At 71.3% G+C, this 228,548-nt stretch carries 201 protein-coding genes, 7 tRNA genes and 6 pseudogenes; 62 read left to right on the top strand and 152 right to left on the bottom strand.

Going from position 1 to position 228,548, the window contains the following annotated elements; genetic code table 11:
• Window positions 1–60 precede the first annotated feature (60 nt).
• The 3 genes from rpe to fmt all read right to left on the bottom strand — a co-directional run bounded on the left by rpe (window position 61) and on the right by fmt (window position 3,380).
• Window positions 61–744 carry a ribulose-phosphate 3-epimerase gene (gene rpe / locus ABZ622_RS12515; RefSeq protein WP_266917271.1) on the bottom strand — a complete coding sequence of 228 codons (684 nt, stop codon included), beginning with the start codon at window positions 742–744 and terminating at the stop codon, window positions 61–63.
• Between the two features lie 197 nt (window positions 745–941).
• Window positions 942–2,375, bottom strand: coding sequence for a transcription antitermination factor NusB (locus tag ABZ622_RS12510; protein WP_360542299.1), 1,434 nt, complete (start codon window positions 2,373–2,375; stop codon window positions 942–944).
• A gap of 72 nt (window positions 2,376–2,447) precedes the next feature.
• The gene (gene fmt, locus ABZ622_RS12505; protein WP_360542298.1) at window positions 2,448–3,380 is read right to left on the bottom strand and encodes a methionyl-tRNA formyltransferase; all 933 of its coding nucleotides are present in this window, start codon (window positions 3,378–3,380) and stop codon (window positions 2,448–2,450) included.
• 229 nt (window positions 3,381–3,609) lie between these two features.
• On the opposite strand from fmt, the gene ABZ622_RS12500 reads away from it, so the two are divergent.
• The gene (locus ABZ622_RS12500; RefSeq protein ID WP_360542297.1) at window positions 3,610–4,152 is read left to right on the top strand and encodes a hypothetical protein; all 543 of its coding nucleotides are present in this window, start codon (window positions 3,610–3,612) and stop codon (window positions 4,150–4,152) included.
• A gap of 269 nt (window positions 4,153–4,421) precedes the next feature.
• Here the strand turns inward: ABZ622_RS12500 and ABZ622_RS12495 are convergent, their stop codons facing one another.
• The 14 genes from ABZ622_RS12495 to pyrR all read right to left on the bottom strand — a co-directional run bounded on the left by ABZ622_RS12495 (window position 4,422) and on the right by pyrR (window position 21,069).
• Window positions 4,422–6,566 carry a primosomal protein N' gene (locus tag ABZ622_RS12495; protein ID WP_360542296.1) on the bottom strand — a complete coding sequence of 715 codons (2,145 nt, stop codon included), beginning with the start codon at window positions 6,564–6,566 and terminating at the stop codon, window positions 4,422–4,424.
• 126 nt (window positions 6,567–6,692) lie between these two features.
• Window positions 6,693–7,901 (bottom strand): methionine adenosyltransferase, encoded by a 1,209-nt coding sequence (gene metK / locus ABZ622_RS12490; RefSeq protein ID WP_189543751.1) that lies wholly within the window; start codon window positions 7,899–7,901, stop codon window positions 6,693–6,695.
• Window positions 7,902–8,143: 242 nt separating this feature from the next.
• Entirely contained in the window at window positions 8,144–9,346 is a 1,203-nt protein-coding gene (gene coaBC, locus ABZ622_RS12485; RefSeq protein ID WP_360542295.1) for a bifunctional phosphopantothenoylcysteine decarboxylase/phosphopantothenate--cysteine ligase CoaBC, read from the bottom strand.
• 133 nt (window positions 9,347–9,479) lie between these two features.
• Window positions 9,480–9,752 (bottom strand): DNA-directed RNA polymerase subunit omega, encoded by a 273-nt coding sequence (rpoZ, locus tag ABZ622_RS12480; RefSeq protein ID WP_003970369.1) that lies wholly within the window; start codon window positions 9,750–9,752, stop codon window positions 9,480–9,482.
• 89 nt (window positions 9,753–9,841) lie between these two features.
• Window positions 9,842–10,459, bottom strand: coding sequence for a guanylate kinase (gene gmk, locus ABZ622_RS12475; RefSeq protein WP_360542294.1), 618 nt, complete (start codon window positions 10,457–10,459; stop codon window positions 9,842–9,844).
• A gap of 38 nt (window positions 10,460–10,497) precedes the next feature.
• Window positions 10,498–10,821, bottom strand: a complete 324-nt coding sequence (locus ABZ622_RS12470; protein WP_014157387.1) for an integration host factor — start codon at window positions 10,819–10,821, stop codon at window positions 10,498–10,500.
• A 244-nt stretch (window positions 10,822–11,065) separates the two neighbouring features.
• The gene (pyrF, locus tag ABZ622_RS12465; protein ID WP_360542293.1) at window positions 11,066–11,905 is read right to left on the bottom strand and encodes an orotidine-5'-phosphate decarboxylase; all 840 of its coding nucleotides are present in this window, start codon (window positions 11,903–11,905) and stop codon (window positions 11,066–11,068) included.
• Window positions 11,902–13,011 (bottom strand): quinone-dependent dihydroorotate dehydrogenase, encoded by a 1,110-nt coding sequence (locus ABZ622_RS12460; protein WP_360542292.1) that lies wholly within the window; start codon window positions 13,009–13,011, stop codon window positions 11,902–11,904. The genes pyrF and ABZ622_RS12460 overlap by 4 nt, the downstream gene beginning before the upstream one ends.
• 63 nt (window positions 13,012–13,074) lie before the next feature.
• Window positions 13,075–16,383, bottom strand: a complete 3,309-nt coding sequence (gene carB / locus ABZ622_RS12455) for a carbamoyl-phosphate synthase large subunit (RefSeq protein ID WP_360542291.1) — start codon at window positions 16,381–16,383, stop codon at window positions 13,075–13,077.
• Window positions 16,376–17,518 (bottom strand): glutamine-hydrolyzing carbamoyl-phosphate synthase small subunit, encoded by a 1,143-nt coding sequence (carA, locus tag ABZ622_RS12450; RefSeq protein WP_360542290.1) that lies wholly within the window; start codon window positions 17,516–17,518, stop codon window positions 16,376–16,378. Before carA ends, carB begins: the two co-directional genes overlap by 8 nt.
• Window positions 17,515–18,093, bottom strand: coding sequence for a hypothetical protein (locus ABZ622_RS12445; RefSeq protein WP_360542289.1), 579 nt, complete (start codon window positions 18,091–18,093; stop codon window positions 17,515–17,517). The genes carA and ABZ622_RS12445 overlap by 4 nt, the downstream gene beginning before the upstream one ends.
• Window positions 18,090–19,403 (bottom strand): dihydroorotase, encoded by a 1,314-nt coding sequence (locus ABZ622_RS12440; RefSeq protein ID WP_360542288.1) that lies wholly within the window; start codon window positions 19,401–19,403, stop codon window positions 18,090–18,092. The genes ABZ622_RS12445 and ABZ622_RS12440 overlap by 4 nt, the downstream gene beginning before the upstream one ends.
• A 2-nt stretch (window positions 19,404–19,405) precedes the next feature.
• Entirely contained in the window at window positions 19,406–20,392 is a 987-nt protein-coding gene (locus ABZ622_RS12435) for an aspartate carbamoyltransferase catalytic subunit (protein ID WP_360542287.1), read from the bottom strand.
• A gap of 92 nt (window positions 20,393–20,484) precedes the next feature.
• On the bottom strand, window positions 20,485–21,069 hold the full coding sequence (gene pyrR, locus ABZ622_RS12430; protein ID WP_360542286.1) for a bifunctional pyr operon transcriptional regulator/uracil phosphoribosyltransferase PyrR: 585 nt from the start codon (window positions 21,067–21,069) through the stop codon (window positions 20,485–20,487).
• 221 nt (window positions 21,070–21,290) lie between these two features.
• On the opposite strand from pyrR, the gene bldD reads away from it, so the two are divergent.
• Window positions 21,291–21,791, top strand: coding sequence for a transcriptional regulator BldD (gene bldD, locus ABZ622_RS12425; protein ID WP_014044812.1), 501 nt, complete (start codon window positions 21,291–21,293; stop codon window positions 21,789–21,791).
• Between the two features lie 169 nt (window positions 21,792–21,960).
• Here bldD and nusB read toward each other — a convergent pair whose 3' ends face one another.
• The 13 genes from nusB to ABZ622_RS12360 all read right to left on the bottom strand — a co-directional run bounded on the left by nusB (window position 21,961) and on the right by ABZ622_RS12360 (window position 35,197).
• Window positions 21,961–22,392 (bottom strand): transcription antitermination factor NusB, encoded by a 432-nt coding sequence (gene nusB / locus ABZ622_RS12420; protein ID WP_259932672.1) that lies wholly within the window; start codon window positions 22,390–22,392, stop codon window positions 21,961–21,963.
• A gap of 2 nt (window positions 22,393–22,394) precedes the next feature.
• Window positions 22,395–22,961: an elongation factor P gene (gene efp, locus ABZ622_RS12415; protein WP_266917247.1), complete on the bottom strand. Its 567-nt coding sequence runs from the start codon at window positions 22,959–22,961 to the stop codon at window positions 22,395–22,397.
• Between the two features lie 50 nt (window positions 22,962–23,011).
• Window positions 23,012–24,118, bottom strand: coding sequence for an aminopeptidase P family protein (locus ABZ622_RS12410; RefSeq protein ID WP_360542285.1), 1,107 nt, complete (start codon window positions 24,116–24,118; stop codon window positions 23,012–23,014).
• Between the two features lie 92 nt (window positions 24,119–24,210).
• Window positions 24,211–25,032, bottom strand: a complete 822-nt coding sequence (locus ABZ622_RS12405) for a Pro-rich N-terminal domain-containing protein (RefSeq protein WP_266917244.1) — start codon at window positions 25,030–25,032, stop codon at window positions 24,211–24,213.
• A 126-nt stretch (window positions 25,033–25,158) separates the two neighbouring features.
• Window positions 25,159–25,599, bottom strand: a complete 441-nt coding sequence (gene aroQ / locus ABZ622_RS12400) for a type II 3-dehydroquinate dehydratase (RefSeq protein WP_360542284.1) — start codon at window positions 25,597–25,599, stop codon at window positions 25,159–25,161.
• Window positions 25,596–27,242 carry a 3-dehydroquinate synthase gene (gene aroB, locus ABZ622_RS12395; protein ID WP_360542283.1) on the bottom strand — a complete coding sequence of 549 codons (1,647 nt, stop codon included), beginning with the start codon at window positions 27,240–27,242 and terminating at the stop codon, window positions 25,596–25,598. Before aroB ends, aroQ begins: the two co-directional genes overlap by 4 nt.
• Window positions 27,239–28,423 (bottom strand): chorismate synthase, encoded by a 1,185-nt coding sequence (gene aroC / locus ABZ622_RS12390; protein ID WP_360542282.1) that lies wholly within the window; start codon window positions 28,421–28,423, stop codon window positions 27,239–27,241. The genes aroB and aroC overlap by 4 nt, the downstream gene beginning before the upstream one ends.
• 145 nt (window positions 28,424–28,568) lie before the next feature.
• Complete coding sequence (locus ABZ622_RS12385; protein ID WP_360542281.1) at window positions 28,569–29,405, bottom strand: shikimate dehydrogenase; 837 nt, start codon at window positions 29,403–29,405, stop codon at window positions 28,569–28,571.
• Entirely contained in the window at window positions 29,392–31,143 is a 1,752-nt protein-coding gene (mltG, locus tag ABZ622_RS12380) for an endolytic transglycosylase MltG (protein ID WP_360542280.1), read from the bottom strand. The genes ABZ622_RS12385 and mltG overlap by 14 nt, the downstream gene beginning before the upstream one ends.
• A gap of 95 nt (window positions 31,144–31,238) precedes the next feature.
• The gene (ruvX, locus tag ABZ622_RS12375; RefSeq protein WP_360542323.1) at window positions 31,239–31,712 is read right to left on the bottom strand and encodes a Holliday junction resolvase RuvX; all 474 of its coding nucleotides are present in this window, start codon (window positions 31,710–31,712) and stop codon (window positions 31,239–31,241) included.
• Window positions 31,713–31,720: 8 nt separating this feature from the next.
• Window positions 31,721–34,390, bottom strand: coding sequence for an alanine--tRNA ligase (gene alaS, locus ABZ622_RS12370; protein WP_360542279.1), 2,670 nt, complete (start codon window positions 34,388–34,390; stop codon window positions 31,721–31,723).
• The gene (locus ABZ622_RS12365; protein ID WP_360542278.1) at window positions 34,390–34,752 is read right to left on the bottom strand and encodes a DUF6167 family protein; all 363 of its coding nucleotides are present in this window, start codon (window positions 34,750–34,752) and stop codon (window positions 34,390–34,392) included. The genes alaS and ABZ622_RS12365 overlap by 1 nt, the downstream gene beginning before the upstream one ends.
• A gap of 7 nt (window positions 34,753–34,759) precedes the next feature.
• Window positions 34,760–35,197, bottom strand: a complete 438-nt coding sequence (locus ABZ622_RS12360) for a DUF948 domain-containing protein (RefSeq protein WP_124719378.1) — start codon at window positions 35,195–35,197, stop codon at window positions 34,760–34,762.
• Window positions 35,198–35,403: 206 nt separating this feature from the next.
• On the opposite strand from ABZ622_RS12360, the gene ABZ622_RS12355 reads away from it, so the two are divergent.
• The gene (locus tag ABZ622_RS12355; protein ID WP_360542277.1) at window positions 35,404–37,605 is read left to right on the top strand and encodes an AAA family ATPase; all 2,202 of its coding nucleotides are present in this window, start codon (window positions 35,404–35,406) and stop codon (window positions 37,603–37,605) included.
• Window positions 37,606–37,622: 17 nt separating this feature from the next.
• On the opposite strand, the gene rpsD is transcribed toward ABZ622_RS12355, so the two are convergent.
• Window positions 37,623–38,237: a 30S ribosomal protein S4 gene (gene rpsD / locus ABZ622_RS12350; RefSeq protein ID WP_093541052.1), complete on the bottom strand. Its 615-nt coding sequence runs from the start codon at window positions 38,235–38,237 to the stop codon at window positions 37,623–37,625.
• 188 nt (window positions 38,238–38,425) lie between these two features.
• Between rpsD and ABZ622_RS12345 the strand changes: the two genes are divergently transcribed.
• Window positions 38,426–39,127 (top strand): DUF2470 domain-containing protein, encoded by a 702-nt coding sequence (locus tag ABZ622_RS12345; protein WP_360542276.1) that lies wholly within the window; start codon window positions 38,426–38,428, stop codon window positions 39,125–39,127.
• Between the two features lie 24 nt (window positions 39,128–39,151).
• Here the strand turns inward: ABZ622_RS12345 and ABZ622_RS12340 are convergent, their stop codons facing one another.
• Window positions 39,152–40,531 (bottom strand): replication-associated recombination protein A, encoded by a 1,380-nt coding sequence (locus ABZ622_RS12340; protein ID WP_360542275.1) that lies wholly within the window; start codon window positions 40,529–40,531, stop codon window positions 39,152–39,154.
• A 68-nt stretch (window positions 40,532–40,599) separates the two neighbouring features.
• Entirely contained in the window at window positions 40,600–41,235 is a 636-nt protein-coding gene (locus tag ABZ622_RS12335) for a vitamin K epoxide reductase family protein (RefSeq protein WP_266917227.1), read from the bottom strand.
• Between the two features lie 148 nt (window positions 41,236–41,383).
• On the opposite strand from ABZ622_RS12335, the pseudogene ABZ622_RS12330 reads away from it, so the two are divergent.
• Window positions 41,384–41,704: pseudogene (locus ABZ622_RS12330) on the top strand (ABC transporter ATP-binding protein); the annotation flags it as partial.
• A 196-nt stretch (window positions 41,705–41,900) separates the two neighbouring features.
• On the opposite strand, the gene hisS reads toward ABZ622_RS12330, so the two are convergent.
• Together hisS and ABZ622_RS12320 are read right to left on the bottom strand one after the other, a co-directional pair.
• Window positions 41,901–43,163: a histidine--tRNA ligase gene (gene hisS / locus ABZ622_RS12325; RefSeq protein WP_360542274.1), complete on the bottom strand. Its 1,263-nt coding sequence runs from the start codon at window positions 43,161–43,163 to the stop codon at window positions 41,901–41,903.
• A gap of 13 nt (window positions 43,164–43,176) precedes the next feature.
• Window positions 43,177–43,863 (bottom strand): MBL fold metallo-hydrolase, encoded by a 687-nt coding sequence (locus ABZ622_RS12320; protein WP_360542273.1) that lies wholly within the window; start codon window positions 43,861–43,863, stop codon window positions 43,177–43,179.
• A 149-nt stretch (window positions 43,864–44,012) separates the two neighbouring features.
• On the opposite strand from ABZ622_RS12320, the gene ABZ622_RS12315 reads away from it, so the two are divergent.
• Together ABZ622_RS12315 and ABZ622_RS12310 are read left to right on the top strand one after the other, a co-directional pair.
• The gene (locus tag ABZ622_RS12315) at window positions 44,013–44,807 is read left to right on the top strand and encodes a peptidylprolyl isomerase (RefSeq protein ID WP_360542272.1); all 795 of its coding nucleotides are present in this window, start codon (window positions 44,013–44,015) and stop codon (window positions 44,805–44,807) included.
• A 199-nt stretch (window positions 44,808–45,006) separates the two neighbouring features.
• A complete protein-coding gene (locus ABZ622_RS12310) occupies window positions 45,007–46,236 on the top strand; it encodes a DUF349 domain-containing protein (RefSeq protein ID WP_360542271.1) in 1,230 nt (409 codons plus the stop codon).
• Window positions 46,237–46,304: 68 nt separating this feature from the next.
• On the opposite strand, the gene ABZ622_RS12305 is transcribed toward ABZ622_RS12310, so the two are convergent.
• The 15 genes from ABZ622_RS12305 to pgsA form a co-directional block, all read right to left on the bottom strand.
• Window positions 46,305–48,884: a bifunctional (p)ppGpp synthetase/guanosine-3',5'-bis(diphosphate) 3'-pyrophosphohydrolase gene (locus ABZ622_RS12305; protein ID WP_360542270.1), complete on the bottom strand. Its 2,580-nt coding sequence runs from the start codon at window positions 48,882–48,884 to the stop codon at window positions 46,305–46,307.
• A 168-nt stretch (window positions 48,885–49,052) separates the two neighbouring features.
• Window positions 49,053–49,604 (bottom strand): adenine phosphoribosyltransferase, encoded by a 552-nt coding sequence (locus ABZ622_RS12300; protein WP_360542269.1) that lies wholly within the window; start codon window positions 49,602–49,604, stop codon window positions 49,053–49,055.
• Window positions 49,601–50,704 carry a protein translocase subunit SecF gene (secF, locus tag ABZ622_RS12295; protein ID WP_360542268.1) on the bottom strand — a complete coding sequence of 368 codons (1,104 nt, stop codon included), beginning with the start codon at window positions 50,702–50,704 and terminating at the stop codon, window positions 49,601–49,603. The genes ABZ622_RS12300 and secF overlap by 4 nt, the downstream gene beginning before the upstream one ends.
• 1 nt (window position 50,705) lies before the next feature.
• Entirely contained in the window at window positions 50,706–52,463 is a 1,758-nt protein-coding gene (secD, locus tag ABZ622_RS12290) for a protein translocase subunit SecD (protein WP_360542267.1), read from the bottom strand.
• 145 nt (window positions 52,464–52,608) lie between these two features.
• On the bottom strand, window positions 52,609–53,088 hold the full coding sequence (yajC, locus tag ABZ622_RS12285; RefSeq protein WP_360542266.1) for a preprotein translocase subunit YajC: 480 nt from the start codon (window positions 53,086–53,088) through the stop codon (window positions 52,609–52,611).
• 165 nt (window positions 53,089–53,253) lie between these two features.
• Window positions 53,254–54,327 (bottom strand): Holliday junction branch migration DNA helicase RuvB, encoded by a 1,074-nt coding sequence (gene ruvB, locus ABZ622_RS12280; protein WP_124718828.1) that lies wholly within the window; start codon window positions 54,325–54,327, stop codon window positions 53,254–53,256.
• Between the two features lie 83 nt (window positions 54,328–54,410).
• Complete coding sequence (ruvA, locus tag ABZ622_RS12275; RefSeq protein ID WP_360542265.1) at window positions 54,411–55,037, bottom strand: Holliday junction branch migration protein RuvA; 627 nt, start codon at window positions 55,035–55,037, stop codon at window positions 54,411–54,413.
• A complete protein-coding gene (ruvC, locus tag ABZ622_RS12270) occupies window positions 55,034–55,606 on the bottom strand; it encodes a crossover junction endodeoxyribonuclease RuvC (protein ID WP_360542264.1) in 573 nt (190 codons plus the stop codon). The genes ruvA and ruvC overlap by 4 nt, the downstream gene beginning before the upstream one ends.
• Before the next feature lie 124 nt (window positions 55,607–55,730).
• Window positions 55,731–56,483 carry a YebC/PmpR family DNA-binding transcriptional regulator gene (locus ABZ622_RS12265; protein ID WP_360542263.1) on the bottom strand — a complete coding sequence of 251 codons (753 nt, stop codon included), beginning with the start codon at window positions 56,481–56,483 and terminating at the stop codon, window positions 55,731–55,733.
• 61 nt (window positions 56,484–56,544) lie between these two features.
• Complete coding sequence (gene pdxT, locus ABZ622_RS12260; protein WP_326764560.1) at window positions 56,545–57,138, bottom strand: pyridoxal 5'-phosphate synthase glutaminase subunit PdxT; 594 nt, start codon at window positions 57,136–57,138, stop codon at window positions 56,545–56,547.
• 6 nt (window positions 57,139–57,144) lie between these two features.
• Window positions 57,145–58,062, bottom strand: coding sequence for a pyridoxal 5'-phosphate synthase lyase subunit PdxS (gene pdxS, locus ABZ622_RS12255; RefSeq protein ID WP_266917207.1), 918 nt, complete (start codon window positions 58,060–58,062; stop codon window positions 57,145–57,147).
• A gap of 168 nt (window positions 58,063–58,230) precedes the next feature.
• Window positions 58,231–58,728, bottom strand: coding sequence for a hypothetical protein (locus ABZ622_RS12250; RefSeq protein WP_124719377.1), 498 nt, complete (start codon window positions 58,726–58,728; stop codon window positions 58,231–58,233).
• Between the two features lie 124 nt (window positions 58,729–58,852).
• Window positions 58,853–60,013, bottom strand: coding sequence for a glycosyltransferase family 4 protein (locus ABZ622_RS12245; RefSeq protein WP_360542262.1), 1,161 nt, complete (start codon window positions 60,011–60,013; stop codon window positions 58,853–58,855).
• Window positions 60,010–60,945 carry a phosphatidylinositol mannoside acyltransferase gene (locus tag ABZ622_RS12240; RefSeq protein WP_360542261.1) on the bottom strand — a complete coding sequence of 312 codons (936 nt, stop codon included), beginning with the start codon at window positions 60,943–60,945 and terminating at the stop codon, window positions 60,010–60,012. The genes ABZ622_RS12245 and ABZ622_RS12240 overlap by 4 nt, the downstream gene beginning before the upstream one ends.
• Complete coding sequence (pgsA, locus tag ABZ622_RS12235) at window positions 60,942–61,616, bottom strand: phosphatidylinositol phosphate synthase (protein ID WP_360542260.1); 675 nt, start codon at window positions 61,614–61,616, stop codon at window positions 60,942–60,944. The genes ABZ622_RS12240 and pgsA overlap by 4 nt, the downstream gene beginning before the upstream one ends.
• A 266-nt stretch (window positions 61,617–61,882) precedes the next feature.
• On the opposite strand from pgsA, the gene ABZ622_RS12230 reads away from it, so the two are divergent.
• Together ABZ622_RS12230 and ABZ622_RS12225 are read left to right on the top strand one after the other, a co-directional pair.
• Complete coding sequence (locus ABZ622_RS12230; protein ID WP_360542259.1) at window positions 61,883–64,108, top strand: elongation factor G-like protein EF-G2; 2,226 nt, start codon at window positions 61,883–61,885, stop codon at window positions 64,106–64,108.
• A gap of 147 nt (window positions 64,109–64,255) precedes the next feature.
• Entirely contained in the window at window positions 64,256–65,926 is a 1,671-nt protein-coding gene (locus ABZ622_RS12225) for a hypothetical protein (RefSeq protein WP_360542258.1), read from the top strand.
• Between the two features lie 94 nt (window positions 65,927–66,020).
• On the opposite strand, the gene ABZ622_RS12220 is transcribed toward ABZ622_RS12225, so the two are convergent.
• Entirely contained in the window at window positions 66,021–66,581 is a 561-nt protein-coding gene (locus tag ABZ622_RS12220) for an HIT domain-containing protein (protein ID WP_266917199.1), read from the bottom strand.
• Window positions 66,582–66,647: 66 nt separating this feature from the next.
• Here ABZ622_RS12220 and ABZ622_RS12215 point away from each other — a divergent pair, with 66 nt between their 5' ends.
• Window positions 66,648–67,325: a potassium channel family protein gene (locus ABZ622_RS12215; RefSeq protein ID WP_360542257.1), complete on the top strand. Its 678-nt coding sequence runs from the start codon at window positions 66,648–66,650 to the stop codon at window positions 67,323–67,325.
• 57 nt (window positions 67,326–67,382) lie between these two features.
• Here the strand turns inward: ABZ622_RS12215 and thrS are convergent, their stop codons facing one another.
• From thrS to ABZ622_RS12200, 3 genes are all read right to left on the bottom strand, one after another.
• Entirely contained in the window at window positions 67,383–69,359 is a 1,977-nt protein-coding gene (gene thrS / locus ABZ622_RS12210) for a threonine--tRNA ligase (protein ID WP_360542256.1), read from the bottom strand.
• Between the two features lie 139 nt (window positions 69,360–69,498).
• A complete protein-coding gene (locus ABZ622_RS12205; protein WP_360542255.1) occupies window positions 69,499–70,773 on the bottom strand; it encodes a hypothetical protein in 1,275 nt (424 codons plus the stop codon).
• On the bottom strand, window positions 70,773–71,339 hold the full coding sequence (locus tag ABZ622_RS12200) for a DUF4365 domain-containing protein (protein WP_360542254.1): 567 nt from the start codon (window positions 71,337–71,339) through the stop codon (window positions 70,773–70,775). Before ABZ622_RS12200 ends, ABZ622_RS12205 begins: the two co-directional genes overlap by 1 nt.
• 190 nt (window positions 71,340–71,529) lie before the next feature.
• Here ABZ622_RS12200 and ABZ622_RS12195 point away from each other — a divergent pair, with 190 nt between their 5' ends.
• Window positions 71,530–72,255, top strand: a complete 726-nt coding sequence (locus ABZ622_RS12195; RefSeq protein WP_360542253.1) for a 3'-5' exonuclease — start codon at window positions 71,530–71,532, stop codon at window positions 72,253–72,255.
• Between the two features lie 76 nt (window positions 72,256–72,331).
• Here the strand turns inward: ABZ622_RS12195 and ABZ622_RS12190 are convergent.
• Window positions 72,332–72,403: transfer RNA gene (locus ABZ622_RS12190), tRNA-Val, on the bottom strand.
• A 39-nt stretch (window positions 72,404–72,442) separates the two neighbouring features.
• Complete coding sequence (locus tag ABZ622_RS12185) at window positions 72,443–72,889, bottom strand: SRPBCC family protein (protein WP_360542252.1); 447 nt, start codon at window positions 72,887–72,889, stop codon at window positions 72,443–72,445.
• Window positions 72,890–72,972: 83 nt separating this feature from the next.
• Here ABZ622_RS12185 and ABZ622_RS12180 point away from each other — a divergent pair, with 83 nt between their 5' ends.
• Window positions 72,973–75,540 (top strand): hypothetical protein, encoded by a 2,568-nt coding sequence (locus tag ABZ622_RS12180; protein ID WP_360542251.1) that lies wholly within the window; start codon window positions 72,973–72,975, stop codon window positions 75,538–75,540.
• Window positions 75,541–75,935: 395 nt separating this feature from the next.
• Here ABZ622_RS12180 and ABZ622_RS12175 read toward each other — a convergent pair.
• Window positions 75,936–76,007 (bottom strand) — tRNA-Val (locus ABZ622_RS12175).
• A 54-nt stretch (window positions 76,008–76,061) separates the two neighbouring features.
• Entirely contained in the window at window positions 76,062–76,550 is a 489-nt protein-coding gene (locus ABZ622_RS12170) for a TIGR02611 family protein (RefSeq protein WP_360542250.1), read from the bottom strand.
• Between the two features lie 190 nt (window positions 76,551–76,740).
• On the opposite strand from ABZ622_RS12170, the gene ABZ622_RS12165 reads away from it, so the two are divergent.
• Window positions 76,741–77,154, top strand: coding sequence for an SsgA family sporulation/cell division regulator (locus ABZ622_RS12165; protein WP_003959770.1), 414 nt, complete (start codon window positions 76,741–76,743; stop codon window positions 77,152–77,154).
• Window positions 77,155–77,462: 308 nt separating this feature from the next.
• The gene (locus ABZ622_RS12160; RefSeq protein ID WP_360542249.1) at window positions 77,463–78,050 is read left to right on the top strand and encodes a CGNR zinc finger domain-containing protein; all 588 of its coding nucleotides are present in this window, start codon (window positions 77,463–77,465) and stop codon (window positions 78,048–78,050) included.
• Between the two features lie 4 nt (window positions 78,051–78,054).
• Here the strand turns inward: ABZ622_RS12160 and ABZ622_RS12155 are convergent, their stop codons facing one another.
• The 3 genes from ABZ622_RS12155 to ABZ622_RS12145 form a co-directional block, all read right to left on the bottom strand.
• The gene (locus tag ABZ622_RS12155) at window positions 78,055–78,210 is read right to left on the bottom strand and encodes a hypothetical protein (protein ID WP_360542248.1); all 156 of its coding nucleotides are present in this window, start codon (window positions 78,208–78,210) and stop codon (window positions 78,055–78,057) included.
• A gap of 263 nt (window positions 78,211–78,473) precedes the next feature.
• Entirely contained in the window at window positions 78,474–79,493 is a 1,020-nt protein-coding gene (locus tag ABZ622_RS12150) for a LacI family DNA-binding transcriptional regulator (protein WP_360542247.1), read from the bottom strand.
• Window positions 79,494–79,781: 288 nt separating this feature from the next.
• Entirely contained in the window at window positions 79,782–80,237 is a 456-nt protein-coding gene (locus ABZ622_RS12145) for a hypothetical protein (RefSeq protein WP_360542246.1), read from the bottom strand.
• A gap of 202 nt (window positions 80,238–80,439) precedes the next feature.
• Between ABZ622_RS12145 and ABZ622_RS12140 the strand changes: the two genes are divergently transcribed.
• On the top strand, window positions 80,440–80,955 hold the full coding sequence (locus ABZ622_RS12140) for a DsbA family protein (protein ID WP_360542245.1): 516 nt from the start codon (window positions 80,440–80,442) through the stop codon (window positions 80,953–80,955).
• 36 nt (window positions 80,956–80,991) lie between these two features.
• On the opposite strand, the gene ABZ622_RS12135 is transcribed toward ABZ622_RS12140, so the two are convergent.
• The 3 genes from ABZ622_RS12135 to ABZ622_RS12125 form a co-directional block, all read right to left on the bottom strand.
• Complete coding sequence (locus ABZ622_RS12135; protein WP_360542244.1) at window positions 80,992–81,828, bottom strand: GNAT family N-acetyltransferase; 837 nt, start codon at window positions 81,826–81,828, stop codon at window positions 80,992–80,994.
• 64 nt (window positions 81,829–81,892) lie between these two features.
• On the bottom strand, window positions 81,893–82,714 hold the full coding sequence (locus ABZ622_RS12130) for an aminodeoxychorismate lyase (protein ID WP_360542243.1): 822 nt from the start codon (window positions 82,712–82,714) through the stop codon (window positions 81,893–81,895).
• Complete coding sequence (locus ABZ622_RS12125; RefSeq protein WP_360542242.1) at window positions 82,711–83,766, bottom strand: chorismate-binding protein; 1,056 nt, start codon at window positions 83,764–83,766, stop codon at window positions 82,711–82,713. The genes ABZ622_RS12130 and ABZ622_RS12125 overlap by 4 nt, the downstream gene beginning before the upstream one ends.
• Window positions 83,767–83,911: 145 nt before the next feature.
• On the opposite strand from ABZ622_RS12125, the gene ABZ622_RS12120 reads away from it, so the two are divergent.
• The 5 genes from ABZ622_RS12120 (at window position 83,912) to ABZ622_RS12100 (ending at window position 84,358) form a co-directional block, all read left to right on the top strand.
• Window positions 83,912–83,984, top strand: a tRNA-Gly gene (locus ABZ622_RS12120).
• Window positions 83,985–84,021: 37 nt separating this feature from the next.
• Window positions 84,022–84,095: transfer RNA gene (locus ABZ622_RS12115), tRNA-Cys, on the top strand.
• Window position 84,096: 1 nt separating this feature from the next.
• Window positions 84,097–84,168, top strand: a tRNA-Val gene (locus tag ABZ622_RS12110).
• 20 nt (window positions 84,169–84,188) lie between these two features.
• Window positions 84,189–84,260, top strand: a tRNA-Val gene (locus tag ABZ622_RS12105).
• Between the two features lie 23 nt (window positions 84,261–84,283).
• A tRNA-Val gene (locus tag ABZ622_RS12100) sits at window positions 84,284–84,358 on the top strand.
• 163 nt (window positions 84,359–84,521) lie between these two features.
• On the opposite strand, the gene ABZ622_RS12095 is transcribed toward ABZ622_RS12100, so the two are convergent.
• The 3 genes from ABZ622_RS12095 to ABZ622_RS12085 all read right to left on the bottom strand — a co-directional run bounded on the left by ABZ622_RS12095 (window position 84,522) and on the right by ABZ622_RS12085 (window position 86,338).
• Entirely contained in the window at window positions 84,522–84,803 is a 282-nt protein-coding gene (locus tag ABZ622_RS12095; protein ID WP_360542241.1) for a zf-TFIIB domain-containing protein, read from the bottom strand.
• Between the two features lie 68 nt (window positions 84,804–84,871).
• Entirely contained in the window at window positions 84,872–85,843 is a 972-nt protein-coding gene (locus ABZ622_RS12090; protein ID WP_360542240.1) for an aminoglycoside phosphotransferase family protein, read from the bottom strand.
• A 288-nt stretch (window positions 85,844–86,131) separates the two neighbouring features.
• Window positions 86,132–86,338 carry a hypothetical protein gene (locus tag ABZ622_RS12085; RefSeq protein ID WP_124718801.1) on the bottom strand — a complete coding sequence of 69 codons (207 nt, stop codon included), beginning with the start codon at window positions 86,336–86,338 and terminating at the stop codon, window positions 86,132–86,134.
• A 617-nt stretch (window positions 86,339–86,955) separates the two neighbouring features.
• Between ABZ622_RS12085 and ABZ622_RS12080 the strand changes: the two genes are divergently transcribed.
• On the top strand, window positions 86,956–88,302 hold the full coding sequence (locus ABZ622_RS12080) for a serine/threonine-protein kinase (RefSeq protein WP_360542239.1): 1,347 nt from the start codon (window positions 86,956–86,958) through the stop codon (window positions 88,300–88,302).
• Between the two features lie 40 nt (window positions 88,303–88,342).
• Here ABZ622_RS12080 and ABZ622_RS12075 read toward each other — a convergent pair whose 3' ends face one another.
• The 8 genes from ABZ622_RS12075 to ABZ622_RS12040 all read right to left on the bottom strand — a co-directional run bounded on the left by ABZ622_RS12075 (window position 88,343) and on the right by ABZ622_RS12040 (window position 99,329).
• A complete protein-coding gene (locus ABZ622_RS12075) occupies window positions 88,343–89,161 on the bottom strand; it encodes an RNA methyltransferase (protein WP_342279809.1) in 819 nt (272 codons plus the stop codon).
• Window positions 89,162–89,261: 100 nt separating this feature from the next.
• On the bottom strand, window positions 89,262–90,518 hold the full coding sequence (gene cobA / locus ABZ622_RS12070) for a uroporphyrinogen-III C-methyltransferase (RefSeq protein WP_360542238.1): 1,257 nt from the start codon (window positions 90,516–90,518) through the stop codon (window positions 89,262–89,264).
• 207 nt (window positions 90,519–90,725) lie between these two features.
• On the bottom strand, window positions 90,726–94,190 hold the full coding sequence (gene cobT, locus ABZ622_RS12065) for a nicotinate-nucleotide--dimethylbenzimidazole phosphoribosyltransferase (protein WP_360542237.1): 3,465 nt from the start codon (window positions 94,188–94,190) through the stop codon (window positions 90,726–90,728).
• A 333-nt stretch (window positions 94,191–94,523) separates the two neighbouring features.
• Window positions 94,524–95,762, bottom strand: a complete 1,239-nt coding sequence (cbiE, locus tag ABZ622_RS12060) for a precorrin-6y C5,15-methyltransferase (decarboxylating) subunit CbiE (protein ID WP_360542236.1) — start codon at window positions 95,760–95,762, stop codon at window positions 94,524–94,526.
• Between the two features lie 107 nt (window positions 95,763–95,869).
• Window positions 95,870–96,517 (bottom strand): GNAT family N-acetyltransferase, encoded by a 648-nt coding sequence (locus tag ABZ622_RS12055; protein WP_124719375.1) that lies wholly within the window; start codon window positions 96,515–96,517, stop codon window positions 95,870–95,872.
• Window positions 96,518–96,657: 140 nt separating this feature from the next.
• Window positions 96,658–97,524 (bottom strand): MetQ/NlpA family ABC transporter substrate-binding protein, encoded by an 867-nt coding sequence (locus ABZ622_RS12050; protein WP_360542235.1) that lies wholly within the window; start codon window positions 97,522–97,524, stop codon window positions 96,658–96,660.
• Between the two features lie 75 nt (window positions 97,525–97,599).
• On the bottom strand, window positions 97,600–98,271 hold the full coding sequence (locus ABZ622_RS12045; RefSeq protein ID WP_266917165.1) for a methionine ABC transporter permease: 672 nt from the start codon (window positions 98,269–98,271) through the stop codon (window positions 97,600–97,602).
• Window positions 98,268–99,329 carry an ATP-binding cassette domain-containing protein gene (locus ABZ622_RS12040; protein ID WP_360542234.1) on the bottom strand — a complete coding sequence of 354 codons (1,062 nt, stop codon included), beginning with the start codon at window positions 99,327–99,329 and terminating at the stop codon, window positions 98,268–98,270. The genes ABZ622_RS12045 and ABZ622_RS12040 overlap by 4 nt, the downstream gene beginning before the upstream one ends.
• Before the next feature lie 621 nt (window positions 99,330–99,950).
• Here ABZ622_RS12040 and ABZ622_RS12035 point away from each other — a divergent pair.
• On the top strand, window positions 99,951–100,310 hold the full coding sequence (locus ABZ622_RS12035) for a hypothetical protein (protein WP_360542233.1): 360 nt from the start codon (window positions 99,951–99,953) through the stop codon (window positions 100,308–100,310).
• Window positions 100,311–100,312: 2 nt separating this feature from the next.
• The gene (locus ABZ622_RS12030; RefSeq protein ID WP_360542232.1) at window positions 100,313–100,750 is read left to right on the top strand and encodes a hypothetical protein; all 438 of its coding nucleotides are present in this window, start codon (window positions 100,313–100,315) and stop codon (window positions 100,748–100,750) included.
• 29 nt (window positions 100,751–100,779) lie between these two features.
• On the opposite strand, the gene ABZ622_RS12025 is transcribed toward ABZ622_RS12030, so the two are convergent.
• The 3 genes from ABZ622_RS12025 to ABZ622_RS12015 form a co-directional block, all read right to left on the bottom strand.
• Window positions 100,780–101,283 carry a GNAT family N-acetyltransferase gene (locus ABZ622_RS12025; RefSeq protein ID WP_360542231.1) on the bottom strand — a complete coding sequence of 168 codons (504 nt, stop codon included), beginning with the start codon at window positions 101,281–101,283 and terminating at the stop codon, window positions 100,780–100,782.
• A gap of 36 nt (window positions 101,284–101,319) precedes the next feature.
• Window positions 101,320–101,886 (bottom strand): sigma-70 family RNA polymerase sigma factor, encoded by a 567-nt coding sequence (locus ABZ622_RS12020; protein ID WP_360542230.1) that lies wholly within the window; start codon window positions 101,884–101,886, stop codon window positions 101,320–101,322.
• A gap of 94 nt (window positions 101,887–101,980) precedes the next feature.
• Complete coding sequence (locus tag ABZ622_RS12015; protein WP_360542229.1) at window positions 101,981–103,159, bottom strand: glycerophosphodiester phosphodiesterase; 1,179 nt, start codon at window positions 103,157–103,159, stop codon at window positions 101,981–101,983.
• Between the two features lie 234 nt (window positions 103,160–103,393).
• Here ABZ622_RS12015 and ABZ622_RS12010 point away from each other — a divergent pair, with 234 nt between their 5' ends.
• Window positions 103,394–104,065 carry a lysophospholipid acyltransferase family protein gene (locus tag ABZ622_RS12010; protein ID WP_266917157.1) on the top strand — a complete coding sequence of 224 codons (672 nt, stop codon included), beginning with the start codon at window positions 103,394–103,396 and terminating at the stop codon, window positions 104,063–104,065.
• Between the two features lie 105 nt (window positions 104,066–104,170).
• Here ABZ622_RS12010 and ABZ622_RS12005 read toward each other — a convergent pair whose 3' ends face one another.
• The 5 genes from ABZ622_RS12005 to argH all read right to left on the bottom strand — a co-directional run bounded on the left by ABZ622_RS12005 (window position 104,171) and on the right by argH (window position 109,851).
• Window positions 104,171–105,715: an MFS transporter gene (locus ABZ622_RS12005; protein WP_360542228.1), complete on the bottom strand. Its 1,545-nt coding sequence runs from the start codon at window positions 105,713–105,715 to the stop codon at window positions 104,171–104,173.
• A complete protein-coding gene (locus tag ABZ622_RS12000) occupies window positions 105,712–106,263 on the bottom strand; it encodes a TetR/AcrR family transcriptional regulator (RefSeq protein ID WP_259930964.1) in 552 nt (183 codons plus the stop codon). Before ABZ622_RS12000 ends, ABZ622_RS12005 begins: the two co-directional genes overlap by 4 nt.
• 54 nt (window positions 106,264–106,317) lie before the next feature.
• Window positions 106,318–107,217 carry a sigma-70 family RNA polymerase sigma factor gene (locus tag ABZ622_RS11995; protein ID WP_360542227.1) on the bottom strand — a complete coding sequence of 300 codons (900 nt, stop codon included), beginning with the start codon at window positions 107,215–107,217 and terminating at the stop codon, window positions 106,318–106,320.
• 84 nt (window positions 107,218–107,301) lie between these two features.
• The gene (locus tag ABZ622_RS11990; protein WP_360542226.1) at window positions 107,302–108,273 is read right to left on the bottom strand and encodes an aldo/keto reductase; all 972 of its coding nucleotides are present in this window, start codon (window positions 108,271–108,273) and stop codon (window positions 107,302–107,304) included.
• A gap of 144 nt (window positions 108,274–108,417) precedes the next feature.
• A complete protein-coding gene (gene argH, locus ABZ622_RS11985) occupies window positions 108,418–109,851 on the bottom strand; it encodes an argininosuccinate lyase (RefSeq protein ID WP_360542225.1) in 1,434 nt (477 codons plus the stop codon).
• Window positions 109,852–110,115: 264 nt separating this feature from the next.
• Here argH and ABZ622_RS11980 point away from each other — a divergent pair, with 264 nt between their 5' ends.
• Together ABZ622_RS11980 and ABZ622_RS11975 are read left to right on the top strand one after the other, a co-directional pair.
• Window positions 110,116–110,715 (top strand): pyridoxamine 5'-phosphate oxidase family protein, encoded by a 600-nt coding sequence (locus ABZ622_RS11980; RefSeq protein ID WP_360542224.1) that lies wholly within the window; start codon window positions 110,116–110,118, stop codon window positions 110,713–110,715.
• 55 nt (window positions 110,716–110,770) lie between these two features.
• Complete coding sequence (locus tag ABZ622_RS11975) at window positions 110,771–111,472, top strand: L,D-transpeptidase family protein (protein ID WP_360542223.1); 702 nt, start codon at window positions 110,771–110,773, stop codon at window positions 111,470–111,472.
• 21 nt (window positions 111,473–111,493) lie between these two features.
• On the opposite strand, the gene ABZ622_RS11970 is transcribed toward ABZ622_RS11975, so the two are convergent.
• From ABZ622_RS11970 to argC, 5 genes are read right to left on the bottom strand one after another with little or no spacing between them, the layout of a single operon-like run.
• A complete protein-coding gene (locus ABZ622_RS11970; protein ID WP_093541137.1) occupies window positions 111,494–112,030 on the bottom strand; it encodes an arginine repressor in 537 nt (178 codons plus the stop codon).
• A 10-nt stretch (window positions 112,031–112,040) separates the two neighbouring features.
• Complete coding sequence (locus tag ABZ622_RS11965) at window positions 112,041–113,237, bottom strand: acetylornithine transaminase (protein ID WP_360542222.1); 1,197 nt, start codon at window positions 113,235–113,237, stop codon at window positions 112,041–112,043.
• Window positions 113,234–114,148, bottom strand: coding sequence for an acetylglutamate kinase (gene argB / locus ABZ622_RS11960; protein WP_360542221.1), 915 nt, complete (start codon window positions 114,146–114,148; stop codon window positions 113,234–113,236). The genes ABZ622_RS11965 and argB overlap by 4 nt, the downstream gene beginning before the upstream one ends.
• Window positions 114,145–115,299, bottom strand: a complete 1,155-nt coding sequence (gene argJ / locus ABZ622_RS11955; protein ID WP_360542220.1) for a bifunctional glutamate N-acetyltransferase/amino-acid acetyltransferase ArgJ — start codon at window positions 115,297–115,299, stop codon at window positions 114,145–114,147. The genes argB and argJ overlap by 4 nt, the downstream gene beginning before the upstream one ends.
• The gene (gene argC / locus ABZ622_RS11950; protein WP_360542219.1) at window positions 115,296–116,324 is read right to left on the bottom strand and encodes an N-acetyl-gamma-glutamyl-phosphate reductase; all 1,029 of its coding nucleotides are present in this window, start codon (window positions 116,322–116,324) and stop codon (window positions 115,296–115,298) included. Before argC ends, argJ begins: the two co-directional genes overlap by 4 nt.
• Before the next feature lie 238 nt (window positions 116,325–116,562).
• Between argC and ABZ622_RS11945 the strand changes: the two genes are divergently transcribed.
• The gene (locus ABZ622_RS11945) at window positions 116,563–117,477 is read left to right on the top strand and encodes an aminoglycoside phosphotransferase family protein (RefSeq protein WP_360542322.1); all 915 of its coding nucleotides are present in this window, start codon (window positions 116,563–116,565) and stop codon (window positions 117,475–117,477) included.
• A 269-nt stretch (window positions 117,478–117,746) separates the two neighbouring features.
• Window positions 117,747–117,956, top strand: coding sequence for a hypothetical protein (locus ABZ622_RS11940; protein ID WP_360542218.1), 210 nt, complete (start codon window positions 117,747–117,749; stop codon window positions 117,954–117,956).
• A 54-nt stretch (window positions 117,957–118,010) separates the two neighbouring features.
• Here the strand turns inward: ABZ622_RS11940 and ABZ622_RS11935 are convergent, their stop codons facing one another.
• From ABZ622_RS11935 to ABZ622_RS11925, 3 genes are read right to left on the bottom strand one after another with little or no spacing between them, the layout of a single operon-like run.
• Complete coding sequence (locus tag ABZ622_RS11935; protein ID WP_360542217.1) at window positions 118,011–119,174, bottom strand: CoA transferase; 1,164 nt, start codon at window positions 119,172–119,174, stop codon at window positions 118,011–118,013.
• Between the two features lie 58 nt (window positions 119,175–119,232).
• Window positions 119,233–120,432, bottom strand: coding sequence for an acyl-CoA dehydrogenase family protein (locus ABZ622_RS11930; protein WP_360542216.1), 1,200 nt, complete (start codon window positions 120,430–120,432; stop codon window positions 119,233–119,235).
• A 53-nt stretch (window positions 120,433–120,485) separates the two neighbouring features.
• Window positions 120,486–122,066, bottom strand: coding sequence for an AMP-binding protein (locus ABZ622_RS11925; protein ID WP_360542215.1), 1,581 nt, complete (start codon window positions 122,064–122,066; stop codon window positions 120,486–120,488).
• 148 nt (window positions 122,067–122,214) lie between these two features.
• Between ABZ622_RS11925 and ABZ622_RS11920 the strand changes: the two genes are divergently transcribed.
• Window positions 122,215–122,817 carry a TetR/AcrR family transcriptional regulator gene (locus ABZ622_RS11920; RefSeq protein WP_360542214.1) on the top strand — a complete coding sequence of 201 codons (603 nt, stop codon included), beginning with the start codon at window positions 122,215–122,217 and terminating at the stop codon, window positions 122,815–122,817.
• Window positions 122,818–122,863: 46 nt separating this feature from the next.
• Here the strand turns inward: ABZ622_RS11920 and ABZ622_RS11915 are convergent, their stop codons facing one another.
• Window positions 122,864–124,183: an MFS transporter gene (locus ABZ622_RS11915; RefSeq protein WP_360542213.1), complete on the bottom strand. Its 1,320-nt coding sequence runs from the start codon at window positions 124,181–124,183 to the stop codon at window positions 122,864–122,866.
• Between the two features lie 356 nt (window positions 124,184–124,539).
• On the opposite strand from ABZ622_RS11915, the gene ABZ622_RS11910 reads away from it, so the two are divergent.
• Window positions 124,540–125,724 (top strand): serine hydrolase, encoded by a 1,185-nt coding sequence (locus ABZ622_RS11910; protein ID WP_360542212.1) that lies wholly within the window; start codon window positions 124,540–124,542, stop codon window positions 125,722–125,724.
• A gap of 68 nt (window positions 125,725–125,792) precedes the next feature.
• Here the strand turns inward: ABZ622_RS11910 and ABZ622_RS11905 are convergent, their stop codons facing one another.
• Window positions 125,793–126,575, bottom strand: a complete 783-nt coding sequence (locus tag ABZ622_RS11905; RefSeq protein ID WP_360542211.1) for a DUF6796 family protein — start codon at window positions 126,573–126,575, stop codon at window positions 125,793–125,795.
• Between the two features lie 311 nt (window positions 126,576–126,886).
• On the opposite strand from ABZ622_RS11905, the gene ABZ622_RS11900 reads away from it, so the two are divergent.
• From ABZ622_RS11900 to ABZ622_RS11890, 3 genes are all read left to right on the top strand, one after another.
• The gene (locus ABZ622_RS11900) at window positions 126,887–127,384 is read left to right on the top strand and encodes a peptidylprolyl isomerase (protein WP_360542210.1); all 498 of its coding nucleotides are present in this window, start codon (window positions 126,887–126,889) and stop codon (window positions 127,382–127,384) included.
• 110 nt (window positions 127,385–127,494) lie between these two features.
• Window positions 127,495–127,998, top strand: coding sequence for a hypothetical protein (locus ABZ622_RS11895; protein ID WP_360542209.1), 504 nt, complete (start codon window positions 127,495–127,497; stop codon window positions 127,996–127,998).
• 141 nt (window positions 127,999–128,139) lie between these two features.
• Entirely contained in the window at window positions 128,140–128,883 is a 744-nt protein-coding gene (locus ABZ622_RS11890; protein WP_360542208.1) for a Clp protease N-terminal domain-containing protein, read from the top strand.
• Window positions 128,884–129,137: 254 nt separating this feature from the next.
• Here ABZ622_RS11890 and ABZ622_RS11885 read toward each other — a convergent pair whose 3' ends face one another.
• The gene (locus ABZ622_RS11885) at window positions 129,138–129,713 is read right to left on the bottom strand and encodes a histidine phosphatase family protein (RefSeq protein WP_360542207.1); all 576 of its coding nucleotides are present in this window, start codon (window positions 129,711–129,713) and stop codon (window positions 129,138–129,140) included.
• A gap of 146 nt (window positions 129,714–129,859) precedes the next feature.
• Window positions 129,860–131,329, bottom strand: coding sequence for a PLP-dependent aminotransferase family protein (locus ABZ622_RS11880; protein ID WP_360542206.1), 1,470 nt, complete (start codon window positions 131,327–131,329; stop codon window positions 129,860–129,862).
• Here ABZ622_RS11880 and ABZ622_RS11875 point away from each other — a divergent pair.
• Both ABZ622_RS11875 and ABZ622_RS11870 read left to right on the top strand, forming a co-directional pair.
• Window positions 131,328–132,365, top strand: coding sequence for a DMT family transporter (locus ABZ622_RS11875; protein ID WP_360542205.1), 1,038 nt, complete (start codon window positions 131,328–131,330; stop codon window positions 132,363–132,365). The genes ABZ622_RS11880 and ABZ622_RS11875 overlap by 2 nt on opposite strands.
• Before the next feature lie 87 nt (window positions 132,366–132,452).
• Window positions 132,453–132,665, top strand: coding sequence for a DUF1918 domain-containing protein (locus tag ABZ622_RS11870; protein ID WP_360542204.1), 213 nt, complete (start codon window positions 132,453–132,455; stop codon window positions 132,663–132,665).
• 102 nt (window positions 132,666–132,767) lie between these two features.
• Here ABZ622_RS11870 and ABZ622_RS11865 read toward each other — a convergent pair whose 3' ends face one another.
• Entirely contained in the window at window positions 132,768–134,045 is a 1,278-nt protein-coding gene (locus tag ABZ622_RS11865) for a family 10 glycosylhydrolase (RefSeq protein ID WP_360542203.1), read from the bottom strand.
• 199 nt (window positions 134,046–134,244) lie between these two features.
• Between ABZ622_RS11865 and ABZ622_RS11860 the strand changes: the two genes are divergently transcribed.
• Window positions 134,245–135,105, top strand: coding sequence for a 3-hydroxybutyryl-CoA dehydrogenase (locus ABZ622_RS11860; protein WP_266917113.1), 861 nt, complete (start codon window positions 134,245–134,247; stop codon window positions 135,103–135,105).
• Window positions 135,106–135,180: 75 nt separating this feature from the next.
• Here the strand turns inward: ABZ622_RS11860 and ABZ622_RS11855 are convergent, their stop codons facing one another.
• From ABZ622_RS11855 to infC, 9 genes are all read right to left on the bottom strand, one after another.
• On the bottom strand, window positions 135,181–135,711 hold the full coding sequence (locus ABZ622_RS11855; RefSeq protein ID WP_360542202.1) for an NUDIX domain-containing protein: 531 nt from the start codon (window positions 135,709–135,711) through the stop codon (window positions 135,181–135,183).
• A 108-nt stretch (window positions 135,712–135,819) separates the two neighbouring features.
• Window positions 135,820–137,169 carry a transcriptional regulator gene (locus tag ABZ622_RS11850; protein WP_360542201.1) on the bottom strand — a complete coding sequence of 450 codons (1,350 nt, stop codon included), beginning with the start codon at window positions 137,167–137,169 and terminating at the stop codon, window positions 135,820–135,822.
• A 423-nt stretch (window positions 137,170–137,592) separates the two neighbouring features.
• Entirely contained in the window at window positions 137,593–140,106 is a 2,514-nt protein-coding gene (gene pheT / locus ABZ622_RS11845) for a phenylalanine--tRNA ligase subunit beta (protein WP_360542200.1), read from the bottom strand.
• Entirely contained in the window at window positions 140,106–141,233 is a 1,128-nt protein-coding gene (pheS, locus tag ABZ622_RS11840) for a phenylalanine--tRNA ligase subunit alpha (protein ID WP_360542199.1), read from the bottom strand. Before pheS ends, pheT begins: the two co-directional genes overlap by 1 nt.
• 145 nt (window positions 141,234–141,378) lie before the next feature.
• Window positions 141,379–142,539, bottom strand: a complete 1,161-nt coding sequence (locus ABZ622_RS11835) for a PAS domain-containing sensor histidine kinase (protein ID WP_360542198.1) — start codon at window positions 142,537–142,539, stop codon at window positions 141,379–141,381.
• A gap of 89 nt (window positions 142,540–142,628) precedes the next feature.
• Complete coding sequence (locus ABZ622_RS11830) at window positions 142,629–143,459, bottom strand: RNA methyltransferase (protein WP_360542197.1); 831 nt, start codon at window positions 143,457–143,459, stop codon at window positions 142,629–142,631.
• Between the two features lie 121 nt (window positions 143,460–143,580).
• On the bottom strand, window positions 143,581–143,964 hold the full coding sequence (gene rplT, locus ABZ622_RS11825) for a 50S ribosomal protein L20 (RefSeq protein WP_072484442.1): 384 nt from the start codon (window positions 143,962–143,964) through the stop codon (window positions 143,581–143,583).
• Window positions 143,965–144,077: 113 nt separating this feature from the next.
• The gene (gene rpmI, locus ABZ622_RS11820; RefSeq protein WP_072484441.1) at window positions 144,078–144,272 is read right to left on the bottom strand and encodes a 50S ribosomal protein L35; all 195 of its coding nucleotides are present in this window, start codon (window positions 144,270–144,272) and stop codon (window positions 144,078–144,080) included.
• Window positions 144,273–144,393: 121 nt separating this feature from the next.
• Window positions 144,394–145,092, bottom strand: coding sequence for a translation initiation factor IF-3 (gene infC, locus ABZ622_RS11815; RefSeq protein ID WP_360542196.1), 699 nt, complete (start codon window positions 145,090–145,092; stop codon window positions 144,394–144,396).
• Between the two features lie 342 nt (window positions 145,093–145,434).
• Here infC and ABZ622_RS11810 point away from each other — a divergent pair, with 342 nt between their 5' ends.
• On the top strand, window positions 145,435–145,797 hold the full coding sequence (locus ABZ622_RS11810) for a DUF1844 domain-containing protein (protein WP_124718752.1): 363 nt from the start codon (window positions 145,435–145,437) through the stop codon (window positions 145,795–145,797).
• 109 nt (window positions 145,798–145,906) lie between these two features.
• On the opposite strand, the gene ABZ622_RS11805 is transcribed toward ABZ622_RS11810, so the two are convergent.
• Window positions 145,907–146,635 (bottom strand): SseB family protein, encoded by a 729-nt coding sequence (locus ABZ622_RS11805; protein ID WP_360542195.1) that lies wholly within the window; start codon window positions 146,633–146,635, stop codon window positions 145,907–145,909.
• Between the two features lie 107 nt (window positions 146,636–146,742).
• On the opposite strand from ABZ622_RS11805, the gene ABZ622_RS11800 reads away from it, so the two are divergent.
• Window positions 146,743–147,456 (top strand): serine hydrolase, encoded by a 714-nt coding sequence (locus ABZ622_RS11800; protein ID WP_360542321.1) that lies wholly within the window; start codon window positions 146,743–146,745, stop codon window positions 147,454–147,456.
• Between the two features lie 10 nt (window positions 147,457–147,466).
• Here ABZ622_RS11800 and mycP read toward each other — a convergent pair whose 3' ends face one another.
• A complete protein-coding gene (gene mycP / locus ABZ622_RS11795) occupies window positions 147,467–148,663 on the bottom strand; it encodes a type VII secretion-associated serine protease mycosin (protein ID WP_360542194.1) in 1,197 nt (398 codons plus the stop codon).
• Window positions 148,660–149,607: a hypothetical protein gene (locus ABZ622_RS11790; RefSeq protein ID WP_360542320.1), complete on the bottom strand. Its 948-nt coding sequence runs from the start codon at window positions 149,605–149,607 to the stop codon at window positions 148,660–148,662. Before ABZ622_RS11790 ends, mycP begins: the two co-directional genes overlap by 4 nt.
• Window positions 149,608–150,124: 517 nt before the next feature.
• Between ABZ622_RS11790 and ABZ622_RS11785 the strand changes: the two genes are divergently transcribed.
• Complete coding sequence (locus ABZ622_RS11785) at window positions 150,125–151,327, top strand: amino acid deaminase/aldolase (protein ID WP_360542193.1); 1,203 nt, start codon at window positions 150,125–150,127, stop codon at window positions 151,325–151,327.
• A 15-nt stretch (window positions 151,328–151,342) separates the two neighbouring features.
• On the opposite strand, the gene ABZ622_RS11780 is transcribed toward ABZ622_RS11785, so the two are convergent.
• Entirely contained in the window at window positions 151,343–152,314 is a 972-nt protein-coding gene (locus tag ABZ622_RS11780) for a DUF2510 domain-containing protein (RefSeq protein WP_360542192.1), read from the bottom strand.
• Window positions 152,315–152,548: 234 nt separating this feature from the next.
• On the opposite strand from ABZ622_RS11780, the gene ABZ622_RS11775 reads away from it, so the two are divergent.
• A complete protein-coding gene (locus ABZ622_RS11775; RefSeq protein WP_360542319.1) occupies window positions 152,549–153,244 on the top strand; it encodes an FCD domain-containing protein in 696 nt (231 codons plus the stop codon).
• A gap of 249 nt (window positions 153,245–153,493) precedes the next feature.
• Here the strand turns inward: ABZ622_RS11775 and ABZ622_RS11770 are convergent, their stop codons facing one another.
• The gene (locus tag ABZ622_RS11770) at window positions 153,494–154,417 is read right to left on the bottom strand and encodes a LysR family transcriptional regulator (RefSeq protein WP_360542191.1); all 924 of its coding nucleotides are present in this window, start codon (window positions 154,415–154,417) and stop codon (window positions 153,494–153,496) included.
• Window positions 154,418–154,487: 70 nt separating this feature from the next.
• On the opposite strand from ABZ622_RS11770, the gene ABZ622_RS11765 reads away from it, so the two are divergent.
• Window positions 154,488–155,666 (top strand): TDT family transporter, encoded by a 1,179-nt coding sequence (locus ABZ622_RS11765; RefSeq protein WP_360542190.1) that lies wholly within the window; start codon window positions 154,488–154,490, stop codon window positions 155,664–155,666.
• Here ABZ622_RS11765 and ABZ622_RS11760 read toward each other — a convergent pair.
• From ABZ622_RS11760 to ABZ622_RS11745, 4 genes and pseudogenes are all read right to left on the bottom strand, one after another.
• Window positions 155,605–156,312, bottom strand: a pseudogene (locus ABZ622_RS11760) (helical backbone metal receptor). The gene ABZ622_RS11765 and the pseudogene ABZ622_RS11760 overlap by 62 nt on opposite strands.
• Window positions 156,313–156,324: 12 nt before the next feature.
• Window positions 156,325–156,870, bottom strand: coding sequence for an XRE family transcriptional regulator (locus tag ABZ622_RS11755; protein WP_360542189.1), 546 nt, complete (start codon window positions 156,868–156,870; stop codon window positions 156,325–156,327).
• A gap of 160 nt (window positions 156,871–157,030) precedes the next feature.
• The gene (locus tag ABZ622_RS11750; protein WP_360542188.1) at window positions 157,031–159,667 is read right to left on the bottom strand and encodes an ABC transporter permease/substrate binding protein; all 2,637 of its coding nucleotides are present in this window, start codon (window positions 159,665–159,667) and stop codon (window positions 157,031–157,033) included.
• Complete coding sequence (locus tag ABZ622_RS11745; RefSeq protein WP_360542187.1) at window positions 159,660–160,733, bottom strand: betaine/proline/choline family ABC transporter ATP-binding protein; 1,074 nt, start codon at window positions 160,731–160,733, stop codon at window positions 159,660–159,662. Before ABZ622_RS11745 ends, ABZ622_RS11750 begins: the two co-directional genes overlap by 8 nt.
• A gap of 349 nt (window positions 160,734–161,082) precedes the next feature.
• Between ABZ622_RS11745 and ABZ622_RS11740 the strand changes: the two genes are divergently transcribed.
• Together ABZ622_RS11740 and ABZ622_RS11735 are read left to right on the top strand one after the other, a co-directional pair.
• A complete protein-coding gene (locus ABZ622_RS11740; RefSeq protein WP_360542318.1) occupies window positions 161,083–161,991 on the top strand; it encodes a 5'-3' exonuclease in 909 nt (302 codons plus the stop codon).
• Window positions 161,992–162,037: 46 nt separating this feature from the next.
• Window positions 162,038–162,880, top strand: a complete 843-nt coding sequence (locus ABZ622_RS11735; RefSeq protein WP_360542186.1) for a siderophore-interacting protein — start codon at window positions 162,038–162,040, stop codon at window positions 162,878–162,880.
• A gap of 75 nt (window positions 162,881–162,955) precedes the next feature.
• Here ABZ622_RS11735 and ABZ622_RS11730 read toward each other — a convergent pair whose 3' ends face one another.
• A complete protein-coding gene (locus ABZ622_RS11730; protein WP_360542185.1) occupies window positions 162,956–163,732 on the bottom strand; it encodes a MerR family transcriptional regulator in 777 nt (258 codons plus the stop codon).
• Between the two features lie 155 nt (window positions 163,733–163,887).
• Between ABZ622_RS11730 and ABZ622_RS11725 the strand changes: the two genes are divergently transcribed.
• Window positions 163,888–164,817, top strand: coding sequence for a hypothetical protein (locus tag ABZ622_RS11725; RefSeq protein ID WP_360542184.1), 930 nt, complete (start codon window positions 163,888–163,890; stop codon window positions 164,815–164,817).
• The gene (locus ABZ622_RS11720; protein ID WP_360542183.1) at window positions 164,814–165,281 is read left to right on the top strand and encodes an ABA4-like family protein; all 468 of its coding nucleotides are present in this window, start codon (window positions 164,814–164,816) and stop codon (window positions 165,279–165,281) included. Before ABZ622_RS11725 ends, ABZ622_RS11720 begins: the two co-directional genes overlap by 4 nt.
• A gap of 9 nt (window positions 165,282–165,290) precedes the next feature.
• On the opposite strand, the pseudogene ABZ622_RS11715 reads toward ABZ622_RS11720, so the two are convergent.
• From ABZ622_RS11715 to ABZ622_RS11705, 3 genes and pseudogenes are all read right to left on the bottom strand, one after another.
• Window positions 165,291–166,080 (bottom strand): annotated as a pseudogene (locus tag ABZ622_RS11715) (ABC transporter permease).
• Window positions 166,077–167,120, bottom strand: a complete 1,044-nt coding sequence (locus tag ABZ622_RS11710) for an ATP-binding cassette domain-containing protein (protein ID WP_360542182.1) — start codon at window positions 167,118–167,120, stop codon at window positions 166,077–166,079. The pseudogene ABZ622_RS11715 and the gene ABZ622_RS11710 overlap by 4 nt, the downstream one beginning before the upstream one ends.
• Before the next feature lie 198 nt (window positions 167,121–167,318).
• The gene (locus tag ABZ622_RS11705; protein WP_360542317.1) at window positions 167,319–167,999 is read right to left on the bottom strand and encodes a PadR family transcriptional regulator; all 681 of its coding nucleotides are present in this window, start codon (window positions 167,997–167,999) and stop codon (window positions 167,319–167,321) included.
• A gap of 218 nt (window positions 168,000–168,217) precedes the next feature.
• Between ABZ622_RS11705 and ABZ622_RS11700 the strand changes: the two genes are divergently transcribed.
• The 3 genes and pseudogenes from ABZ622_RS11700 (at window position 168,218) to ABZ622_RS11690 (ending at window position 171,576) form a co-directional block, all read left to right on the top strand.
• Window positions 168,218–169,999, top strand: a complete 1,782-nt coding sequence (locus ABZ622_RS11700; protein WP_360542181.1) for a molybdopterin-dependent oxidoreductase — start codon at window positions 168,218–168,220, stop codon at window positions 169,997–169,999.
• Window positions 170,000–170,041: 42 nt separating this feature from the next.
• Window positions 170,042–171,032 (top strand): annotated as a pseudogene (locus ABZ622_RS11695) (ADP-ribosylglycohydrolase family protein).
• A gap of 100 nt (window positions 171,033–171,132) precedes the next feature.
• Complete coding sequence (locus ABZ622_RS11690; protein ID WP_360542180.1) at window positions 171,133–171,576, top strand: SPW repeat protein; 444 nt, start codon at window positions 171,133–171,135, stop codon at window positions 171,574–171,576.
• Between the two features lie 164 nt (window positions 171,577–171,740).
• Here the strand turns inward: ABZ622_RS11690 and ABZ622_RS11685 are convergent, their stop codons facing one another.
• From ABZ622_RS11685 to ABZ622_RS11665, 5 genes are all read right to left on the bottom strand, one after another.
• A complete protein-coding gene (locus tag ABZ622_RS11685) occupies window positions 171,741–172,814 on the bottom strand; it encodes a DUF917 domain-containing protein (RefSeq protein WP_317868056.1) in 1,074 nt (357 codons plus the stop codon).
• Window positions 172,807–174,402 carry a hydantoinase/oxoprolinase family protein gene (locus tag ABZ622_RS11680; RefSeq protein ID WP_360542179.1) on the bottom strand — a complete coding sequence of 532 codons (1,596 nt, stop codon included), beginning with the start codon at window positions 174,400–174,402 and terminating at the stop codon, window positions 172,807–172,809. The genes ABZ622_RS11685 and ABZ622_RS11680 overlap by 8 nt, the downstream gene beginning before the upstream one ends.
• Window positions 174,403–174,451: 49 nt before the next feature.
• Entirely contained in the window at window positions 174,452–175,879 is a 1,428-nt protein-coding gene (locus ABZ622_RS11675) for a cytosine permease (protein ID WP_360542178.1), read from the bottom strand.
• Between the two features lie 93 nt (window positions 175,880–175,972).
• A complete protein-coding gene (locus ABZ622_RS11670) occupies window positions 175,973–177,313 on the bottom strand; it encodes a hydantoinase/oxoprolinase N-terminal domain-containing protein (protein WP_360542177.1) in 1,341 nt (446 codons plus the stop codon).
• Complete coding sequence (locus ABZ622_RS11665; protein WP_360542176.1) at window positions 177,310–178,356, bottom strand: DUF917 domain-containing protein; 1,047 nt, start codon at window positions 178,354–178,356, stop codon at window positions 177,310–177,312. Before ABZ622_RS11665 ends, ABZ622_RS11670 begins: the two co-directional genes overlap by 4 nt.
• A 100-nt stretch (window positions 178,357–178,456) precedes the next feature.
• On the opposite strand from ABZ622_RS11665, the gene ABZ622_RS11660 reads away from it, so the two are divergent.
• From ABZ622_RS11660 to ABZ622_RS11650, 3 genes and pseudogenes are all read left to right on the top strand, one after another.
• Window positions 178,457–180,049, top strand: a complete 1,593-nt coding sequence (locus ABZ622_RS11660; protein WP_360542175.1) for a helix-turn-helix domain-containing protein — start codon at window positions 178,457–178,459, stop codon at window positions 180,047–180,049.
• A 31-nt stretch (window positions 180,050–180,080) separates the two neighbouring features.
• Window positions 180,081–181,331 (top strand): annotated as a pseudogene (locus ABZ622_RS11655) (allophanate hydrolase); the annotation flags it as partial.
• Window positions 181,332–181,566: 235 nt separating this feature from the next.
• Window positions 181,567–182,649, top strand: a complete 1,083-nt coding sequence (locus ABZ622_RS11650) for an LLM class flavin-dependent oxidoreductase (protein ID WP_360542174.1) — start codon at window positions 181,567–181,569, stop codon at window positions 182,647–182,649.
• 275 nt (window positions 182,650–182,924) lie between these two features.
• Here the strand turns inward: ABZ622_RS11650 and ABZ622_RS11645 are convergent, their stop codons facing one another.
• The 12 genes from ABZ622_RS11645 to ABZ622_RS11590 form a co-directional block, all read right to left on the bottom strand.
• A complete protein-coding gene (locus ABZ622_RS11645; protein WP_360542173.1) occupies window positions 182,925–185,759 on the bottom strand; it encodes a DEAD/DEAH box helicase in 2,835 nt (944 codons plus the stop codon).
• 45 nt (window positions 185,760–185,804) lie between these two features.
• Window positions 185,805–186,713: a diacylglycerol kinase gene (locus ABZ622_RS11640; protein ID WP_360542172.1), complete on the bottom strand. Its 909-nt coding sequence runs from the start codon at window positions 186,711–186,713 to the stop codon at window positions 185,805–185,807.
• A gap of 17 nt (window positions 186,714–186,730) precedes the next feature.
• The gene (gene tatC, locus ABZ622_RS11635) at window positions 186,731–187,621 is read right to left on the bottom strand and encodes a twin-arginine translocase subunit TatC (RefSeq protein ID WP_360542316.1); all 891 of its coding nucleotides are present in this window, start codon (window positions 187,619–187,621) and stop codon (window positions 186,731–186,733) included.
• A gap of 110 nt (window positions 187,622–187,731) precedes the next feature.
• On the bottom strand, window positions 187,732–188,025 hold the full coding sequence (gene tatA / locus ABZ622_RS11630; protein WP_259933212.1) for a Sec-independent protein translocase subunit TatA: 294 nt from the start codon (window positions 188,023–188,025) through the stop codon (window positions 187,732–187,734).
• Window positions 188,026–188,288: 263 nt separating this feature from the next.
• Entirely contained in the window at window positions 188,289–188,486 is a 198-nt protein-coding gene (locus tag ABZ622_RS11625) for a hypothetical protein (RefSeq protein WP_259933213.1), read from the bottom strand.
• Window positions 188,487–188,532: 46 nt separating this feature from the next.
• Entirely contained in the window at window positions 188,533–188,802 is a 270-nt protein-coding gene (locus ABZ622_RS11620; RefSeq protein WP_360542171.1) for a hypothetical protein, read from the bottom strand.
• A 19-nt stretch (window positions 188,803–188,821) separates the two neighbouring features.
• Window positions 188,822–189,778: a WYL domain-containing protein gene (locus ABZ622_RS11615; RefSeq protein WP_266917068.1), complete on the bottom strand. Its 957-nt coding sequence runs from the start codon at window positions 189,776–189,778 to the stop codon at window positions 188,822–188,824.
• A 17-nt stretch (window positions 189,779–189,795) separates the two neighbouring features.
• Window positions 189,796–190,749 (bottom strand): WYL domain-containing protein, encoded by a 954-nt coding sequence (locus ABZ622_RS11610; protein ID WP_360542170.1) that lies wholly within the window; start codon window positions 190,747–190,749, stop codon window positions 189,796–189,798.
• 113 nt (window positions 190,750–190,862) lie between these two features.
• A complete protein-coding gene (locus ABZ622_RS11605) occupies window positions 190,863–191,237 on the bottom strand; it encodes an FKBP-type peptidyl-prolyl cis-trans isomerase (protein ID WP_360542169.1) in 375 nt (124 codons plus the stop codon).
• A gap of 46 nt (window positions 191,238–191,283) precedes the next feature.
• Window positions 191,284–192,237: an FKBP-type peptidyl-prolyl cis-trans isomerase gene (locus ABZ622_RS11600; protein ID WP_360542168.1), complete on the bottom strand. Its 954-nt coding sequence runs from the start codon at window positions 192,235–192,237 to the stop codon at window positions 191,284–191,286.
• A 126-nt stretch (window positions 192,238–192,363) separates the two neighbouring features.
• Window positions 192,364–193,725, bottom strand: a complete 1,362-nt coding sequence (gene pafA, locus ABZ622_RS11595; protein ID WP_093541264.1) for a Pup--protein ligase — start codon at window positions 193,723–193,725, stop codon at window positions 192,364–192,366.
• 9 nt (window positions 193,726–193,734) lie between these two features.
• The gene (locus tag ABZ622_RS11590) at window positions 193,735–194,994 is read right to left on the bottom strand and encodes an MFS transporter (RefSeq protein WP_360542315.1); all 1,260 of its coding nucleotides are present in this window, start codon (window positions 194,992–194,994) and stop codon (window positions 193,735–193,737) included.
• A 137-nt stretch (window positions 194,995–195,131) separates the two neighbouring features.
• Here ABZ622_RS11590 and ABZ622_RS11585 point away from each other — a divergent pair, with 137 nt between their 5' ends.
• On the top strand, window positions 195,132–196,172 hold the full coding sequence (locus ABZ622_RS11585) for a LacI family DNA-binding transcriptional regulator (protein WP_360542167.1): 1,041 nt from the start codon (window positions 195,132–195,134) through the stop codon (window positions 196,170–196,172).
• Between the two features lie 69 nt (window positions 196,173–196,241).
• Here the strand turns inward: ABZ622_RS11585 and prcA are convergent, their stop codons facing one another.
• The 6 genes and pseudogenes from prcA to arc all read right to left on the bottom strand — a co-directional run bounded on the left by prcA (window position 196,242) and on the right by arc (window position 202,050).
• Complete coding sequence (gene prcA, locus ABZ622_RS11580; RefSeq protein ID WP_360542166.1) at window positions 196,242–197,051, bottom strand: proteasome subunit alpha; 810 nt, start codon at window positions 197,049–197,051, stop codon at window positions 196,242–196,244.
• A gap of 58 nt (window positions 197,052–197,109) precedes the next feature.
• The gene (gene prcB, locus ABZ622_RS11575) at window positions 197,110–197,955 is read right to left on the bottom strand and encodes a proteasome subunit beta (RefSeq protein ID WP_360542165.1); all 846 of its coding nucleotides are present in this window, start codon (window positions 197,953–197,955) and stop codon (window positions 197,110–197,112) included.
• Window positions 197,907–198,097 (bottom strand): annotated as a pseudogene (locus ABZ622_RS11570) (endonuclease domain-containing protein); the annotation flags it as partial. The pseudogene ABZ622_RS11570 and the gene prcB, both read right to left, overlap by 49 nt.
• 101 nt (window positions 198,098–198,198) lie before the next feature.
• Window positions 198,199–198,417 (bottom strand): ubiquitin-like protein Pup, encoded by a 219-nt coding sequence (locus tag ABZ622_RS11565; RefSeq protein WP_124718707.1) that lies wholly within the window; start codon window positions 198,415–198,417, stop codon window positions 198,199–198,201.
• Between the two features lie 121 nt (window positions 198,418–198,538).
• The gene (gene dop / locus ABZ622_RS11560; protein WP_360542164.1) at window positions 198,539–200,050 is read right to left on the bottom strand and encodes a depupylase/deamidase Dop; all 1,512 of its coding nucleotides are present in this window, start codon (window positions 200,048–200,050) and stop codon (window positions 198,539–198,541) included.
• Between the two features lie 233 nt (window positions 200,051–200,283).
• Complete coding sequence (gene arc, locus ABZ622_RS11555; RefSeq protein ID WP_360542163.1) at window positions 200,284–202,050, bottom strand: proteasome ATPase; 1,767 nt, start codon at window positions 202,048–202,050, stop codon at window positions 200,284–200,286.
• A gap of 241 nt (window positions 202,051–202,291) precedes the next feature.
• On the opposite strand from arc, the gene ABZ622_RS11550 reads away from it, so the two are divergent.
• Window positions 202,292–202,603 carry a ferredoxin gene (locus tag ABZ622_RS11550; protein ID WP_124718705.1) on the top strand — a complete coding sequence of 104 codons (312 nt, stop codon included), beginning with the start codon at window positions 202,292–202,294 and terminating at the stop codon, window positions 202,601–202,603.
• A gap of 39 nt (window positions 202,604–202,642) precedes the next feature.
• On the opposite strand, the gene ABZ622_RS11545 is transcribed toward ABZ622_RS11550, so the two are convergent.
• From ABZ622_RS11545 to ABZ622_RS11535, 3 genes are all read right to left on the bottom strand, one after another.
• A complete protein-coding gene (locus ABZ622_RS11545) occupies window positions 202,643–203,221 on the bottom strand; it encodes a hypothetical protein (RefSeq protein ID WP_360542162.1) in 579 nt (192 codons plus the stop codon).
• 245 nt (window positions 203,222–203,466) lie between these two features.
• Window positions 203,467–204,372 (bottom strand): tRNA (adenine-N1)-methyltransferase, encoded by a 906-nt coding sequence (locus ABZ622_RS11540; protein WP_360542161.1) that lies wholly within the window; start codon window positions 204,370–204,372, stop codon window positions 203,467–203,469.
• Window positions 204,373–204,433: 61 nt separating this feature from the next.
• Window positions 204,434–205,684, bottom strand: coding sequence for a site-2 protease family protein (locus tag ABZ622_RS11535; protein ID WP_360542160.1), 1,251 nt, complete (start codon window positions 205,682–205,684; stop codon window positions 204,434–204,436).
• Between the two features lie 171 nt (window positions 205,685–205,855).
• Here ABZ622_RS11535 and ABZ622_RS11530 point away from each other — a divergent pair, with 171 nt between their 5' ends.
• Entirely contained in the window at window positions 205,856–206,701 is an 846-nt protein-coding gene (locus ABZ622_RS11530) for a PD-(D/E)XK nuclease family protein (protein WP_360542314.1), read from the top strand.
• A gap of 10 nt (window positions 206,702–206,711) precedes the next feature.
• Window positions 206,712–207,383, top strand: a complete 672-nt coding sequence (locus tag ABZ622_RS11525) for a response regulator transcription factor (RefSeq protein ID WP_360542159.1) — start codon at window positions 206,712–206,714, stop codon at window positions 207,381–207,383.
• 54 nt (window positions 207,384–207,437) lie between these two features.
• On the opposite strand, the gene ABZ622_RS11520 is transcribed toward ABZ622_RS11525, so the two are convergent.
• From ABZ622_RS11520 to metH, 3 genes are all read right to left on the bottom strand, one after another.
• Window positions 207,438–209,039 (bottom strand): ABC transporter substrate-binding protein, encoded by a 1,602-nt coding sequence (locus ABZ622_RS11520; protein WP_360542158.1) that lies wholly within the window; start codon window positions 209,037–209,039, stop codon window positions 207,438–207,440.
• Between the two features lie 364 nt (window positions 209,040–209,403).
• Complete coding sequence (locus ABZ622_RS11515) at window positions 209,404–210,105, bottom strand: HAD family phosphatase (protein ID WP_360542157.1); 702 nt, start codon at window positions 210,103–210,105, stop codon at window positions 209,404–209,406.
• Window positions 210,106–210,224: 119 nt separating this feature from the next.
• Window positions 210,225–213,737 carry a methionine synthase gene (gene metH, locus ABZ622_RS11510; RefSeq protein ID WP_360542156.1) on the bottom strand — a complete coding sequence of 1,171 codons (3,513 nt, stop codon included), beginning with the start codon at window positions 213,735–213,737 and terminating at the stop codon, window positions 210,225–210,227.
• 238 nt (window positions 213,738–213,975) lie between these two features.
• On the opposite strand from metH, the gene ABZ622_RS11505 reads away from it, so the two are divergent.
• From ABZ622_RS11505 to ABZ622_RS11480, 6 genes are all read left to right on the top strand, one after another.
• On the top strand, window positions 213,976–214,740 hold the full coding sequence (locus ABZ622_RS11505) for an IclR family transcriptional regulator (protein WP_266917048.1): 765 nt from the start codon (window positions 213,976–213,978) through the stop codon (window positions 214,738–214,740).
• Window positions 214,741–214,976: 236 nt separating this feature from the next.
• Complete coding sequence (locus ABZ622_RS11500; RefSeq protein WP_360542155.1) at window positions 214,977–215,768, top strand: MIP/aquaporin family protein; 792 nt, start codon at window positions 214,977–214,979, stop codon at window positions 215,766–215,768.
• 56 nt (window positions 215,769–215,824) lie between these two features.
• Window positions 215,825–217,360 carry a glycerol kinase GlpK gene (gene glpK, locus ABZ622_RS11495; RefSeq protein WP_360542154.1) on the top strand — a complete coding sequence of 512 codons (1,536 nt, stop codon included), beginning with the start codon at window positions 215,825–215,827 and terminating at the stop codon, window positions 217,358–217,360.
• Window positions 217,361–217,366: 6 nt separating this feature from the next.
• Window positions 217,367–218,977, top strand: coding sequence for a glycerol-3-phosphate dehydrogenase/oxidase (locus ABZ622_RS11490; protein WP_360542153.1), 1,611 nt, complete (start codon window positions 217,367–217,369; stop codon window positions 218,975–218,977).
• Window positions 218,978–219,111: 134 nt separating this feature from the next.
• On the top strand, window positions 219,112–220,170 hold the full coding sequence (locus tag ABZ622_RS11485) for an LLM class flavin-dependent oxidoreductase (RefSeq protein WP_360542152.1): 1,059 nt from the start codon (window positions 219,112–219,114) through the stop codon (window positions 220,168–220,170).
• A gap of 190 nt (window positions 220,171–220,360) precedes the next feature.
• Window positions 220,361–221,032 carry a FadR/GntR family transcriptional regulator gene (locus tag ABZ622_RS11480; RefSeq protein WP_037700470.1) on the top strand — a complete coding sequence of 224 codons (672 nt, stop codon included), beginning with the start codon at window positions 220,361–220,363 and terminating at the stop codon, window positions 221,030–221,032.
• Between the two features lie 55 nt (window positions 221,033–221,087).
• Here the strand turns inward: ABZ622_RS11480 and ABZ622_RS11475 are convergent, their stop codons facing one another.
• From ABZ622_RS11475 to ABZ622_RS11455, 5 genes are all read right to left on the bottom strand, one after another.
• The gene (locus ABZ622_RS11475) at window positions 221,088–222,140 is read right to left on the bottom strand and encodes an ABC transporter permease (protein WP_266917040.1); all 1,053 of its coding nucleotides are present in this window, start codon (window positions 222,138–222,140) and stop codon (window positions 221,088–221,090) included.
• Window positions 222,137–223,657, bottom strand: coding sequence for a sugar ABC transporter ATP-binding protein (locus ABZ622_RS11470; protein ID WP_360542151.1), 1,521 nt, complete (start codon window positions 223,655–223,657; stop codon window positions 222,137–222,139). Before ABZ622_RS11470 ends, ABZ622_RS11475 begins: the two co-directional genes overlap by 4 nt.
• Before the next feature lie 133 nt (window positions 223,658–223,790).
• Window positions 223,791–224,831 carry a sugar ABC transporter substrate-binding protein gene (locus ABZ622_RS11465; protein WP_360542150.1) on the bottom strand — a complete coding sequence of 347 codons (1,041 nt, stop codon included), beginning with the start codon at window positions 224,829–224,831 and terminating at the stop codon, window positions 223,791–223,793.
• A 130-nt stretch (window positions 224,832–224,961) separates the two neighbouring features.
• A complete protein-coding gene (locus ABZ622_RS11460) occupies window positions 224,962–225,741 on the bottom strand; it encodes an SDR family oxidoreductase (RefSeq protein WP_360542149.1) in 780 nt (259 codons plus the stop codon).
• Window positions 225,738–227,093, bottom strand: a complete 1,356-nt coding sequence (locus ABZ622_RS11455; RefSeq protein WP_360542148.1) for an L-fuconate dehydratase — start codon at window positions 227,091–227,093, stop codon at window positions 225,738–225,740. The genes ABZ622_RS11460 and ABZ622_RS11455 overlap by 4 nt, the downstream gene beginning before the upstream one ends.
• A 256-nt stretch (window positions 227,094–227,349) precedes the next feature.
• Between ABZ622_RS11455 and ABZ622_RS11450 the strand changes: the two genes are divergently transcribed.
• Window positions 227,350–228,432 (top strand): PAC2 family protein, encoded by a 1,083-nt coding sequence (locus ABZ622_RS11450; protein WP_360542147.1) that lies wholly within the window; start codon window positions 227,350–227,352, stop codon window positions 228,430–228,432.
• Window positions 228,433–228,548: the final 116 nt, after the last annotated feature.

Genomic DNA, 228,548 nt, shown 5'->3' with positions numbered 1-228,548 from the left:
CGAGTTCATCTGTCCTTGGCCGGGCGGACCCGCAATCGGGAGCGGGAGCCGGCCGCGGCGTCAGTGGGCGCACGCCCAGGCCGCCGAGGCGGTGGCCCCGTCGGCCCGGGCACGCAAAGCCCGCACGGCTTCGGCCGGGTCCGTCGCCCCGTACACCGCCGAACCCGCGACGAAGACGTCCGCCCCGGCCTCGGCGCACCGCTCGATGGTGGACGCGGAGACGCCACCGTCGACCTGGAGCCACAGTTCGAGGCCGTGCTTGGAGATCAGCTCACGGGTGCGGCGGATCTTCGGCAGCATGATGTCCAGGAAGGCCTGGCCGCCGAAGCCCGGCTCCACCGTCATGATCAGCAGCATGTCGAGCTCGGGGAGCAGGTCCTCGTACGGCTCGATGGGCGTCGCGGGCTTGAGTGCCATGGAGGCACGGGCGCCCTTGGCCCGGATCTCCCGCGCCAGCCGCACGGGGGCCGCCGCGGCCTCCGCGTGGAAGGTGACCGAACCGGCACCGGCCTCGACGTACCGGGGCGCCCAGCGGTCCGGGTCCTCGATCATCAGATGGCAGTCCAGCGGGGTGTCCGTGGCCCGGCTGAGCGATTCGACGATGGGCACACCGAGGGTCAGATTGGGCACGAAGTGGTTGTCCATCACATCGACGTGGAGCCAGTCGGCGCCTTCGACTGCCTTCGCCTCCTCGGCGAGGCGGGCGAAGTCGGCGGACAGGATGCTGGGGTTGATCTGGGCCATGTCCCAAGCCTGCCATGTTCCGCGTCACTTCCCCGCCCCGGTGCGGGCCAAAGCCTCACGGGATCATTACAGTTCGCCCGATCCGGGGCTCCCGGCCGCACGATCCGGGCGTTTCGGTCCCGCGCGGGGGCTCCGGGGGCCGTCGCCGCCGGAGCGTGCGGAGCGGTCGCAGCGGCCCCCGAGGCCCGTCGAAGCGCTCAGGCGGTACGTCGCAGCAGCGCCAGATACATCGCGTCGGTGCCGTGCAGATGCGGCCACAGCTGGACGTCGGGGCCGTCGCCCAGCGCGGGCACGCCCGGCATCAGCGGGCGGGCGTCCACCCACTCGGCCTCCACGGGCTGACCGCCGCGCCCCTTGAGCACGTCCTCGACGACCACCCGGGTCTCCGCGAGGTGCGGCGAGCAGGTCGCGTAGCCGACGACGCCGCCGACCCGTACCGCCTTCAACGCCTCGCGCAGCAGGCCGCGTTGGAGCGGGGCGAAGTGCTCCAGGTCCTCCGGGCGGCGGCGCCAGCGCGCCTCCGGGCGGCGGCGCAGGGCGCCGAGGCCGGAGCACGGCACGTCCATGAGGACCCGGTCGAAGCTGCCGGGCTGCCACGGCGGGCGGGTGCCGTCGGCGGTGATCACCTGGTACGGGCCGGGGTTGCCGGCCAGCGCGCGTTCGACCAGGCGGGCCCGGTGCGGCTGCTTCTCGGCGGCGAGCAGGGCGGCGCCCCGGCCGGCGGCGAGCGCGGCGAGCAGGGCGGCCTTGCCGCCGGGGCCGGCGCAGCCGTCGAGCCAGCGGCTGTCGCCGCCCTCGACGGGTGCGTTGGCGAGGGCGGCGGCCACCAGCTGGCTGCCCTCGTCCTGAACCCCGGCCCGGCCCTCCTGGACGGCGGTCAGCGCGCCGGGCTCGCCGCCCTCCGCCATCCGTACGGCGTACGGGGACCAGCGGCCCGGCAGGCCGTTCTCGTCGCCGAGGGCGGTGAGCAGCTCATCGGTGGTGGAGCGGCCGGGGCGGGCGACCAGGGTGACCTCGGGCCGCTCGTTGTCGGCTTCGAGCAGATCCTCGATCCCGGCGCGGCCGCCGCCCAGCGCGTCCCACAGGGCGGAGACGACCCACCGCGGATGCGAGTGCACGACGGCGAGGTGGTCCTCGGCGTCCTCCTCGTACGACGGGGCCACCTTGGCCACCCAGCCGTCGAGGTCGTCCGCGGAGACCTTGCGCAGCACCGCGTTGACGAACTTGGCCCGCCCCTCGCCGAGCACCACCCGGGCCAGCTCCACGCTGGCGGAGACCGCGGCGTGGGTGGGGATGCGGGTGCCGAGCAGCTGGTGCACGCCCATGTCGATCACGTCCAGGACCGGCGGGTCGACCTCGCGCAGCGGCCGGTCGATGCAGGCCGCGACGATCGCGTCGTACGTGCCCTGGCGGCGCAGCGTGCCATAGACCAGCTCGGTCGCCAGGGCCGCGTCCCGGCTGTCGAAGTCGCCCTTGGCACGGGCCTTCTTCAGCAGCGGGGGCAGTACGAGGTTGGCGTACGCGTCCCGTTCGTCGACGGCCCTGAGGGCTTCGAAGGCGAGGAAGCGGACGGGGTCCTTCTTGGGGCGGCGATGCGGCTTGGCGGGACGGCGACGCTGCTGGTCGTTCACGTGAAAGGTGCTCCGCTGATGGTGAGGGGGCGAACCCTCCCAGCCTACGTCGCCGTCCCCGCCCCCGACGGCTCAGCTGCCGAGCAGCTCGCCGTGGACGATCCGGACCCCGCGGGCCCAGTCGGCGGCCCGCATCGGCTTCTTGCCCTGGGGCTGGACCCAGAGCAGCTCGACCGCGTGCGATCCGGTGCCCACGTACACGTTGTTCTTGGCCGCCGACAGCTCGCCGGGGGCCAGGTCGGCACGGTCCAGCACGGGCACCGCCTGGATCAGCTTCAGCCGCTCCCCCCGGAACAGCGTCCAGGCGCCGGGCGCCGGCGTGCAGCCGCGCACCACGCGGTCGACCCGCAGGGCGGGGGCGGACCAGTCGATCCGGGCGTTCTCGACCGTGATCTTCGGCGCGAGGGTGATCCCCTCGGCGGGCTGCGGCACGGCGTGCAGGGTGCCGTCCTCGATGCCGTCCATCGTGGCGACGAGCAGCCCCGCACCGGCGAACGCCAGCCGGGTCAGCAGGTCGCCGCTGGTGTCGGTGGGACGCACTTCCTCGGTCAGCACGCCGTATACCGGGCCGGAGTCGAGCCCCTCCTCGATCAGGAAGGTCGAGGCGCCGGTCACCTCGTCCCCGGCCATGATCGAGTGCTGCACGGGGGCCGCGCCGCGCCAGGCGGGCAGCAGCGAGAAGTGGAGGTTGACCCAGCCCCGGGCGGGCACGGCGAGCGTCTCCTTGGGGAGCAGCGCGCCGTAGGCGACGACCGGGCAGCAGTCCGGGGCGATCTCCCGCAGCCGGGCGAGGAAGTCCTCGTCGCGCGGCCGGGCGGGCCTGAGCACCTCGATGCCGGCCTCCTCGGCGCGCTCGGCGACGGGGCTGGCGACCAGGCGGCGGCCCCGCCCGGCGGGGGCGTCGGGCCGGGTCACCACGGCGGCCACCTCGTGCCGGTCGGAGGCGATCAGGGCGTCCAGGGCGGGTACGGCTACCTCGGGGGTGCCTGCGAAGACGAGCTTCATGGGTGGCTGACTGCCTCTCGGGCCGGAACGTTCGGTGACGAGCAACGCACAAGTCTATGGGCCCCGCGGCCGGGGGGCGTACGCATGGCTGTGCGCCCCTTTGAAGGGCGCACGCGCCCCTGAAGCGTGACCAGATCCACAGCTGAGGCGTTGGTCAAGAGAGATTGACCGAAGCGAGCCGCCCTGGTGCGGCCCGATCCCTTTCAACGCCGGTTCGAGAGGCTTCTTCATGGCCGACCACGCAACCCACGACGCCCAAGCGAGGGCCAGTCTGCATCTGTTGGTGCGGGACATCGAGCGGGTCCGGCGGCAGGTGGACGCGCTGCGCACGCTCACCGCCCAACTGGGCAACGTCTACCGCCCGCGCCGCTCCGGCCCGTCCACGGGCTTCGTCGTCTACGGCAGGGCCCCGGCCCCCACTGTCAGGCTGGCGCAGGAGCTGCGCGACAGCGTCGAGACCCTGGTCACCGCGGCAGTCGACTTCGACCGCTCGCTGGGCTTCTCCTGGGACGCGGTGGGCTCCGCGCTCGGGGTCACCAAGCAGGCGGTGCACCGCCGCTACGGCGCACGCCGCAACGCCCGCCAGCCCGGGGCGGCCGAATCCGGCGCGGAGACCACGGTGCCGCGCCCCCTGCCGGGGTCCGCCGGCCCGTCCGCGCTGCCGCCCGTCGTGCCTGCCGCGCGCTCCATGCCGCCGCAGCCGTCGGCGGACCGGCCGGCACTGCGCGACGACCTGCGCCCCGGCGTCTTCCCCGGCCCGCGCAACGGCTGACCGACCCCATCCACTGCCCCGCCGCGTCCGCCGCCCGGCGGGGCAGACCCATGCCGGCTCCCGGGCTCCGGGTTCCGGACTCCTGGCTTCCCGTGCTCCCGACCGGCCCGGGGCGCCGCGCGTTTCGCCGCGCCCCCGGCGTTGCCCAACGTCACGCGGCGTCATGCGACGTCACCCGGCGTCCGCCGGACCGCCCGCCGCGCCCCGGCCCGCACGCCGACACCCAGGCCCCGAGTTCCTGGCCCGGCCGCACCCGGCGCTCCACCCCGTCACCCGATGTCCGGCGGGTCCACCCTGATCCGGACCTGCTCGCCGCTCCCCCGGGACATCCTGGCCGCCTGCGCGGTCTTCAGCGCGGCCGCCAGCGCCGCCCCGCTGCCCGGAGGCACTCTGAGCAGCACCCGCTCCCAGGACTCCCCCTGCGGTGCGTCCCCGGGTCTGCGGGGTCTGCCCGGTACGGTGGCCGGCACCGGGACCGGGCCCAGCACCTCGGCCTCCGCCGGCAGCTCGGCCGCCGCGAGGAACACGGCCAGCGCCTCGGGCGTGCCGGTCACCGCGGCCATCCGGGACACCGGGGGAAAGCCCAGCTCGGCCCGCTCCGCCAGCTCACGGCGGGCATGGCCGACCGGATCCCAGCGCACCAGGGCCTGTACGGGCCGCAGCGTCGGCTCGGCGACGACCACCACCGTGCCGCCCTCCGGCTGCCCGCGCACCAGCGAGGCCGCGGCCGTCCAGCGGCGCAGCGCCTCCTCACCGGCCCGCAGGTCGGGGCGGCCGACCATCGCCCAGCCGTCCAGCAGCAGCGCGGCCGCGTAGCCGCCCTCGGCCACGGGCTCGGCGCCGGGGGTGCTGACGACCAGCGCGGGTGCGTCCGGCACCGAGTCGAGGATGTGGTCACGGCCGGACGTCCGCACCGGCACGGCCGGGAACGCCCGGCCGAGCTCCTCGGCCGTCCGGCGGGCGCCGACGATCCGGGCCCGCAGCCGGTTGGAGCCGCAGGCGACGCAGTGCCAGGCGGTCTCCGCCCGCCCGCACCAGGCGCAGTTCAGATCCTGCTGGTCCGGCGCCTCCAGCGGCCCCGCGCAGTGCCGGCACCGGGCGGGTTCGCGGCAGCGCTCGCAGGCCAGCCGCGGCGCGTATCCCCGGCGCGGCACCTGGACCAGGACGGGGCCGCTGCGCAGCCCGTCCCGTACCGTCTGCCAGGCCAGGCTGGGCAGCCGGGCGGCCCGCGCGGCGCCGTCCCGCGCCAGCTCCCCGTCGCCGACCGTACGGACCAGGGGCGCCGCGATCCGCAGCTGCTCCCGGTCCGCGCGCAGCGGCAGCGCCCAGCCGCTCTCCACCAGCTGGGCGGCCTCCACCGTGCAGTTGGTACCGCCGAGCAGGAACGCGCAGCGGCCGTGCGCGGCCCGCAGTTCGAGCACCTCGCGGACGTGCGGGAAGGGGGCGTTGTCGTCGCTGTGGCTGGAGTCCCCGTCGTCCCAGACGGCCACCAGGCCGAGGTCCGCGACCGGGGCGAACATCGCCGCTCTCGTCCCGACGACCGCCCGCACCGAGCCGCGCCGCACGGCGAGCCACTCCCGGTACCGCTTCTCCGGTCCGGAGTCGGCGGTCAGCAGCGCATGGCGTCCCGGTCCGAGCAGCTCGGTGAGCGCGGCGTCCACTCGCCCGGCGGTCCGGCCGTCGGGGACGACGACGAGGGCGCCGCGCCCGGAGGCGAGGGTCGCGGCCATGGCCCCGGCGATCTCCTGCGCCCAGTGGGGTCCGGGCAGCGCGGTCCACACGGCCCGGGGCGCCCCGCCCCCGGCCAGCGCCCGCAGGAAGGCAGGCCCCTGCGCGTACCGCTCCCAGGTGCCCGCCGACGGCGCGGGCGGCGGCGGCAGGGGCTCGGGCGAGGGTCTGGACTCGGCCCTGCCGTTGCGGGGCGGGACGGCGAGCTGGAGCACATCGGCGAGGCTGCCCGCGTAGCGGTCGGCGACGGCCCGCGAGAGGGCGAGCAGCTCCGGTCCCAGCACCGGTTCCGGCGATACGACATAGGCGAGCGCCGCGAGGGCGCCCGTGTAGTCCGACTCGGCGAGCCGCTCGACGAGGAAGCCGTCGATCAGGCCGCCCCCTTCGCGCCGGCCGCCGCGCACATTGCGCCTCCCGGCCCCGAACCGCACCCGCACCCGCACGCCGGGCTGTGCCTCGGCGTCGAGCTCCTCGGGCACCGCGTAGTCGAAGTACTGGTCGAGATGGAGCACGCCCTTGTTGACCAGCACCCGGGCGACGGGCAGCTCCTTGGCGAGCGCGGCGCCGCGCCAGGTCCGCGGCTTGGCCCGGGGCACCTTGGCCTTCCGCACCGTCTCCCGGATCAGCGCAAGCTGCTCCGGGGCCCCGTCGCCGGGGTCCGCGGATCGCTCGTTGTCGCTGCTCACAGCCAAATTCCTACCAGAGACGACTGACAGCGGCCCCGTCGAGGCGGGACCGGGTCCGGACGCGCCGGGGCCCGGACACCCTGTGCGGTGTCCGGGCCCCGGCGTACGGCTGGAGAGCCTGCCGGCCTACAGCCCGGCCGCCGCGCGCAGCGCGTCCACACGGTCGGTGCGCTCCCAGGTGAAGTCGGGAAGCTCACGGCCGAAGTGGCCGTAGGCCGCGGTCTGGGCGTAGATCGGGCGGAGCAGGTCGAGGTCGCGGATGATCGCGGCCGGGCGGAGGTCGAAGACCTCGCCGATGGCGTGCTCGATCTTCTCCGTGTCGACGGCGGCGGTGCCGAACGTCTCGACGAACAGACCGACCGGCTCGGCCTTGCCGATCGCGTACGCGACCTGCACCTCGCAACGGGCGGCGAGGCCCGCGGCGACGACGTTCTTGGCGACCCAGCGCATGGCGTAGGCGGCCGAGCGGTCCACCTTCGACGGGTCCTTGCCCGAGAAGGCGCCGCCGCCGTGGCGGGCCATGCCGCCGTAGGTGTCGATGATGATCTTGCGGCCGGTCAGACCGGCGTCGCCCATCGGGCCGCCGATCTCGAAGCGCCCGGTCGGGTTCACCAGCAGCCGGTAGCCGTCGGTGTCCAGCTTGATGCCGTCCTCGATCAGCTGACCGAGCACGTGCTCGACGACGAACTCGCGGATGTCGGGCGCGAGCAGCGAGTCGAGGTCGATGTCGCTGGCGTGCTGCGAGGAGACGACGACCGTGTCGAGACGGACGGCCTTGTCGCCGTCGTACTCGATGGTGACCTGGGTCTTGCCGTCGGGGCGCAGGTACGGGATGGTCCCGTTCTTGCGGACCTCGGAGAGCCGGCGGGAGAGCCGGTGCGCAAGGTAGATCGGGAGCGGCATGAGCTCGGGCGTCTCGTCGCAGGCGTAGCCGAACATCAGGCCCTGGTCGCCGGCGCCCTGCTTGTCGAGCTCGTCCTCATCGCCCTCGACCCGCTTCTCGTACGCGGTGTCGACGCCCTGCGCGATGTCGGGAGACTGCGCCCCGATGGACACCGAGACACCGCACGAGGCGCCGTCGAAGCCCTTCTTCGAGGAGTCGTAGCCGATCTCCAGGACCTTGTTGCGTACAAGGGTCGGGATGTCGGCGTAGGCCTTGGTCGTGACCTCACCCGCAACATGCACCAGACCGGTGGTGATCAAGGTCTCGACGGCGACGCGGGACCGGGGGTCCTCGCGGAGCAGCGCGTCGAGAATGGTGTCGCTGATCTGGTCAGCGATCTTGTCGGGGTGACCCTCGGTGACGGATTCCGAGGTGAAGAGACGGCGGGACACATCGCTCCCTGGGGTTGCAGCGGCTGCTGGCTGATCATTTGGCGGACGGCCGGGAGCTGCGCCCGGCACGGTCCGGGATCAGTTTATCGGTCACTTCCGTCCGGCGGACAATGTGTCTCGCCCTTTGGTAGTTCTGTGACCTGCGGCACGGCCCTGCGGAGCGGGCCGATTCCTCTCGGGCGATGCCATTTACGCCCATATCCCAAGGGTTTCGGCCCGGCCACGGGCACGTCACAAGAAATTCATCCAAGACGTGACGACACGAGATCCCAGACCGTGTCGGCGAGCGCTTCCTTGGGTCCGTACGGCACCTGGGTCTCGCCGCCGTCGGCCGCGAGCACCACGGCCTCGTTCTCCTCCGAGCCGAAGGTCCGGCGCTCCCCCACCTCGTTGACCACGAGGAGGTCGCAGCCCTTGCGGCGGAGCTTCTCCCGGCCGTTGGCGAGGACGTTGTCGGTCTCGGCGGCGAAACCCACGACGATCTGCTCCGGCCGGGCTCGTTCGCCGGCCACCTCGGCGAGGATGTCGGGGTTGCGGACGAGCGTGATGGGCGCGGGTTCCTGGCCGTCCTTCTTCTTGATCTTCCCCGTCGCGTACTCGGCGGGCCGGAAGTCGGCGACCGCCGCCGCCATCACGACCACGTCGGCGTCCGCGGCGGCCTTCAGCACGGCCTCGCGGAGCTGTACGGCGGTCCCCGCGTGCAGGACGTCGGCGCCCGCCGGGTCGGGCAGGCCGGTGTTGGCCTCGACGAGGGTGACCCGGGCGCCGCGGGCGACCGCCGTGCGGGCCAGGGCGTAGCCCTGCTTGCCGGAGGAGCGGTTGCCGAGATAGCGCACCGGGTCGAGCGGTTCGCGCGTACCGCCCGCGCTGATCACCACATGGCGGCCGGCCAGGTCGGGTTCGACGGGGCCGCGGGCCAGTACCCGGCGGCAGACCTCGAAGATCTCCCCGGGGTCGGGCAGCCGGCCCTTGCCGGTGTCGACACCGGTCAGCCGGCCGACGGCGGGCTCGATGACGACGGCACCGCGGCGGCGCAGCGTGGCGACGTTCTCCCGGGTGGCGGGGTGCTCCCACATCTCGGTGTGCATGGCGGGTGCGAAGACGACCGGACAGCGGGCGGTGAGCAGCGTGTTGGTGAGCAGGTCGTCGGCGAGGCCGTGGGCCGCCTTCGCGAGCATGTCGGCGGTGGCGGGGGCGACGACCACCAGGTGGGCGTCCTGCCCGATCCTGACGTGCGGCACCTCGTGGACGTCGTTCCAGACCTCGGTGGAGACCGGGTGGCCGGAGAGCGCGGACCAGGTGGCCGCCCCCACGAAGTGCAGCGAGGACTCGGTCGGTACGACGCGCACGTCGTGACCGGACTCGGTGAGCCGGCGCAGCAGTTCGCACGCCTTGTACGCGGCGATGCCTCCGCTGACCCCCAGAACGACCTTCGGCTTGTCCACTGCGTCTCCCCGCACTCGGATACGAACAACCCCCATGCTGCCTCACCGCGACCGGTCCGACGCTGTCGCCCCGGACACACCTCAGGCCCGGCGGTCGCGGCCGCCGGGCCTGAGACGAAGGTGCAATTCCTGCTTACTGCGCGGGGCCCTCGATGGCCTCGGAGGTGAGCAGGCCCGCGTTGATCTCGCGGAGCGCGATCGAGAGCGGCTTCTCGTGCACGTGGGTGTCGACGAGCGGACCGACGTACTCCAGGAGACCCTCACCGAGCTGCGAGTAGTACGCGTTGATCTGACGCGCGCGCTTGGCGGCGTAGATCACGAGGCTGTACTTCGAGTCGGTGGCCTCAAGGAGCTCATCAATCGGCGGGTTGATGATGCCCTCGGGCGTGGTGATGGAAGAGGACACTCTCTGCCTTCCGAAGGGGGTAAAGATCAAAGAAATCTTTGACGATGCGGAGATCTGCGGTGGCGTGCGTACCGGCTTCGGCGACTTCGTCAGTCGCTGTCGGCACGGTGGCCGGAAACCTCCAGCATCAAGGCTAGCAGCTCACGGGCCACGTCCTCGACGGAGGTGTTGACCAGCGTCGTGTCGAACTCGGCCTCGGCGGCCAGTTCGATCTTGGCGGCGGCGAGCCGGCGATCGATCACCTCGGGCGCCTCGGTCCCGCGGCCGGTGAGCCGGCGGACCAGCTCCTCCCAGCTCGGCGGGGCCAGGAAGACCAGCTGGGCGTCCGGCATCGACTGCCGGACCAGCCGGGCGCCCTGAAGGTCGATCTCCAGCAGCACCGGCTCGCCCGCCTCCAGGCGGTCGAGCACGGCGCGGCGGGGCGTGCCATAGCGGTTGCCCGCGAATTCGGCCCACTCCAGCAGCTCGCCGTTGGCGATCAGCTTGTCGAACTCCTCGTTGTCCACGAAGAAGTAGTGGACACCGTTGCGCTCGCCGGGGCGCGGCTTGCGGGTCGTCGCCGACACCGAGAGCCAGACCTCGGGGTGGACCTTGCGCATATGAGCGACGACCGTGCTCTTGCCGACCCCGGAGGGGCCGGAGAGCACGGTCAGCCGCGGACGTACGTCCGGGGGTACGGGGGACGTCCCCCGGGATGTTGCAGCCATGGAGCGATTATCCAGGTTCTCAGGAGTGCCTGAGAACGTCAGGCGGCGCTGCCGCCGAACTCGCGCTCCAGGGATGCGATCTGGTTGGAGCCGAGACCCCGGACCCGGCGGCTCTCGGAGATGCCGAGCCGCTCCATGATCTGCTTGGCGCGGACCTTGCCCACGCCCGGCAGGGACTCCAGAAGGGCGGAGACCTTCATCTTGCCGATGACGTCGTTCTCCTGGCCCTGCTTGATGACCTCGTGGAGGGAGGCGCCGGAGTGCTTGAGTCGATTCTTGACCTCGGCCCGCTCCCGGCGAGCCGCGGCGGCCTTTTCGAGCGCGGCTGCGCGCTGTTCAGGGGTAAGGGGCGGAAGAGCCACGCCTACGTCACCTCGGATGTCGATCTGTCGGATACGGACCGGTGAGGAAGCTGAGCGCTCCACACCAGGTGAGCGACGGACAACTTGTGTACGTCGGCTCTCGTCGGAGACTAGCGGCCAAGGCGGCCGGAGTCAGCGAGAACCAACGAAAAGTCCTGGTCAGCCTTGGCCGACCAGGACATTTCTGGCATAACAACCGAGTTTTTTGGTCAGGAAAGAGTCAACACCCGGTTACGTGGCATGGTCAGCTACCCGCCACGGCCGCCCGGATCTCGTCCGTGAGCCGTTCGGCGGCCTCCCGGAGCCCCGTCGCGTCCGGCCCCTGACTCAGCACCCCGCGGCTCACGCTGGGCACCACATTGCCCACCGAGGCGCCGAACACACCGGGCAGATCCGCGGGCGTCGCGCCCTGCGCCCCGATCCCGGGAGCGAGCAGCGGGCCGTTGATCGCCAGGTTCGCCCCGGCGTCCCCGAGCGTGGCTCCGACCACCGCGCCGACGGAGCCGAGCGGGGTCATCCCCTCGTTCTCGGCGGCCATGTGGTCGAGCATGAGCTGGGCCAGCGAGCGGCCGTCGGCGGCGGTAGCGCGCTGCACCTCGGCGCCCTCCGGGTTGGAGGTGAGGGCCAGCACGAAGACGCCCGCGCCGGAGAGGACCGCCGCGTCGAGCGCCGGGCGCAGCGAGCCGAAACCGAGGTACGGGGAGACGGTGACCGCGTCCGAGAACAGCGGCGAGTCCTTCTCCAGGTAGGTCGCCGCGTAGGCGCCCATGGTGGAGCCGATGTCGCCGCGCTTGGCGTCCATCAGCACCAGCGCGCCGGCCGCACGCGCCTCCTGGACCGCCTTTTCCAGGACGGCGATGCCGCGCGAACCGAAGCGCTCGAAGAACGCGGACTGCGGCTTGAGCACGGCGACCCGGTCGGCCAGTGCCTCCACGACGGTGCGCGTGAAGCGTTCGAGCCCGGCGACGTCGTCGTTCAGGCCCCAGGCGGTGAGCAGCGAGGCGTGCGGGTCGATGCCGACGCACAGCGGGCCGCGGGTGTCCATGGCGCGGCGCAGGCGCGCGCCGAACGGTTCGGGGCTCATGCGGTGGCCTTCCTGGTCTCTGCGCCGACGGCCTCGGCGAGGGTGGCGTACGGGGAGGCGGCCAGGCGCGCGGCCAGGCCCTTGTGGATCGAGCGGGCGTAGCACGGGCCCTCGTAGATGAAGGCGCTGTAGCCCTGGACGAGTGTGGCGCCGGCCAGGATGCGCTGCCAGGCGTCCTCGGCGTTCTCGATGCCCCCGACGCCGACCAGGGTGATCCGGTCGCCGACGCGCGCGTAGAGGCGGCTCAGCACCTCCAGGGAGCGCGCCTTGAGGGGGGCGCCGGAGAGCCCGCCGGTCTCCTGGACCAGGGACGGCGAGGACTTCAGGCCGAGGCCGGTGCGGGCGATGGTGGTGTTGGTGGCGATGATGCCGTCCAGGCCCAGTTCGACCGCGAGATCGGCGACCGCGTCGACGTCCTCGTCCGCGAGGTCCGGGGCGATCTTGACGAGCAGCGGGACCCGGCGCCCGGTGACGGTCCGGTCGGCCGCCTCGCGCACGGCGCTGAGCAGGGGCCGCAGCGCCTCGGTGGCCTGGAGGCTGCGCAGCCCCGGGGTGTTGGGCGAGGAGACGTTCACGACGAGGTAGTCGGCGTGGGCGGCGAGCCGCTCGGTGGACTTCACGTAGTCGCCGGCCGCTTCGGCCTCCGGCACGACCTTCGTCTTGCCGATGTTGACGCCGACCGTGGTCCGGAAGACCGGCCGGCGGGCGGCGAGGCGGGCGGCGACGGCGGCCGATCCCTCATTGTTGAAGCCCATGCGGTTGATCAGCGCGCGGTCCGCGACGAGGCGGAAGAGGCGCTTCTTGGGGTTGCCGGGCTGCGGCTCGCCGGTGACCGTGCCGATCTCGACGTGGTCGAAGCCGAGCATCGACATGCCGTCGATCGCGACGGCGTTCTTGTCGAAGCCGGCGGCGAGGCCGAACGGGCCGTGCATCCGCAGGCCGAGGGCCTCGGTGCGCAGCTCCTTGTACCGGGGCGCGAGCGCGGCGGCGACGAAGGTGCGCAGCACGGGGGTCCGGGCGGCGAGGCGGATCCACCGGAAGGCCAGGTGGTGGGCCTGCTCCGGGTCCATCCGCTTGAAGACCAGACGGAAGAAGAACTTGTACATCGGGGTGTCCTCGGTGTCCTCACGGAGAGGGGGACACCGTTTCCGGTGTCCCCCTGTCGGCTGCTAGTCGCGGGCCGCGGTCAGATGTTCGGCGTGTTCCTGGAGGGAACTGACGCCGACGCCCCCGTGGGTGAGCGCGTCGATGCCCTGGACGGCGGCGGCGAGCGCCTGGACCGTCGTCAGGCACGGTACGGACCGGGCCACGGCCGCGGTGCGGATCTCGTAGCCGTCGAGGCGGCCGCCCGTTCCGTACGGCGTGTTGACGATGAGGTCGACCTCGCCGTCGTGGATCAGCTGGACGATGGTCTTCTCGCCCTGCGGGCCCACACCCTCGGACTGCTTGCGTACGACGCGGGCGTTGATGCCGTTGCGCTTGAGGACCTCGGCGGTGCCGGAGGTGGCGAGCAGCTCGAAGCCGTGGGCGACGAGTTCGCGCGCCGGGAAGATCATCGAGCGCTTGTCGCGGTTGGCGACCGAGATGAACGCGCGGCCCTTGGTGGGCAGCGGGCCGTACGCGCCGGCCTGCGACTTGGCGTACGCCGTGCCGAAGACCGAGTCGATGCCCATGACCTCACCGGTGGAGCGCATCTCCGGGCCGAGGACGGTGTCGACGCCGCGGCCGTGGATGTCGCGGAAGCGCGACCACGGCATCACGGCCTCCTTGACGGAGATCGGCGCGTCCATCGGGAGGGTGCCGCCGTCGCCGTTGGCCGGCAGGAGTCCCTCCGCGCGCAGCTCGGCGACGGTCGCGCCCAGCGAGATGCGGGCGGCGGCCTTGGCGAGCGGGACCGCGGTCGCCTTCGAGGTGAAGGGGACGGTGCGGGAGGCGCGCGGGTTGGCCTCCAGAACGTAGAGGATGTCGCCGGAGAGCGCGAACTGGATGTTGATCAGTCCGCGTACGCCGACGCCCTTGGCGATGCCCTCGGTGGAGGCCCGCAGCCGCTTGATGTCGTAGCCGCCGAGCGTGATCGGGGGCAGCGCGCAGGCGGAGTCGCCGGAGTGGATGCCGGCCTCCTCGATGTGCTCCATGACGCCGCCGAGGTAGAGCTCGGTGCCGTCGTAGAGCGCGTCGACGTCGATCTCGATGGCGTCGTCGAGGAAGCGGTCGACCAGGACCGGCCGGGTGGGGCTGATCTCGGTGGACTCGGCGATGTACGAGGAGAGCCGCGTCTCGTCGTACACAATCTCCATGCCGCGGCCGCCGAGCACATAGCTGGGGCGGACGAGGACGGGGTAGCCGATCTCGTCGGCGATGGCCTTGGCCTCGTCGAAGGTGGTGGCCGTGCCGTGCTTCGGGGCGGGGAGCCCGGCCTCGGCCAGGACGCGGCCGAAGGCGCCGCGGTCCTCGGCGGCGTGGATGGCCTCGGGGGACGTGCCGACGACCGGCACGCCGTTGTCCTTGAGCGCCTGCGACAGGCCCAGCGGGGTCTGGCCGCCGAGCTGGACGATGACACCGGCGACCGGTCCGGCGAGGGTCTCCGCGTGCACGATCTCCAGCACGTCCTCAAGCGTCAGCGGCTCGAAGTACAGGCGGTCGGAGGTGTCGTAGTCGGTGGAGACGGTCTCCGGGTTGCAGTTGACCATCACGGTCTCGTAGCCCGCGTCGCTCAGCGCGAAGGAGGCGTGGACGCAGGAGTAGTCGAACTCGATGCCCTGGCCGATGCGGTTGGGGCCGGAGCCGAGGATGATCACCGCGGGCCTGGTGCGGGACGCGACCTCGTTCTCCTCGTCGTAGGAGGAGTAGAAGTACGGCGTCTTCGCGGCGAACTCGGCGGCGCAGGTGTCGACCGTCTTGTAGACCGGGCGGATGCCCAGCGCGTGCCGCACCTCGCGCACCACGTCCTCGCGCAGGCTGCGGATCTCGGCGATCTGCGCGTCGGAGAAGCCGTGCCGCTTGGCCTCGGCGAGCAGCTCGGGGCCCAGCTCGTCGGCGGCGGCGAGCTCGTCGGCGATCTCCTTGATCAGGAAGAGCTGGTCGACGAACCAGGGGTCGATCTTCGTGGCGTCGAAGACCTCTTCCTGGGTGGCGCCGGCCCTGATCGCCTGCATGACGGTATTGATCCGGCCGTCGGTCGGGCGGACCGACTCGGCCAGCAGCTCGGCCTTGTCACCGGGCTCGCCGACGAAGGAGAACTGCGAGCCCTTCTTCTCCAGCGAGCGGAGCGCCTTCTGGAGCGCCTCGGTGAAGTTCCGGCCGATCGCCATGGCCTCGCCCACCGACTTCATGGTGGTGGTGAGGGTGGAGTCGGCGGAGGGGAACTTCTCGAAGGCGAAGCGGGGGGCCTTGACGACGACGTAGTCGAGGGTCGGCTCGAAGGAGGCCGGGGTCTTCTCGGTGATGTCGTTGGGGATCTCGTCGAGCGTGTAACCGACGGCCAGCTTGGCGGCGATCTTGGCGATCGGGAAGCCGGTGGCCTTCGAGGCGAGCGCCGAGGAGCGGGAGACACGCGGGTTCATCTCGATCACGATGACCCGGCCGTCGGCCGGGTCGATGGCGAACTGGATGTTGCAGCCGCCGGTGTCGACGCCGACCTCGCGGATGATCGCGATGCCGATGTCGCGCAGCCGCTGGTACTCGCGGTCGGTGAGCGTCATCGCCGGGGCGACGGTGATCGAGTCGCCGGTGTGGACGCCCATCGGGTCGAAGTTCTCGATGGAGCAGACGACCACGACGTTGTCGTTCTTGTCGCGCATCAGCTCCAGCTCGTACTCCTTCCAGCCGAGGATGGACTCCTCCAGGAGCACCTCGGTGGTCGGCGAGAGCGTGAGGCCCTGTCCGGCGATGCGGCGCAGCTCCTCCTCGTCGTGGGCGAAGCCGGAGCCGGCGCCGCCCATGGTGAAGGAGGGGCGGACGACGACGGGGTAGCCGCCGAGGGTGTCGACGCCGGCGATGACGTCGTCCATGGTGTGGCAGATGACGGAACGGGCGGACTCGCCGTATCCGATCTTCTCCTTGACGGCCTCGACGACGCCCTTGAAGAGGTCGCGGTCCTCGCCCTTGTTGATGGCCTCGACGTTGGCGCCGATGAGCTCGACGCCGTACTTCTCCAGGACACCGTTCTCGTGCATGGAGATCGCGGTGTTGAGCGCGGTCTGGCCGCCCAGGGTGGGCAGCAGCGCGTCGGGGCGCTCCTTGGCGATGATCTTCTCGACGAACTCGGGGGTGATCGGCTCGACGTACGTGGCGTCGGCGATCTCCGGGTCGGTCATGATCGTCGCCGGGTTGGAGTTCACCAGGATGACGCGCAGGCCCTCGGCCTTGAGTACGCGGCAGGCCTGGGTGCCGGAGTAGTCGAACTCGGCGGCCTGGCCGATGACGATCGGGCCGGAGCCGATGACCAGGACGGACTGGATATCGGAGCGCTTAGGCACGCTGGCCCTCCATCAGGGAGACGAAACGGTCGAAGAGGTACGCGGCGTCGTGCGGGCCGGCGGCTGCTTCGGGGTGGTACTGGACGCTGAAGGCCGGCTGGTCGAGGAGCTGGAGCCCCTCGACGACCTGGTCGTTCAGGCAGACGTGGGAGACCTCGGCGCGGCCGAACTTCGTGTCGGACACCTTGTCGAGCGGGGCGTCGACGGCGAAGCCGTGGTTGTGCGCGGTGACCTCGACCTTGCCGGTCGTGCGGTCCTGCACGGGCTGGTTGATGCCGCGGTGGCCGTACTTCAGCTTGTAGGTGCCGAAGCCCAGGGCGCGGCCCAGGATCTGGTTGCCGAAGCAGATGCCGAAGAGCGGGGTCCTCCGCTCCAGGACGCCCTGCATGACGGAGACCGGGTGGTCGGCGGTGGCCGGGTCGCCGGGACCGTTTGAGAAGAACACGCCGTCGGGCTCGACCGCGTACACCTCCTCCAGGGTGGCGGTCGCGGGCAGTACGTGCACCTCGATGCCGCGCTCGGCCATCCGGTGCGGGGTCATGCCCTTGATGCCGAGGTCGATCGCGGCGACGGTGAACTTCTTGGTGCCGATCGCGGGGACGACGTACGTCTCCTTGGTGGCGACCTCGGCGGAGAGGTCGGCTCCGACCATCTCGGGCGCCTGCTGGACGCGGGCCAGCAGCGTGGCCTCGTCGGCGACGGCGTCACCGGAGAAGATGCCGACGCGCATGGCGCCGCGCTCGCGCAGGTGGCGGGTGAGCGCGCGGGTGTCGATGCCGCTGATGCCGACGACGCCCTGGCGCTCCAGCTCCTCGTCGAGCGAGCGCCGCGAGCGCCAGTTGGAGGGCACCCGGGCGGGGTCACGGACGACGTAGCCGGAGACCCAGATCCGTCCGGACTCGGGGTCCTCGTCGTTGACCCCGGTGTTCCCGACGTGCGGGGCGGTCATCACGACGACCTGGCGGTGGTACGAGGGGTCGGTCAGCGTCTCCTGGTAGCCGGTCATCCCGGTGGAGAAAACCGCCTCGCCGAAGGTCTCCCCCACGGCCCCGTAGGCGCGGCCGCGGAAGGCGCGGCCGTCCTCCAGGACGAGTACGGCGGGAGCTTTGGCGGCTCCCCGGGTGGAGATCGTCATCGTGCGGTGCCTTCCGTAGTGCTGGTGAGTTGGTCGATGGCCTCGACCCAGGCCGGGTGCTCGGCGGAGCGGTCGGAGCGGAAGCCGGAGTCGATCAGCTTGTCGCCGTGCGCCCAGGTGATGATCAGCAGGCCGCCCTCGGGGAGGACCTTGCCGGCGATGCCCTTGTCGAGCCGGGCCTCGCGCAGGGCGGCGGCCGGCACGAAGAAGTCGGCCGCGCCGGGCCGTACGACGTCGAGTCCCTGTTCGGTCAGGGTGAGCTCGACGCGGCTGCGGGTGCCGAGGCCATGGGCGACGATCCGGTCGAGCCACTGCCCGGCGGTGGTCGAGGCGTGGTAGCGGCCGCTCAGTGTGAGCAGCTTCTCGCCGTCCGCGTACCCCTCCGGGGTGGCGGCGAGCTCCGGCAGGTCGGACTGGAGGCTGCCCCGCCACTTCCATCCCTGGCGCATCAGCCAGTAGACGAAGGCGATCAGGACGACCAGTCCGACGACCCAGCTGATCCGGGCGGACCAGTCGGTCACCTCGGCCGACTTCCGGTCGGCGGCGAGCTGGTACAGGGGGGTGAGTGATGTCACGCGAGCTTCCCGTCGACGACCGTTGCACGGCCCCGCAGGAAGGTGTGGGTGACTCGGCCCGGCAGCTCGCGCCCCTCGTACGGAGTATTGCGGCTGCGGGAGGCGAAGCCCGCGGGGTCCACGACACCACGGTAAGCCGGATCGACCAGGGTGAGGTTGGCGGGTTCGCCCGCCGAGACGGGCCGGCCGTGTCCGTCGAGCCGGCCGATGGCGGCCGGGCGGAACGACATCCGGTCGGCGACACCCGCCCAGTCGATCAGGCCGGTCTCGACCATCGTCTGCTGGACGACGGAGAGCGCGGTCTCCAGGCCCACCATGCCCATGGCGGCGGCGGCCCACTCGCAGTCCTTGTCCTCGTGCGGGTGCGGGGCGTGGTCGGTGGCGACGCAGTCGATGGTGCCGTCGGCGAGCGCCTCGCGCAGGGCCATGACGTCGGCCTCGGTGCGCAGTGGCGGGTTCACCTTGTAGACCGGGTTGTAGGACCGTACGAGCTCGTCGGTGAGGAGCAGGTGGTGCGGGGTGACCTCGGCGGTGACGTTCCAGCCCTTGGACTTGGCCCAGCGGACGATCTCGACGGAGCCGGCGGTCGACAGGTGGCAGATGTGCACCCGGGAGCCGACGTGGGCGGCGAGCAGCACGTCGCGGGCGATGATCGACTCCTCGGCGACGGCGGGCCAGCCGCCGAGACCGAGTTCGGCGGAGACGACGCCCTCGTTCATCTGGGCGCCCTCGGTGAGGCGGGGCTCCTGGGCGTGCTGGGCGACGACGCCGTCGAAGGCCTTCACGTACTCCAGCGCGCGGCGCATGATCACCGCGTCGTCGACGCACTTGCCGTCGTCGGAGAAGACCTTCACCCCGGCGGCCGAGTCGTGCATGGCGCCGAGCTCGGCGAGCTTCCTGCCCTCCAGGCCGACGGTGACGGCGCCGATCGGCTGCACGTCGCAGTAGCCGGACTCCTTGCCGAGCCGCCAGACCTGCTCGACGACACCGGCGGTGTCGGCGACCGGGAAGGTGTTGGCCATGGCGTGGACGGCGGTGAAGCCGCCGACGGCCGCGGCCTTGGTGCCGGTGAGGACGGTCTCGGAGTCCTCGCGGCCGGGCTCGCGCAGGTGGGTGTGGAGGTCGACCAGGCCGGGCAGCAGGATCTGGCCACCGGCCTCGACGACGGTCGCGTCACCGGCCTCGATGCCGGTGCCACTCCAGTCGATTTCGCCCTGCCGGGCGGTGGCGGCGATGGTCTCGCCGTCGATCAGGACGTCCTGGGGTTCGCCGCCGAGGACCTTCGCGCCGCGGATAAGGATCTTGCTCATGGTTACTTGTTCTCCTCGGTACGGGACGGGGCGGCGGGGGCGGCGGATTCGTACCCGCCCAGCAGCAGGTACAGGACGGCCATGCGGATCGAGACGCCGTTGGCGACCTGCTCGACGACCGTGCACCGGTCGGAGTCGGCGACCTCGGCGGTGATCTCCATGCCGCGGACCATCGGGCCGGGGTGCATGACGATGGCGTGCCCGGGCATCCGCGCCATCCGGTCGGCGTCCAGGCCGTAGCGGCGGGAGTACTCGCGCTCGGTCGGGAAGTACGCGGCGTTCATCCGTTCGCGCTGCACACGCAGCATCATCACCGCGTCGGACTTCGGCAGCACCTCGTCGAGGCCGTAGCTGACGTCGCACGGCCACTGTTCGACGCCGACGGGGACGAGGGTCGGCGGGGCCACCAGGGTGACGTGGGCGCCGAGCGTGTTCAGCAGGTGCACGTTGGAGCGGGCCACCCGGCTGTGCAGGATGTCGCCGACGATGGTGATCCGGCGGCCGTCGAGGTCCCGGCCCAGGCCGCTGTCGGTCCCGACCAGGCGGCGGCGCATCGTGAAGGCGTCCAGCAGGGCCTGGGTGGGGTGCTCGTGGGTGCCGTCACCGGCGTTGACGACGGCGCCGTCGATCCAGCCGGAGGTGGCGAGGCGGTACGGGGCGCCGGAGGCGCCGTGCCGGATGACGACGGCGTCGGCGCCCATCGCCTCCAGGGTCAGCGCGGTGTCCTTGAGCGACTCGCCCTTGGAGACGGACGAGCCCTTCGCGGAGAAGTTGATGACGTCGGCGGAGAGGCGCTTGGCGGCGGCCTCGAAGGAGATGCGGGTACGCGTCGAGTCCTCGAAGAAGAGGTTGACGACGGTACGGCCGCGCAGGGTCGGGAGCTTCTTGATCGGCCGGTCCGCGACCCTGGCCATCTCCTCGGCGGTGTCGAGGATCAGGACGGCGTCGTCGCGGGTGAGATCGGCGGCCGAGATGAGGTGACGCTTCATCTGGGTGTTCTCCGGGGGCTGGAGGGTTCAGGCATGCGGGCGTGCGGAAGCAGCCGTAGTGGCTCGTGGCGGGCCGTACGGGGGTGGTGGGGCTACTGCTCGCCCGTCGGGGCGGTCCGCTCCACACCGAGCAGCACGGCGTCCCGGCCGTCCTCCTCGGCGAGCTGGACCTTGACCGTCTCCCGCAGCGACGTGGGGAGGTTCTTGCCGACGTAGTCGGCGCGGATCGGGAGTTCGCGGTGACCCCGGTCGACGAGGACCGCGAGCTGCACCGCGCGGGGCCGGCCGATGTCGCCCAGGGCGTCGAGGGCGGCGCGGATCGTGCGTCCCGAGAACAGGACGTCGTCGACGAGGACGACCAGCCGGTCCTCGATGCCCTCGCCGGGGATCTCGGTGCGGGCCAGGGCGCGCGCCGGGCGCAGCCGCAGGTCGTCGCGGTACATGGTGATGTCGAGGGAGCCGACCGGCATTTTTCCGCCGGTGATCTCTTCGAGCTTCTCGGCGAGCCGACGGGCGAGGAACACGCCCCGCGTCGGGATGCCGAGGAGGACCACGTCGTCGGCGCCCTTGGCGCGTTCGACGATCTCGTGGGCGATCCGGGTCAGTACCCGGGCGATGTCGGGAGCCTCCAGAACGGGGCGTGCCGCATTGCCGGTGGCTTCGTGCTGTGCGTCCATAAGAAACGGACCTCCTTCTCCGTCTCACGGGACGGACCTTAAAGGACGTCGAAATTGCGTCATCCACGTTACCAGGGCTTGCGCCGGCCTCCGCTCCCGCCCCCGGGAGGTGCCGGTCCGGACCATTCGGCTTGACGCATCCAAGTAACGCTGCGTAACCTCACAGTGAGTTACCAGCAACGCGGCGGAGCCGCGAAATGTCCCAGCGTCCGGGGAGCCTTATGTCCAGCGAATACGCAAAACAGCTCGGGGCCAAACTCCGTGCCATCCGCACCCAGCAGGGCCTCTCCCTCCATGGCGTGGAGGAGAAGTCCCAGGGCCGCTGGAAGGCCGTCGTGGTCGGTTCGTACGAGCGCGGCGACCGTGCCGTGACCGTGCAGCGCCTCGCTGAGCTCGCGGACTTCTACGGGGTCCCGGTCCAGGAGCTCCTGCCCGGTACGACGCCCGGCGGTGCCGCCGAGCCGCCGCCGAAGCTCGTCCTTGACCTGGAGCGCCTCGCCCACGTCCCGCCGGAGAAGGCCGGTCCGCTGCAGCGCTACGCGGCGACGATCCAGAGCCAGCGCGGTGACTACAACGGCAAGGTGCTCTCGATCCGCCAGGACGACCTGCGCACACTGGCCGTGATCTATGACCAGTCGCCGTCCGTGCTCACGGAGCAGCTGATCAGCTGGGGCGTGCTGGACGCGGACGCGCGTCGCGCCGTGGCCCACGAAGAGGGCTGACGCCCCCCTGAAGAAACGTGCCGCCGTGTCGGCGCGGTTCACCCCAACGGGTGCCCGCGCCGACACGGCTTTTTTCGTGCGTGCCGGTTCGCACGCGGCGGGCCGCCGCACGCCGAAGGGCCCACGGCCGAGCGGCCATGGGCCCTTCGTTGGCTGAACGCCGCCGGTGCTACTGCTCCCGGCGGAGGTTCGGCTTGAGGTCCTTGAAGCGGGCCAGCAGCCCGTTCACGAAGGACGGGGAGTCGTCGGTGGAGAACTCCTTGGCGAGCTGGACCGCCTCGTCGATCACCACCGCGTCCGGGGTGCCGTCCACCCAGATCAGCTCGTAGGCACCGAGCCGCAGGATGTTCCGGTCGACGACCGGCATGCGGTCGATCTCCCAGTCCACCGCGTAGGTCACGATGAGGTCGTCGATCCGGTCCGCGTACTGCGCGTACCCCTCGACCAGCTCCATCGTGTACTCGGTGACCGGCGGCTGACGGGTGTCGGCCCGCGAGTGCCGCACCCAGTCCGCGAGGACCGTCTGCACGGACTCGCCGCGCTGGTCGGCCTCGAAAAGGATCTGGAAGGCACGCTTGCGGGCCTTGTTCCGGGCAGCCACGGTTAGCTGTTCACCCGGCCGAGGTAGTCGCCCGTGCGGGTGTCGACCTTGATCTTCTCACCGGTGGTGATGAAGAGCGGGACGCCGATCTCGTAGTCGGTCTCCAGCGTGGCCGGCTTGGTGCCACCGGTGGAGCGGTCGCCCTGGACGCCCGGGTCGGTGTGCTTGACGGTCAGCTCGACGGCGGCGGGCAGCTCGACGTAGAGCACCTCGCCCTCGTGCTGCGCGACGGAGGCGGTGAAGCCCTCGATCAGGAAGTTGGCGGCGCTGCCGACAGCCTTGCGGTCGACCATGAGCTGGTCGTAGGTGTCCATGTCCATGAAGACGAAGTACTCGCCGTCCATGTACGAGAACTGCATGTCGCGACGGTCGATGGTGGCCGTTTCGACCTTCACGCCGGCGTTGAACGTCTTGTCGACGACCTTGCCGGAGAGCACGTTCTTGAGCTTGGTGCGCACGAAGGCCGGGCCCTTGCCGGGCTTGACGTGCTGGAACTCGACGACGGACCAGAGCTGGCCTCCGTCGAGCTTGAGCACCAGGCCGTTCTTGAGGTCGTTCGTGGAAGCCACGGTTGCGGAATCTCCTGGACTGAAGCTGGTGGAACGACCGAGGATGCGCGCTAGAGCGCGAGCAGCTCCTTGGTCGTAATGGTGAGTAGCTCGGGTCCGCCGTCCGCCTCGGGGCGCACGACGAGCGTGTCATCGATCCGGACCCCGCCCCGGCCCGGGAGGTGGACCCCCGGTTCGACGGTGACCGGCACACAAGCGTCCAGTTTACCCATGGCCGCAGGTGCCAACTGCGGGTCCTCGTCGATTTCGAGTCCCACCCCGTGCCCGGTCCAGGGTGCCAGCCCCCCGCCGTGCCCCGCGGAGTCCAGGAGATGCCGGGCCGCACGGTCCACGTCGCGGTAGGCCGCACCCGGCACGAGGGCCTCCCGCCCGGCCCTCTGAGCGGCGAAAACCAGGTCGTAGAGCTCGATCTGCCAGTCGGCCGGCGTCGTGCCGATGACGAAGGTACGGCCGATCTCGCAGCGGTATCCGCGGTAGTTCGCGCCGAGGCAGACGGAGAGGAAATCTCCTTCCTCCACCCGCCGGTCCGAAGGGCGGTGGCGGCCCTGGCCCGAGTTCGGTCCGGTGGCCACGGAGGTGGCGAAGGCGGGGCCGTCGGCGCCGTGGTCCACCAGGCGGCGCTCCAGCTCCAGGGCGAGGTGCCGTTCGGTGCGGCCCACCAGGATGGATTCGAGGAGTTCGCCCAGGGCCTGGTCGGTGATCTCGGCGGCGATCCGCAGGCAGGCGATCTCCTCCTCGTCCTTGACCACCCGCAGCTGCTCGACGGTGGCACCGAGATCCGCCAGCCGCAGCCTCGGGGCCACCGAGCCCATGGCCCGGTGACGGGCGACCGTCAGATGGTGCTCCTCGACGGCCAGCGACTCCGCGCCCGAGGAGCCGGCCAGTTCGGCGGCGGCGACCGCCGGATCGCCGTCGGAGGCCGGCAGCGGGGAGACCCTCAGCCGGTCGTCGGTGCGCCCGTCGGCGGGATCACCGCCCCGGTCCCGGGGAGAGATCAGGACGTCCCCGCCGGGTCCGAGCAGCAGCACGGCACCTGGGGGCGCTCCGCCCGCGAGATAGCGGACGTTGGCGGGGCGGGAGACCAGAGCGGCCGCGGATCCGACGGCGGCGCACCGGTCGCGAAGCAGCCCGCGGCGGACGGCGTACACCTCTGACATGCCACGAGCCTACGAGCGGTGGCGCGGGCCTGCGCGGTCAGCGCACCCGACCGGGGGGCGGCCGGGCACCGGGAGCACCGTCCGGTGACGGTTCACCAGGTCGGCGGGCTGGCTATGGAGCGGGCGAGTATGTCGTCCAGGACGCGGGCGGTGGTCTCCACGTCGTACGTCGAGTTGTCGATGATCGGTAGCCCGGAGCCGTACCAGCCGGCCATCCGGCCGTGGATCCTGGCGACCTCCTCGTCCGACAGGCGGCGGTTCCCGCTGCGGGCGGCGTTGCGCTCCAGCACGATCTCCAGACCGGGCAGCAGCACGACGGGCAGGAGTCCGGGGCCGACATGGCGCTTCCAGCCGCCGAGTCCGACCACCGGCCGGTCCGGGAAGACCGCGTCGTCGAGGATGCAGGAGATGCCGTTGGCGAGGAAATTGCGGGCGGCGAAGCCACAGGTGCGGCGGGCCAGGCGGTACTGGGCCTCGGAGTGGTCGTTCCACCCGGCCTGCGGGTCGGCGAAACCGGAGCAGACCCATTCGCGGACGTCGTCGAGGCTGACATGGGCGGTGGGCACCCGGCGGCGGCTGGCCCAGAGCTTGGCCACGGTGGTCTTGCCGGCGCCCGCGGGGCCGATCAGGAGGACCGCGAGGGTCGCGCTGCCGGTGCCGGGCTCGGCGGGCGGCGCGGGCAGCGGGACCGGGCCGCCGGGCGGCAGCTGGACGTGTCCCGCGGTCTCCCTGAGAGGAGGGCCCGGGGCATGGTGCGGGGCCGGCCCGCTCCAGCCGCCGGGCGCGGGCGGGGTGCTGGGCGGCGGCCCCGGCGGACCGGGGTGGCCGGGGTGCTGGGCCTGGTGCGACCAGCCGACAGGTCCGCTTCCGGGTCCTTGGGGCGGCGGCAGCGGGGCCCCCACTGCGTGCTGCATCCGGTGCCACTCCGTCTCGTACAGGCAACTGGCGCTGGTGGAACGGCAACCGTACCGTTCCCGGCCGCCGCTGGGACAACGGCCGGGAACGCGCGACGGTGCCCGGATGGCCGGGAAACCGGTCCGTCAGTCGGTCAGCTCGTCCGCGAGGGCGCGCAGGGCGAGGCGGTAGGAGCCGATGCCGAATCCGGCCACTGTCCCCGTGGCCACCGGTGCGACCACGGAGTTGTGGCGGAATTCCTCCCGTGCGTACGGGTTCGAGATGTGCACCTCGATCAGCGGGGCGGTGCGCTGGGCCGCCGCGTCCCGCATTCCGTACGAGTAGTGGGTGAAGGCACCCGGGTTGAGAACGACCGGAATTGATCCGTCCGCGGCCTCGTGGAGCCAGCGGATCAGCTCCCCCTCGTCGTTGGTCTCACGGACGTCGACGTCGAAGCCGAGCTCCTTGCCGAGGGCGCGGCAGGTGTCGACGAGACCGGCGTACGAGGTGGCTCCGTAGACATCGGGCTCGCGGGAGCCGAGCCGGCCGAGGTTCGGGCCGTTGAGGACCAGCACCCGGCGGGTCACGCGGACACCTCCCCGTAGGCGGCCAGCAGCACGGCCGGGTCGGGGCCCTCCAGGACGGTGGGCTTGCCGAGGCCGTCCAGGACGATGAAGCGCAGCAGGTCACCGCGGGACTTCTTGTCGACCTTCATGTTCTCCAGCAGCTTGGGCCACTGGTCGCCGCGGTAGGTGAGCGGCAGTCCGACGGACTCCAGGACGGCGCGGTGCCGGTCGGCGGTGGCGTCGTCGAGCCGGCCGGCCAGCCGGCCCAGCTCGGCGGCGAAGACCATGCCGACCGAGACCGCCGCGCCGTGCCGCCACTTGTAGCGTTCGTTCTTCTCGATCGCGTGGGCCAGGGTGTGGCCGTAGTTGAGGATCTCGCGCAGTCCGGATTCCTTCAGGTCGCTGGAGACGACCTCGGCCTTGACCCGGATGGCGCGTTCGATCAGCTCGGCGGTGTGCGGTCCGGTGGGCGTGCGGGCACCCTCCGGGTCGGCCTCGATCAGGTCGAGGATCGCCGGGTCGGCGATGAACCCGGCCTTGATGATCTCGGCCATGCCGCTGACATAGTCGTTCACGGGCAGCGAGTCCAGCGCGGCGAGATCGCAGAGCACCCCGGCCGGCGGGTGGAAGGCGCCGACGAGGTTCTTGCCCTCGGCGGTGTTGATGCCGGTCTTGCCGCCGACGGCCGCGTCGACCATGGCGAGCACGGTCGTGGGCACGGCGATCCAGCGCACCCCGCGCAGCCAGGTCGCCGCGACGAAGCCCGCCACGTCGGTGGTGGCGCCGCCGCCGACGCCGACGATCACGTCGGTGCGGGTGAAGCCGGTCTGTCCGAGCGCCTTCCAGCAGTACGCCGCGACCTCGACGGTCTTGGCCTCCTCGGCGTTCGGCAGCTGGATCGCGACGGCCTCGTAGCCCTGCTCGGCGAGATCCTGGCGGACCGCCTCACCGGTCTCGGCGAGCGCCTCGGGGTGCAGCACCGCGACGCGCTTGGCCCGGTCGCCGATGAGCATGGGCAGCTCGCCCAGCAGCTGCCGGCCCACCAGCACCTCGTACGGGTCGGTGCCCGCGCTGCCCGCGATCGGGATACGGATGAGGCCCTGCTCGGTCATGGCTGTGTTCTCCCGGCCGGGCGTGACGGGGTCGTCCGTGCACTCCGGCAGTTCCAGTGCGTCGAGGACCGCCTGGGCGACCTCTTCGGGGGTGCGCTCGTCGGTGGCGACGGTCACCCGGGCCACCTCGGTGTACAGGTGACGGCGGGCGTCCATCAGCTCGCGCCACTGCCGGCGCGGATTGACCGCGAGCAGCGGGCGGGCGGTGTTCAGGCCGACCCGCTTGACGGCCTCCTCCACCTCCATCGAGAGGTAGACGACGGGGCGGCCGGAGAGCAGCGCCCGGGTTCCCTCGTCGAGCACGGCGCCGCCGCCGAGGGAGAGGACGCCGGTGTGCTCCGCGACGGCGGCGTGCACCGCGCGCCGCTCCAGCTCGCGGAAGTGCTCCTCGCCCTCGTCGTAGAAGATCTCCGGGATCGGCTTGCCGGCCGTGGCCACGACGTCCGCGTCGGTGTCCCGGTAGCCGGTGCCCAGCCGGCCGGCGAGCAGCTCACCGACCGTGGACTTGCCGACGCCCATCGGGCCGACGAGGACGATCAGCGGGCCGCTCATCGGATCTGGAGGTGGTCGAGGTACGACTGCACATTGCGGTGGGTCTCGGCGACGCTGTCGCCGCCGAACTTCTCCGCGACGGCGTCGGCCAGGACCAGCGCGACCATCGCCTCGGCGACGATGCCCGCGGCCGGAACGGCACAGACGTCGGAGCGCTGGTGGTGGGCCTTGGCGGGTTCGCCGGTGACGACATCGACGGTGGCCAGCGCGCGCGGCACGGTCGCGATGGGCTTCATCGCGGCCCGGACCCGGAGCAGTTCGCCGGTGGTCAGACCGCCCTCGGTGCCGCCGGAACGGCCGGAGGCGCGCCTGATGCCGTCCTCGGTGACCAGGATCTCGTCGTGCGCCTTCGAGCCGGGGACCCGGGCCAGGTCGAAGCCGTCGCCGACCTCGACCCCCTTGATGGCCTGGATGCCCATCAGTGCGGCGGCGAGCCGGGCGTCGAGCCGGCGGTCCCAGTGGACGTGCGAGCCGAGCCCGACGGGCACCCCGTACGCCAGCACCTCGACGACGCCGCCGAGGGTGTCGCCGTCCTTGTGGGCCTGGTCGATCTCGGCGACCATTTCCTTGCTCGCGTCGGCGTCCAGGCAGCGCACCGGGTCGGCGTCGAGCTTCTCGACGTCGGCGGGCGTCGGGTAGACGCCGTAGGGCGCCCTGGCCGCGGCCAGCTCGACGACATGGCTGACGATCTCGATGCCGGCGGTCTCCTTGAGGTACGACCGGGCGACGGCACCGAGCGCGACGCGGGCCGCCGTCTCCCGGGCGCTGGCGCGCTCCAGGATCGGCCGGGCCTCGTCGAAGCCGTACTTCTGCATGCCCGCGAGATCGGCGTGGCCCGGCCTCGGGCGGGTCAGCGGGGCGTTACGGGCCAGCTCGGACAGGACCGCGGGGTCGACCGGGTCGGCCGACATGACCTGCTCCCACTTGGGCCACTCGGTGTTGCCCACCATCACGGCGACCGGGGAGCCCATGGTGAGGCCGTGGCGCACCCCGCCGAGGAAGGTGACCTCGTCCTTCTCGAACTTCATCCGCGCGCCGCGGCCATAACCGAGACGCCGCCGGGCGAGTGCGTCCGCCACCATCTCCGTGGTGATCGGGACGCCGGCGGGAAGACCCTCCAGCGTCGCCACGAGTGCGGGGCCGTGCGACTCCCCCGCGGTCAGCCAGCGCAACCTGCTCAACGGTGCTCCTCATGCTCGCGCCTGGAACTGCGACGGCGCGACCGGGTGCGCGGCCCTGGCCCGCCGCCCTCGATCCTCCCACGGCCGGGGGCCCCGGCCCGCCGCCGGTCCATCAGACGGACGGATCAGCGGGCCGGCAGAACGGTCAGCGGCCGGCCAGTGCCTGCTCGCCGGCCCGGCGCATCGCGGCCAGCGGCGCCGGGGAACGGCCCGTCATCTGCTCGACCTGGAGGACGGCCTGGTGCACCAGGAGGTCCAGACCTCCGATGACTGGGCCGCCATGGGCCGCCCAGGCGGACGCCAGTCCGGTGGGCCAGGGCTCGTACAGCACGTCGAAGAGCGTGCCGGGACGCTCCGGTACCGCGTCCATCAGCCCGTCGGTGGCCCCGGCCGGAGTGGTCGCCACGACCAGCGGGGCGCGCAGGGCCTGCTCGGCCTCCGCCCAGTCGGCGATCCGGACGTCCACGCCGAGGCGTTCGCCCCAGCCGCGCATCTCGTCACCGCGCCCGCGGCTGCGGACATAGGCCGTGACCGGTCCCGTGCAGATCTGCGAGAGCGCGGCGAGCGCGGACGAGGCGGTGGCGCCGGCGCCGAGGACGGCGGCGGACTCGGTCTTCTCCACCCCGCGTTCGCGCAGCGCGGCGATCATCCCGGGGATGTCGGTGTTGTCGCCGGTCCGCCGGCCGTCCTCGGTGAGGACGACCGTGTTGACGGCCTCCACCGAAGACGCGGTCTCGCTGACGGAGTCCAGCAGCGGAATGATCGCCCGCTTGAGCGGCATGGTCAGCGAGAGCCCGGCCCAGGTGGAGTCGAGCCCCTGGACGAAGCCGGGCAGCGCGTCCTCGTCGACCTCGAACCGGTCGTACGTCCAGCCATCGAGGCCGAGTTCGGCGTACGCGGCCCGGTGCAGCACCGGCGAGAGCGAGTGCGCGATGGGCGAACCGAGCACGGCCGCCCGGTGCCGCCGGTCAGCCGAGGCCATGCTGTTCCTTGAATTTTTCGTTGAGCTTGTCGTGCTCGGCGGCGGTCTTGGTGAACTGGGTCTTCTTGCCGTCGAGCGAGATGAAGAACATCCACCCGTTGCTGGTGGGGCTGAGCGTGGCGCGCAGGGCCTCGTCGCCCGGATTGCTGATCGGGCCCGGCGGAAGCCCCGCGTGGAAATAGGTGTTGTACGGGTCCGGGTTGGTCCGGATCTCCTTGGTGCTGATCTTGATCTTGCTCTGGTTGTTGAGGTAATTGAACGCGGAGTCGAATTCGAGCTTGCGGTTCGTCACCGTGTTGTCGGGCTTCAGGCGGTTGTAGACGACTTCGGCCATCTTGCGGAAGTCGTCGTGCGTGAGGCCCTCCGCCTGGACGAGGCTGGCGACCGTGAGCACCTGCCACGGGCCGTCCAGCTTGTACTTCTTGGCGGTTCCTTCGAGGTCGAGCTTCTGGTACTCCTCGTTGGACCGCGCGACCATCTTCTTGAGGATCGCCTCCGGCTTGGTTTCCTTCGTGACCGGATATGCGGCCGGGTAGAGGAACCCTTCCAGCGGGTCCTTGATGTCCTTGCCGTTGACCGCCCAGTCGGGCAGGCCGAGTTCGGACCTCTTGGCCGTGGCGATTCCCTTGGTCGTGCCCTTCTTGAGGCTCAGCTTCTTGTCGACCATCTCGTAGACGGCGATATTGCGGAAACCCTCGGGAATCACCAGGAGATTCTGGCTGTTCGGGTCGACCATCATCTTCACGGCCTCGGCCGCCGACATCTTCTCGTGGAGGAGATACACCCCGGCCTGGATCGACTTCCCCTTGGGGTTCTCGCTCTGCGCGGAGACGAACGCGTCGACGCTCTTGACCACACCCTGCTTCTTCAGGATGTTGCCGATGTCGTACCCGAACGCGCCCTTGGGGATCTCCACCTCGACCGATCCCGAACCGCTGCCCGCGTAGTCGGGCGCCGCGCCGAACTTGTCCTTCCAGTACGAGTAGCCGAAGTAGCCCGCCCCGCCGAGCCCGCCGACCAGGACCAGCGAGACGACCAGGCAGGCGACGCCGTTGCGGCTCTTCTTCTTGCCCTTGCCGCGGCGCTCGTTGCCGCCGCGGCTGCCGCGACGGGACGCACGCGGCTCGTCGTCGTACTCGTCGTCGTTGTCGTCGCCGTTGTCGTCGCGGTCGTCGGCACCCGTGAAGAACGGGTGGGTCTCCTCCGGCTGGACCTCGGGGTCCCAGTCGGGAGTCTGCGTCGGGGCCTGCTGGGCAGCGGGCTCGCGACGGCCCGGGGGCTGCGGCGGCGGGTAGGCCTCCGGCGTGCCGTAGTAGTCGTGCGTCTCGCCGTAGCCGCTCTGTCCCCCGCCGTACGGGTCGGCCGCCGACTGGGTGTCGTACGGCATCGCGGCGGGCTGCTGCCCGGTGCCCCAGCCGCCGTTGTCGTACTGCGGCTGCTGGGGCTGCTGCGCGTACGGGTCCTGCTGGACTCCGTAGTCGGGCTGCTGCTGGTAGTGCTGCTGCTGGGCGTACGGGTCCTGCGACTGCTGCTGAGGCTGCTGCTGGGCGTACGGGTCCTGCGACTGCTGGGGCTGCTGCGGCTGCTGCGCGTACGGATCGTGCGGGTAGGGCTGCTGCTGGCCGCCGTACTGGTCCTGGCCGTGGGGGGACTGCTGTCCTCCCCATCCCTGGTCCCCGTACAAGGGGTCCTCGGGATGCCACGGTTCGGAGCCGGGGCCCCGGCCATACTCAGTCATCGATCCCCTAGAGCCGCGAGACGACGTTCCGTCTCTTGCTGTGCGGTGTTTGTTCGAAGCACCGCCGCATCGCGCGGAACGTTACCGTATCGCGATCAGGCAACCACTTCGACGCCTTCGCCGGGTGCTCGGCCCGACGCCCGTTCGGACTCCAGAGCGTTCTGAAGGATCACCACAGCGGCAGCCTGGTCGATGACGGAACGGCCTTTCTTGGACTTCACGCCCGAAGCGCGCAGCCCTTGACTGGCCGTCACTGTGGTCATCCTCTCGTCCACCAGTCGCACCGGCACGGGTGCGACCGCACGGGCGAACTCCTGGGCGAAGACCCGGATCTTGGCGGCGGCTGGTCCCTCACCGCCGCCGAGGGACCGCGGCAGGCCGATGATGATCTCGATCGGCTCGTACTCCTCGACGATCTGCCCGAGCCGCCGGTGGGCCGCCGGGACATCGCGTCCCGGGACGGTCTCCACCGGCGTGGCGAGGATCCCGTCGGGGTCGCACGAGGCGACCCCGATCCGGGCGTCCCCGACATCGATCGCGAGACGACGACCGCGGCGCATCTGCGTCATTCCCGTCGTCACGCCGTTTCGGTGACGAGGCGTTCGACGGCGGACACCGCGGCGCCGATGGCCTCGGGGTCCTGGCCGCCGCCCTGGGCGACGTCCGGCTTGCCACCACCACCGCCGCCGAGGGTCTTGGCCGCGGTACGGACCAGGTCACCGGCCTTGAGACCGCGCTCACGGGCGGCCTCGTTGGTGGCGATGACGGTCAGCGGGCGGCCGTTGGCGGTGGTGAACAGGGCCACGACGACCGGCCGGCCGCCCTGGATGCGACCGCGGACGTCGAGGACGAGCCTGCGCAGGTCGTCGGCCGACGTGCCGTCGGGGACCTGGCCGGTGACCAGGGCGACGCCGCGTACGTCCCTGGCGGACTCGGCCAGTCCGGCGGCGGCCTGGAGGACCTTCTCCGCGCGGAACTTCTCGATCTCCTTCTCGGCGTCCTTCAGCTTGCCGAGCATTCCGGCGATCTTCTCCGGAAGCTCCTCGGGACGGCCCTTGACCAGCTCCTGGAGCTGGGCGACGACCGTGTGCTCCCTGGCAAGGAAGTTGTACGCGTCGACGCCGACGAGGGCCTCGATACGACGCACACCGGAACCGATGGACGACTCGCCGAGCAGCTTCACCAGACCCAGCTGGGCGGTGTTGTGGACGTGCGTACCGCCGCAGAGCTCCTTGGAGAAGTCGCCGATGGTGACGACCCGGACCCGCTCGCCGTACTTCTCGCCGAACTCGGCGATGGCGCCCTGCTTCTTGGCCTCGTCGATCGACATGACCTCGGCCTGGACGTCGAGCTCGCGCGAGAGCACGTCGTTGATCTTCTGCTCGACATCGGTCATGACCGAGCCGGGGACGGCGTTCGGCGAGCCGAAGTCGAAGCGGAAGCGGCCGGGCTGGTTCTCCGAACCGGCCTGGGCGGCCGTCGGGCCGAGCGCGTCGCGCAGGGCCTGGTGCGTGAGGTGCGTGGCCGAGTGGGCGCGGGCGATGGCGCGGCGGCGCTTGACGTCGATCGAGGCGAGGACCGGAGCGCCGACGGTGACCTCGCCGACCTGGACGACACCCTTGTGGACGTGGACGCCGGGGACCGGCTTCTGGACGTCGCGGACCTCGATGACGGCGCCGGTGTGGAGCCTGATCCGGCCCTGGTCGGCGATCTGGCCGCCGCCCTCGGCGTAGAACGGGGTGCGGTCGAGGACGACCTCGACCTCGTCGCCCTCGGACGCGGCCGGGGAGGACACCCCGTCGACGAGCAGGCCGACGATGGTCGACTCGCCCTCGGTGGCGGTGTAGCCGGTGAAGTCGGTGGCGCCGGAGTTGTCGGCGACCTCACGGTAGGCGGACAGGTCGGCGTGACCGGTCTTCTTGGCGCGGGCGTCCGCCTTGGCGCGGTCCCGCTGCTCCTTCATCAGGCGGCGGAAGCCCTCCTCGTCCACGGAGAGGCCCTGTTCGGCGGCCATCTCCAGGGTGAGGTCGATCGGGAAGCCCCAGGTGTCGTGGAGCAGGAACGCCTTGTCGCCGGCGAGGACCTTGCCGCCGGCGGACTTGGTCTCGGTGACGGCGGTGTCGAGGATGTTGGTGCCGCCCTTGAGGGCCTTGAGGAAGGCGGCCTCCTCGGCGAGGGCGACGGTCTCGATGCGCTTGCGGTCGGTGGTCAGCTCCGGGTACTGCTGCCCCATCGTCTCGATCACGATGTCGACCAGGTCCTTGACGACCGGCCCGGTGGCACCCAGCAGCCGCATGTTGCGGATGGCGCGGCGCATGATCCGGCGCAGCACGTAGCCGCGGCCCTCGTTGCCCGGCGTGACGCCGTCGCCGATGAGCATCACGGAGGTACGGATGTGGTCGGCGACCACGCGGAGCGAGACGTCCGAGCCGTGTTCGGCGCCGTAGCGGACACCGGTCAGCTCGGTGGCCCGGTCCATGACGACGCGCAGGGTGTCGGTCTCGTACATGTTCTGTACGTCCTGCAGGATCATGGCGAGGCGTTCCAGGCCCAGACCCGTGTCGATGTTCTTCGACGGCAGGTCTCCGAGGATCGGGAAGTCCTCCTTGCCGTCACCGGCGCCGCGCTCGTACTGCATGAAGACCAGGTTCCAGATCTCCACGTACCGCTCGTCGTTGACGGCCGGGCCGCCCTCGACGCCGAACTCGGGGCCGCGGTCGTAGTTGATCTCGGAGCAGGGGCCGCAGGGTCCGGGGACGCCCATGGACCAGAAGTTGTCCTTCTTGCCCAGCCGCTGGATGCGCTCGGCCGGCACACCGATCTTGTCGCGCCAGATGGCCTCGGCCTCGTCGTCGTCGAGGTAGACCGTGATCCACAGCCGCTCGGGGTCGAGACCGAAGCCGCCGTCCGCCACGGAGCTCGTCAGAGCCTCCCAGGCGTAACCGATGGCGCCTTCCTTGAAGTAGTCGCCGAAGGAGAAGTTGCCGCACATCTGGAAGAACGTGCCGTGCCGGGTGGTCTTGCCGACCTCTTCGATGTCCGGCGTGCGGACGCACTTCTGCACGCTGGTGACGCGCGGGGCGGGCGGCTTGACCTCGCCGAGGAAGTACGGCTTGAAGGGCACCATGCCCGCGGGGACCAGCAGCAGAGTCGGGTCGTCCGCGATGAGCGACGCCGAAGGGACGACGGTGTGACCGCGCTCCTCGAAGAAGCTCAGCCAGCGGCGACGAATTTCAGCCGACTCCATCAGTGGTCCTCATTCCGGTTGTACGACGTGTAGGGGAGCTTGCGGTATTCGGTTGCCCCGAGGGACCTTTCGGGTCCGACGGGCTCGGACGCCTCGACGACGTAGTGCCGCCGCACCGGGAGGTCCGGGTCGACCGGCGCCTGAAGGCCCAGCGCCTCGCCCAGCTCGGCCTCCCGCCGCACCATGGACTCACGGACGTCCAGGGCGAAGTCCTTGAGCTTGTGCCCCGTCTCGATCGCCCGGTCCGCGGCCTGCGCCGCGAGGCTCTCGGGGGTGAGCTGCTTGAGTTTCCGGTTGACCTTGGCGGTGGCCCAGACACCGGCGGCGGCGCCGGCGGTGAACCAGAACGTACGGCGGAACATGGCTGCGTCAGTCCTTCGATCCGCGGGAGTTTCTGCCGTTGCGCTTCCTGCCGCGTGCGGACGGCACGGTCCGGCCGACGACCACGGCCCGGCGCGCGGGTTCCGGTTGGGGGTCGGCCTTGCGGCCGATGGCCCGCCGCACCCCGTAGCCGAACGCGGCGACCTTGACGAGCGGGCCGCCGAAGGTCGAGGCGACGGTGGTGGAGAGCGCGGAGGCGTTGGAGGTGACTTCCTGGACGTCCGTCGCGATCGCGTCGACCTTGTCGAGCTGGGTCTGCGCGGAACGCACCGTCGCGGAGGCGTCGGCGAGCAGCGGAACCGCCTGTTCGGTCACGTCCGCCACGAGCTTGGTGGTCGCCCTGAGCGTCTGGGCCAGCCTCACCAGCACGACGGCGAGGAACGAAACCAGGATCGCCCAGAAGACGGCCACCAGGATCCCGGCCACCTCTCCACCGGACACAGTGCACCGCTCTCTAGCTTGTCGCTGTCTCTGTCTGTCTCTCCGGCGACGGCCGTCGCAGCGGCCGGTCGTCGTCCCCCGAGCCTATCGCGCCGGTGGTCGCACCCCCTACCGCATTACCCGCGGAAAGGGTGGGCGTTGCCACAAGGAGATTGTACGGAGAGCTTTCGGGCCAGTACTCTGCGTGTCTCATGCGACGCCCCCAGCGCTCCGTTCCGTCCCCCCACGATCCGAACGGCCCCACCGCGCCCGGAAACCTCCCGGCGGAACTGAACAGATTCGTCGGCCGCGAGAACGAACTCGTCCGTCTCGCCCAGCTCCTGGAAGAGTCCAGGCTCGTCACCGTGGTCGGCGTCGGCGGCGTGGGCAAGACCCGCTGCGCCGCCAGGATCGCCGCGCTGCTGGAGAAACGGTACTGCGACGGTGTCCGGATGGCCGAGCTCTCCGCCATCCATGACCCCGAGCTGCTGGAACACGCCCTGGTCGACGCCCTGGGGCTCACCGACCACACCGGCAGACCGCCCCGCACCACCCTCGTCGAGCATCTGGCCGACCGCCGCATCCTCCTGGTGATCGACGGCTTCGAGCACCTGGTCGACGCCTGCGCCGACCTTGTACGGGAACTGCTGCGCCGGGCCCCGTACTTGCGGGTGCTGGCCGCCGGACGGCTGCCGCTCGAACTGGACGGTGAGATCGTCTTCCCGCTCCCGCCGATGACGGACGAGGACGCGATGCAGCTCTTCACCGAGCGGGCCGTCGCCGTGCGGCCGGACTTCCGGCTGACCGACGAGAACCGCTCGACCGCCCGGGAGCTGTGCCGCCGCCTGGACGGAATCCCGCTCGCCCTCGAACTGGCCGCCGGACGGCTGCGCGCACTGTCCACCGTCCAGGTGCTGCAGCGTCTGGACGACCGCTTCCGGCTGCTGACCGGTTCGAGCCGCAGCGCGCTGGCGCGCCACCAGACGCTCCGTACGGCCATCGGCTGGAGCCATGAACTCTGCGCTCCGGAGCAGCGGTTGCTCTGGGCCCGGCTCTCGGTCTTCGCCGGACAGTTCGACCTGGAAGCCGTCGAGTACATCTGCAGCGGCGCCGATCTGCCGGCCGAGTCGGTGCTCGACGTGCTCTCCGGGCTGCTCGCGCAGTCCGTCGTGCTGCGCGAGGACTCGGCGCACGGCACCCGCTACCGGATGCTGGACACGGTGCGGGAGTACGGCGCCGAGTGGCTGGCGGCCACCGAAGACACGGACCGGCTGCGGCGCCGCCACCGGGACTGGTTCCTGGGGCTGGCGACCTGGTGCGAGCTCGACTGGTTCGGCCCGCGCCAGGGCGAGGTGGCCGCCCGGGTCGAGAGCGAGCTGCCGAATCTGCGGCGGGCGATGGAGTGTTCGCTGGAGATCCCGGGCGAGGCCCATCTCGCGCAGTACCTGGCGGGCACCCTGTGGTTCCTCTGGGTGGGCTGCGGGCGGCTCTCCGAGGGCCGGCACTGGCTGGACCACGTGCTGGAGGAGGACACCCCCTACGACCCCTCGCGGCTGAAGGCGCTGTGGGTGCTCGGCTACGTGGCCGTGCTGCAGGGCGATCCGGTCGGCGCGGTCTCCGCGTTGCAGGAGTGCCGGGACGAGGCGGAGCAGGCCGGTGACCCCACCGCGCTCGCGTACGCGGTGCACCGGACGGGCTGTCTGGCGCTCGTCACCGACGACATGGCCCGGGCCCAGGAGCTGCTGGACGAGGCACTGCGCCGCTACCGGGAGCTCGGCGAGCTGAACAGCAATGTGCTGATGGCCCAGATCGAGCTCGCGATGACGATCGGATTCCAGGGGGATCTGGACGGGGCGGCCGCCATCTGCGAAGAGGTCCGGGAGATCTGCGAGGATCACGGGGAGCGGTGGGCCCTGTCGTACGCGCTGTACGTACTGGCCTTCGCGGCGCTGCAGCGCGACCGGCCGGCACGGGCCCGGGAGCTGCTCGGCCAGTCGCTGGCGATCAGCCACGCCTTCCACGACCTGCTCGGCTCGGTGCTCGCCCTGGAGCTGCTGGCGCTGATCACGGCCATCGAAGGCGATCCGGCGGAGGCGGCGGTCCTCCAGGGGGCCGCCGACCGGATCTGGCCGTCGGTGGGACTGCCGCTGTTCGGGTCGGTGCACTACGGGCAGCCCCGGGTGCGCTGCGAGGAGCAGGCCCGCCGGGAGCTGGGCGACGACCGCTACGAGGCGGGGCTGCGCGCGGGCGGGCAGCTGGATCCGGCCACGGCGGTGGCCAGGGCTCTGGCGAGCGGCCCCGCGGGCCGCCGGGAGACTCCGGGGCGGCTGCCCGGGAAACTGCCCGGTCCCGGGAAAACGCGGAGGCCCGCCGCCTCCCGTACGTCGGAGAGGGGCGGGCCGGAGCGCTGGTGAGAGCGACTGCGCCTGGATCAGCGGGCGTAGTACTCGACGACGAGCTGCTCGTCGCAGATCACGGGGATTTCCTTGCGGTTCGGGTCCCGGTCAAGGCGGAAGGCCAGGGCCTTCAGGTTCACCTGCAGGTAGCGCGGGGTCTCACCGTCGGTGTCGTAGCCACCCTCGCGAGCAACCTGGAAGGGGTGCTTGTCGCGGCTGCGCTCGCGGACCATCACGATGTCGTCGGGACGGACGCGGAACGACGGCTTGTCGACCTTGCCGCCGTTGACCTCGATGTGACCGTGCACGACCATCTGGCGGGCCTGGTAGATGGTGCGGGCGATGCCCGAACGCAGAACCAGGGCGTCGAGACGGCGCTCGAGCTCGACGACCAGCGCCTCGCCCGTCTTGCCCTCGGCCTTCTTGGCACGGTCGTAGGCACGCGCCATCTGGCGCTCGCTGATGTCGTACTGCGCACGCAGGCGCTGCTTCTCCAGCAGACGGACCTTGTAGTCCGAGTTCTGCTTGCGGCCACGGCCGTGCTCGCCCGGCGGGTAGGGGCGGGCCTCGAAGTACTTGACGGCCTTCGGCGTCAGCGCGATGCCGAGCGCGCGGCTCTTCTTGACCTTGGGACGCGACTGGTTAGGCACGTTCTCCAGACCTCCGTTGTAGGTTAGGTTAGGCTCACCTTACTTAAGGAGATCGCGTGTCTCGCCCGGGGAACACCAGTCACATCACGGACAGCACTGACAGCGTCGACACCCCTCGGGGTGCCGATACGACGGAGGACCGATCAGATCGTGGTCAGCCGCGTCCCGGCGGGCTTGAAAACACTCGGATGCCGTCAGCAGCCGAGCGCACACGAACTCTCGTACAGAGTACCTGCTCGTCGGCGCTGCTCATCCCCGGGGTGGACGCAGCGGCCTGGGACCAGCTGATGCCGCTCACCCGAAGCGTCGGTCCCGACGGGGATCTGTTCCTCGAACTCCCCGCCGATTCCCCGGTCGTACGGGCCGCGACGCACGCCGAGGACGACGAGCTGACGGCTGTGCTGGAGCTCACGGACGTCGCCCCGGTCTCCGTCCCGCACCGCATCCGCGGCCGCGCGTGGGTCTCCGGCTGGATCACCACCGTACCCGGCCTGTCGGGGCCCGGCCGGATGACGCTCAGGCTGGAGACGGGCGAGGCGTACGTCGACGACCTGTGGGGCGCCGAGGAGGTCGAGCCGGAGGAATTCCGGGACGCGGCCCCCGATCCGCTGATCGAGTACGAGGCCGAGCTGCTGCAGCATCTGCACGCGGCGCACGGCGAGCAGCTGGCGACGCTGTGCGGGCTGCTGGGCGGGCGGGCGGATGGCCGCTGCACGGCCCATCCGCCTTCCGTGGTGCCGCTCGCACTGGACCGGCACGGGCTGCGGCTGCGGCTCTGCGAGGACCGGGGGCAGTGCTATGACGCCCGCTTCGAATTCCCCGCTCCGGTGCGGGACGTCAATGAACTGCGCGACGCGATGTACACGCTCTTCGAGGCGGCGGCGCGCTGAACACAAGCGCGGCCCGGCGCTCCCTCAGCCCGCGGACGGGCCGGTGCCGTCACCGGCCGGGCGGCCGAGCCGCTCGCGGACCCGCTCCACCACATCCGCGTAGCGCGCCTCCGCGCCGTAGCGCGTGGGCTGGTAGTAGTGCTTGTCGCGCACGGCGTCCGGGGCGTACTGCTGGGTGGCGATGCCGCCGGGGACATCGTGCGGATACACATAGCCCTGGGCGTGGCCCAGTTTGGCGGCACCCTTGTAGTGACCGTCGCGCAGATGGGCCGGAACGGGGCCCGCGAGGCCCTTGCGCACGTCCTCCTGGGCGGCGAAGATCGCCAGCGTCGCCGCGTTGGACTTGGGGGCGAGGGCCAGGGCGATCGTGGCATGGCTCAGGGTGAGCGCCGCCTCCGGGAAACCGATCATGGCGACCGCCTGGGCGGCCGCGACGGCGGTGGGCAGCGCCGTGGGGTCGGCGAGGCCGATGTCCTCGCTGGCCGAGATCATCAGCCGCCGGGCGATGAACCGGGGGTCCTCCCCCGCCTCGATCATCCGGGCCAGGTAATGCAGGGCGGCGTCCACGTCGGAGCCGCGGATCGACTTGATGAGCGCGCTCGCCACGTCGTAGTGCTGGTCGCCGTCCCGGTCGTACTTGACGGCTGCGCGGTCGACGGTCTCCTCCAGGGTCAGGAGGCTGATCTCCTTCTCCTGCTTGGACAGCGCGGCACCGGCCGCGGCCTCCAGCGCGGTCAGCGCCCGGCGGGCGTCGCCGCCCGCGATCCGCAGCAGATGCGCCTCGGCGTCCTCGGGCAGTGACACCGCACCGCCCAGCCCGCGCTCGTCGGCCAGGGCACGCCGCAGCAGGCCGCTCAGATCGTCGTCGGTGAGCGATTCCAGGGTGAGCAGCAGCGAGCGGGACAGCAGCGGCGAGATGATCGAGAAGTACGGATTCTCGGTGGTCGCCGCGATCAGTGTCACCCAGCGGTTCTCCACCGCCGGCAGCAGGGAGTCCTGCTGCGCCTTGGAGAAGCGGTGGATCTCGTCGAGGAAGAGGACGGTCTCCTTGCCGTAGCCGCCGGTGGCGCGGCGGGCGCCCTCGATGACGGCGCGCACCTCCTTGACGCCCGCGGTGATCGCGGAGAGCTCGACGAAGCGCTTGTTGGTGGCCTTGCTGACCACGTACGCCAGAGTCGTCTTCCCGATGCCGGGCGGGCCCCAGAGGATCACCGAGGACGGCCCGGCCGGCCCGCCGCTCCCCTCGCCGACCAGGCGGCGCAGCGGCGAGCCCGGCTTGAGCAGATGCTGCTGGCCGACGACCTCGTCGAGGGTGCGGGGGCGCATCCGGACAGCCAGTGGGCTGCTGGACGGGTCCTTCTCCTGGCGGTCTTCGGCGGCTGCGGTAAAGAGGTCGGGCTCCACGATTCGAAGCCTATGCCACGGCACTGACATCCCTGCCGGGCCGGTGGCCCGGGAGGGACGGGGGCCGGTCAGCTGGTCCAGAAGTCCCACCAGCGGGTCAGGATCAGCATGCCGATGATGCCGACCCACAGGACCGGCGGCACCCAGTGGAACTCTGTCAGGCCGTTGCGCAGCCAGCTCGGCGCGGGGATGATCCGGTGCTTGATGTTGTGCGTGGTGACGTAGCAGAACATGAAGATCGTCGCGACCCAGGCCAGGCAGCACCAGAGGCAGAGCGAGTTGATGTTGTAGAGCGACTGGTACTGGAGCCAGGTGCAGAAGCCGACGCCGAAGAGCGTGCCGGCGTTCATCCCCAGCCAGTACCAGCTGCGGAAGCGGGCTCCCGCGAGCAGTGCCAGCCCGATGCCGATGATCACGGGGTAGGTGGCCATGCCGAGCATCGGGTTCGGGAAGCCGAAGGCGGCCGCCTGCTCGCTCTTCATGATGTTGCCGCACGCGACGACCGGGTTGAGGCTGCACCCCGGCGTGAAGTTGGGGTCCTCCAGCAACTTGAACTTGTCGATCGTGATGACCCAGGCGGCCAGGAGTCCGGCAGCGCCCGTGATCACCAGCAGCAGTGCGAGCGCCCGACTGCCGCCGATGGTCCTCTTCCCGCCGTCCTCGTCCTGTTCGGAGGAGGGATGGTCAACCGCTGCAGTCGTCATATCGCCGTTCCATCAGTGAGTGGCCTGCTGGGCACGGTCATTGTGCCGTACCCCGGCACAAGTCTTCTGTTCGATGGACATAAAGGTGTGCCCGAAGGACTTCGCACGACCGGCGCGGAACTCAGTGGTCGGCGAGAGGCTCCGCACCATGGCCGGACTCGCGGTGGACGTACGCGGCCCGAGGAAGCGCTACGGCGAACCGACCGCCGTCGACGGCCCGGACCTGGGGATCCGGCGGAGCGGGGTGTTTCGGGATCCGCGGGCCGAACGGGCCGGGAAGTGCACGACGGTGGAGATCCGGCGGGATCGTCGCAGCCGTGGCGAAGGGACCGTCACGGTGCTCGGCGTCGACCGGGCCCGCACCGACCGTCGTTGGCGTTGCCGGGTCGGCGTCGTCCGGCAGGATGAATCCGCACCCGCCGAGTTGACGGTACGCGAGACGGTGGCGCACTTCGCCCGCTGCTACCCGGGGCCGCGCTGCTGCTGGTCGGCACCATGGTCGCGACGGCCCTCGGCGCCCGGTGCGTCGACGGGCCGGTGCGGTGTCTGCCGACCTTCCCCGGTGGAAGGAGCGGCGCGACGGCCGGCCGGGGTGCGCACGGCCCGGACGTGCGCGGCTTCGGGGCGGCCGGCCGGACCGTCCCGCCGGCCACCCCGACCGCGTCTCAGGCCAGGCGCTCGCGGACCGCCCCGACCACGTCGGACAGCGGCACGGCCGTCTGCTCGCCGGACTCCATGTCCTTGAGCTGGACCGCGCCCTCGGCCAGGTCCCGCTCGCCCGCGACGATCGTGAAGCGGGCCCCCGACCGGTTCGCGCTCTTCATCGCACCCTTGAGGCCCCGGTTCCCGTACGCGAAGTCCGCCGCCACGCCCTCGCGGCGCAGCTGCGTGACGACCCCGAAGAGCACCCGGCGGGCCTCCTCGCCGAGCGGTACCGCGAAGACGCTGGTGGCGGCGGGCAGTTCGAGCTCGATGCCCTCCGCCTCCAGCGCGAGCACCGTACGGTCCACGCCGAGCGCCCAGCCGACCGACGGGAGCGCTGGTCCGCCGATCATCTCGGACAGGCCGTCGTAGCGGCCGCCGCCGCCCACCGCGGACTGCGAGCCGAGTCCGTCGTGGACGAACTCGAAGGTGGTGCGGGTGTAGTAGTCGAGGCCGCGGACGAGCTTCTCGTCGTCCTCGTACACCACGCCCGCCGCCGAGAGCAGGTCGCGCACCTCCTCGTGGTACGCCTTGCAGGCGTCGCAGAGGTAGTCGCGCAGCACCGGGGCGCCGGTCAGCTGCTTCTGCACCTCGGGCCGCTTGTCGTCGAGGACCCTCAGCGGGTTGATCTCGATGCGGCGGCGGGTCTCCTCGTCCAGGTCGAGCTCGCGCAGGAAGCCCTGGAGCGCGTCCCGGTAGACGGGGCGGCACTCCTTGTCGCCCAGTGAGTTGAGCAGGATGCGGAAGTTCCGCAGGCCCAGGGCGCGGTACGCCTGGTCGGCCAGGATGATCAGCTCGGCGTCGAGCGCCGGGTCCTCGGCACCGATCGCCTCGGCACCGACCTGCGAGAAGTGGCGGTAGCGGCCCTTCTGCGGGCGCTCGTAGCGGTAGTACGAGCCGGAGTACCAGAGCTTCACCGGCAGGTTGCCGAGCTTGTGGAGGTTGGCCTCCAGCGCGGCGCGGAGCACCGAGGCGGTGCCCTCGGGGCGCAGCGCCAACTGGGAGCCCCCCTTGGTGGTGAGGGTGTACATCTCCTTGGTCACGATGTCGGTGGACTCGCCGACACCGCGGGAGAACAGGGCGACGTCCTCGAAGCCGGGCGTCTCGATGTAGCCGTAGCCCGAGTTCTTCAGGGGTGCGGAGATCGCCTCGCGCACCGCCAGGTACTTCGCGGAGTCCGGCGGGGTCAGGTCGTACGTGCCCTTGGGGGCCTTGAAAGTGCTCACGGGATTTCTCTCGTCACATTCCTCGTCGGGGCGCGTCCGTACCGTTCAGATACGGATTCGAGGCGCGCTCACGGCCGATGGTCGTCTGGGGTCCGTGGCCGGACAGCACCACGGTCGAGTCGTCGAGCGGCAGGCACACACGGGCCAGCGACTCGAGCAGCTCGGCGTGGTCGCCGCCGGGCAGGTCGGTGCGTCCGACGGAGCCGGCGAAGAGCAGGTCGCCCGAGAAGAGGATCTGCGGAACATCCGCGGCCTCGGGCATCCTGAACGTCACCGACCCCTTGGTATGGCCGGGCGCATGCGCGACACCGAACTCCAGACCGGCCAGCTTCAGCAGGGCGCCGTCGCTCAGCTCCTTGACGTCGTCCGGCTCCCCGATCGTCAGCTCGCCCATGAGCGGCATCCCGATGGAGCGGCCGAGGGCCTTCTCCGGGTCGCTCATCATGTACCGGTCCTCGGGGTGGATCCAGGCAGGGACGTCGTGCGCGCCGCACACCGGGACGACCGAGGCGACATGGTCGATGTGGCCGTGGGTCAGTACGACGGCGACGGGCTTCAGCCGATGCTTCTTCAGTGCTTCCTCGACTCCGGCCGCGGCCTGGTGGCCCGGGTCGATGATCACGCACTCCTCGCCTGCGGCCGGGGCGACCAGATAACAGTTGGTCCCCCAGGCCCCTGCGGGGAACCCGGCAATGAGCACGATCGTCCTTAATGGTCGTCCGACGGCGGATTGCGACTGAGAAGGTCGCGGCAGTTCAGAGCCTACCGGCGCTCCTCATTCCACAGCTAACCCATATACGGTACGGGGCAGCCAAGGCCTCATCACACGACCTACAAGGAGATCACCCGGTGGTCAGCAGCGATCAGCGGCGGCGGCAGCTCGCCAGGGAGAAGTTCGAGCGGCAGCAGCAGCGCCGGGAGGAGGCCCGCCGCAGGACGAGGCGGCTGACGGTCGTCATCGCGTCCGTGGTGGCCGTGGTGGCCGTCATAGGTGTGGGTTCCTATCTAGCCCTCGGCGACGACGACAAGAAGGACAAGGCGGACGCGGCCGCGAGTTCGAGCCCGTCGGCCAGCGCGTCGCCGGAGGCGAAGGAGAGCAGTGCGCCCGAGCCCGCGATGAAGATCGACAAGAAGGCCGAGTACACGCTTTCGCTCAAGACGAGCCAGGGCGACATCGCGTTCGCGATGAAGGCGGCGAAGACCCCGCACACCACGAACTCCTTCAAGTCGCTGGCCGACAAGGGCTTCTTCGACGGTACGAAGTGTCACCGTCTGACCACTCAAGGCATCTTCGTCCTCCAGTGCGGCGACCCCAAGGGCGACGGCACCGGTGGTCCCGGCTACACGATCCCGGACGAGAACCTGACCGCGCTGGGCAAGGCCGGCGCGGACGGCACGGTGACCTACCCGGCGGGCACGGTGGCGATGGCGAACACCGGCCAGCCGCACACCGGTGGCAGCCAGTTCTTCCTGGTGTACAAGGACAGCAAACTGCCGCCCACGTACACCCCGTTCGGCACGATGGACGAGGCCTCGCTGAAGGCCGTCAAGGACATCGGTGCGGCGGGCGTGGCAGGTGGCGCGGCCGACGGTGCGCCGAAGAAGGCCGTGGAGATCTCGAAGGCGGCCGTCGACAAGTCGTGACCGGCTGGGGGCGGCCGGACCGGGCCGGCCGGTGACGACGGGCGCGGGACGGATTTTTTTCGGCCGCGCTGAGAGCGGACAGCCGGGCGGCCGGTCGCCTAGATTGGCGTTGTGCAGGGCGGGCGCTGCCCGCCCCAGGAAACTGTGGACGATGCCAGGGGGGCGAACCCTCTCGCGGGCATCAGGTGGAGGAGGCGCTGTGAGCAGCGACCCGTGGGGCCGTGTCGATGAGACCGGCACCGTGTACGTGCGGACAGCCGACGGCGAGCAGGTCGTCGGATCGTGGCAGGCGGGTTCCCCTGAGGAGGCTCTGGCCTACTTCGAGCGCAAGTACGAGGGCATTGTGGTCGAGATCGGCCTCCTCGAACGGCGGGTGAAGACCACCGATCTGTCGGCGAAGGACGCGACGACCGCCATCGAGCATCTGCGTCTGCAGGTGGACGAGCATCACGCCGTCGGTGACCTCGACGCGCTGCGCAAGCGGCTCGACGCGCTCGTCGCGACGGTCGACTCGCGGCGCGAGGAGCGCAAGGCGCAGAAGGCGAAGCAGACCGACGAGGCGAAGCACGCCAAGGAGGCTCTGGTCGTCGAGGCGGAGGAGCTGGCGCAGAGCGAGCAGTGGCGCTCCGCGGGCGAGCGGCTCCGTGCGCTCGTCGACACGTGGAAGGGCCTGCCGCGGCTCGACCGCAAGTCCGACGACGAGCTGTGGCACCGCTTCTCGCATGCCCGCTCGGCGTTCTCCAAGCGCCGCAAGGCCCACTTCGCCTCGCTGGACGCCCAGCGCGAGGAGGCCCGCAAGGCCAAGGAGAAGCTGGTCGTCGAGGCGGAGTCGCTCTCCGGCTCCACCGACTGGGGGGCCACCGCCGCCCGCTACCGCGACCTGATGACGGAGTGGAAGGCGGCGGGCCGCGCCCAGCGCGAGGCCGAGGACGATCTGTGGAACCGCTTCCGCGGTGCTCAGGACGTCTTCTTCGCCGCCCGCAGCGGGGTCTTCGCCGAGCGGGACGCGGAGCAGGGCGAGAACCTCAAGGTCAAGGAGGAGCTCGCGGTCGAGGCCGAGCGTCTGGTGCCGGTGAAGGACCTGAAGGCGGCCAGGGCCGCGTTCCGGGCCCTCAACGAGCGCTGGGAGGCCGTCGGCCACGTACCGCGTGACGCCCGCCCGAAGGTCGAGGGGCGGATGCACGCGGTGGAGCGGGCGCTCCAGGAGGCCGAGGAGTCGGAGTGGCGGCGGACGAACCCGGAGGCGCGTGCGCGTGCCGCGGGTCTGACCGGTCAGCTCCAAGCGGCCGTCGACAAGCTGCGCGGGCAGATCGACACCGCCCGTGCCTCGGGCAACAACGCCCGCGCCGACAAGCTGGCCAAGGAGCTGGAGGGCCGGCAGGCGCTGCTGGACCAGGCTCTGAAGGGGCTTGAGGAGTTCGGCGGCTGATCCCCGCCCGGACGAAGCGGAGGGCCCCGGTACGCGGTGCGTACCGGGGCCCTTCTGCTGCGTCGCCGCTACGGCCTGCGGGCCGAGGTCACCCGGTAGACGTCGTAGACGCCCTCCACGCCCCGTACCGCCTTCAGTACGTGGCCGAGGTGCTTCGGGTCGCCCATCTCGAAGGTGAAGCGCGAGGTGGCCACCCGGTCCCGGGAGGTCTGCACGGCCGCCGACAGGATGTTGACGTGCTGGTCGGACAGGACGCGGGTGACGTCCGAGAGCAGCCGGGAGCGGTCGAGGGCCTCGACCTGGATGGCGACCAGGAAGACCGAGGACTGGGTCGGCGCCCACTCGACCTCCAGGATCCGTTCCGGCTGCTGCGACAGCGAGTCGACGTTGACGCAGTCGGCGCGGTGCACGGAGACGCCGCTGCCCCGGGTGACGAAGCCGATGATCGGGTCGCCGGGGACGGGCGTGCAGCAGCGGGCCAGTTTGACCCAGACGTCCTCGACGCCCTTGACGACCACGCCCGGATCGGCGTTGGAACGGCGCTTGTTGCGGCTGCGCGACGGCGGCGAGCTCTCCGCGATGTCCTCGTTGGCCTCGTCCTCGCCGCCGAGCGCCTGGACCAGCTTCTGCACGACACCGGCGGCGGCGACATGGCCCTCGCCGATCGCCGCGTACAGCGACGAGATGTCGGGGTAGCGCATCTCGTGGGCAAGGGTGACCAGGGAGTCGCCGGTCAGGATGCGCTGGATCGGCAGGTTCTGCTTGCGCATGGCACGCGCGATGGCGTCCTTGCCCTGCTCGATCGCCTCGTCGCGGCGCTCCTTGGAGAACCAGGCCCGGATCTTGTTGCGGGCGCGGGGCGACTTGACGAAGCCCAGCCAGTCCCGGGAGGGACCGGCGCCGGCCGCCTTGGAGGTGAAGACCTCCACCAGGTCGCCGTTGTCGAGCGTCGATTCGAGCGGCACGAGCCGCCCGTTGACCCGTGCTCCTATGGTCCGGTGGCCGACCTCCGTGTGCACCGCGTACGCGAAGTCGACCGGGGTCGCACCCGCGGGCAGCGCTATGACGTCGCCCTTGGGCGTGAAGACGAAGACCTCGTTGCGGGAGAGGTCGAAGCGCAGCGACTCCAGGAACTCGCTGGGGTCCTCGGTCTCCTTCTGCCAGTCCAGGAGCTGGCGCAGCCACGCCATGTCGTTGACGGTGTCCTGGCTCCGGCCGCCGCCCGTGTTCTTGGGAACGTCGGTACGGACCTTGGAGGCGCCCGCGACGGCCTCCTGCTTGTACTTCCAGTGCGCGGCGATGCCGTACTCGGCGCGGCGGTGCATGTCGAAGGTGCGGATCTGGAGCTCGACGGGCTTGCCGCTGGGACCGATCACCGTGGTGTGCAGCGACTGGTACATGTTGAACTTGGGCATCGCGATGTAGTCCTTGAACCGGCCGGGGACCGGATTCCATCGCGCGTGGACGGTGCCGAGCGCCGCGTAGCAGTCGCGGACGGTGTCGACGAGTACCCGGATGCCCACCAGGTCGTAGATCTCGGCGAAGTCCCTGCCCCGCACGATCATCTTCTGGTAGACGCTGTAGTAGTGCTTCGGCCGCCCGGTGACGGTGGCCTTGATCCGGGCGGCGCGCAGGTCTGCCTGGACCTCGTCGGTCACTATGGCGAGGTATTCGTCGCGCTTGGGGGCCCGCTCGGCGACGAGACGGACGATCTCGTCGTACATCTTGGGGTAGAGGATCGCGAAGGCGAGGTCCTCCAGCTCCCACTTGATGGTGTTCATGCCCAGGCGGTGCGCCAGCGGTGCGTAGATCTCAAGCGTCTCGCGGGCCTTCTTCTCCTGCTTCTCCCGCTTGAGGTAGCGCATGGTGCGCATGTTGTGCAGCCGGTCGGCGAGCTTGATGACCAGGACCCGGGGGTCCTTGGCCATGGCGACGACCATCTTGCGCACGGTCTCGGCCTGGGCGGCCTCGCCGAACTTGACCTTGTCCAGCTTGGTGACGCCGTCGACGAGCAGGGCGACCTGGTCGCCGAAGTCACGGCGCAGGGTGTCCAGGCCGTACTCGGTGTCCTCGACGGTGTCGTGCAGCAGTCCGGCCATCAGCGTCGCCGGGTCCATGCCCAGCTCGGCGAGGATCGTCGTCACCGCGAGCGGATGGGTGATGTACGGGTCGCCGCTCTTGCGCTTCTGGCCGCGGTGCCAGCGCTCGGCGACCTGGTAGGCCCGCTCGATCTGGCGCAGCGTGGCCGTCTCGATCTTGGTGTCGTTGCTCCGGACGATGCGCAGCAGCGGTTCGAGCACCGGGTTGTACGGGCTGGAGCGCTGCACCCCGAGACGGGCCAGCCTGGCCCGCACCCGGTTGGACGAGCCGCCGGAGCGGGTCGTGGGGGCGGTCGGGGAGACCGGCCTGGCCGCGGGCTTCGCGGGCGGCTTCGGGGCGGATGCCGCCGGGGAGACGGGTGCGGCCGGCTGTGCGGGGGAAGCGGGCGCGGCCCCGGGGGCCCCGGCTCCCGCCCGTGCCGGGCCCGGACCGGGCTCGGGGGCCGGGGGCTTCGGCTTGTCCGCGGGCTGCTTCTTCCCGGGCGTGGCTGAGGCCGCCGCGGGCTTGTCGGGCTGCGGGGCGGCGACTGGCTGGGCCTCGTCTGGCAAGAGCGCTCCTCGTGCGGATCCGGGTACCCGGAGAGGCCATCGTATCGACCCCGCGGCCGGACCTCCCCCGGGGACCGTGAGACTCCTGACAACGCGGGACGGGCACCCGGTTGTTCCCGGGTGCCCGTCCTGTCCGCACGATCCGTTGCCACGTACGGTCAATACTGCTCAGACCGTGATCAGAACCTCCAGCGGCGCGCCCCGCAGGCCCTGCTCCAGCCGGGCCCGTCCGGGGAGGAAACCGAGCTCCATGAGGACCGCGACGCCCGCGACATCGGCACCGGCCCGCCGGATCAGCTCCAGCGAGGCCTCGGCGGTGCCACCCGTGGCGAGGATGTCGTCGATGACCATGATCCGGTCGTCGGCGGACAGGTCCTCCGCGTGGATCTCGATCTCGGCGGTGCCGTACTCCAGCTCGTACGCCTGGCTGAGCGTGGCTCCGGGCAGTTTGCCCGCCTTGCGCACCGGTACGAAGCCGAGCCCGGCCCGGACCGCGACCGGGGCGGCCAGGATGAAGCCGCGCGCCTCCAGGCCGACGACCTTCGTGGCGCCGTGCCGTACGCACAGCTCCGCGAGGGTGTCGGTGAGGGCCGCGAACGCCGTCGGGTCCGCGAGCAGCGGGGTGATGTCCTTGAACAGCACGCCCGGCTTCGGGTAGTCCGGAACGTCGCGGATCCGGCTGAGCAGAAGATCGCGGGTGCCCTCGGTGGTGCTGGTCATCGACGCTTCCCCGGGGTCCGGCCATGGCCCCTGGGGGGCTGCTGACGCTGACCGACGACCGCGGCCGCGGGTGCGGCGTCCTGCGGGTCGTCACCGTCCGACTGCTCGTCCTCGGCGGACTCGCCCTTGGCGGCGGCTGCCGCGCGCTTGGCCAGGATCCGCTTCTTCAGGGCCTTCATCTGCGGGTCGCGTTCCTTGAGGTCGGCGACGAGCGGCGTGGCGATGAAGATCGAGGAGTACGCGCCGGCGGCGAGGCCGACGAAGAGCGCCAGGGAGATGTCGTTCAGCATGCCGGCGCCGAGGACGCCGCCACCGATGAACAGCAGACCGGCGACCGGCAGCAGAGCCACGACGGTGGTGTTGATGGAACGGACCAGCGTGCCGTTGATGGAGCGGTTGGCGATCTCGCTGTACGTCCACCGGGTCTGCTTGGTGATCCCCTGCGTGCCCTCCTTGAGGCTGTCGAAGACGACGACCGTGTCGTAGAGGGAGTAACCGAGGATGGTCAGCAGACCGATCACGGTGCCCGGGGTGACCTCGAAGCCGACCAGGGCGTAGACACCGACCGTGATGGTGATGTCGTGGATCAGCGCGACGAGGGCCGCGATGGCCATGCGCCACTCGAAGGCGATGGCCAGGTAGATCACCACGAGGACCATGAAGATGCCGAGGCCGGTCCAGGCCTTGTTGGCGATCTGCTCACCCCAGCTGGGGCCGACCAGGTCGGCGGCGATCTTCTCCGCGGGAACGTCGAGGTCCTTGGAGAGCGTGTTCTTGATCTCGTCGGACTTCGCGGTGTCGACCTCGGTGATCTGGATGCGCAGACCGCCGTTGCCGAGCTTCTGGACGATCGCCTGGTGGCCGGAGGCTTCCGTGGCCAGGTCCTCCGCCTTGGCGACGGTGACGCTGGTCTTCGGGGTGGTGAAGACCGCGCCGCCCTTGAACTCGATGCCCATGTTCAGGCCGCTGACCGCCAGGCCGACGATGGCCGTGATGGTGATCAGGATCGAGATCCCGTACCAGATCTTGCGCTTGCCGATGAAGTCGTAGCCGACCTCGCCTCGGTAGAGACGGGCGCCGAGAGTGCCGAGTCGCGACATCTCACGCCTCCTTCGGGTCAGTGGGGGCGTTGACACGGCGCGAGCGGCGCAGCGGCGGCTTGGCGCCGAGCCGCTTCGGGTCCAGGCCGGACCACGGGTGACCGCTGGCGAAGAACTTCGTACGGGCCATCAGCGTCATGACCGGCTTGGTGAAGAGGAACACCACGACCACGTCGAGCAGGGTGGTGAGACCCAGCGTGAACGCGAAGCCCTGGACCTTGCCGACAGTGACCACGAAGAGCACCGCGGCGGCGAGGAACGACACGAAGTCGGAGACGAGGATGGTGCGCCGGGCGCGCGGCCAGGCCCGCTCGACGGCCGGGCGGAGCGTGCGGCCCTCCCGGATCTCGTCGCGGACCCGTTCGAAGTACACGATGAAGGAGTCCGCGGTGATACCGATGGCCACGATGGCGCCGCAGACCGCCGGGAGGTTCAGCGCGAAGCCGATGGCCGGGCCGAGCAGCGACATGAGCGTGTAGGTCAGGATGCCGGAGACCAGGAGGCTCAGGAGCGCGATGAACGCGAGTCCCCGGTAGTAGGCCACAAGGTAGATGACCACCAGGGCCAGACCGATGGCACCGGCGATCAGACCGGCCTGCAGCTGCTCACCGCCGAGCGCGGCGGTGACCGTGGTGACGCTCTGCTCCTTGAACGAGAGCGGGAGCGCACCGTAGGAGAGCACGTTGGCCAGGTCCTCGGCGGACTGCTGGGTGAAGCTGCCGGAGATCTCGGCGCTGCCGCTGAGCGTGGAGTTGACCTGCGGCGCGGAGACGACCTCGCCGTCCAGCGCGATGGCGAACTGGTTCTGCGGGGACTGCTGCGCGGAGAGCTTCTTGGTGATCGTCTGGAACTGCTTGGAGCCCTGCTTGGTGAACTCCATGTTGACGATCCACATGCCGCGCTGCTGGTCGAAACCGGCCTTGGCGTTGTCGACCTCGGTGCCGGACACCTCGGACGGGCCGAGGACGTACTTCGCGTCACCCTCGGAGCTGCACGCGACGACCATGTCGGTGGGCTTGGCCCCCCGTGCGGCCTCGGCGCGGGACGCCTTGCTGGAGCAGTCCAGCGCCGCGAACTTCTTCTGCAGCTCGGCGGCGGCGGCCTCGTCGGCGGCGGACGCGGACGGCGTGGCGTCGGCCTTGGGCGTGGCGTCGGCCTTAGGCGTGGTGCTCGTCTTGGGCGTCGGCGTGGAGTCGGCCTTGAGGGCGCCGGTGACGGCGCGGCCCTGGGTGGTGGCGCTCGCGTTCGGCGTCGCCGACGTCTTGCCCTTGTCGGCGGTGGGGGCGCTGGGGCTGCCGGACGGGGTGGGTTTGCCGGACGACGAGGCGCTGGGCTCCGGGGTGGGCGTGCCCTGGGCGACGGTCAGCACCGGCCGGAAGTAGAGCTTGGCCGTGGTGCCGACCTGCTCCCGGGCCTGGGCTGAGTTCGTGCCCTTGGGAATGTTGACGATGATGTTGCGATCGCCCTGTGTCTGGACCTCGGCCTCGGAGACGCCAAGACCATTGACACGGCGCTCCATGATCTGGACCGCCGTGTCCATGTTGGTCTTGTTGATCGCCGATTCCTGGCCCGGCTCGCTCTTCGCCTCAAGCGTGATCGAAGTGCCGCCCGCCAGGTCGATGCCGAGCCGTGGGGTCGGCTGATCGGCCAGGAACATCCCGCCGGTGAGCGCGACCATGGCGATCAGGATCAGAGCCAGGGAACGCCCCGGCCTGCCCTGACCGCCTGCCGGCGCTCGCCTCTTCTTCGGTGCTGCCACCTTCTCGTTTCTCCCTGTCCAACCGCCCCGCGCCGGGTACGCGCCCGAGCGGCCACGAAGTGTAGTGGGGACCCGCCCCCGCAGAAGACCGCACGGACCGGGGAATGCCGGATGCCGGTGGGCTCACGGCATCCCCGGGCGTGGGTTACTTCGCGTCGGCCTCGCCGTCGTCCTTGCCCTCGGACTTCTTGCCGGACTCGGCGTCCTTCGGCTCGGCGTCCTCGGCCTTCTTGCCGAGGTCGATCCGGGCGTCGTCCGAGTCGTCCTTGTCGGCGTCGTCCTCGGTCAGCGAGGAGGCGTCGTCGGGGACGACGGTGCCGTCGAGGTCGATGCTGCTCTCGTCCTCGCCGTGGACGATGCGGTTGTACTCCGCGTCGTCGAGGACGGCGCCGATGGCGTTCTTGGCGTAGATGGCGTGGACGCCGGGCGCGATCTCAAGGAGAACCGTGTCGTCGTGCAGCTCCTTGACGGTGGCGTACATGCCCCCGATCGTCCGGACGCCGGTGCCGGGCTGCATCTCGTTGCGCATCTGGGCGGCGGCCGCCTGCTTCTTCTTGGCGGACCGCGTCATCAGGAACATGGCCCCGATGAGCACGATGAAGGGGAGGAGAGTCACGGGATTCACGGGACGAGTTTCCTTCGCACGACCGCGCTCGAAGGCGGCCTGTATCTACGGGGGTGGGTACACCGACCTGTAAGGGCGGCATCGGCGGAGTCTAAGCGAGTCCGCATCGATGGAACAACGCCCGAAGGCGCCCTGTGGTTCCTGCACCGGTCAACCTGTGACAGATCACGCCCCGAACAGACCCTGTTGTCCCTTTCCGCCTTGCTGCGGAGGTACGAGCCCCAGATGGGCCCAGGCCGCGGGCGTCGCGACCCGTCCCCGCGGCGTCCTGGCCAGCAGTCCCTCCCGGACCAGGAAGGGCTCCGCGACCTCCTCGACGGTCTCGCGCTCCTCCCCCACGGCGACCGCGAGGGTGGACAGCCCGACGGGGCCGCCGCCGAAAAGCTTCAGCAGGGCGCCCAGCACCGCGCGGTCGAGCCGGTCGAGGCCGCGGGCATCGACCTCGTAGACCCCGAGGGCGGTGGCGGCGACCGGGCGGTCGATCCGTCCGTCGGCCTTGACCTGGGCGTAGTCCCGTACGCGGCGCAGCAGCCGGTTGGCGATCCGGGGGGTGCCTCGGGAGCGGCCGGCGATCTCGGCGGCGCCGTCCGCGTCTATCTCCACGTCGAGGAGGCGGGCGGAGCGGTGGATGACACGCTCCAGCTCGGTGGGGGCGTAGAACTCCATGTGGCCGGTGAAGCCGAAGCGGTCGCGCAGCGGCGGCGGCAGCAGTCCGGCCCTGGTGGTCGCGCCGACCAGGGTGAACGGCGGCAGTTCCAGCGGGATCGCCGTGGCGCCGGGGCCCTTGCCGACGATGACGTCGACCCGGAAGTCCTCCATCGCCATGTAGAGCATCTCCTCGGCCGGCCGCGACATGCGGTGGATCTCGTCGAGGAAGAGGACCTCGCCCTCCTGGAGGGAGGAGAGAATCGCGGCGAGGTCACCCGCGTGCTGGATGGCGGGGCCGGAGGTGATCCGGATCGGCGCGCCCATCTCGGCCGCGATGATCATGGAGAGGGTGGTCTTGCCGAGACCGGGGGCGCCGGAGAGCAGGACGTGGTCGGCGGTGGCGCCGCGGGCCAGGGCCGCCTTGAGGACCAGGTCGAGCTGTTCGCGCACCTTCTCCTGGCCGACGAATTCGTCCAGGTCCTTCGGGCGCAGCGCCGCTTCGACCGCGGTGTCTTCGCCGTCCGCGTCGGCATGGACGAGGCTCTCGTCGAGCCGCTCGTCGGTGTCGGGTCCGGTCTCGTCCCAGTTCATTCAGTCTGTCCCGCCTCGGGTGTTTCGGTGCCGTGCGGTGCCCGGCCCGGCGTCGGGGTGTTCCCCGGGGTGCGGCGCTCCGGTCAGCGCGCGCGGTTGAGGGTCTGGAGTGCGACACGCAGCAGCTGCGGCACGGGGGCCTGCCCGCCCTCGGCGATGGCCGCCTCGGCCTGGGGGGCGACGGCGGTGACCGCCTCGTCGGCCTCGCGGGTGGCGTAGCCGAGGCCGATCAGGGCGGCCTGGAGCTGATCGCGCCAGGAACTGGTGACGGCGGTGCCGATGCCCTGGCGGCCGATGTGGGCGCCGACGGGCTCGCCGAGCCTGTCCTTCAGTTCGAGGAGGAGCTTCTGCGCGCCCTTCTTGCCGATGCCGGAGACGGCGGTGAGCGCCTTCTCGTCGCCGGTGGCGACCGCGGTGCGCAGGGCGTCCGGGCTGTGGGTGGCGAGCATCGCCTGGGCGAGCCGGGGCCCGACCCCGCTGGCGGTCTGGAGCAGCTCGAAGACCTGCCGCTCGTCGTCGTCGGCGAAGCCGTAGAGGGTGAGGGAGTCCTCCCGTACGACGAGGGAGGTGGCGAGCCTGGCCTCCTTGCCGATCCGGAGGCCGGCGAGGGTGTTCGGCGCGCACTGGACGGCCATGCCGATGCCGCCGACCTCGATCACGGCCGTGGTCGGGGCGAGTGCGGCGACGGGGCCGCTGACGAAGGCGATCATCGGGGGACCTTCCGGACGGGAACTGCGGGTGTACGGGGGACGCGCGGGCCGCGGGACGCGGCGGCTGCCGCGTGGGCCTGCTGGAGGCGGTTGACGGCGGGGGCGCGCCAGATGTGGCAGATGGCGAGGGCGAGGGCGTCGGCCGCGTCGGCCGGCTTCGGCGGGGCGTCGAGCCGCAGCAGCCGGGTCACCATCGCGCCGACCTGTGCCTTGTCGGCGCGGCCGCTGCCCGTGACGGCCGCCTTGACCTCGCTGGGAGTGTGCAGGGCGACGGGGATGCCGCGGCGCGAGGCGCAGAGCATGGCGACGGCGCTGGCCTGGGCGGTGCCCATGACCGTACGGACGTTGTGCTGGCTGAACACCCGCTCCACGGCGACGAATTCGGGCCGGTGCTCGTCGAGCCATTCCTCGATGCCGCGCTCGATGGCGACCAGCCGGTGCCCGAGCTCCGCGTCGGCCGGGGTGCGCACGACCCCGACGCCGAGCATCGTCAGGGGGCGGCCGGCGACGCCTTCGACGACGCCGACACCGCACCGGGTCAGCCCCGGGTCCACGCCCAGCACCCGCATGGGACGCCCCCTCCGTACCGATCGGTCAACTGTTCCCGCAGGCTATCGGCTCGCACTGACAATGCGACGGGCCGACGGGGTGTGTCCCCGTCGGCCCGTCGCTGAGGGCTACGCCGAGCGCGGCTCAGGCGTCGACCTTCTCCATGACCTCGTCCGAGACGTCGAAGTTGGCGAAGACGTTCTGCACGTCGTCGCTGTCCTCCAGCGCGTCGATCAGCTTGAAGATCTTGCGCGCGCCCTCCTCGTCCAGCTCGACCTGCATGGTGGGCAGGAAGTTGGCCTCGGCGGAGTCGTAGTCGATGCCGGCCTCCTGGAGCGCGGTGCGGACCGCGACCATGTCGGTGGCCTCGCTGACGACCTCGTACGTGTCACTGAGGTCGTTGACCTCCTCGGCGCCCGCGTCGAGCACGGCACCCAGGACGTCGTCCTCGGTCAGCTCGCCCTTGGGGACGATGACGACGCCCTTGCGGTTGAAGAGGTACGAGACCGAACCCGGGTCGGCCATCGAACCCCCGTTGCGGGTCATCGCGACCCGTACGTCGGACGCGGCACGGTTGCGGTTGTCGGTGAGGCACTCGATGAGCACCGCGACACCGTTGGGGCCGTAGCCCTCGTACATGATCGTCTGGTAGTCGACGCCGCCCGCTTCGAGACCGCCGCCGCGCTTGACCGCGGAGTCGATGTTCTTGTTCGGTACGGAACTCTTCTTCGCCTTCTGGATCGCGTCCACGAGGGTCGGATTGCCCTCGGGGTCCACACCACCGGTGCGGGCCGCGACCTCGATGTTCTTGATCAGCTTCGCGAAGAGCTTGCCGCGCTTGGCGTCAATCACGGCCTTCTTGTGCTTCGTCGTAGCCCATTTAGAGTGGCCGGACATCTGCCTTCTCCTTCGCGTCACCAAAAACGATTCGAACCCGAGAGATCCTACCGGGATCGAGTCAGCCGACCGCGCGCACCATGTCCACGAACAACGCGTGAACGCGGTGGTCTCCGGTCAATTCCGGGTGGAAAGACGTAGCCAGGGCGTTTCCCTGACGGACGGCGACGATATGGCCGCCGTGCTCCGCCACGACCTTGGCCTGCGCGCCGACGGACTCCACCCAGGGGGCGCGGATGAACACGCCCTCCACGGGGCCGTCCTCGATTCCGGCGACCTCCACGGCCGCCTCGAAGGACTCGTTCTGCCGCCCGAAGGCGTTGCGGCGCACGATCATGTCGATCCCGCCGACGGTCTCCTGGCCCGAGCGCGGGTCGAGGATCTTGTCGGCGAGCAGAATCATTCCGGCGCAGGTGCCGTAGACGGGCATGCCGTCCCGTACCCGCTCGCGCAAGGGCTCCAGCATCCCGAACAGGGAAGCCAGCTTGGACATCGTGGTGGACTCGCCACCGGGGATGACCAGGCCGTCGACCTCGGCGAGTTCCTCGGGACGCCGGACCGGCCTGGCCAGGGCGTCGGCCGAGGCCAGGGCGATCAGGTGTTCCCGTACGTCGCCCTGGAGGGCCAGGACTCCGATCACAGGGGTGTCGCTCATCGGTGATTACCAGCCACGGTTGGCGTAGCGCTCGGCCTCGGGCAGGGTGTCGCAGTTGATGCCGACCATGGCCTCGCCCAGGTTGCGGGAGGCGTCCGCGATGATCTTCGGGTCGTCGTAGAAGGTGGTGGCCTTCACGATCGCGGCGGCGCGCTTGGCCGGGTCGCCGGACTTGAAGATTCCGGAGCCGACGAAGACGCCCTCGGCGCCGAGCTGGCGCATCAGCGCGGCGTCGGCGGGGGTGGCGACACCGCCTGCGGAGAACAGCACGACGGGCAGCTTGCCGAGCTCCGAGACCTCCTTGACCAGCTCGTACGGGGCGCGGAGCTCCTTGGCGGCGGCGTACAGCTCGTTGTTGTCGTAGCCGCGCAGGCGGGCGATCTCGTTCTTGATCTGGCGCAGGTGGCGGACCGCCTCGACTACGTTTCCGGTGCCGGCCTCGCCCTTCGAGCGGATCATGGCCGCACCCTCGGCGATCCGGCGCAGGGCCTCGCCCAGGTTGGTGGCGCCGCAGACGAACGGGGTGGTGAAGGCGAACTTGTCGCTGTGGTTGACCTCGTCGGCCGGGGTGAGGACCTCGGACTCGTCGATGTAGTCGACACCGAGGGACTGAAGCACCTGGGCCTCGACGAAGTGGCCGATGCGCGACTTCGCCATCACCGGGATGGAGACGGCCTCGATGATCTCCTCGATCATGTTCGGGTCCGACATCCGGGCCACGCCGCCGTCCTTGCGGATGTCGGCCGGAACCCGCTCCAGGGCCATGACCGCCACGGCGCCCGCGTCCTCGGCGATCTTCGCCTGCTCGGCGTCGACGACGTCCATGATCACGCCGCCCTTGAGCTGCTCGGCCATGCCGCGCTTGACGCGCGCGGTGCCGGTGGCCGGGGAGTCGGGCTGCGGAGTGCTGGGAAGCGTGGACATGGATCGACCTCACTCGGAGAAAAGTTGCTGAAAAACGCTGCTCGGTGCAGTGCTGAGCAAACTCTCCGGGAACAGTCCACCGCAAGGGCCAATGGCAGGCCGGTGGATCGTTTTGAACGCGTACGGGACGAGATGTGGCCCCCGTCACGCGCGAATGCGGCAGTCCGGTCAGCTGACGGGGCGGTCCGCCAGGGCCACCGGAGGTTCGTCGTCCATCTCGAAGGCCAGCGGGAACGGGGCATGTCCGGCCAGCCGGAACCACCGCACCTTGCGGTGCCGGCGCAGCGCGCGCGCCGCGCGTACCGCGTCGTTGTGGAACCGCCGGGCCATGGGCACTCGGCGCACGGCGGCGGCGAGTTCGAGCGCCGCCTCCTCGCCGCCGGGGATCTCCTTCACGGCCTCCACCTGCGCCGGCTCGCCGAATACCGCCCGCAGCGCGGTGCTCAGTTCGCTCTCCGCGACCTCGCGGTGCTCCTCCTCCGCCTGGCGGGCGGCGTGCGCGGCCTCGTACAGGACGATGGAGGCGGCCGGATCGAGGACACCGGAGGTGGCCAGTTCCTGGGTGACCGACGCACGGCGCAGCAGCTGCGCGTCGAGGGCGGCCCGGGCGGCGTCGATGCGGGTGTGCAGCCGGTCCAGCCGGCCGGCGGTCCAGCTGAGGTACATACCGATCGCGACGACCGCGACGGCGATCCAGATGAGGGTTTCGATCACGGGCGGCAAGGCTACCGGTGAGGCACGGACGGCGTGGCCGCCCGGCCCCGGCTCCCCGGCCCCCGGCCGGCGGCCCTCACTCCCGCGCCAGTCCGAACCGGGCACGCAGCCCCGTGCGTTCGTCGGCGGCCACCGAGGCCGCCCCGTCGGTCACCGTCTCGTACACCGCGAGGATGTCCGCCCCGACCGTCGACCAGTCGAACCGGCGCACATGCGCGGCGCCCCGCTCACGCAGCTCCGCACGCCGCTCCGGGTCGCCGAGCAGCCGGATCGCCGCAGCGGCCAGCGCGTCCGCGTCCTCGTTGGCGAAGAGTTCGCCCGCCGCGCCGAGGTCCAGCACCTGCGCGAACGCGTCCAGGTCGCTGGCGAGGACCGGGGCACCGGCCGACATGGCCTCGACCAGGATGATCCCGAAGCTCTCGCCCCCGGTGTTGGGCGCCACGTACACATCGACGCTGCGCAGCAGCCGCGCCTTGTCCTCGTCGCTCACCATGCCGAGGAACTCGACCCGCTCACGCATCGCCTCGGGCAGCGAGGCGACGGCCTCCTCCTCGTCGCCCCGCCCGGCCACCAGCAGCCGGGTGTCGGGGCGGGCGGCGAGGATCGCGGGAAGCGCCCGCATCAGGACCGGCAGGCCCTTGCGCGGCTCGTCGATGCGCCCGATGAAGCCGATCGTGCCGCCCTGCCACTCGGCCCTGGGCTCGGCGGCGGCGAAGAAGCCGACATCGACGCCGTTCGGGATGACGACCGCGTCGCCGCCGAGGTGCTCGACCAGGGTGCGCCGGGCGTACTCGCTCACCGCGATGCGCGCGCTGATCTTCTCCAGCGCCGGCTGGAGGATCGGGTACGCCGCGATCATGGCCCGGGAGCGCGGGTTGGACGTGTGGAACGTGGCGACGATCGGCCCCTGCGCCGCCCAGCAGGCGAGCAGCCCCAGCGACGGCGAGGTCGGCTCGTGGATGTGGATCACGTCGAAGGTGCCGTCGTGCAGCCAGCGGCGCACCCGGGCGGCCGAGAGGAAGCCGAAGTTCAGCCGGGCGACCGAGCCGTTGTACGGGACGGGCACGGCCCGGCCCGCCGACACCACGTACGGCGGCAGCGGTGTCTCGTCGTCGGCGGGCGCCAGCACCGACACCTGGTGCCCCAGCCGGATCAGGTGCTCGGCCAGGTCGCGGATGTGGAACTGCACCCCGCCGGGCACGTCCCAGGAGTACGGGCAGACGATGCCGATCTTCACGTCCGGTCCTCCCGGGTCTCCAGATCATCGAGCCAGAGCCGTTGCAGCATGTGCCAGTCCTCCGGATGGTCGGCGATCCCGACGGCGAAGGCATCGGCCAGCGCCTGTGTCATCGAGGACGTCTTCCCGGTGCGGTCACCTGACTCGGGCAGCTCTACCGGCGCGTGGATCCGGGCCTTCATCACGGGCGTGTCGTCGTAGGAGAGCGTCACCGGCAGCAACAGCGCCCCGGTCTGCTGGGCCAGCAGCGCGGGCCCGGCGGGCATCCGCGCGGTGTTGCCGAAGAACGTCACCTCGACCCCGGAGGCGGACAGGTCACGGTCGGCGACCAGACAGACCAGCCCGCCCGCGCGCAGCCGCCTCGCCAGGGTGCCGAAGGCCGCCCCGCCGCTGTGCGGCAGGACCTCCATGCCGAGCCCCTCGCGGTAGGCCACGAACCGGTCGTACAGGGTCTCGGGCTTGAGGCGCTCGGCGACCGTGGTGAAGGGCACCTTGAGATCGGTGGTGACCCAGGCTCCCGCCAGGTCCCAGTTCCCCAGGTGCGGCAGGGCGAGGATGACGCCGCGGCCGGCGTCGAGACCGTCGGTCAGCCGGTGCGCGTCCGTCACCTCTATGGACGCCTTGATCCGCGCCGGACTCCAGGTGGGCAGCCGGAACGACTCCATCCAGTAGCGCATGTACGAGCGCATCCCGGCCCTGGAGAGCTCGGCCAGCCGGGCCTGCGACGCCCCGGGCACGACCCGGGCCAGATTCGACTCCAGCCGCAGCACGCTCTTGCCGCGCCGCTTCCAGACCTGGTCGGCGATGGTGCGGAAGAGGGCCCGGGCGACCGGCTCGGGCAGCTTCTTGACCGCGCTCCAGCCGAGCCCGTACAGCCCGTCGGTCAGCCGGTCCCGCAGGCCGTTGCGCGGCTGAGCCGGATCGTCGCTCACTGTGCGGTCCCGCTCCCCGGCCCCGCGGCGGCGGCCTCGGCCGCGTCGGCCTCGGCGGACTCGCGGCGCACGGTCACGACCCGCTGCACGAGCGTCACCAGGCTGCCCACGGCGACGATCCACAGCGCGATCGGCAGCAGGACCTGGATCCCGGGCACACCGAACTTGTGCAGACCGGCGAACCCGGCCGCGACCAGCGAGATCACCAGCCGCTCGGCGCGCTCCACGAGCCCGTTGACCGCGACCGGCAGCCCGATCGACTCGCCGCGCGCCTTCGTGTACGAGACCACCTGGCCGCTGGCCAGGCAGAAGATCGCGACCGCGCAGAGCACGTTGTCGTCGCCGTTGCCCGCGTACCAGAGCGCGAATCCGCCGAAGATCGCCCCGTCGGCGACCCGGTCCAGGGTCGAGTCCAGGAACGCGCCCCACCGGCTGGAGATACCGGCCTGCCGGGCCATGTTGCCGTCGACGAGGTCGGAGAAGACGAAGATCGTGATGACGATCGTGCCCCAGAAGAACTCCCCCATCGGGAAGAAGACCAGCGCACCTGCCATCACCCCGGCCGTACCGATCAGCGTGACCGCGTCAGGGCTCACGCCGAGACGGAGCAGCAGCGCGGCGAACGGTGTGAGGACACGCGTAAAAAATGCACGCGCGTACTTGTTCAGCATGGCCTTCCCGAGGGTCGGTGGGCCGAGCGGCCCCTACGGCCACCGGCTGGCCCATCGTAGTCACGACCGCCGGACTCCACCGTCCGGGCACCCGGCGTCGCGCGGCGACGTGCCATGTATGGACGCGGCCTGCCCCGAGTGGAAAGCTCGAATTACCGCGGGCGTCGCCGTAGCCGCCGCGGCGGCTCTCCAGTGCCCGTGCAGCTCTCTCCCCACATCGCGTCGGTTTTCTTCCGCTCCCCGCCACTATCTGGGAGGCACGCATCATGGGCGACAAGGCACACGCACACACCGGGGCCGCCGGCAGGGCAGCGACGGCCGGCCGGCCCTCATCCGTACGGAATGTGGTGCTGGTCGGCCACAGCGGCTCGGGAAAGACCACGCTCGTCGAGGCGCTCGCGCTGACCGCGGGCGCGGTCAATCGGGCGGGCCGGGTCGAGGACGGCGCCACCGTCTCCGACTACGACGAGATCGAGCACCGCCAGCAGCGTTCCGTACAGCTCTCCCTGGTCCCCGTCGAATGGGGCGGGTACAAGATCAATCTGCTGGACACCCCCGGCTACGCGGATTTCGTCGGGGAACTCAGGGCCGGTCTGCGCGCGGCGGACGCGGCCCTGTTCATCGTGTCCGCCGCGCAGGAGGCCGACGCGGTGGCGGGTGCCACGCGCGCCGTCTGGGAGGAGTGCGCGGCCGTCGGCATGCCGCGCGCCATCGTCGTCACCCACCTGGACACGGCACGCACCTCGTTCGAGGAGATGACCCGGATCTGCGGCGGGATCTTCGGCGGCGACGACCCCGATGCCGTGCTCCCGCTCCATCTGCCCGTCCACGGCCCCGAGGGCGCCGACGGGCACGCCCCGCTCACCGGGCTCACCGGACTCCTCACCCAGCGGATCTTCGACTACTCCTCGGGCGAGCGGCAGGAGAACCCGCCCGCCGAGGACCAGCGGCCGGCACTCCAGGAGGCCCGCGACCGGCTCGTCGAGGGGATTATCGCCGAGAGCGAGGACGAGACCCTGATGGACCGGTACCTCGACGGGGCCGAGGTCGACATCAAGACACTGGTCGACGATCTGGAGCGCGCCGTGGCCCGGGGCACCTTCCACCCCGTCCTCGCCGCGGCCCCCGCCGCTCCGGGCGCCCGCCAGGGCATCGGCACCGTCGAACTGCTGGACCTGATCACCGGCGGCTTCCCGACCCCGCCGGAACGCCCGCTCCCCGACGTCACCCCACTGCACGGGGCGTCGCGGCCGGTCCTGACCTGCGACCCGGACGGCCCGCTCGTCGCCGAGGTCGTCAAGACGGCCTCCGACCCCTACGTCGGCCGGGTCTCGCTGGTCCGTGTCTTCTCCGGCACCCTGCGTCCCGACGAGACCGTCCACGTCTTCGGCCACGGACTCACCGACCCCGGCCACGAGCCCCGCCCCTTCCACGAGACCGAGGTACGCGTCGGGGCGCTCTCCTCCCCCTTCGGCAAACAGCAGCGCCCGCTCACCGCCTGTATCGCGGGGGATCTGGCCAGCGTCGCCAAACTGGGCGGCGCCGAGACCGGGGACACCCTCTCCGACCCGGACCGGCCGCTGCTGCTGGATCCCTGGACCACACCGGACCCGCTGCTTCCGCTGGCCATCGAGGCGCACAGCAAGGCGGACGACGACAAGCTCTCCCAGGGGCTCGCCCGGCTGGTCGCCGAGGACCCGACCATGCGCCTGGAGCAGAATCAGGACACCCATCAGGTGGTCCTGTGGTGCCTCGGCGAGGTCCACCAGGACGTTGCGCTGGACCGGTTGCGCAGCCGCTACGGCGTCCAGGTCGACGCCGTACCGCACAAGGTGTCGCTCCGTGAGACCTTCGCCGCCCCGTCGACCGGGCGCGGCAGGCATGTGAAGCAGTCCGGCGGCCACGGCCAGTACGCCATCTGCGAGATCGACGTGGAGCCGCTGCCGCCGGGTTCGGGCATCGAATTCGTCGACAAGGTCGTCGGCGGGGCGGTGCCCCGTCAGTTCATCCCGTCCGTCGAGAAGGGGGTGCGGGCCCAGGCCGCCCGGGGGGTCGCGGCCGGCCATCCGCTCGTCGATGTGCGCATCACACTGCGGGACGGCAAGTCCCATTCGGTGGACTCCTCCGACGCGGCGTTCCAGACCGCGGGCGCGCTGGCCCTGCGCGAGGCCGCCGCGGACACCCGTATCCAGCTCCTCGAACCCGTGGCCGAGGTCCGGGTCCTGGTCCCCGACGACTATGTCGGACCGGTGATGAGCGATCTTTCCGGGCGGCGCGGCAGGGTGATCGGAACCGAGCAGTCCGGCACCGGCCGCACCCTGGTGCGGGCCGAGGTGCCCGAGCTGGAGATCGGCCGGTACGCGGTCGACCTGCGCTCCCTCTCCCATGGCGCCGGCCGGTTCGACCGGGCGTACGCCCGGCACGAAGCGATGCCCCCACAGCTCGCCGAACGCCTCCGGGGACAGCCGGAGAACAACCCGAACGACTCATGACCGGCCATGCCGCCCGTCTTTGTCCACAGGGGCGGGCGGCGCGGCGATCCGGACGATACGCTTTGGTCCCAGCTCAGAAGGTGTGCCGGGTACGGCAGTTGGGAAACAGCCGCAGGAGCAGTTCCTCGGCGGCGAGTGGGGGCGACAGTGGCCAGCGACGGATTCGATTTCTCTCCCGGAGCACAGATCCCGCTCCAGGGTTCGGGCGGACAGGCGGTGGCGACGAACGCCCTCGCCTCCGCCGCATACCGCGACAGCCCGGTGGAGAAAATCCTTGAAGCCAACAGCGAATGGCACAAGTCCGAAGTCAAGGTGGGCCGTTCCAAGCTCTTCAAGTCCGACTATTTCAAGCCCAATCTCGGCGAGGCGTTCTCCCGCGCCGTCCAGGAACGCATGCTGGGCGGCGCCCGCGGCGCCCTCATCCAGTCCTTCGGGACCGACCCGCAGTCGGTCGTCGAGCACTGTCTGTCCGCGAGCCGCCTCCGCAAGAGCCGCGACACCAAACTCACGGCCGTCACCGCCCTGTTCGGCTTCGTCTTCCTGCCCGGCATGATCCTTTGGGTCCTCGCCTTCCGTCTGCGCGACTACCTCGGCGGCACCAAGGACAAGGCCCTCTCCGCCCTGGGCAGCGCGCTGCTGCCGATCCTGGGCATCGTGGCGCTGGTCTTCCTGGTCGGCCTGCCGCTCAACGGATTCCTGGCGCTCTACGTCCGGGCGATGGTCATCGCCCCCGTCATCGGCTGGTTCCTCGCCAAGCGGATCGCCGAGTCCTCCGCCAAGGACATGCGCGCCCGTTGGGAAGGGCTGCTCTCCGGCGGCGGCGTCGTCGCCAAGATCCCCGAGGCCGTGCCGAAGAACCCCAACGAGACCTCCCGCGAGGCGCTCCGCCAGGGCTTGGAGAAGCTCACCGCCGAGCAGCAGTCCAACTCGGTCTTCTACGCGGGCCCCAAGGGCATCCTCGGCATGGGCACCCGCTGGGGCAGCTGGCAGCTCGCCGAGGAGCTCGTCTCGAAGGACCCCGGCAAGGAGTTCCACCAGTTCCGCAGCTGGGACCTGATCCGGGCCATCCACGACCAGCTCAAGGTGCTGGAGCGCGGCCCGCTGAACACCGGAGGGTTCCCCACCCCGTCGGTCACCCACTGGATCGTGTCCCCCGTCGGGGAGAACGCCGGCTCGGTCTCCCGCCCCGACGGCGAGGACGTCGCCACCTTCCAGGTCAAGCCGCACGAGATACAGCGGATCTGCAACCACCAGCAGTTCGGCAGCGGTGACCGGCACTATCTGGGCGTCCAGTTCACCCTCTGGGAAGGCCAGTTGATCATCACCATGATGATCACGGTCACGGTGCTCCACGAGACCCTGCGCATCGAGGTCACCGGACACGCGCTCGGCCCGGTCCACTCGCTCTTCACCAGCAAGCCCGCGGCCAAGACCAAGACGGTCAACAAGACCGTCCGGTTCTGGGAGACCCGCGACATCACCCTCCCGCTGGTCGAGCCCGGCGAGGTCGTCCGGCTCGCCCTGCGCGCCCCGTTCACCTGGTACCCGCCGCTGCTGGACTACCTGGGCGGCAAGATCGCCCTGCCCGAGCCGTTCGGCCTCCGGCACGCCTGGGCCGAGAAGCCTTGGCGCCACCGCTTCATGGCGGACGACGCGATGCGTGCCGCGACGCCGGTCCTGCGCGCCGTCCACAGCGCCGCCCTGCGCGTCCTCAAGGAGAACGGCGTCGACACCGAGCGCTTCGACAACCGCTCGATGATACTGAGCGGCGCGGTGCAGGACCCGTCCCCGCGCAAGGCCGACCTGTACGACGCGTAGCCGGGTGCCCGGGTACGCGAAGGGCGCCCCGGCACGTGAAGGCCGCCCCGGCGGGAAGCAGCCGGGGCGGCCCTTGCGGAGTACATTGCCGGGATCAGCCGGCCGGCCAGGCGTCGGCCAGCATCTTGCGGGTGTCGGCGAGCAGCTGCGGCAGCACCTTCGTGTGACCGACCACCGGCATGAAGTTGGTGTCACCGCCCCAGCGCGGCACCAGATGCTGGTGCAGATGGGCCGCGATCCCGGCGCCCGCCACCGCACCCTGGTTCATGCCGATGTTGAATCCGTGCGCCCCCGAGGCCGCCCGCAGCGCCACCATCGCCCGCTTGGTGAAGTCGGCCAGCTCCAGGGTCTCCGGACCGTCCAGCTCCGTGTAGTCCGCGACGTGCCGGTACGGCACCACCATCAGATGGCCGCCGTTGTACGGATACAGGTTCAGTACGGCGTAGACGTGCTTGCCGCGCGCGACCACGAGCCCGTCCTCGTCCGAACCCGACGGGATCCCGCAGAACGGACAGCCGTCGCCGGCCTCCGGACCGGTCGGCTTGTTCTCGCCCTGGATGTACGCCATCCGGTGGGGCGTCCACAGGCGCTGGAACGCGTCGGGCGTTCCCACTCCGATCTGCTGCTCCGGCTCACTCGTCATGGCGATCAGCATATTGCTTCACTCCCGGGGTGCGTGTCGCCGGGGCCGCACCCGTCGGCCTACGGCGATGCTGAGGCGATGAGCGACCGGTCCGCCGACTCCGCCCCTGCTCGCCTCCTGCGCTGGGAACAGCGCACGGAGGTGCCGCTCCTCGGCATTTCGCTGATCTTCCTGCTCGGCTACGCGGTCCGGGTCCTCGCCCCCGACGACGCCGCACCCTGGCGGGACATCGCCCTCGCCCTGGTCGGCACCACCTGGCTGGTCTTCGCGGCGGACTACGCCGTGCGGCTCCGGCTCAGCGGTCTCGGTCACCGTTTCGTCCGGGTGCACTGGCTGGACACGCTGGTGCTGCTGCTTCCGCTGCTGCGGCCGCTGCGGCTGATCCGGGTCTACACCGCCGTCCAACAGCGCCGGGAACAGCCCCGGCTGAGCCTGTACGCCCGTGTGATCAGCTACGCCGGAGCCTCCGCCCTGCTGCTGGGCTTCTCCGCGGCGCTCGCGGTCTACCACCAGGAGCACAAGGTCCCGGATTCCACGATCCATACCTTCGGCGACGCGGTGTGGTGGGCGTGCGAGACGCTCACGACGGTGGGGTACGGGGACGCGGTGCCGGTCACGCCCAGCGGCCGGGTCGTCGCCGCGGGGCTGATGGTCTGCGGGCTGGCGCTGCTGGGAGCGGTGACGGGGTCGTTCTCGTCGTGGCTGCTCCAGGTCTTCCGGCGGGAGGACGAGAAGAGGCCCCCGGAGGGCGGGTAGCTCTCCGGGGGCCTCTCACCTGCTGTGTCCGTCAGACCTGAACGTCAGACCTGGACGTCAGACCTGGACGCGGTCCTCGACGGCCTTCTGGATCTTGGCGATGGCGTCCTCGACCGGGATGCCGTTCTCCTGCGATCCGTCGCGGTAGCGGAAGGAGACGGCGCCATTGGCCATGTCCTCGTCGCCCGCGATGATCATGAAGGGCACCTTGGCCTTCTGCTGGTTGCGGATCTTCTTCTGCATCCGGTCCGACGAGGCATCCACGTCGACCCGCAGCCCCTTCTTCCGGGCCTTGGCCGCGAACTCCTGGAGGTACGGGATGTGCGCGTCACCGATCGGGATACCCACCGCCTGGACCGGGGCCAGCCACACCGGGAACGCCCCCGCGTAGTGCTCCAGCAGCACCGCGAAGAACCGCTCGATGGAGCCGAACAGGGCGCGGTGGATCATGACCGGGCGCTGCTTGGTGCCGTCCGGGCCGGTGTACTCCAGGTCGAAGCGCTCCGGGAGGTTGAAGTCGAGCTGCACGGTCGACATCTGCCAGGTACGGCCGATGGCGTCCTTGCACTGCACCGAGATCTTCGGGCCGTAGAACGCGGCGCCGCCCGGGTCCGGGACCAGTGGCAGGCCCTGCTTCTCGGCGACCTGGCGCAGCGTCTCGGTGGCCTCTTCCCAGATCTCGTCGGAGCCGACGAACTTCTCCGGGTCCTTGGTGGAGAGCTCCAGGTAGAAGTCGGTCAGACCGTAGTCGCGGAGCAGGTTCAGGACGAAGGTGAGCGTACGGTCGAGCTCCTCCGCCATCTGCTCCTTGGTGCAGTAGATGTGCGCGTCGTCCTGCGTGAAGCCGCGCGAGCGGGTCAGACCGTGCACCACACCGGACTTCTCGTACCGGTACACCGTGCCGAACTCGAAGAGGCGCAGCGGCAGTTCACGGTAGGAGCGCCCGCGCGCGTCGAAGATCAGGTTGTGCATCGGGCAGTTCATCGGCTTGAGGTAGTAGTCCACCCCGTCGTCGAGCTGCATGGGCGGGTACATGCCGTCGGCGTACCAGTCCAGGTGGCCGGACTTCTCGAAGAGCTTGCCCTTGGTGGCGTGCGGGGAGTAGACAAACTCGTAGCCCTCCTCCTCGTGACGCCGGCGCGAGTAGTCCTCCATCGCGCGGCGGATGATGCCGCCCTTGGGGTGGAAGACCGCGAGACCGGGGCCGATCTCGTCCGGGAAGGAGAAGAGGTCCAGCTCGTTGCCGAGCTTGCGGTGGTCGCGCTTGGCGGCCTCCTCCAGGAACTCCAGGTGCGCCTTCAGCTCGTCCTTGGTGGGCCACGCGGTGCCGTAGATGCGCTGGAGCATCGGGTTCTTCTCGCTGCCGCGCCAGTACGCCGCGGCGTTGCGCATCAGCTTGAACGCCGGGATGAACCGGGTGGTCGGCAGGTGCGGACCCCGGCAGAGGTCCTTCCAGCACAGGTCGCCGGTCTTCGGGTCGAGGTTGTCGTAGATGGTCAGCTCGCCGCCGCCCACCTCGACGTCCGCGCCGTCGTCGGAGGAGGCGGAGCCCTTGATGCCGATGAGCTCCAGCTTGTACGGCTCGTCGGACAGCTCCTCGCGGGCGTCCTCGTCCGTCACGACCCGGCGGGAGAACTTCTGGCCCCGCTTCTGGATCTCCTGCATCTTCTTCTCGATGGCCTTGAGGTCCTCGGGGGTGAACGGCTTCTCGACGTCGAAGTCGTAGTAGAAGCCGTCCTTGACCGGCGGGCCGATGCCGAGCTTGGCCTCGGGGAAGAGCTGCTGCACGGCCTGCGCCATCACGTGCGCGGTGGAGTGCCGCAGGATGTTCAGGCCGTCCTCGGAGGAGATCTCGACGGGCTCGACGACCTCGCCGTCGGCGACGACGTGAGCGAGGTCCTTCAGCTCGCCGGCGACCCGGGCGGCGACGACGGTGCGCTCGCCGGGAAAGAGCTCGGCCGCCGTAGTGCCCGTCGTCACCACGCGTTCTTCCCGCTCGGAATCGCGTTGGATGATCACACGGACGTCTGACACCGGTCTCTCCTGACTCAGGGGGAACGCACGCGTTCACAGTGCGCGTGCGATACGAATCGTACCGAGGAGCGGGCCCCCTCTGCGAAACGGATTGGGCAGCCGGCCCCACTGCTCCCCCGCGGGCCCCCGGCCCGGGGCCCTATTCGCCGGTGCAGGCCTCCTCGAAGTGGTCGACGTTCTCCTGGAGCGACTTCATCAGCCGGTCCCGTTCCGCGTCGTCGACCTGCACGGGCACGACGTGCGAGGTCCTCGTCAGCCGCCGGAAGCCACCGCGGCTCTCCAGCCTGCCCTCCACCCGGATCGGCAGCCCCACGAGGTGGGCGTGGCCGGCGATCCGGTACGCCTCCTCGTCCAGCTCCAGCCGCACGTGCGGCACCTCGGCGCCGGCCAGCACCCGCAGTCGTACGATCCCGGCGCCGCACGGTGCCGAGCGGCGCATCCGGACGACGGCGCCGGTGATCCGTACCGTCACGGCTGGCTCGTCGTGGAGGTAGCGGGCGCCCGCCCGGCGCAGGGCGGGCAGGTCGCCCGGTGAGAACTCCACCGGCTCGGGCCGCGCCGGGCAGCCCTCGGGCGTTCCGGCGGCGGGCGCCCACTCCAGCGCTATCCCGGCTCCTTCCGAGCCCCGGACGAGCGCGATGACGGCCTCGGTCAGCTCCCGGCTGACGCCTGCCTCGACGGCGGTGTCGAAGGCTTCGTACCCGCCGGTGGCCCGCTGGTAGTCCACGGCCTCGCGGGTGGCGTGCAGCGCCTGGTAGAGGCGTACGGCGACGGCGCGGCCCGGTTCGACCGGCACGAACGCGGCGAGTTCCCGGCCGCCGGGGGCGGGCCCGACGAGGATGCCTTCGAGTGCGGCCCGGGCCCTGCGGCGGTGGCGTGCGCCGTGGTAGCCGGTGTTCACGCGTACGGCGAGGGCCCCGGCGAGCAGTATCTGCCGGGCGGCGGTGTGCAGCCGCTCCGCCCCGGCCCAGCCGGCCGCGCCCGCGACCGCTTCGGGGACCTCGCGCCACCAGCGGATCTCGTCGCTGGGCACGGCGAGGGAGACCAGGACCTCGCGGGCGGAGGGGGCGGCGCTGCGGGCGAGCGCGGTCAGTGCCTCGGCGAGGAGGTCCTCGCTGTCGGGGAAGGCGGTGGTGTCGGGGACCAGGAGGCTCGTCCCGCCGCCGGGCGGGGCCGGTGGGCCCGGTGGGGTCCAGCGGCTGTAGCGCCCGGCCACCCCACCCCGGCGCTGCCAGCCGTGCCGGCCGAGCAGGGCGCCGAGCACCGCGGGGTCGACACGGGCCGGGTCCGGGACGTCTCCCGGGAGCCGGGGAACATCCGGCCACGGCCCCGCGGACTCGGCGGGGTGCGGGCGGGTGGCCGGCGGGACCGCTCCGTCCGCGCAGTCGTCGTATTCGCCCATCGGCCGGTGCATCAAGGTCTCCCTCCCGCCCCTACGCGGGTCATGATCTCGCAGAGCGCCCGGTCGTCGAAGATGCGCGAGGTCGGGATCCGCACGGTGGTCCGGTGCCGGCCGGTCACCGCGTGGCCGGCCAGGTTGGTCCAGTAGCAGCAGTGCCGCAGGTCCAGCCGGTCGTGTCCGGCGCGCAGCCAGTCGTCCTGGCTGCGCGGCACGATCATCACGACGAGGATCTTGTGCACCGACACGGGCGTCCGGGCCAGTTTCACGAGGTGGGCGTTGTCGAGCGTGAAGGCGAATGTCGGTCCCGGCGGGTTCGGCGGGATCTGGTAGGTGCATTTGAGCTGCACCTTTATGGTCACTTCGTCGTCCACGGCATGGCCTGGGGCGCCGTGGCTGACATGCCAGTCGATGCCGTTGTCGGGGAAGGGCTGCGACAGGGAGCACCCCGCCGCGGCCGCGACGGCGTGCAGATGGCCCACCTGGAGCGTCTCCATGCAGGCGGTGGTTGCGAGTGTGCCGCGCAGCGGTTCGATCCGCTGGGACAGCAGCCCGCTCGGTTCGGGCTGCGCGAGCGCCATGGCTGCGTGTGCCTTCCGGGCTGTGCCGATCGGTTCTCCGGGGCGGGGCGACGGACAACTCCCGTACGCCTCACCTGTGTTGTCACCGCACCGGACGGCCCGCAAACGGCGTACCGGGCAAAGGTCGCGGGTATCACCGGACCGGGCAGAGGAATCACACATCTGCCGTTCGGGCACGAGGAGTTCGGGGATGACTCACTGGTACGAGGGGCCGCTGGCCGCTTTTGACACCGAGACAACAGGAGTCGACGTCGAGGGGGACCGGATCGTCTCGGCCGCCCTGGTCGTCCAGGACGCGGCGGGCGGGCGGATGCGCGTCACCCGCTGGCTGGTGAATCCGGGGATACCGGTACCCGTGGGGGCCACCGAGATCCACGGTCTGACCGACGATCACCTTCAGCGCAACGGCCGCTGGCCGGCGCCGGTGGTGGAGGAGATAGCCCGTGCGCTGGCCGAGCAGTGCGCGGCGGGGCGCCCGCTGGTCGTGATGAACGCACCGTTCGACCTGACGCTGCTGGACCGGGAGCTGAAGCGTCACCGCGCCTCGTCGCTCGGGCCGTATCTGCAGAACTCCCCGCTGTGCGTGCTGGATCCGCGCGTGCTCGACAAGCACCTGGACCGCTACCGCAAGGGCCGGCGGACCCTCACCGATCTCTGCGAGGTGTACGGCGTGGTGCTCGACGGCGCTCATGACGCAGCGGCCGACGCGGCGGCCTCGTTGGAGCTGGTGCGGGCGGTGGGGCGGCGGTTCTCGTCCCGGCTGGACCGGCTGACCCCGCCGGAGCTGCACACCCTGCAGGCCGTGTGGCACGCGGCGCAGGCACGTGGGCTGCAGGCGTGGTTCGCGAAGAACGGCACGGCGGAGGCGGTGGATCCGGCCTGGCCGCTGCGCCCGGAACTGCCCGCCGCGGCGTGACCGGATGCCCGGTGTCCGCTTCCGCACACGCAGAAGCCGGTCCGTCGATTCTGCTGACGGACCGGCTTCTTCCGGGTGGGCGATACTGGGTTCGAACCAGTGACCTCTTCGGTGTGAACGAAGCGCTCTCCCACTGAGCTAATCGCCCGGGAACGGGTTGAACCATACAGGTCTCTGCGGGTCGGGTTCAAACCGCTTCCAGCCTGGCCGCGAGACCCCGCCGCCCGGCACGCATCATCAGGGCGTGATTGGCCCGGAACACCGGGCGTCCGGGTACCGCCAGCAGCCGCATCAGCCGCCGGCGCACCTCGACCTCCTGCTCGTAGACGGCCCGGCTGCCACCGTCGTACGGGCCGACCGTCCACCGGATCCAGCCGTCCAGATCACCGCTGAGCGTCGCCTCGATCACCCTGGCCCGGGGGTCGCGGCGGCGTTCGCGGACGGTCATGACGAGGTCGTACGGGAGGAGCGAGCGGATCCGGGTGGTGGCGGTGGTGCCGTCGACCGGGGTGACCTCGCGGACCTGCGGCCACCAGCGCGGGTAGTCGTCGGCGCGTTCGAGGATCTCGTACACGGCGTCGGGCGGTGCGGGAAGGTCCCAGATACTCACAAATCGGTAGTGGCTCCAGTCCATGCCCCCAGTCTGCTCGTACTCAGCCGGGCAACTGAGTATCCGAGCGCATGTCCGAACCTGTGGCTCGCGCCACACTCGCGTTCATGGAACATGTGCCGCCACCCGCCGAGGAATTGGCGCTCCTCGATCGCGAACTGGCCCGGCTGGACGCCCGCCGGTCCCAGTTGCTGGTTCGCCGTGCCTGGCTGCTGAGCGTGCTGACGCCTCCCGCCGGGCCTCCTGCCCGGCCGCCGGCTCCGCAGTTCGCCGCCCCGTTCGGGCCGCCTTCGTCGGCTCGGCCCACGGCCCCGTTCGCACCTCCGTTCGCGGCTCTGCCCGGGTCTCCTGCCGCGCAGGCCGGACCGCGCAGCGCGCAGAACGTGCTGCTCACCCTGGGCGGCCTGCTGCTGACGATCGCGGCGATCGCGTTCACCCTGGTCAGCTGGGGCCACATGGGGATCGCCGGCCGTTCGGCGGTGCTCGCGGTGGTGACACTCGCGGCGCTCGCCGCCCCCGCGGTGCTGTTGCGCCGCGGGCTGTCCGCCACGGCCGAGTCGCTGGGCGCTCTGGCTTCCGTGCTGATGATCCTCGACGCCTACGCGCTGCACCGGGTCGCGATGCCGGACGCCGACGGGCCCGGTTTCGCCGCAGCCGCCTCGGCCGTGCTGGCGGTGCTGTGGGCCGGGTACGGGCTGCTGCTCGACCGGCTGCGGCTGCCGCTGCCCCTGGCGGTGGTGAGCGCTCAGCTGCCCCTGCTGCTGTGGGCCTGGTCGGCGGGTGCGGGTGCCTCGGTGTTCGGCTGGGCGCTGCTGCTGACGGCGGCGCTGGACTGCGCGATCGCGGTGCGGGGGACGGGCCTCGCGGTCCGGGTGACGGCCTGTGTCGGCGGCTGGACGACGGGCCTGCTGGGACTGGCGGTGGCCCTGGCGCAGTCGGTGTCCGCCGATGCGGTGTCGGACGCGCTGGCGCCGGCCGCGCTGCTGCTCGCGGGTGCGGCGATCGCACTGTTCGGGGCGTGGCGTGCGCCCAGGGGGCTCGCGGTGGCCGGCGGGCTGCTCGCCGGATTGTCCGGGGTGGCCGCGGTCGGTGGTGTGCTGCGTGCCGGGATGGCGTGGAACTGGTCGGTGCCGGTGTATCTGCTGTGCGGCGTGGTGCTGTGGGCGTCGGTACGGGCGCCGCTGCCCCGGCCGGTCGGGCAGGGCCTGGTGTGGGCCTCGTCGGCGGTGACCGCGGCCGCGGTGCTGGCCTCGGCGCCGCCGGTCGGGATGTCGCTGATGGGGACGGTGTCGCAGCTGGCCCGCGCTTGGTCCGGCGCTCCGGACGGTGGTGTCCGGGCCGCCCTGGGCACGGAGGGCCTGGTGTGGTCCCGGCTGACCGCGGCCCCGGTGGTGCTGCTGGTGGTGGCCGGTCTGCTCGGGGCGGCGCAGCGGTGGTGGGACCGGCTGGAACGGGCGGTGGGTCCGGTGGTCTCGCCCGGTCCGGCCCGGCGGAACGCGGCGGGGGCCGTCGCGACGGTGCTCTGCTGGGCGGGGCTCATCACGTCGCCCGCGGTGCTGGGGCTGTCGTACGCGGCGGCCGTGGCAGCGCAGTCGGTGCTGGTCGCCGCGGTGTTCGCGGTGGCGGTACGGCGTCTGCGCAGCGGGGCGGGGGCGCCGGGGACGGCCGCGCTGGTGTGCGGGCTGGCCGGCGCGGTGAGCACGGGGCTCCTCGCGCTCGCGGCCCAGGCCGCCACGTACGCGGTGTTCGCGGTGCTGCTGCTGGTGTTCGGGGCGGTCGCGGTGCTGCTCGACGACACCGCGACGCCGACGCGGGAATTGTCGCAGGACCGTGTGGCGCGTGCGGCGGGGGCGCTGCGGATCGCGCAGTCGGTGTCGGCGTGCGCGGCCGTGCTGTGTGCGATGGTGCTCGCCCGTGCGGCGGGGGCGTCGCTGGGGCTCGCCGGGTATCGGGCGGCGCCGCTGATGCTGGCAGTCCCCGTGGTGACGGTGCTGCTCGGGGCCCGGCTGCGGAACCGCCCTTCGGCCCTTCCGGTCGAGCTGACCGGGGCGATGGCGGTCGCGGTGGCGGTGGTCATGGCGGTACCGGACCGGCCGTTCCTGGCACTGGTGCTGGCGCTGAGCGGGGTGCTCGCGGCGGGCACGGCCGTACGGGCCGAGCGCCGGCCGGTGGCCGGGTACCTGGCGGTGGCGCTGTTCGTCCTGGCGGCCTGGGTACGGCTCTCGGCCTCGGGGGTGTCGGACCCGGAGGCGTACACCCTGCCGGTGACGGTGCCCGCCCTGGCGGTCGGTGTGCTGCGCCGGCGCCGCGACCCGGAGGCGTCGTCGTGGACGGCGTACGGGGCGGGGCTCACGGTGACGCTGGTGCCGAGCCTCTTCGCGGCCTGGACCGATCCGCACTGGCTGCGCCCGCTGCTGCTCGGTGTGGCGGCCCTGGTGATCACCCTGGCGGGCGCCCGGCTGCGGCTCCAGGCACTGCTGCTGGTCGGTGGCGCGGTGCTGGCCCTGGACGCCGTGCACGAACTGGCGCCGTACGTGGTCCAGGTGGTCGGCGCGCTGCCGCGCTGGCTGCCGCCCGCCGTGGCCGGGCTGCTGTTGCTGGTGGTCGGGGCGACGTACGAGCAGCGACTGCGCGATGCGCGGCGGCTGAAGGAGACCGTGGGCCGGATGCGCTGACGGTGCGTCGCACGGGGCCGGCCGGATCACGGGCCGGCCCCTGGGAAGCGGCCGCGCGAACTCGCCCGTGAAATCGAGCAGTTCACGCCCGTCTCCACCGCGGCGGGAATTCCTGGCGGAGTTCTGGAATCGTCCGTGACATTGCTCGCGGACGCCGAGGACCGATCTCTTTCCGGGAATTCCCGCGGCCCCGGAAGTCCGTCCGGGCACGATATCCGGATGACCCTCCCGTTTTTGTGGACCCGGACCGTCCGCTACCGCATGGATTGAATCGTTCACGAAAGCGCTTGCGAATCCCTCACCGGGACACGGGTGAGGGGTCGAGAGGCCGGCCGGAAACGGAAAACGCAGAGGGCCCGTGAGACTCTGCGGTCTCACGGGCCCTCTGTCCGGGGTGGGCGATACTGGGTTCGAACCAGTGACCTCTTCGGTGTGAACGAAGCGCTCTCCCACTGAGCTAATCGCCCGGGCGCAGGCCAAACATTACCCCATGTCAGCGGCGCCCCATGACCACCCCCGGGTCACTCGTGGATCTTCCACGGCATGGTGATGCCGAACTTCCAGACGTAGATCCCCACCAGCACCGCGATGATCACCAGGCCGACCGACGTGAGGATGATGTTGCGCCGCCGGACCTTGGGGTCGAGCGCCCGCTGGGCGGCCTCGGTCACCTTCCGCCTGGTCCAGCGGAGCACCAGCTGCGCCCAGACGAATTCGGTCGCCCAGATCGCCATGCCGCCGAAGATCACCAGCCAGCCGGGGCCGGGCAGGGGCAGCATGATGATGCCCGCCACGACCACGGAGAGGCCGACGATGAAGACGCCGACCTGCCAGCTCAGGTGCAGCGTCCTGGACGCCTTGATGAACCCGGGCGCCCGGGAGCCGAGCTCCCGCTCCTTGGTCACGCCCTCGGTGACTTCACCCGTCACATCGTCCGCCCTGTCCCCCGTGCCGGACACCGGTGTCGCCGACGCGGCGTCCCCGTTCCGCACGTCACGCTCCGCATTCATGACAGCCAACCTACCGGAACGGCCTTCATCACCGGAATGGCCGCATAACCGAAAGTTACACACCGCCGCACGAGCTACCTGAAGGAACACAAAAAGGTCAGAGGGGTTTACAACGCCACCGTAGGTGGCATGTCGATTTCGCCGACGTGCGAATCCCCGAGCGCACACTGAGCGAAAGGCCCTGGCGCTTATGAACACCACGGTCAGCTGCGAGCTGCACCTGCGCCTCGTTGTGTCGAGCGAGTCCTCACTGCCTGTACCCGCGGGCCTGCGGTATGACACGGCCGATCCGTATGCCGTGCACGCCACCTTCCATACCGGAGCGGAGGAGACGGTCGAATGGGTATTCGCCCGCGACCTCCTTGCCGAGGGGCTGCACCGGCCCACCGGCACCGGAGACGTCCGCGTCTGGCCATCACGTAGTCACGGCCAGGGCGTCGTCTGCATCGCGCTGAGCTCCCCAGAGGGCGAAGCCCTGCTCGAAGCCCCGGCGAGGGCCCTGGAGTCGTTCCTGAAACGGACCGACGCCGCGGTTCCGCCAGGCACCGAGCATCGTCACTTCGACCTCGATACGGAGCTCTCACACATCCTGGCCGAGAGCTGAGCCAGGCCGAGAGCTGCACGGCGCCGTCCGACTCGGGGAGACGGCGCCGCGCGGAAAACCCCATAAGGCCGACACCGGCGCCGTCATCACGGAATCCACCGTGGTGACGGCGCCGGTGCACGCCCGGGGCTCGTGACGCCCGCCCCACGCCCCGGGGGACGCCCACCGGCCATGAATACCCGCCCGTGGCCGATATCCGCTCTCCGCACCCCCCACGGGCCGTCTCGGGCCTCTGTGCGGCACGACCCAGCCAGTAGAGTCAGCCCGCATCGGCGGGCACCCGCCCGCCGGAGGCAGGGAGCTGAAGCGTGCTGATCCCCCACGACACCCGGATCGCCCTCGACACGGTGGTCGAACTGGTGAACACCGCACCGGAGAGCGAACCCCCGGAGGGCGGGCAGCCGGAGAGCGGGCGGAGCGACGGCCTCGCAGACATCGAAGCGCTCTACGACTTCGCGCGGCGCCATCGGATCAGCGGCGTGGAGGAGCTCCACGACAAGGACCTGCGGGCGGTACGGGACGTACGGACGCGCTTCGCCGAGATCTTCGCGACGGACGACGCCCGGACCGCCGCCTCGCTCGTCAACACGCTCGTCGCCGCCGCCGGCACCACGCCCCAGCTCAGCAATCACGACGGCTACGACTGGCATGTGCACTACTTCGCCCCGGACGCGTCGATCGCCGACCACCTCGCCGCCGACTGCGGCATGGCGCTGGCCTTCATCGTGGTGGCCGGCGAGCAGGAACGGCTGCGGCGCTGCGAGGCGCCGGACTGCCGGCACGCCTTCGTCGACCTGTCCCGCAACCGCTCCCGCCGCTACTGCTCCAGCCGCACCTGCGGCAACCGTCTGCATGTGGCCGCGTACCGGGCACGCCGCAAGGAAGCGGCCGGCTGACCGTTCACAGCATGAAGAGATCGTGCAGCGCGGCCATCAGCAACAGGCTGCCGACCACCGCGAGGAAGATCATCAAAGGGGGCTGGGAGAGCGCGAAGAGGCAGCCGCGCGGCTCTTCGTCAGGGCGTGCGGGGACATCGCCCCGGGAGGTGTCGACCATCTCAGGACGATCATGACTCAGACCACCCCCCGTTGGCGATCAACACGCCTTTTTGCACCGGGAGTTCACCCACCCCGGGACCGGTCCGGATTCGCTCCGGCGTCCGATCGCCCGCCACACATTCGGTGCCGTGCCCGGAGCGCCGCGTACCCCAACTCCCCCGAGCGGAACGTCAGGACGCTGTCGCCACTGGCCAACGCCGCCTCGCACACCGCGAATTCGGGATGCCGTGGGCACGCCCCGGCGGCTTCCGCTCCGCCGTCTCAGCGCGGCGTCGAGCTGGACGCCCGCACCACGAGCTCCGGCTGGAGCACCACGCTGCGGTGCTCGTGCGTGCCGTCCTCGTCGTCCGACTCCTCCAGCAGCAGCTCCGCAGCCATCCTGCCCATGACGACCGCGGGCTGGCGGACCGAGGTGAGCGGTACGGCAGCGGCGGCGGCGAATTCGATGTCGTCGTAGCCGACGATGGCGATGTCCTGGGGCACCCGGACGCCCGCCGCGTACAGCGCCTGGAGCACGCCCAGGGCGAGCAGGTCGTTGGCGCAGAACACCGCGGTCGGCCGGGGCACCAGGCCGAGCAGCCGGGCCCCGGCATCGCGGCCCGCCGCCACGTCCAGCCGGTCGGAGGGGATCTCGACCAGCGCCCCGGGCGGCAGTCCGGCGTCCGCGAGGGCCGCCAGGGCGCCTTCGCGCCGGTCCCGGATCTGATGGAGGTCGCCCGGGCCGCTGACGTACGCCACCGAGCGGTGGCCGGCCGAGACCAGGTGACCGACGGCGAGGGCGCCGCCGCGGACGTCGTCGACGGAGACCGCACAGGTCCCCGTGGACGGCGCCACCCGGTCCACCAGCACGTAGGGGATCCGGTGCCGGGCGAACGCCTCCAGGTTCCGGCCGGTCGCGTCGGCCGGGGTGACCAGAACGCCGCAGACCCGCTGTTCGGCGAAGAGCCCGAGGTACTCGGCCTCCTCGGTCGGGCTCTGGTCACTGTTGCAGACCATGACACCAAGACCGGCCGCCCGGGCGGCGCGCTCGGCGCCGCGGGCCACGTCCACGAAGAACGGGTTGCCCATGTCGAGGACGAGCAGCGCCATGATCCGGCTGCGGCCCGCCCTGAGCTGACGCGCCGACTCGCTGCGCACGTAACCGAGTTCCCCGATGGCGGCGAGCACCCGGGCGCGGGTCTCCGGCAGCACCGCCTCGGGCCGGTTGATCACGTTGGACACGGTGCCCACGGAGACTCCGGCCTGCCGGGCCACATCCTTGATCCCTGCCACACGCGCCACTCGTCCTGCCCCACTGATGCCTTCGGCCGCACCGGTCTGCGGCGTGTCCCCATCGTACGGACGGCGTTACGGGACGGACCGGTCCCGTAACCGGACAGCCCGGCTCCCCGAGCCGCCCCTCCCCACGGAGTGAATTGTTTCAATCCGGTCGCCACAAGCTAGCTCTACGTCTGTACACCGTCAACAATCATCCATGAATCGATTCATTGCCCATGGATCAACCGCCCCGGCTCTCCGGAGCCGGGGCGGAAGCGGGATCGGAGGCAGAAGGAGAAGCAGAGGCAGGGATCAGATTCCGTGCTTCTTCAGGATGGCCTCGATGTCGCTGAAGTCCTCGCCCGGCGCGGCGGACTGCTGCCGGGACTTCGCCTTCGGCCGGTCCCGCGTCCCCTGGGACCCCGCGCCCAGGGACGGCGCCGCGGCCGCGGGGGCGACCGCCTCGCCCTGTGCCGCCCGCGCGGCGGCCCGGCGCTCCTTGCGGGTCCCGCCGCCTCGGCGCTCGATCGCCCGGGTCGTCATGAACAGCAGCCAGGCCACCGCGAGCAGCCCGAAACCGAGCCAGACACTCGGCTTGAAGGCGATCCCGGCGACCCAGTCCACGATCCCGGTCAGGACCAGCGCGATCGGGACGAGGGAGTAGGCGGCGATACGGGCCGCGGCGAGGAACCGCTTTCGCCAGGCGGTGACGGCGGCGATGCCCAGGCCCGCCGCGGACACCGCGGAGCAGATGGTCTCGGCAAGCATCGGTGCCTCCTGGCGCAAGGGGAAACGTCCCTTCCATCCTGCACCGATGACCGGCCCGGTGGCCACGATCCGGGACCGCATCAGGGACATTTCAGGGCCGGGATCCTCCCCAGGTGCCGATCGGCGCCGGGCCGGCCGTAGGGAGCCCCGGCGGACCGGGTGCCGATTGGGAGGCTCGCGCACGCCCTGGGAGACTGGCCGCATGAGCGATTCCACCCCTGCGGCCCCCGTCGTCCTCGACGTCTGGTGCGAGCTCCAGTGCCCCGACTGTCACCAGGCCCTCACCGATGTGCACGCCCTGCGGGCCAAGTACGGCGACCGGCTGGAGGTGCGGCTGCGGCACTTCCCGCTGGAGAAGCACAAGCACGCCTACGCCGCCGCGCAGGCCGCCGAGGAGGCCGCGGACCAGGGAAGGGGCTGGCCGTACATCGAGGCGGTGCTCGCCCGTGCCGCCGATCTCGCCCGTACCGGTGAGCCGCTGCTCGTCGAGGTGGCACGGGAACTCGGCCTGGACGCCGAGGAGATGGACACCGCGCTGATCGACGGGCGCCACATGCTGATCGTCGACGCCGACCAGGCCGAGGGCAAGGCGATCGGCGTCACCGGCACCCCGACGTATGTGATCGGCGACGAGCGGCTGGACGGCGGCAAGAGCCAGGACGGGCTGCGCGAGCGGATCGAGGAGATCGCCGACCGGCTGCTCGCCGAGCGGAGCTGAGCTGAACGACCCGGCACTCGCCGAGCGGCCCGGTCCTCAGAGGTTCTTGGCGAGGCTGTACCGAGTCGTCCGGTATCCGAGCGACTCGTACAGCCGCAGGGCAGGTGTGTTGGACGCGAGGACGTGCAGTCCCAGCCGGTCGTCGCCCGCGCCGAGCGCGATGCGTTCCGCCTGGAGCATCAGCGCCCGGCCGAAACCCCGCCCCCGGAACTCCGCACGCACCTCGACGTCGAAGACGTAGCCCACCAGCATCCCCGGATGCATTTCGTACCGCGCCACCCAGACCAGGCCCACGGCCTCGCCCTCGTGCATGAGGACGTGCAGATGCGTTCCCTCGGTGGCGAGGCCGTGCGGCAGGTTCTGGGCGTGGCTGGTCTCGGCCTTCCGCATGGCCTGATCCGCGGGGACGCCGCGTTCGATCCAGGTCTGTGCGTACTCGGTGATCGCGTCGCGCTCCCAGCGCGCGAACTCTTCCTCCGTCATCGGCCGGGCGCTGACACCGTCGGGCAGGGCGGGCGGGGCCGGATCCAGTTGTTTGACCATGTTCCTGCTGCGCTCGGCGTACCCCAGCGTGGTGGCCAGCGCGTGCCCCGCCGGATCGTCCGCCGGGACCAGCACGGTCATCCGGGTGCAGCCCCAGCCGCGCAGCACCTCTTCGGCCGCCAGCGCCGCGATGGTGCCACGACCGCGCCTGCGGCGGGACTCGTCGATGCGCAGGGAGCGCAGCACGCCCGCCTTCGTACCGAATCCGGGATCGGTGCCGATCTCGACGGCGCCGACGGGCCGCCCGTTGTCGCACACGTCGTACGCGCGGATCTGCGCGCCGTCGGCGCCTTGCTGGATCGGCCCGGTCGGCCGGAGGGTGGTGGTCATCGGAGATGTTCTATCCGCTGGAGCCCGGCCCGTCACCCGATTTCCGGTTCGGACCTGCCCGGCTCTACGGGTCGAGGTCGTTTCCGGCCCGCTCGTCGAAGATCCGCATCGCCTTGGCGGTGACGGGGCCGACCCCGCCGGGCAGCTCGCGGCCGTCCACCCGGTCGACGGCCTGCACATCGCGCAGGGTGGAGGTGAGGAAGATCTCCTCGGCCCGCTCCAGGACGTCGAACGGCAGCTCGGTCTCCTGCGCGCCCGTCCACTCCACGGCCAGCGCGCGGGTGATCCCGGCGAGGCAGCCGGAGGCGACCGGCGGGGTGTGCAGCCGGCCGTCGAGGACGACGAAGACATTGGACCCGGTGCCCTCGCAGAGCTGCCCCGCGGTGTTGGCGAAGAGCGCCTCCGAAGCGCCGTGCTCGTGTGCGCGGGCGAGGGCGACGACGTTCTCGGCGTACGAGGTGGTCTTGAGGCCGGTGAGCGCGCCGCGTTCGTTGCGCGTCCAGGGGACAGTGATCACGGCGGTGGTGTCGGGACGGCGGGCCGCCTCGCCGAGGGCGACGACGAGGCCCGGTCCGGCGTTGCCGCGGTCGGAGCCGAGCGGGGAGAGCCCTCCGGTATAGGTGATGCGGAGCCTGCCGAGTGCCATCGGGTTGGCGTCGATGACGTCGGCGCAGGCGCGGCGGACCTCGTCGAGGTCGGGGTCGGGGAGTCCGAGGCCGCGGGCCGAGCGGGTCAGCCGGCCGAGGTGGCGGGTGAGGGCGAAGGGCCTGCCCTCGACGGTCTTGACCGTCTCGAAGATGCCGTCCCCCACGGTGAGTCCGTGGTCGAGCACGGACACCCTGGCGTCTTCGGCCTCGCGCAGTTCGCCGTTGACCCAAATCCTCATTCTGCGGTCCTTCCGGTTTTTTGGTGATCGCCCGACGCCACGGAGAGCAGCCTGGACGCCTTGAGTTCGGTCTCGTCCCACTCGCGTTCCGGATCGGAGCCCCAGGTGATGCCGGCCCCGGTGCCGAAGCGGAGGACCGGGGCGGGACCGGTCCGGTCGATCCAGAAGGTGCGTATGCCGACGGCGAGCGAGGCGGTACGGCGGTCGGCGTCGACCCAGCCGATGCCCCCGCAGTAGGGCCCGCGCGGTGCGGTCTCCAGCTCCTCGATGATCCGCAGGGCGCTGGACTTGGGTGCTCCCGTGACGGAGCCGGGCGGGAACGCGGCGCCGAGGAGTCCGGGCCAGCCGGCGCCCTCGGGGAGCTCCCCGCGCACGGTGGAGACGAGGTGGACCAGGCCGGGGTGCTTCTCGACCACGCAGAGGTCGGGAACGGTGACCGATCCGGTCGCGCAGACCCGGCCCAGGTCGTTGCGGACCAGGTCGACGATCATCACGTTCTCCGCGTGGTCCTTCTCCAGCAGATCGCCCTCGGTCCGCCCGGTGCCCTTGATCGGTCCCGATTCGACGGTCCGGCCGTCCCGCTTCAGAAAGAGTTCGGGGGACGCGGTGGCTGTCTCCACGCCGTGCGCGGGCAGCCGGATCGTTCCCGCGTACGGGGCGGGGTTGCCGCGGGCCAGCAGCGCGGTCAGCGCGTCCACGTCGGCGGCGTCCGGATCGGGCAGCGGCGCGGTCAGCACCCGGCAGAGGTTGGCCTGGTACACCTCGCCCCCCGCGATGTACTCACGGATCCGGCGTACGCCCGCGATGTACGCGGCGCGGTCCAGGGACGAGGTCCAGTCACCGACCGCGGGCCCGTGCCATGCGCCGGGCACGGGGGCGGGCACCGCTTCGGTGCGTACGGATCCGAAGCGCGCGCATACGAGGCGGCCCTCGAAATCGGCGGATACGGCCCAGAAACCGGACGATTCAAGGGCTGCGGGATCACTGGTCACGTCCCGCAGATCGGACGCGACGAGGCCGCCGAAGCGGGCTATTGGAGCGAGGTCGTGCACGTCGTCGAGTCTAGGGCGGCCCGCGATGACCTGCGCCGGGGCATACGCACCTCAGCACGCTGCACAAACGCGTTTTTGTACTGGCCCGGGAATCCGCTAGAGTTCAACACGTCGCCGGGACGCGCAAGCGGACCGGGAAAGACAAGCGGACGTAGCTCAGTTGGTAGAGCGCAACCTTGCCAAGGTTGAGGTCGCCAGTTCGAACCTGGTCGTCCGCTCGCAAAAAGTGGGGGATCTTCCCGAACCCTCACTCCTGGTGGAGTGGCCGAGAGGCGAGGCAACGGCCTGCAAAGCCGTCTACACGGGTTCAAATCCCGTCTCCACCTCCAAGGACGATTAGCTCAGCGGGAGAGCGCTTCCCTGACACGGAAGAGGTCACTGGTTCAATCCCAGTATCGTCCACCGGTCCGCAAGGATCCCCCGCGCGATTAGCTCAGCGGGAGAGCGCTTCCCTGACACGGAAGAGGTCACTGGTTCAATCCCAGTATCGCGCACGCAGTACACGCAGGTTCACCCTGCGCGATTAGCTCAGCGGGAGAGCGCTTCCCTGACACGGAAGAGGTCACTGGTTCAATCCCAGTATCGCGCACCACCAGAAGCCCCGGTCGTCCCGACGACCGGGGCTTCGTCGTTTCCGGAGTACGTCGCTTCCGGCGCGCGCCTTCGGGCGCGGAGGCACTGCGGGCCCGGACGGAACGCGTCCGGGCCCTCGGTCACGCACTCAGTGGTGGTGTCCCGTTCAGCTGGTGTCCCGTTCAGGACGAGAAGAGCATGCGACCGAAGCTCTTGTGGCGGTAGTGACCGCCGTGGCCGCCGTGGTGCTGCGGGGCGCCCCAGGCGGGCGCCGGGGCGGACGGGTACGCCTGCGGGGCCGGCGGTGCGGGCGGGGCCTGCTGCGTCCACTGCGACTCGATGCGGGTGAGGGACTCCAGCTCGCCGTAGTCGAGGAAGATTCCCCGGCAGCCGCTGCACTGCTCGATCTGTATGCCGTTGCGGTTGTACGTGTTCATCTGTGCGTGGCACTTGGGACACTGCATGGTTCGGCTCACTCCTCGCCGTCGGGTCGCCGTCGCCGGAATTCATGCCCGCCGACGGTCGGTTCAGCCTACGACGAGTGTTCGGCGCCCAACTCGGGCGGGAGAGATGCAATTCGGGCACAGGCGTCGATCATTGTCTCTTCCACCTCATCCGGAGTGCGGTCCTCCACCGCCGACTTGGCGCATGCGAGCGCGGCGGCCTGCACGGTCAGCGCGCGGGCCGGCACATCCAGGTCCGGCCAGGGGTCGCCCTCGGCGGACACGGCGGGGCCGCCCGCTGCCCGGTAGGCGTCCAGGAAGCGGAGCCAGACCTCGGGGGGCAGGATCCCGGCCGCGTACCAGGCGGCGGGGCGGGCGAGGTCCCAGGCGGGGTCGCCGAGACCCGCGTCGTCCACGTCGATGAGCAGCCAGGGTCCGTGCGGGGCCGGGTGGCGGACGAGCTGGCCGAGGTGCAGATCGCCGTGGCAGAGGAAGCGCGACCTGTGCGGGGGCGCGGCGGCCTCGTCGCGGGCCCAGGCCGGCAGTCGGCGCCAGGCTTCGAGTACGGGGGCGGTGGCCGGGTCGCCGGGCCGGGCGGCCCGCATCCGGGCGACGGCGAGCGCGGCCTTCGCGGGGCCTCGCATGGGCGGGAGCGCGAGGGAGGCCGGGGCCGGGGTCCGGTGCAGCCCGGCCAGCAGGACGGCGGCCTCCTCCCAGGGGGCGGCGTCCGGGTCGCCGGGGTCGACGGGCCGGCCGTGGGGCCAGAGGGTGACCGGGCGGCCGTGGAGGGTGGCGGGCGGCGCGCAGGGGCCGGAGATCAGCGGGGCGAGCAGAATGCCGGTCAGATGTGGGTCGTTCGCGAGGGTGAGGCGGGTGAGCAGGCCGGGGGTGTCCGTGTCGGGGGCGTGGGCCTTGGCCACGACGGCCCCGCTGCGGACCACCGTGCCGTCCGCACGGTCCGCGAGCACTGTCGGGGGCGGGCAGGCGCACGGGGCCCCGGGGTGTTCGTGGGCGGCCCGATGGGCGAGATCGCCCAGCGCGCGTACGACTGCGGTGGGCACGGTCTCCCCCGGTGGCGGACTGGTGCGGACCGGGCCCGGTCCGCACCGGGCCCGCCGATGAGCGTACGCGCGCCGGAATCGGCCGCGGACGGCGGTGAGCGCCACTGCGACGGAAGGACTCGCGGGCGGCGCGGGCGCCGCCGGGCTGCGAACGGCCCCGGAAAGCGCGATGTCCGGTCAGCTCCCCAGCTGACCGGACAAACGCTGCCGTCCGCCGCACCCCCGTCCCCACGGGGTTGTTGGCCGGATGTCCCGGTCCGGACCGCTCTTCCGGACCCGGGGCGCCGCTCAGCGCCCCAGCATCACGCCCACGGACGACGCCTGTGTGACCACTGCGTCCCAGCCGCCGAAGACGACCACGAGCAGGGCCGCCAGAGGAAGAACCATCGCCGTCGCCACCAGCGGGTGGCGGGTGCCGGAGGACGGGCGGCTGCCGAACGAGGCTTGGGCCCTGCGTCCTGCGCGGATCATGGTCCGCGGTGCCGTGTCCGCCATGGTTCCTCTCCTGACTCGATGTGGGGCGGCGGGCGTGTGACCTCGGGGGACGAGTATGGCGCCCGCCGCTTGACCTCAACATTAGGGACGCGGCGTGCTGCGGGCGTCATGCCCGCGTACCGATTGCCGGGCCTCCCGGAGGATGAGCCGCGGGCCGTCGGCGTACTCCCCTGGGTGGAGACCGGGCGCCCGACCCCGGGGACATCCCGGAGGGGGTACCCGGGGTCGGCGGCGCGATCCGCGCGGCACCGGGAGCCGTTGTGCGACGTGGCCCACCGGGGCGCGCGGCGACGGGCACCGTGACTTCACTCACCCTTCCCTCCCCCGCTTCCCGGCGGCCCGCTCCGGTACGCCGGCGGGGGCCGCGGGCGCCCGTCCCGGCCGAGGCCGGCGCCGTACCTCGGATGTCCGGTGGCGCTCCAACCACCTCTCGCCGCAACCGTCTTGGGGTCCGGACCCGGCCGGCACGGCATCCGTCCGGGACCCATGCCCCGTCAGGGAGCGGGCCGCGCACGGACAATCGATCGGCCGGTGAGGGCGCGGCCTCTGAGCACCCCGGGCGCCGGGTACGTAAGCTGTGCCTCGTCAGGCGGACCAGGCAGCGGGGATGGGCAGACATGGCGATGATGCGGCTCCGGCGCGAGGACCCGCGTGTCGTCGGCTCGTTCAGGCTGCACCGGCGGCTCGGTGCGGGCGGTATGGGTGTCGTCTACCTGGGCTCGGACCGGCGGGGCCAGCGGGTGGCGCTGAAGGTGATCCGCCCGGATCTGGCGGAGGATCAGGAGTTCCGCTCCCGCTTCGCGCGCGAGGTGTCCGCCGCACGGCGGATCCGGGGCGGCTGCACGGCGCGGCTGGTGGCCGCGGACCTGGAGGCGGACCGTCCGTGGTTCGCCACGCAGTACGTACCGGGCCCCTCGCTGCACGACAAGGTCGCCGAGGAGGGGCCGCTGTCGGCGGCCGAGGTGGCCTCGATCGGGGCCGCGCTCTCCGAGGGCCTGGTGGCGGTGCACGAGGCCGGTGTCGTCCACCGCGATCTGAAGCCGTCGAACATCCTCCTCTCCCCCAAGGGCCCCCGGATCATCGACTTCGGGATCGCCTGGGCGACCGGTGCCTCCACCCTCACCCATGTCGGTACGGCGGTGGGCTCGCCCGGGTTCCTGGCGCCCGAGCAGGTGCGCGGCGCGGCCGTGACGCCCGCGACCGATGTGTTCTCGCTCGGGGCCACGCTCGCGTACGCGGCCATGGCCGACTCGCCCTTCGGGCACGGCAGTTCCGAGGTGATGCTGTACCGCGTGGTGCACGAGGAGGCCCAGTTGCGCGATGTGCACGATGCCCTCGCGCCACTGGTGAGCGCCTGTCTGGCGAAGGACCCGGAGGAGCGGCCGAGCACGCTCCAACTCTCCATGCGGCTCAAGGAGATCGCGGCGCGGGAGGCGCAGGGGCTGCATGAGAGCCGGCCGCCCGTGCAGCGTTCGGCGCAGGAACTGGACCGGCCGACCGGCCGTCTCGACGGCCCGTACACCGAGCAGCAGACCCGGCGGGCGGCTCCTCCCGCGCCCCGTCAGCAGAAGCAGAAGCAACCGCAGGGCAGCAGGCCGTCCTCGTCGTCGCGGGCCGGGTCGCCCCGGACCGGTGGGTCGCGCCCCCAGCAGCATCAGCCGCCGCGCAACACCACCCGGTCCGGGCGGCGCCCGCAGGGTACGAACGGGGCGAACGGCCGGCCGGGAACGCGGCCCGGGGCCCGTACGACTTCGGCGGGGCTGCGTCCCGCCAATCCGCGGCTGCTGCGGCAGCGGCTCGTCGTCTTCGTCGTGGTGACCCTGCTGGTGGCGCTCGGCATCGCGGCGGCCCAGGGCTGCCAGGGGCCGTCCCGGGGGCTGGGGACGGATCCGGGCCCGAAGCAGGACCGGAGCCACGCCCGGTTCGAGACCCCGCCGCAGGACCGGCGACTGGACACGCCCTAGCCGGTCGGGTGCGCGGGTGACTGCCCGCGCAGTTGCCCGGTCAGTTCTGCGGGCGGCCCGATGCCACCGCGTAGAAGGCGACCGCCGCGGCCGCTCCCACGTTGAGCGAGTCCACGCCGTGCGCCATCGGGATGCGCACCCATTCGTCGGCGGCGACCAGGGCCCGGGTGGACAGCCCGTCGCCCTCGGCGCCCAGCATCAGGGCCACCCTGTCCATCCGGTGCGGTGCCGCCTCGTCGATGCTGCCGGCCTTTTCGTCCGGGGTCAGCGCGAGGAGCCTGAAGCCCGCTTCCCGTACGGTCTCCAGGTCCTTGGGCCAGGTGCCGAGACGGGCGTAGGGGACGGAGAAGACCGCGCCCATCGAGACCTTGACGGAGCGCCGGTAGAGCGGGTCGGCGCAGTCCGGGGAGAGCAGCACGGCGTCCATGCCGAGGGCGGCGGCGCTGCGGAAGATCGCCCCGATGTTGGTGTGGTCGTTGACGGCCTCCATGACCACGACCCGGCGGGCCGTCGTCAGCAGTTCGTCGGCCGTCGGGAGCGGCTTGCGCTGCATCGAGGCGAGCGCGCCACGGTGCACGTGGTAGCCGGTGACCCGCTCGGCGAGTTCGGGGCTGACCGCGTACACCGGGGCCGGGACCTCGTCGATGACGTCCCGCATGAGGTCGACCCACTTCGCCGAGAGCAGCATCGAGCGCATCTCGTACCCGGCGTGTCTGGCGCGTCTGATGACCTTCTCGCCCTCGGCGATGAAGAGGCCCTCCGCGGGCTCCCGCCTGCGCCGGAGTTCGACGTCGGTCAGTCCGGTGTAGTCACGCAGTCGGGGGTCGTCGGGGTCGTCGACGGTGATGAGATCAGCCACGGGTTTGATACTGCCTTGTCCGGTGTGTGGTGCCAACGGCTCGGAGGAAGATCCGTTACCGCTGGTTACTCGGTGGGGGTGCGGGCGGTGTCCGGGCCGGCTATTCGGCGGGGCGCGGTGCGGCGCCGGTGCCGACCGCGACGACATCGCCGATGACGATGACCGCGGGGGGACGTACGTCCTCGGCGGCGGCCCGTTCGGCGACGGTCGCCAGGGTCGCGTCGACGCGGCGCTGAGCCGCCGTGGTGCCCTCCTGGACCAGGGCGACCGGGGTGTCCGGCGACTTGCCGTGGGCGACGAGGGCCCGGGCGATGGCGCCGATCTTGTCGACGGCCATCAGCAGGACCAGGGTGCCGCGCAGCCGGGCGATCGCCTCCCAGTCGACCAGCGAGCGCTCGTCGTCGGGGGCGACATGGCCGCTGACGACGGTGAACTCATGGGCGACCCCGCGGTGGGTGACGGGGATTCCGGCCGCCCCGGGCACGGAGATCGAGCTGGAGATGCCGGGGACCACGGTGCACGGGATGCCCTCGGCGGCGAGCGCCTGTGCCTCCTCCATGCCCCGGCCGAAGACGAACGGGTCGCCGCCCTTGAGCCGTACGACGGCCTTGCCTGCCCTGGCGTGCTCGATGAGCGCCTGGTTGATCGCCTCCTGGGCCATGAAGCGTCCGTACGGGATCTTCGAGGCGTCGATCACCTGGACGTGCGGCGGCAGTTCGTCGAGCAGGTCGCGCGGGCCGAGCCGGTCGGCGATGACGACATCGGCCTCGGCGAGGAGGCGGCGGCCGCGCACGGTGATCAGGTCGGGGTCGCCGGGGCCGCCGCCGACCAGGGAGACCCCGGGGGCGGGCCGGGTGCGGTGGTGCGGGGCGGCGAGCGTGCCGTCGCGCAGTCCCTCGACGATGGCGTCGCGGACGGCGGCGGAGTGGCGCGGGTCGCGGCCCTGGGCGTCGGTGGACAGGACGGCGACGGTCACGCCCTCGCTGCGGCCGGTCGCCGGGGTCCAAGCGGTCGCCACATCGGCGTTGTCGCTGCGCACGCACCAGGTGCGGGTGCGCTCGGCCTCGGCGGACGCGGCGTCGTTGGCGGCGTCGTCGTCGGAGGCGATGAGCGCGTACCAGGTGTCGGCCAGGTCCCCGTCCTCGTACCGGCGGCGCTCCCAGCGGATCTCACCGGCGTCGGCCATCGCCTCGACGGCCGGGGTGGCGGACGGCGACACGAGGGTGATGTCGGCGCCGGCCGCGATGAGCGTGGGCAGGCGGCGCTGCGCGACCTGGCCGCCGCCGACGACGACGACGCGGCGCCCGCTCAGGCGCAGTCCGACGGGGTACGCGGGGTGATCGGCGTGCTCGGCCATGGCGGTGCGGACTCCTCGTGCGGTGCGGGGTGCGGGCCGCTGCGACGGTGGAGCGGCTGTGACGTGCGGTTTTGTGGGTGGGTCCACGATACGGGGTGCGCCGGGGCGCGGGCGGGGGCTGCCCCGCCCGAAACCCTGGCCCCTGCCGGGAACCACGTACCCGGCCCGGCGCTCATGGCGCCGGGCCGGGTCGGCCGTGGCCGGGTGCTACTTCTCGGTGACGCCCGCCGAGTCGAACGTCGCGACTTCGTGCATCGCCCGCGCCGCGCTCTGCACGATCGGCAGCGCCAGCAGCGCCCCGGTGCCTTCGCCGAGGCGGAGGTCGAGGTCGACCAGCGGGCGCAGGCCCAGCTTGTTGAGGGCGGCGACATGGCCGGGCTCGGCGCTGCGGTGGCCCGCGATGCAGGCGGCGAGGGCCTCGGGGGCGATCGCCCGCGCGACCAGGGCCGCGGCGCCCGCGCTGACACCGTCCAGGATGACCGGCGTGCGGAGCGAGGCGCCGCCCAGCAGGAAGCCCGCCATCGCGGCGTGCTCCAGACCGCCGACCGCGGCGAGCACGCCGATCGGGTCGGCCGGGTCGGGCTGGTGCAGTTCGAGGGCGCGGCGTACGACGTCGACCTTGCGGGCGTGCATCTCGTCGTTGATGCCGGTGCCGCGACCGGTCACCTCGGCCGGGTCCATGCCCGTGTACACGCAGATCAGCGCGGCCGACGCCGTGGTGTTGGCGATGCCCATCTCGCCGGTGAGCAGGCCCTTGTTGCCGGCCGCGACCAGATCGCGGGCGGTCTCGATGCCGACCTCGATCGCGGCGAGCACCTCTTCGCGGGTGAGCGCGGGACCGGTGGTGAAGTCGGCCGTTCCGGCGCGCACCTTGCGGGGCAGCAGGCCGGGTGTGGCGGGCAGCTCCATGGCCACGCCGACGTCGACCACGCACACCTCGGCGCCGACCTGGGCCGCGAACGCGTTGCAGACCGCTCCGCCGCCGAGGAAGTTGGCGACCATCTGGCCGGTGACCTCCTGCGGCCAGGCCGTGACGCCCTGGGCGTGCACCCCGTGGTCGCCCGCGAAGATCGCGACGGCCGCGGGCTCCGGGATCGGCGGCGGGCACATCCGGGAGAGCCCGGACAGCTGTGCCGAGATGATCTCCAGCATGCCGAGCGCGCCGGCGGGCTTGGTCATCCGCTTCTGGCGTTCCCACGCCTCGCCGAGCGCCTTGGCGTCCAGCGGACGGATGTTGGAGATGGTCTCCTGCAGGAGGTCGTGCGGCTCCTCGCCGGGCAGGGCGCGGCGGCCGTAGGTCTCCTCGTGGACGACCCAGGACAGCGGGCGGCGCTTGGACCAGCCCGCCTGCATCAGCTCGGGCTCCTCGGGGAACTCGTCGACGTAACCGACGCACAGGTACGCCACGACTTCGAGGTGCTCCGGCAGGCCGAGGGCCCGGACCATCTCGCGCTCGTCGAAGAAGCTGACCCAGCCGACGCCGAGGCCTTCGGCGCGGGCGGCGAGCCACAGGTTCTCGACGGCGAGCGCGGAGGAGTACGGGGCCATCTGCGGCTGGGTATGCCGGCCGAGGGTGTGGCGGCCGCCACGGGTGGGGTCCGCGGTGACGACGATGTTCACCGGGGTGTCGAGGATGGCCTCGATCTTCAGTTCCTTGAACTGCTTGGCCCGGCCCTTGGGCAGCGACTTGGCGTAGGCGTCGCGCTGACGCTGTGCCAGTTCGTGCATGGAGCGGCGGGTCTCCGCCGAGCGGATGACCACGAAGTCCCAGGGCTGCGAGTGGCCGACGCTGGGCGCCGTGTGTGCGGCTTCCAGGACGCGGAGCAGAACCTCGTGCGGGATGGGGTCGCTGCGGAAGCCGTTACGGATGTCACGGCGCTCACGCATGACGCGGAGCACCGCCTCGCGCTCGGCGTCGTCGTAGCCGGGGGCCGGCGGGCCGGCGGGAGCCGCGGCCTCTTCGGGCTCGGACGCCTCGGGGGCGCCGGAGGCGTCCGGCGCCTCCGGGGCCTCGGCTTCAGCGGCGTCAGCGGCTTCCGGCTCAAGGGCCGGGGCCTGGGCCGGGGCGGCCACGGCGGGCTCCTGGACCTGGACTTCGACGGGCAGGGCTTCGGGCTGCGCCTCGGGCTGTACGGCATCCACCGGGCCGGCCTCCGCGACGGGAACGGCCTCCATGGCCTTCGCGGCCTCCGCGAGGGGCGTGATGTCCGGGGTCTCGATGACCTCGGGGCCCTGTTCGGGCTCCGGCTCGGACACCGCCGGCGCCTCGGCCCCGGGGGCCACGGCGGGCTCGACGACCTCGGCGGTCGCGGCGGGCTCGGCCGGTTCGGAAGGCTCGACGACGGCCTCGGCCGCGACGGGCTCCACCGACGCCACGGGCCCCAGGGCGATCGGCACGCGCTCGGCCTCGGGCTCGGGCTCTGCCGCGACCTCGGCTTCGGGCTCTGCCTCGGCCACGGGCTCCGCCGCGACGTTCTCCTCGGCCACGGGGGTCGGGGCCAGGTGCGGAGTCGTCGGTACCGAACCCTCCACGGGCACGAACTGGCCCATGGGGACGGCTTCCGCGTCGTCCTGCGGCGCGATCGCTTCGGCGGGGATCTCGGCCGGGACCTCCGCGGGCGTCCCGGCCTCGGCCGGGACCGGTTCGGCGGCGGGAACGGGAGCGGCCACGGCCGCCGGTGCCGCGACCGGAGCGGCCTGGACCAGCTGCGTCTCGGGCACCGGCACGGGCATCGGCTCCGAGGCCACCGGCTCCGAGGCGACCGGCTCCGAAACGGCCTGCTCCGGGGCGGCCTGCTCCGGGGCGGCCTGCTCCGGGGCGGCCTGCTCCGGAACGACCGATTCTGCTGCCACCGGGGCGGCCTCCGGCTGCGGGGCCTGGGCCCCCCACGGGCTGCCGCCCTGCGGCAGGATCTCGCCGAGCTGCGGGCCCGGCAGCGCCGAGGCGTCGTCAGCCGGCAGCTCGAAGTACTCCGGGCCGGTGGTCGGCGGTCCGGCGTGCCGTGCGGGGGCCTGGGCGCGGGCCTGCGCCTGGGGCGCGCCCGCGGGTCCGCGGTCGGCGAGCGAACGCACGACTCCGCCGGTCGGCGCACCGCCGTAGGACGGCGTGCCGTCGGGCACGACCGGGCCGCGGTGCAGCGGCTGGCGCGCCGGGGTCTGGGTCTGGGCGGCCGGAGCGGGGGCCGGGGTGGGCGACGGGATGCGTACGCCCGTCAGGTCGACCGAACCGGAGTCGCGGCCACCGGACTCGTGGGTTCCCTGGCCGGTCCCGGGCAGCTGCTCCGCCGCCGCCTGCTGAGCGGCGTACGCCTGCGCGGCCTGGGCCTGCACGGGCTCCTGCACCTGGACCTGGACGGGGCCCTGGGGCTGCGCGGGGGTCTCGCCGGCCGGCTGGGCATAGGGCTGTGCCACGGGCTGGGCCTGGTAGGCCCCCTGTCCGGGCAGCGGGGCCTGGGAGGCGATGCCCTCGGGGTACTGGCCCGGGGCCGGTACGGCCTGCGGGTCGCTCCAGGCTCCCTGCGGGCTCGGCATCAGGAGGAGGTCTTCGTCCTCGGAGACATGCTCGGAGGGAGCGAGGTAGGTGTAGGCGTCCGGGGCGGCGACGCCCGGCTGCTCCACCGTGCCTGCGTTCTCCGGCAGTCCCTCGACCGGGATCTGGCCGGTGTCACTCATGCGTACCCCTCGCCCATCGTCAGTGCTCCTTCGGCCCTTCGCCCGGGACGCCCGAACACGGCACGCCGGCGCTCGTCAACAAGAACGAGCGGGCTCGCCGCGCGGCACGAATCGGTCGCGGACATACTGCATTCTCGCGGCCGAACGCCACCGCGGCAGCTCATTTCGCCACGGCCCGCTGTGGACTGCGCCACGTCGCGCGTCCCCCGGTTCTGCCGTACCACAACGAGGGCCAAAACGGTCCCCTTTTCCGGACATTGACGAACGAAGCGACGAACGTCCGGGCGCGGTGCAACGATCGGCCAGCCTACCTCGCGCTGTACGCCGACCGGGTCACGGGGCGAGGTCGGAACGCAGCGCCGACAGGAGGAACACGACCGATCGTTCGCGCTCCGACCAGGCTGCCGTGTCGAGTTCGACGGACTGGAGGAGCGAGCAGCGGACCGTGTATCCGTTCCCGCTCAGGGCGGCGCCGAGCGCCTCGGCCTCGTCCCGGGTCGAGGCATGGGTCACGATGCGTTCCGGCCGCCGTTCGGTGACGGCGGTGACGACGGGCACCCCGCCGCCCCCGATCCGTACGACATCGGGTTCCGGCAGTCGTTCCAGCACATGGGGGGCCCGGCCCTCGACGACCTGGAGCTGCACGCCGAACGCCCGCGCCGCCGCCGCGGTCCGGGCACAGGCAGCCGGGTCGCTGTCGACCGCCAGGACCGCCGCGCCGAAGCGGGCCGCCTCCACGGCCAGGGCCCCGCTGCCGGAGCCGATGTCCCACAGGAGGTCGCCGGTCCGGGGGCCGAGGCGGGCCAGCTGGGCGGCGCGCAGCCCCGGGGACCCGCCCTCGCCGCTCTCCGCTGCGGCCCCGGTGGCCGCGCCGGCGTACGCCTCGGTGGGCAGCGCCCAGCCGCGTACGTCGTGGGGGCGGGCGGGGAGGCCGCCCGCGATCCAGGCGCCGGCGGCCTGCGGTTCGGGTCCGCCGCCGATGACGATGACCACGTTGGGGTCGCGCCAGACGTGGTCGGCGGCCTTCTCGGAGGTGACGACGGTGACCTGTTCGCGGCTGGTGCCGAGCTCCTCGCAGATGACGAAGGTGCGGTGGACGCCTTCGAGGAGCAGGGCGAGTTCGGCGGGTCCGGCGCCGGGCGAGGTGAGGACGGCGACCTTGTGGTGGGCGCGGCAGACGTTCACGGCGCGGCGCAGGGTGCGGGGGTGGGCGACGACCGTCCGGGCGTCCTCCCACGGCATGCCCGCGCGGGCGAAGGCGGCGGCGACCGACGACACGGCCGGGACGACCTCGACCTCCAGGCCGTGTTCGGGTGCGCGGAGGTTGCGTACGACTCCGAAGAAGCCGGGATCCCCGTCGGCGAGGACCACGGCGCTGCCCCGGTGGCCGGCGATCCGGCGGGCGGCGAGGTCGATGGAGCCCAGGCGGATGCGTTCGGCGTTCGCCGGGACTTCGGGAAGGGCGAGGTGGTGGGCGGCTCCGGCGACGAGCGTGGCGGCCGAGAGGGCGGCGGTGGCCGCTGCGGTCAGTGGCGAGCCGTCCCAGCCGATCACGGTGACCCGATCGGCCATCTTTCGTCAGTCTCCTGGAGTCGTCGCAGGTGGGGATGGCGGTGTGGGTCGGACAGGGTGAGAGTACCCGGTCCGTGCCGACGCAGGGTCGGGGCCCCTTCGCGGGGTCAGTTCCAGTCGTTGTAGGCGCCGTAGCCGCCTGCGTCGGCGAGCTGCTCGGCGACGCCTTCGAGGTCTTCGGGGAGCAGGCCCCAGACGATCAGGTCGGTCCTGATGTCGGTCCAGCCGCCGTCCGTGCCGTTCTCGGTCCGGGTCCGCGCTATCCGGGCGTTGCGCAGGACTCCCTCGCTGATGCAGCCGAGCTTCTGGGCGACCTGCTGGGAGGCGGTGTTGTCGGCGGCGGTCCGCAGCTCGATGCGTTCGAAGCCCTGGTCGCGGAAGAGCCATTGGGCCAGTGCGAGTACGGACTCGGTGGCGTATCCCTCGCCGCGGGCCCAGGGGGCGGTGATGTAGGCGGCCTCGGTGGCGCGGGTGCGCCAGTCGGTGTTGCGGAGCCGGACCGAGCCGACCAGGCGCTGGGTGAGGAATTCGGTGACGGCGAGGACGATGCCGTCGCCGCCGGTGCGCTGGGCGGGGGCGATCCTGCGGACCCAGCGTTCGGCGTCGACCTGGGTGTAGGGGTAGGGGGCCTCGGTCCAGGCGACGACGAGTTCGTCGTTCATCATCTCGATGTACGCGGGGACGTCCGCCATGTCGAAGGGGCGCAGCACCAACCGATCCGTGCTGATGGAGATGTCCGGAAAGGTGGAAGTCATGCGCAGCTCCATGCCGAAGACCGTTAAAGGCACAGCATGCAGCATCGGGGCGGTGGTGCGCATGGGCGGGTCCGCACGACGGAGCCCCGCGCCCCCCGGGTGGGGTGCGCGGGGCTCGTGGGACAAATGCCGTGTGGGTGTCAGGACTTGGCGGCGGTGCCGAAGGCCGGGACGATGGAGCCCTGGTAGGTGTCCTCGATGTACTTCTTGACCTCGTCGGAGTGCAGGAGCTCCACGAGCTTCTGGACGCGGGCGTCCTTCTCGTTGCCCTTCTTCACGGCGATGATGTTGGCGTAGGGGTTGCCGTCGGCCTTCTCCAGCACCAGGGAGTCCTTGGCGGGCTTGAGGTCGGCCTCGATCGCGTAGTTGCCGTTGATGACGGCGGCGTCGACGTCGTCCAGGGCGCGGGGCACGGTGGCGGCCTCCAGCTCCTTGAACTCCAGGCCCTTCTTGTCGGTGATGTCGCTCAGCTTGGCGCTGGTGCCGACGCCGTCCTTGAGGGTGATGAGGCCGTTCTCGGCGAGCAGCTGGAGGGCGCGGCCCTCGTTGGTGGTGTCGTTGGGGACGGCGACGGTCTGGCCGGCCTTGATGTCCTTGAGGTCCTTGACCTTCTTGGAGTAGAGGCCGAGCGGCTCCAGGTGGACGGTGCCGACGGAGACCAGGTGGGTGTTCTTCTTCTTGTTGAAGTCGTCCAGGTAGGGCTGGTGCTGGAAGAAGTTGGCGTCGACCTGGCCGGTCTCGGTGGCGGTGTTCGGCAGGACGTAGTCCGTGAACTCCTTGACCTCCAGCTTGAGGCCCGCCTTCTTCGCCAGGTTCTTCTCGACGAAGCCCAGGATGTCGGCGTGCGGCGTCGGGGACGCGGCGACGACGAGTGCCTTGGAGGTGTCGGCCTTGGCGCCGGTCTCGCTCTTGGCGCCCGGGTCGGACGAGGTGCCGCAGGCGGTGAGGCCGAAGGCGAGGGCGGCGGTGGCGGCGGCAGCCGCGGTGATCTTGATGTTCTTACGCACGAAAAGTGCCTCTTTCCGGTGGTGATGGTGGTGCGCCCGGACAAGGAGTTCGGGCTTGTGAGCGGAGTGGAAGTCTCAGGTGGTGGTGCGGCCGCGGCGGGCCAGCAGGCGTACGGCGCCGTCGCCGATCAGCTGGATCACGGTCACGATGACGATCAGCAGCGCGACGGTGATGAGCATGAACCGGTTGTCGAAGCGCTGGAATCCGTAGGTGACGGCCTTGGAGCCGAGACCTTCGCCGCCGACCGCGCCGGCCATCGCGGAGTAGCCGATGAGCACGATGACGGTGGTGGTGACGCCGGAGACGAGCGAGGGCAGCGACTGCGGCAGGAGCACCTTGCGGACGATCGTGGGGATGGATCCGCCCATCGACTGGACGGCCTCGACGAGCCCGTGGTCGACCTCGCGGACGGCGGTCTCGACGAGCCGGGCGAAGAAGGGGATGGCGCCGACGGAGAGCGGCACGATCATCGCGGACGGGCCGATGAAGGTGCCGACGACCCAGGTGGTGAAGGGGATCAGGGCGATCAGCAGGATGATGAACGGCAGCGAGCGGCCGATGTTCACGATCACGCCGATGACCTTGTTCACCGGGGCGTTCCGGAGCAGTCCGCCCTTGTCGGTGAGGACCAGCAGGACGCCGAGCGGCAGCCCGACGAGCACGGTGACGACCGTGGACCAGAGCACCATGTAGAGGGTGTCGATGGTCCCCTGGGTGAGCAGCGGCTGCATTTCGGACCAGGTCACTTCGCCACCTCCTTGGTGAGCGGGGCGGGGGTCTGTACGGGGATGGCGGGGCCGTCGTTCTCCACGACCTCCGCCTGGAGGCCCTGCTCGCGCAGGAAGCCGATCGGGACGACGTTCTCCTCGAAGCGGCCGGGCAGCTCGATGCGCATGCGGCCGATCTGCTTGCCGCCGACGGTGTCCATCGCCGCGCCCAGGATCGAGATGTCGATGTTGTACGTGCGGGAGAGCTGGGAGATCACCGGCCGGCCGGCCGCGTCGCCGTGGAAGGTGACGTCGACGACCGTGCTGTCAGGGCCGGAGGCCGCGCCGCCGACGGGGAACAGCTCGTGGGCCAGTTCGGAGCCGGGGGTGGCGAGGAGTTCGCCGACGGTGCCGGACTCGACGATGCGGCCCTTCTGCATCAGCGCGGCGGAGTCGCAGATCGTCTTGACGACGTCCATCTCGTGCGTGATGAGCAGGACGGTCAGTCCGAGCTGCTGGTTGAGGTCGCGCAGCAGCTGGAGGATGGAGCGGGTGGTCTCGGGGTCGAGGGCCGAGGTGGCCTCGTCGGAGAGCAGCACCTTGGGGTCCCCGGCGAGGGCGCGGGCGATGCCGACGCGCTGCTTCTGGCCTCCGGAGAGCTGGCCGGGGTAGGCCCTGGCCTTGTCGGCGAGGCCGACCAGGTCGAGGAGTTCGAGGGCCTTGCGGGAGCGGTCCCGGCCCGGGACGCCGAGGATCTCCAGCGGGAGTTCGATGTTGGCCTGGACGGTGCGGGAGGCCAGCAGGTTGAAGTGCTGGAAGACCATGCCGATGCGGCTGCGCGCCTCGCGCAGCTCCTTGCCGGCCCGGCGGCCGCGTCCGGCGAGTGCGGTGAGGTCCTGGCCTGCCACGGTCACGGTGCCGGAAGTGGGGCGCTCCAGGAGATTGATGCAGCGGATCAGGGAGGACTTGCCGGCGCCGCTCTGTCCGATGACGCCGTGCACCTCGCCCTCGCGGACGTGCAGGTCGACGCCGTCCAGGGCGGTGACCTCACGGCCGCGCGACTGGTAGACCTTCGTGAGGCCCGAAGTGGTGATCACAGGGGTTTCCGTCACTGTCGAGTGCGCGGCGCGGTGTCCGCCGGGCACGGGGCATTCGTCTGATGAGACTGTTCGGACGTTTCGATCGGACGTTCCAAGCTGGGATCTCGGCACGGCTCGGGGCGGCGGGTGGCCGGGCAGCGGTGCTGGGGCAGGCTCGTTCCGCTGGATGCGGACGGCTCGGGCTCGGTCTCGCTTCGGGGCGCGAGGATCGGGCGGGGGCCCTCAGAAGGTGCGCATTCGACACATACAACGAGCACCGGGCGTCGTGATCGCCTCGGTCGCAAGGATGCGGTTGCTCGTCGTGGTCATGGGCCAAGTAAAACAGACGTAACGTTCCTGCCGACCCCGCTGTCCGAATAGCGGACAGTCGTGGATGGTGTGGTGAGACGGCCCGGCCGGTTTCCGCGATTCCCGCCTGCCCGGCTGTGACCTGCGCCGATACGACGGAGAGGGCGCGGAGAGGCAATCGGCGCCGGTATCCGCGACCGGTCCGGAACGGTCGTGGGCTGTGGCAAAGGCCACGGCCCCCGTCCCGGTCGCCGCCCGGTCCGCGACCCGCCGGGAGCGGCGGCGGGGGGCGCACGCAGGGGGCCGTTTGGTCCGTAATACCCTCGCTCCATGCTTGTCGCCCTGACGGTCGCGGTCGCCGTGACCGCGCTCGCCCTCGCCGCCTGGTGCGGATTCGCCGCGTACCGGGACCAGCCGACCAAGGACTGGCACTTCATCGGGATGGCCGTGGTCTCGCTGCTGGCGCTGGCCCAGCTGGTGGTGGGCATCGTGCAGCTGTCCCGGGGCCAACGGCCCGAGCAGGGCATGACGATCTTCATCGCGTATCTGATCGGGGCCTTCCTCGCGGTGCCGGCGGCGGGTTTCCTGTCGCTGACCGAGCGGACCCGGTGGGGTTCGGTGACGGTGGCGGCGGGCGCGGTCGTGCTGGCCGTCCTCGAAGTGCGGCTCTACGACATCTGGGGGAACTGACCGTGACCGACACCGATCGCACCCCCGCGGCGGCCATCGGCGAGAAGCAGCCCTTCGACCTCGGCACCGGCCCCGGCCGGGTACTGGTCTGGTTCTACGGGGTGTTCACCGTCGCGGCCGCCTCCCGCTCGATCGTCCAGATGATCCTGGACTTCGGCAAGGCGCCGCTCGCCTACGTACTGTCGGCCGTCGCCGCGCTGGTGTACGGATTCATCACGTACTCGCTGGTGCGCGGGGGCGAGAAGGCCCGCAGGTCCGCGCTGGTGTGCTGCGCCGCGGAGCTGCTGGGCGTGCTGGTCGTCGGGACCTGGACGATGGCGGAGCCCTCGGCGTTCGCGGACGCCACCGTCTGGTCCGACTTCGGCATGGGATACCTGTTCATCCCGGTGATCCTGCCGGTCACCGGGATGATGTGGCTGCGCCGGGCCAGGACCGCGTAACTCCGGCGCGCCCGCCACGCGGATCCTGCCTACGCGCTGGCGACGTACGCCGGTTTCGTGGCGTCCTTCTCCAGCAGGATCATCAGGACGCCGTCCCGGCCGGTCTCGTTGCCCACGGGCGCGTAACCCGCCCGCCGGTAGAGCCGCAGATTGCTCTCGCTGCGATGGCCGGTGTGCAGTCGGAACAAGGTGGCCGACCGCTCGTCGGTGAGCCCCGCCTCCGCCGCCCGCAGCAGCCGGGCACCGAGCCCGTGCCCCTGGAGCCGGGGGTGGACGCAGAGCCTGCCGATCTCCCCCGCCCCGTCCTCGCCGACGGCCCCCCGGACCGAGCCGACGACCTCGTCACCCAGCCGCGCCACGAACACCAGGTTCGTGGCGATCTCGGCGTGCAACGAGTCGAGGGTCTGGACGAGCGGGTCGATCCGGTAGTTCCCGTACAGCTCCGCCTCGCTCTGGAAGCAGAGGTACTGGAGTTTCAAGATCTGTTCGGCGTCCTGTGCCGTCGCCGCCGAGATGATCACGTTCATGCCCATCCGCGCATGCCTCCGCCCACCTGATCCACCGGTTGTCTAACGCTCCTTTCCCCGCAGTTCAGGAGCAGCAACCTCCGCCGCGAGCATTCTGCGCAGACATCCAAGGCAACGGGAACGGACCGGGCCCAAACTCCCCTGTGACATACCCAACTTCCCTGCGATTTCCCGGTAGGTGGGATCGCCGGGCGCGAGCATCGCCGCCATCACCCGGGCACACCTGCCGGGCAGCCGGTCCACCGCCGCGCGCAGCGCCCGCCGTTCGTCGGCGCCGAGGGCGAGCCGCTCGGGGCAGCCGGCCGGATCCGCGGCGGCCTCGTCGCGGTAGGGGCGTTCGTGCCGGGTGGTGCGGCGGGCCCTGCGGGCCTCCGCCCGGACCGCGTCCCGCACCCAGCGGGCCGGGTCCACCGGTGGCCCCTGGCCCGCGAGCCGCTCCAGCAGCCGCAGCCAGACCGCCTGTTCGAGGTCGGCCGGTTCGACCGCCGCCCCCGTCACCGAGGCGGCCGCCTCGGCCCTGGCCTCGGCGCTCACCAGCGGATACAGGGCATGCACGAAGGTCACGGGGGCGGGAGCAGAAGCTGCGGGAGCAAGATCGAGAAGGGTCATGCCCCGGCCGACGCGCCCGTGACGGCGGCCGGTTGCCGTACCGGGCGAGCACCACCCGACCGGGGCACGCCCCGGCCGGGTGCTGACGCGGTCGTCACCTCGCGTTGTGGTCCGCCGCGGCGAGCAGGGCGGTGTCCGGGTTGTCGGAGAAGATTCCGTCGATGCCCGTCGCGAAGTACGTCTGGAACGCGCCGAACGCGTCACCGTAGGCGTTGGGGTCCGTGCCGCGCCGGAAGTCGGCGGGCAGGAAGCTGTTCTCGTTGCGCATGGTGTAGGGGTGCAGGACCAGGCCCTGCGCGTGCGCGTCCTTCACCAGGGTGGTCGGCGCGGTGAGCCGCCCCGAGGAGTCCTTGGGGATGACCAGGTCCAGGGTGGGGCCGATGCCCTGGGCGAAGGAGGCCATCCACTTCAGGCCCTCGGGCTTCACCAGGTCCGCGACGGTGCGCGGGTCGCCGGAGGTCACGAAGTCCCAGGGGCGCTCGCCCGCGCCGGAGAGCAGGACGACGCGCGGGGTCGCGACGAGCCGGGACAACCGCTGGATGCTGCCGGGCTCGAAGGACTGGAGGATGAGCGGCGACTGCCGACGGTGCCGGTCGTAGCGGCGCAGCAGCTTGGCGAGCGGCTCCTCCAGACCGAGGCCGAGGCCGCGGAAGTAGGTGGGGTGCTTGATCTCGACGTACAGCCAGACGGGCTTGCGGCGCCTGCGGCCCTCACGGTCGGCCCAGCGCAGCACCTCCTCGAAGGTGGGGATCTCCCAGCGGCCGTCGTAGAGCGTGTTCTTCTGGCGGGTGCCGGGGATGCGCTCCTTGGCCCGCAGCGTCTTGAGTTCGGCGAGGGTGAAGTCCTCGGTGAACCAGCCGGTGAGGGAGACGCCGTCGACCTTCTTGGTGGTCCTGCGGTTCGCGAACTCGGGGTGGTCGGCGACATCGGTGGTGGCGGTGATGTCGTTCTCGTGACGGCATACGAGGTGGCCGTCCCGGGTCGGCACCAGGTCCTGCTCGACTATGTGCGCGCCCATGTCGAGGGCCAGCTGGTAGGAGCCGAGGGTGTGCTCGGGCCGGTAGCCGCTGGCGCCGCGGTGTCCGATGACGGTGGGCACCGGCAGGTCGAGGCGGAATCCGCGGCCGCCGTGCCTCGCGGATTCCTTCCCGGCGGTGTTGCCCGCGGCGTCGGCCGGGCCGCCCGCCAGTCCGAGGGCGGCGGTGCCCAGTACGGCGGCTCCGGCTCCCAGCATGGTCCTGCGGCCGGGTCCGGCCTGCGCGCGCTCAGTCATGAATGCTCCTCGCGTGTGATGTCTGGCACCTGTCGGGCGAGGCCCGAGCGTAGGCAGCAGTACCGTCATGGAGGCAGCTCCTGGACGAACATGGCGCAAACTCACGTCAACGCCACGTATCCGCTCCGTGAACCCGATGTGCGATCCGCGCGCACCCGCGAGTATCGTCCTCACCTGCATGGACCGTCACGATCCCGCACCTCGGCCGGCCCGGCCACTACACCGGAGGAACCGTTGTCCCGACACGCACTCATCAAGGCAGTGCTCGGACCGATCTTGCGCCTCATGTTCCGCCCCCAGGTCGAGGGCGTGGAGAACATCCCCGGGGACGGTCCGGTGATCCTCGCGGGCAACCATCTGACGTTCATCGACTCGATGATCATGCCCATCTGCTGCGACCGGCCGGTGTACTACATCGGCAAGGACGAGTACGTGACGGGCAAGGGACTCAAGGGCCGGGCGATGGCGTGGTTCTTCACCGGCTGCGGCATGATCCCGGTGGACCGGGACGGCGGGCGCGGCGGCGTCGCGGCACTGATGACGGGCCGTCGGGTGCTGGAGGAGGGCAAGGCGTTCGCCATCTACCCCGAGGGCACCCGCTCCCCCGACGGCCGTCTGTACCGGGGCCGCACGGGCATCGCCCGGCTGACGCTGATGACGGGCGCGCCGGTGGTGCCGTTCGCGATGATCGGTACGGACAAGCTGCAGCCCGGCGGGGCCGGCCTGCCGCGTCCCGGCAAGGTGACGGTCCGCTTCGGTGAGCCGATGGAGTTCTCCCGGTACGAGGGCATGGACCGCGACCGCTATGTGCTGCGGGCGGTGACCGACTCGGTGATGGCCGAGGTGATGCGGCTGTCCGGTCAGGAGTACGTCGACATGTACGCCACGAAGGCCAAGGCCGCCTGAGCGGACGCGGACGCGCGGAGCGGCGCGCCAGGACGACGTGGAAGGGCCCGTACCCCCCGATCGGTGGGTACGGGCCCTTCCGCGTGCCGTCGCTGCCCGGGCCGGCTACTGGTGCACGATGCCGTCCTCCAGTTTCTGGCCGCGCAGCAGGAACCAGGCGGCGACGGCCGTCGCCAGCAGGACCGCCGCGCCGACGCCCGCGGCGAACCCCAGCCCTTCGACGAACGACTCCTGCGCCGCGGAGACCAGTGCCTGCCCCTGCTGGGCCGGCAGACCGTGGGCCGCCTCGACGGCGCCGCCCAGCGATTCGTGGGCCGCGGCCGCGGGGCCCGGCGGGACTCCGTGGGGGGTGTCGAAATTCTGGTAGACGCCGGTGACGATGGAGCCGAGCAGGGCGATGCCGAGGGCCGCGCCGAGTTCGTACGCCGTCTCGGAGACCGCGCCGGCGGAGCCCGCCTGCTCCTTCGGGACGCTGGAGAGGATCACGTCGGAGGTGACGGTGAAGGCGAGGCCCGCGCCCACGCCGACGACCAGCAGCACCGCGCCGAGCAGCGGGTAGGCGGTTTCCCTGTGGATCAGGGTGACCGCGGCGAGCGCCAGGCCGATCGCCGCGAGACCGCCGGTCACCACCGAGCGCACCGAGAAGCGGCGGGCCGCCCGGCCCGCGATCAGACCGGCGACGACCGCGCCGACCGCCGCGGGCAGTTCGGCGAGACCGGCCTCCAGCGGCCCACGTCCCTGGACCAGTTGGAGGAACTGGGAGAGGAAGAAGACCAGTCCGGACAGGCCGAGGATGGTCAGCAGGTCGGCGAGTACGGCGCCGGAGAAGCCCCGGTGGTGGAAGAGCCGCATGTCCAGCAGGGGTGCCGGCAGTGTGAGTTGCCTGCGTACGAACCAGCAGAGCGCGAGCACACCGCCGATGCCCGCGGCGATGTTCCCCCAGCCCGGACCGTGTGCCGCGAGTTCCTTGATGGCGTACACGACGCCGATCATGCCGATGAAGGAGAGCCCGACACTGGCCAGGTCCCAGGGGCCGTGGGCCGGGTTCCTGGACTCGGGGATCATCTTCGCGCCGACGACCACGAGGACCGCCATGACCGGCAGGTTGATCAGGAAGACCGAGCCCCACCAGAAGTGCTCCAGCAGCAGTCCGCCGACCACGGGGCCGACGGCCGCCCCGGCGGAGGCCATCGCTCCCCAGATCCCGATGGCGAGGCTGCGCTCGCGCGGGTCGTGGAAGAGGTTCCGGATCAGGGCGAGGGTGGACGGCATCAGGGTGGCGCCCGCGACACCGAGCAGCGCCCGCGCCAGGATCATCATCTCGGGGGTGTGCGCGTAGGCGTTGAGCACGGAGACCGCGCCGAACGCCGTCGCGCCGCACAGCAGCAGCTTCTTGCGGCCGATGCGGTCGCCGAGGCTGCCCATCGAGACCAGGAGTCCGGCGATGACGAAGGAGTAGACGTCACCGATCCACAGGAGCTGGGTGCCGGTCGGTTCGAGGTCCTCGGTGAGGAACGGGGTGGCGAGGCCCAGGACGGTGGCGTCGATCGCCACGAGCAGCACCGCGAGGACGAGCACGGACAGGGCGATCCACCGCCCGGGACGGTGCAGTTCGTCCGGCGATTCCACGCGCTGTTCGATACGGCTCATTGCTCCACGCTCCGGCGTGCGCCGCCGAGCAGCAACTCGACGATCATGTACTGGAAGTCCTGGCTCGCGACCCGGCCGTCCTGGACGGCCCAGGCGCCGCTGGAGACGAGCCCGTAGAAGGCCTCGGTCAGCCAGGCCGGGGTCAGGTCGATGCGGAATTCACCACGCTCCTGGCCCCGTCTGAACAGGGCGGAGACCCGGGCGTCGAGGCGGCTCCAGCCCTCGTTCACCTCTTCGCCCTCGAAGAGCTGGTTCTCGGTGACGAGGAAGGAGAGCAGTCCGGCGCTCGGCTCGACGGCCGCGACCAGTCGGCGCAGTGCCTCCGGCGCGCCGCCCTCGTCGAGGGCGGCGGCGTCCAGAGCCGCTTCGAACTCCTGGATGCCCAGGTTCTCCAGCGCTCTGACCAGGGCGTCCCGTCCGGCGAAGTGCCGGTGCAGGGTGGCGCGTCCGATGCCTGCGGCTTTGGCGACCTCGTCCATGGTGGCGGTCGATTTGCGGGTCAGCAGAGCGGCGGCGCTGCGAAGCACCTGCTCACGATCGAGACTCATGAGACAATTGTAGACCACATGAGACATAATCGTCTCAGCCGCTCGTTGGTCCCGTCAGTCGTCGAGGACCGTCAGATCGAGGCCGGGAAGGTGGGACGGGTCGCGGATCACGGACATCTCGACGATCCTGTCCCGGGCCACCGTGAAGATCATGACCGAGAAGCGGTGGCCCTCGCCCGTCGCGATGACGGCCGGTTCCCCGCCGACCAGGGCCCGCCGGGACGAGCGTGCGAACGGCGCGAACATCATCGCCTGACGGGCCACGGCCGCCGCACCCCGTACCAGGCCCGGGGCACCGGCTCCGCCGGCGCTGATGTCGGACCGCACCACCACGTCCGGATCGAGCACGGACAGCAGGGCCTCGAATTCACCGTCCCGGGCGGCGGCCAGGAAGGCGTTGACGACCTCGCGCTTGCGGGCGAGATCCGGGTCCGGAACCGGGTCCGCGCCCTGCACCCGGCGCCGCGCCCGGCTGGCGAGCTGCCGGGCCGCCGCCGGGGTGCGGTCCACGACGCCGGCGATCTCGTCGAACGGCACGGCGAACATGTCGTGCAGCACGAAGGCGAGCCGCTCGGCGGGGTCCAGCGTTTCGAGCACGACGAGCATCGCCAGACCGACCGAGTCGGCCATCAGCGCCTGCTGCTCGGGGTCGGCCTCCGGCCGGCCGCCGAGCTCCGGGCCCGGGGCGGGCTCCTCGGGTGCGCCGGTGCCGAGCGGCTCCTCGCGGCGGGATCGGCGCGAGCGGAGCATGTCCAGGCACACCCGTCCGACGACCGTCGTCAGCCAGCCGCCCAGGTTCTCGATCGCCCGGTCGTCGGAACGGCCGAGCCGGATCCAGGCCTCCTGAACGGCGTCCTCCGCCTCGCTCGTCGAGCCGAGCATCCGGTAGGCCACGGCCTTCAGCCGGCTCCGGTTCTCCTCGAAGCGCTCCGCCAGGAACTCATGTCCGTCCACAGCCACATACCTCCGTCGTGTTCCGTCACAGCACTGACGTACGGAACCCCGTCGATGTGACGGACGGCCCGCGCGGCTTCCCGGTCAGCTCCAGCGCAGTCCGGCGCGGTGCCGCCAGTAGGCCTCGGGCTCCTCCACCAGCGCGCCGAGCCGGGCGCGCCGCTCCTCGTCGAGATCGACGACGGCCGCGTGCAGGTTTCCGGCGAGCTGGCCCACGGTCGCCGCGCCGGAGAGCACCACCCCGGCCCAGGGCTGGTGCAGCACCAGGGCGAGGGCGACCGCGTCGCTGCCGAGCCCGGCGTCGGCGGCGATCTCCTGGACCACGGCGGGGGCCTCCGTCCCGGCGAGCCGCCCGTTGGCCATGGCTTCCTTGACGATCACGGTGAGTCCGGCGGCATGTGCCTCGGCGAGCGCCGTCCCGGCCGAGGTCTCCAGGGCGTTGTAGGTGGCCTGGACGGTACGGAAGAGCGGCTCGCCGTCCACGGTGACGGTGAGGGCGGCCCGGATCGCGTCGGCCTGGGCGGGCCCGCTGGTGGAGAGGCCGACGCTGACCCCTTCGGCGGCGAGCGCGGCCAGCCGTTCGTGCAGCTCCTTGTCCGTGAGGGCCGGACTGTCGGCGGTGACCGAGTGGATCTGGTAGAGGTCGAGGCGGTCGCCGAGCAGCGCGTCGGTCTCGGCCCGCTGGCGCAGGAACGTGGCGAGGCCGTGGTCCTTGACCTCGTGCGCCTCGGCCTCGACGCTCCAGGCGGCCGTGTAGGTGTAGCCCCATTTGCTGCCGATGACGACGTCGTCCGCCTCCGGGTGGGCCGCCAGCCAGTCGGCCAGGAACTCCTCGGAGCGGCCGTAGGAGCGGGCCGCGTCGAAGTAGCGGACGCCCTGTGCGTAGGCGGCGTCCAGCAGTTCGTGGGTGCGGGCGCGCATCGCCCGGACGCTGCGGTCGTCGGGCAGATCGCGGTCGCGGTGGAGATTGATGTAGCCGGGCCTGCCGACCGCCGCCAGGCCGAGCCCGATGTGGGCGGTCGGAGTCGTCGCTGTGGCCAGCCGGGCGAAAGGCATCGTGGAACTCCTCCTCGGTCGGGTGCGCTCCACGTCGACTCCTCGGCCGGGTGCGCTCCCCGTCAACGTAACCCAGCCCACCGAAACCCGAAGGCGGGGAGCGTACGTGCGCTCCCCGCCTTCCGGGCGGTTCCGGTCCCCGGGTCAGCTCTTCGCGGTGGCCCACGCCTGCTGGGTGGCGAGGTCGGACTTCACCTCGGCTAGCTGGACGGCCACGGCCGACGGGGCCGTGCCGCCGCGGCCGCTGCGGGAGGCGAGGGCGCCGGCCACGTTGAGGACCGTGCGGACCTCGGGGGTGAGGTGCTCGGAGATCTTGGCGAACTGCTCGTCGGTCAGCTCGTCGAGCTCGATGCCGTGCTGCTCGCACTCCTTGACGCACTCACCGGCGACCTCGTGGGCGACCCGGAACGGCACGCCCTGCTTGACCAGCCACTCGGCGATGTCGGTGGCGAGCGAGAAGCCGGCCGGGGCCAGCTCCTCCATGCGCTCGCGGTGGACGGTGAGGGTGGCCATCATGCCGGTGAAGGCGGGCAGCAGGACTTCCAGCTGATCGCAGGAGTCGAAGACCGGCTCCTTGTCCTCCTGGAGGTCGCGGTTGTACGCGAGCGGGAGGGCCTTCAGCGTGGCCAGCAGGCCGGTCAGGTTGCCGATCAGCCGGCCGGACTTGCCGCGGGCCAGCTCGGCGATGTCCGGGTTCTTCTTCTGCGGCATGATCGAGGAGCCGGTGGAGAAGGCGTCGTGCAGGGTGACGAAGGAGAACTCCTTCGTGTTCCAGATGATGACCTCCTCCGCGATCCGGGAGAGGTTCACGCCGATCATCGCGGTGATGAAGGCGAACTCGGCGACGAAGTCGCGGGAGGCCGTTCCGTCGATGGAGTTGGCGACGGAGCCGTGCTCGAAGCCGAGGTCGGCGGCGACCGACTCCGGGTCGAGACCGAGGGACGAACCGGCGAGGGCGCCGGAGCCGTACGGCGAGACGGCGGTCCGCTCGTCCCACTGGCGCAGCCGCTCGGCGTCCCGGGACAGGGACTGCACATGGGCCAGGACGTGGTGGGCGAAGAGCACCGGCTGGGCGTGCTGGAGGTGCGTACGGCCGGGCATCGCGACGTCCGGGTGGGCCTCGGCGAGGCCGACCAGCGCACCCTGGAGGTCGGCGATCAGGCCGCCGATGATCCGGGCGTGGTCGCGCAGGTACATCCGGAAGAGCGTGGCGATCTGGTCGTTGCGGGACCGGCCGGCCCGCAGCTTGCCGCCGAGGTCGGGGCCGAGGCGCTCCAGCAGCCCGCGCTCCAGCGCGGTGTGGACGTCCTCGTCGGCGATGGTGCCGGTGAAGGAGCCGTCGGCGACATCGGCTTCGAGCCGGTCGAGACCGGCGGTCATGCGGCTCAGCTCGTCCTCGGTGAGCAGACCCGCCTTGTTCAGGACACGCGCGTGGGCGCGGGAACCGGCGATGTCGTACGGCGCGAGCCGCCAGTCGAAGTGGACGGAGGCGGACAGCTTGGCCAGCGCCTCGGCCGGACCGTCGGCGAAGCGGGCGCCCCAGAGGCGTACGTCGCTGTTGCCGTTGCCGTTGCTCACTGCGTGCTCCTCGGAAGAACAGGGTGATGGGGGTGCGGCCGCCTCCCCGCGCGCAGGGCCGGAGAGGCGGTGACGTAACTACTGGGGGTCGGGCGAGGTCACGCTTCGCCGTCGCGCCGCCCGAGTGATGGGTATAACTATGCAGACCTCCGTATGTTTTGTCAAAGATATGCGCCGCTCCCCCACCGCCCCGCCGGGCAACCGGGCGTCCCGCCAGGTGAAATCACCTCGTCGGTACCGGAGTCGGCGACGACAATGGCAGCCATGGGGAAAACATATGAACGCATCGACGGGCGGATCCGGACCTTCATCGAAGAGCAGCACATCTTCTTCACGGCGACGGCGCCCCTGGACGGCGAGGGCACGGTCAACCTCTCCCCCAAGGGCGTCAGCGGTTCGTTCGCCGTCATCGACGAGCTGACCGTGGCCTATCTGGACTTCGCGGGCAGCAATGCCGAGACCGTCGCCCATCTCCGCGAGAACGGCCGGATCACCCTGATGTGGTGCGCCTTCCAGGGGCCGCCGAACATCGTGCGGGTGCACGGCCGCGGCGAGCCGGTCTTCCGGGACGATCCCCGGTTCGTCGAACTGCTCGGACACTTCCCCCGGGTGGATCCCGCCGCCCACGGACTGCGCGCCGTCATCGTGGTGCGGGCCGACCTCATCCGGGACACCTGCGGATTCGCGGTGCCGTTCATGTCGTACGACGAGGACCGCCCGCTGCACGCCCGGCGCTTCGCCCGCGAGGACGATGCCTCGCTCGGCGCCTACTTCGAGAAGAAGGAGCACATCGCGACGAGCATCGACGGGCTCCCGGGGCTGCCGCTCCCGCTGCCGGCCATGCCGCGGGCGGAAGGCGATTGAGCCGTACGGAGCAGACCGGCGGGTGGCGCCCGGCCCGAGCGCCTACCGTCCGGGCATGCGCAGATCCCTGGTGACCCTCTCGGTACTGCTCGCGCTGGCGGGCTCCGTCGCGGCCCGGCCCGCCGCCGCCCCGCCGCTCCCGGACCGGATGGCCGACACCGGCGGCGGCACCCAGCTGATCACGGCCGAGGCCCCGGCCGAGGGCTCCACCACCGGCACCGTCACCTGGTGGACCCTGCGCCGGGGCACCTGGGTGAGGGCCGGGTCCGCCCCCGCCCGTTTCGGCGCGAAGGGCCTGGCCGAGGGAGCGTCGCGCAGGCAGGGCACGAACACCACCCCCACCGGCCTGTACGACCTGCCGTACGCCTTCGGCATCGGGCCCGCACCGGCCGGCACCGTCCACCCCTACCGCCGGGTCAACACCCGCTCGTGGTGGTGCCAGGACAACGCGGCGCGAGCCTACAACCGCTGGGTGGAGCCACGGCCCGAGGACTGCCGGGCGGGCGAGGCGGAGCACCTGACCGACTATCCGACGCAGTACGCCCGCGCCCTCGTCATCGGCTTCAACTACGAACGGCCGGTGCGCGGGCGCGGTGCCGGGATCTTCCTCCATGTCGACGGGCGGGGCTCGACCGCCGGCTGCGTCTCCGTACCGGCGGCCGCGATGGACCGGATCCTCGACTGGATCGACCCGGTCCGCCGACCGCACATCGCGATCGGGACCGGGTCGGGCCGGACCGCGATCACCCGCTACTGACGCGGCCCGGCCCCGGTCCGCTCAGCGCTCGTTCTGCGCCAGCCGCAGCAGATGGTCGGCGAGCGCCTGGCCGCCCGCCGGGTCGCGGCTGATCAGCATCAGGGTGTCGTCGCCCGCGATGGTGCCGAGGATGTCGTGCAGTTCGGCCTGGTCGATGGCCGAGGCGAGGAACTGGGCCGCGCCCGGCGGGGTGCGCAGCACCACGAGGTTGGCCGACGCCTCCGCCGAGATGAGCAGTTCGGCGGAGAGCCGCCGCATCCGCTCCTCCTTCGCGGACCCGCCCAGCGGCGCCTGCGGAGTACGGAATCCGCCCTCGCTCGGCACCGCGTAGATCAGCTCGCCGCCGGTGTTGCGGATCTTCACCGCGCCCAGCTCGTCCAGGTCGCGGGAGAGCGTCGCCTGGGTGACGCTCAGCCCGTCGTCGGCGAGGAGCTTGGCCAGCTGGCTCTGCGAGCGCACCGGCTGCCGGTTCAGGATGTCCACGATCCGGCGGTGGCGTGCGGTGCGGGTCTGCGGCACGGACGGCCCGCCGTGCTCGGTTTCCTGCGCCTCGGTCATCGTCGTCGCCTCATTCTCCGGATCGTCCGTCCCCTTGTGCCGCGTCGAGAGCGCCGGGCAGTGCCCGGAGCAACGCGTCCACTTCCGCGTCGCCGATGATCAGCGGCGGCATGAGCCGCAGGACATCGGGGGCGGGCGCGTTCACCAGGAGTCCGGCTCCCTGAGCCGCCTGTTGCACCTGGGGTGCGAGCGGTTCGGTGAGCACGATACCCAGCAGCAGTCCGGAGCCCCTGACGTGGGAGACCAGCGGGTGGCCAAGGCCCTCCACGCCGTCCCGGATCCTCTCGCCGAGCCGCTTCACCCGGTCCAGGGCGCCGTCGGCGGCCAGGGTGTCCAGGACGGCGAGACCGGCGGCGCAGGCGATCGGGTTGCCGCCGAACGTCGTGCCGTGCTGGCCCGGCTTCAGGAGCTCGGCGGCCGGGCCGAAGGCCACGGTCGCGCCGATCGGCAGTCCGCCGCCCAGTCCCTTGGCGAGGGTGACGACATCGGGCTCGATGCCCTGGTGGGCCTGGTGCTCGAACCACTGGCCGCAGCGGCCGATGCCGGTCTGCACCTCGTCGAGCACCAGCAGGGTGCCGGTGGCGCGGGTGATCTCCCGGGCCGCCTCCAGATACCCGGCGGGCGGTACGACCACACCGTTCTCGCCCTGGATCGGCTCGATGATCACCAGTGCGGTGTCGGTGGTCACGGCGGCCCGCAGGGCGTCCGCGTCGCCGTACGGGACATGCGTGACGTCACCGGGCAGCGGAAGGAACGGTTCGCGCTTCTTGGGCTGGCCGGTCAGCGCGAGCGCGCCCATGGTCCGGCCGTGGAAGCCGCCGTCGGTGGCGACCATGTGGGTGCGCCCGGTCAGCCGGCCGATCTTGAAGGCGGCTTCGTTGGCCTCGGCGCCCGAGTTGGCGAAGTAGACGCGGCCGGTGCGGCCGAAGAGCTGGAGCAGCCGTTCGGCGAGCGCGACGGGCGGCTCGGCGATGAAGAGGTTGGAGACATGGCCGAGCGAGGCGATCTGGGTGGAGACTGCCTCGACGACGGCGGGGTGGGCGTGGCCCAGCGCGTTCACCGCGATGCCGCCGACGAAGTCGAGGTACTCGGTGCCGTCGGCGTCCCACACCCGGGCGCCCTCGCCGCGGACCAGGGACAGCTGCGGGGTTCCGTAGTTGTCCATCAGCGCGTGGCCCCAGCGCTGTGCGAGTTCCTGGTTGCTCATGACTCCCCCTGCGCGTCGGGCTGTGCGTCGGGCACGACCATCGTGCCGATTCCTTCGTCGGTGAAGATCTCCAGCAGGATCGAGTGCTGGACCCGGCCGTCGATCACGCGGGCGGTCTCGACGCCGTTGCGCACGGCGTGCAGGCAGCCCTGCATCTTCGGCACCATGCCGCTGGACAGCTCGGGCAGCAGCTTCTCCAGCTCGGTGGCGGTGAGCCGGCTGATCACGTCGTCGCTGTTGGGCCAGTCCTCGTAGAGACCCTCGACATCGGTGAGGACCATCAGCGTCTCGGCGTTCAGCGCGGCGGCGAGTGCCGCGGCCGCGGTGTCGGCGTTGACGTTGTAGACGTGGTTGTCGTCGGCGGAACGGGCGATGGAGGAGATGACCGGGATCCGGCCGTCGTCCAGCAGCGCCTGGATCGCCCCGGTGTCGATGGCGGTGATCTCGCCGACCCGGCCGATGTCGACGATCTCACCGTCGATGGTCGGCCGGTGCTGGGTGGCGGTGATCGTGTGCGCGTCCTCGCCGGTCATGCCGACGGCGAGCGGACCGTGCTGGTTGAGCAGGCCGACGAGCTCGCGCTGGACCTGTCCGGCGAGCACCATCCGTACGACGTCCATCGCCTCGGGCGTGGTGACGCGCAGGCCCGCCTTGAACTCGCTGACCAGGCCCTGCTTGTCGAGCTGGGCGCTGATCTGCGGGCCGCCGCCGTGCACGACGACGGGCTTGAGGCCGGCCTGGCGCAGGAACACGACGTCCTGGGCGAAGGCGGCCTTCAGCTCCTCGTCGATCATGGCGTTGCCGCCGAACTTGATGACGACGGTCTTGCCGTTGTGCCGGGTCAGCCAGGGCAGTGCCTCGATGAGGATCTGCGCCTTCGGGAGTGCGGTGTGCTTCCGCGCCGCACTCATGAGCTGTACGCGCTGTTCTCGTGGACGTAGTCCGCGGTGAGGTCGTTGGCCCAGATGACGGCGGACTCGGTGCCGGCGGCGAGGTCGGCGGTGATCCTGACCTCGCGGTAGCGCATGTCGACCAGGTCGCGGTCCTCGCCGACGCCGCCGTTCTTGCAGACCCAGACGTCGTTGATGGCGACGTTCAGCTGGTCGGGCTCGAAGGCGGCCTTCGTCGTACCGATCGCGGAGAGCACCCGGCCCCAGTTGGGGTCCTCGCCGTGGATGGCGCACTTGAGGAGGTTGTTACGGGCGATGGAGCGGCCCACCTCGACGGCGTCGTCCTCGGTCGCGGCGTTGATGACCTCGATCCGGATGTCCTTGGAGGCGCCCTCGGCGTCACCGATCAGCTGCCGGGCGAGGTCGGCGCAGACGGTACGTACGGCCTCGGCGAACTCGCCCTGCTCCGGGGTGGTTCCGCTCGCCCCGGAGGCCAGCAGCAGCACGGTGTCGTTGGTCGACATGCAGCCGTCGGAGTCGACCCGGTCGAAGGTGGTGCGGGTGGCGGCGCGCAGCGCGGAGTCCAGTCCGGCGGCGTCCACGTCGGCGTCGGTGGTGAGGACGACCAGCATGGTGGCGAGGCCCGGGGCGAGCATGCCCGCGCCCTTGGCCATACCGCCGACGGTCCAGCCCTCGCCGCCCGCGACGGCGGTCTTGTGGACGGTGTCGGTGGTCTTGATCGCGATGGCGGCCTTCTCGCCGCCGTGCTCGCTGAGGGCGGCGGCGGCCGTCTCGATGCCGGGCAGCAGCTTGTCCATCGGGAGCAGCGTGCCGATCAGCCCGGTCGACGCGACCGCGATCTCACCGGCGTTGTGGCCGGTGAGCACCTCGGCGGCCTTCTCGGCGGTGGCGTGGGTGTCCTGGAAGCCCTTGGGGCCCGTACAGGCGTTGGCACCACCGGAGTTGAGGACGACGGCGGTGACCTCGCCGCCCTTGAGCACCTGCTCGGACCAGAGGACGGGGGCGGCCTTGACGCGGTTGGAGGTGAAGACGCCCGCGGCGGCGCGACGCGGACCGTGGTTGACCACGAGGGCCAGGTCGGGGTTACCGCTCTCCTTGATTCCCGCGGCGATGCCCGCCGCGGAGAACCCCTGTGCTGCCGTGACGCTCACGGTGCGACTCCGATCGTGGAAAGACCTGTGTCCTCGGGAAGTCCGAGGGCGATGTTCATGCTCTGCAGGGCGCCGCCGGCGGTGCCCTTGGCGAGGTTGTCGATGGCGCTGATCACGATGATCCGGCCGGCCGCCTCGTCGTGGGCGACCTGGATCTGTACGGCGTTGGAACCGTGGACGGCCGCGGTGGCGGGCCACTGCCCCTCGGGGAGCAGCTCGACGAAGGGCTCGTCCGCGAACGCCTTCTCGTACACCTCACGGACCGACTCGGCGCTCACACCGGGCTTCGCCTTCGCGCTGCAGGTGGCGAGGATGCCGCGGGGCATCGGCGCCAGGGTCGGTGTGAAGGAGACGGTGACCGGTTCACCGGCCGCCGCGCTGAGGTTCTGGATCATCTCCGGGGTGTGCCGGTGGCCCCCGCCGACGCCGTACGGCGACATGTTGCCCATCACCTCGGAGCCGAGCAGATGCGGCTTGGCCGCCTTGCCCGCCCCCGAAGTCCCGGACGCGGCGACGATCACGGCCTCGGGCTCGGCCAACTGGGCCGCGTACGCCGGGAAGAGCGCGAGCGAGACGGCGGTCGGGTAGCAGCCGGGCACGGCGATACGCTTGGAACCGGCAAGTGCCGCACGCGCACCCGGCAGTTCGGGCAGGCCGTAGGGCCAGGTACCCGCGTGCGGAGAACCGTAGAACTTCTCCCAGTCCGCGGCGTCCTTGAGCCGGAAGTCGGCCCCCATGTCGACGACCAGCACCTCGTCGCCGAGCTGCTCGGCGACGGCGGCCGACTGTCCGTGCGGGAGGGCGAGGAAGACGACGTCGTGCCCGGCGAGGACCTCGGCGGTGGTCGGCTGGAGCACCCGGCCGGCGAGCGGCCGCAGGTGCGGTTGGAGCGCACCGAGCTTCTGCCCCGCGTTGGAGTTGGCCGTGAGTGCCCCGATCTCAACCTGGGGGTGAACCAGCAGGAGACGGAGCAGCTCCCCACCGGCGTATCCGCTCGCCCCTGCCACTGCCGCACGTACCACCATCGAAATCCTCCTCGTCGATGGCATGACTATACGCATCACTGCACTTTTATGCAAAGCTTTACGGGCTGGCCGGCCGCAACGGTCGTGACCGCGACTCCTGGTCGGCGGATGAGACTTTCCGTCGGCGGACCTCGGTCTCGTGACGCTGCGTCGTGATGCGCCGAGCCACGATAGTCGGCACCCGGCCACACTGCTTGGCCCCGCCCTCGCTCATCCATGCCAAGATTCGGGGGTGGACATGACCGACGTCACGCGTGCGATCACGGCTGCGACTTCGGTCGCCGCATCGCTCGGCCTGCCGGCCGACGATGCAATCGTTCTCCACAACTCGAACAAGCTGGCACTGCGACTGACGCCATGCGACGTCTTCGCCCGGGTCGCCCCGGTGGGACAAGAGGTTGCAGAGTTCGAAGTAGATCTCGCGCAGCGGCTCATCGAGGCCGGATGCCCGGTGTGCCCCTTGGAGCCTCGGGCGGACCCGCGGGTGTACACGCGCGACGGCTTCGCGGTGACACTGTGGACCTACTACGAGCCCGTGACACCTCACATCTCACCAGTCGACTACGCCGAGGCGCTGGAGCAGCTGCACGTCGGCATGCGCAAGGTCGATGTGCCGAGCCCGAGGTTCACCGACCGGATCACGGAGGCGGAAGAAGTTGTCGCCGACCCGGACCGCTCGCCGGAGCTCGCCGACGCGGACCGCGTGTTCCTCAGCGGCAGGCTGGCAGGCCTGCGACGTGCGATCGACGACCGCGGCGCCGTGGAGCAGCTGCTCCACGGCGAGCCGCATCCAGGCAATGTGCTCAGCACGAAGAACGGCCCGTTGTTCATCGACCTGGAGACATGCTGCCGCGGACCCGTCGAGTTCGATCTCGCCCATGTTCCCGAGGCGGTCTGCGAGCACTACCCAAGCGTTGACCAAGGGCTGCTGGACGAGTGTCGGCAGCTCGTCATCGCGATGGTCGCCGCGTGGCGCTGGGAGCTCGGCGACCAGTTTCCGAATGGGAGGCGATTCGGAGAGGAATTCCTGCGCCTGCTGCGCGAGGGGCCTCCTTGGCCGACTCTCGACACAGTGAACAGGCCACGTTCGACGCCCATCGGGGCTTCGGGGCCGCCCACCACCGCCACACACAGTGAGCATCCGAGGTCGTGATCTGCCGGCCATCCCTCTCAGGATCCGCCGACCAAGAATTCTCCGGGCCCGTCCGACCTGCATGGCCCGGACCCAGATTCGCCGACCGGGATTCTCGGTCACCACGGTCGGGCGACGACGAAGCCGTGTTCGTCAGGTGGACCGGCAGCCCTGCGGGACGCATGCGCCGCCGCCGCGGGCGTTGAGCGGCATCTTTCGAAGCTTGTACGAAGCACGGCTTTCCGCAGGAGTACCGGCCCTTCTGTCCGGGGCATGCGGCCGGGACGGCTGTGCTCCGCGCCTCGGCCACCGCGCCGGACCGGCTGGTCGTCAGTCCGGCCGGTGACTTCGATCGTGCGGGTGCGGGCACCGGCCGGTACTCCACCGCCGACGTCGCCATGGCCGACAGGATCACCTACCGCGCCTTCGCGGTCGCCCTGCTCGACGAGATCGACACTCCTCGCCACCACCGCACGCGCATCGGTGTCGAAGAGGCGTGAGAGGGCGGCCCGGCGCTCCGCAGGTCGCCCGGGTGAGTGGGCGGAGGCCGGTCGTCACCGCGGGTCCGGGGGTGCCGAGCGTCGTTCGGCGGGAAGTCGGGCGAGCAGTTCCTCGGTGTGTTCGCCCAGGGCCGGGGCCGGGGCGCGGAAGGTCTCGAGGCCGGCGCCGAAGGTCACCGGGAAGCGGGCCTGTGGGCAGGCGGTGGGGCCGTCGGGGGTGCTGAACAGCTGCCGGGCGGTGGTGTGGGGGTCGGCCAGGAGCTCACCGGGAGTGGTGAGGACCGGGGCCCAGGGGGCATTGAGGGCATCGAGGCGCTCCTGCCACCAGGCGTGGTCACGCGCCAGGAACACTCCGTTCAGCAGGTCGCTCACGGCCCGCCTCGCGGCGGTGCGGTCGGCGCGCCGGTCGTACGCGGCGGTGTCCAGCTCCGGGAATTCGTCGGCCAGTTCGGTGCGGAAGGTCTGCCAGAACTTGTCCTCGAACGTGGCGAGGGAGAGGCGGCGCCCGTCCGCCGTGGTGAAGGTGTCGTTGTCACCCTGCACCAGGCCCGCTTCGAGGGGATCGGGGATGTCGCGCAGCGGCAGTGCGAAGAGGGAGCACCAGGCGGTGATGGATTCGCTGAGGGACACATCGATGTGCTGGCCCTGGGTGTCGTTGCCGAGGGCGGCGGTCAGGGCGAGGGCCGCGTGCATGGCTCCGGCCATGTCGCCGATCCGGACGCCGGGGCGGGTGATCTCGCCGTCGAGCCGTCCGGGGACGGTGAAGAAGCCGGACAGACCGAGGAAGTTGAGCTCGTGGCCGGGCTTCTGCGCGTAGGGCCCGCTCTGCCCGTAGCCACTGAGCGAGCACAGCACGAGGCGCGGATTGGCCTCGTGGAGGGCGGCGAAGCCCAGGCCCATCCCGTCGAGGACGCCGGGTCGGAAGCTCTCCACCACGGCGTCGGCGGTACGCACCAGGTCCAGGAAGGTGTTCCGGCCGTCCTCGTCGCGCAGGTCGAGGGTGATCGACCGCTTGTTGCGGTTGAGCGCGTCGAAGAGATCGGGGGCGATCCTCAACGGGTCGCCGGTGGGCGGGGATTCGACCTTGATGACGTCGGCTCCGAGGTCGGCGAGCATGGACGTGGCGTAGGGGCCCGGCAGCAGCCGGGAGAGGTCGAGGATGCGCTTGCCGGTCAGCGACGACCAGGCGGGGGCTGCAGGGTGGGCGGGGGTTGTCATCGGGTGCACCTGTCCTGCGGTGTGAGGGCCGTCTCGCGATGGGTGGGCGGGGGCGGGGTCAGACCATGAAGGCGAGGCCGTGGGCGATGCCGTTGCGCTGGATCTCGGAGGTGCCGGTCAGGATGCGGAACATACGGATCTTGCGGAACAGGAACTCGATCTCGTTGCCCTGGGTGAGGCCTTCCTTGCCGTGGATCTGGACGGCCTGGTCGAGGATGCGGAAGGCGGACTCGGCGACGAACAGCTTGCTCATGAACGCCTCGACACGTACGTCGTTCCCCCGGTCGAGGGCGGCGAGCGCGGCGTAGGTCATGGAACGGGCCGCGTACAGCTCGGTGGCCATGTCGGCGACCTTGTGCTGGATCGACTGGAGGGCCAGCAGAGGCTGCCCGCCCGCGACCTTGCGGGTGCGGGTGCGCTCCAGGGTGAGGTCGAGGGCGCGGCGGGTGGCGCCGATGACGGTGGGGCAGTGCAGGAGCCGGTTGGTGGTGACGCGGCCGAGCGCGATCCGCATGCCCTTGCCCTCCTCACCCAGGAGGTTCCGGGCGGGTACGTGGCAGTCGTCCAGGAGGATGTCGCTCTCGATGTGCTCGCCGGACATGGGAGTGGCGCCGTCGAGCACCTTGCAGCCGGGGCTGTCCAGGTCGACGAGGAAGGCGGAGAAGGCCGGCTTCTCGCCCTCCTGTTCACCGGTCCCCGCCATCCGGGCCACGACGATGGCGAAGTCGGCGAACGGGCCTGCGGAGCTGAAGACCTTGTGGCCGCTCAGGCGGTAGCCGTCGCCGTCGCGGACGGCGGTGGTGCGCATGGACCGGACGTCGGAGCCGGCGTCGGTCTCGGTCAGCGAGAAGCAACAGGCGCGCTCGCCGCGCACCAGGGGCAGCAGATACGTGTTCAGCTGGTGCTCGGTGGCGTGCCGCATGATGTCGCCGGCGCGCAGCGGTCCGCCCATGTCGCCGAGCACACTGTGTCCGAGCACCCGCCCGCAGGCCCCGATCTCCTCCTTCAGGGCCGCCAGCGCGGTGTGCGAGAGGTTCTGTCCGCCGTACTGCTCGGGCAGATGGATGCCGTAGAAGCCCAGTTCGCGGCTGCGCCGCCAGACGGGTTCGAGGTCGGCGCGGGTGAGGCGGCTCTCGTAGGTGATGCCTCGCTCGCGCTCGTAGTCGGCCAGTTCGCCGTCCAGGTAGTCGCGCAGTCGGCCGACGAGGTCGGCGAGCCGGGGGTCGTCGTCGTAGGTGGGGCGCAGGGAGAAGGTCATGTCGTGGAGGTCCTTACCGGTCGAGGGGGTGGTGGGGTCGGTTCGCGCGGCCGTCAGTTCACGCGGCGGTCGGCATCGGCCCAGAACGGTTCGCGCACGGCCTTGCGGTCGAGTTTTCCGTTGCGGTTGTGGGGCAGCTCCGCGACGAACTCGACGGACCTGGGCTTCTTGAAGCGGTCGAGCCGCTCGACGCAGAACGCGGTGATCTCGTCGGCGCTCGGCGCATGGCCGGGGCGGGGCACGATGACTGCCTTGACCGCTTCGCCCCACGTCTCGTCGGGCACACCGATGACGCAGGCTTCCTGGACACCGGGGTGTTCGTACAGGGCGGCCTCGACCTCGGTGGAGTAGATGTTGAACCCGCCGGAGATGATCATGTCCTTCTTGCGGTCGACGAGGAACAGATAGCCGTCCTCGCGCATCCAGGCGAGATCGCCGGTGTGGACCCAGCCGTCACGGAAGGTCTGCGCCGACAGCTCGGGCTCCTGCCAGTACTCGCGTACGCAGTCGGGGCCGCGGACGATGAGTTCACCGACCTCGCGGGGCGCCAGCGGCCGGCCGGCCTCGTCGACGATCCGGACCTCGGTGTCGTACGTCGCCCGTCCGCAGGACTGGAGCAGTTCGGGGTCGTCCGCGACGGCGTGGGCGATCTCCTGGCTGCTCAGTCCCGCCACCACGCTGGTGGTCTCGCCCAGGCCGTAGCCCTGCGCCACGACCGGGCCGAAGAACCGCACGGCGTCGCGCAGGCGCTGGGGCGAGATGGGTGCGCCGCCCACGCGTACGCCGGTCAGGCTGGAGAGGTCCCGCACGGCCGCGGCCGGGTGGGCGAGCACCATGTTGACCATGGCGGGGACGAGGAACGTCGCGGTGATGCGTTCCTTCTCCACCGTGTCCACGAACGCCTCGGCGCTCCAGGCCGGCAGTACGTGGGTGGCCGCCCCGGCGAAGACGTTGGCCAGCAGGGTCATGCCGGTGGCGTGGGTGATCGGGCCGCAGGCGAGGTAGCGGGTGCCGGGGCGGGGGCGGGACTCGTCGCTCATCAGCAGTTTGCGCATGTTGGCGAGGCGATTGCCGAAGGTCTGCACGGCCGCCTTCAGTGCCCCGGTGGATCCGGAGGTGAAGTTCAGGACGCACGGAGCGTCCTCGTCCACATCGACGGCGACCGGGGCGGCATCCCCCTCGCCGAGCAGCGCCCGGTAGCCGAGGACCGCGGCATCGCCCGGTGTCGTGGCCGGGTCCGGACCGTCCTCCAGGAGCACGGGGAGACAGCCGGTGCCCGAGGCCTCGATGGCGGCCAGCGCGTCCTCCCGGTGCGCCGCGTCGAACACGAGGACGCGCACCGGCGCGTACCGGAGGATGTGCTCGATCTCGCCGCGCCCCAGCCGGGCGTTGATCGGCGCACGCACCAGTCCGGCCTTGTAGAGGGCGAATTCGACCTCGACCAGCTCCCCGCGGTTCCAGGCCAGGGAGGCGACCGCGTCGCCGGGGCGCAGTCCGCGGGCGGTCAGGGCCGAGGCGAGACGGTTGGCCGCGCTGTCCAGCTCCGTGTACGTCCATGAACGCTCACCGCAGACCAGGGCGGTGGCGTCGGGCCAGTAGCAGGCGCTGCGGGTGAGGTAGGTACCGAGGTTCATCGACGATCTCCAGCCTTACAGTCCAACTGATTGAATACAACAAGAACGATTACAGACACAATGTTTTGTATCTTGTGGGCTGTCAAGAGCCATCTAGACTGTGCGCGGACCACGACGGGGCGATCCACGACAGGGCGAAGGGGGCCGCATGGCCGAGGACAGGCGCACCAGACGCACCCGCAGGGCGCTGGGCGGAGCACTGGTGGAGCTGGTGCTGGAGCGCGGCTTCAGCGCGCTCACCGTCGAAGACATCACCGAGCAGGCCGATGTCGCGCGCGCCACGTTCTACGCGCACTTCAAGGGCAAGGACGATCTGTTCGCGCGGGTGACCTCCGACCTGCTCGAACAGCTCGCGCAGCGCCTGGAGCCGGCGGTCGCCGGCAGCGCCGTCGGCTTCACCGGCAAACCGCTGCTGGAGATGTTGCGGCACGTCAGCGACGAGCGGGACGTCTACCGGGTCGTGCTGCGCGGCGAGGGGGACGGCAAGCCGCTCCAGATGTTCGTGGACGCCTGCGCCGCCGCGACGGCGCGGGAGTTCAAGGCCCGCGCCGAGCGCAACAGCGTCCAGCCGCGTATCGACGCCGACCTCCTGGCCCGGGTCTGGGTGGGTGAGCAGGTCGCCGTACTGCGCTGGTGGGCCGAGCAGGACACCCCGCCGATGCCCGCCGAGGAGGCGGTGCGCATGCTTCTCGACCTGGCCCTGCACGGCCGGTACTGGGCCAGCGGATTCACCACCCCGGACCAGGACTGACCGGTGGCGCGCGCCCGGTTCCGCGGCACAGCGGGCGCGCGCGGCGCTACTGGACGGCGGCGCCCAGCCGCGCCGCGTCCCGGGCCGGACGGATGCAGCAGACCGACACCGCACCGCAGACGATCATGACCGCCGCCGCCAGGGCGAACGACTGGGTGTAGCCCTCGCTCGCCGAGGACGCCGAGTCCAGCAGCCGGCCCGTCAGCGACGGGGCCAGCAGGCCCGGGAGCGTGCCCGTCGCGGCCACGATCCCGAAGAGCGCACCGCGCTGGGAGGCCGGCACGACCGCCGCTGCCGTCATGTAGTGCAGTGGGAACGCGATGGAGTGCACCGCGAAGGCGACCGCGATCAGGGCGAGCCGCACCGGCAGCGGCCCGACGAAGGGGAACACCGCCATCGCCGTCCCGGCGCACATCACCGCCACACCCTGTGGCACCCCGATGGAGAGCCGCAGCGACAGGCCGCGCCGGGTCAGCCGGTCGACCACGGGGGACAGTGCCAGCAGCAGTACGAAGCTGAGGGCGGCCACCGCGCTGAGTACCGCCGCCGCCGTTCCCGGGCTCATGGCGAGTTCGTTCCTGAGGTACGACGGCAGCCACGCCTGACTGAGGGTCATCGCCCACGACGCCCCGAAGGCGCTGGCCACGCTCCCGATCACGGTGCCGCTCAGCAGCAGGCGGCGGTAGGGGACACGGGCGGGCCCGGCGGTCTCGGCCCGCACCCGCGCGGGGGGCTGGTCATAGGGTCCGTCGCGCCCGACGAACCACCACACCACGCTCCACGCCAGGCTCGTCACGGCCAGCGCGAAGAAGGCGGCACGCCACCCGAACCCGGTGATCAGCCAGGTCACCACGGGTGCCGCCACGAGAGTTCCGAGGGCGGCACCGCCGATCTGGAGGGCCGAGGGCAGACCTCGGCGGCCCACCGGAAACCACTTGTAGAGGGCGTGCATCGACATCGGGGTGGCCGGCCCCTCGGCCGCGCCGAGCAGCACCCGGCCGGCGACCAGCGTGGGCACGGCGGCCACGATCAGGACCGGCAGTTGGGCCACGCCCCACACCAGGCACATCACGAACAGCAGGACGCGACTGGAGATACGGGCGGCGAGGAAGCCGACGACCAGCCCGGAGAGGCTGAACAGGATCGAGTAGGAGCTGGAGATCAGACCGTAGGTGCTGTGGCTGATGTCCAGCTCTTCCATGATCGGGTCGGCCGCCAGTCCGAGCACCGACTTGTCCGCGAAGTTGACGATCATGAACGTGACGATCATCGCGGTGACGAGCCAGGCGCGGCGCCGGTCGAACGCCGGTGGTCCGAGGTCGCCGGACCCGTCGAGGACCAGCGGCGGTGATGGCTGCGAGGGCATGGGAGGACTCCTGCGGTTCGGGAGAAGCAGGGGGCGAATGCTCTTGTGACGGGACACGCCGCGCCGGAATGCCTCACGGGCGGCGGCGGGCGTACGCGGGCAGCGGTGCCCATCCCGTCCAGGCACGCATCTTTCGAGGGTGCGACGACAGAGAAACTGAACTATGCGTTCATTAGCAGGCTGTCGATTCGGCAACGTAACCCGCTGGACACTTCCGGTCAATGGTTCTACCCCAAGCGAGGTGCCAAACCCCGAGTCGACCAGCAGAAATGCCCATTCCCGGTGGCGAGGTGCTCGCAAAAACAGACGATGTGTATGGTAGCGATCAAGTCGTCATTCAATGTCGAGGAGCGCGCATGACCGACGCACCACTGGCGAATCTCCCCTGGTCCCGGGGCTACACCGACCCGGAATGGGTACGCCGCTACACCACATCGGGCCGGGAACTGCTGCCCAGCCGGCGGGTGTGGCGCGGACCGGGTCCCGCCCGCGTCCTGCGGACGGACGACGCGGGCATCGACGGACTCACGATCGCCGCACCGGACGGCCGCACCCTGACCCTCCAGGACCTGTTCGCGGCCGCCCGGACCGAAGCTCTCCTGGTGATGCACCGCGGCACCCTCGTCCACGAGGACTACCCGCAGGGACTACGGCCCCACGACGCCCACTTCAACGCCTCGGCGGCCAAGTCGTACATAGGCCTGGTGGCAGCCGCACTGGCCCACCAGGGGGTCCTCGACCGCGCCGCGACGGCCTCCTCGTACATTCCCGAACTGGCCGGGACCGCTTTCGGGGACAGCACCGTCGACCATCTGCTGCACATGGGGACCCAGGTCTCCTACGCGGGGCGCCCCTTCGACAAGGCCATCGAGGCCCAGCGCTACTTCGCGGTCGTCGCACCGCCCCTGCGCCCCTACGGCTACAGCGGCCCCACCGGCATCCGCGAGCACCTCGCCACCGCACGCGCGACAGCTGCGCCGGGGAGCGCGTTCCGCTACGAGAACGGCCATGTCGAAACGCTCGCCGAAATCCTCCGCCGCGTCACCGGCACCACCACCTCGGCCCTGCTGAGCGACATGGTCTGGTCCCACCTCGGCGCCGACGAGGACGCCTACTACGTCCTGGACGGCGAGGGCACTGAAGCCGCCTGCGGAGGATTCAGCGCCACGGCCCGCGATGTGGCCCGGCTCGGCGAAATGATCCGCTGCGGCGGCGCGGTCGCGGACCGGCAGATCATTCCGGAAACGGTGATCGCCGCCATCCCCGACGCCCCGAAGGGCTACACCGAGCGCGTCCGGTTCCCCGCCGCGCCCCCCAGCGCCCCCGCCACCCTCTCGTACCACGACTACTGGTGGATCCTGAACGACCCCGACGGCTCCTTCATGGCCAGCGGCATTCACGGCCAGCGCCTCTTCGTCTCCCCCGGGCTGGAGACCGTCATCGTCCACTACGGGTCCCAGGTGATGTCCCCGGTCGCCCCGGTGGCCCCGCTGGTTCCGGCGTTCCTGCAGATCGGCGCCCACCTCCGGCGCTCGGCCTGACCGCGGAAACCACGGACCGGGGGGCACCGCGCCCGGCGGGCTCCGCCCGGACGCGTGTGCCCCCGCGCTCACGCGGGTGACGCCTCCCGACCCGCCGCCCCGTCCGCGCCCCGGGCCGCCACCGGCACCGGCTGCTCCGCCCCGGCCCGCGGACGGGCCTTCCACAGCACGACGGTCGACAGGGTGAAGAGCAGCAGGTTGCCGATGCTCAGCTGCGCCCCCTGGAGCGCGATCCCCGGCGCCAGCATCGCGACGAGGCCACCCACGGGAAGACAGATCAGCGGGTTCACGAACCACGCCCACCGCGGGAGGGCCGCACCGCCCCGGAGCACGCACACGGCCATCCAGACCGAACCCAGCACCCAACAGACCATCAGCGCCGCGTAGGCGATGAACAGCACGTTCGCCAGGTCGCCCGGCAGGGCGGCGAGAGCGGCGGACCGGTCCCCCGAGGCGTCGACCGCCTTGGCCGCCTGCCCCCAGTAGAAGAACGAACCGTGAACGAAGGGAGCGATCGCGAAGCCCGAGATCAGCAGCAGGAACGGCGGCTGGGCGAGCAAGCGCCTCGCCGGCCGGAGCCCTTGATACAGGTGCCAGCACGCGAGCAGGTAGAGCGGGCCGGTCAGCACGCCGAGCAGCGCTCCCCACGCCAGCCGCGCCGTGGACGCCGGGAGCATCGCCGCCAGCGAGACGCCGGACATGCCGTCGTAGTCACCCAGAACAGGGTGCAGGTCGGCCGATGCCACCGGCGTGCCCAACAGCAGAATGTCGCCCGCGAGCCAGGCGATCGAGGCCAGAATCCCCGCGATGCCGGCGAGCCTCACTCGCCCGACCGCCTTGTCGTCCGTCACTGTGCCGGCCTCCCCTATCGCGATCCTGTTTAGGTAAGGCTAACCTTACCAATGGATCCCATCGGCCATGCCCCGGCATTTCCGGCATGGGGTGCGACCGCGCTCGACCTCCGATGGCACCGGGGAATCGAGGGAGACATGACACTCACCCCGAGTCGGCCCGGACCTCCCCCATCCCCGGACCTCCCCGATCCCCAGACTTCCCCGACTCCGGATCTGCCCGATCCCACAGGGCACCCCACATCCGCCCGGGGGGAGGAATCGCCCCGCCCGCCCGTCGGCACCGAACGCGTCGATGTCAGGATGGTTCCATGACGAGCAAGGTTTACTTCGACATCACCATCAACGACGAGCCCGCAGGGCGGATCACGTTCAAGCTGTTCGACGACATCGTTCCCAAGACCGCGGAGAACTTCCGCCAGCTGGCGACCGGCGAGAAGGGCTTCGGTTACAAGGGGTCGTCCTTCCACCGGATCATCCCCGACTTCATGCTCCAGGGCGGCGACTTCACCCGGGGCGACGGCACCGGCGGCCAGAGCATCTACGGCGCCAAGTTCCCGGACGAGAACTTCAAGCTGTCGCACACCAAGCCGGGCCAGCTGTCCATGGCCAACAGCGGCCCCCACTCCAACGGCTCGCAGTTCTTCATCACGACGATCGTGACGTCGTGGCTGGACGGCAAGCACGTGGTCTTCGGCGAGGTCGACGACGAGGACAGCATGAAGCTGGTCAAGAAGATCGAGTCCCTCGGCTCCCAGAGCGGCCGCCCGCAGGCGAAGATCACCATCGCGGACAGCGGCACCGTCTGAGCCGCACACACACCCGCTGAACGAGCGCGCCGCCCGGCATTCCCGCCGGGCGGCGCGCTCCGTCGTACCGGCGGCCGGACAGTGCCCGGCGTGCCCGGTACCTTGCCGGGATGGGGAACTTCTTCCACGGCGGGGGCCGCGATCTGTCCCTGTCCAACGGGGGCACGGCCGTCTTCGTCGACGTACTGATGCTGGTCGTGTCCGATCTCGCCGAAAGCGTCTGGGAGTACCGCTTCACCACCCTGTTGACCCTCCAGGACCAGAGCGTCATGGGGCGCGGAGTGGTCGGCTTCGATCTGGAGGACATCGACTGGGGCCGCTCGCCGCGCGAACGGACGGCGGCGAAGGACTTCGTCCTGCGAATGCTCGATCTGGCCCTGCGCAGGCACCGCTGGGACGAGCTGGGCTACGACCCGCCCTTCGCCGAGGGATATCTGCGGCAGTACCGGGAGATGGTCGAGGCGTTCGACCCCGCCGACGCCGGGCGGCACGCCGGCGCAGACTCCCCTTTCCCCGGCCCGGAGGAGGCCACCGTGGCCATGTGCGTACGCCACCGCGTGCTGTGCGCACCGGCGCACTGGGAGCCGTGCGTCTTCTGCAACGCGTCGCGCTGAGCCCCGCGACCGGGGCGCAGGCGTGGACGCATGGGCATGGCACGGGCATGGCATGGGCGCGGGCACGGCCATAGGCATGGGCATGGGCATGACTGTCAACCGAGAGTTGACACCTGGGGACTGTCAACCTACGGTTGACACATGGTGAATCCCGTACGCCCGACGCATCCCGTACGCCTCGACGAACTGATCGAGGCCATCAAGAAGGTTCACACCGACGCCCTCGACCAGCTCTCCGACGCGGTGATCGCCGCGGACCACCTCGGTGACGTGGCCGACCATCTGATCGGACACTTCGTCGACCAGGCCCGGCGCTCCGGCGCCTCCTGGACCGACATCGGCAAGAGCATGGGGGTGACCAGGCAGGCAGCCCAGAAGCGGTTCGTGGCCAAGGACCCCGGCGAGGTGTCGGATCTCGACCCCAGCCAGGGGTTCAGCCGCTTCACCCCGCGCGCCAAGAACGTCGTGATGGCCGCGCAGAACGAGGCCCTCGCGGCACACAACAACGAGGTGGGAACCCAGCACCTGGTGCTGGGGCTGCTCAGCGAGCCGGAGGGGCTGGCCGCGGCGTTCGTCAAGGCCCAGGGCATCACCCTGGAGGCCGTTCGCGAGGCCGCGACCGAGGCGCTGCCGCCGGCCGTGACCGGCGAGCTGCCGGAGATCGTGCCGTACGACGCCGGGGCCCGCAAGGCGCTGGAGCTGACGTTCCGGGAAGCGCTCCGGATGGGCCACAACTACATCGGCACCGAGCACATCCTGCTCGCGCTGCTGGAACAGGAGGACGGTACGGGGGTGCTGACGGATCTCGGCATCGACAAGGCGGCCGCCGAGGCGGGCATCGCCGAGGCCCTCAGCCTGATCACCGCCCCGCCGGAGAACGGCTGAGCGGTACGGCGCCGGCCACCGCACGACGGTGGCCGGCGCCCGGCTCCCCCGCCGACACGGCGAATTCCGGCCAGTGCACGGCGGCCGGGGCGTCGAGGGCGAGACGGCTCCGGCTGACGTGGAAACGGCACATGGAACGAGCGGCTCTCGGTCATGAACCGTCCGCCGACCAGGGCTTTCTTCTCCTTCGGCAGGGGGCTCCCGCTCCCGGAAGCCCGCGCGCACCGCGGATCGCCGGCCGTCCTGGTGAACGGTCAGCGGACTCCCGCTTCGAGCCGAAGGCTCCAGCGGCCCGGCGCACCGGTCAGCGTGACCGTGGAGAGCGGCCCGACGTCCACGCTCCAGTACGCCGACGGCGGGGCCTTGAGCGCGTACACGAGGGCGGCCCGGACGACCGCCGGTTCGGCGACGGCGACGATGGCGCCCTCGCACACCGGGCGGGTGTCCAGCCAGCCCCCTACCCGCGAGATGAACGCGAGCAGCGGCTCGCCGCCGTGCGGGGCGGAGCGCGGATCCGCGAGCCAGGCGTCGACCGCCGCAGGTTCGCACGCCGTGACGTCGGCGAGGGTGCAGCCCCGCCAGCGGCCCATGTCGCAGTCGCGCAGGGCCGGTTGGACGAGCGGGGCGAAGCCCAGCGCGTCGCCGGTGGCACGGCTGCGCGGGGTCGGCGAGCAGTAGCGCAGCTCGGCGGCGCCCAGCGGGATGAGAGCGGGCGCGGCGAGCCTGATCTCGTACAGGCCGGTGTGGTCGAGCGGCCGGTCGTCGTCGAAGCGCTCGGCGAGCAGGGTGGAGCTGCGAGCCGCGGCGACCAACGAGACTCTGGAAGTCATGGCGGTGATCGTGGATCCGAACACCCTTCCGGTCAAGAGGGCCTCCACAAGTCCGTCCGGCCCGGCCCGGAACGAGGCGGATCCCACCCCACCCGCCCCTGATTGGCCGGAACCGCCCTTCTCATGGGGCACACGGGCCTCCCCGGTCAGCGCCGCGGGCCGCCGCCGGAACCGGTCAGGACCTCGTCGCAGGCGGTGCGCAGCCGACGGATCCCCTCCGCGATCTCGGCCGCCCCGGTGGCCGCGGCAAAGCTCAACCGGATCTGCGGGGACGGGGGTTCGGCGCAGAAGTAGGGGCGGCCGGGCGCGATGGCGACGCCCGCGCGCAGGGCCGCCGAAACCACCGCGGACTCGTCCGTACCGGCCTCCGCGTCGGGCAGGCGCAGCCAGAGGCTGCCGCCGCCGGCGGGGAGGTGCGGGAGGGTGAGAGCGGGCAGTTCCAGGCTCAGGGCCGTCGTCATGGCGGTGCGGCGGTCGCGCAGCCCGGTCGACACGGAACGCAGGTGGTGGCCCCACGCCGGGGAGCCGACGAGTTCGAGCGCGGCCTCCTGGAGCGGGCGGGGGACGAAGAAACTGTCGACGACCTGGATGGCGCGCAGCCGGCCCAGCACCGGCCCGCGGGCGGCGAGCGCCCCCACCCGCAGGCTCGGCGAGGCGATCTTGGTCAGGGAGCAGACGTGGACGACCACCCCGTCCGGGTCGTCGGCGGCCAGGGGGGCGGGCAGCGGCCCGGCGTCGTCGTGGACGAGCCGGCGCGCGAAGTCGTCCTCGATCACGAAGGCGCCCGCCGCGCGGGCGATCCGGACCACCTCGGCGCGCCGCCCGGGGGCCAGGACGGCGCCGGTCGGGTTCTGGAAGAGCGGCTGGCAGACGAAGACCCGGGCGCCGGTGGCCCGGAACGCCGCTTCGAGCAGCTCCGGCCGTACGCCGTCGGCGTCCATGGGCACCGGTACCGGCCGTAGTCCGGCGGCGCGGGCGACCGCCAGCATGCCCGGGTAGGTGGGTGACTCGACCAGCAGCGGGGCACCGGGCGGGGCGAGTGCGCGCAGTGCGGTGGCCAGGGCGCTCTGGCCGCCCGCGGTGATCAGTACGTCGGCGGCGCCGAGCGCGGGTCCGATCTCGCGGGCGAACCAGGCCCGCAGTTCGGTCAGGCCGTCGGTGGGCGGCCGGTCCCAGGCGCCGGGGCGGCGGCCGGCCCGGGCGAGGGCGGCGGCGAGCGCCCGCTCCGGCTGGAGGGAGGAGTTGAGGTAGCCGCCGTTCAGCTCGATGACTCCGGGCGGCGGTGCCGCGAGCGTGACCAGGACCCCGGAGGCGTCGACGGTGCGGGGCACCGCTTCGGGCCCGCCGTCACCGCTGAGGGAGACCTCCTGCCAGGAGGTGTCGCCCGGCGGGGGCACTTCGGTGCGGGGCTGCGCCCGGAAGGCTCCGGAGCCGGGCCTGGTGACCACGAGCCCCTCGGCGACGAGCTGGGCGATGGCCCGGGAGACGGTGACGGGGCTGACCCGGAAGCGCTCCACCAGGGCCCGGCTGGACGGCAGCTTTCCACCTGGTGAGTAGCGGTTCACCTCACCCCGGAGGGATCCGACGAGTTCGGCGACGCTGCTACGCTCTTGCATGAGAGCACACAGTAGCGCTATTGACGACAGCTCGATAGCGGTCGGCCCGTCGACCGGTATCGGTCCGGGCAGCGAAACCGGCGTCGGCACAAGCGCCGATGCCGAGGCCGGTGCCGGTACAAGCACCAGCACCAGCAGCACCGCCGCCACCACCGGCCGCGGGTCGCACCGCGGCGGCCTCGCGCTCGCCGGGCTCGGTGTCTTCGCCTTCTCGCTGACCTTTCCCGCCACCGCCTGGGGCCTGGAGGGCTTCGGCCCCTGGTCCCTGGTGGCGCTGCGCACCCTGCTCGGCGCGGTGATCGCGGGCGCGGCCCTGCTCCTGGGACGCGTCGCGCCGCCGGACCGCCGGCACTGGGCCGGGCTGGCCGTGGTCGCCGCGGGCGTGGTGATCGGTTTCCCGCTGCTGACCACGCTGGCGCTGAAGACCTCGACGACCTCGCACGCGGCCGTGGTCGTGGGCCTGCTGCCGCTGACCACCGCGGTGTTCTCCTCGCTGCGGACCGGAGCACGGCCGTCCCGCGCCTTCTGGATCGCGGCACTGGCCGGCGCGGCCGTGGTGATCGTGTTCACCGTGCAGCAGAGCGGGGGCGAGCTGTCCGGCGGCGATCTGTATCTGTTCGGCGCGCTGCTGATCTGCGCGGCGGGCTACACGGAGGGAGCCAGGCTGGCCCGGGTCGTGCCGGGCTGGCAGGTGGCCGCCTGGTCGCTGGTGCTCTGTCTGCCGCTCGCCGTGGTGGGGACGGCGCTCGCGCTGCCGGCCGAGCCGGTGCGGCTGACCGCGCACGGGGTGATCGGCCTGGTCTGGGTGGCGGCCGGTTCGGCCTTCCTCGGGCTGTACGTCTGGTACCGGGGGATGGCGGAGATCGGGGTGCCCCGGGCCAGTCAGCTCCAGCTCGCGCAGCCGCTGCTGACCCTGCTGTGGTCGTTCTTTCTGCTCGGCGAGACGGTCCCGGCGGCGGCGCCGGTGGCCGCGATCGCGGTGCTGCTCTGCATCGCGGCCACCCAGCGGACGGGGCGTGACCGGCGTACCCGGTGAACGCCCCGTACTCCCCCGCCGGGCGAAGTCGACTTTCGGTCATAGACTTGTCGACATGGACCGCCACCCGTGAGGAGGTCAGTCCCGATGGAGGCACACACGGGCGACCGGCTGCTGACGCACGGCAGGACCGTGGGACAGCACGACAAGGTCGCAGAAATCGTCGAAGTGCTCGGGGCCGGGGGCACTCCCCCGTACCGCGTCCGCTTCGAGGACGGACACGAACACCTGATTTCACCCGGTCCCGACAGCGTCGTACAGCACACCGAGACCCGGAAGCAGGCCCCGGAGACTCCGTAGCGGCCTCCGGCGGCCGGCATCGCTCCTCGCTCCCGGGACGGGGCCGGGCCGGTCCGTTCCCGGCAGCCCGCCCCGATCACCCGTCGCGTCCACCCCGTTCGGTCAGCGGGGTGGACGCACCCTGCTGCGGTAGTGGTCGCCGACCACCCGGTCCATGGCCCCGATCCGGTCCCTGACCACGTCCTTCCCGGAGAAGTAGACGTGGCCGCGCACCTGGTCGTACCGGGCGGCGAGGTCGATGTGCCGGGAGAGTTCGGCCGGGTCCTGCCAGGCGGCGGGCTGGGCCGGGTCACCGGCCTTGTACAGCGCCTCCCCCACGAACAGGTCGACCTCCGTGCCGCGCACCACCTCGCTCCACCAGGGCAGCAGCTTGGCGTAGTCGGCGGCGGCGAAGCCGATGTTCCAGTAGATCTGCGGGCAGATGTAGTCGATCCAGCCCTTCCTGATCCAGCCGCGGGTGTCGGCGTACAGATCGTCGTAGGTCTGTACACCGGCCTTGGTGTCGGAGCCGAGCGGATCGGTGGAGGCGTTGCGCCACACCCCGAACGGGCTGATCCCGAACTGGACGTTCTTCTTGATCTTCTTGATCCGCTCGGCGGTCTCGCGCACCAGCCTGTCGGTGTTGTCGCGCCGCCAGGCCGCCTTGTCCGGAAAGCCCGCGCCGTAATTGCGGTACGTGCCGTCGTCGTCGAAGACCTGCCCGGCCACCGGGTACGGGTAGAAGTAGTCGTCCCAGTGCACGGCGTCGATGTCGTAGCGGCGGACCGCGTCGAGCATCGCGTCCTGGACGAAGCTGCGGACCTCCGGAATCCCTGGGTTGTAGTAGAGCTTCCCGCCGTACGGCAGGACCCAGTCGGGGTGCAGCCGGGCCGGATGGGTGGCGGCCAGCCGGGACGGGTCGGTGTGGTTGGCGACCCGGTACGGGTTGAACCAGGCGTGCAGTTCCAGGCCGCGGCGGTGCGCCTCGCGGACGGCGGTGCCCAGCGGATCCCAGCCGGGGTCCTTGCCCTGGACGCCGGTGAGGTACTGGGCCCACGGTTCGTAGGGCGAGGGCCACAGCGCGTCGGCGGTCGGCCGGACCTGGAGGATGACGGTGTTCAGCCGCCGGTCCACGGCCTCGTCGAGGTAGGCGATCAGCTCGGCCTTCTGGGCGGCGGCCGTCAGGCCGGGCGCCGAGGGCCAGTCCAGATTGGCGACGGTGGCGACCCACATCCCGCGCAGTTCGCGCCGGACGACATGGCGGTGGCGGGAGTGCTCCGGCGCACCGGTCCGCCGGGAAGGGCCCGCGAAGGCGTCACCTGCCATGGTGACGGTGCTCACCACCCCAGCAACCACACCGGCCGCTCCCGCCACAAAGCTTCTTCGGGCCATTTGCCGCATTTCGCTGCACCTGCCGTCTCTCTGTCATCGTCGTCAACGGTCCGTCGCCCCTGTATTCAGGCGTAACGCAGAGCATGCCCGCCCCGGCCCACGATGACCCGTAGGTCGCGGAGTAACGTCGGGGGGTCGGGGCGGGCACCGGAATCAGACGGGAACCTGCGACACGCAGAACAGCGAAAGGCACGAGGTGACGGACTCTATGGCCGACATTGCACGCGTCGGAGTGGTGGGCTGTGGCCAGATGGGCGCGGGCATCGCGGAGGTGTGCGCCCGCAGCGGTCTTGAGGTCATGGTGGCCGAGACCACCGGCGAGGCGTTGGAGATCGGCCGCACCCGGCTGCACAACTCCCTCTCGAAGGCTGCCGACCGCGGCAAGATCACTCCGGAGGAGCGCGACGAGACACTCGCCCGGCTGAGCTTCACCACGGACCTGGGCGAATTCGCCGACCGCGACCTCGTCATCGAGGCCGTCGTGGAGAACGAGCAGGTCAAGACCGAGATCTTCCAGGTGCTCGACCAGGTGGTGACCCGGCAGGACGCGATCCTCGCCTCGAACACCTCTTCCATCCCGCTGGTGAAGCTGGCCGTGGCGACCTCCCGCCCGGACCGGGTCATCGGCATCCACTTCTTCAACCCGGCCCCGGTGCAGAAGCTCGTCGAGCTGATCCCCGCGCTGACGACGTCCGACGAGACGGTCAAGCGCGCCGAGGCACTGGTTCAGGACGTGCTGGGCAAGCACCCGATCCGCGCCCAGGACCGCTCCGGCTTCGTCGTCAACGCGCTGCTGATCCCGTATCTGCTCTCCGCGATCCGGATGTTCGAGTCGGGGATCGCCAGCCGTGAGGACATCGACAACGGCATGGAGCTCGGCTGCGCCCACCCGATGGGCCCGCTCAAGCTCTCCGATCTGATCGGTCTCGACACGGTGGCCTCGGTCGCCGACTCGATGTACGCGGAGTTCAAGGAGCCGCTGTACGCCGCTCCCCCGCTGCTCCAGCGCATGGTGGACGCGGGCAGGCTCGGCCGCAAGACGGGCTCGGGTTTCTACCCGTACTCCTGATCCTTCCTTCGTGCCCGTACGGGGCCGGGCCGGGCGATCCCCGGACCGGCCCCGTACGCGGTCGTGCGGTGCTGCTCACCCCAGCCGTAAGTGGCGCAGCATCATCAGTCCGGCGGCCATGCCCGCGGCCGGCACCTCGCCGCGGGAGATCAGGCCGGGCACCAGCTTGAGCGGTATCCACTCGCGGCGCGAGGACTCGAAGGCGTCGCTGGGTGCGCCGGTCCAGTAGGCGTGTTCGGACCAGTAGAGGTGGTGCCGGGCGTCGATGAGGCCGTTCGACGGCTCCACGGTCAGCAGCGGGCGCAGCGGTCCGGGGCGCCAGCCGGTCTCCTCCTCCATCTCCCGGGCAGCGGCGGCCGCGTTGTCCTCGCCGTCCTCCACGACGCCCGCGGCGAGCTCCCAGCCCCAGCTGTCCGTGATGAACCGGTGCCGCCAGAGCAGCAGCACCTCGTCGGCCTCGTTGACCGCGGTGGCCGCCGCGACGGGGCGCAGCCGGATGAGGTAGTGGTCGAGATGGCGTCCGTCGGGGATGACGACGTCCGCCAGATTGACCCGGAACCAGCGGTTCTCATACACAGTTTGTTCGTTCAGATTCGTCCATTGCACGGTTCTGCCACCTTCCGACAAGTAGGTGGCAATATCGCAGCAGGAGCAGGACCGGAAGGGAACGTACCGGTACCCCCGGCTCCACACTCAGGTCCCCCGGCTCCGCACTCACAGCGGTACGCGCAACGCCCCGTCGATCAGTTCGGCGGCCCGCCCCGCATCCGCGCAGCCGCTCGCCATCAGGTCCTCGCGCACGGCGCGCAGCCGGTCGCGCAGCCGCCGCGACTCCATGCCCCCGGCCCGCTCCGCCATCTCCACCGCGGTGGCCGCCGCCCGGTCCGCCTCGCCCTGGCGCAGCTCGATATGGGTCAGCATGGCCAGCCGGTGCACCCGGCCCCGGTCGTGCGCCGGAATCCGTACCGCCTTCGCCGCGTGCTCCCGGGCCCCCGGCAGATCGCCGATGCCGAGCAGCGCCTCGGCCACCTGCACATCGACCAGGCCCGGCTGCACGTAGCCCGTCTCGTCCGGCTCCCGGCCCGGCAGGATGCGCCCGGCCTCCGACTCGGCCCGCCGGATGCACTCCCGGGCCCCGCTCGCGTCGCCGAGGCGGGCGTACGCCTTGGCCTGCATCGCGTACAGATCGGCGGCGAGCGCCGGGCTGAAGTGTCCGGTGGTGGCCCGCAGCGCCGCCTGGGCGAAGGCCACGGACTGCCGGTAGTCGGCGAGGAGGAGCGACTGGTTGACCAGCAGGGCGATCACATAGCCGCCGAGCCCCCGGTCCCCGCTCGCCTTGGCCAGCCGCAGCGCCTGGTGGAAGTAGCGCTGGGCGAGCCCGTGCGCGTCGGAGTCGTACGCGCAGATCCCCGCGACCGCCACCAGCCCGCCCGCCGCCCGGTACAGCCGGCGGCCCATCGCGTCGCTGTAACCGCCACGCAGCAACGGGGCGGTCTCGGCGTTGAGGAAGCCGACGACGCGGGACCGGGTCGCGATTCCGCCCGCCCGGCGGTACATCAGTTCGTAGTGGGTACGGGCTGCGCGCAGAGTCACTATGTCGGCCATGGAGACCCGGCTCGCCCCGTCGCGGGAGACATCGGTGTCCTCCGGCGGGTTCTCCCACTCCCAGACCGGCATCACCGCCGTGGTGCCCGTGACGGCGGCCGGGGCGAGGGCGTGCGGGCGCTGCGCCTCGTCGGAGCGCCACAGCGCGGTGGCCCGCTCGACGAAGCCGGTGAGCGAGGAGCCGGGCACGGGAGAGCCGGTGCCCGGGGCCGCCATGCCGATGTCGTCCAGCGAGACGGGCCTGCTCAGCCGGTTGCCGAGCACATCGCAGATCAGGTCGGGCACCTGGCCGCGCGGGCGCTGGCCCTTCAACCAGCGGGCCACCGCGGTGTGTTCGTACCGCAGGCGCAGTCCGCGGGGGCGGCCGGCCCGGTTGATGTGCGCGGCGAGACCCGCCCGGGAGACGCCCGCCTCCTCGATCAGGGCAGCCAGCAGAATGTTGGGCTCCGTTGCCCCCATGTGCCCCTCCGGTGGTTCGGCACGCCGAGGCGTGTCGCACCAGTGGAGCACGATTCACACGGGGTGTGAACGCAATGCCCGAACCGTCCCGCTGCGCACCCTGTTGCGCCGGCGCGCGGATCGGTTGAATCAGTCGTCTCGCAAGAGGCGGACGGGTCGTCTGCTCCCCCTCGTACAGCACGACGACCCGCAACCGCGCCGTCCGCGCTGCCGACCTGCCCGACACTCCGTGGCAGCGCGGACGGCGCCGGACCGCACGGCCCACTGCCCACGGATCGGAGGGTGGCTGCGGGATCGGCTCGGAGCCGGGTTCCCCCGGGTCGCGCCGGGGCCCGCGTGCGGTCCACGCCGTTCGGCGAGCATGGCTGGAGGGGCGCATCCGATCACCGGATGCGCCCCTCCTCGCCGTATTCGTACGGAACGCTACGCGCCCCGCAGCACCGCGCCCGTCCGCTCGGCGGCCAGGGCCACCGCCGCGTCGCGCGCGGCCGACGCCTCGTCCACGGTCAGCGTGCGGTCCGCCGCGCGGAAGCGCAGCGCGTACGCGAGCGACTTGCGGCCCGCACCGATCTGCTCACCGGTGAAGATGTCGAACAGCCGCACCGATTCGAGCAGTTCGCCCGCGCCCTCGTGCAGCGCCCGCTCCACATCGGCGGCCGGGACGTTCTCCGCGACGATCAGCGCGACGTCCTGGGTCGCCACCGGGAAGGTGGAGATCCGGGGCGCCTGGAGCGCGCCGTCGACGGCCTGCTCCAGGACATCGAGCTCGACCTCCATGGCGCAGGTGCGCTCGGGCAGGTGGAGGTCCTTGACGACCCGCGGGTGCAGCTCACCGGCGTGACCGAACAGGGTCTCCTCGCCGTTCACCGTGACGTACAGCGCGGCGCAGCGGCCCGGGTGCCACGGCTGGCGCCGGTCGCTGCGCACGGTCACTTCGACGCCCGCCTCCTGGGCGATCGTGCGGGCGGCCTCGATGGCGTCCGCCCAGTCGGCCGGGCGGCCCCTGCCCCACCAGCCGGCCTGCTCGCGGGCGCCCGTGAGGACGACCGCGGCGTGGCGCGGCTGGCGCGGCAGCGCGGCATCGAGTCCGGCGATCTCCTCGTCGGTGGGACGGCGGTCGACGGGCAGCCGGAGGGGCTTGGTCTCGTTGCCGGTCGGTCTGAAGACCAGGCCGGTCTCGAAGAGCGCGAGGTCGTGGGCGCCGCGGCCGTCGTTGCGCCGCAGTGCGCCGAGCAGGCCCGGCAGCAGCGTGGTGCGCAGCGCCGGCTCCTCGTCGGAGAGCGGGTTGACGAGCTTGACGGTACGACGGCGGGCGTCGTCGGCGTCGAGCCCGAGCTGGTCGAGGACGGCCTCGCCGATGAACGGGTAGTTCAGCGCCTCGACGTAGCCGGCTCCGGCGAGCGCCCGGCCGACCCTGCGGTACAGCCGCTGGCGGTCGGTGAGCCCGCGGCCGGACGGCGGGGTCGGGAGGGTGGACGGGAGGTTCTCGTAGCCCTCCAGCCTGATGACCTCTTCGGCGAGGTCGTTCGGCTCGGTGAGGTCGGGGCGCCAGGACGGCACGGTGACGATCAGCTCGTCCTGCCCGTAGACGTCGCAGCCGACCTCCTGGAGGCGGCGTACGACGGTCTCGCGGCCGTAGTCGACGCCGGCCACCTTGTCGGGGTGGTTCGCGGGCATCGCGATGGTGCGGGGCGCCGACGGTGCGCTGACCTCGGTGACCCCGGCCTCGGCGGTGCCGCCGGCGAGCAGCACCAGCAGGTCCACGGTGCGCTGCGCGGCGGCCGCGGCGGCCTGCGGGTCCGAGCCGCGCTCGAAGCGCTTGGACGCCTCGGAGGACAGCTTGTGGCGGCGCGCGGTCCGGGCGATGGAGATCGCGTCGAAGTGCGCGGCCTCGATGACGACCTCGGTGCTGCGGTGCTCGCCGTCCTGGACGTCCGCGATCTCGGTGTTGGCACCGCCCATGACGCCCGCGAGGCCGATCGGCCCGCGGTTGTCCGTGATGACCAGGTCCTCGGCGTCCAGGACGCGGACCGTGCCGTCGAGGGTGGTGAGCTTCTCGCCCTGCTGGGCGCGGCGCACCCCGATCGGCCCGTCGACACGGGTGCGGTCGTAGGCGTGCAGCGGCTGGCCGAGCTCCAGCATCACGTAGTTGGTGATGTCGACGGCGAGCGAGATCGGGCGCATCCCGGCCTTCTGCAGCCGGCGCTGGAGCCAGATCGGGGAGCGGGCCTCGGGCTGGAGGCCGACGACGGTGCGCGCGGTGAACCGGTCGCAGCCCATCGGGTCGGCGACCTTGACCGGGTAGCCGTACGCGTTCGGCGCGGGCACGTCCAGCAGCGCCGGGTCGCGCAGCGGCAGCCCGTACGCGATGGCGGTCTCGCGGGCGACGCCGCGCATGGAGAGGCAGTAGCCCCGGTCCGGCGTGACGGCGATGTCCAGGACCTCGTCGACGAGCTGGAGCAGCTCGATCGCGTCGGTGCCGGCCTCGTGCTCCGGCGGCAGCACGATGATGCCGTGCGTGCCGTCGTCGCCCATGCCGAGCTCGTCGGTGGAGCAGATCATGCCGTGCGAGGTCTTGCCGTACGTCTTGCGCGCGGCGATCGCGAAGTCACCGGGCAGCACGGCGCCCGGGAGGACCACGACGACCTTGTCGCCGACGGAGAAGTTGCGGGCGCCGCAGACGATCTCCTGCGGCTCGCCGGTGCCGTTGGCGCCGCCGACGTCGACCGTGCAGAAGCGGATGGGCTTCTTGAAGCCCTCCAGCTCCTCGATGGTCAGTACCTGTCCGACGACCAGCGGGCCCTTGAGGCCGGCGCCGATCTGCTCGACGGTCTCGACCTCCAGACCCACGGCGACGAGCTTGGCCTGTACGTCACGGCCGGTCTCCGTCGCCGGCAGGTCGACGTACTCCCGCAGCCAGGAAAGCGGGACGCGCATCAGATCTCCATCCCGAACGGCCGGGTGAACCGGACGTCACCCTCGACCATGTCTCGCATGTCTTCTACGTTGTGGCGGAACATCAGCATCCGTTCGATGCCGAACCCAAAGGCGAATCCGCTGTACTTCTGGGGGTCGACGCCGCAGGCGATGAGCACCTTGGGGTTGACCATGCCGCAGCCGCCGAGCTCGATCCAGCCCTCGCTGCCGCAGGTGCGGCAGGGGCGGTCCGGGTTGCCGACGGACGCGCCGCGGCAGACGTAGCAGACCATGTCCATCTCGGCGGACGGCTCGGTGAACGGGAAGAAGTTCGGCCGCAGCCGGGTCTTCATGTCCGGTCCGAAGAGCGCCTGGACCATGTGGTCCAGGGTGCCCTTGAGGTCGGCCATGGTGAGGCCCTCGTCGACGGCCAGCAGCTCGATCTGGTGGAAGACCGGGGTGTGCGTCGCGTCGAGCTCGTCGGTGCGGTAGACGCGGCCGGGGCAGACGACGTAGACCGGCGGTTCCCGGTCGAGCAGGGAGCGGGCCTGGACCGGCGAGGTGTGGGTGCGCAGCACGACCCCGGACTCGTCGTTCCTGGCGCCGTCGGGACCCTGGACGAAGAAGGTGTCCTGCATCTGCCGGGCCGGGTGGTCGGGCACGAAGTTCAGGGCGTCGAAGTTGAACCACTCCGCCTCGGCCTCGGGGCCCTCGGCGACCTCGTAGCCCATGGCCACGAAGACGTCCGCGACGCGCTCCATGATGGTCGTCAGCGGGTGGCGGGCGCCGGCCGGGGTGCGGTCGTACGGCAGCGTGACGTCCACCGCCTCCTCGACCAGCACGCGGGCGTCCCGCTCGGCCTCCAGCTCCGCCTGACGGGCGGCGAGGGCCTTGGAGACGGCGCCGCGGGCCTGGCCCACGCGCTTGCCCGCCTCGGCCTTGGCCTGCGGCGGCAGTGCGCCGATCTCGCGGTTGGCGAGCGACAGCGGCGAGGTACCCCCGGTGTGCGCGGTCTTCGCCTGGGCGAGCGCGTCGAGGTCACCGGCGGCGGCGAAGGCGGCGAACGCCTCGTCCCGCATGCGCTCGATCTCTTCCGGTTTCAGTGCCTCGACCTCGACTGGGTCGTACGACTTGTTCGGTGCCGACATCTCTTCCCGTGCTTCCGATTGGCTGATACTGCGCTTACCGGGGAAGGCCCCGGACCCCCATGGCCCCGATCGACGACTGGAGGACGCAAAGGTGCCAAAGGTCGAGTCTAAGGGCCACAGGATGTGTGGGAGGCCCGTGGGCCGCTCAGACCAGGTAGGCCGGCGCGCTCACGGGCAGGATAAATCGGAACTCCGCGCCGCCGCCGGGGCCGCGGCCGACCGTGATCGTGCCGCCGTGCGCCTCGACGATGCCCTTGACGATGTAGAGGCCCAGGCCCGTACCGCCGCGCTTGCTCCCCCGCCAGAAGCGGGTGAAGACACGGCCCATCGACTCCTCGGGGATGCCGGGGCCTTCGTCGCTCACGGTGACCGCCGTTCCCTTCTCGTCGCTCGCGGGTGCGGGTGCGACTTCAATGGTGACGGTTCCCTCGCCGTGGCGCACCGCGTTTTCCAGCAGGTTGCCGAGCACCTGGTCGACCTTGTCCGGGTCGGCCCAGACCGCGGGCAGCGGCTGGCAGGTGCGGACGAGGAAGCGGTCGGGGTCCTGGCCGGTGGCGGTGAGGGCCTGGACGTGGCGTTCGACGGCGAGGGACAGGTCCACGGGCTGGCGCCGCAGCTCCAGGCGTCCGGAGTCGATCCGGGAGATGTCGAGCAGCTCGGCGATGAGCCGGGTGACGCGGCCGGCGTCGGCGTCGACCGTCTCCAGCATCAGGCGCTTCTGGTCGTCGGTGAACCGCTCCCACTTGGCCAGCAGCGTCGCGGTGAAGCCCTTGACCGAGGTCAGCGGGGAGCGCAGCTCATGGGCGACCGTGGCGATCAGCTCGGCGTGGCTGCGTTCGTTGCGGCGGCGGGCCTCGGTGCCGCGCAGCGAGACCACCACCCGGCGCACCGGCCCGGTCGGGTGCTCGCGCACGTAGCGGGCGGAGACCAGGACCTCCCGGCCACCGGGCAGCAGCAGATTGCGCTCGGGCTGGCCGACCCGGGTGGCGAGGCCGTCGTAGGGGTCGGTCAGGGTCCACCAGCGGCGGCCCTTGAGGTCCTCCAGCGGCAGTACGTGCTCCAGGGCGCGGCCGAGGGCGGCGGCCCGGGGCACCGTGGTGATCCGGGTGGCCGCGGCGTTGAAGCAGATGATCCGGCCGGTCTCGTCGGCGACGGCCAGGCCGTCGGGCAGGTCGTCGGGGTCGATCCCCATGTCGAAGACTCCGGGCTCCGGATTCTCGGCCGCGTCGCCCGCGCCGCCGGCGGGTTCGCAGGCGCGCACGACAGCCGTATGTGTCTCGCGCGGCCTGCTCATGCCGACAGCCATATCCCGTACCCCACCTCTCGAACCGGTGCAGTGGGCCCCCGAGTTCGCCACCCTACTAGTCGTCGGTGACCCGGCGACACCCTGCGATGTCACCGCGGGCGCTGGGCCCTCGCGGAGGCGTACAGGCATACGGCTGCCGCCGTCGCGAGGTTGAGGCTCTCCGCCCTGCCATGGATGGGCACCCGCACCACGGCGTCGGCCAGTGCCCGGGTCTCCTCCGGCAGGCCCCAGGCCTCGTTGCCGAACACCCAGGCGGTCGGCCCGCCCATGGTGCCCGCGTCGAGTTCGTCGTCGAGGTCGTCGTCGCCCGCGCCGTCGGCGGCGAGAATCCGTACCCCCGCCGCCCGCAGTCCCCGCACGGCCTGCTCGACCGGGACACCCACGGCGACCGGCAGATGGAAGAGCGAACCGACCGACGCCCGGACCGACTTGGGGTTGTAGAGGTCCACCGACGCGTCGGTGAGCACGACGGCGTCGGCGCCCGCCGCGTCGGCGCAGCGCAGCACCGTCCCGGCGTTCCCGGGGTCGCGTACGTGGGCGAGGACGGCGACCAGCTTCGGCCGCGCGGCGAGGATCGCGTCGAACGGGGAGTCGAGGAAGCGGCAGACGCCGATCAGGCCCTGCGGGGTGACGGTCTGCGACACATCGGCTAGCACCTCGCTGTCGGCGAGGTGCACCCGGGCGCCGGCCGTGTGGGCCGCGGCGACGATGTCGGCGTACCGCTCGGCCGCCTCGACGGTGGCGAACAGCTCGATCAGGGTCGGCTCGCCGTCGCTGCCGCGGTGCTCGGCGGCCTCGCGCACGGCCTGCGGCCCCTCGGCGATGAACCTGCGCTCCTTGCCGCGGAAGTTGCGCCTGGCCAGCCGCCGGGCGGCGGCGACGCGTGGCGATCGCGGGGAGATCAGTTCGGGGGTGCCCATGGTCGGCGGCGAGCCTCTCTGCATACGGAGGTGGCGGACGTACGGAACGTGTCGTGCAACGCACGGGACCCGCAGACGGCGAGCGCCTGCGGGTCCGGAACGGAAGACAGTGCGGCCTGGATCAGGCGGCCTTCGGGGCGTTGACGTCGCTCGGGAGGGCCTTCTGGGCAACCTCGACGAGGGCGGCGAACGCGTTGCTGTCGTTGACCGCGAGCTCGGCCAGGATCTTGCGGTCCACCTCGATGTTGGCGGCCTTCAGACCCTGGATGAGGCGGTTGTACGTCATGCCGTTCTGGCGGGCAGCGGCGTTGATGCGCTGGATCCACAGCTGACGGAAGTCGCCCTTGCGCTTCTTGCGGTCGTTGTAGTTGTAGACGAGGGAGTGGGTGACCTGCTCCTTCGCCTTGCGGTACAGGCGGGAGCGCTGGCCGCGGTAGCCGCTGGCCTGCTCGAGGATTGCCCGGCGCTTCTTGTGAGCGTTTACTGCCCGCTTGACGCGTGCCACTTTTTAACTCCTTGTAGCGGGGCTGGTGTTCGCGGTGTCGACGCAGCCAGCCCGGAAACGAATTGGTCCCGGTCTCGAATTCACCGCCCGCGGATTCACCGCGGGCCGCGAACTCACTTGCCGAGAAGCTTCTTGATCTTCTTGGCGTCGGACGGAGCCACTACGACCGTGCCGGTCAGCGAGCGGGTCTTCTTGGACGACTTGTGCTCAAGAAGGTGGCGCTTGCCGGCGCGCTCACGGAGCACCTTGCCGGAGCCGGTGATCTTGAAGCGCTTGCTGGCACCGCTGTGCGTCTTGTTCTTCGGCATCGCGCCGTTCTCTCCTCGTCAGTGGCGCCCCTCGCGGTGCGGGCACCGGGCAGCAGGGGCGTCAGATCTTGGTGGGAATTCCGGGGTGACCCGGGGCCGCCTGGATGGCGGCCCCCTGAGGTCAGGCCTCGGAAGGTGTCTCGGCCGGAGCCTCGGGCTGCGCTTCGGCAACCTCGTCCGCGGCCTCGGCGTCGGGGGTGGAACCCTGACGCTCCGCCTTGCGGGCGGCCTGAGCCTCGCGGGCCTCGGCCATGGCTTCGGTCTTCTTCTTGTGCGGGCCCAGAACCATGATCATGTTCCGGCCGTCCTGCTTCGGGTTGGACTCGATGAAGCCGAGTTCCTCCACATCCGAAGCCAGACGCTGGAGCAGTCGGAAGCCCAGCTCGGGGCGGGACTGCTCACGACCACGGAACATGATCGTGATCTTGACCTTGTCGCCCTGCTTGAGGAACCGGACGACGTGACCCTTCTTGGTGTCATAGTCGTGCGGGTCGATCTTCGGCCGGAGCTTCATCTCCTTGATGACCGTGTGCGCCTGGTTCTTGCGCGCCTCACGGGCCTTCATGGCCGACTCGTACTTGAACTTCCCGTAGTCCATGAGCTTGCACACGGGCGGACGGGCGGTCGCCGCCACCTCGACCAGGTCGAGGTCGTACTCCTGTGCGAGTTCCAGGGCCTTGGCAAGCGGAACAATCCCGACCTGCTCGCCGCTGGGACCGACAAGTCGCACCTCGGGAACGCGAATCCGGTCGTTGATGCGGGGCTCGGCGCTGATGGATCCTCCTCGGTAGCACCACGCGGCCGCCTGGCAGACAGCCACGTAACGTCTGTTTCGTTGGACCAACCGCACGAGGGCAAGAAAAATGCCCCGGACGGGACACAGGCGGGGCTCCTGGAACAACCGGAACCACCGCGGTCAACCGCGGGGCGCATCGGGCGGTCCCATCGTCCGTACGGAACGATGGCCACCGCCTGACCGGATGACCCGCCGTCCCGGAGGACAGTCAGGTGGGAGATCGGAGCCTCCACTTGTGGGCCGGGCACATAGCTGCCCAGCCGGTCGTTACACAAGGTTAGCAGCTCCCCCGGGCGGGCGCTAACCGGCTCCCGCCCGCCGCTCCCGCGGACGGGACGGCCCCGGGGTGGGCCTATCGTATGGCCCATGAGTGACGCGACCCCCACCAGTGATTCCCCCGGCTTCGACGACATGACCCGCGACATCGCGGAGGTGCCCGCGGTCGAGGTGATCGTCACGGTCGCGGTCAATCTGATGAGCGCCGCCGCCGTGAAGCTCGGGCTGACCGAGGACGGCGACGAGCACAAGGACCTCGACGAGGCCCGCAAGCTGGTGCACGCACTGGCCGGTCTGCTGGACGGCAGCGCCACCGAGATCAGCTCCTTCCACGCGGCCCCGCTGCGGGACGGCCTGAAGTCGCTGCAGCTCGCGTTCCGCGAGGCGTCGCTCGTACCGGACGAGCCCGGTCAGGGCCCCGGCGAGAAGTACACCGGTCCCGTCTTCGGCTGAGCCCCGCCCTCCTGTTTCTGCGGTCCCGCGAAGACTGCTTTCTGCGGTCCCGCGAAAACTGCCGAGTCCCCTGCCCGTCCGGGCAGGGGACTCTTTGCGTACGGCGCGATCAGCGCGTGAAGAGCGGCTCTCCCGGGGCGGCGGCGTCGGCCGGGAGCAGTGCCAGGTCCAGGCCGCGCACCAGGCGGGCGCGCAGCACCTCGTCGGCCGCCAGCGCGTCCGCGACCCGGCGGGCCGCCTCGGCGGGCTCGGCGCCGGGGACGAGTACCAGGGCGAGGGTGCCGTCGGCCCGGCCCGGTCCGAGGTGGGCCCGGAGCACCGCGGGTTCGGCGGCGACCGCGTTCCGCACCGCCGAGGTGACGGCGGGGTCGTCCAGCGGGTCGGCGCTGGTACGGCCCTCGGCGAGGGCGAGCAGCGCGGAGCCGGTCAGCTCGAACGCGACCGGGCCGGCGAGGTCGAGGACGACCGTGTCCGCCTTCTCGTGCGCGGCCGCCTGCAGCGCCTGGTGCAGGGGTACGGCGACGGGGCGGGCCTGGGGATCCCAGCGGGCCAGTGAGCCGGTCGAGGTGAAGGCGGGCAGGGCCCGGCGGTCCCCGGCCTGGAGGGTGGGGACGGCCATGTCGCTGGTCTTCTCGCGGCGCAGCCCGTTCTCGTCCTCCTCCACCTCGCCCAGCACGGCGACGACCGGGACGAGGAGCCGGGCGCCCCTGAGGGCTTCGAGTACCGGGCCGACGGCCTTGCGGTCCTCGGCCCAGGCGGCAAGTGCCGTCGCCAGTGCCGGGTCGGCCGTGCCGTCGTCGTCGGAGTATCCGGGGTCCGGAATGTTCTTCTGCGCCACGGGGCGAGCCTAGTGCCTGGGCCGTGCCGCCCCGTCGACAGGTCCGTATCGTCCGTACCGGCCGCCGGACCGCCCGGGTCACGGCGACGGAGGGTGAGGAGCGGGAGGTGGATCTCGACGTGGCGCTGACCGCGGCGGTGGAGCCGCTGACGGCCGGTGCGGACGGTGTGCGGGTGTCGGTCGCCGTGCTGGACACCGGCAGCGGGGCGCGGGCGGTCCACGGGGACGGTTCGTTCGACACCGCGAGTGTCGTCAAGGTGGATCTGGTCGCGGCGCTGCTGCTGATCGCCCAGGACGAGGGGCGCGCGCTCACCGCGGTCGAGCACGAGCGGGCCGCCGCCATGATCGAGCGGAGCGACAACGCCCGCACCACCGCGCTGCTGCGGCAGATCGGCGGTCCGGCGGCGCTCGACGCGGCCAATGCCCGCCTGGGCCTGACCGGGACGAAGGCGGCGCACGCCTGGGGGCTGACCCGGACCACGGCGGCGGACCGGCTGACGCTGTTGCGGGCGGTGTTCGGCACGGAGTCGGAGCTGAGCGTGGAGTCCCGCGCGTATCTGCGGGGACTGATGGAGCGGGTCGAGGCCGGTCAGCGGTGGGGGGTGTCGGCGGCGGGCGACGGCTGGGCGCTGAAGAACGGCTGGATGCCACGGACGACGACCGGGCTGTGGGACATCAACAGCATCGGCCGGGTCCGGGCCGACGGGCGCACCTGTCTGGTGGCGGTGCTCTCGGACGGGCAGCCGACGAAGGAGTCCGGGATCGCGCTGGTCGAGGCGGTGGCGAAAGCGGCGGTGGGAGTGCTCGGCAGGGCGCGGTGAGCCGCGGCGGTCAGCCCCGTACGGAGGCCGGGCCGCGGCCCCTGTCGCGCCAGAGCACCACCGCCAGGGCCAGCAGCACCGCTCCGAGACCGCCCGCACCGGCCGCGAGCCAGCCAGCGGGGCTGCTCTCGTGGTGCTCGGGAGCGGGACCGGCGCCGAAGTAGCGCTTCCGGTAGCCGGCCCCGGTGGATTCGGCGCGCAGGCCGGCGGGGCGGAGCGCGGCGCCGGCCTCGATGGCCGCGGCGGGGTCGACGATGCCGTACCCGCGGGCGTCGTCCCGGCCGGACGCCGGGCCGCCGCGGGCCGTGTCCGCGAGGAGCTTCTTGATCTGGGCGGGCGAGAGTCCCGGATGCGCGGCGCGGACCAGGGCGACGGCGCCGGAGACGAACGCGGAGGCGGCGGAGGTGCCCCACTCCACGTAGTACTGCTGGTCGGGTGCGGCGACGACGATGTCGACCCCGGGTGCGCTGACGGTGGCGTACCAGCGGCGGGTGGAGAACGCGGCGTGGGTGCCGTACCGGTCGACGGCGGCGACCGCGATCACGCCGGGGTAGGCGGCGGGGTACGAGATGTGGTCGCCCTTCTCGCCGCCGTTGCCCGCGGAGGCGACGACGACGGCCCCCTTCTTCAGCGCGTACTGGATGGCGGCGTCCTCGCCGGGCTCGGGGTGCGCGGACTTGCTGTCGTCGCCGAGCGAGAGGTTGATGACGTCGGCGCCGTGGTCGGCGGCCCAGCGGATGCCGTCGGCGAGGGCCGTGCCGCGTGACTCCCGGGCCTTGGCGCGGGACGGGTCGGAGGCTTCGAGGATCACCCGGACCGGGAGGATCTTCGCCTCGGGCGCGATGCCGAGCACCCCGTCATCACGTCCCGCTCCATGGCCGTGACCTGCGATGATGCCTGCCATCGCGGTGCCGTGGCGAGCCCAGGAGCGATCGCCGCGGCGGGCGCCGAAGCCGATCATGTCCTTGCCGGGCAGTACTTGGCCGGTCAGATCGGGCAGGTTGCCGTCGACCCCGGTGTCGACGACGGCGACGGTGATGCCCCGGCCCTTGGTGGTCCGCCACGCCTGGTCGGTGTGGAGTGTCTGGAGGCCCCACTGCTGGTCCCGGATGGCGTCGGCGCGGGCCGGTGCCGCGGGCAGGAGCGCGAACGCGGTGGCGGCGCAGACCGCGCCCAGGGCGCGGTGGCGGCGGGTGCGGCGGCTCATTCCGGCTTCTCCGTGAGGTCGGTGACGGTCCTGCGCAGACCGCGCTCGATCCGGTCGGCGATGCCCTTGGCCTCGTTGCCGAGCCCGGCCTGGGCGGCGGCCGTCGTGGCGTTCGCGGCCATGGCCCTGTCGACGGGCTGCGGGTCGGTGACGGTGCGCCCGTCGGCGAAGCCGGACACGGCGGACACGACGACGGGCACATCGGTCAGTACGTGGACGGTCCAGCTGGCGCGCTGCCGGTCGCCGAATCCGGCGGCTGCCGTGCCCTTGACGGGGTAGGTGCGGGGCATCAGGTCGGTGCGCCGGCCGAGGTGCTGGCCGGTGAAGCGGGTACTCAGCGCCTTCATCGCCGCCTCGTCGCCCTCGGTGAAGATCAGCCCGACCGTGGTGACGCTGCTGGCGGTGGCGTCGGTGTAGGTGGCGCGGAGCATGCGGGCGCAGCCGACCGGGCCGAGGGTCCGGGCCAGCAGCGGGTCCAGGCCGGCCCGGCAGCCGCTGTCCGGGGCGACGGCGATCCGGGTCCAGACCCGGTCGGCGCCGCCGGGGCCCGCTCCGTCGCCGGTCAGGGTGCGGGGGAAGAGGGTGTCCACGGGGACGCTGTGCCAGGCGGAGCGTCCCACGGTGTAGGTGCTGTGGGCGACGGCGTCGGCCGAGGAGTCGCTGGTGAGCCAGGCGCCGGTGGCCGCGCCTCCGATCAGTCCGAGCCCGAGCACGACACAGGCCGCGGCGGTCGCGGTCCTGGCGGGGTGCCGGGTCCGGATCGGGCGCAGCCGGGTGGTGGTCTCGGCGGGCGTCTCGGGGCGGGGCAGGACGTACGGCGGGAACTGCTGGTGCGGCTGCTGGTGCTGGTTCGGCTGCTGGTGCTGCTGCTGGTGTGCGTACGGGAAGGCGGGCGCCGGTCCGGCCGGCGGCGGGGCGGCTCCGGGGCGCGGGGTGAGGTCCACGGCGCCGACGGGCCGCCGACGGGTCACGGCGGGCGGCTGCTCGGGGCGCGGCGGAGCGGTGGGCGCAGGCGTGGTGGCGACCGGCGGAGCCGCGGGCGCGGGCGCGTCGGGGGTGGGGGCCGGGGGTACCGGTCGCAGGCGGGCCGTGGTCTCCACCGGCGGGACGGTCGCCGCGGACGGTGGTGTGCTCCGGCTCGTCGGAACGGGTGCGCCCGCCGGAGTCGTAGCAGCCGCCGCGGGGTCCTGCGCCGGAGACGCCGGGGGCGCCGGGGGCGTTGATGGCGGGGTCTCGGGGTGGGGCGGGACAGGAGCGCGCTGCGCCTCGGTACTCATCCGCCCCCCTGGTCCCGTTCCGTACCGTGCGCGGATCGACGTAACAGGCAGGCCCGTTGGTTGCCGCGTGCCGTCACTCTACGGGGTGCAAAGGCCCCGGCGGGAGCGGGCGGCTTCCCGTCCCGGACGTTCTGCGCAGATCATCCCCCTACCCAGCGGTACGGACGTCTGGCAAGCTGCGGCCATGACTGCCCGTGCCGCTGACCGGACCCGTTACAACCGGGCCACCGCCCATCTGGACGTCCCGATCGCCGTCGTCGATCTCGACGCGTTCGACGCCAATGCCGACGACCTCGTCCGCCGGGCGGCCGGGAAGCCGATCCGGGTGGCGAGCAAGTCGGTGCGCTGCCGGGCCCTGCTGGAACGGGTGCTCGCGCGGCCCGGGTTCGCCGGGATCATGTCGTTCACGCTGGCGGAGTCGCTGTGGCTGGCGCGGGCCGGGTTCGAGGATGTGCTGCTGGCCTATCCGACGGCCGACCGGGCCGCCCTCGCCGAGCTGGCCGCCGATCCGAAGCTGGCCGCCGCGGTGACAGTGATGGTCGACGACCACGCGCAGCTGGAGCTGATCGACGCGGCGCGGGCGGGTGGCGGCGAGGAGATCCGGGTTTGTCTGGAACTGGACACCTCGCTCCGGCTGCTCGGCGGCCGGGTCAGGGTCGGTGCCCTGCGCTCCCCGCTCCGCTCCCCCGCCCAACTGGCGGAGCTGGCACGCTCGGTGGCACGGCGGCCGGGGTTCCGGCTGGTGGGCCTGATGGCGTACGAGGGTCATATCGCCGGGGTCGGGGATTCTGTCCTGGGCAGGCCGCTGCGTTCCCGGGCGGTCCGGCTGATGCAGGCCGCGGGCCGCCGGGAGCTGGCCGTCCGGCGGGCCGAAGTGGTGCGTGCGGTACGGGCGGTGGCGCCGGACCTGGAGTTCGTGAACGGCGGCGGCACGGGCAGTGTGCAGCACACTGCGGCGGAGCGCGCGGTGACCGAGATCGCGGCCGGGTCGGGGCTCTACGTACCGAGGCTGTTCGACAACTACACATCGTTCACGGCCCGTCCGGCGGCGCTGTTCGCCCATCCGGTGGTTCGCCGGCCCGGTGTGGGGGTGGTGACGGTTCTCGGTGGCGGCTATCCGGCGTCCGGTCCGGCGGGCCCGGACCGGCTGCCCGTCCCGTATCTGCCGGAGGGGCTGCGCTACGACCCGCAGGAGGGGCCCGGCGAGGTGCAGACCCCGCTGCTCGGCGCCCCGGCCGACGATCTGCTGATCGGTGACAAGGTGTGGTTCCGGCACGCGAAGGCCGGTGAACTGTGCGAGCGCTTCGACGAGTTGCAGCTGATCGAGGGCGACCGGATCACCGCGACGGTGCCGACGTACCGGGGCGAGGGCCGTACGTTCCTCTGAGCCGGACGGCCCGTGTCAGGGCGCGATCGAGCTGCCCGCGCCGCCACTCGTCGCACTGTCGCCGATCGGCCGGATCGCCTTGGTGATGGTGTCCATGAGCGAGAGCGGCGGCCCGTCGGGGCCCGCGTCGAAGGCGTAGCGCACGATGATCAGCGACTCGCTGCCGGTCGGGGACGGGAAGACGAGCGACTGCACGTAACCGCCGGGCCCCTTGGCCGTGTCGACCCGCCAGCGCACCTGGTAGCCGGCCCGTCCGGCGACGCTCACGGACGCGGAGTCGAGCATCTTGTGGGACATGATGCCGCCGTGGATCCGGTTGCCGACGATGTTCTTCTCGTAGGCGCCGTCGGCGGCGGTGGCGATGTCCTGCTCGGCGAGTTCCTCGGCCGAGGTGATGTCGGTGGCGCTCGCGGTGCGGCTGGTCACGGTGGCGTGGTAGCAGAAGTCGGAGGAGCTGCCGGGGCATGCGTAGGAGTTGACGGTGCGCATGGTGAGCACCGGTTCGACGGTCCGGTCGGGCTTCTCCCAGCCGTCGGGGATCGGCAGGGTGATGCCGTTGAGCTGGTCGACGAGGACCTTCGGGTCGTCCTCGGCCGGTGAGCCGGTGGGCGACGGGGTGTCCGTCACGGTGGTGGTGGGCGTCACGGAGCCGCCCGGTCCGGCCTCGGGCCGCTTGCCGTCGTCGTCCCCGCCGAGCAGGACGGCTCCGGTGACGGCGGCGCCGACGACGATCAGCCCGGCCACGGCGAGCGCGACGATCCGGGCGGTGCCCCGGCCGGCCGGGGCGCCGCCGTTGCCGGGTGCGGTGGCGGCCGGCCCGGGGAGGCGGAAGTCCTGGGGTGCGGCGACGACCGGTTCCGGCGGGCCGAACGCCTGGGGCGCGGCGGCCGGGCGGGTGTGCGCGGTCCACGCCGTGCCGTCCCACCAGCGGTCGGTGCCCGGTGTCGCGGCGTCCGGATACCAGCCGGGTGGTGTCACGTTGCTCATCCCCACACTCTAGGGTTCGGCCACCGGCACCGACCGGCCGATTGTCCGACTGTCCGATTCATCCGCGTGCGGTGACCGGTACGTCCGGGGACGCCCCGCACCGGGCCGGACGGAGGACTTAAGGTGACCTTAAGGTGCGAGGATCAACCATTGACGGCCGGCCGTGGACGGTCGGCCGTCGGCCTGGAAGGGGAACGGGGCGTGGCCGGGGAAAGCGAGTTCATCGACCGCCTGATGCCCGTACTGCGGCCCGTCCGGGCGGGGAACGGCTTCGAGGAGGCGCTGGAGCAGATCCTCCAGGTGATCAGGCTCGGGCTGGTGCCGGGCGGCGGGCGGTTGCCGGCCGAGCGCGATCTCGCCGAGCTGCTGGGGATCAGCCGGGTCACCCTGCGCGAGGTGCTGAAGGTCCTCCAGGACCAGGGCCTGGTGGAGAGCAGGCGCGGCCGGTACGGCGGCACGTTCGTGCTGCGGCGCACCGGCAGCCCCGGCGAGGACGAGCTGCGCCGCAGGATCGCCTCCGTCGACATCGAGGATGTGCTGCGCTTCCGCGAGGTGCTGGAGGCCGGGGCGGCCGAGCTGTGCGCGGCGCGGGGGCTCGACGACGAGGGCGCGGGCCGGCTGCGTACCGCCCTGGCGGCGACTCACGAGGCGCCTCTGACGGACTACCGCAGGCGCGACACCCTGCTCCATCTGACCCTGGCCGAGCTCTCCGGGTCCGCGTCGCTGACCACGCAGTACGCGGCCGTCCGGGCCACCCTCAACGACCTGCTGGACTGCATACCGCTGCTGGTGCGGAACCTTGAGCATTCGCAGCACCAGCACACCAGCCTCGTCGAGGCGGTCCTCGACGGGGACGGGGAGGCCGCGCGCGCGGTCATGCGCGAGCACTGCGCGGGCACGGCCGCGCTGTTGCGCGGGTTCCTGACCTGAGTCCGGCCGCTGCGGTGCGGTGCGGTGGAGGGACGCAAGAGGTCTCGTCCCTGCCCGGGAGGGACGCAAAGGTCTCGTCCGTCACCATTGCCCGCGGCTGTCCCGGCATCGGCCGTGGCAGCCGTCTCAGCGTGCGGCGTTCCCGGGGTGGGCGGTGAAGACGGCCTCGAGGTCGGGGCCGCGCAGATCACATGCATCCGCGCGTTCTTCGCCGCGACCCCGGGCGCCCGCCATCGTATGCGCGGCCGGTCAGCCGTCCCGTGCGGTCAGTGACAGCAGGTCGCGGGCCGGTCCCGTCGGGCGGTGGCCCGCGGGCCAGACCGCGCGCAGCTGGCGTCGCAGGCGTACTTGGGCGACCGGGACCTTGACCAGGCGCCGCGAGGACAGCTCCTCGCCGAGCGCCAGTTCGCTCAGGACGCACGGCCCGGCGCCGCTCTCCGCCGCTCCCTTCACCGCGGTCGTGGAGGAGAGTTCGAGCAGCGGCTGGGCCAGGCCGCCGTGCACGGCGAGGGCCGCGTCCAGGACCTGGCGGGTGCCGGAGCCGTGCTCCCGCAGGATCAGCGGGGTCGCGGCCAGTTCCTGCGGGGTGAGGGGGGTCATCCGGCGGGCCCAGGCGTGGGACGGGGCGACCACGACGACGAGGCGGTCATGGGCGATGACCGTGCCGTCGAGCCCCTCCGGTACAGACAGGCCCTCCACGAACCCGAGGTCGGCCTCGCCGACCAGCAGCCGGCCCGCCACCGCCGCCGAGTTCCCGGCCAGCAGCGAGACCGCTGTGTCCGGCCGTTCGGCGCGCAGCGCTATCAGCCAGCCGGGCAGCAGGTATTCGGCGATGGTCATGGAGGCGGCGACCCGCAGCCTGGAGTCCCGCCGGTCGCGCAGTGCCTGTGCGCCGGCGTCGAAGGCCTCGGCCGCCTCGATGATCCTGCGCGCCCAGTCGGTGACCAGGGCGCCCGCGTCGGTGAGCCGGGAGCCGCGCGGTGACCGGTCCAGCAGGGCCACGCCGAGCTGCCGTTCCATGGAGCGGATCCGGCTGCTGGCGGCGGGCTGGGTGACACCGACGTCGCGGGCGGCGCGCCCCAGGCTGCCGTGCCGGGCGACGGCGAGCAGGAGTTCCAGCGCTCCGAGGTCGGGGATCCGGTGGGAGAGAGGGACATGTGCTTCGCCGGCCATAAAGCCACCTTATGACCTCATAGACGCGGACTCCCTGGCGGGGCCCGGCCCTCGCCGGGAAAATCGTGGCATGGCCATCTTTCCGCAGACGCAGCAGACGCAGCAGTCGAATCAGCCGCGGCAGCCCTCGACCTCGATTCCGGCCGCCGAGCGGCTTCCTGCCCTGCGGTACCTCGGCCCCAACTGGTACGCGGCCGTGATGGGGACCTCGATCGTCGCGAGCGCGGGAGTCGCGCTGCCCGTGCACGTGCCGGGGCTGCGGGCCGCCTGCACGGTGGTGTGGGTGCTGGCGGCGGTCGCGCTCGCCGCGGTGCTCGCGGCCCGGACCGGGCACTGGATCGCCCACCGCGACCAGGCCCGCAGCCATCTGCTCGACCCGGCCGTCGCCCCGTTCTACGGCTGTCTGTCGATGGCCCTGCTGGCGGTCGGCGGTGCGTCGATGGTGGTCGGCCAGGACGTGATCGGGCATCGGGCGGCGCTCGCCCTGGACGTGGTGCTGTACACGGCGGGCACGCTGATCGGGCTGGCCGCCGCGGTCGCCGTCCCGTATCTGATGGTCGTACGCCACCGGATCGAGCCCGGCACCGCGTCGCCGGTGTGGCTGCTGCCGGTGGTGGCGCCGATGGTCTCCGCGGCTCTGGGCCCGCTGCTGGTGCCGGAGCTGCCGGCCGGGCAGTGGCGGGAGGCGATGCTGCTGGCCTGCTACGCGATGTTCGGTCTGAGTCTGCTGGCCACGCTGGTGATGCTGCCGCTGATCTTCGCCCGGCTCGTCCACCAGGGGCCGCTGCCGCTCGCGCTGACTCCCACGCTGTTCCTGGTCCTCGGCCCGCTCGGCCAGTCGACGACCGCGGTCAACCAGCTCGCCGATGTGGCGCAGGGTGCGATCGGGGCGCCGTACGTCTCGGGGCTCAAGGTGTTCGCCGTGCTGTACGGGGTGCCGGTGATGGGGTTCGCGCTGCTGTGGCTGGCCCTGGCCGTCGCGCTGGTGGTGCGGGCCGCGCGCAACGGCATGACCTTCGGCATGACGTGGTGGGGCTTCACCTTCCCCGTCGGTACGTGTGTCACGGGCGCCGCCGGACTGGCCCGGCACACCGGGCTCACCGCGTACACCTGGCTGGCCGTCGCGCTGTACGTCCTGCTGGTGGCGGCCTGGGCGGTGGCCGGGGTGCGGACGCTGCGCGGGCTGTTCAGCGGAGTGCTGCTCGCAGCGCCGCAGGCGCCCGCACCAGTGACGGCCCGTACCACGTGAGGTACCGCCCGTCGACGAGTGCGGCGGGCAGTGCGGGGAAGGCCTCGGGCCCGTCGTCCGGGGTGAAGCGGTACGGCTCGTCGGGCAGGACGACCAGGTCGGCGCCCGCCGCTTCGAGGGCGTCGAGCGGGATACGGGGATAGCGCTCGGCGTGGTCCGCGTAGACGTTCTCGACGCCGAGCCGGGCCAGCAGGTCCCCGGCGAAGGTGTCGCGGCCCAGCACCATCCAGGGCCTGCGCCAGACCGGCACGATCGCGCGGCGCGGCGCACGGGGCGGCGGCAGCGCGGCCCAGGCAGCCTCGGCCTCGTCCAGCCAGCGCGGCCTGGCCAGCCCGCAGGCGGTGACCAGGAGCCCGTCCAGCTCCTCGAAGGCCTGGTCGAGGGTGCGGATCCTTGTGACGAGCACCTCGGTCCCGGCGGCCCGGAGCGCCGCGAGGTCGGGCTCGCGGTTCTCCTCCTAGTTGGCGACGACCAGATCGGGCCGGAGCGCGAGAATGGCCGGAACATCGGGGTTCTTGGTACCGCCGATCCGGGTCGCGGCCAGCCCGGCCGGGTGGGTGCACCAGTCGGTGGCGCCGACCAGCAGGCCGGGCGCGGTGACGGCGACGGCCTCGGTGAGCGAGGGAACCAGGGAGACGACGCGCACGGCGGACCCCTCTCAGCGGCGCGGGTCGTAGGTGGCGTCGATGTGTTCGGCGACCGCGACGACCAGCAGCCGTGTGCCGGACACGGTGGCCCGCCAGCGGTGCCGCACGCCGCCGGACAGGAAGAGGGTGTCGCCCTGCTCCAGCCGGTACGCCTGCCCCTCAGCCTCCACCTCGGCGGCGCCCTGTGCCACGTACATCACCTCGTCGTTGCGGTGCTGGAACTCGCGCCCGAGGTCGAGTTCCCCGGTGAACTCCAGGGCGCTGAGCTGATGGCGGCCCCGCACCACCCGGCGTACGCCGTCGCCCTCGCCGGCCCGCACGACATCGACGGCGCGCGCCGAGTCCGCGGCGGCGCGCAGCCGTGCCGTGGTGGTCTCCAGGGCTTCGGCGACCCGGTCCAGCGACCGGGCGCTGGGCCTGGCCCGCTCGTTCTCGATCTGGCTGAGGAACGGCACGGACAGACCACTGCGGCCGGCGACCGCGGCCAGCGTGAGCCCCAGGGTTCTGCGCCTTCGGCGGACCGCGGCGCCCACGCGCAGTGCTTCCTTCTCGTCCATGTCCGGCTCCCTCCCGACTCGTCATCCTTCCGGCTGCCAGCACATTACGCATTCGGTTGCGCAAGGTCGGCCGGATGACGAACGTCCGAAAACCCCGAAAGGGCGGGCCCGCCGTCGGCGGTGCCCACCCTTTCCGGTGCTTCTGGACCTGCGGGAAGCCCTACTGCGGAGCCATCTTGTCCACGATGCCCGGATTCATCTTCATCCAGGCCTTCACCGCTTCTTCCTCATGGCCCGCACCGCGCTTCTGGATCTGGTTCTCCAGGCCGGCGAGCTGGTCCTCGCTCAGCTTGAAGTCCTTGAACCACTTCGTCAGCTGCGGGTAGGTCTTCGGGAAGTCCTTGGACGCGATGGTGTGCAGCCGGTCACCGTTGCCGAAGGCCTTCTCGGGGTCCGTCAGCTTGGTCATGCCGTACTCGCTGTACGCCCAGTGCGGAGTCCAGAGCAGCACCGCGACGGGCTCCTTCTTGGCGTACGCGCGCTTCAGCTCGGCCAGCATGCCGGGCGTCGAGGAGTCGACGACCTTGTACTCCTTGTCCAGGCCGTACGTCGGCAGCACGTTCTTCTTGAGGTTCTCCATCGTGGCGGTGCCGGGCTCGATGCCGATGATCCGGCCCTTGAACTGCGAGCCCTTGCCCTTCAGGTCGGCGAGGGACTTGACGTCCTTCACGTAGGAGGGGACCGCGACCTCGATGGACGTCGGGCCGTACCAGGAGCCGAGGTCGCTCAGCTGGGAGCCGTACTTCTCCCAGTAGTTCTTCTGGGTGTACGGCAGCCAGCCGTCGAACTGCACGTCGATCTGGCCGCGCGACATCGCGGTGTACATCGGACCGACCTCGAACTGCTTGAGGTTGATCTTGTAGCCGCGCTCCTCCAGGACCGCCTTCCACAGGTACGTGGCGGCGATGTCCTCCTCCCAGGGGAACCAGGCCATCTCGACGGCGCGCTCGCGCTCGTCCTTGCCGTTCGTGCCCTTGGCCTTGGCGGCCCCGGTGACCGGGCCCCACTTGTCGGCGACGCCCGGGTTGGCCTTCAGCCAGGTGCGGACCGCCTCCTGCTCCTTGCCGGAGCCGGACTTCTGGATCTGCGCCTCAAGACTGGTGAGCTGGTCCTCGGTCATCTTGAAGTTCTTGAGCCAGTTGCCGACCTCGGGGTTGTCGGCGGAGAAGCCCTTGCGGGCCAGGGTGTGGATGCCGTCGCCCTTGCCCCAGAGGTTCTTGGGGTCCTTGAGCTTGGTGAGCTCGAACTGGTTGTACGCCCAGTGCGGCGACCAGAGCGGAACGACGATCGGTTCCTTCTTGGCATACGAGCGCTTCAGCTCGGCCAGCATCGAGGGCGTGGAGCCGTCGACGACCTTGTACTCCTTGTCCAGGCCGTAGCCCGGCAGGATCTTGTCCTTGAGCAGGCCCGTCTCACCGGCGCTCGGCTCGATGCCGACGATCCGGCCCTTGAACTGCGAGCCCTTGCCCTTGAGGTCGTCCAGCGACTGGACGTCCTTCATGTACGAGGGAACGGCCAGCTCCAGCGAGGTGGGGCCGTACCAGGAGCCCATGTCCTCAAGGTTGTCCTTGTACTTCTTCCAGTAGCTGGCGTGGGTGACCGGGAGCCAGGAGTCGGTCTCGAAGTCGATCTGGCCGTTGGCCATGCCGGTGTAGAGCGCGCCGGCCTCGTACTGCTTGACGTCGACCTCGAAGCCGCGCCGTTCCAGCATCTCCTTCCAGAGGAAGGTGGAGGCGATGCCCTCGTCCCACGGGATGTAACCCATGCTGATCTTCTTGCCCGCGCCGATGTCCGAACCGTCGGCGGTGTTCTTCTTCCCGTCCGAGCCGGAGGAGCCGAAGATGCCCAGGGCGCCCGCGACGAGCGCGAGGACGACCACACCGGAGACCGCGACCACGGGCTGCGGACGGTGGTTCCAGATCTTCAGGCCGCCGGCCATCGACTGTGCCTTGGCGAGCGCGCGGCGGGCGAGCGGGGAGACCTCGCGGCCGAGGGCGCCGGTCATCCGGTCCAGGTACATCGCCACGATGACGATGGAGATGCCCGCCTCGAAGCCGAGGCCGACGTCCACGTTGCCGATGGCGCGGTAGACGGCGCCACCGAGGCCGCCGCCGCCGACCATGCCGGCGATGACCACCATGGACAGGCCCAGCATGATGACCTGGTTGATGCCCGCCATGATCGTGGGCAGCGCCAGCGGCAGCTGGACCCGGAGCAGGGTGTTGCGCCTGGTGGTGCCGAAGGCCTCGGCCGCCTCGACGAGCTCGCTGTCGACCTGGCGGATGCCCAGTTCGGTCATCCGGACGCCCGGAGGCAGCGAGAAGATGATGGTGGCGATGATGCCGGGCACCACGCCGACGCCGAAGAAGATGACGCCGGGGATCAGATAGACCATGGCGGGCATGGTCTGCATGAAGTCCAGGACCGGCCGGGTCACCGCGCTGACGGTCTTCGAGCGGGACGCCCAAATGCCCAGCGGTACGGCCAGCACCAGCGCGATGATGGTCGCGACGAGCACCAGGGTGAGGGTGTCCATCGCCTCGTCCCACAGCTCGACGGAGTCGATGACGGCGAAGCCCACGAAGGCGAGCACACCGGCGAGCAGACCGCGCAGCCACCAGGCGATGACCGCGACGATGCCCGCGAAGAGCAGCGGGGCGGGGGCGGAGAGAACGGCGGCTATGCCGTCGAACATGTTGCTGACTATGGAGCTGATCGCGTCGAACAGCCAGGCCAGGTGGGTCTGGAGCCAGTCGACGGCGGAGTCGACCCAGTCACCGAGAGGGAGCCTAAACACTGGCCACCTTCTTCGTGACGCTCGTGCCGGTCCGGACGTCCTTCGGGGCCTCGGCGGGGGTCATCGGCTCACCGAGGACGGCGAGCAGCCGGGCGCGCGGGACGACACCGACGAGCTTGCCCCCGGCGTCGGTCACGGCGACCGCGACCCCGCTCTGCGAGCAGGGCGTGAACAGCTCGATGATCGGCGTGGACTCGGTGACGGTGGCCGGGGCGGCCGCGAGCACGTCGGCGGCGGTGCGCAGCTCCTTGCCGTCGTCCGTGCTGGTGCCCATGACGGTGTGCGGCTCGGCCATGATGGCGCCCGCGGTCAGCACCCGGGTCCGGTCGACGTCCTGGGTGAAGGAGGCGACGTAGTCGTTGGCCGGGGTGACGAGGATGTCCTCGGCGGTGCCGAGCTGGACGATCTTCCCGTCGCGCATCACGGCGATGCGGTCGCCGAGGCGCATGGCCTCGTTGAGGTCGTGGGTGATGAAGACGATGGTCTTCTTCAGCCGCTTCTGCAGTTCGAGCAGCTGGTCCTGCATGTCGCGGCGGATCAGCGGGTCGAGCGCGCTGAAGGACTCGTCCATCAGCAGCAGGTCGGCGTCGGTGGCCAGGGCACGGGCCAGGCCGACACGCTGCTGCATGCCGCCGGACAGCTCGTCGGGCCAGGACTTCTCCCAGCCGGCGAGACCGGTCAGCTCCAGCGCCTCGGCGGCGCGCTTCTCGCGCTCGGCACGCGGTACGCCCTGTACTTCCAGGCCGTACGCGGCGTTCTCCAGCACACTGCGGTGGGGGAAGAGCGCGAAGTGCTGGAACACCATGCTGATCTTGGTGGAGCGGACGTGGCGCAGCTCGGCGGGGCTCAGGGCGGTCAGGTCCTGGCCGTCGAAGAGCACGCGTCCGGCGGTGGGCTCCAGAAGTCCGTTGAGCATGCGCAGCAACGTGGACTTGCCGGACCCGGACAGACCCATCACGACGAAGATCTGTCCCGGTTCGACGGTGAACGAGGCGTCGATCACCGCTGCGGTCGTTCCGTCGGCGCGCAGCTCGTCGCGGTCGGCGCCGCCTTCGAGCTTCTGCACGGCTTGATCGGGTCGTCTGCCGAACACTTTGTACAAGCGTTCAGCTTGCAGCCTTGACACATACACCTCGCGGGTTGAACCGAAAAACGGTCTGCCACCCCCTCCGGCAGACCGTGGAGCGGCGCGGATTCTGCCCGCATGGCACGTGCACTGGTTGAAACCGGTACGTGATCCGCTCCGGCAGCGCGCCTGCCCCCACTTACACAACCCAAACACAAGAGTGATCCAGGTCACATCTTCGCGACGGCCGGTGTTGTCCGTCCCTTCACCCCGGGGCCATGTGCGTACGGCGTCCTGGGCGGCCGGTGTCAGTGGGGTGCGGCATCATCGGGGTGTGACGCGACGCCTGATGCTCCTCGACACCGCCTCCCTCTACTACCGCGCCTACTTCGGGGTCCCCGACTCGGTGCGCGCCCCGGACGGGACACCGGTCAACGCCGTGCGCGGGCTGCTCGACTTCATCGGGCGCCTGGTGCAGGACCACCGTCCGGACGACCTGGTCGCCTGCATGGACGCGGACTGGCGGCCGCACTGGCGGGTCGAGCTGATCCCGTCGTACAAGGCGCACCGGGTCGCGGTGGAGACCTCCGAGGGGCTGCCCGACGAGGAGGAGACCCCGGACACCCTGGCCCCGCAGGTGCCGGTCATCGAGGAGGTGCTCGATGCGCTCGGGATCGCCCGGGTCGGCGTCGCCGGCTACGAGGCGGACGATGTGATCGGCACGCTCGCCGGCCTGGCCACCGGCCCCGTCGACATCGTCACCGGCGACCGGGACCTCTACCAGCTGGTCGACGACGCACGCGGGGTGCGGGTGCTCTACCCGCTGAAGGGCGTCGGCTCGCTCCAGCTGACGGACGAGGCGTGGCTGCGGGAGAAGTACGGGGTGGACGGCCCCGGCTACGTCGACCTGGCCCTGCTGCGCGGCGACCCGAGCGACGGGCTGCCGGGCGTCCCCGGCATCGGCGAGAAGACCGCGGCGAAGCTGCTGGACGCCTTCGGCGATCTGGCCGGGATCATGGCCGCCGTCGACGACCCGAAGTCCCGGCTGACGCCGTCGCAGCGCAAGCGGCTCGACGAGGCCCGGGGCTACGTGGCCGTCGCACCGAAGGTGGTCCGGGTCGCCGGTGACGTGCCGCTGCCGGAATTCGACCCCGCGCTGCCCGCCGGGCCGCGTGATCCCGCCGCCCTCGATGCCCTCGCCAAGCGGTGGGGGCTGGGCGGAGCGGTGCAGCGTCTGCTCTCCACTCTGCACGGCTGAGGTGTTAGCTTAGGTAAGCCTAAGCAATCGAAGCAGGGAGAACCTCGTGGCAGAACGACCGGCGCGGCAGGCACCCCAGGCGCAGGGGGCCGAGGTGCTGCGCACCGAGCGGATCACCCCGCACATGGTGCGCGTGGTGCTCGGCGGTGAGGGCCTCGCCGGCTTCGAACTCGCCGGTTTCACCGACCACTACGTCAAGCTCTGTTTCGCCCCCGAGGGCGCCGACTACGCGCACCCCTTCGACATGGCCCGCATCCGCGAGGAGCAGCCGCGCGAGCTGTGGCCCACGACCCGTACGTACACGGTGCGTTCCTGGGATCCGGCCACCCGTGAGCTGGCGATCGACTTCGTGGTCCACGGCGACGAGGGCCTCGCCGGGCCCTGGGCGCTGCGGGCGGCCCCGGGCGACCAGGTGACCTTCCTGGGACCGGGCGGCGGCTACGGCCCGGACGCCTCGGCGGACTGGCACCTTCTGGTCGGCGACGAGAGCGCGCTGCCGGCCGTCGCGGCGGCCCTGGAGCAGATGCCGGCGGGTGCGGTGGTGCACGCGTTCGTCGAGGTGACGGACGCTGCGGAGGAGCAGAAGCTCGTGACGCCGGACGGCGTCGGGGTGACCTGGCTGCACCGCGGGGAGCGTCCGGTCGGCGAGGCGCTGACCGCCGCCGTGAAGGCGCTGGAGTTCCCCGCGGGCGAGGTCCAGGCGTTCGTCCACGGCGAGGCGGGCTTCGTGAAGGAGATCCGCCGCCATCTGCGCCTGGACCGCGGGATACCGCTCCCCCAGCTGTCGATCTCGGGCTACTGGCGGCTCGGCCAGAACGACGACGCCTGGCGCTCGGTCAAGCGCGAGTGGAACGCACAGGTGGAGCGCGAGCAGGAGAACGCCGCGTAACACCGGATGTAACACCGGATCGGACAGGTACGCCCCGGCCCCCGGCCGGGGCGTACCTGTGTCCGGGCCACCTCCTCACCCAGCGACGCCCGGCACCTCCACGGCCTCGCCGCTCGCACCGTCCGCGCCGCCCCTGCCGTCTGCGGCCCTCTTGCGGCTCGCGTCGCTCTTGCGGCCCTCGTCACTCGCGCCGCCCTCGCCGCCCGGACCGATCAACCCGCCCGGACCGCCGTCGTACGCACGCGCGGACGCGTCCGCCTGCGCGAGCCGTCGCAGCGCGCCGAACATCGCCTCCCCCAGCACCGTGCCCACGACCACGCTCTCCACCAGGTCCTCGCGCGCCACCCGCCGCCCCACGTAGTCGAGGTCGACCCGCGCGACCGCCTCGGCGGAGGCCGCGTAGTCGTCGAGCAGTTCGACGAAGCCGCCGTGCCCGGCCCGCCGCAGCGCCACGATCACCTCGGCCAGGGACTCACCGGCCGGCCCGTCCGCCCCGGCCCGCCAGCCCCGCCGCTCCAGCAGCTCCGCCACCTCGTCCCGGGCGTCCTCCAACTCGGGCCCCGATTCGCCCCCTCGCGGTGGGGTGAGGCGTTTCGCCGCGATGCCCAGCACCTTGTGCACCGGCTGCTCCGGGTCCTCGACCGCCCGCAGCACATCGCCGATGGCGGCCAGCGGGAGCCCGCCGACGTCCAGCAGCGCGCGGATCAACCGCAGCCTGCGCTCATGACCGGAGTCGTAACTCGCCTGGTTCGGGCTGGTCAACCGCCCTGCCGGCAGCAGCCCTTCACGTACATAGAACTTGATCGTCGGTACCGGGACCCCGGACCTGCTGCTCAACTCGCCGATGCGCACCGAGTGTTCTTCCTTCCGCGCTTGCCAATCCCCCGACCCATCATAGATAGTTCCACTATCGGATAGCGGAAAGCGCCACTATCCATAATTTCTGAGGGGTCCTCATGTCTTCCTGGCGTTCCTGGCATCGCCCGTTAGTTCTCTTCGCCGGGGCGATGGCCGTGATGACGGTCGTCTCGGCCGGGGGCCTGATATTCGACGACCGGGTCCTCGCGGGCGCGGCGATATGGTTCAAACCGTTCAAGTTCGCGGCCTCGTTCGTCGTGTACGCGCTCGCCCTGGCCTGGATGCTGACGCTGGTCACCCGGGGCCGGCGGCTCGGCTGGTGGGCCGGGACACTGGTCGCGCTGTCCAGCCTCACCGAAATGGCGATCATCACCGGCCAGGTGATCCGCGGGAAGCGGAGCCATTTCAACCACGCCACCCCGTTCGACGAGACGCTGTTCAGCGCGATGGCCGTCACCGTCGTCATCCTGTGGACCAGCACGCTGGTCATCGCGATCCTGCTGATGCGCGCCCGGATCGCCGACCGCGCCTCCGCCTGGGCGATCCGCTCGGGCGTACTGCTCGCCCTGGTGGGCGCCGGATTCGGTTTCCTCATGACCCAGCCCACCCCCGAGCAGCGGGCGGCCGGGAACCTGGACACCGCCGATGTGATCGGCGCGCACTCGGTGGGCGTACCGGACGGCGGCCCGTCGATGCCGCTCACCGGCTGGTCCACCACCGGCGGCGATCTGCGCATACCGCACTTCATCGGGATGCACGCCCTCCAGTTGCTGCCGCTCTTCCTGATCGCACTGGTCTCCCTGGCCCCGCGCTTCCCCTGGCTGCGCGACGCGCGGACCCGGCTGCGGCTGGTGCTGGTGGCCTCGGGGACGTACGCGGCGGTCGTCGCGCTGGTCACCTGGCAGGCGCTGCGCGGCCAGCCGCTGATCCACCCGGACGGTGCGACGCTGGGTGCCGCCGCGCTGATCGTGGTCGCGGGCACCGTCGGCGCGCTGGGGGCACTGAGGCCGGCCCCCGCTGGGCAGCGAACAGGCACAGACCCCGAATCCGCTTCCGCCCAGAAGGAGTTCGTGTCATGACCGGTACGCTCTTCCAGCTCTCGTTCTACCTCGCGGCCCCGTTCTGGCTGCTCATGATCCTGGCGCCCGGCTGGCGCCCCACGGCACGGATCGCCGCCTCGCCGCTCACCGTTCTGCCGGTGCTGGTGGTCTATCTGATGATGGCCGTGCCCGTCTTTCCGGAGCTGTGGGACGCGGTGCGCAGCCCCGACATCGACACCTTCCGCGATCTGATGGCGCTGGCGAACGGGGCCGGGGCGATCTGGGCGCAGGTGATCGCCTGGGATCTGCTGCTGGGCCAGTGGATGTATCTGGAGGGGCGGAGGCTGGGGATCTCTCCGCTGGTGATGGGCCCGCTGCTGGTGCTGACGATCCTGCTGTCGCCGTTCGGGCTGCTGATCTTCCTCGTGCTGCGGGCGGTCCGGAAGCCGAGGACCCGGCCCGGGAGCGCGGTCCCGGACCGGGTCGGCCGTGCGACGCCGTAGCGCCGTACGTCAGACGGACTTCTGGTACGAGCGGAACGTACGGGTCGACAGCCCGACCGCGATCACCGCGAGCACCAGGAGGGCTCCCCCGCGGCTGAGCACCAGCCACCGGTCCGGGTCCGCGGACAGTGCCGAACGGCCCGCCACCGTCGCCCAGTCGACGGGGTTGAAGTCGGCGACGTGCCGCATCCAGGACGGCATCTGGCCCGGGGCCATGAAGGAGGAGGAGAGGAAGGTCAGCGGCAGCAGCAGGAAGGTGTTGATGCCGATGATCGACTCGCGCCGGCGGACCAGCATGCCCAGGGCGTTGGAGAACGCGCCGAAGACCGCACCGAGCAGCACCGAGCAGCACCGAGGCGAGGACCAGGATCAGCAGTCCGCCCGCACCGCCCGGGTAGGAGGCCCCGGCGGCCCGGCCGAGCAGCAGGATGACGACGGACTGCACGGCGGTGCCGATGCCGGTCTCCACGACGTTGGCGTTCATCAGCGCGCTGCGGCTGACCGGCGTCGTCAGGAAGCGGTTGAGCGTGCCCCGCTCGATCTCCTCCAGGGTGCCCATCCCGGCCCACATGCTCGACCCCAGCGCGCTCATCACCACGATGCCCGGGATCAGGTAGTCCAGATAGGACGTGGTGCCGAAGCCGCCCAGTTCGACGACCTTCTTGAAGAGGTTGCCGAACAGGAACAGCCAGATCACCGGCTGGATCAGCGAGATGACCAGGAAGACCGGCTGCCGGACGACCGCCATGAGCCGACGCTGCGTCATGTACCAGGTCTGGGAGAGTGCTTGAGTGCTCATCGGTTGCCTCCGGCGGGGGTGCGGGCGGCGGCGGGGCGGGCGTCCGCGGTTTCGGCCTCGGAGAAGCGGCGTCCGGCGTAGCGCAGATAGACGTCGTCGAGGGAGGGGCGGGCCACGGTGGCGGCGGCGACCGCCGCACCGGCCCGCTCCAGGGCGGCGAGCAGTACGGGGACGGCCGCGGCGCCGTCGTCGGCGCGCACGCTCACCCGGCGGCCGTCGACCAGCACCTCGTGCACCCCGGGCAGTCCGGTGAGCGCGGTGGTGACGGTCCCGGTGCCGCTCCCGGCGCGCAGCTCCATGTGGACGGCGTCGCCCCGGAGTTCACCCTTGAGTTCGTCCGGGGTGCCCTCTACGACGATCCGGCCGCGGTCGACGATCGCGACGCGTTCGGCGAGCCGGTCGGCCTCCTCCAGGTAGTGCGTGGTGAGGACGATGGTCAGCCCCTCGTCGCCGGCCAGCCGGGCGATCTCCTCCCACATCGCCGTACGGGCCTCCGGGTCGAGCCCGGTGGTGGGTTCGTCGAGGAAGAGCACCTCGGGACGGTGGACCAGGCCGAGCGCCACGTCGAGACGTCGCTGCATCCCCCCGGAGTACCCCTTGACCTGGCGGTCGCCCGCGTCGGCGAGGTCGAAGCGGTCCAGCAGTTCGCCGGCGCGGCGCTTGACGGCCGCGCCCCGCATCCCGTGCAGCCTGCCCTGGAGCAGGAGGTTCTCCCGGCCGGTGGCGACCGGGTCGGCGCCGGACTTCTGAGCGACCACGCCGATGGCACGGCGGACCCGGCCGGGGTGGCGCAGGACGTCATGTCCGGCGACGGTCGCGGTGCCGGAGTCGGGACGGGCCAGGGTGGTGAGGATCTTGACGGTGGTGGACTTCCCGGCGCCGTTGGGGCCGAGCAGTCCGAAGACCGTGCCTGCCTCGATGCCGAGGTCCATGCCGCGCAGGGCGGTGACATCTCCGGGATAGGTCTTGATCAGGTTTCGCGCCGCTACGGCGGGCGCACGGGTGCTGTTCCGCGCCGCTGCGGGCGCACGGGTGCTCATGACAGAGCTCTCCTGTGGGTCGGCGTGGTGCTCGGGTGCACCGAGCACTCGGGCATGCCGAGCCGATCCGCGTGAAGAGCTCCGGGCTATCCTTGTTGTGCCGCACCTCGATCGCCCGGTTCGCCCTCACGGCGTGACCGGTCCGGGGTTCGAGACCCCGACGGTCGCTGCTCCAACAGCTTCCGTCGGGGTCCTTTCTCACTCTGGGTCCTGCGTCCAGCCCTTCCGCTCCGGGTCCAGGACGATCTCCTGCTCGTCCAGGTCCTGCCAGTCCTGCGGGACTTCACCGGTCTCGTGGAAGGACTTCCACTCCTCGATGCCGCTGATCGCCCCGTCGGTGAGTTCGTCGCGGAATGCTCTGATCCACTCCAACTGGGCGTCGATCATGTGGAGCTGGTATTCGGTCTCGATGACGAAGACACGGGGCAGCCTCTCCCCCAACTGGCCGAGCACACCCCGCAGGGCCGCCGACCGGTTCGCCAGCGCCGTCGCCCGGGTCTCCAGCAGCTCCGTCACTTCCCGCGGCGGCAGCACCGGCAGCAGTGACAGCGCCGTCTCGAAGACCGGGTATTCGGCTACGGGGACGGCGAGCAGATCGGAGAGCCAGTCCAGCATCTCCGTACGCCCGGCTTCGGTGATGCCGTAGAGCGTGCGCTCGGGGCGGTTGCCCTGCCGCTGGACGCCGGCCACCTCCACGTACCCGTGCTTCTCCAGGTTCTGGACGACGGTGTAGAGCGAGCCGAAATTGATCTTGACGCTGTGTTCCTTGCCGCGCCGCCGGAGCGTCTGGGCGATCTCGTACGGATGCATGGAGCGCTCGGCGAGCAGCACCATGACCGTCAGCGCCAGCGGATTGCCGAGCTTGCGCCGCTTGGCCACCGACCCCACCACCCTCGCTCCGCCGTAACTCGTCATCGAATACTCGTGAGCGAACATATCGCGTTCACCCTGACGCGTCAATCACGATGTATCGCGACTTGCGAGCCGCAGGGCGGGCGGCATGACAGGATCTCGCGCACTGACCGATTTGCGCCGATAACGCCGTCCGGGCGATGCCGGACGGACAGTCCCGAGGCGCCACCAGGGAGGCCGCCCGCGTGAAGGAATCCGATGCGCAACGCCACGGAACCGCGGGGGCGGAGGGGGCACGCCGGAGCCGCGCCGTACTCACCGTCCTCGCCGCGCTCGGCGGGCTGATCGCCGGGTTCAGCTCCCTGGCCGTGGCCGAGCTGGTCTCGGCCCTCGTGCGTCCCGAGGCGGGGCCGGTCACGGCGGTGGGCGGGGCGGTCATCGACCGCTCCCCCACGGCGCTGAAGGGGTTCGCCGTACGGCACTTCGGCACCGGCGACAAGACGGCGCTGGAGCTGGGCATCGTGGTGCTGCTGGCCGTCTTCGCCATGGCGGTCGGGGCGCTGGCGCTGCACCACCGGCGGACCGGATCGGCGGCCGTCCTGCTCTTCGGCGCGGTCGGGGCGGTCGCGGCGGTGGGGCGGCCGGAGGGCAGCGCGCCCGACGCGCTGCCGTCGGTACTGGGCGCCGCGGTGGGCGCCGGAGTGCTGTTCACCCTGACCGGACGGCTCACGACGACTCCCCCTCGGCCGCCCGCGTCCGGGTCGGAGTCGGGGTCCGGGTCCGGGTCGAGGTCCGAGTCCGGGTCGGGGTCGAGGTCCGGGTCCGGGTCCGGGTCCGGGTCCGGGTCCGGGTCCGGGTCCGGGTCCGGGTCCGGGTCCGGGTCGAGGTCCGGGTCCGGGTCCGGGTCCGGGTCCGGGTCCGTTGAGGCGTACCGCGCGTTCGACCGTCGGGGCTTCGTCATCACGGCGGCTGTGGCGACGGCGGTCTCGGCCGGCGCGGGACTGCTGGGGCGGCGCCTCACCTCCTCCGTCCAGGCCGGGGCCACCGCCTCACGCCATGACCTGGTCCTTCCCGTGCCCGATTCCCCGGCACCCGCCGTCCCGGCCGGCGCCGGGCTGGACATCCGGGGGCTGAGCCCCTTCTTCACACCGGACAAGGACTTCTACCGGGTCGACACGGCTCTGGTGGTGCCCCGCCTCGACGCGGCCGGGTGGCGGCTGAGGATCCACGGCGAGGGGGTCGCCCGCCCCCTCACGGTCGGCCTGCACGACCTGCTGCGCCGGGAGATCATCGAGCGGGACATCACGCTGGCCTGTGTCTCCAACGAGGTCGGCGGCCCGTACATCGGCAACGCCAGGTGGCTCGGGGTACGGCTGGCCGACCTGCTGCGCGAGGCCGGGGTCCGCCCGCCGTCGGCGGGCGGACCGGCCGACCAGCTCGTGGCGCGGTCCGTGGACGGCATGACGATCGGCACACCCGTCGAGGCGGTCATGGACGGACGCGACGCGATGCTGGCCCTCGGCATGAACGGCGAGCCGCTGCCGTTCGCGCACGGCTTCCCGGTCCGGATGGTCGTACCCGGCCTGTACGGATACGTGTCGGCCTGCAAATGGATCGAGGACATCGAGCTGACCACGTTCGACGCGTACGACGCCTACTGGGTCCGGCGGAGCTGGGCCCAGCAGGCACCGGTCAAGACCGGGTCCCGGATCGACACCCCCCGCCCCCTGGCCTCCCCGGAGCCCGGCACCGTCCCGGTGGCCGGGGTCGCCTGGGCGCAGCACCGAGGCATCTCCCGGGTCGAGGTCCGGGTGGACGGCGGGAAGTGGCACACGGCCCGCCTGGCCGCCGCCGACAACCGGGACACCTGGCGCCAGTGGGTCTGGGAGTGGCCGGCCACCTCCGGCCGCCACACCCTCGAAGTCCGTGCGACGGACGGCACCGGCGCCACCCAGACCGGCCGGCGGACCGGCACCCTTCCGGACGGCGCGACGGGCCGGCACTCGGTGGTGGTCGACGTCTCCTGAGCCCGATACGTGCCGCGCTGCCGCCCTCCGTAGGCTGGCCGGATGAATCCGACGAATGCTGCGGGCCGCGTGGACCGGCCGGACCGGGTGGCGGGTGCCGTCGTGGGTTCGGCGGTGGGTGACGCGCTGGGCGCGCCCTTCGAGTTCGGGCCCGCCGGTGTGTACACCGCCCGCTTCCCGGACGGCATAGGCACGATGTGCGGGGGCGGCGGCTGGGATCCGGGCGAGGCGACGGACGACACGCAGATGGCGGTGCTGGTCGCGGAATCGCTGCTGGAGCGGGGCGGTCTCGACCTTCCCGACATGTTCGGCCGGTTCCGCCGCTGGGCGGCGGGCGACCCGAAGGACATCGGGCTGCAGACCGAGGACGTCCTGACGAGCGGCGAGGAGTGGGACCTCGCGGCGGCACTGCATTTCCAGGTCAACGGGCGTGCGGCGGGCAACGGTTCGCTGATGCGGGCGGCCACCTCCGCCGTGTACTTCGCGGCGCGGGGCCGTACCGCGACCATGGACGCCGCCCGCCGGATCGCCGCCCTCACTCATGGCGACCGGGCCGCCTGGGAGGGCACCGCCGTGCTCCACGAGCTGATCCGGGTGGCGCTGGACGGCGGCGATCCGCTCTCCGCCGTCCCGGACGCGCTGGCGGGCGTGCACGAGGACCATCGCGGGCGCTGGGCCGGCGTCCTCGCGCCCGGCTGGCACCCGGAGGCGGCGACGGAGTTCAACGGCGCGGTCTGGCCGTGCCTGGGCACCGCGCTGTGGGCGCTGCGCACCAACGGACTCGTACGAGAACGCGCTGACCGCCGCCGTGGACGTGGGCGGGGACACCGACACGGTGGCCGCCGTGACCGGCGCCCTGGCGGGTGCGGTGTATGGCTTCGGCGCGATCCCCGCGCGCTGGACGGAGCCCTTGCACGTGCCGCTGCCGGGGTACGGGGACCGGGTGCTGCGGACGTCCGGTCTGGTGGACCTGGCACGGCGGCTGGACGGTGCATCACCTCGTGTGGTTCCCACGGATCTCCGTGAGCCCTGAATCTACACATAAGGGTGATATAAGCGCAGAATGGCATAAGCAGGCTGCTTATCGCGCACAAGTGGCGGGTGGTCTGCACGGAGCGAAGGAGACGAACCCCATGTCAAACCTCTCGCGCACCGGCCGTGACATGGCCAGTCACCCCGATGTTTCCGAAATGCGCGATCGCTATGCCCGCATGCTCGGTGGCCGCGATGTGGCCCTGGTGGACGCACCGGTGTTCCTCGTCGGTCTCTACTGCGCCATCTCGCCGTGGGTGCTGCACTTCACCGCGAACCAGCCCACGCTCGCGACGCACAACCTGATCATGGGAATCGCGATCGCCGCGCTGGGCCTCGGGTTCACCGTCATGCCGGAGCGCATGTACGGGCTGAGCTGGGCCATCTGCGCCATGGGGATCTGGACGATCCTCTCGACGTGGATCGTCGGCAGCAGCCCCGACCTCGGCGTCGTCCTCAACAACGTCATCATCGGCGGCCTGACCGTACTGCTGGGCCTGGCCTGCGCGGCCGTGTCCATGAAGAGCGGCAAGCGGACGGTCTGAGAAAGGCGGGCACCCGGTCCGGAAACCTCTGAGAACAGGCATACGCCCCGGCCGGTCCGCGCGATGCGGACCGGCCGGGGCCGTCATGGCCGCCGTTGTCGTCGCGGCCGTCATGGCCGTCCCGGCCGCCGGGACCGTCGCGGCCGTCGCGGCCGTCCCGTGGGTCAGCTCTCCCGGAACGGCAGGTAGTCCACGTCGTACCCGAAGTACCGCGGCCCGGCGAGCGCCAGGCCGCCCGGGGTGGTCCAGCGCGGGTCGCAGGGCGCCGCGAGAACGCTGACGCGCAGCCCGTAGCGCAGGCCCTCGGTGGTCACCGGGTCTCCGGTGTCGGTGTCCAGCACGCAGATCAGGTCGGGCGTGGTGGCGACCGTCTCGCCGTCCCGGGTGGCGAGCAGGTGCTCGTTCTGGAAGCCGAGTTCGAGCACCCGGCCGGCGTCGTCGCCGATGCCCTCGATCCGCGCGTTGCCCCGGGCGAAGCCGCCCTCGGTGCGGCGGCTGACGTCGATCACCTTGCCGGTCAGCAGATGGGTGCCGGACAGCATGGTGCGGGCCGCGAGCACCGGGTCGGTGTGCGCGGCGCGCGCCTCGCGCACCGCCGCGCCGAGCCGCTCGGCCAGCGTCAGCGTGGCCGGGACGAGCCCGTCGGTGAGCTGGTCGCCGCGCATCACGGTGTCCGCGCTGGAGATCTGGCAGCCCAGCTCCACGCAGACCGCCCGCGCGATGCGCTCGGCGGCGTGGTTGGAGACGGCGTCGACGATGATGCTGTTGCCCTTGTCGTCGGCGAGCGCCATCGGGGTGTTGGCCACCCCGATCAGTCCGGGCAGCACCATCTGCGCCTCGGGGAAGGCACGGCCCATGGCGTCGCCGTCGACCAGCGGCAGCCCCGCCTCGGCGGCGCAGGCGATCGGCAGCATGGAGTTGACGCCGCCGACCTCGATCGGTGCGATGTGGGTGGCGGCCCGGCCGATGTGCTTCTCCAGGGCGCGCAGGGCGGCCACCTCCTCGCCGCCGGCGGGGACGCGCTCCAGCAGTACCGTCGGCGCCCCCATCCCGGAGACGGGGACCACCGTCGCGTCGTCCGGCACCTCGTCGAAGGCGACGAGCCGGACCGGTCCGTACTTGCGGATGGCCTCACGGGCCAGCAGCTTGCCGATGTACGGGTCGCCGCCGCCGCCGGTGCCGAGGATGCCCGCGCCACGCGCGATGTCGTCCAGGTTGTCGAGGTTGATCTCACGCATGTGACGCTGCTCCATGGGTGTCGCGCGCCCCGGCCGGGGCGCGGGTGGTGCCGATGCCGTTCAGGTCGAGGTCGCCGACCGCCTTGACGCGGATCCGGGTCGCGCCGCCGGGCAGATAGGCCAGCGGGACCTCCTCCACGTCGACGATGCGGACCGTGCCGGGCCTGGCGCCGGCGCTCTCGGCCCGGCCCACGGCTTCCTCGCGGGCCTCGGCGAGCACGGCGTCCCGGCGCCCCTCCGGGACCTGGAAGACCCGGTCGACCTCGCCGCCGACCTGGGCTATGGCGGCGCCCACCGCGTTGGCGACGTCGAAGTGGCCGGGGCGGCGCACATCGTCGAAGCCGGGCAGGGCCGCGGGCACCAGCACGCTGCCGCCGCCGACCGCGACGACCGGCAGTGGCCCCGCCGAGGTGCGCATCCGGTCGACGGTCTCCGCCAGCCGCTCCGCGATCCGGTCGAGCGCGCGGGCGGTGAACTCCGGGTCCAGGTGCGCGACCCGGGCGCGGTCACCGATGTCGGCACGGCCCGCGGCGACCGCGAGATCGGTCGCCGTCAGGGTGCCGCCGCCGAAGACCAGCGCCTCCTCGGTGAGCCGGAATCCGACCGAGCGGGGGCCGGTCTCGCCGTCGGGCGACACCAGGGAGCCGCCGCCGATGCCGAGCGAGAGGACGTCGGGGATACGGAAGTTGGTCCGGATGCCCGCGGCCTCGCTCTCGCCCGCCGCCTCGCGCGGGAAGCCGCCGGCCAGGATGCCGACGTCCGCGGTGGTGCCGCCGACGTCGACGACCGCGCAGTCCCCGAGGCCGGACAGGAAGGCGGCGCCGCGCATCGAGTTGGTGGGCCCGGAGGCGAAGGTGGCCACCGGGTAGGCGCGAGCGAAGTCCACGTCCATCAGCGTGCCGTCGTTCTGCGACAGGAAGAACGGGGCGGTCAGCGACACCTCGGCGAGCGACTTGGCGAACGACTCCACGATCGCGGCCGCCAGGTCGCGCAGCGCCGCGTTGATGATCGTGGCGTTCTCCCGGGCCAGCAGTCCGACCCGGCCGAGTTCGTGCGAGAGCGAGAAGTGCACGCCGGGGCCCAGTTCGGCGCCGAGTATCTCGGCGGCCCGGCGCTCGTCCTCCTCGGCGACCGGGGAGAACACGGACGAGACGGCCACCGAGGTCAGGCCGCGCGCGGCGATGTCGGCGGCGGTGCGCCTCAGCTCCTCGGGGTCGAGCGGTGACAGCGGCCGTCCGTCGAACTCCCGCCCGCCGTGGCAGAGATATCCGTGCCCGCCGACGGCCGCCCGCTGGCGCTCCGGCCAGTCGGTCATCGGCGGCAGCGCCGCGGTGGCGGGCAGACCGAGACGTACCGCGGCGACGGGGGCGAGCCGGGCGCCCTCGATCAGTGCGTTGAGGAAGTGCGTCGTGCCGATCATCACGGCGGTGACGGACTCCATCGGCGGGTCGAGTGCCCGGATCGCCGAGGTCACGCCGGAGGTGATGTCGGAGGTGGTGGGGGTCTTCGCGGTGGCGATGATCCGGTCGTCGTCCCCCAGAAGGGCGGCGTCGGTGTTGGTTCCTCCGACGTCGATTCCGATGCGCATGGTGTGTCTGTCTTTCGTAGGGGGTGGGGGTGTTCGGGTGGTGTACGGGTCAGGCGGTGGCCTTCGACGACCAGGCGGTGCCGGTCTCCGCCTCGATCGCCGCCGCGGGGCGTACGGGCTGTTCGAACGGCAGGTCGCGGGCGCCGCGCACCAGGCCGAGCTTGCCGAGGACGACATAGCCGAGTCCGGCCAGCAGCAGGGAGTTGAGCGCCGGGATGCCCCACCACTGGTAGTGGTCGCCGAGCCAGCCGAACAGGGAGGCGGCGGCCCACAGGGCGATCGTGGCCGGAACCCAGCTGGGTTCGGTCTCGGGCAGCCGGCCGGCGGCGCGCGAGGCGTCCAGTTGCGGGCGCCACTTCTTCACCACGAAGTACTCGGCGACCATGATGCCGGCGACGGGCGGGGTGAGGACGCCGAGCACCGTGAGGAAGTCGGTGAACCGGTCCAGGATTCCGGCGGCCGCGGCGAGGCTGCCGAGCACGCCGATCGTGACGGTGGTGCCGACCCGGTTCAGCCGGACCTTGAAGAGCGCCTCGACCGCGCCGATCAGGCCGAGCGACGAGGAGTACAGATTCCAGTTGTTGATCTTCACGGTGGCGGAGACCAGGACGATGACGCCGATGACACCGGAGGAGGACGTGATGATGGCGATCAGGTCGGAGGACTTCACCGCGTAGGCGAGCAGCACCCCGCCGAGGCCCAGCACGTACTCGCCGAGGCTGATGCCCACGACCGTCTGCTTGACGACGTCGCCGGTGTTGCGGTTGAAGCGGGTCATGTCGGGGGTGGTGACCGCGCCGACGATGTACGAGCCGGCGACGATGGTCGCGCCGGTCGCGATGGACATGTGGGCGCCGAACGGTGCCGAGGCCACCAGGTCGCCGACGTTGTGCCGGGAGAATTCGACCATCATCGCCCAGCCCGCGAGGCCGAGGAAGGCGGGAACGGTGACGAAGGCGGTCCAGCCCATGGCGCGGAAGCCGCGCAGGACCAGCGCGGTGACGCCGAGCCCGCAGATCAGGCACCAGGCCCAGACCGGCAGCGCGGGCACGATGGAGTGCAGCCCGGCCGCGAACACCGCGGTCTGCACACCGAACCAGCCGAACAGGCTGACCGCGATGACGAGTCCGATGAGGGTGGAGCCGTAACGGCCGAAGCCGGTCCAGCGGACCAGCATCGAGGTGGACAGGCCCTCCCGCATGCCGGCTATGCCGACGAATATGCAGACGATCTCCAGGATCACCGAGCCGAGCGTGAACGCCCAGAACGCGCCCCAGAAGGAGAGTCCGGCACCGAGCGCGGCACCGAGCAGGAACTGCGTCAGGTCGGAGAGCTGGCCGAAGCGCTGTACGGCGACGTTGAACCAGGAGTAGCGGGCCGCGCGCGGCACCCGCTCCAGTGGGTAGTCCTCGTCCTGCGGCGGCTGTGCCGGTGTCTGCGTGAATGGCTCTTGGTGCACATCGAACTGCTGGGTCATGGGGACGGGTCCTCGGGTGAGCGGGCGAGCGGGCGGGCAGGAGGGCGCAGCAGCACGGCACCGGCCTGCTGCGGTGGGGCGGGGAGCGGGGTTTCAGAGCGGGAGGGGCGGCCCGACGGCACGGGCCCGCAGGAGCACCGCCCCGGGCAGATACGGCACCGGAAGGTCCGGTTCCGAGTGGGTGCGTACGCGCCTGGGGTCGGCCCCGGCCCGTACGGCGCCGGCCCGGGCCAGGTCGCGTACTTCGTCCCGTACGGCGTCGAGCCGCCGGCCGGGACCCCGGCGGACGATGCGGTCGTACTGGCCGCCGACCGGGCTGGCCGCCGCGCCGAACGCCCCGGCGACGCCGCCGTGTTCGGGCCGTACGACGTCGAAGCCGGCCAGCACGTCGGCCGGTACGCCGCCCGCGCCGCCGCCGACCAGGATCAGCGGGAGGAGTCCGGCGGCCGGGCGCATCCGGTCGGCGGCCTCGGCCAGTTCGCGGTGGGCGTCGGCGCCCACGGTGATCAGGTCGGGGAAGCGCACGCTGACCGGGACGCCGCCGATGCGTTCCCCGGGGCCGGCCTCCTGGGGGTAGCCGCCGGTCAGCGCCCCGACCCGGGCGCGGCGTTCACCGATGTCGGCGACCACGGCGTCCGGGAGCCCGGCCAGGAGTCCGGCGCCCCGGATGGTGCAGGCGGGTCCGCTGCCCAGGCTGAGTCCGGGCTGACGGCGCAGGTACTCCAGGCTCATCAGCGTGCCGTCGCTGCGGGTGACGAGGACGGCGGCTCCGGGGGCGAGGCCGAGCCGGGGCAGCATGGCGGTCAGTTCGTCGGCGACCCGGGCCACCAGCACGGACAGAGCCGCGTCGAGGACCGTGGCGTTCTCGCGGGCCAGCAGGTCGAGGGTGCCGACGTCGCTGGAGAGCAGGACGGTCGTGTCGGGGCCGGTCTCGGCGCGCAGGATCTCGGCGGCCTCCCGCTCCTGGCCGCCGTCGACGGGCGAGAACACCGCGGTGACGGCGAACGCCTCGGCGCGTCCGGCCAGCGAGGCGCCGAACCGGGCGACGGCGTCCCGGTCGAGCGGCGTGGTGTCGCGGGGCGCCAGACCGCCGCCGCCCCGCACGTTCGCGGTGCCGGCGCACACGGCGTCGCGCAGCGCCCCGGGCCAGCCGAAGAGCGGCCGCACGGCGTCGGCGGCCGCGCCGCCGACCCGCAGCACGCCGACCCGGGCGAGCCCGTGCCGTTCCCTGACCGCCCGGGCGGCGACCCTCAGGCCCACGGCGAGCTGGGTGGCCCGGCCGCGCGGCTCGGCGGGGAGCGCGCGGACGGCGGCGGCGAGCGATCCGACGGCGTCCCCGGCCACCGAGGGCACCTTGACGGCCCGCACCGCCCGGCCCCCGTCGAGGAGCACGGCATCGGTGTTGGTGGGCCCGACGTCCACTCCGAGGATCATGAGCTGCCCCCCGGAGCCCGGCGCATACCCGTGGTGCCCGCGAGGCCGGCCAGGCCGAAGGCGGCGGGACCGGCGAGCCGCAGGCCCTCGGGCGTGTACCAGGCGGGGTCCGAGGGGAGCGTGACGAGATGGACGCGCAGCCCGTAACGGACCTCCTCGACCGGGACGGCCCAGCCGGTCCGCACGTCGACCAGGGCGATGACGTCCGGCACGACGGCGAGCGGGGTGCCGTCCTCCAGGGCCGCGACGAATTCGCTGCGCGCCTCGACGAGCACCAGCCGGCCCGCGTCGGGTCCGCCGCCCTCCAGCAGGACGCCCGTGGCGTCGTCGCTGTCGGCGCCCTCGGTGGCGTATCTGCGGACGGAGGAGACCTTGCCGGTCAGCAGCGGAGCCGGCCCTTCGCCCCGTCCCAGGGCAAGGGCGCGGGTGACCGATCCGGCGACGGCGTGCCGGGCCGCCTGCCCGGCGGTGAGGGGGTAGTCGGTGGACGCGGCGCGCCCGCCGAAGGCGACGACGGCGGCGCGGGCGAACTGTTCGAGGTGTGCGCCGTCCACGTCGTCGACCACGACGGTGTGGCCGTGTTCGTCCGCGAGGACGGCCGGTCCGGGGCGCAGCCCGGCCAGCTCCAGGACGTTCTGGTCCATCCGGGGAAAGGCCCGGCCCATCGAGTCGGCGTCCAGCAGCGGCAGCCCCAGCCGGGCCGCCCAGGCGACGGCGACACAGCCGTTGAGGCCGCCGATCTCGCTGCTCATCACCGCGGCGACCGGTGCGCCGTGCAGCGCCTCGAAGCGGTCCCGCAGTCGTGCGGGCTCGTCCCGTCCGCCGATCCGTTCGGCGGCGACGGCGGGCGATCCCACCAGCCCGACGGGCATGACGAGTGCGTCCGCCGGAAGCGCGGCCGGGTCGACTACGGGCACCGGACCGCATTCCTCGATCGCCTGTCCGGCGGCGGGAAGGGTCACATCGGCGGGTCCGCCGCCCCCTGATCCAAGGACGGCACAGCCCCGCGCGAAGTCGGCGAGTGCTCCGGCGTCCACGTGCATGAATCCCAGCGTACGGAGCGGGATCGCGCTCCCCATGGGCCATGGGCCCGTGATTCGGCGGCCGGGTGTGCTCGTGGCACAGCGGCGGCACACTGGAGGGATGGCGAACATCCTGGAGCTCCTCTCCTCCCCCGGACTCGAAGCGGTCCGCCCGCTGGTGGGCCCGCTCGACGCGGTGGAGGTCACGGGGGTACGGCTGGAGCCGCGCCCGGACCGGCTCGCCGCGATCCCCGCCGGGACGGTCGCGGTGCTGCTGGCCCCGGTGCCGGGGCATCTGCTGGACGTGGCGGTACGGGACGCGGCCGCGGCGGGGGCCACCGCGCTGGTCCTGACGGGTGTGGCCGAGGCGCCGCACGGGCTGCCCGCCGAGGTGACGGCCACGGCGCGGGCGCTGGCCGAGCGGGGCCGGGTCGCGGTGCTGTCCGCCGAGGGGGACCTCGCGGCCCTCGTGGTGGCGGTGGAGCGGGCGGTGGCCGGGTCCGCGGCGGACGCGCTGGCCCGGGTCGCGGCCGCGGCGCGGGAGGTGACGGCGGTCGCGGGCGACCCCGCCCGGGTGGCCGCGGCGGCCGGCCGCGCCCTGGGCGTATCCGTGGAGCTGCGCGCCGCCGGTCCGGGCGAGGACGGCGCGGTCGCCGCGGGCCCGGACGGCGAGATCCGGCTGGCGGCCCCGGCCCGCCCGGGTCACGCGGGTACGGCGGTGCGCTCGGTCCTCGCGCTGGCGGCGCTCGCCGCGGCGGGCGGCGGGCACGGCGACGTACCGGTGCGCTCCCGCGGCCGGCTGCTCGCCGAACTGCTCGTGGCCCCGCAGGACCAGGCCGCCCGGCTGGCCGCCCGGGGCCGGGCGCTCGCACTGCCGGTGGACGGCTGGCACATCGCGCTGCGGGTGGAGGCGGGCGGCCTGGACGCCTCGAACCGGCCGAAGGCGCTGGACGCGGTCATGTCCCAGGCACTGACCCTGCTGCGGACCTGGGACGGCGTGGTGGCGGCCCCCTCCCCCGCCTCGGCCCCGCAGCCCGCCGACTCCGTCCAGTGGAACGCCGCCCTGGTCGACGACGCCCTCGTCCTGCTCAGCACCTGGCCCGCCGACCCGGGGGCGGACGGACGGCGCGCCACTCTGGCGCGGGCCCGCCGGGTGGTGGACCGGCTGGCCGGGCTGCGCCCCGAGGCCGGTCTGCGGTGCGGCGTGGGCTCACCGCACCGGGGTCCGCTGGGCATCCGCACCTCCGCCCGGGAGGCCCGTGCCACGGTGCCGCGCGGCGCGGGGCCCGCGGTGGCGGCGCACGACGCGGTGGGCCTGGACCGGATGCTGCTGGAGTGGTACGCCTCCGACACGGCGCGCGAGGCGGTCAGCGAACTCCTCGCCCCGGTACTGGCGTTGGGCCCGGAGCGCGCCGAGCCACTGCTGCGCACGCTCCAGGGGTACCTGGACCACAACAACTCGCCGGCCCGCGCCGCGGACGCGCTCCATCTGCACCGGAACGCGGTGGGTGCCCGCATCCGCAAGATCGTCCAGCTGACGGGCGCCGATCTGAACGAGCCGGATGTCCGCCTGGCGCTCCAACTGGCCTGCCGCGCGGGCCTGTCCGCCGACCGGAACGAGCCGGCCACGACCATCAGCGGCGCAGCCGCCGGCGGCACGGCCACCGGCGCCGCCCCCGACGGGCCGTCGCCCGGCCGGGACCCCGCCCGTTGACGCCCCGGCCCCAAGGATCCGAGGACCGACCATGCCGACAACCTCCGCCCTCCTCGACCGCGTCCGGGATGCCCACGCCCGCATCGACGCGGTGCGGCGCCCCGAGCTCTGGATCGATCTGCGCCCCCGGTACGACGTGGAGGCGGAGGCCGCGCGGCTCGACGCCCGCCTGACCGCCGGCGAGCGGCTCCCCCTCGCCGGCCGCCTGCTGGCCGTCAAGGGCAACATCGACGTGGCCGGCCTCCGCACCACCGCGGGCTGCCCTTCGTACGCGTACGAGCCGGGCTCCGACGCCCCGGCGGTGGCCCGGCTGCGTGCCGCCGGAGCCCTGGTGATCGGCACGACCAATCTGGACCAGTTCGCCACCGGCCTGACCGGCACCTGTTCCCCGTACGGCGCGGTGGCCTGCGCCTACGATCCCGACCGGGCCGGCGGCGGTTCGAGCTCCGGTTCGGCGGTCGCCGTGGCCCTGGGCATCGTGGATCTCGCCCTGGGCACCGACACCGCGGGCTCCGGCCGTGTTCCCGCCGCGTTCAACGGCGTCTTCGGAGTGAAGCCGACCCGCGGTCTCGTCCCGACGGACGGTGTGGTCCCCGCCTGCGCGAGCCTGGACTGCGTCACCGTCTTCGCCCGTACGCTCCCCGAGGCCGAACAGGCGATGGCGCTGATGGCGACGATGGCCCCGCGCCCCGACCGCACCCGCGTTCCGGGCCCCTGGCGGATCGCGGTCCCGCCCACCGCACAACTCGGCGAACTCGCCCCGGGCAGCGCGGCCGCGTTCGAGTCGGCGGCCACCCGGCTCCGCACGGCAGGCGCCGTACTCCGCCCGATCGACCTGACCCCGTTCACCCGGGCCGCCTCGATGATGTACGACTCCGCTCTCGTCGCCGAGCGCTACACCGCGGTCGGCGCGTTCGTCGACGCCGAGCCCACCCCGCCCGGCCTCGATCCCACCGTGGCGGGGATCATCACCGGGGCCCGCGGCATCCCGGCGCACCGGCTCTTCGCCGACCAGGCCCGGCTGGCCGGCCTCCGCGCCGCCGCGACGGCCACCCTCGGCGACGCGGACGCCCTGCTGCTGCCCACCGCGCCGGAACACCCCACGCTCGCCCAGGCCATGGCGGATCCGCGGGCCGTCAACGCCCGCCTCGCCCGGTTCACCGGCTCCACCAACCTGTTCGGCCAGTGCGCGATCGCGGTCCCCGCCGGTGAGGTGGACGGCCTGCCGTTCGGCGTGATGCTGATCGGCCCGGGACACACCGACGAACGCCTCGCCCGCATCACCGAACTCACCGGGCTCGCCGACCGCACCTCCCCCATTGCCCCCGGAGACGGTTGACCACTCGCCAACACACCTGTTCCACTGGGTGGATGCGCCCTCGGCTGCGGCTGGTGACCCGCGACCACATCGACTTCGGTCGCGTGTGGTCCGCCTCGTGTTGCCGCTGACCTTTCCCACGTCAGCGCTTCCCACGACCGGTCTTCCACTTCTCCGCAGCACGAGATGAGGCTTCGCCATGCCCGTCGAGTTTCTCGGCATCGCAGCAACGAACGAAGGTTCCGAAGTGACCGCCCGCTCCGGGCCGTCCTTCGACAAGAAGTACACCCTTGAGCTGGCCCGCGCGCACGAGGACCACGGCTGGGACCGGGTGCTGTTCGCCTACGGCTCCGGCTCCCCCGACCCTTCCCCGGCCGCCGCCTACGTCGCCGCCCACACCGAGAAGCTCCAGATCCTGGTGGCGCACCGCCCCAACGTCTCGTACCCGACGTTCGCGGCCAAGACCTTCGCGACCCTGGACCGGATCAGCGACGGCCGCCTCGCCGTGCACTTCATCACCGGGGGCAATGACCACGAGCAGCGGCGCGAGGGCGACTTCCTCACCAAGGACGAGCGGTACGAGCGCACCCGTGAGGCCATCCGGATCATCAAGAGGGCCTGGACATCGCACGAGCCCTTCGACCACGAGGGCACGCACTACCGCTTCGACGACTTCGTGAGCGACACCTTCCCCGTGCAACAGCCGCGTCCACAGGTCTCGTTCGGGGGGTCCTCACCGGCGGCGTACGCGGCCGGGGGCGCCGAGGCCGACATCTACTGCCTGTGGGGCGAACCGCTGGCCCAGACCGCGGAGCAGATCGCCTCGGTGAAGGAGGCCGCGAGGGCGGCGGGCCGTACGGACGTGCCGAGGATCCAGGTCGCCTTCCGCCCGATCATCGCACCCACCGAGGAACTGGCCTGGGAAAAGGCCCACCGCACCCTGGCCCGGATCAAGTCCCGCAGGCCCGGCACACCACCGAACACCCCGGAGAACACCGGCTCCCGGCGCCTCCTCGCGGTGGCCGCCGCGAACGACCGCCACGACCGCGCCCTGTGGACACCGACCGCGGCGCAGACCGGCGGCGCCGGCAACTCGACGGCCCTGGTGGGAACCCCGGAAACAGTGGCTCAGGCCCTGCTGGACTACTACGACCTGGGCGTGGAAATCATCTCGGCCCGCGGCTACGACCTCCTGGACGACGCCATCGAATTCGGCCGCCGAGTCATCCCACTGGTCCGAGAGGAAGTAGCCAAACGGGACGCGGCCCGCACCCCCGAATAACCCAGCTCGTCCAGCGAAATCCAGCCCATCCGGCCAACTCCAGCCGGTCCAGCCAACTCCAGCCCGCCCGGCCGACTCCAGCCGGTCCGGCCAACTCCAGCCCGTCCGGCGATTGAGGACCGGGGTCCGGGGCAGAGCCCCGGTTACGGGAAGGGGCGGGGAACAGCCCCGCCCCAGGCGCACCCCGCCCCGCACCCGGCCCCCGCAACGCCGACCGCACCGCACCGCACCCGCACCCTCACCCGCACCCCGGCAAACCGCACCCAGCGGCCCCCTCACCCCACAGAGCTGTAAGCCACAACCCCCCGCAACACCGCATCCACCGCCTTGTGTGCATTGCGAGCCACGGAACTCCCGTCCCGCGGCGCCGCGGCCGCGATCTGCCCCAGCACGTCGATCACCTGCTTGCACCACCGCACGAAGTCCCCGGCCGGCATCTCCGCCTCGCCCAGCACCTCGTCCAGCGAACGCCCCGACGCCCACATGTAGACCGCCCAGGCGAAGCCCAGATCGGGCTCGCGCTGCCCGACCCCTTCCGCCTGGTTGATCTTGAAGTCCTCCTCAAGGGAGTCCAGCCGCCCCCAGATCCGGACCATCTCGCCCATCGCGGTCTTCGCCGGCCCCGAAGGCAGCTTCGGCGCCACCGCGTCGTCCGCCTGCCGCGCCTCGTACACCAACGCCGAGACGCAGGCCGCGAGTTCGGCGGGGTTCAACCCCTCCCACACGCCCGCCCGCAGGCATTCGCTCGCCAGCAGATCGAGCTCGCCGTAGAGCCGCGCGAGCCGGCGCCCGTGCTCGGTGACCTCGTTGCCCCGCAGATAGTCCAGCTCGGTGAGGAGCGCGACGATCCGGTCGAAGGTGCGGGCGATCGTGTTCGTCCGCCCCTCGATCCGCCGCTCCAGCTGCCGCGTGTCGCGCTGCAGCCGGTGATACCGCTCGGCCCACCGCGCGTGGTCCTCGCGCTCGTCGCACCCGTGGCAGGGGTGCGCGCGCAACTCCGCCCGGTAGCGGGCGATCGCCCGGTCGTCGGCCGCGACGGACCGCCCCTTGCGGTGCCGCTCCGGAACTATGTGACCGGCCTTGGTCCGCAGCGCGGAGGCCAGGTCGCGACGCGACTGCGGGGAGCGCGGATTGAACGACTTCGGCACCCGCATCCGCTCCAGCGCCTCCACCGGAACCGGGAAGTCGATCGAGGCGAGCCGCTTGACCTGGCGCTCGGCGGTCAGCACCAACGGCCGCGGCCCGTCGTGGTATTCGAGCCCGCGGTGGCCGTGCCCATTCGTTCGCCCGGCGGGCAGTCCCGGGTCGAGCACCAGCGCCAGCCCGGCGAACTTGCCGGTGGGCACATGGATGACATCGCCGGGCTTGAGCCTCTCCAGCGACGCCGCGGCCTCGGCCCGCCGCTGCGTCGCGCCCTGCTTGGCCAGCTCGGTCTCCCGGTCCTTGAGGTCGCGGCGCAGCCGCGCGTACTCCTCGAAGTCACCGAGGTGGCAGGTCATGCCCTCCCGGTAGCCCTCCAGCCCCTCTTCGTTCTTCTGGACCTGCCGGGAGATGCCGACCACCGACCGGTCGGCCTGGAACTGCGCGAAGGAGGTCTCCAGCAGTTCGCGCGACCGGTGCCGCCCGAACTGCTGCACCAGGTTGACGGCCATGTTGTAGGACGGCCGGAAGCTGGAGCGCAGCGGATACGTACGCGTACCAGCGAGTCCGGCCAGCGCGCCCGGATCCATGCCGCGCTGCCACAGCACCACCGCGTGGCCCTCGACGTCGATGCCGCGCCGCCCGGCCCGGCCGGTCAGCTGGGTGTATTCGCCGGGGGTGATATCGGCGTGCTGCTCGCCGTTCCACTTGACGAGCTTCTCCAACACCACCGAGCGCGCGGGCATGTTGATGCCGAGAGCGAGGGTCTCCGTGGCGAAGACGGCCTTGACGAGCCCGCGTACGAACAGCTCCTCGACGACTTCCTTGAACGTCGGCAGCATGCCCGCGTGGTGCGCGGCGATGCCCCGCTCCAGGCCTTCGAGCCACTCGTAGTAGCCCAGGACGTGGAGGTCCTCGCCGGGGATGGAGGCGGTGCGCTCCTCGACGATCTCGCGGACCAGCCGCCGCTTCTCCTCGTCGTTGAGCCGCAGTCCGGCGTGCAGGCACTGCTGCACGGCTGCCTCGCAGCCGGCCCGGCTGAAGATGAACGTGATGGCGGGGAGCAGCCCCTCGGCGTCCAGCCGGTCGATGACCTCGGGCCTGGCCGGCGTCCAGATCCGGCTGCGCTGGCGCCGCTCGCGCTCCCGGTCCGCCTCGCGGACCATCTTGCCGCGGCGGCGCTCACGCGGGTTGTACCCCCGCTGGTTCTCCATCCGGGCAAGCCGGACAAGGTCGGGGTTGACCTCGCGGCGTCCGGCGCCGCGGCCGCCGTGGTCGGTCTCCTCCTCGAAGAGGTCGTACATCCGGCGGCCGGCCAGGACGTGCTGCCAGAGCGGCACGGGCCGGCTCTCGGAGACGATCACTTCGGTGTCACCGCGGACGGTGTCCAGCCAGTCGCCGAACTCCTCGGCGTTGGACACGGTCGCCGACAGTGACACGAGGGTCACGGATTCCGGGAGGTGAATGATCACTTCTTCCCAGACGGCGCCCCGGAAGCGGTCGGAGAGGTAGTGCACCTCGTCCATCACCACATGGCCGAGGCCCCGCAGCGCCTGCGAGCCCGCGTACAGCATGTTCCGCAGCACCTCGGTGGTCATGACGACCACCGGGGCATCGGCGTTGACGCTGTTGTCGCCGGTCAGCAGGCCGACCTTCTCGGGCCCGTAGCGCTTGACCAGATCGGCGAACTTCTGGTTGGACAGGGCCTTGATCGGCGTGGTGTAGAAGCATTTACGGCCCTGCTCCAGGGCGAGGTGCACGGCGAACTCGCCGACGATCGTCTTGCCCGAGCCGGTCGGAGCGGCGACGAGCACGCCCTTGCCGGCCTCCAGGGCCTCACAGGCCTCGATCTGGTAGGGGTCCAGATCGAATTCGTACAGCTCGCGGAAGGGCGCCAGTGCGGTGGCCTGCTCGGCGGCGCGGATCCGAGAAGCCTGGTATCGCTCAGCTGGTGAGAGGTCCTCTGTCATCGTGCTTTCGAGACTACCCGCCACCTCTGACACCAGGCGCGATCTTTAAATCCCGCCCGGAGAACCCGGCACGAGCACCCGCACCGCACCGGGCACGCAACGCGCGGTGAGCGGCAGCACCCCGAGTTGTTCACCGTCCGCGTACGCGGTGACGCCCGCTGCGGCCAGCTCGATCGAGGAGACCCGGTGCACGGTGACCTTGGGGTGGCCGAGATGCGTTCCCTTGTAGACGCGGGGAAACACCTTGAGCAGGGTGGTACGGCTGCAGTCCCCGACGACGGTCACGTCGAACAGGCCGTCGTCCATCACCGCGTCCGCGCAGATCCGCATGCCTCCGCCGTACGTCGACCCGTTGCCGACGGCGATGAGCGTCGCCTCGATCTCCCGGACCGGCCCGTCGTCCAGCCTGATGCGGTAGGGAATGGGCTTGAACGCGGCGAGTTCGGCGAGGATCGCGAGGTCGTACTTGAACCGTCCGCCGACCCAGCGCATCCGGTTCCCCCGGTCGTTGACCCGGGAGTCGAAGCCCGAGGCGAGCACCGACCCGAACCACCGCTCACCGACCCGGCCGAGGTCGATCTCGCGGACGCCGCCGCCCTTGAGCGCCTCGGCGGCCAGCCGCCCGGCGGCGGCCGGATCCCGTATGGGCAGCCCGAGAGCACGGGCGAAGTCGTTCCCGGTGCCGACGGCGACGACCCCGAGCGGGGTCATCGTTCCGGCAACGGCCTGCAGGGCGAGGGACATCATGCCGTCCCCGCCCACGGCTATCAGCGCCCCGGTCCCACCCGCGACGGCCTCACGGGCCCGCCGCAGGGCGTCGTCGGCGTCCTCACCGAGCACCGTACGCACGGAGAATCCGGCGTCCCGCAACGCGGAAGCGGCCGGCTGCGCGGCGTGCGCGCCCCGGCCGCGTCCTGCGGTGGGATTGACGAAAAGGGTGATCTCGCTGGTCACCCGGGGACCCTACAAGGTCAGGTGATGTCGTCGTAACCGTTCACCCGGTCCCGGTCCGAACTCGCCTGTGCGGGCAGCGACCGGGCGGACGAGACCGATTCGATCTCACCGACGCTCTCGGGGGTGAGGTCCAGCTCCGATGCCTCGTCGTCGTCCAGTTCGGCGTCGGGATTGGCACGGCGTCGCCGCTTGTCGTTCAGCAGGGAGAAACCGACAGCCATGAAGTACAGCACCACGATCGGACCCGCGAGCGCGATCATCCCCACGGGGTCGGTTGTAGGCGTCGCCACTGCCCCGAAGACGAACACCCCCATGACCACACCGCGCCACCAGCCGAGCATTCGACGTCCGGTCACTATGCCCGTCAGGTTCAACATGATCAGGAGAAGCGGCAGCTCGAAGGCCGCTCCGAAGATGAGCACCATCCTGACCGTGAAGTCGAGGATCTTGTCCATCGGGAGGATGTTCGCCGATCCGTCGGGCGTGATGCCCAACAGGACACGCATGCTGATCGGCAGGATCGTGTAGGCGAGCGCCGCACCACCGAGGAAGAGCGGCACCGCGGCCGCCACGAAGGCGTACGTGTACTTCCGCTCGTGCTTGTGGAGCCCGGGTGCCACGAACGCCCACAGCTGGTACAGCCAGATCGGGCTGGCGATTATGACGCCGGCCATGAGGCTGACCTTCACCGTCGTCGTGAAGGGGGAGAGGAGGTCGGTATACGCAATGACCGCGCACGCGCCTCCCGTTGTCTCGCCCAGCCCCTTCTCGCAACGGGGCACGGGAGCGGAGAGGAACTCCATCAGCGCCTGGCTGTAGAAAGCTGCAGCGATCGTTACGACAACGATGGCCAGCATGCCCTTCGCCAGCCGGTTACGCAGCTCACGCAGGTGCTCCACCAAGGGCATGCGGCCCTCTGGGTCGGTCTCCTGCTTGCGGGCAGACTTGAGCAACCCACGTCCTCATCTCGTGCAGCAGGCCCTCACTGATCAGGGCGCCTGCGTCGGCCCGGTTCTTGTCAGCGCTTGGTCGAGTCGGTCGGCTCCGCGACCGGACGCGAGCTGCTCACGTCGCCGGGGGCGGCCTTGATGGTGCGCTGGGCGGCCTGGTCCTGGGCGGCGTCGTTGGCGGCCGGCTCGGCCGGGGTCGCCGACGGGCTGCCCTCGGACTTCATGGCCTTGGCCTCGCTCTTGAGGATGCGGGCCGACTTGCCGAGCGAGCGAGCCATGTCAGGAAGCTTCTTCGCGCCGAACAGCAGAACAATGACGACGAGGATCAGGATGATCTCGGGAGCGCCGAGCCTTCCGAACATATGTGTGTACCTTCTCACCGAGGCAGCAGGGGTGGGGCGGATCGAACCTCGGACGGACGTCCGACCTTCGTACTGTCAGCGATCGTATCCCGCAGGGGTAAACACAGGGCAATACCCACGCATCCTTGCGGTTACGGCCCACGCCTCGCTCTCCGGGCCGCCTTCAGCAGCGTACCCCTCGAAACCGGGAAACTGGAGGCCGCGCCCGCTCGGATCCATCCGCCCTGCTCACAGGGCGGATCGGGGCAGCGGAGGCGGTACGGCTAGCGCAGCGCCTCGCCGGTGGCGGCGAGGTCGGTCGCCGCCCTTTCGAGGTCCTCCGCGGCCCGGTTGATGCGCTGGGTGGTACGTGTCACCTGGCGCCCGAGCCGCTGGGCCTCGATGAAGACCTTGACGGCCAGCACGCCGAGAACAGCGATCCCGAGGAACCCCAGGGCGATGGCGAGCATGGGCCAGAACATGGGCTGAGCCTCGATGTGTCTAGGGGGCCGACGGCGTGGAAAGGGGCTACAGGCCGGCGTGCAGGCGCAGCGTCCGCACCCCGCCCGTGCTGAGGAGTTCGACTATCCGCTCCCCCGCGGGCTTGCGGACGGCCGCATCGCACCGCGGGCAGGTGAAGGAGTAGAACGTCGTCCGGTGGCTGGCCCCCACCGCGAGGCGTATGGCACTCGCCGCGAGTTCGAACTGTTCGTGGCAGTCCGGGCAGGCGGCCTTGAACCGCACGGACTCGGGCACCACCACAGTCGGAACACCCGACACCACAGACATATTGCTCATATCTCCCTCAGGTTTCCGCTCAGGCCGGTTCGTCGTACGCGGCGAGCGCCGCACGGGCCGCCTGCCGGGCGCTCCGTGCCAGCTCCGGCGGGGAGACGATGCGGCCCTCGCCGCCCAGCCGCAGCGCGAGTCTGCGCAGCGAGGCCGGGTCGGGGGTGCGCAGGGTGATCCGCAGCCCGCCGTCGGGCAGCTCCTGCGCACTGTCGTGCGGGTAGTACTCGGCGACCCAGCGTCCGCCGGGGCCCACCTCCACGACGACTTCCGGGTCCTCGGCGGCCGGCTGGACGAGGCCCTCTGACAGATCCCGCAGCTCCAGCTCGGGCGGGGCGGCGGGCTCGTCGAGCAGCCGGATCTCGGCGACCCGGTCGAGCCTGAACGTACGCCGGTCCTCGGACGACCTGCACCAGGCCTCCATGTACGTGTGCCCCACGGCGAACAGCCGGATCGGGTCCACCTCGCGCTCGGTGAGTTCGTCGCGTGCGGGCGAGTAGTAGCGCAGCCAGAGGCGGCGGCGCTCGGAGATCGCCCGGTCGACATCGGCGAAGACGCCGCCCTCGGACTCGAAGGTGACCGAGAGCCGCGAGCTCGCCGCCCCCACCTCGCCGGCCGCGGTCTCCAGCTTCGCGGTGGCCCGCAGCAGCGCCTGCCGGTCGCTCTCGCGCAACCCGGGGAGCGTGGCCACGGCACGGGCGGCGACCAGCAGCGCCGTCGCCTCGTCGGCCGCGAGCCGCAGCGGCTCGGCGACATCGTCGGGGTTGTGCCACCAGATGCGGTCGCCGTCGGTGTCGATGTCCAGCAGGTCACCGCCGCGGAAGCTCGTCCCGCACATGGGCAGTACGTCGAGGTCCGAGATCAGCTCGTCCTCGGTGATCCCGAAGGCGCGGGCGACGTCCTGGACATGGGCGCCGGGGCGCTCACGGAGGTACGTCACCAGGGAGAGCATCCGGCGGGTCTGGTCGATCGCGTTCGTGGCCATGGGTTGCCGTACCTCTCTCAGTCCTTGGCCACGGCGCGCAGCCGGTCCACCACATCGGCCCGCAGATCGGCGGGTTCCCGTACGACGACGTCCGGGCCGAACTCGACGAGCCAGGCGTCCAGACCGTGTCCGTACGGAATCTCCAACTCGTCCCACCCGTTCCCGAGTTCCCGGACCGACACGGCGCGCGAGCGCAGCGGGTAGCCGGCCCCGGTGCGCAGCCTGATCAGCGCGGTCCGGGTGGCCGTCTCCCCCGCCCAGCTCTCGACGGTCTCGCGTACGGTCACGACGTCGGGCACCTCGGCGGTGAAGGCCCCGGCCCGGGAGCGGACCCGGCCGGTGATCCGGGAGAGCCGGAACACCCGCTCGGCGCCGCGGTCCCGGTCCCAGCCGGCCAGGTACCAGTGTCCGCGCCAGCACTCCAGGGTCCACGGCTCGACCTGGCGCTGTCCGGACGTGGCGGCGTTGCCCTTGCGGTAGTCGAAAGTGACCGGGCGGCGGTCGCGGCAGGCCAGCATCAGCGGCTCGAACGCCGCCTCGTGGACGGGGATGCGCGGTTCGAGGGCGCTGTGCACCTCGTACGTGTCCTCGGCCTCGGGCATGCCGGCGGCCCGCAGCTTCTGCAGCGCACCGCTGGCCGCGCCGGCCAGCCGCGCCTGCTGCCAGACCTTGGCGGCCAGTCCGAGCGCGGCGGCCTCCTCGGCGTCCAGGGTGATCGGGGGCAGCCGGTTGCTGTCGCGGCGGGCGAGATATCCCGTGTCGCCGTCCAGGTTCTCCACGGTCTCGATGATCAGACCGAGCTCGCGCAGATCGTCCTTGTCCCGCTCGAACATCCGGTTGAAGGCATCGTCGGAGCCCGCTTCCAGATAGGCCTCGATGGAGCCGCGCAGCTCGCGCTTGCTGAGCGGGCGGCGGGTCCCCAGCAGACACAGCGCCAGGTTCATCAGCCGCTCGGCCTTGGCAATCGCCATCGACGCCCTTTCTGTTTCGCTCTACGACGCTCGACCGTACCGCTACGCGGTGTCGGGACAAAAGCGAGGGCCCGTGCCTGGCGGCACGGGCCCTCGTATCGCACGGATGCGGATCAGACGGCGACCAGGTCGCAGACGAAGATCAGCGACTCGCCGGGCGCGATGCGGCCGCCACCGGCGCCGCGGTCGCCATACGCGAGGTGCGCGGGAATGGTCAGCTGGCGACGGCCGCCGACCTTCATGCCCTGGACACCCTGGTCCCAGCCGGCGATGACCTGGCCGGCGCCGAGCTGGAACTGCAGCGGGGTGCCGCGGTTCCAGGAGGCGTCGAACTCCTCGCCGGTGGAGAAGGCCACGCCCACGTAGTGGACGGAGACGGTGGCGCCCGCCTTGGCGACCGCGCCGTCGCCCTCCCAGATGTCCTTGATCTCCAGATCGGCCGGCGGCTCGCCACCCGGGAAGTCGACCTCGGGCTTCTCGATGCTCACTGACTTGCTCCTCTTACTGATGAACTGCTGGGCAACCGGGACAGTCTTACATCTTCGCCAGGAGGTCCACGGCGAAGACCAGCGTGGACTTGGCGGGGATGCTCTGCTGCGCCTTGTCACCGAAGCCCTGGTCCGGCGGGATGACCAGGAGCACCCGGCTACCGATCTTCTTGCCGACCAGACCGTTCTTCAGGCCCTTCAGGGTCACCTGGGCGAGCGGGAAGGTCTGCGTCTTGCCCGCGGCGTAGGTGCTGTCGAAGGTCTTGCCGTCCTTCCACAGCAGTCCGACGTAGTTCACGACGACGCTGTCGGTGTCCTTCACCACATCGCCCTTCGACTCCAGGATGTAGTTGGAGACGAGCTTCGACGGCGGGTCGCTCTTGGTCGGGATGGTGACCTTGGGGGCCTTGCCGTCCGTGTTGGTGCCGACCTTCGGCAGGTCGATGTTGTCCTGGGCGACCTCGGTGCCCTTGGCGGAGGCCGGGATCTGCGTCGCCTTCAGGACGTCGACGACGAAGACGAGCGTGGCGTTGGGCTTGATGTCGCCCTGGCCCGCGGCGCCGTATCCGAGGTCCGGCGGGATGACCAGCTGGACCCTGCTGCCGACCTTCTGACCGACGAGGCCCTTGTCCCAGCCCTGGATGACCATGCCGGCACCGAGGGTCAGGTCGAACGGCTGCTTGCGGTCGAAGCTGTTGTCGAACGGCTTGTCCGAATCCCAGGACTGACCGAGGTAGTTGACCTGGATCGCGTCGCCGTTCTTGAGCGTGGCGCCGTCTCCCGCGCTGACGACTCTGGTCTTCAGCTCCTTCGGCGGCTTCCCCGTGCCCTTGGCCAAGGTCGGCTTCTCACCGAATTTCGCGCCCGCGGTGATCGCGGGGAACCCGTCCTTCGACGCGGCGGAAGCAGAAACGGAATCGGAAGCGGAGCCCTTTTCTTCGCCGCAGGCCGCTGTCAGCAGCAACAGGGGGACGACGAGAAGGCCGGCAAGTCGGCGCACTTGTTCCTCAGATCTCAGACGGCACAGTTGGTTGAGTCCCCGACACTCTAGGGCGTACGCAGGGCCCCGTACGAGGAACGTACGGGGCCCGCGTCGCGTCGGCGGCCGGGATCGTGCGGTGCCGGCTCACATACCCGCGATCAGTTTCTCCACCCGGTCGTCCACCGAACGGAACGGGTCCTTGCACAACACGGTGCGCTGCGCCTGGTCGTTGAGCTTGAGGTGGACCCAGTCGACGGTGAAATCCCGCCGCTGCTCCTGCGCCCTGCGGATGAAGTCGCCGCGCAGCCGCGCCCTGGTGGTCTGCGGGGGCACGGACTTGCCCTCGAAGATCTTCAGGTCGTTGCAGACACGGGCGGCCTGCCCCTTGCGCTCCAGCAGGTAGTACAGGCCGCGACGACGGTGGATGTCGTGGTACGCGAGGTCTATCTGGGCGACCCGCGGATGCGACATGGTCATGTTGTGCTTGGCCCGGTACCGCTCGATGAGCTTGTACTTCATCACCCAGTCGATCTCGGTCTCGATCCGGTCGAGGTCCTCGGCCTCGATCGCGTCGAGCGTGCGGCCCCAGAGCTCCAGGACCTGGGCGACGGTTCCGGTGCGGATGCCACGGCGGTCGACGAAGTCGACGGCCTTCTCGTAGTACTCGCGCTGCACCTCGATGGCGGATGCCTCACGGCCACTGGCCAGGCGCACCTTGCGCTGCCCGGTGGTGTCGTGGCTGACCTCGCGGATCGCCCGGATCGGGTTCTCCAGCGTCAGGTCCCGCATCACCGTGCCCGCTTCGATCATGCGCAGCACCAGATCGGTCGCGCCGACCTTGAGCAGCATGGTCGTCTCGGACATGTTGGAGTCACCGACGATGACGTGGAGACGGCGGTAGCGCTCCGCGTCGGCGTGCGGTTCGTCACGCGTATTGATGATCGGGCGGGAACGCGTGGTCGCGGAACTGACGCCCTCCCAGATGTGCTCGGCACGCTGGCTGACGCAGTAGACCGCGCCCCTGGGGGTCTGCAGCACCTTGCCCGCGCCACAGATCAGCTGCCTCGTGACGAGGAAGGGAATGAGGATGTCCGCGAGCCGGGAGAATTCTCCGTGCCGTGCCACGAGGTAGTTCTCGTGGCATCCGTAGGAGTTTCCCGCCGAGTCGGTGTTGTTCTTGAAGAGATAGACGTCGCCCGCGATTCCCTCCTCGTGCAGGCGGCGTTCGGCGTCGACGAGCAGGCCTTCGAGAATGCGCTCGCCGGCCTTGTCGTGGGTGACCAGTTCGGTCAGGTTGTCGCATTCGGGGGTTGCATATTCCGGATGCGATCCCACGTCGAGGTAGAGGCGGGCGCCGTTCCGCAGAAAGACATTGCTGCTGCGGCCCCATGACACAACACGGCGGAAGAGGTAGCGCGCCACTTCATCAGGGGACAGTCGGCGCTGTCCCCTGAACGTGCACGTGACGCCGTACTCGTTCTCCAGCCCGAAAATGCGGCGGTCCATGACTGAACATTACGCCTGATGGCCTGAGCTGAAACCGGGTTCGACAGCACCGTTTCGATCATTTTCCGATCCCCGCGCGGAAACGGCCGTACGCCCGGGAACTGCGAGTACCCTTCCCGTCGCCAGCAGGACGAGCAGTGCCGCCACCCCACCGGCCCCCGCGACGGCGAAGCTCCACGAGGTGCCGCCGAGCTCGACGGCCGGGCCCGCCACGGCCGTTCCCGCCGCCGCGCCCACCCCGAACGTCGTCACCAGCCAGGAGAACGCCTCGGTCACGGTGCCCCGGGGAGCGTGCCGGTCGACCACGATGAAGGAGCAGGCGATCGCGGGTGCCAGAAAGACTCCGGCCACTGCCGCCAGTGCGGTCATGGCGACCACTCCCGGGGTCAGCATCAGCGGCAGATAGCCCAGTGCCAGCAGCGCGACGATGACCCGCAGCCGGCGCTCCGGCGCCCCGGCCCACTGCCGTGCCCCGTAGACCGCGCCGCCGATCAGCGCGCCCAGCCCGAGCGCGGCCATCAGCCAGCCGTACACCGACTCCCGGCCGTGGTCGTCGGCGTAGGCCACACCGGCCACCGTGATCGAGCCCAGCGCGAGTCCGACGAAGAAGAACGAGCCGAGCAGCGCCAGCAGCCCCGGTGAGCGCAGCGCGCCCAGCCAGTGCGCCTCGCGGGGTGCGGAGCGCCAGGTCCGGGAGGGCTCGGAGAGGACGACGGAGAGCGCCCCCAGGACGCCCAGCGCGTTGATGACCAGCAGGGCGGCGGCGGGCGACCAGAGGGAGACCAGCACCGTCACCAGCAGCGGGCCCACGGTGAACATGACCTCCTGGGCGACGGCGTCCATGGCGTACGCCCGGTGCACCCGCTCCTCGCCGCCCAGCACGCTCGGCCACAGGGCCCGCAGACCGCCCTCCAGCGGCGGTGTGAAGACTCCGGCCACCGCCACGGCCGCGTAGGCCGGCGGAAGCGATCCCAGGCCCACCAGGGCCAGCAGGGCCATGCCCAGCGCCGACACCACGGCGGCCGGGAGCTGGACACGTGGCTGGCCGTACAGGTCCACGGCGCGGCCCAGCAGCGGCTGGCCGACCGCGGTGGCCAGCCCGTACACGGCCGCGAGCGCTCCGGCGAGGGCGTAGCTGCCGCCCTCGGCGCGGGTGAACAGCACGATCGCGACGGGGGCGGTGCCGTTCGGCAGCCGGCCCACCAGGGTTCCCGCCAGCAGGCGGGCGGCATGCCGCGCCCGGAGGATGTCCAGATATCCCGCGGCCATGTCCTGTCGCCCCTCTCCCTCGGGGGGCTCTTCCGCCACCCAGAGGTTTTACGTATAACGTCGAAGCTCATACGTACCATGTGCCCAGTCCGCAGGTCCACCTCACGGCGCCTGCCCCGACCGGCCCGGAGGCCCGAGTGACCAGCGCACCACAGCCCGTCCCGACCCGGCCCACCAGCCGCGATGTCGCGCGGGCCGCAGGCGTCTCGCAGGCCACCGTCTCCCTGGTGCTCGGCGGCAAATGGCCGGGCCGGGTCTCCGAGGCCACCGCCGAACGCGTCCGGCACGCCGCCCACGGTCTCGGCTACCGGCCCAATCTCGCCGCCCGCAGTCTGCGCCTGGGCAGCACCAGGACCGCGCTGCTGGTCGTCCCCGCGCTGACCAACGAGTTCTTCGCCCGCGTCTACACCGGCGCCGCCGAGGTCGCCGCCGAGCACGGCTTCGGCGTCGTGCTCTACCCGTCCCCCGACGGCACCGGACCGGCCCGGGATCCCTTCGCGTCGGCGAGCGCCTCCCTGGACGGCGTGATCGCCTCCTCCATGGCCGCCGGGGCGCTCGACGCGCTGCGCGGGGCCGGGCTGCCGCTGGTCATGCTCGACAGTGACCCGGCGGACAGCGGTGTCGCGGCCCGCGTCAATCTGGACGTCGCCGACGGGATGCGGCAGGTCGCGGAGCATCTGCTCGCCCTCGGCCACCGCCGCTTCGTCCATCTGGCGTCGGCGGTCGACTCCTGGACCTTCGCGGTGCGCGGCCGGGCGCTGCACGACACCCTGCGGTCGGCGCCCGGCACCTCCGTGCGGACGGTCACGGCGGCACTCAACGTCCACGAGGGCCGCATCGCGGCGGAGCACGCGCTCGCCGCCCCGGGCCCCCGCCCCACCGCGCTCGTCTGCGACGACGACATCCTGGCCGCCGGTGCCTGCAAGGCCGCCCGCAGGCTGGGCCTCCGGGTGCCCGACGACCTGTCCGTCACCGGGTTCGACGATCTGGCCCTGGCCACGGCCGTCGAGCCGGAGCTGACCACCGTGCGGCTGCCCGCCGAGGAGGTCGGGAGGCGCGGCATGGCCGCCCTGCTGGCGGTCCTGGACGACCGGCCGGCCGAGACCGGCAGTCTCCCCGTGCGCCTGATGGTCCGCGGCTCCTCGGCACCCCCGCCCGCGGACGCCCCGCGGGCATGACGATGCCCCGGCCCGCCGGAAGGGGCGGACCGGGGCACGGTCGACTGCGGTGGACCGTCCTTCGACGGACTACTCCACGTCACCGCCGGAGTCAGTGGACTCGGGCGTGTCCGCCGCGGCGGACGCGTTGCCCTCGCCCTCCTCTGTGTCGGACGGGGCGTCCGTCGGCGCGGAGCCGCCGTCCGCCTCCAGCAGCCGCGCCAGCTGCCTGCCGACGATCCGCTTGAACTTCCGCTGCTGGGGCCGCGTACGGTCCAGCACCGCGACCTCCAGGCGCTCGGCGGGGATCTCCCGCTCGCTGCCGTTGGGATCGCGCGACAGCGCCTGCACCGCCAGCTTGAGCGCCTCGGCGAGCGTCATCCCGTCGCGGTGCCGCTGGTCCAGGAAGGTGCTGATCTGCTCGGCGTTCCCGCCGACCGCGACCGAGCCGTGCTCGTCGACGATCGAGCCGTCGTGCGGCAGCCGGTAGATCTGGTCGCCGTCCGGGTCGGTGCCCACCTCGGCGACCACCAGCTCCACCTCGTACGGCTTCTCGGCCGCACTGGAGAAGATGGTGCCGAGGGTCTGCGCGTACACGTTGGCCAGCCCACGGGCCGTCACATCGTCACGGTCGTAGGTGTATCCGCGCAGATCGGCGTAGCGCACTCCGCCGATGCGGAGATTCTCGTACTCGTTGTACTTGCCGGCGGCGGCGAAGCCGATCCGGTCGTAGATCTCGCTGAACTTGTGCAGCGCGCGGGACGGGTTCTCGCCGACGAACACAATGCCGTCGGCATACTGCAGCACAACCAGGCTGCGACCACGGGCGATGCCCTTCCGGGCGTATTCCGCCCGGTCGGCCATGGCCTGCTGAGGTGAGACATAGAACGGCGTCGACACCGGTTATCCGTCCCTTTCTGTCAGTGACGAGAGCATCGGAGAAGCAGCGGAACGGGGGTCAGAGCAGCGCGGCGCGCGGGCCGTCGGGCTGCTCCAGCCGGCGTTCCAGGACCGAGCGGGCGATCTCGGAGGATTCCGCCTCGTCCAGCTTCCGGAAGCCTTCGTCGGTGATGACGGTGACGATCGGGTAGATCCGCCGGGCCACATCGGGACCGCCGGTCGCCGAGTCGTCGTCAGCGGCGTCGTACAGCGCCTGTACGACCAGGGTGAGGGCCTCCCGCTCCGTCAGCTCGCCGTGGTAGAGCTTCTTCATCGAGCTCCGGGCGAAGACCGACCCGGAGCCGGTGGCCGCGTACCCGTGCTCCTCGGAACGGCCTCCGGTGACGTCGTACGAGAAGATCCGGCCCTTCTCGCGGTCGATGTCGAAACCGGCGAAGAGCGGCACGACGGCGAGGCCCTGCATGGCCATCGCCAGGTTGCTCCGGATCATCGTGGAGAGCCGGTTCGCCTTGCCCTCCAGGGAGAGCTGGGCGCCCTCGACCTTCTCGAAGTGCTCCAGCTCCAATTGGAAGAGCTTGACCATCTCCACGGCCAGTCCGGCCGTGCCGGCGATGCCCACCGCCGAGTACTCGTCGGCCGGGAAGACCTTCTCGATGTCGCGCTGGGCGATCACATTGCCCATGGTCGCGCGCCGGTCACCGGCCAGCACCACACCACCGTCGAACGTCACCGCGACGATCGTCGTCCCGTGCGGCGCCTCGATGGCCCCCTGGAGGGGCGGCAGGTTCCGGTTGCCGGGGAGCATCCCGGGCGACTGGTCGGACAGGAAATCCATGAACGAAGAGGATCCCGGCGTCAGGAAGGCAGCTGGTAGACGCCCGGTGCTACGAGTGTTGGCTTCCACGCGTTTCCCTCCAGGTAAACGACGGCCCTGAGCAAGGCGTCAGGAACGTCTCCCAACCTGCCGATGGCCGAATTGCAGTTGATGCGGTTACGCCACGGACCCTACCCGTCCCGCGGCGGTGATCCACATGATCCGCGGGGGCAGCCGCTCGGCTCGCGGTGCCGTTTGTGCCCGCGCGGTACGGGCCCGGTCGGCCCGTACCGCGCGCACCGCTCTCCACTCCCCCGCGTTCACATCCGTGAACTACTGTCCACCCTTCTGAACAAATGACCTCACGAAATCCTCGGCGTTCTCTTCGAGCACATCATCGATCTCGTCCAGAACCGAGTCGACGTCGTCGCTCAGCTTCTCCTGGCGGTCCTTGAGGTCCTCGGAGACCTGCGCGTCCTGCGCCTGCTCCTCGACCTCCTCGGTGGAGCGCGTCGCCTTCTGCTGTCCGCCGCCGGTGTCCTTGGTCGCCATCTAGCTCACCCCGCTCGGTTCGAAGCACTTGATCAGACCCTACCCACGGGCTCCGACATCGGCCCGGTACTTTCCCTCAACGTCCGGGGGTCATCCCGATGATTCCCCGATCCCGGCCCTTTCAGCCGCCCGACAGGACCTGGACCAGCTCCTCCGCCGTGCGGCAGCGGTCCAGCAGCTCCTTGACGTGGCTGCGGGTGCCACGCAGTGGTTCCAGGGTGGGTACCCGCTGCAACGAGTCATGACCCGGCAGATCGAAGATGACCGAGTCCCAGGAGGCCGCCGCCACGTCGTCGGCGTACTGCTCCAGGCAGCGGCCGCGGAAGTAGGCCCTGGTGTCCTCCGGAGGCCTCGTACGGGCCTCCTCGACCTCGTTCTCGTCCAGCAGCCGCTTCATCTTCCCGCGGGCCGCCAGACGGTTGTACAGGCCCTTCTCGGCCCGCACATCGGCGTACTGGAGGTCCACCAGGTGCAGGCGCGCCGCGTCCCAGTCCAGGCTGTCGCGGCGGCGGTAGCCCTCCATGAGCTCCCGCTTGGCGATCCAGTCGAGCTCGCCGGACAGGCTCATCGGATCGTTCTCCAGCCGGTTGAGGGTGTCTTCCCAGCGGATCAGCACGTCCTTGGTCTGCTCGTCGGCGTCCGCCCCGTACCGCTCCTCGACGTACTTGCGGCCCAGCTCGAAGTACTCCATCTGCAGTTGCACCGCGGTGAGGGTACGGCCGCTGCGCAGCGTGATCAGGTGCTTCAGGGTCGGGTCGTGCGAGACGTGATGCAGGGTGCGCACCGGCTGGTCGACCGCGAGATCGACGTTGATGAAGCCGTCCTCGATCATCGAGAGGACCAGGGCGGTGGTACCGAGCTTGAGGTAGGTGGAGATCTCCGAGAGGTTCGCGTCCCCGATGATCACGTGGAGCCGGCGGTACTTCTCCGCGTCGGAGTGGGGTTCGTCCCGGGTGTTGATGATGGGGCGCTTGAGCGTGGTCTCCAGCCCGACCTCGACCTCGAAGTAATCGGCGCGCTGGCTGATCTGGAAACCGTGCTCGTGGCCGTCCTGGCCGATTCCCACGCGTCCCGCTCCGGTGACCACCTGGCGGGAGACGAAGAACGGGGTCAGGTGGCGCACGATGTCGGAGAACGGGGTCTCCCGCTTCATCAGGTAGTTCTCGTGCGTGCCGTACGAGGCGCCCTTGTTGTCGGTGTTGTTCTTGTAGAGGTGGATCGGCTGGGCGCCGGGAAGCTGGGCCGCGCGCTCGGCGGCCTCGGCCATGATGCGTTCGCCGGCCTTGTCCCAGAGGACCGCGTCCCGCGGATTGGTGACTTCCGGGGAGCTGTACTCCGGGTGTGCGTGGTCGACGTAGAGGCGGGCCCCATTGGTGAGGATGACATTGGCGAGGCCGATGTCCTCGTCGGTGAGCTGGCTGGAGTCCGCGGTCTCGCGGGCGAGGTCGAAACCTCGCGCGTCCCGCAGCGGGTTCTCCTCCTCGAAGTCCCAGCGGGCGCGGCGCGCCCGGTGCATCGCCGCTGCGTAGGCGTTGACGATCTGGGACGAGGTGAGCATGGCATTGGCGTTGGGGTGGCCGGGGACGGAGATCCCGTACTCCGTCTCGATGCCCATTACTCGCCGTACGGTCATGCGGCCCTCCTTGCCCGGCGGCGCTCCCTTGAGGGGCGGCGCTCAAGTACCGCTGCTTGTCGGTGCGCGTGCACTGCCCGTCCACGCACTGCGCGACCGGGCGGTACGCAAGAGCCTAGAGCGCCTCTGTGCTGGTGGGGAGATCAATTGCGTCATTGCTGCGGTGTCGCGTGATCGCGACCGAAAGCAACCGGCTGCGGATGCCCGGCGGGCATCCGCAGCCTGTCCGCGTTCTACAGGTACTGCCCGGTGTTCGCCACCGTGTCGATGGAGCGACCGGTGTCCGCGCCCTGCTTTCCGGTGACGAGCGTGCGGATGAAGACGATCCGCTCGCCCTTCTTGCCGGAGATCCTGGCCCAGTCGTCCGGGTTGGTGGTGTTCGGCAGGTCCTCGTTCTCCTTGAACTCGTCCACGCATGCCTGGAGGAGATGGGAGACGCGAAGGCCCTTCTGGCCCTGGTCGAGGAAGGCCTTGATGGCCATCTTCTTGGCCCGGTCGACGATGTTCTGGATCATCGCGCCGGAGTTGAAGTCCTTGAAGTAAAGGACTTCCTTGTCGCCGTTGGCGTACGTGACCTCGAGGAAGCGGTTCTCCTCGGACTCGGTGTACATCCGCTCGACGACCGACTGGATCATGGCGTGCGCGGCGGCTTCCTTGGAGCCGGTGTGCTCCGCGAGGTCGTCGGCGTGCAGCGGCAGCGAAGGCGTGAGGTACTTCGCGAAGATGTCCTTCGCGGCCTCCGCGTCCGGGCGCTCGATCTTGATCTTCACATCGAGGCGGCCGGGCCGCAGGATCGCGGGGTCGATCATGTCCTCGCGGTTGGAGGCGCCGATGACGATGACGTTCTCCAGGCCCTCCACGCCGTCGATCTCGGCCAGCAGCTGGGGGACGATGGTGTTCTCCACGTCCGAGCTGACGCCGGATCCACGGGTACGGAAGAGGGACTCCATCTCGTCGAAGAAGACGATGACGGGGGTGCCCTCGCTGGCCTTCTCACGGGCACGCTGGAAGACCAGGCGGATGTGCCGCTCGGTCTCGCCGACGTATTTGTTGAGGAGTTCCGGGCCCTTGATGTTGAGGAAGTAGCTCTTGCCCGCCGGCTGGCCGGTGACCTCGGCGACCTTCTTGGCAAGGGAGTTGGCGACGGCCTTGGCGATGAGCGTCTTGCCGCAGCCGGGCGGTCCGTAGAGCAGGATGCCCTTCGGTGGACGCAGTTCGTGTTCCTTGAAGAGGTCGGGGTGGAGGTAGGGGAGTTCGACCGCGTCCCGGATCAGTTCGATCTGGTCGCCCAGGCCGCCGATCTTGTTGTAGTCGATGTCCGGTACCTCTTCGAGGACGAGCTCCTCGACCTCGCTCTTGGGGACCACTTCGTAGACGTAGCCGGACCTGGGTTCGAGCAGGAGGGCGTCGCCGGGGCGGATGGTGATGTCCAGCAGCGGCTCGGCGAGCCTCACCACCCGTTCCTCGTCGGTGTGCCCGATGACCAGGGCCCGCTCGCCGTCCTCAAGGATTTCCTTGAGGGTGACGATGTCCCCGGCCCGCTCGAATTCCATGGCGTCGACCACATTGAGCGCTTCGTTGAGCATGACTTCCTGGCCGCGCCGGAGGTCGTCGAGCTCGACACTGGGACTGACGTTCACCCGGAGCTTTCGGCCTCCGGTGAAGATGTCACAGGTGCCGTCCTCATTGCCCTGAAGAAACACACCGAAACCGGCCGGCGGCTGTGCGAGCCGGTCGACTTCTTCCTTGAGGGCCACGATCTGGTCGCGGGCCTCGCGCAGTGTGTTGGCGAGCCGCTCATTCTGTGCGGACACACCTGCCAGGTTGGTCTGCAATTCGACGATCCGCTCTTCGAGAATCCTCGTATGGCGCGGAGAGTCGGCGAGCTTACGTCGCAGGACGGCGATTTCCTGCTCGAGATAGGCGACCTGGCCGGCTGGGTCATCGGACCCCCGCCCGGGCCGGATGCCGCGGTTGATGTCGTCGTCGTGGGCTGCCACGGTCCTCACCTCCTCCAAGGGGAGCTGGACGCTTCCTGACCCTACCTGGGTGGGTGATGATTGAAACCCCTAGATCACAAAGACTGCGGGGCGTGTCCGATCTTCACCCTTGCGTTCCCCCTCGTGACAGGGGAATACCCACCCTTCAACATCGGAAAGCGGCCGGTTGTATCGTCGAACCGTTCAACACCCGTCAGGGCTGGCTTCTTTTGGTTCGGATACGCAGGGAACGGCAGGAGAAATGACCGTGCAGCAGGACGCTCCCAACGGCGGCGACGCGCAGGACCTGGAGGTCTGGATCGACCAGGACCTCTGCACGGGAGACGGCATCTGTGTCCAGTACGCGCCCGAGGTCTTCGAGCTGGACATCGACGGTCTGGCCTATGTGAAGAGCTCCGACGACGAGCTGCTGCAGGACCCGGGCGCCACCACGCCCGTCCCGCTGCCGCTCCTCCAGGACGTGGTCGATTCGGCCAAGGAGTGCCCGGGAGACTGCATCCATGTCCGGCGCGTCTCGGACAGCGTCGAGGTGTACGGCCCCGAGGCCGCCTGATCCGGCGGCCACGGGTCCTCGGTCACTCGCGGTGACCGGTCAGGCGCTGCTCGGGGCGGCCCGGGTGGCGCGGACGAACGCGCCGCCCCGCCACTGCCAGGTGACCCGCTCCTGCTGGTCGGGGCAGCAACGCGGCACCGCGTCCGAGGAGTAGCCGAGCAGAGTGGCCGAAATGACTCCGTCACGCACCGCGAAATCGCCGATGCTCGTCGCCTGGGCGGGGTCCACCAGGGTCGCCACGACCCGCGGTGCGGCCCCGCTCCCGCGTGTGAGGACGTAGACGCCGCTGGGCGGGGTGCCGGAGCCGGCCGCGCAGTGGACCACCGCGACGGTCTCGGGACGGCCGTCACCGTCGAGGTCGCCGGTGGCCTGCTTGGCCACGGTGCTCTCCACTCCGCCACACTCCAGGGGGAAGTCCGCCCGGGCCGGATCGGGGGCGGTGACGGCCTCGGTGCCGTGCTGCGCCGTGGTGCGGTGCGGGGTGGAGGCAGAGGCCGTGGGGTCCGGCTGGAGCAGGCCGGCGGCCGCGACGACGGCGGCCATGGCAGCCGCGGTGGCGAGCCAGTGCAGCGGCTTGGTGTCGGTGTGCGCGAGGTCCGGGAGCTCGGAGGTCTGCACGCGGGATGTCTCCTGTGGTTCCTGTGGATCGAGGACGCCCGGGTGGGCGGAGCCACCGGTGGGACTGCCGCGGCGGCATGGGGTGGCCAGCATCGTGCCACACCTCACAGAACAGCGGAACGGTGGGGTCGGCACGGAATTCGGCCACCGAGGACGGTGTCCTCGTAGCGGCAACGAAAGGGCGCCGCCGCCGAGTTCCCGGGTCGGTCCGGGAACTCGGCGGCGGCGCCGGTGCGTTGCGCGGGTCAGCCGCGGGAGGAGCCGCTCTGGCTGCCAGGACCGTCGTAGTCCTCGCCGTAGGCGCCCTTGGCGGGGCGGCGGCGGCGCAGCGGGGCCTCCACACCGTCGGCCAGGCGGCGGGCGGTGACGAGGAAGCCGGTGTGGCCGATCATGCGGTGGTCCGGGCGGACGGCCAGGCCCTCGACGTGCCAGTTGCGGATCATCGATTCCCAGGGCTGCGGCTCGGCGAAGCAGCCGATCTCACGGATGGACTCGACGGTCCGCGCGAGCTGGGTGGTGGTGGCGACGTACGCGCACAGGATGCCGCCGGGCACCAGCGCCTTGGAGACGGCCTCCAGGCACTCCCAGGGCGCGAGCATGTCGAGGACGACACGGTCGACGTCGGTGTCCGAGAGGTTGTCCTGGAGGTCGCCGACGGTGAGCTGCCAGGCCGGGTGCGGTTCGCCGAAGTAGCGTTTCACGTTCTGCTGGGCGATCTCGGCGAAGTCCTCGCGGCGCTCGTAGGAGTGCAGCATGCCCTGGTCGCCGATGGCGCGCAGCAGGAAGGTGGAGAGCGAGCCGGAGCCGACGCCGGCCTCCACGACGCGGGCGCCGGGGAAGATGTCGGCGAAGGCCAGGATCTGCCCCGCGTCCTTGGGGTAGACCACGGCGGCGCCGCGGGGCATGGACAGGACATAGTCGGGGAGCAGGGGGCGCAGCGCGAGATAGGCGACGTTTCCCGTGGTTCGGACAACACTGCCCTCGGGAGCACCGATCAGCTCGTCGTGCGGGAAAGAACCCTTGTGGGTGTGGAAGTTCTTTCCGGCCTCGAGCGTGAAGGTGTAGTGGCGTCCCTTGGGATCGGTGAGCTGGACCTGGTCCCCGACCTTGAAGGGCCCGCGTCGGCGGGCGGCACCGGTCGGTTCAGACATGTGACCAGCGTACCGGTGATTCCCCGGGCTCCGACCGCGAGCCCGGGGCGGGACCGGGCGGTCAGGCGGCGGGCCTGGCCAGGGCGGCGACGAACGCGCGTTCGACGTCGGCGGTGGAGAGTACGCCGTAGATCTCGCCGGTCTCCTCCAGGACGAGGTACTCGGTGGCCGGGCTGGCCTTGAGCCGGTCCAGGAGCGCCTCACCGGCCAGCTCGGCGGAGACCTTCATGCCCTCGGTGAGGTCCTGGGCAAGGCCGCTGACGGCGACCCAGGGGCGGCGGTGTTCCGGCACGGCGACGATGGCCGTCTCGCGGACGATGCCCTTCGGTTCGCCGTGTCCGTCGACGACGACGAGGGCGCGGGCGCCCGCCTCGTTGGCCCGGCGCAGCGCCTCGGAGAGCGGGGTGGCGGACTCCACCGGGACGGCACGCCGGGTGAGGGTGCGGGCGCGCAGCTCGGGAAGGTGTTCGCGCAGGCGGGCCATGCGCAGGCTGTTGCCCGCCCCGGTCCAGATGATCGCGGCGAGGATGGCGGCGAGCAGCGCGTCGGTGATGGTGTCCATGCCACTGAGTTCACCGGGGTCGTTGCCGAAGGTCCCGGTGTGGGTGAGCAGCGGCAGGCCGACCAGGGTGACGACGGCGAGGGCGCGGCCGACCCAGGCGGCGGCGACGGTGCCGCTCATCGGGCGTCCGGTGATCTTCCAGACGACCGCGCGGAGCATCCGTCCGCCGTCCAGCGGGAGGCCCGGCAGGAGGTTGAAGGCGGCCACCAGGAGGTTGGAGATCATCAGCCCGGCGAGCAGGACACCGGGCACGGTGCCCGGGGCGACGAACAGCATCCCGATGTAGAAGACGCCCGCGAGCACCAGGGAGAGCAGCGGTCCGACGAAGGCGAGCAGGAATTCGCGGCCCGGGGTCTCGGACTCCTTCTCGATCTCGGAGACGCCGCCGAAGAACTGGAGCTGGATGCGGCGCACCGGCAGCTTGTAGCGCAGCGCCACGACGGTGTGTGCGAGTTCGTGGACGAGCACCGAGGCGTAGAAGGCGATCGCGAAGAAGAGGGAGACCAGGTAGCGCGCCGTGCCCAGCTCGGGCAGCACCCGGTCGAGCTGGCCGCCGAAGACCCAGGTGATCAGTGCGGCCACGAGGAACCAGCTGGGCGCGACGTACACCGGCACGCCGAACGGGCGGCCCATGAGAAGGCCGCCTCCGGGCTCTTCGGGGCGCTGCGGTCCGCCCTTGCCGGGGCCGGTTCCGGGAGGCGTTCCCCCTGCACCGGGCTGCGGCCGCCCGCTGTCGCCGCTCTCGTCCACGGGGTCCCTTCGGTCGGTGCCCTACGGCACGATCATGCAGTGTTCGAGGCTGTGTGGTCGATGGTATGCCGACCGCTGTCAGTGGCGGGCCGTAGGGTCTTCGACATGACCTCCCTGCCGCGGCCCGCTCAGCCGCCTTCGTCCCTGTCGCCGTCGCGGGCGAGCGATTTCATGCAGTGTCCGCTGCTGTACCGCTTCCGGGTCATCGACAAGCTGCCGGAGAAGCCCAGCGAGGCGGCTACCCGGGGCACGCTCGTCCATGCGGTGCTGGAGCGCCTGTTCGACAATCCCGCGGTGGAACGCACGGCGGGCCGGGCCACGGCGCTGGTCCCCGCCCAGTGGGACCGGCTGCTGGAGTCCAGGCCGGAGCTGTCGGAGCTGTTCGCCGAGGACGCCGGGGGCGAGCGGCTGGCGCGCTGGCTCTCGGAGGCGGAGGGCCTGGTGGAGCGGTGGTTCTCGCTGGAGGATCCGACGCGCCTGGAGCCCGCCGAGCGCGAGCTGTTCGTGGAGACGGAGCTGGAGTCGGGCCTGCGGCTGCGCGGGGTGATCGACCGGATCGACGTGGCGCCGACGGGCGAGGTCCGGATCGTCGACTACAAGACGGGGAAGGCTCCGCGCCCGGAGTACGCGGAGGGCGCGCTCTTCCAGATGAAGTTCTACGCCCTGGTGATCTGGCGGCTGAAGGGTGTGGTGCCGCGCCGGCTCCAGCTCGTCTACCTCGGTAGCGGGGACATCCTGACGTACGACCCGGTGGTGGCGGACCTGGAGCGGGTGGAGCGCAAGCTGCTGGCGCTGTGGGACGCGATCCGGCTGGCCACGGAGACGGGCGAGTGGCGGCCCCGGCCGACGAAGCTCTGCGGCTGGTGCGACCACCGGTCGGTCTGTCCCGAATTCGGTGGCACCCCCCCGGTCTATCCGTTGACGGCCCGCCCGGCCGAGGCGGCGCAGGATGTGCAGGGCAGAATGGATCCGGTCCATGCTGAGGCCGGCCGGCCTGTGGCCCTCGAAGGACCTTGAAGGAGACCCTGTGGCTATCCGCGTCCTACTGGTCGACGACCAACCGCTGCTGCGCACCGGCTTCCGGATGATTCTGGAGGCGGAAGGCGATCTCGCGGTGGTGGGTGAGGCCGGTGACGGTCTCCAGGCTCTCGACCAGGTGCGGGCGTTGCAGCCCGATGTGGTGCTGATGGACATCCGCATGCCGCGGATGGACGGCGTCGAGGCGACCCGCCAGATCACCGGACCGGGCCGCGACGGCCCGGCGAAGGTGCTGGTGCTGACCACGTTCGATCTCGACGAGTACGTGGTGGAGGCGCTGCGCGCCGGTGCCAGCGGCTTCCTGCTGAAGGACGCTCCGGCCAATGAGCTGGTGCAGGCCATCCGGGTGGTCGCGGCGGGCGAGGCGACGCTCGCCCCGAGCATCACCCGCAGGCTCCTCGACAAGTACGCGGACCATCTGCCGTCCGGCGAGGAGCCGCTGCCCGACACCCTGCACACGCTGACCGACCGCGAGGTCGAGGTGCTGAAGCTGGTGGCCCGCGGCCTGTCGAACGCGGAGATCGCCGCGGATCTGTTCGTCAGTGAGACGACGGTCAAGACGCATGTCGGCCATGTGCTGACCAAGCTCGGGCTGCGCGACCGTGTGCAGGCCGCGGTGTACGCGTACGAGAGCGGTCTGGTCCGTCCCGGCGCCCAGTGAGCGGAGCAGGGAGGGCGGCGCCCGCGGCCGGGCGGCCGGGGGCGCCGTCCATGCTCAGACGCGGCCGTCGCCCAGTTCCCAGAGCTGGAGTTCCGCGGAGGAGTTGACCGCCCACTCGACGCCGGTGAGGTCCTCGCGGGAGGCGACGTACTGCTTGCCCTGCCAGATCGGCAGTACCGGGACGTCGTCGGCGACGATGTCCTGGAGCTGCTGGAAGGCCTTGGCCGAGGCGCTGCGGTCGGTCTCGCCGCGGGACTGCGGAATGAGCGTCTTCTGGGCCCGCACCGACCTGTAGGGCGAGTTGAGGAAGTTGTTCCTGTCGAGGAACGGCGCCATGAAGTTGTCGGGGTCCGGGAAGTCGGGGAACCAGCCCATGCCGTAGACGGCGTAGTCGCCGCGCAGCTGTGCCGGGCGGTACTTCGCCCAGGGGCTTCCCTGGACGCTGATGTCGAACAGTCCGGTGTCGTCGAACTGCTTCTTCAGCGTTCCGAACTCGGCGGCGGTGCCCGCGCCGACGCGGTCGGTCGGGTAGTGGAGCGTGAGCTTCACCGGGGTGTCGACGCCCGCGGCGTTCAGGATCGCCGCGGCCTTCGTGGTGCTGGGTTCGTTGTACTTGTTGTAAAACGCGTTGGCGTGCGCGGTGATGCCGGACGGGATCAGCGAGTACAGCGGCTCGGCCGTGGTGCCGTACACCTTGCTCGCGATTTCGCCGCGGTCGACGACCTGGGCCATGGCCTGGCGGACGGCCTTCTTCTTCACGGCCGGGTCATTGGTGTTGAAGCCCAGGAAATGGATGGCGAGGCCGGGCATCTCGGTGAGCTTGATGCCGTCCTTGGGCTTTACCAGCATCTGCTGGGACTGCTCGGGCGACATGGTGCGGGCCATCATGTCGATCTTCCGGTCGTCGAGGGCCTTGCCCATGACCACCGGGTCGGGGAAGACGTCCAGCTCGGCCTTCTCGTTCCGTATCTTCAGATCCCCCTTGTAGTGAGGGTTCCTGGTGAAGAGCACCTTGACGATCTGATTGTGCTCGACTTCCGGCTTCATGGTGTACGGGCCGGAGCCGTTCACCTGGAATCCGTTGCGCGCGGACTTCGCCGCGTACTGGCTCCGCGGCACGATCCCGGCGACCGGGGTGGCGAGCTTGTACGGAAACGTGGCGTCCGGCGCGCGAAGGTGGAAGACGACCTCCTGCTCGCCCTGTGTCTCGACCGTGTCTATGTTGTCGAGCAGGGCGACGGGCCCGTTGGGGGCATCGATGCGGATGACGCGGTCGATGGAGTACTTCACGTCCTCGGCGGTCAGGGCCTTGCCGTCGGCGAACTTCAGACCGCCGCGCAGCTTGCAGCGGTAGCTCTCGTTCTGCGTGTCCGTGAAGGTGCAGCTCTCCGCGGCCTCCGGCACCGGCTCGCCGCCGCCACGCGGCACGTGCACCAGGGTTTGCACGGTCTGCCGGAGCACGTTCCACACGCCGGCTTCGTAGCCGATGGCGGGATCGAGCGGCGCGGGGTTGTCCTTCGAGGCGACGAACTTGTCCGTGGTGCCGACAACGATGGCGGCGTTGCCATCGCTCCCGTCGCCCGACGCGCCGCAGGCGGCGAGTACGGGCGCGAGCAGGCCGACGACGGCCGGCAGCACCAGAGTCTTGCGGTTCATCTTGGACGCTCTCCCTCATCCGGGCATTGAGAAAGCGACATTAGTAGGCATCGTCGGCAATGCCGGACCGGAGAACTGCCGGTGCGTAATCGGATGGTGATGCGAATTAGCGGCGAGCCGTTTTCCCACCCCGGGAATGTTTCACGGATATCCGGATGAACCCGGACAATCAAACGTCTCGAAACGGGCGGCCCTTGGGGTCCTGAAAGCCCTCCGGGCCATTCCTGGGTGACAAAGCTCACGCCCCGGGACGTTCGAATCCTTTATTCGAGCACCGGCTCACTCACGCACATACGACAGAAAATGCACCATCCACCGCCGAGAGCTTTTCCATTCATTCACAGAAATACTCTCGGTATGCGGATCAATGGTTTCCCGTGACCAGGCCCCGGAGAAAAGCGAGATCGACTTCTTCGAGGGAACGTACGACCACCCGGCCGGACGCGGGGGCGATCGGGGCGACGGACGGTACGGCGACCACCCGGCAGCCCGCCGCCTCCGCGGCCGCGACACCGGTCGCGGTGTCCTCGATGACCGCACAGCGCTCGGGATCCGCGCCGAAACCGGAAGCGGCGGTGAGGTACGGCTCCGGATGCGGCTTGGTACGGGCGACCTCGTCGCCCGCGACGGTGAGGGCGAAGTGGTGGCTGCCCACCGATTCCAGGACCCGGTCGATGATCCGCCGGTGCGAGGCGGAGACCAGGGCCGTGGGGATCTCGTGCCTGACCAGCTCGGCCAGCAGCCGGGCCGCGCCCGGCATCAGCGGCACACCGCGGCCGATGCGCTTCTCGAAGCGGTCGTTGAGCAGCACGGTCAGCTCGTCGAGAGTGATGTCCGCGCCGGTGACGTCCATGAGGTAGCCGGCGCTGCGGGTCATCGGCCCGCCGACCACCACGTCCCGCCAGGCTTCGTCGAGCCGGTGCCCGAGCTCGGCGAAGACCTCCACCTCCGCGTCCCACCAGAATCCCTCGGTGTCGACGAGGGTGCCGTCCATGTCGAGAAGGACGGCCTGGAGCGCGGCGCCTTCGGCCGTGCGGGTCAAAGACGCGGGGACCGTGCTGGTCATCCGGCACACCTTCCATAGGGACGAGAAGGCCGGCCGCCGTTTCCCGTGGGAAGGGCGACCGGCCTGCACTGGACCGACAAGTGTACGACTTGTCCTGCTACCGCGCGTTGAACATCGTCTTACCGCGCGTTGAAGTACTTCGCCTCCGGGTGGTGGATGACGATCGCGTCGGTGGACTGCTCCGGATGCAGCTGGAACTCCTCCGAGAGATGCACCCCGATCCGCTCGGGCTGGAGCAGCTCGGCGATCTTCGCCCGGTCCTCCAGATCGGGGCAGGCACCGTAGCCGAGGGAGAAGCGCGCGCCCCGGTACTTCAGCGCGAACATGTCCTCGACGTCGGAGGGGTCCTCGCCACCGAAGCCCAGCTCGGCGCGGACGCGGGCGTGCCAGTACTCGGCGAGGGCCTCGGCCAGCTGCACGGACAGGCCGTGCAGCTCCAGGTAGTCACGGTAGGAGTTGGCCTCGAAGAGCTTCGCGGTCTCGCCGCCGATCTTCGAGCCGACGGTGACGACCTGGAGGCCGATCACGTCCGTCTCGCCGGACTCCTCGGGGCGGAAGAAGTCCGCGAGGCAGAGGCGGCGGCCGCGGCGCTGGCGCGGGAAGGTGAAGCGGGTCCGCTCGGAGCCGTCCTCGTGGAGCAGGATCAGGTCGTCGCCCTTGGAGACGCACGGGAAGTAGCCGTAGACCACGGCGGCTTCCAGGAGGTTCTCGGTGTGGAGTTTGTCGAGCCAGCCGCGCAGGTGCGGGCGGCCCTCGGTCTCCACCAGCTCCTCGTACGTCGGTCCGTCGCCGGCGCGGGCCTGCTTGAGTCCCCACTGGCCCTTGAAGAGGGCGCCCTCGTCGAGCCAGGACGCGTACTCCTTGAGCTGGATGCCCTTGATGACCCGGGTGCCCCAGAAGGGGGGCTCGGGCACCGGGTTGTCGACCGCGACGTCGGAGCGGACGCCCTCCTGCGGCTCGTCCACCTCCAGCACCGCCGTGTCCCGCTTGGGCACCCGGCGCTGCTTCAGCTCGGGCAGCACCGCGCCCGGGACGCCTCGTTTGACCGCGATCAGCGCGTCCATCAGCCGCAGCCCCTCGAAGGCATCGCGGGCGTAGCGGACCTCGCCCTCGTAGATCTCGTGGAGGTCCTGCTCGACGTAGGCCCGGGTGAGGGCCGCGCCGCCGAGGATGACGGGGAAGTCGGCGGCCAGCTTGCGCTGGTTCAGCTCCTCCAGGTTCTCCTTCATGATCACGGTGGACTTCACCAGGAGACCGGACATGCCGATGACGTCGGCACGGTGCTCCTCGGCGGCCTCCAGGATCGCGGAGACGGGCTGCTTGATGCCGAGGTTGACGACGTTGTAGCCATTGTTGGACAGGATGATGTCGACGAGGTTCTTGCCGATGTCGTGGACGTCGCCGCGGACGGTGGCCAGGACGATGGTGCCCTTGCCCTCGGCGTCGGACTTCTCCATGTGCGGTTCGAGGTGCGCCACGGCGGTCTTCATGACCTCGGCGGACTGGAGCACGAAGGGCAGCTGCATCTGGCCGGAGCCGAAGAGCTCGCCGACGACCTTCATGCCCTCCAGGAGGGTGTCGTTGACGATGTCGAGGGCCGGGCGGGTCCGCAGCGCCTCGTCGAGGTCGCTCTCCAGGCCGTTCTTCTCGCCGTCGATGATGCGGCGCTGAAGCCGCTCGTCGAGCGGCAGGGCCAGCAGTTCTTCGGCCTTGCCCGCCTTCATCGACTTGGTGCTGACGCCCTCGAACAGCTCCATGAGCTTCTGGAGCGGGTCGTAGCCCTCGGCGCGGCGGTCGTGAATGAGGTCGAGGGCGACCTTGACCTGCTCCTCCTCCAAGCGGGCGATCGGCAGGATCTTGGAGGCGTGGACGATCGCGGAGTCGAGTCCGGCCTTGACGCACTCGTCGAGGAAGACGGAGTTCAGCACGACGCGGGCGGCCGGGTTGAGACCGAAGGAGATGTTGGACAGGCCCAGCGTGGTCTGCACATCGGGGTGGCGCTTCTTCAGCTCGCGGATCGCCCCGATGGTGGCGATGCCGTCGCCGCGGGACTCCTCCTGGCCGGTGCAGATGGTGAAGGTCAGCGCGTCGATGAGGATGTCGGACTCGTGGATGCCCCAGTTGCCGGTCAGGTCCTCGATGAGCCGCTCGGCGATGGCGACCTTGTGCTCGACGGTCCGGGCCTGGCCCTCCTCGTCGATGGTCAGCGCGATCAGCGCGGCGCCGTGCTCGGCGGCCAGCGCGGTGACCTTGGCGAACCGGGACTCGGGCCCGTCGCCGTCCTCGTAGTTGACCGAGTTCAGGACGGCGCGGCCGCCCAGCTTCTCCAGACCGGCCCGCAGGACGGGCAGCTCCGTGGAGTCCAGCACGATCGGGAGGGTGGACGCGGTGGCGAACCGGCCGGCCAGCTCCTCCATGTCGGCGACACCGTCGCGGCCCACGTAGTCGACGCAGAGGTCGAGCATGTGCGCGCCCTCGCGGATCTGGTCCCGGGCCATCTCCACGCAGTCGTCCCAGCGGGCGTCGAGCATGGCCTCGCGGAACTTCTTCGACCCGTTGGCGTTCGTACGCTCGCCGATCGCCAGGTACGAGGTGTCCTGGCGGAACGGCACGGTCTGGTAGAGGGAGGCGGCGCCCGGCTCGGGGTGCGGGGTGCGGGGGGTGACGGCCACGCCCCGGACCCGCTCGACGACCTGGCGCAGGTGTTCCGGAGTCGTGCCGCAGCAGCCGCCGACCAGCGAGAGGCCATACTCCCGGACGAAGGTCTCCTGCGCGTCAGCGAGCTCGGCCGGGGACAGCGGGTAGTGCGCGCCGTCCTTGCCGAGGACGGGGAGGCCGGCGTTGGGCATGCAGGAGAGCGGGATGCGGGAGTGCCGGGCGAGGTAGCGCAGGTGCTCGCTCATCTCGGCGGGGCCGGTGGCGCAGTTCAGGCCGATGAGGTCGATGCCGAGGGGTTCCAGGGCGGTGAGCGCCGCGCCGATCTCGGAGCCGAGCAGCATGGTGCCGGTCGTCTCGACGGTCACGGAGCAGATCACCGGGAGGTTGGCCCCGGTGGCCTCCAGGGCGCGGCGGGCGCCGATGACGGAGGCCTTGGTCTGGAGCAGGTCCTGGGTGGTCTCGATCAGCAGGGCGTCGGCGCCACCGGCGATCATGCCCTCGGCGTTCTGCTGGTAGGCGTCGCGGAGCCTGGTGTACGGGGCATGGCCCAGCGTCGGCAGCTTCGTGCCCGGTCCCATCGAGCCGAGCACCCAGCGCTGCTGTCCGGTGGAGGCGGTGAACTCGTCCGCGACCTCTCGGGCGATGCGCGCGCCGGACTCGGAGAGTTCGAAGACCCGCTCGGGAATGTCGTACTCGCCCAGGGCCGCCAGGTTGGCGCCGAACGTGTTCGTCTCGACGCAGTCCACGCCGGCGGCGAAGTACTCCTGGTGCACCGAGCGCACGATGTCGGGGCGGGTGACGTTCAGGATCTCGTTGCAGCCTTCGAGGTTCTCGAAGTCCTCAAGCGTGGGGTCCTGTGCCTGGAGCATGGTGCCCATGGCACCGTCGGCCACCACCACGCGGGTGGCGAGCGCCTCGCGGAGGGCTTCGGCTCGGTTCCGGCTGTCGGCGGAAGGGGTCGGCGACGAGGCCATGGATGTACTCCCTGGGATGCGACGGCTGTCGGCTTTGCGTCTTCGGTGGAAGGCGCACCAGGCCAGCCTAGCCGGGCGGCGCCCGGGGCCGTCACTCCGTCCCACGGAACGGACTGCATGCTGTGCGGGGGATGTCCCGATCGGAGCGGTGTCGCGGTTTTGGCACACGATCGAGCAATGGTCGGCATCGACCGATAGTGTTCAGCATTGTCGAACCGAGGTGGAGGAGTACGGCGCGATGGCCAAGAACATCCAGTCGCTGGAGCGGGCGGCGGCGATGCTGCGCCTGCTGGCAGGTGGCGAGCGTCGGCTGGGGCTCTCCGACATCGCCTCTTCACTGGGCCTGGCCAAGGGCACCGCGCACGGCATCCTGCGCACGCTCCAGCACGAGGGCTTCGTGGAGCAGGACACCGCCTCCGGCCGCTACCAGCTGGGCGCCGAGCTGCTGCGCCTGGGCAACAGCTATCTGGACGTCCACGAGCTGCGGGCCCGCGCGCTCGTGTGGACGGACGACCTGGCCCGCTCCAGCGGCGAGAGCGCCCATCTGGGCGTACTGCACCAGCAGGGCGTCCTGATCGTCCACCACGTATTCCGCCCCGACGACAGCCGGCAGGTCCTGGAGGTCGGGGCCATGCAGCCGCTGCACTCCACGGCCCTGGGCAAGGTGCTCTCGGCGTACGACCCGGTGGCGCACACCGAGGCGATGGAGGCCGAGCGGCAGCCCTTCACGCCGCGCACCGTCACCGATCCGGAGGAGTTCGAGGCGATGCTCGACCTGATCCGGGCGCGCGGCTGGGCGGCCGATGTGGAGGAGACCTGGGAGGGCGTGGCCGCGGTGGCCGCCCCGATCCACGACCGGCGGCGGATGCCGGTCGGCGCGGTGGCGGTGACCGGTGCGGTGGAGCGGGTCTGCGCGGACGGGGAGCTGCGCCCCGAGCTGATCGCGGCGGTGCGCGACTGTGCCCGGGCGGTCTCCAGGGACCTGGGCGCCGGGCGCTTCTGACCGCTGCGGCGGCGCGCCACCCGGTAACGATCGAGTTATAGGCCACACAACCCTTGACGCCCGATTCGCCTGGGTGAAGCATTGCCGTTCATCGGTCGGCATTGTCGAACACCAAACGGAAAATCGCGTTAGGGTGTGGCAGCGCCAAGGGCCGGAAAACGCCCTCCCACGAGGGCGCGGACCACCGGAGGGACCCGGGGTTCGGCTTCCCTGGACGAAGGACAAAGGAGTCGCGGGTGTCCAGCTCCGACATCTTCATCGGCGAGACCATAGGTACCGCCGTGCTCATCCTGCTCGGCGGCGGTGTCTGTGCCGCCGTCACTCTCAAGCGCTCCAAGGCGCAGAACGCCGGCTGGCTGGCCATCACCTTCGGGTGGGGTTTCGCGGTGCTGACCGGCGCGTATCTGGCCGGTGGCGTTTCCGGCGCGCACCTCAACCCGGCGGTCACGATCGGTCTCGCGATCGAGGGCGGCACCAAGTGGAGCGATGTTCCGCTCTACCTCGGCTCCCAGTTGTTCGGCGCGATGATCGGCGCGGTGCTGGTCTGGCTGACGTACTACGGGCAGTTCCGGGCGCACCTCACGGATCCGGAGATCGTGGGGGCCCAGACGGGTGAAGAGGGCATGGTCGACAAGGCCGCCGCGCCGAAGGCCGGCCCGGTCCTGGGCATCTTCTCCACCGGCCCCGAGATCCGGCACGCCGTGCAGAACCTGGTCACGGAGATCATCGCCACCCTCGTGCTGGTCCTGGCGATCCTCACCCAGGGCCTGAACAACGAGGGCAACGGCCTGGGCACGCTCGGCGCGATGGTCACCGCTCTGGTGGTCGTCGGGATCGGCCTCTCGCTCGGCGGCCCGACGGGCTACGCGATCAACCCGGTTCGCGACCTCGGTCCGCGTATCGTGCACGCGCTGCTGCCGTTGCCGAACAAGGGCGGTTCCGACTGGGGCTACGCGTGGATCCCGGTCGCCGGACCGCTCATCGGCGGCGCGATCGCGGGCGGGCTCTACAACGTCGCCTTCGCCTGAGCCGCGGCGCCCAGAGCCCCGACCCTCACGACCACACAGACTTCCGGGAGCACACCGTGACCGACGCACACACCACCGGCCCGTTCATCGCGGCCATCGACCAGGGCACCACCTCCAGCCGCTGCATCGTCTTCGACAAGGACGGCCGGATCGTCTCCGTCGACCAGAAGGAGCACGAGCAGATCTTCCCGAAGCCGGGCTGGGTGGAGCACGACGCGACCGAGATCTGGGAGAACGTCCAGGAGGTCGTGGCCGGCGCCATCGTCAAGGCGGGCATCACGGCCGCCGACGTGAAGGCGATCGGCATCACCAACCAGCGCGAGACCACGCTGCTCTGGGACAGGAACACCGGTGAGCCGGTCCACAACGCCCTCGTCTGGCAGGACACCCGGACGGACGCGCTCTGCAAGGAGCTCGGCCGCAACGTCGGGCAGGACCGTTTCCGCCGCGAGACCGGGCTGCCGCTCGCCTCGTACTTCGCCGGTCCCAAGGTCCGCTGGCTGCTCGACAACGTCGAGGGGCTGCGCGAGCGCGCCGAGCGCGGCGACATCCTCTTCGGCACCATGGACTCCTGGGTCATCTGGAACCTGACCGGCGGCACCGAAGGCGGCGTCCACGTCACCGACGTCACCAACGCCTCGCGCACCCTCCTGATGAACCTGCACGAGATGCGGTGGGACGAGCGGATCCTCCAGTCCATGGAGATCCCGGCCGCGCTGCTCCCCGAGATCCGTTCCTCCGCCGAGGTGTACGGCAAGGCCAAGGGCGGCGTGCTCGACGGGGTTCCCGTGGCGTCCGCGCTCGGCGACCAGCAGGCGGCGCTCTTCGGCCAGACCTGCTTCTCCGAGGGCGAGGCCAAGTCCACGTACGGCACCGGCACCTTCATGCTGATGAACACCGGTGAGACGCCCGTCAACTCGTACAACGGGCTGCTGACGACCGTGGGGTACCGGATCGGCGACCAGAAGCCGGTCTACGCCCTGGAGGGCTCCATCGCCGTCACCGGTTCGCTGGTGCAGTGGATGCGCGACCAGATGGGCCTGATCAAGTCCGCGGCCGAGATCGAGACCCTGGCCTCCTCGGTCGAGGACAACGGCGGCGCGTACTTCGTGCCCGCGTTCTCCGGACTGTTCGCCCCGTACTGGCGCTCCGACGCCCGCGGTGTCATCGCCGGTCTGACCAGGTACGTCACCAAGGCGCACATCGCCCGTGCCGTCCTGGAGGCCACCGCCTGGCAGACCCGCGAGATCACCGACGCCATGACCAAGGACTCGGGGGTCGAGCTGGCCGCCCTCAAGGTCGACGGCGGCATGACCTCCAACAACCTGCTGATGCAGACGCTCGCCGACTTCCTGGACGCACCCGTGGTGCGGCCGATGGTCGCCGAGACGACCTGCCTCGGCGCCGCCTACGCCGCCGGTCTCGCCGTCGGCTTCTGGCCGGACACCGACGCGCTGCGCGCCAACTGGCGCCGGGCCGCCGAGTGGACCCCCCGCATGGACGCGGACACCCGCGACCGCGAGTACAAGAGCTGGCTCAAGGCCGTAGAACGTTCCATGGGCTGGCTCGACGAGAACACTGTCGAGGAGTAATCAACCATGACCACCCTGCAGAGCGTCCCGGCCCTCGGGACCCACCCGGCCTCCGGCTCCCTCCCGAGCCGTGCCGAAACCCGGGAGCAGCTGTCCAAGGCTGCGTACGACCTCCTGGTGATCGGTGGCGGCATCCTGGGCATCTCCACCGCCTGGCACGCCGCGCAGTCCGGGCTGCGGGTGGCCCTGGTGGACGCCGGCGACTTCGCCGGCGCCACCTCCTCCGCCTCCTCCAAGCTGCTCCACGGCGGTCTGCGCTACCTGCAGACCGGCGCGGTGAAGCTGGTGGCGGAAAACCACTTCGAGCGCCGTGCGGTGTCCCGCCAGGTGGCCCCCCACCTGGCCAATCCGCTCACCTTCTACCTGCCGGTCTACAAGGGCGGCCCGCACGGCGCGGCCAAGCTCGGCGCGGGGGTGTTCGCCTACTCCGCGCTCTCCGCGTTCGGTGACGGCGTCGGGCATGTCATCAGCCCGGCGAAGGCGCGGCGCGACGTGCCCGAGCTGCGCACGGACGGCCTGAAGGCCGTCGCGGTCTACGGCGACGACCAGATGAACGACGCCCGGATGGCGCTGATGACGGTGCGCGCGGCCGTCGACGCGGGTGCGGTCGTCCTCAACCACGCGGCGGTGACCGGGCTGCGGTTCACCGAGGGCCGGGTGACCGGCGCCGACCTCGAAGACCGTCTGGACGGCACGGAGTTCGGCGTCAACGCCCGTCTCGTGCTGAACGCCACCGGGCCGTGGGTCGACCACCTGCGCAGGATGGAGAACCCGGACGCGGCGCCTTCCATACGCCTGTCCAAGGGCGCGCACCTCGTCCTGAAGCGCACCCGCCCGTGGAAGGCCGCGCTGGCCACCCCGATCGACAAGTACCGCATCACGTTCGCCCTGCCGTGGGAGGACATGCTGCTGCTCGGCACGACGGACGAGGTGTACGAGGGCGATCCCGCGGATGTCGCGGTCAACGAGAAGGACACCGCGCAGATCCTCGACGAGGCGGCGTTCTCCATCCGGGACCAGCAGCTCTCGCGCGATCTGATCACGTACTCCTTCGCCGGTCTGCGGGTGCTGCCGGGCGGCCCCGGCGACACCTCCAAGGCCAAGCGCGAAACGGTCGTGACGGAGGGCCGGGGCGGGATGCTCTCGGTCGCGGGCGGCAAGTGGACGACGTTCCGCCACATCGGCCGTACGGTGATGAACAAGCTGGCCGCACTCCCCGGGCACCCGCTCGCCGAGGACATGGAGCCGATCTCGCACCTGCCGAAGAAGCTCCCGCTGCCCGGCATCGCCAACCCGAACGCGGTGGCGCACCGGCTGCTGATCGATGGCGGCACGCCCGGCCCCCGGATGTCGGCCGACACCGCCCGGCACCTCGCCACGCACTACGGTTCGCTCTCCTTCGACATCGCCCGGATGGCGAACGAGAACCCGGCGCTGGCCGAGCGCATCCACCCGGACGCGCCGGAGATCTGGGCGCAGGTCGCCTACGCCCGTGACCACGAGTGGGCCGAGACGGCGGACGACGTGCTGCGCCGCCGCACGACGCTGACGATCCGGGGCCTGGCGACGGACGAGATCCGGGCCGGCGTCGAGTCCGTGCTCGGCGACCGCGACTGACCGGACCGGACCTACGGCAAGGGGCGGCTCCCGCGAGGGAGACCGCCCCTTCCCGCGTGTCCGGAACGGCGCGGTCGGCCGACCCGCCACACGGCCGCCATACGGGTGCAATACGGCACAGGGACAGTTGAGCCATGAAGTTCTCCGTGCTCTCCCTCATCGGCCACGCCCCGCACCCGCTGAACCACCGGCTCCCCTCCCCCGCCGAGCGGTTCGAGGAAGTGATCGGGACCGGAGTCGTCGCGGAACGGCTGGGTTTCGACGCGTACGCGATCGGCGAACGGCACGCGGGTCCCTTCCTCTCGTCCAGCCCGGGGGTGGTGCTCGGCGCGCTGGCGGCCCGTACCTCCACGATCCGGCTGCTGACCGGTGTCACGGTGCTCGCGATCCTCGATCCGGTGCGGGTGGCCGAGGAGTTCGCGACGCTCGACCAGATCTCCGGCGGCCGGGTCGAGCTGGTCGTCGGAAAGGGCGCGGAGGCCGGTCACTTCGACCTCTTCGGGCTCGACGAGGAGCGGCAGTGGGATCTCCAGCGGGAGAAGTACGAACTGCTGCGGCGGCTGTGGAGCGAGGAGGGCGTCGACTGGGCGGGCGAGTTCCGGCCCGCGCTGAAGAACACCACGACCCTGCCGCGCCCGTACGCCGGGCCGCCGCGCGTCTGGCACGGCTCGGCGACCAGCCTCGACTCCCCCGAACTGGCGGCGCGCCACGGCGATCCGCTGTTCACCGCCAATGCGATCCAGCCCCGTGCGGCGTACGCCCGGCTGATCGGCCACTACCGGGAGCGCTTCGAGGCGTACGGTCACGATCCGGCCCGCGCGCATGTGGCCGCGGGCTCGGGCGGGCTGCTGATCGCCGATAGCTCGCAGCAGGCGGTGGAGCGCTACAAGGAGCTGTACGAGGCGAGGGTCGCGCAGTCCTTCCGGCCGCACCTGGAGGGGAAGGCCGGGTACAACACACCGTTCCGCACCATCGAGGGGGCCATCGCGGACGGGCCCCAGCTGATCGGCAGCCCGCAGCAGATCATCGACAAGATCCTCGGCTGGCACGAGGTGTACGGGCACGACCTCCAGTCCGTCACCGTGGACGGCTTCGGGCAGGGCGCGGACGAGCAGACCGAGACGCTCCAGCGGTTCGCGGAGGAGATCGCTCCGGTGGTGCGGCGCGAGGCGCCGTCCGCGCTCTGGGACTGAGGCCCGGGGGCGTCGGCCGCCCGCACCCGGGACGACCTGCGGCAGACCTGGTTCATCCGCTCTTCCGACCCGCATAATGAAGAGATACATCGGATGTCTGAACCCGGTTCTGATACTCGGTTCTGATACCCAGTTCTGATACCGGTTCCGATACCGGTTCTGATTCCAGTCCGGATCCAGGAGGACCGTCATGGCTGTCACCGACGAGGCGATCGAGAAGATCAAGGGAATGATCGTCTCGGGTGCGCTGCGCCCCGGCGACCGGCTCCCCAAGGAGAGCGAACTCGCGGCGGAGCTCGGCCTCTCCCGCAACTCGCTGCGGGAGGCGGTCCGGGCCCTTTCGCTGATCCGCATCCTCGATGTGCGCCAGGGCGACGGCACCTATGTGACCAGCCTCGATCCGCAGCTGCTCCTGGAGGCGCTGAGCTTCGTGGTGGACTTCCACCGGGACGACACGGTGCTGGAGTTCCTCGCGGTCCGCAGGATCCTGGAGCCGGCCGCGACGGCGATGGCCGCCACCCGGATCAGCGAGGCCCAACTGGACGTGCTCAGCTCGCAGTTGGACGCGCTGGGGGCACAGCCCTCGGTGGAGGAGCTGGTCGCCTGCGATCTGGAGTTCCACCGCGGCATCGTGCAGTCGTCCGGGAATTCGGTGCTCTGCTCGCTGCTCGACGGGCTGTCGGGGCCGACGACCCGGGCGCGGGTCTGGCGCGGTCTGACCCAGGAGGACGCGGTCAGCCGCACGCTCCACGAGCACCGGGCGATCGTCTCGGCGCTGCGGGACCGGGACGCGGAGGCCGCGCGGGCGTGGGCGACGGTGCATGTGGCGAGCGTGGAGCAGTGGTTGCGCTCGACGCTGTAGCGCGGAACGGGGCGGGTGGGACTCCTCCCCCGCCCGCCCCGCTCGCCTGCGGGCCTCAGTCCTGCTTCTCGCCGCTCGCGAAGCGCGAGATGACCAGGGCGACGATGATGATCGCGCCGTTGAGGAACTGGTTCCACAGCGCCGGGACACCGCCGAGGGTCATCACATTGACCACCAGCTGGAGCGTCAGCACACCGGTCAGCGCGCCGAACAGCGTGCCTCGACCGCCCTTGAGGCTGATGCCGCCGATGACCGCGGCGGCGAACACCTGGAAGATCCAGCCGTTGCCCTGGGTCGCCGCGACCGATCCGTAGTGGCCGGTGTACAGGATGCCCGCGAAGGCCGCCAGCAGTCCGCCGACGGCGAGCACGATCCAGGTGACCCGGTCCACCCTGATGCCCGCCGCGCGCGCCGCCTCCGGGTTGCCGCCGATGGCGTACAGCGAGCGTCCGTGGCGCAGCCAGGCCAGCGCGGCGCCGCCGACGGCGAACAGCGCGAGGCAGATCCAGACGGCGGCCGGGGCGCCGAGCCACTCGCTCTTGCCGAGGTAGCGGAAGGACTCCGGGACGTCGGTGATGGACTTGCCCTCGGTGATCCCGATGTGCAGCCCGCGCAGCATGGTGAGCATGCCGAGCGTGGCGATGAAGCCGTTGACCCTGAGCTTCAGCATCAGGAAGCCGTTGACCGCGCCGATGACGAGGCCCACCAGCAGGCAGAGCGGGATCGCCGACCAGGTGGGCAGCAGCCCGAGGCCCGCGAAGCGGCCGCCCTCGGCGGGCAGCACCAGCCACATCGCGACGACCGGCGCGATGCCGATCGTCGACTCCAGGGACAGGTCCATCCGCCCGCAGATCAGGATCAGCGCCTGGCCCAGCACCAGCAGGCTCAGCTCGGAGGACTGCTGGACGACGCTGATCAGGTTCTCGGAGGTCAGGAACACCGGCGAGACGATGAACCCGATCACCATCAGCACCAGGATCACCGGCACCAGCGAGAAGTCGCTCCACCTGATCAGTCTGAGCCGGTCCAGGGGCCTTTCGCCGGTCGGGGAGCCCTTGGGCCCGCTGTCGATGCCGTCGGCCGCCAGGGGCCGTACCGTGCCGGTCATTCCCTTTCCCCCACACCTTCCATGGCGGCGACGAGCTCCCCGTCGTTCCACCCGCTTGCGAATGACGCGACCACGCGTCCGTGGAACAGGGCGAGCACCCGGTCGCAGACCCGCAGATCGTCCAGCTCGTCCGAGATGATCACTGCGGCGTTCCCCTCGTCGGCGACCCGTCGTACGACTCCGAGCAGCGAGTCCTTGGACTTGATGTCCACGCCCGCGGTGGGCCGCACCGCCACCAGCACGCTGGGTTCACGGGCCAGCGCCCTGGCCACCACCACCTTCTGCTGGTTGCCGCCGGAGAGTCCGGAGACGGGCTGCTCGGGTCCCTGGGTCTTGATGTCCAGCGAGGCGATCATCGAGCGCGCGAACTCCCTGGTACGGGAGGGCAGTACGGTCCCCCAGGGGCCGAGCTGGTCGGTGACCGTGAGCGTGGCGTTCTCGGCGACGCTGCGTTCCAGGACCAGGCCCTGGTCGTGCCGGTCCTCGGGGATGTAGCCGATCCCGGCGTCCAGCGCGTGCGGCACGCTGCCGGAACGCACGGCCCTGCCGTGCACCCGGACCGTCCCCCCGCCCGCCTTCCGCATCCCGGCCAGGGTCTCGCCCAGCGCCGTGTTGCCGCTGGCCGCGGAGCCGGCCAGGCCGAGCACCTCGCCGGGCCGGACCTCCAGGTCCAGTGGTTCGAACTGGCCAGGGACGGTGAGTCCCTCGGTGCGCAGCACAGGGGCGGCCGACTCGTCCCTCGCCGCCGCGCCGGCACCGTCAGCGTGCCAGGCGGTGGCTCCGGCGGACTGCTCGCCGGTCATCGCCGCCACCAGCTCCGCCTTGGCGATGTCGGCGACGGGGGCGGTCAGCACATGGCGGGCGTCGCGGTAGACGGTGACCGCCGTGCACAGCTCGTACACCTCCTGGAGGTGGTGGGAGATGAAGAGGAACGCCACTCCCTGGCTCTGCAGTTCCCGCAGCTTGTCGAAGAGCCGGCCGATGCCCCGGGCGTCGAGCTGGGCGGTCGGCTCGTCCAGGACGATCAGCCGGGCGCCGAAGGACAGCGCCCTGGCGATCTCGACGAACTGCCGCTGCTCGACGGCGAGATCGCGCGCCCGGGTGCCGGGGTCGACCCGGACGCCGTATTCGGCCAGCAGCCGCTCGGCGCGTCTGCGCAGCTTCCCCCAGCTGATCCAGCGGGCGTTGTCGTCGAAGCGGTTGAGGAAGAGGTTCTCCGCGACGGTCAGGTCCGGGACGACCATGGACTTCTGGTAGACGCAGGCGATCTTCGACTGCCAGGCCGTGGTGTCCCCGAAGGCGGGCGCGGGCTCCCCGCCGAACGCGACGGTGCCCGCGTCCGCCTTGTGGAGTCCGGTCAGCACGCCGACCAGCGTCGATTTGCCGGCGCCGTTGCGGCCGACCAGGGCGTGCGACTCGCCGGGCTGCACGGTGAGCCGCACCCCGTCGAGCGCCACGGTGGGCCCGAAGCGTTTGACAATGCCCGCTGCTTCTACGGCGGGCGGTGCCTTTTCCATCAGATCCCTTCCCAGCGAAGCGCTGCAGTGAGGTCGGTGACCTGCCCCAGGGCAGCGGTCAGGGCTTGGCCGCGCCTCGGCTCCTCGGAGCCGAGGGGGAAGACCTCTCGGCAACGAGAGGGAGGAGTCACGGCTAGCTCTTCTTCTCTAGCTGATTGGCCCACAACTTCGGGTCATCCACGTTGTCCTTGGTCACCAGCGGCGCGGGAAGCTGGTCCTCGAAGCCGTTCGGGATCTTGATGATGTTGGAGTCGTGGTCGGTGGGACCTTCCTTGAAGGTCTTTCCGTCCAGGGCCGCCTTGGCGTAGTACAGCGCGTACTTCGCGTACAGGTCGGCGGGCTGGGAGATCGTCGCGTCGATCTTCCCGGCCTTGATCGCGTCGAACTCCTCGGGGATGCCGTCGTTGGAGATGATCTTGATGTGCCCCGGCGTACCGGCCGGCTTCAGCAGCTTCTTCTGCTCCAGGAGAGCGAGGGTGGGCTGCAGGAAGACACCGCCGGCCTGCATGTAGATCCCGTTGATGTCGGGGTTGGCGGCCAGAGTGGCCTGGAGCTTGGCGGAGGCGACGTCGCCCTTCCAGTCGGTGGCCAGCTCGAAGACCTTGATGCCGGGGAAGTCCTTGTCCATGCAGGTCTTGAACGCCTCGGACCGGTCGCGGCCGTTGATCGAGGAGAGGTCGCCCTGGAACTCGACGACCTTGCCCTTGCCCTTCAGCTGCTCGCCGAGGTACTTGCAGGCGTTGGTTCCGTACGCCTTGTTGTCGGCGCGCACCACCATGTAGATGTTGCCCTTGTCGGGGCGGGTGTCGACGCTGACGACCGGGATCTTCTTCTCGTTCAGCGTGTTGAGCGACTCGGCGATCGCACCGGTGTCCTGCGGTGCCATCACGACGGCCTTGGCGCCCTGGTCGGTGAAGGTCTGCACGTTGGCGACCAGCTTGCCGATGTCGTTCTGCGAGTTGGTCAGCGGCAGCGCCTTGACCTCGCCCGCCTCGACGCCCTTCTCCACGTAGTTCTGGTACGAGTTCCAGAAGTCGCTGTCGCTGCGCGGCAGGTCGATCCCGACCTTCCCGCCGCCCGCGCCGTCGGCGGTGGACTCGCGGTTGCAGCCCGCGAGGGCGGTGACTGCCAGCAGTACGGCGCAGGCCGCCGCACTCGTCGTACGCACTCTCATTGGTGTCCCGTTCCTTTGTGAGTACCGGCTCGGAGCTCTGTCGGCAAAGCGGAGGTGCATGGTGCGCGGGGTGGGCGGGCCGGGTGAAGCGGCTCGGGCCCGCCCGGACGAGAGGCCCCGGCTCCCCCGGTCAGCTCTCGGCGGGGCGCAGCCTGAGCCCCTGCATGCCGCCGTCGACGGCCAGCGCCGTGCCGGTGACCGAGGCGGCGGCGGGGCTCGCGAGGTAGACGATCGCCGCGGCGACCTCGTCGGCCGACACCAGCCGTCCCAGCGGCTGGCGGGCGCCCAGCGCGGCCCGCTCGGCGGCCGGATCGTCGGCCTGGCCGAGGAGCCGGCCGATCCACGGGGTGTCCGCGGTGCCGGGGTTGACGCAGTTGACCCGGATGCCCTCGCGGACGTGGTCGGCGGCCATCGCCAGGGTCAGCGAGAGCACCGCGCCCTTGCTCGCGCTGTACAGGGCGCGCTGCGGCAGCCCGGCGGTCGCCGCGATGGAGCAGGTCTGGGTGATCGACACGGCGCCGGGGCGGTCGGCCGCGGCGCGCCGCAGATGGGGCAGGGCGTGCCGGGCGGTGCGGACCATGCCGAGGACGTTGATGTCCAGGACCCGGGTCCACTCGTCGTCGGCGTTGTCCTCGACGGTGCCGATGGATCCGATGCCGGCGTTGGACACGACGGTGTGCAGTGCGCCCAGTTCGGCGGCGGCCCGGTCGACCGCCTCGCGCACCGCGTCGTCGTCGGTGACGTCCGCCTTGACGGCGAGGACGCCCTCGGGGGCGCCCGCGGTCTCCCGGTCCAGTACGGCCACCCGGGCGCCGCGCGCCAGCAGCATGGTCGCGACGGCGGCCCCGATGCCGGAGGCACCGCCGGTGACCAGGGCTCCCATTCCGTCGAAGTCGCTCGTTCCGGTCATCGGCCGGCCTCCTCGTGGGTGCGGCGGGACTGCCATACGGCGCCCTCCGGGTAGCGGTGTGCGGCGATCGACTCGGGGAGCATCCGGGCGGAGAAGCCCGGGGAGCCCGGCGCGGTGTAGCGGCCCGACTCGATCACGGTGGGATCGGCGAAGTGTTCGTGGAGATGGTCGACGTACTCGATCACGCGGTTGTCCCAGCTGCCGGAGACCGCCACGTAGTCGAACATCGACAGGTGCTGCACCAGCTCGCAGAGTCCGACCCCGCCCGCGTGCGGGCAGACCGGTACGCCGTACTTGGCGGCGAGCAGCAGGATCGCCAGGTTCTCGTTGACGCCCGCGACGCGGGCCGCGTCGATCTGGACGAAGTCGACGGCCCCGGCCTGGAGCAGCTGCTTGAACACGACCCGGTTGGCGACGTGTTCGCCGGTGGCGACCTTGACCGGCTGGCCGGCCCGGACGGCGGCGTGGCCGAGGATGTCGTCGGGGCTGGTCGGCTCCTCGATCCAGTGCGGGTCGTACGGCGCGAGCGCGGTCATCCACTCGACCGCGTCCGACACGTCCCAGCGCTGGTTGGCGTCGACGGCGATCCGGATGTCCGGCCCGACTGCCTCGCGGGCCAGGGCGAGTCTGCGGACGTCGTCGCTCAGGCTGCCGCCGACCTTGAGCTTGATCTGGGTGAAGCCGTCGGCGACGGCCTCCTTCGCGAGCCCGACCAGCTTGTCGTCGCTGTACCCCAGCCAGCCGGGCGAGGTCGTGTACGCGGGGTATCCCTCGGCGCGCAGCCGCTCGGCGCGCTCGGCCCGGCCCGGTTCGGCGGCCCGCAGGATCTCCAGGGCCTCCTCGGGGGTGAGGGCGTCGGTGAGGTAGCGGAAGTCGACGAGGGAGACGAGCTCCTCGGGCGTCATCCCGGCGAGGAATTCCCAGACCGGTCTGCCGGCGAGCTTGGCCGCCAGGTCCCAGGCGGCGTTGACGACCGCGCCGGCCGCCATGTGCATCACGCCCTTCTCCGGGCCGAGCCAGCGCAGTTGCGAGTCGTGGGTGAGCTCGCGGTGCAGTGCGGCGAGATCGGCCGCGGTGCGGGGCACCGGGCGCCCCACCAGATAGGGACGCAGCGTGTCGATGGCGGCGGCCATCACCTCGTTGCCGCGTCCGATGGTGAAACAGAAGCCATGTCCCTCGATGCCGCCACTGCCGCTGTCCGGTCCGTCCGTGCGGTCCTGGACATCGGTGCGCAGTACGACGTAGGCAGCCGAGTAGTCGGGATCGGGGTTCATGGCGTCCGAGCCGTCCAGTTGTTCCGAGGTCGGAAAACGGATGTCGTGGACCTCGAAATCCGTGACGGTCTGACTCATGTGCGCCCCCAGGGGAATAACATCGGACCTCTGTTCTGGTCATCCGATGTATAGCGCCACGAAGACCCAAGAGTCCAGAGTCTGAACGAAATTTACCCACCACAGCTCGGATGTATCCAGGGTCTGATGCCCTGATTCGACCGGTGATACGCCCCCGCGGGCCGGGTTCGCCCGGCTGTGTACGGAGGCTGCGGCGCAAGTGGCCGGAAGCCGTAAGGTTGATGGGTACACAAGGGAACTTCGGAAGGAGGCCTGGGTGATCGAGCTCGAGGGGGTACCCGAGCTGATCGACCCGGTCATGGTGGCCGCGTTCGAGGGGTGGAACGACGCAGGGGACGCCGCCTCCACGGCGGTGGCGCACCTGGACCGGGAGTGGAAGGGCGAGGTGTTCGCGGCGCTGGACGCCGAGGACTACTACGACTTCCAGGTCAACCGGCCGACGCTGTGGCTGGACGGCGGGGTGCGCAAGATCACCTGGCCGACCACCCGGCTCTCCGTGGTCCGCGTCGGCGGGGACAAACCCCGCGATCTCGTCCTGGTCCGCGGTATCGAACCATCCATGCGCTGGCGCTCGTTCTGCAACGAGATCCTGGGTTTCGCCCATGAGCTGGGGGTGGAGATGGTGGTGATCCTGGGCGCCCTGCTCGGCGACACCCCGCACACCCGGCCGGTGCCGGTCAGCGGAGTCACCTCCGACCCGGACCTGGCGCGGACCATGGACCTGGAGGAGACCAAGTACGAGGGGCCGACGGGAATCGTCGGCATCCTCCAGGAGGCCTGCACGCACGCGGGCGTGCCCGCGGTGAGCCTGTGGGCGGCGGTGCCGCACTACGTGTCGCAGCCGCCCAACCCGAAGGCCACGCTCGCGCTGCTGAACCGCCTGGAGGACCTCATCGGTCTGCGCATCCCGCTGGGCGAACTGCCCGAGGACGCGCGCGCCTGGCAGGTCGGTGTCGACCAACTGGCCGCCGAGGACAGCGAGGTGGCCGAGTACGTGCAGACGCTGGAGGAGGCCCGGGACACCGCCGAGCTGCCCGAGGCGAGCGGCGAGGCCATCGCCCGGGAGTTCGAGCGCTATCTGCGCCGCAGGGACATCGGTCCGGGCCAGGCACCGGGCGGGCACGCGACGGAGAGCGGCGAGGCCTCGTACCTGCGCGACACCTCCAGCGGCCGCACCCGGCCGCCGAAGCCGGTCCGCCCCGAGAACGAAGGCGATACGGGCCCCGGCTCGCCGCCCGCGGACGGACCCGGCCGGGAGCCACCGGCCGGCCGGGAGGGCGACGACGGCGGTGACGAGGACGGCCCCCGGGATTCGTCGGAGGACTCCCCGGAGGAGTGACGGGACCGGTGGAGCGCCGGGCGGGTCCGGACACCACCCCCCCGCCCGACCCAGCCTTCTCGTATGCAAAAAACAAAACACCAAAAACCAACACAACACACAAAAAAACAAAAAAA

The sequence above is a fragment of the Streptomyces sp. NPDC007164 genome (assembly GCF_040634135.1).
GTDB lineage: Bacteria > Actinomycetota > Actinomycetes > Streptomycetales > Streptomycetaceae > Streptomyces > Streptomyces sanglieri.
Note: the sequence above shows the minus strand (reverse complement) of the source record. Positions and strands in the feature narration are given on the sequence as shown.

Coding starts and splice junctions, on each gene's coding strand:
- ABZ622_RS11610 (WP_360542170.1), bottom strand. CDS start 190,749: ATGGCGATTGCCAAGGCCGAGCGGCTGATGAACCTGGCGCTGTGTCTG.
- ABZ622_RS11565 (WP_124718707.1), bottom strand. CDS start 198,417: ATGGCGACCAAGGACACCGGCGGCGGACAGCAGAAGGCGACGCGCTCC.
- metH (WP_360542156.1), bottom strand. CDS start 213,737: ATGGCCTCGTCGCCGACCCCTTCCGCCGACAGCCGGAACCGAGCCGAA.
- ABZ622_RS12220 (WP_266917199.1), bottom strand. CDS start 66,581: ATGCTGATCGCCATGACGAGTGAGCCGGAGCAGCAGATCGGAGTGGGA.
- ABZ622_RS12405 (WP_266917244.1), bottom strand. CDS start 25,032: ATGCAGCACGCAGTGGGGGCCCCGCTGCCGCCGCCCCAAGGACCCGGA.
- ABZ622_RS11810 (WP_124718752.1), top strand. CDS start 145,435: ATGAGTGACGCGACCCCCACCAGTGATTCCCCCGGCTTCGACGACATG.
- carA (WP_360542290.1), bottom strand. CDS start 17,518: ATGACGATCTCCACCCGGGGAGCCGCCAAAGCTCCCGCCGTACTCGTC.
- ABZ622_RS11530 (WP_360542314.1), top strand. CDS start 205,856: ATGCAGTGTCCGCTGCTGTACCGCTTCCGGGTCATCGACAAGCTGCCG.
- ABZ622_RS12000 (WP_259930964.1), bottom strand. CDS start 106,263: ATGAGTCTCGATCGTGAGCAGGTGCTTCGCAGCGCCGCCGCTCTGCTG.
- ABZ622_RS11590 (WP_360542315.1), bottom strand. CDS start 194,994: ATGGCCGCGGGATATCTGGACATCCTCCGGGCGCGGCATGCCGCCCGC.
- ABZ622_RS11980 (WP_360542224.1), top strand. CDS start 110,116: ATGGGGAAAACATATGAACGCATCGACGGGCGGATCCGGACCTTCATC.
- ruvX (WP_360542323.1), bottom strand. CDS start 31,712: ATGACGCAGATGCGCCGCGGTCGTCGTCTCGCGATCGATGTCGGGGAC.
- ABZ622_RS12015 (WP_360542229.1), bottom strand. CDS start 103,159: ATGACTGAGCGCGCGCAGGCCGGACCCGGCCGCAGGACCATGCTGGGA.
- ABZ622_RS11675 (WP_360542178.1), bottom strand. CDS start 175,879: ATGACCCAGCAGTTCGATGTGCACCAAGAGCCATTCACGCAGACACCG.
- ABZ622_RS11970 (WP_093541137.1), bottom strand. CDS start 112,030: ATGACCGAGGCGCAGGAAACCGAGCACGGCGGGCCGTCCGTGCCGCAG.
- ABZ622_RS11870 (WP_360542204.1), top strand. CDS start 132,453: ATGGAGGCACACACGGGCGACCGGCTGCTGACGCACGGCAGGACCGTG.
- ABZ622_RS12195 (WP_360542253.1), top strand. CDS start 71,530: ATGACTCACTGGTACGAGGGGCCGCTGGCCGCTTTTGACACCGAGACA.
- ABZ622_RS12355 (WP_360542277.1), top strand. CDS start 35,404: ATGCGACGCCCCCAGCGCTCCGTTCCGTCCCCCCACGATCCGAACGGC.
- pheT (WP_360542200.1), bottom strand. CDS start 140,106: ATGCGCGTCCCGCTTTCCTGGCTGCGGGAGTACGTCGACCTGCCGGCG.
- ABZ622_RS12300 (WP_360542269.1), bottom strand. CDS start 49,604: ATGACCAGCACCACCGAGGGCACCCGCGATCTTCTGCTCAGCCGGATC.
- ABZ622_RS11720 (WP_360542183.1), top strand. CDS start 164,814: ATGACCGGTACGCTCTTCCAGCTCTCGTTCTACCTCGCGGCCCCGTTC.
- aroB (WP_360542283.1), bottom strand. CDS start 27,242: ATGAGCGGCCCGCTGATCGTCCTCGTCGGCCCGATGGGCGTCGGCAAG.
- ABZ622_RS11765 (WP_360542190.1), top strand. CDS start 154,488: ATGGCCATCTTTCCGCAGACGCAGCAGACGCAGCAGTCGAATCAGCCG.
- ABZ622_RS12055 (WP_124719375.1), bottom strand. CDS start 96,517: ATGACTTCCACCTTTCCGGACATCTCCATCAGCACGGATCGGTTGGTG.
- ABZ622_RS11470 (WP_360542151.1), bottom strand. CDS start 223,657: ATGGAAAAGGCACCGCCCGCCGTAGAAGCAGCGGGCATTGTCAAACGC.
- rpmI (WP_072484441.1), bottom strand. CDS start 144,272: ATGCCGAAGAACAAGACGCACAGCGGTGCCAGCAAGCGCTTCAAGATC.
- fmt (WP_360542298.1), bottom strand. CDS start 3,380: ATGAAGCTCGTCTTCGCAGGCACCCCCGAGGTAGCCGTACCCGCCCTG.
- ruvC (WP_360542264.1), bottom strand. CDS start 55,606: ATGCGGGTGCTGGGCGTGGACCCGGGGCTGACCCGGTGCGGTGTCGGC.
- tatA (WP_259933212.1), bottom strand. CDS start 188,025: ATGTTCGGAAGGCTCGGCGCTCCCGAGATCATCCTGATCCTCGTCGTC.
- ABZ622_RS11460 (WP_360542149.1), bottom strand. CDS start 225,741: ATGACCGGAACGAGCGACTTCGACGGAATGGGAGCCCTGGTCACCGGC.
- ABZ622_RS12365 (WP_360542278.1), bottom strand. CDS start 34,752: ATGTTCCGCCGTACGTTCTGGTTCACCGCCGGCGCCGCCGCCGGTGTC.
- ABZ622_RS11775 (WP_360542319.1), top strand. CDS start 152,549: ATGCCCGTACTGCGGCCCGTCCGGGCGGGGAACGGCTTCGAGGAGGCG.
- ABZ622_RS12410 (WP_360542285.1), bottom strand. CDS start 24,118: ATGTCAGAGGTGTACGCCGTCCGCCGCGGGCTGCTTCGCGACCGGTGC.
- ABZ622_RS12095 (WP_360542241.1), bottom strand. CDS start 84,803: ATGCAGTGTCCCAAGTGCCACGCACAGATGAACACGTACAACCGCAAC.
- pheS (WP_360542199.1), bottom strand. CDS start 141,233: ATGTCGGCACCGAACAAGTCGTACGACCCAGTCGAGGTCGAGGCACTG.
- ABZ622_RS11865 (WP_360542203.1), bottom strand. CDS start 134,045: ATGCGGCAAATGGCCCGAAGAAGCTTTGTGGCGGGAGCGGCCGGTGTG.
- ABZ622_RS11685 (WP_317868056.1), bottom strand. CDS start 172,814: ATGCGTGAGATCAACCTCGACAACCTGGACGACATCGCGCGTGGCGCG.
- ABZ622_RS11780 (WP_360542192.1), bottom strand. CDS start 152,314: ATGAGCAACGTGACACCACCCGGCTGGTATCCGGACGCCGCGACACCG.
- tatC (WP_360542316.1), bottom strand. CDS start 187,621: ATGCCCTTGGTGGAGCACCTGCGTGAGCTGCGTAACCGGCTGGCGAAG.
- ABZ622_RS11540 (WP_360542161.1), bottom strand. CDS start 204,372: ATGTCTGAACCGACCGGTGCCGCCCGCCGACGCGGGCCCTTCAAGGTC.
- ABZ622_RS11455 (WP_360542148.1), bottom strand. CDS start 227,093: ATGAGTCAGACCGTCACGGATTTCGAGGTCCACGACATCCGTTTTCCG.
- ABZ622_RS11475 (WP_266917040.1), bottom strand. CDS start 222,140: ATGACCGGCACGGTACGGCCCCTGGCGGCCGACGGCATCGACAGCGGG.
- argC (WP_360542219.1), bottom strand. CDS start 116,324: ATGGTGGTACGTGCGGCAGTGGCAGGGGCGAGCGGATACGCCGGTGGG.
- ABZ622_RS12020 (WP_360542230.1), bottom strand. CDS start 101,886: ATGACCCTTCTCGATCTTGCTCCCGCAGCTTCTGCTCCCGCCCCCGTG.
- ABZ622_RS11615 (WP_266917068.1), bottom strand. CDS start 189,778: ATGGCCACGAACGCGATCGACCAGACCCGCCGGATGCTCTCCCTGGTG.
- ABZ622_RS12035 (WP_360542233.1), top strand. CDS start 99,951: ATGCTTGTCGCCCTGACGGTCGCGGTCGCCGTGACCGCGCTCGCCCTC.
- pafA (WP_093541264.1), bottom strand. CDS start 193,725: ATGGACCGCCGCATTTTCGGGCTGGAGAACGAGTACGGCGTCACGTGC.
- ruvA (WP_360542265.1), bottom strand. CDS start 55,037: ATGATCGCCTTCGTCAGCGGCCCCGTCGCCGCACTCGCCCCGACCACG.
- ABZ622_RS11650 (WP_360542174.1), top strand. CDS start 181,567: ATGCCCGTCGAGTTTCTCGGCATCGCAGCAACGAACGAAGGTTCCGAA.
- ABZ622_RS12170 (WP_360542250.1), bottom strand. CDS start 76,550: ATGAATGCGGAGCGTGACGTGCGGAACGGGGACGCCGCGTCGGCGACA.
- argB (WP_360542221.1), bottom strand. CDS start 114,148: ATGAGTGCGGCGCGGAAGCACACCGCACTCCCGAAGGCGCAGATCCTC.
- ABZ622_RS11830 (WP_360542197.1), bottom strand. CDS start 143,459: ATGGGCACCCCCGAACTGATCTCCCCGCGATCGCCACGCGTCGCCGCC.
- ABZ622_RS11965 (WP_360542222.1), bottom strand. CDS start 113,237: ATGAGCAACCAGGAACTCGCACAGCGCTGGGGCCACGCGCTGATGGAC.
- ABZ622_RS11670 (WP_360542177.1), bottom strand. CDS start 177,313: ATGATCCTCGGAGTGGACGTCGGGCCCACCAACACCGATGCCGTGCTC.
- ABZ622_RS11895 (WP_360542209.1), top strand. CDS start 127,495: ATGGGGAACTTCTTCCACGGCGGGGGCCGCGATCTGTCCCTGTCCAAC.
- ABZ622_RS12250 (WP_124719377.1), bottom strand. CDS start 58,728: ATGTACCTCAGCTGGACCGCCGGCCGGCTGGACCGGCTGCACACCCGC.
- ABZ622_RS12135 (WP_360542244.1), bottom strand. CDS start 81,828: ATGACCACCACCCTCCGGCCGACCGGGCCGATCCAGCAAGGCGCCGAC.
- ABZ622_RS11925 (WP_360542215.1), bottom strand. CDS start 122,066: ATGAACCTCGGTACCTACCTCACCCGCAGCGCCTGCTACTGGCCCGAC.
- ABZ622_RS11935 (WP_360542217.1), bottom strand. CDS start 119,174: ATGACAACCCCCGCCCACCCTGCAGCCCCCGCCTGGTCGTCGCTGACC.
- ABZ622_RS12140 (WP_360542245.1), top strand. CDS start 80,440: ATGAGCGATTCCACCCCTGCGGCCCCCGTCGTCCTCGACGTCTGGTGC.
- ABZ622_RS11990 (WP_360542226.1), bottom strand. CDS start 108,273: ATGCCTTTCGCCCGGCTGGCCACAGCGACGACTCCGACCGCCCACATC.
- ABZ622_RS12265 (WP_360542263.1), bottom strand. CDS start 56,483: ATGTCCGGCCACTCTAAATGGGCTACGACGAAGCACAAGAAGGCCGTG.
- ABZ622_RS11900 (WP_360542210.1), top strand. CDS start 126,887: ATGACGAGCAAGGTTTACTTCGACATCACCATCAACGACGAGCCCGCA.
- ABZ622_RS11785 (WP_360542193.1), top strand. CDS start 150,125: ATGACTGCCCGTGCCGCTGACCGGACCCGTTACAACCGGGCCACCGCC.
- ABZ622_RS11520 (WP_360542158.1), bottom strand. CDS start 209,039: ATGAACCGCAAGACTCTGGTGCTGCCGGCCGTCGTCGGCCTGCTCGCG.
- rpe (WP_266917271.1), bottom strand. CDS start 744: ATGGCCCAGATCAACCCCAGCATCCTGTCCGCCGACTTCGCCCGCCTC.
- ABZ622_RS11680 (WP_360542179.1), bottom strand. CDS start 174,402: ATGCGCATCGGAATCGACGTCGGAGGAACCAACACCGACGCCGCCCTT.
- ABZ622_RS11690 (WP_360542180.1), top strand. CDS start 171,133: ATGTCAAACCTCTCGCGCACCGGCCGTGACATGGCCAGTCACCCCGAT.
- pdxS (WP_266917207.1), bottom strand. CDS start 58,062: ATGTCCACGCTTCCCAGCACTCCGCAGCCCGACTCCCCGGCCACCGGC.
- ABZ622_RS11945 (WP_360542322.1), top strand. CDS start 116,563: ATGACCGACGTCACGCGTGCGATCACGGCTGCGACTTCGGTCGCCGCA.
- ABZ622_RS12185 (WP_360542252.1), bottom strand. CDS start 72,889: ATGGACTGGAGCCACTACCGATTTGTGAGTATCTGGGACCTTCCCGCA.
- ABZ622_RS11850 (WP_360542201.1), bottom strand. CDS start 137,169: ATGGGGGCAACGGAGCCCAACATTCTGCTGGCTGCCCTGATCGAGGAG.
- ABZ622_RS11910 (WP_360542212.1), top strand. CDS start 124,540: ATGACCGACGCACCACTGGCGAATCTCCCCTGGTCCCGGGGCTACACC.
- ABZ622_RS11890 (WP_360542208.1), top strand. CDS start 128,140: ATGGTGAATCCCGTACGCCCGACGCATCCCGTACGCCTCGACGAACTG.
- ABZ622_RS11480 (WP_037700470.1), top strand. CDS start 220,361: ATGGCTGTCACCGACGAGGCGATCGAGAAGATCAAGGGAATGATCGTC.
- ABZ622_RS11860 (WP_266917113.1), top strand. CDS start 134,245: ATGGCCGACATTGCACGCGTCGGAGTGGTGGGCTGTGGCCAGATGGGC.
- ABZ622_RS11660 (WP_360542175.1), top strand. CDS start 178,457: ATGGCGAACATCCTGGAGCTCCTCTCCTCCCCCGGACTCGAAGCGGTC.
- dop (WP_360542164.1), bottom strand. CDS start 200,050: ATGACCGTACGGCGAGTAATGGGCATCGAGACGGAGTACGGGATCTCC.
- ABZ622_RS12205 (WP_360542255.1), bottom strand. CDS start 70,773: ATGCACCGGCCGATGGGCGAATACGACGACTGCGCGGACGGAGCGGTC.
- ABZ622_RS12005 (WP_360542228.1), bottom strand. CDS start 105,715: ATGAGCCGTATCGAACAGCGCGTGGAATCGCCGGACGAACTGCACCGT.
- ABZ622_RS12215 (WP_360542257.1), top strand. CDS start 66,648: ATGAGCGACCGGTCCGCCGACTCCGCCCCTGCTCGCCTCCTGCGCTGG.
- ABZ622_RS11885 (WP_360542207.1), bottom strand. CDS start 129,713: ATGACTTCCAGAGTCTCGTTGGTCGCCGCGGCTCGCAGCTCCACCCTG.
- ABZ622_RS11770 (WP_360542191.1), bottom strand. CDS start 154,417: ATGGCCGGCGAAGCACATGTCCCTCTCTCCCACCGGATCCCCGACCTC.
- ABZ622_RS12130 (WP_360542243.1), bottom strand. CDS start 82,714: ATGAGGATTTGGGTCAACGGCGAACTGCGCGAGGCCGAAGACGCCAGG.
- mycP (WP_360542194.1), bottom strand. CDS start 148,663: ATGAGCCGCCGCACCCGCCGCCACCGCGCCCTGGGCGCGGTCTGCGCC.
- gmk (WP_360542294.1), bottom strand. CDS start 10,459: ATGGCTGCAACATCCCGGGGGACGTCCCCCGTACCCCCGGACGTACGT.
- cbiE (WP_360542236.1), bottom strand. CDS start 95,762: ATGGCCGATCGGGTCACCGTGATCGGCTGGGACGGCTCGCCACTGACC.
- ABZ622_RS12435 (WP_360542287.1), bottom strand. CDS start 20,392: ATGAAGCGTCACCTCATCTCGGCCGCCGATCTCACCCGCGACGACGCC.
- ABZ622_RS12440 (WP_360542288.1), bottom strand. CDS start 19,403: ATGAGCAAGATCCTTATCCGCGGCGCGAAGGTCCTCGGCGGCGAACCC.
- ABZ622_RS12085 (WP_124718801.1), bottom strand. CDS start 86,338: ATGGCGGACACGGCACCGCGGACCATGATCCGCGCAGGACGCAGGGCC.
- ABZ622_RS11625 (WP_259933213.1), bottom strand. CDS start 188,486: ATGTTCTGGCCCATGCTCGCCATCGCCCTGGGGTTCCTCGGGATCGCT.
- ABZ622_RS12385 (WP_360542281.1), bottom strand. CDS start 29,405: ATGGCCTCGGCTGACCGGCGGCACCGGGCGGCCGTGCTCGGTTCGCCC.
- pgsA (WP_360542260.1), bottom strand. CDS start 61,616: ATGCTGAACAAGTACGCGCGTGCATTTTTTACGCGTGTCCTCACACCG.
- mltG (WP_360542280.1), bottom strand. CDS start 31,143: ATGACTGAGTATGGCCGGGGCCCCGGCTCCGAACCGTGGCATCCCGAG.
- ABZ622_RS11465 (WP_360542150.1), bottom strand. CDS start 224,831: ATGAGAGTGCGTACGACGAGTGCGGCGGCCTGCGCCGTACTGCTGGCA.
- ABZ622_RS12180 (WP_360542251.1), top strand. CDS start 72,973: ATGGAACATGTGCCGCCACCCGCCGAGGAATTGGCGCTCCTCGATCGC.
- ABZ622_RS11645 (WP_360542173.1), bottom strand. CDS start 185,759: ATGACAGAGGACCTCTCACCAGCTGAGCGATACCAGGCTTCTCGGATC.
- ABZ622_RS12145 (WP_360542246.1), bottom strand. CDS start 80,237: ATGCTTGCCGAGACCATCTGCTCCGCGGTGTCCGCGGCGGGCCTGGGC.
- ABZ622_RS11725 (WP_360542184.1), top strand. CDS start 163,888: ATGGCCGTGATGACGGTCGTCTCGGCCGGGGGCCTGATATTCGACGAC.
- ABZ622_RS11740 (WP_360542318.1), top strand. CDS start 161,083: ATGCTCCTCGACACCGCCTCCCTCTACTACCGCGCCTACTTCGGGGTC.
- pyrR (WP_360542286.1), bottom strand. CDS start 21,069: ATGGACGCACAGCACGAAGCCACCGGCAATGCGGCACGCCCCGTTCTG.
- ABZ622_RS11835 (WP_360542198.1), bottom strand. CDS start 142,539: ATGGCTGTCGGCATGAGCAGGCCGCGCGAGACACATACGGCTGTCGTG.
- ABZ622_RS11550 (WP_124718705.1), top strand. CDS start 202,292: ATGACCGTGCAGCAGGACGCTCCCAACGGCGGCGACGCGCAGGACCTG.
- bldD (WP_014044812.1), top strand. CDS start 21,291: ATGTCCAGCGAATACGCAAAACAGCTCGGGGCCAAACTCCGTGCCATC.
- ABZ622_RS12155 (WP_360542248.1), bottom strand. CDS start 78,210: ATGGTCGACACCTCCCGGGGCGATGTCCCCGCACGCCCTGACGAAGAG.
- ABZ622_RS12500 (WP_360542297.1), top strand. CDS start 3,610: ATGGCCGACCACGCAACCCACGACGCCCAAGCGAGGGCCAGTCTGCAT.
- ABZ622_RS12080 (WP_360542239.1), top strand. CDS start 86,956: ATGGCGATGATGCGGCTCCGGCGCGAGGACCCGCGTGTCGTCGGCTCG.
- secF (WP_360542268.1), bottom strand. CDS start 50,704: ATGTCGCGACTCGGCACTCTCGGCGCCCGTCTCTACCGAGGCGAGGTC.
- ABZ622_RS12460 (WP_360542292.1), bottom strand. CDS start 13,011: ATGTACAAGTTCTTCTTCCGTCTGGTCTTCAAGCGGATGGACCCGGAG.
- ABZ622_RS11515 (WP_360542157.1), bottom strand. CDS start 210,105: ATGACCAGCACGGTCCCCGCGTCTTTGACCCGCACGGCCGAAGGCGCC.
- pyrF (WP_360542293.1), bottom strand. CDS start 11,905: ATGAGCCCCGAACCGTTCGGCGCGCGCCTGCGCCGCGCCATGGACACC.
- cobT (WP_360542237.1), bottom strand. CDS start 94,190: ATGAGTGACACCGGCCAGATCCCGGTCGAGGGACTGCCGGAGAACGCA.
- cobA (WP_360542238.1), bottom strand. CDS start 90,518: ATGGCCGAGCACGCCGATCACCCCGCGTACCCCGTCGGACTGCGCCTG.
- ABZ622_RS11490 (WP_360542153.1), top strand. CDS start 217,367: ATGACCACCCTGCAGAGCGTCCCGGCCCTCGGGACCCACCCGGCCTCC.
- ABZ622_RS11485 (WP_360542152.1), top strand. CDS start 219,112: ATGAAGTTCTCCGTGCTCTCCCTCATCGGCCACGCCCCGCACCCGCTG.
- pdxT (WP_326764560.1), bottom strand. CDS start 57,138: ATGAGCGACACCCCTGTGATCGGAGTCCTGGCCCTCCAGGGCGACGTA.
- ABZ622_RS12200 (WP_360542254.1), bottom strand. CDS start 71,339: ATGGCGCTCGCGCAGCCCGAACCGAGCGGGCTGCTGTCCCAGCGGATC.
- ABZ622_RS12230 (WP_360542259.1), top strand. CDS start 61,883: ATGGGCGACAAGGCACACGCACACACCGGGGCCGCCGGCAGGGCAGCG.
- ABZ622_RS11975 (WP_360542223.1), top strand. CDS start 110,771: ATGCGCAGATCCCTGGTGACCCTCTCGGTACTGCTCGCGCTGGCGGGC.
- ABZ622_RS11665 (WP_360542176.1), bottom strand. CDS start 178,356: ATGCACGTGGACGCCGGAGCACTCGCCGACTTCGCGCGGGGCTGTGCC.
- ABZ622_RS11930 (WP_360542216.1), bottom strand. CDS start 120,432: ATGACCTTCTCCCTGCGCCCCACCTACGACGACGACCCCCGGCTCGCC.
- ABZ622_RS11710 (WP_360542182.1), bottom strand. CDS start 167,120: ATGAGCACCCGTGCGCCCGCAGCGGCGCGGAACAGCACCCGTGCGCCC.
- ABZ622_RS11620 (WP_360542171.1), bottom strand. CDS start 188,802: ATGAGCAATATGTCTGTGGTGTCGGGTGTTCCGACTGTGGTGGTGCCC.
- ABZ622_RS12335 (WP_266917227.1), bottom strand. CDS start 41,235: ATGACGACTGCAGCGGTTGACCATCCCTCCTCCGAACAGGACGAGGAC.
- ABZ622_RS11880 (WP_360542206.1), bottom strand. CDS start 131,329: ATGCAAGAGCGTAGCAGCGTCGCCGAACTCGTCGGATCCCTCCGGGGT.
- ABZ622_RS12345 (WP_360542276.1), top strand. CDS start 38,426: ATGCCGTCAGCAGCCGAGCGCACACGAACTCTCGTACAGAGTACCTGC.
- ABZ622_RS11915 (WP_360542213.1), bottom strand. CDS start 124,183: ATGCCCTCGCAGCCATCACCGCCGCTGGTCCTCGACGGGTCCGGCGAC.
- alaS (WP_360542279.1), bottom strand. CDS start 34,390: ATGGAGTCGGCTGAAATTCGTCGCCGCTGGCTGAGCTTCTTCGAGGAG.
- ABZ622_RS11920 (WP_360542214.1), top strand. CDS start 122,215: ATGGCCGAGGACAGGCGCACCAGACGCACCCGCAGGGCGCTGGGCGGA.
- ABZ622_RS12025 (WP_360542231.1), bottom strand. CDS start 101,283: ATGGGCATGAACGTGATCATCTCGGCGGCGACGGCACAGGACGCCGAA.
- ABZ622_RS12165 (WP_003959770.1), top strand. CDS start 76,741: ATGAACACCACGGTCAGCTGCGAGCTGCACCTGCGCCTCGTTGTGTCG.
- ABZ622_RS11875 (WP_360542205.1), top strand. CDS start 131,328: ATGAGAGCACACAGTAGCGCTATTGACGACAGCTCGATAGCGGTCGGC.
- ABZ622_RS11505 (WP_266917048.1), top strand. CDS start 213,976: ATGGCCAAGAACATCCAGTCGCTGGAGCGGGCGGCGGCGATGCTGCGC.
- ABZ622_RS11755 (WP_360542189.1), bottom strand. CDS start 156,870: ATGGACGAGAAGGAAGCACTGCGCGTGGGCGCCGCGGTCCGCCGAAGG.
- ruvB (WP_124718828.1), bottom strand. CDS start 54,327: ATGAACTGGGACGAGACCGGACCCGACACCGACGAGCGGCTCGACGAG.